Source organism: Acinetobacter sp. FY731 (assembly GCF_059515905.1).
In genome coordinates, this window is sequence record NZ_JCAKNB010000001.1 from 229,739 (window position 1) to 409,409 (window position 179,671).

At 36.8% G+C, this 179,671-nt stretch carries 168 protein-coding genes, 8 tRNA genes, 3 rRNA genes, 1 other RNA gene, 2 pseudogenes and 1 riboswitch (1 of these 183 only partly in view); of the genes and pseudogenes, 76 read left to right on the forward strand and 106 right to left on the reverse strand.

Annotated features, from left to right (window positions below):
• The 3 genes from AC5YC8_RS01150 to AC5YC8_RS01160 all read left to right on the forward strand — a co-directional run.
• Window positions 1-177 carry the final stretch of an aminopeptidase P family protein gene (locus tag AC5YC8_RS01150; protein ID WP_496163272.1) on the forward strand. It extends 1,617 nt beyond the left edge of the window, so only the last 177 of its 1,794 coding nucleotides appear in the window; its start codon lies beyond the left edge, outside the window; the stop codon is at window positions 175-177.
• Window positions 178-379: 202 nt separating this feature from the next.
• Complete coding sequence (locus AC5YC8_RS01155) at window positions 380-847, forward strand: hypothetical protein (RefSeq protein WP_496163273.1); 468 nt, start codon at window positions 380-382, stop codon at window positions 845-847.
• 273 nt (window positions 848-1,120) lie between these two features.
• On the forward strand, window positions 1,121-2,746 hold the full coding sequence (locus AC5YC8_RS01160; protein ID WP_496117519.1) for an NAD+ synthase: 1,626 nt from the start codon (window positions 1,121-1,123) through the stop codon (window positions 2,744-2,746).
• 115 nt (window positions 2,747-2,861) lie between these two features.
• Here the strand turns inward: AC5YC8_RS01160 and AC5YC8_RS01165 are convergent.
• A tRNA-Met gene (locus AC5YC8_RS01165) sits at window positions 2,862-2,938 on the reverse strand.
• Window positions 2,939-3,117: 179 nt separating this feature from the next.
• Here AC5YC8_RS01165 and AC5YC8_RS01170 point away from each other — a divergent pair.
• Entirely contained in the window at window positions 3,118-3,534 is a 417-nt protein-coding gene (locus AC5YC8_RS01170; RefSeq protein WP_496117517.1) for a hypothetical protein, read from the forward strand.
• 39 nt (window positions 3,535-3,573) lie between these two features.
• Here AC5YC8_RS01170 and AC5YC8_RS01175 read toward each other — a convergent pair.
• From AC5YC8_RS01175 to coaD, 4 genes are all read right to left on the reverse strand, one after another.
• Window positions 3,574-3,650, reverse strand: a tRNA-Met gene (locus tag AC5YC8_RS01175).
• Window positions 3,651-3,722: 72 nt separating this feature from the next.
• An RNA gene (gene rnpB, locus AC5YC8_RS01180) (RNase P RNA component class A) lies at window positions 3,723-4,100 on the reverse strand.
• A gap of 26 nt (window positions 4,101-4,126) precedes the next feature.
• The gene (locus tag AC5YC8_RS01185) at window positions 4,127-4,390 is read right to left on the reverse strand and encodes a YfhL family 4Fe-4S dicluster ferredoxin (protein ID WP_496117515.1); all 264 of its coding nucleotides are present in this window, start codon (window positions 4,388-4,390) and stop codon (window positions 4,127-4,129) included.
• A 1-nt stretch (window position 4,391) separates the two neighbouring features.
• A complete protein-coding gene (gene coaD, locus AC5YC8_RS01190) occupies window positions 4,392-4,883 on the reverse strand; it encodes a pantetheine-phosphate adenylyltransferase (protein ID WP_496117513.1) in 492 nt (163 codons plus the stop codon).
• A gap of 188 nt (window positions 4,884-5,071) precedes the next feature.
• On the opposite strand from coaD, the gene smpB reads away from it, so the two are divergent.
• Window positions 5,072-5,545, forward strand: coding sequence for an SsrA-binding protein SmpB (smpB, locus tag AC5YC8_RS01195; RefSeq protein WP_496117511.1), 474 nt, complete (start codon window positions 5,072-5,074; stop codon window positions 5,543-5,545).
• A gap of 103 nt (window positions 5,546-5,648) precedes the next feature.
• On the opposite strand, the gene AC5YC8_RS01200 is transcribed toward smpB, so the two are convergent.
• The 4 genes from AC5YC8_RS01200 to rluD all read right to left on the reverse strand — a co-directional run bounded on the left by AC5YC8_RS01200 (window position 5,649) and on the right by rluD (window position 8,376).
• Window positions 5,649-5,870, reverse strand: coding sequence for a hypothetical protein (locus AC5YC8_RS01200; RefSeq protein ID WP_496163274.1), 222 nt, complete (start codon window positions 5,868-5,870; stop codon window positions 5,649-5,651).
• Window positions 5,871-5,956: 86 nt separating this feature from the next.
• Window positions 5,957-6,508, reverse strand: coding sequence for a flavodoxin family protein (locus AC5YC8_RS01205; protein ID WP_496163275.1), 552 nt, complete (start codon window positions 6,506-6,508; stop codon window positions 5,957-5,959).
• Between the two features lie 39 nt (window positions 6,509-6,547).
• Complete coding sequence (gene pgeF, locus AC5YC8_RS01210) at window positions 6,548-7,288, reverse strand: peptidoglycan editing factor PgeF (RefSeq protein WP_496163276.1); 741 nt, start codon at window positions 7,286-7,288, stop codon at window positions 6,548-6,550.
• A gap of 35 nt (window positions 7,289-7,323) precedes the next feature.
• Complete coding sequence (gene rluD / locus AC5YC8_RS01215; RefSeq protein ID WP_496163277.1) at window positions 7,324-8,376, reverse strand: 23S rRNA pseudouridine(1911/1915/1917) synthase RluD; 1,053 nt, start codon at window positions 8,374-8,376, stop codon at window positions 7,324-7,326.
• 71 nt (window positions 8,377-8,447) lie between these two features.
• Between rluD and AC5YC8_RS01220 the strand changes: the two genes are divergently transcribed.
• Together AC5YC8_RS01220 and AC5YC8_RS01225 are read left to right on the forward strand one after the other, a co-directional pair.
• A complete protein-coding gene (locus AC5YC8_RS01220; RefSeq protein WP_496117501.1) occupies window positions 8,448-9,464 on the forward strand; it encodes an outer membrane protein assembly factor BamD in 1,017 nt (338 codons plus the stop codon).
• 205 nt (window positions 9,465-9,669) lie between these two features.
• Window positions 9,670-11,559 (forward strand): DNA primase, encoded by a 1,890-nt coding sequence (locus AC5YC8_RS01225; protein WP_496163278.1) that lies wholly within the window; start codon window positions 9,670-9,672, stop codon window positions 11,557-11,559.
• A gap of 39 nt (window positions 11,560-11,598) precedes the next feature.
• On the opposite strand, the gene hemA is transcribed toward AC5YC8_RS01225, so the two are convergent.
• On the reverse strand, window positions 11,599-12,882 hold the full coding sequence (gene hemA / locus AC5YC8_RS01230; protein ID WP_496163279.1) for a glutamyl-tRNA reductase: 1,284 nt from the start codon (window positions 12,880-12,882) through the stop codon (window positions 11,599-11,601).
• A gap of 76 nt (window positions 12,883-12,958) precedes the next feature.
• On the opposite strand from hemA, the gene AC5YC8_RS01235 reads away from it, so the two are divergent.
• The 12 genes from AC5YC8_RS01235 to ribB all read left to right on the forward strand — a co-directional run bounded on the left by AC5YC8_RS01235 (window position 12,959) and on the right by ribB (window position 20,129).
• Window positions 12,959-14,671, forward strand: coding sequence for a tetratricopeptide repeat protein (locus AC5YC8_RS01235; RefSeq protein ID WP_496163382.1), 1,713 nt, complete (start codon window positions 12,959-12,961; stop codon window positions 14,669-14,671).
• Between the two features lie 7 nt (window positions 14,672-14,678).
• Window positions 14,679-15,257, forward strand: a complete 579-nt coding sequence (lolB, locus tag AC5YC8_RS01240) for a lipoprotein insertase outer membrane protein LolB (protein ID WP_496163280.1) — start codon at window positions 14,679-14,681, stop codon at window positions 15,255-15,257.
• Window positions 15,258-15,269: 12 nt separating this feature from the next.
• On the forward strand, window positions 15,270-16,100 hold the full coding sequence (gene ispE / locus AC5YC8_RS01245; RefSeq protein ID WP_496163383.1) for a 4-(cytidine 5'-diphospho)-2-C-methyl-D-erythritol kinase: 831 nt from the start codon (window positions 15,270-15,272) through the stop codon (window positions 16,098-16,100).
• Window positions 16,099-16,173, forward strand: a tRNA-Gln gene (locus AC5YC8_RS01250). Before ispE ends, AC5YC8_RS01250 begins: the two co-directional genes overlap by 2 nt.
• Window positions 16,174-16,201: 28 nt before the next feature.
• Window positions 16,202-16,276, forward strand: a tRNA-Gln gene (locus tag AC5YC8_RS01255).
• A 19-nt stretch (window positions 16,277-16,295) separates the two neighbouring features.
• Window positions 16,296-16,370: transfer RNA gene (locus tag AC5YC8_RS01260), tRNA-Gln, on the forward strand.
• 91 nt (window positions 16,371-16,461) lie between these two features.
• Window positions 16,462-16,536: transfer RNA gene (locus AC5YC8_RS01265), tRNA-Gln, on the forward strand.
• Between the two features lie 36 nt (window positions 16,537-16,572).
• Complete coding sequence (locus tag AC5YC8_RS01270; protein ID WP_496117493.1) at window positions 16,573-17,526, forward strand: ribose-phosphate pyrophosphokinase; 954 nt, start codon at window positions 16,573-16,575, stop codon at window positions 17,524-17,526.
• Window positions 17,527-17,625: 99 nt separating this feature from the next.
• Complete coding sequence (gene rplY, locus AC5YC8_RS01275) at window positions 17,626-17,922, forward strand: 50S ribosomal protein L25 (RefSeq protein ID WP_496163281.1); 297 nt, start codon at window positions 17,626-17,628, stop codon at window positions 17,920-17,922.
• 19 nt (window positions 17,923-17,941) lie between these two features.
• Window positions 17,942-18,523, forward strand: a complete 582-nt coding sequence (gene pth, locus AC5YC8_RS01280; RefSeq protein WP_496163282.1) for an aminoacyl-tRNA hydrolase — start codon at window positions 17,942-17,944, stop codon at window positions 18,521-18,523.
• 146 nt (window positions 18,524-18,669) lie between these two features.
• Window positions 18,670-19,050, forward strand: a complete 381-nt coding sequence (gene panD / locus AC5YC8_RS01285) for an aspartate 1-decarboxylase (RefSeq protein ID WP_153372096.1) — start codon at window positions 18,670-18,672, stop codon at window positions 19,048-19,050.
• 147 nt (window positions 19,051-19,197) lie between these two features.
• Window positions 19,198-19,355: riboswitch (FMN riboswitch) on the forward strand.
• Window positions 19,356-19,469: 114 nt separating this feature from the next.
• Entirely contained in the window at window positions 19,470-20,129 is a 660-nt protein-coding gene (gene ribB, locus AC5YC8_RS01290) for a 3,4-dihydroxy-2-butanone-4-phosphate synthase (protein ID WP_496163283.1), read from the forward strand.
• Window positions 20,130-20,180: 51 nt separating this feature from the next.
• Here the strand turns inward: ribB and AC5YC8_RS01295 are convergent.
• Both AC5YC8_RS01295 and AC5YC8_RS01300 read right to left on the reverse strand, forming a co-directional pair.
• Window positions 20,181-20,791: pseudogene (locus AC5YC8_RS01295) on the reverse strand (LysE family translocator).
• Window positions 20,792-20,838: 47 nt separating this feature from the next.
• On the reverse strand, window positions 20,839-21,327 hold the full coding sequence (locus AC5YC8_RS01300; RefSeq protein WP_496117482.1) for a DUF1289 domain-containing protein: 489 nt from the start codon (window positions 21,325-21,327) through the stop codon (window positions 20,839-20,841).
• A gap of 169 nt (window positions 21,328-21,496) precedes the next feature.
• Here AC5YC8_RS01300 and trhO point away from each other — a divergent pair, with 169 nt between their 5' ends.
• From trhO to AC5YC8_RS01320, 4 genes are all read left to right on the forward strand, one after another.
• Complete coding sequence (trhO, locus tag AC5YC8_RS01305) at window positions 21,497-22,429, forward strand: oxygen-dependent tRNA uridine(34) hydroxylase TrhO (RefSeq protein WP_496163284.1); 933 nt, start codon at window positions 21,497-21,499, stop codon at window positions 22,427-22,429.
• A gap of 258 nt (window positions 22,430-22,687) precedes the next feature.
• On the forward strand, window positions 22,688-22,960 hold the full coding sequence (locus AC5YC8_RS01310; protein ID WP_496163285.1) for an FUSC family protein: 273 nt from the start codon (window positions 22,688-22,690) through the stop codon (window positions 22,958-22,960).
• A 42-nt stretch (window positions 22,961-23,002) separates the two neighbouring features.
• Window positions 23,003-23,620, forward strand: a complete 618-nt coding sequence (locus AC5YC8_RS01315; protein ID WP_496163384.1) for a DedA family protein — start codon at window positions 23,003-23,005, stop codon at window positions 23,618-23,620.
• A 35-nt stretch (window positions 23,621-23,655) separates the two neighbouring features.
• Window positions 23,656-24,069, forward strand: a complete 414-nt coding sequence (locus AC5YC8_RS01320) for an ABZJ_00895 family protein (protein WP_496163286.1) — start codon at window positions 23,656-23,658, stop codon at window positions 24,067-24,069.
• A 98-nt stretch (window positions 24,070-24,167) separates the two neighbouring features.
• On the opposite strand, the gene AC5YC8_RS01325 is transcribed toward AC5YC8_RS01320, so the two are convergent.
• Entirely contained in the window at window positions 24,168-24,692 is a 525-nt protein-coding gene (locus AC5YC8_RS01325; protein WP_496117474.1) for a YecA/YgfB family protein, read from the reverse strand.
• Window positions 24,693-24,758: 66 nt separating this feature from the next.
• Window positions 24,759-24,962 carry a PA3496 family putative envelope integrity protein gene (locus tag AC5YC8_RS01330; protein WP_496117472.1) on the reverse strand — a complete coding sequence of 68 codons (204 nt, stop codon included), beginning with the start codon at window positions 24,960-24,962 and terminating at the stop codon, window positions 24,759-24,761.
• 372 nt (window positions 24,963-25,334) lie between these two features.
• Here AC5YC8_RS01330 and rpoD point away from each other — a divergent pair, with 372 nt between their 5' ends.
• The 6 genes from rpoD to AC5YC8_RS01360 all read left to right on the forward strand — a co-directional run bounded on the left by rpoD (window position 25,335) and on the right by AC5YC8_RS01360 (window position 31,850).
• Window positions 25,335-27,221, forward strand: a complete 1,887-nt coding sequence (gene rpoD, locus AC5YC8_RS01335; RefSeq protein ID WP_496117470.1) for an RNA polymerase sigma factor RpoD — start codon at window positions 25,335-25,337, stop codon at window positions 27,219-27,221.
• 112 nt (window positions 27,222-27,333) lie between these two features.
• A complete protein-coding gene (locus tag AC5YC8_RS01340) occupies window positions 27,334-27,621 on the forward strand; it encodes a YbeD family protein (protein WP_496117468.1) in 288 nt (95 codons plus the stop codon).
• A 118-nt stretch (window positions 27,622-27,739) separates the two neighbouring features.
• The gene (gene lipB, locus AC5YC8_RS01345; RefSeq protein ID WP_496163287.1) at window positions 27,740-28,396 is read left to right on the forward strand and encodes a lipoyl(octanoyl) transferase LipB; all 657 of its coding nucleotides are present in this window, start codon (window positions 27,740-27,742) and stop codon (window positions 28,394-28,396) included.
• Window positions 28,397-28,477: 81 nt separating this feature from the next.
• A complete protein-coding gene (locus AC5YC8_RS01350) occupies window positions 28,478-29,011 on the forward strand; it encodes a hypothetical protein (protein WP_496163288.1) in 534 nt (177 codons plus the stop codon).
• A gap of 2 nt (window positions 29,012-29,013) precedes the next feature.
• On the forward strand, window positions 29,014-30,198 hold the full coding sequence (locus tag AC5YC8_RS01355) for an iron-containing alcohol dehydrogenase (RefSeq protein ID WP_496163289.1): 1,185 nt from the start codon (window positions 29,014-29,016) through the stop codon (window positions 30,196-30,198).
• A 263-nt stretch (window positions 30,199-30,461) separates the two neighbouring features.
• Window positions 30,462-31,850 carry an APC family permease gene (locus AC5YC8_RS01360; RefSeq protein WP_496117462.1) on the forward strand — a complete coding sequence of 463 codons (1,389 nt, stop codon included), beginning with the start codon at window positions 30,462-30,464 and terminating at the stop codon, window positions 31,848-31,850.
• Window positions 31,851-31,914: 64 nt separating this feature from the next.
• On the opposite strand, the gene AC5YC8_RS01365 is transcribed toward AC5YC8_RS01360, so the two are convergent.
• The 8 genes from AC5YC8_RS01365 to rplU all read right to left on the reverse strand — a co-directional run bounded on the left by AC5YC8_RS01365 (window position 31,915) and on the right by rplU (window position 38,289).
• Window positions 31,915-32,313, reverse strand: coding sequence for a hypothetical protein (locus AC5YC8_RS01365; protein ID WP_496163385.1), 399 nt, complete (start codon window positions 32,311-32,313; stop codon window positions 31,915-31,917).
• A 175-nt stretch (window positions 32,314-32,488) separates the two neighbouring features.
• On the reverse strand, window positions 32,489-32,968 hold the full coding sequence (locus AC5YC8_RS01370; protein ID WP_496117458.1) for a tRNA (cytidine(34)-2'-O)-methyltransferase: 480 nt from the start codon (window positions 32,966-32,968) through the stop codon (window positions 32,489-32,491).
• Window positions 32,969-33,003: 35 nt separating this feature from the next.
• Window positions 33,004-34,380 (reverse strand): siroheme synthase CysG, encoded by a 1,377-nt coding sequence (gene cysG, locus AC5YC8_RS01375; protein WP_496163290.1) that lies wholly within the window; start codon window positions 34,378-34,380, stop codon window positions 33,004-33,006.
• A gap of 74 nt (window positions 34,381-34,454) precedes the next feature.
• On the reverse strand, window positions 34,455-35,726 hold the full coding sequence (gene serS, locus AC5YC8_RS01380; protein WP_496163291.1) for a serine--tRNA ligase: 1,272 nt from the start codon (window positions 35,724-35,726) through the stop codon (window positions 34,455-34,457).
• A 124-nt stretch (window positions 35,727-35,850) separates the two neighbouring features.
• A complete protein-coding gene (locus AC5YC8_RS01385; protein WP_496163292.1) occupies window positions 35,851-36,633 on the reverse strand; it encodes an RsiV family protein in 783 nt (260 codons plus the stop codon).
• Between the two features lie 159 nt (window positions 36,634-36,792).
• Complete coding sequence (gene lolA, locus AC5YC8_RS01390) at window positions 36,793-37,491, reverse strand: outer membrane lipoprotein periplasmic chaperone LolA (protein ID WP_496163293.1); 699 nt, start codon at window positions 37,489-37,491, stop codon at window positions 36,793-36,795.
• A 212-nt stretch (window positions 37,492-37,703) separates the two neighbouring features.
• Window positions 37,704-37,958: a 50S ribosomal protein L27 gene (rpmA, locus tag AC5YC8_RS01395; RefSeq protein WP_005097774.1), complete on the reverse strand. Its 255-nt coding sequence runs from the start codon at window positions 37,956-37,958 to the stop codon at window positions 37,704-37,706.
• Window positions 37,959-37,977: 19 nt separating this feature from the next.
• Window positions 37,978-38,289 (reverse strand): 50S ribosomal protein L21, encoded by a 312-nt coding sequence (gene rplU, locus AC5YC8_RS01400; RefSeq protein ID WP_004651211.1) that lies wholly within the window; start codon window positions 38,287-38,289, stop codon window positions 37,978-37,980.
• Between the two features lie 421 nt (window positions 38,290-38,710).
• Here rplU and sdsA point away from each other — a divergent pair, with 421 nt between their 5' ends.
• The 5 genes from sdsA to adeK all read left to right on the forward strand — a co-directional run bounded on the left by sdsA (window position 38,711) and on the right by adeK (window position 48,426).
• Window positions 38,711-39,688 carry an All-trans-nonaprenyl-diphosphate synthase gene (gene sdsA, locus AC5YC8_RS01405; RefSeq protein ID WP_496163294.1) on the forward strand — a complete coding sequence of 326 codons (978 nt, stop codon included), beginning with the start codon at window positions 38,711-38,713 and terminating at the stop codon, window positions 39,686-39,688.
• 46 nt (window positions 39,689-39,734) lie between these two features.
• Window positions 39,735-41,780, forward strand: a complete 2,046-nt coding sequence (locus tag AC5YC8_RS01410) for a site-specific recombinase (protein ID WP_496163295.1) — start codon at window positions 39,735-39,737, stop codon at window positions 41,778-41,780.
• Between the two features lie 761 nt (window positions 41,781-42,541).
• Window positions 42,542-43,771 (forward strand): efflux RND transporter periplasmic adaptor subunit, encoded by a 1,230-nt coding sequence (locus tag AC5YC8_RS01415; RefSeq protein ID WP_496117443.1) that lies wholly within the window; start codon window positions 42,542-42,544, stop codon window positions 43,769-43,771.
• A gap of 12 nt (window positions 43,772-43,783) precedes the next feature.
• A complete protein-coding gene (locus AC5YC8_RS01420) occupies window positions 43,784-46,963 on the forward strand; it encodes an efflux RND transporter permease subunit (protein WP_496163296.1) in 3,180 nt (1,059 codons plus the stop codon).
• Entirely contained in the window at window positions 46,963-48,426 is a 1,464-nt protein-coding gene (adeK, locus tag AC5YC8_RS01425; protein WP_496163386.1) for a multidrug efflux RND transporter AdeIJK outer membrane channel subunit AdeK, read from the forward strand. The genes AC5YC8_RS01420 and adeK overlap by 1 nt, the downstream gene beginning before the upstream one ends.
• 42 nt (window positions 48,427-48,468) lie before the next feature.
• Here the strand turns inward: adeK and AC5YC8_RS01430 are convergent, their stop codons facing one another.
• Both AC5YC8_RS01430 and AC5YC8_RS01435 read right to left on the reverse strand, forming a co-directional pair.
• Entirely contained in the window at window positions 48,469-48,792 is a 324-nt protein-coding gene (locus AC5YC8_RS01430) for a hypothetical protein (RefSeq protein WP_496163297.1), read from the reverse strand.
• A gap of 6 nt (window positions 48,793-48,798) precedes the next feature.
• Window positions 48,799-49,752: a tetratricopeptide repeat protein gene (locus AC5YC8_RS01435; RefSeq protein ID WP_496163298.1), complete on the reverse strand. Its 954-nt coding sequence runs from the start codon at window positions 49,750-49,752 to the stop codon at window positions 48,799-48,801.
• 107 nt (window positions 49,753-49,859) lie between these two features.
• Between AC5YC8_RS01435 and AC5YC8_RS01440 the strand changes: the two genes are divergently transcribed.
• Together AC5YC8_RS01440 and AC5YC8_RS01445 are read left to right on the forward strand one after the other, a co-directional pair.
• Window positions 49,860-50,216 carry a YbjQ family protein gene (locus AC5YC8_RS01440; protein ID WP_496117437.1) on the forward strand — a complete coding sequence of 119 codons (357 nt, stop codon included), beginning with the start codon at window positions 49,860-49,862 and terminating at the stop codon, window positions 50,214-50,216.
• A 6-nt stretch (window positions 50,217-50,222) separates the two neighbouring features.
• On the forward strand, window positions 50,223-50,663 hold the full coding sequence (locus AC5YC8_RS01445; RefSeq protein WP_496163299.1) for a YbjQ family protein: 441 nt from the start codon (window positions 50,223-50,225) through the stop codon (window positions 50,661-50,663).
• A 42-nt stretch (window positions 50,664-50,705) separates the two neighbouring features.
• Here the strand turns inward: AC5YC8_RS01445 and AC5YC8_RS01450 are convergent, their stop codons facing one another.
• Both AC5YC8_RS01450 and AC5YC8_RS01455 read right to left on the reverse strand, forming a co-directional pair.
• Complete coding sequence (locus AC5YC8_RS01450) at window positions 50,706-51,512, reverse strand: SDR family NAD(P)-dependent oxidoreductase (RefSeq protein WP_496163387.1); 807 nt, start codon at window positions 51,510-51,512, stop codon at window positions 50,706-50,708.
• A gap of 17 nt (window positions 51,513-51,529) precedes the next feature.
• Window positions 51,530-52,198, reverse strand: coding sequence for a hypothetical protein (locus tag AC5YC8_RS01455; protein WP_496117433.1), 669 nt, complete (start codon window positions 52,196-52,198; stop codon window positions 51,530-51,532).
• A gap of 183 nt (window positions 52,199-52,381) precedes the next feature.
• On the opposite strand from AC5YC8_RS01455, the gene AC5YC8_RS01460 reads away from it, so the two are divergent.
• The gene (locus AC5YC8_RS01460; protein ID WP_496163300.1) at window positions 52,382-55,276 is read left to right on the forward strand and encodes a valine--tRNA ligase; all 2,895 of its coding nucleotides are present in this window, start codon (window positions 52,382-52,384) and stop codon (window positions 55,274-55,276) included.
• Between the two features lie 67 nt (window positions 55,277-55,343).
• Here AC5YC8_RS01460 and AC5YC8_RS01465 read toward each other — a convergent pair whose 3' ends face one another.
• The 3 genes from AC5YC8_RS01465 to AC5YC8_RS01475 all read right to left on the reverse strand — a co-directional run bounded on the left by AC5YC8_RS01465 (window position 55,344) and on the right by AC5YC8_RS01475 (window position 57,855).
• The gene (locus AC5YC8_RS01465) at window positions 55,344-56,201 is read right to left on the reverse strand and encodes a hypothetical protein (protein ID WP_496163301.1); all 858 of its coding nucleotides are present in this window, start codon (window positions 56,199-56,201) and stop codon (window positions 55,344-55,346) included.
• A gap of 57 nt (window positions 56,202-56,258) precedes the next feature.
• The gene (locus tag AC5YC8_RS01470; RefSeq protein WP_496163302.1) at window positions 56,259-56,627 is read right to left on the reverse strand and encodes an endonuclease domain-containing protein; all 369 of its coding nucleotides are present in this window, start codon (window positions 56,625-56,627) and stop codon (window positions 56,259-56,261) included.
• Window positions 56,628-56,823: 196 nt separating this feature from the next.
• A complete protein-coding gene (locus AC5YC8_RS01475; protein WP_496163303.1) occupies window positions 56,824-57,855 on the reverse strand; it encodes a molecular chaperone DnaJ in 1,032 nt (343 codons plus the stop codon).
• 161 nt (window positions 57,856-58,016) lie between these two features.
• Here AC5YC8_RS01475 and AC5YC8_RS01480 point away from each other — a divergent pair, with 161 nt between their 5' ends.
• The 8 genes from AC5YC8_RS01480 to AC5YC8_RS01515 all read left to right on the forward strand — a co-directional run bounded on the left by AC5YC8_RS01480 (window position 58,017) and on the right by AC5YC8_RS01515 (window position 64,977).
• The gene (locus AC5YC8_RS01480; RefSeq protein ID WP_496117423.1) at window positions 58,017-58,547 is read left to right on the forward strand and encodes a hypothetical protein; all 531 of its coding nucleotides are present in this window, start codon (window positions 58,017-58,019) and stop codon (window positions 58,545-58,547) included.
• Between the two features lie 348 nt (window positions 58,548-58,895).
• Window positions 58,896-59,552 carry a YadA family autotransporter adhesin gene (locus AC5YC8_RS01485; protein WP_496163304.1) on the forward strand — a complete coding sequence of 219 codons (657 nt, stop codon included), beginning with the start codon at window positions 58,896-58,898 and terminating at the stop codon, window positions 59,550-59,552.
• Between the two features lie 500 nt (window positions 59,553-60,052).
• A complete protein-coding gene (locus tag AC5YC8_RS01490) occupies window positions 60,053-60,997 on the forward strand; it encodes a transporter substrate-binding domain-containing protein (protein WP_496117420.1) in 945 nt (314 codons plus the stop codon).
• A 71-nt stretch (window positions 60,998-61,068) separates the two neighbouring features.
• On the forward strand, window positions 61,069-61,812 hold the full coding sequence (locus AC5YC8_RS01495; RefSeq protein WP_496117418.1) for an amino acid ABC transporter permease: 744 nt from the start codon (window positions 61,069-61,071) through the stop codon (window positions 61,810-61,812).
• Window positions 61,812-62,495 (forward strand): ABC transporter permease subunit, encoded by a 684-nt coding sequence (locus AC5YC8_RS01500; RefSeq protein ID WP_496117416.1) that lies wholly within the window; start codon window positions 61,812-61,814, stop codon window positions 62,493-62,495. Before AC5YC8_RS01495 ends, AC5YC8_RS01500 begins: the two co-directional genes overlap by 1 nt.
• A 14-nt stretch (window positions 62,496-62,509) precedes the next feature.
• Window positions 62,510-63,238: an amino acid ABC transporter ATP-binding protein gene (locus AC5YC8_RS01505; RefSeq protein ID WP_496117603.1), complete on the forward strand. Its 729-nt coding sequence runs from the start codon at window positions 62,510-62,512 to the stop codon at window positions 63,236-63,238.
• Between the two features lie 148 nt (window positions 63,239-63,386).
• Window positions 63,387-64,082 (forward strand): phosphatase PAP2 family protein, encoded by a 696-nt coding sequence (locus AC5YC8_RS01510; RefSeq protein ID WP_496163305.1) that lies wholly within the window; start codon window positions 63,387-63,389, stop codon window positions 64,080-64,082.
• A 103-nt stretch (window positions 64,083-64,185) separates the two neighbouring features.
• Complete coding sequence (locus AC5YC8_RS01515) at window positions 64,186-64,977, forward strand: serine/threonine protein kinase (RefSeq protein ID WP_496117413.1); 792 nt, start codon at window positions 64,186-64,188, stop codon at window positions 64,975-64,977.
• A 57-nt stretch (window positions 64,978-65,034) separates the two neighbouring features.
• On the opposite strand, the gene AC5YC8_RS01520 is transcribed toward AC5YC8_RS01515, so the two are convergent.
• The 4 genes from AC5YC8_RS01520 to AC5YC8_RS01535 all read right to left on the reverse strand — a co-directional run bounded on the left by AC5YC8_RS01520 (window position 65,035) and on the right by AC5YC8_RS01535 (window position 70,144).
• Entirely contained in the window at window positions 65,035-66,351 is a 1,317-nt protein-coding gene (locus AC5YC8_RS01520; protein ID WP_496163306.1) for an ATP-binding protein, read from the reverse strand.
• Between the two features lie 9 nt (window positions 66,352-66,360).
• Window positions 66,361-67,038, reverse strand: a complete 678-nt coding sequence (locus AC5YC8_RS01525) for a response regulator transcription factor (RefSeq protein ID WP_496163307.1) — start codon at window positions 67,036-67,038, stop codon at window positions 66,361-66,363.
• A 3-nt stretch (window positions 67,039-67,041) separates the two neighbouring features.
• Entirely contained in the window at window positions 67,042-68,721 is a 1,680-nt protein-coding gene (locus tag AC5YC8_RS01530; RefSeq protein WP_496163308.1) for a phosphoethanolamine transferase, read from the reverse strand.
• A gap of 169 nt (window positions 68,722-68,890) precedes the next feature.
• Window positions 68,891-70,144, reverse strand: coding sequence for an MFS transporter (locus AC5YC8_RS01535; protein WP_496163309.1), 1,254 nt, complete (start codon window positions 70,142-70,144; stop codon window positions 68,891-68,893).
• A 130-nt stretch (window positions 70,145-70,274) separates the two neighbouring features.
• On the opposite strand from AC5YC8_RS01535, the gene AC5YC8_RS01540 reads away from it, so the two are divergent.
• The 5 genes from AC5YC8_RS01540 to putP all read left to right on the forward strand — a co-directional run bounded on the left by AC5YC8_RS01540 (window position 70,275) and on the right by putP (window position 75,045).
• Complete coding sequence (locus tag AC5YC8_RS01540) at window positions 70,275-70,901, forward strand: 1-acyl-sn-glycerol-3-phosphate acyltransferase (RefSeq protein ID WP_496163310.1); 627 nt, start codon at window positions 70,275-70,277, stop codon at window positions 70,899-70,901.
• Window positions 70,902-70,965: 64 nt separating this feature from the next.
• On the forward strand, window positions 70,966-71,883 hold the full coding sequence (locus tag AC5YC8_RS01545; protein ID WP_496163311.1) for a patatin-like phospholipase family protein: 918 nt from the start codon (window positions 70,966-70,968) through the stop codon (window positions 71,881-71,883).
• Window positions 71,884-71,995: 112 nt separating this feature from the next.
• A complete protein-coding gene (locus AC5YC8_RS01550; RefSeq protein ID WP_496163312.1) occupies window positions 71,996-72,481 on the forward strand; it encodes an NfeD family protein in 486 nt (161 codons plus the stop codon).
• A gap of 1 nt (window position 72,482) precedes the next feature.
• Window positions 72,483-73,337 (forward strand): SPFH domain-containing protein, encoded by an 855-nt coding sequence (locus tag AC5YC8_RS01555; RefSeq protein WP_496117399.1) that lies wholly within the window; start codon window positions 72,483-72,485, stop codon window positions 73,335-73,337.
• Between the two features lie 217 nt (window positions 73,338-73,554).
• The gene (gene putP, locus AC5YC8_RS01560; RefSeq protein ID WP_496117397.1) at window positions 73,555-75,045 is read left to right on the forward strand and encodes a sodium/proline symporter PutP; all 1,491 of its coding nucleotides are present in this window, start codon (window positions 73,555-73,557) and stop codon (window positions 75,043-75,045) included.
• 111 nt (window positions 75,046-75,156) lie between these two features.
• Here the strand turns inward: putP and bfmS are convergent, their stop codons facing one another.
• Together bfmS and bfmR are read right to left on the reverse strand one after the other, a co-directional pair.
• A complete protein-coding gene (bfmS, locus tag AC5YC8_RS01565; RefSeq protein ID WP_496163313.1) occupies window positions 75,157-76,818 on the reverse strand; it encodes a sensor histidine kinase BfmS in 1,662 nt (553 codons plus the stop codon).
• 38 nt (window positions 76,819-76,856) lie between these two features.
• Window positions 76,857-77,573 carry a response regulator transcription factor BfmR gene (gene bfmR / locus AC5YC8_RS01570; RefSeq protein ID WP_154772953.1) on the reverse strand — a complete coding sequence of 239 codons (717 nt, stop codon included), beginning with the start codon at window positions 77,571-77,573 and terminating at the stop codon, window positions 76,857-76,859.
• Between the two features lie 592 nt (window positions 77,574-78,165).
• Here bfmR and AC5YC8_RS01575 point away from each other — a divergent pair.
• From AC5YC8_RS01575 to AC5YC8_RS01585, 3 genes are all read left to right on the forward strand, one after another.
• Complete coding sequence (locus tag AC5YC8_RS01575) at window positions 78,166-80,997, forward strand: ribonucleoside-diphosphate reductase subunit alpha (RefSeq protein ID WP_496163314.1); 2,832 nt, start codon at window positions 78,166-78,168, stop codon at window positions 80,995-80,997.
• Between the two features lie 104 nt (window positions 80,998-81,101).
• Window positions 81,102-81,233: a hypothetical protein gene (locus AC5YC8_RS01580; protein ID WP_496117391.1), complete on the forward strand. Its 132-nt coding sequence runs from the start codon at window positions 81,102-81,104 to the stop codon at window positions 81,231-81,233.
• 151 nt (window positions 81,234-81,384) lie between these two features.
• Window positions 81,385-82,668 carry a ribonucleotide-diphosphate reductase subunit beta gene (locus AC5YC8_RS01585; RefSeq protein ID WP_496117389.1) on the forward strand — a complete coding sequence of 428 codons (1,284 nt, stop codon included), beginning with the start codon at window positions 81,385-81,387 and terminating at the stop codon, window positions 82,666-82,668.
• A gap of 117 nt (window positions 82,669-82,785) precedes the next feature.
• On the opposite strand, the gene AC5YC8_RS01590 is transcribed toward AC5YC8_RS01585, so the two are convergent.
• Together AC5YC8_RS01590 and AC5YC8_RS01595 are read right to left on the reverse strand one after the other, a co-directional pair.
• Entirely contained in the window at window positions 82,786-86,595 is a 3,810-nt protein-coding gene (locus tag AC5YC8_RS01590; RefSeq protein WP_496163315.1) for a DUF4365 domain-containing protein, read from the reverse strand.
• Between the two features lie 160 nt (window positions 86,596-86,755).
• Window positions 86,756-86,977 (reverse strand): helix-turn-helix domain-containing protein, encoded by a 222-nt coding sequence (locus AC5YC8_RS01595; RefSeq protein ID WP_496163316.1) that lies wholly within the window; start codon window positions 86,975-86,977, stop codon window positions 86,756-86,758.
• A gap of 118 nt (window positions 86,978-87,095) precedes the next feature.
• On the opposite strand from AC5YC8_RS01595, the gene AC5YC8_RS01600 reads away from it, so the two are divergent.
• Complete coding sequence (locus AC5YC8_RS01600; protein WP_496163317.1) at window positions 87,096-87,338, forward strand: transposase; 243 nt, start codon at window positions 87,096-87,098, stop codon at window positions 87,336-87,338.
• 55 nt (window positions 87,339-87,393) lie between these two features.
• Here AC5YC8_RS01600 and AC5YC8_RS01605 read toward each other — a convergent pair whose 3' ends face one another.
• Window positions 87,394-88,263: a hypothetical protein gene (locus AC5YC8_RS01605; protein ID WP_496163318.1), complete on the reverse strand. Its 870-nt coding sequence runs from the start codon at window positions 88,261-88,263 to the stop codon at window positions 87,394-87,396.
• Between the two features lie 135 nt (window positions 88,264-88,398).
• Here AC5YC8_RS01605 and AC5YC8_RS01610 point away from each other — a divergent pair, with 135 nt between their 5' ends.
• The 5 genes and pseudogenes from AC5YC8_RS01610 (at window position 88,399) to AC5YC8_RS01630 (ending at window position 94,389) form a co-directional block, all read left to right on the forward strand.
• Window positions 88,399-88,665 carry a hypothetical protein gene (locus AC5YC8_RS01610; protein WP_004891668.1) on the forward strand — a complete coding sequence of 89 codons (267 nt, stop codon included), beginning with the start codon at window positions 88,399-88,401 and terminating at the stop codon, window positions 88,663-88,665.
• 240 nt (window positions 88,666-88,905) lie between these two features.
• Entirely contained in the window at window positions 88,906-89,610 is a 705-nt protein-coding gene (locus AC5YC8_RS01615; protein WP_486923863.1) for a TnsA endonuclease N-terminal domain-containing protein, read from the forward strand.
• A gap of 1 nt (window position 89,611) precedes the next feature.
• A pseudogene (locus AC5YC8_RS01620) lies at window positions 89,612-91,491 on the forward strand (TnsB C-terminal domain-containing protein).
• Window positions 91,478-92,422, forward strand: a complete 945-nt coding sequence (locus tag AC5YC8_RS01625; RefSeq protein WP_486923865.1) for a TniB family NTP-binding protein — start codon at window positions 91,478-91,480, stop codon at window positions 92,420-92,422. The pseudogene AC5YC8_RS01620 and the gene AC5YC8_RS01625 overlap by 14 nt, the downstream one beginning before the upstream one ends.
• Before the next feature lie 8 nt (window positions 92,423-92,430).
• Complete coding sequence (locus tag AC5YC8_RS01630) at window positions 92,431-94,389, forward strand: TniQ family protein (protein ID WP_496163319.1); 1,959 nt, start codon at window positions 92,431-92,433, stop codon at window positions 94,387-94,389.
• A 25-nt stretch (window positions 94,390-94,414) separates the two neighbouring features.
• On the opposite strand, the gene AC5YC8_RS01635 is transcribed toward AC5YC8_RS01630, so the two are convergent.
• A complete protein-coding gene (locus AC5YC8_RS01635; protein ID WP_496163320.1) occupies window positions 94,415-95,350 on the reverse strand; it encodes a hypothetical protein in 936 nt (311 codons plus the stop codon).
• 109 nt (window positions 95,351-95,459) lie between these two features.
• Between AC5YC8_RS01635 and eruA the strand changes: the two genes are divergently transcribed.
• The 3 genes from eruA (at window position 95,460) to AC5YC8_RS01650 (ending at window position 101,206) form a co-directional block, all read left to right on the forward strand.
• Window positions 95,460-99,401: an NACHT domain-containing antiphage protein EruA gene (gene eruA, locus AC5YC8_RS01640; protein ID WP_496163321.1), complete on the forward strand. Its 3,942-nt coding sequence runs from the start codon at window positions 95,460-95,462 to the stop codon at window positions 99,399-99,401.
• A gap of 340 nt (window positions 99,402-99,741) precedes the next feature.
• Window positions 99,742-100,374 (forward strand): FRG domain-containing protein, encoded by a 633-nt coding sequence (locus AC5YC8_RS01645; protein WP_496163322.1) that lies wholly within the window; start codon window positions 99,742-99,744, stop codon window positions 100,372-100,374.
• On the forward strand, window positions 100,361-101,206 hold the full coding sequence (locus AC5YC8_RS01650) for a DUF262 domain-containing protein (protein ID WP_496163323.1): 846 nt from the start codon (window positions 100,361-100,363) through the stop codon (window positions 101,204-101,206). Before AC5YC8_RS01645 ends, AC5YC8_RS01650 begins: the two co-directional genes overlap by 14 nt.
• Before the next feature lie 273 nt (window positions 101,207-101,479).
• On the opposite strand, the gene AC5YC8_RS01655 is transcribed toward AC5YC8_RS01650, so the two are convergent.
• The 15 genes from AC5YC8_RS01655 to AC5YC8_RS01725 all read right to left on the reverse strand — a co-directional run bounded on the left by AC5YC8_RS01655 (window position 101,480) and on the right by AC5YC8_RS01725 (window position 115,825).
• A complete protein-coding gene (locus AC5YC8_RS01655) occupies window positions 101,480-101,893 on the reverse strand; it encodes a TM2 domain-containing protein (protein ID WP_496120205.1) in 414 nt (137 codons plus the stop codon).
• A gap of 110 nt (window positions 101,894-102,003) precedes the next feature.
• Window positions 102,004-103,206, reverse strand: coding sequence for a hypothetical protein (locus AC5YC8_RS01660; protein ID WP_496120207.1), 1,203 nt, complete (start codon window positions 103,204-103,206; stop codon window positions 102,004-102,006).
• Window positions 103,207-103,644: 438 nt separating this feature from the next.
• On the reverse strand, window positions 103,645-105,285 hold the full coding sequence (locus AC5YC8_RS01665; RefSeq protein ID WP_496163324.1) for a thiamine pyrophosphate-binding protein: 1,641 nt from the start codon (window positions 105,283-105,285) through the stop codon (window positions 103,645-103,647).
• A 53-nt stretch (window positions 105,286-105,338) separates the two neighbouring features.
• On the reverse strand, window positions 105,339-106,805 hold the full coding sequence (locus AC5YC8_RS01670; protein ID WP_496163325.1) for an aldehyde dehydrogenase: 1,467 nt from the start codon (window positions 106,803-106,805) through the stop codon (window positions 105,339-105,341).
• Window positions 106,806-106,823: 18 nt separating this feature from the next.
• Window positions 106,824-107,615 (reverse strand): aspartate dehydrogenase, encoded by a 792-nt coding sequence (locus AC5YC8_RS01675; RefSeq protein WP_496163326.1) that lies wholly within the window; start codon window positions 107,613-107,615, stop codon window positions 106,824-106,826.
• Window positions 107,616-107,624: 9 nt separating this feature from the next.
• Window positions 107,625-108,419, reverse strand: coding sequence for an SDR family oxidoreductase (locus AC5YC8_RS01680; protein WP_496120214.1), 795 nt, complete (start codon window positions 108,417-108,419; stop codon window positions 107,625-107,627).
• Window positions 108,420-108,444: 25 nt separating this feature from the next.
• Entirely contained in the window at window positions 108,445-109,257 is an 813-nt protein-coding gene (locus AC5YC8_RS01685) for an alpha/beta fold hydrolase (protein WP_496163327.1), read from the reverse strand.
• Window positions 109,258-109,273: 16 nt separating this feature from the next.
• Window positions 109,274-109,795 carry a cupin domain-containing protein gene (locus AC5YC8_RS01690; protein ID WP_496120218.1) on the reverse strand — a complete coding sequence of 174 codons (522 nt, stop codon included), beginning with the start codon at window positions 109,793-109,795 and terminating at the stop codon, window positions 109,274-109,276.
• A gap of 113 nt (window positions 109,796-109,908) precedes the next feature.
• Window positions 109,909-111,132, reverse strand: a complete 1,224-nt coding sequence (locus AC5YC8_RS01695; protein ID WP_496163328.1) for an MFS transporter — start codon at window positions 111,130-111,132, stop codon at window positions 109,909-109,911.
• Between the two features lie 45 nt (window positions 111,133-111,177).
• Window positions 111,178-112,386: an NAD(P)/FAD-dependent oxidoreductase gene (locus tag AC5YC8_RS01700; protein WP_496163329.1), complete on the reverse strand. Its 1,209-nt coding sequence runs from the start codon at window positions 112,384-112,386 to the stop codon at window positions 111,178-111,180.
• 25 nt (window positions 112,387-112,411) lie between these two features.
• Window positions 112,412-113,341, reverse strand: a complete 930-nt coding sequence (locus tag AC5YC8_RS01705) for a VOC family protein (protein ID WP_496163330.1) — start codon at window positions 113,339-113,341, stop codon at window positions 112,412-112,414.
• A gap of 10 nt (window positions 113,342-113,351) precedes the next feature.
• Window positions 113,352-114,116, reverse strand: a complete 765-nt coding sequence (locus tag AC5YC8_RS01710; RefSeq protein WP_496120226.1) for an SDR family oxidoreductase — start codon at window positions 114,114-114,116, stop codon at window positions 113,352-113,354.
• Complete coding sequence (locus AC5YC8_RS01715) at window positions 114,109-115,179, reverse strand: Rieske 2Fe-2S domain-containing protein (RefSeq protein ID WP_496120228.1); 1,071 nt, start codon at window positions 115,177-115,179, stop codon at window positions 114,109-114,111. Before AC5YC8_RS01715 ends, AC5YC8_RS01710 begins: the two co-directional genes overlap by 8 nt.
• Window positions 115,180-115,193: 14 nt before the next feature.
• Window positions 115,194-115,493: a recombinase-like helix-turn-helix domain-containing protein gene (locus tag AC5YC8_RS01720; RefSeq protein WP_496163331.1), complete on the reverse strand. Its 300-nt coding sequence runs from the start codon at window positions 115,491-115,493 to the stop codon at window positions 115,194-115,196.
• 26 nt (window positions 115,494-115,519) lie between these two features.
• The gene (locus tag AC5YC8_RS01725; protein WP_496120230.1) at window positions 115,520-115,825 is read right to left on the reverse strand and encodes a non-heme iron oxygenase ferredoxin subunit; all 306 of its coding nucleotides are present in this window, start codon (window positions 115,823-115,825) and stop codon (window positions 115,520-115,522) included.
• Between the two features lie 259 nt (window positions 115,826-116,084).
• Here AC5YC8_RS01725 and AC5YC8_RS01730 point away from each other — a divergent pair, with 259 nt between their 5' ends.
• Entirely contained in the window at window positions 116,085-116,900 is an 816-nt protein-coding gene (locus AC5YC8_RS01730) for an IclR family transcriptional regulator (protein ID WP_496163332.1), read from the forward strand.
• A gap of 229 nt (window positions 116,901-117,129) precedes the next feature.
• Here AC5YC8_RS01730 and AC5YC8_RS01735 read toward each other — a convergent pair whose 3' ends face one another.
• The 15 genes from AC5YC8_RS01735 to acnD form a co-directional block, all read right to left on the reverse strand.
• Complete coding sequence (locus AC5YC8_RS01735) at window positions 117,130-117,534, reverse strand: NUDIX hydrolase (RefSeq protein WP_496163333.1); 405 nt, start codon at window positions 117,532-117,534, stop codon at window positions 117,130-117,132.
• A gap of 83 nt (window positions 117,535-117,617) precedes the next feature.
• Window positions 117,618-118,031, reverse strand: a complete 414-nt coding sequence (locus AC5YC8_RS01740) for a nuclear transport factor 2 family protein (protein ID WP_496163334.1) — start codon at window positions 118,029-118,031, stop codon at window positions 117,618-117,620.
• A 219-nt stretch (window positions 118,032-118,250) separates the two neighbouring features.
• Window positions 118,251-118,586 carry a YegP family protein gene (locus AC5YC8_RS01745; protein WP_496120536.1) on the reverse strand — a complete coding sequence of 112 codons (336 nt, stop codon included), beginning with the start codon at window positions 118,584-118,586 and terminating at the stop codon, window positions 118,251-118,253.
• Window positions 118,587-118,787: 201 nt separating this feature from the next.
• Window positions 118,788-119,156 (reverse strand): 5-carboxymethyl-2-hydroxymuconate Delta-isomerase, encoded by a 369-nt coding sequence (locus tag AC5YC8_RS01750; protein WP_496163335.1) that lies wholly within the window; start codon window positions 119,154-119,156, stop codon window positions 118,788-118,790.
• Window positions 119,157-119,303: 147 nt separating this feature from the next.
• Window positions 119,304-119,648, reverse strand: a complete 345-nt coding sequence (locus tag AC5YC8_RS01755; protein ID WP_496120532.1) for a zinc ribbon domain-containing protein YjdM — start codon at window positions 119,646-119,648, stop codon at window positions 119,304-119,306.
• A gap of 105 nt (window positions 119,649-119,753) precedes the next feature.
• Window positions 119,754-120,134 (reverse strand): ribonuclease E inhibitor RraB, encoded by a 381-nt coding sequence (locus AC5YC8_RS01760; RefSeq protein WP_496120530.1) that lies wholly within the window; start codon window positions 120,132-120,134, stop codon window positions 119,754-119,756.
• Window positions 120,135-120,231: 97 nt separating this feature from the next.
• A complete protein-coding gene (locus tag AC5YC8_RS01765) occupies window positions 120,232-120,897 on the reverse strand; it encodes a pseudouridine synthase (RefSeq protein WP_496120528.1) in 666 nt (221 codons plus the stop codon).
• Window positions 120,898-120,976: 79 nt separating this feature from the next.
• On the reverse strand, window positions 120,977-121,819 hold the full coding sequence (locus AC5YC8_RS01770) for a GGDEF domain-containing protein (protein ID WP_496120526.1): 843 nt from the start codon (window positions 121,817-121,819) through the stop codon (window positions 120,977-120,979).
• Window positions 121,820-122,400: 581 nt separating this feature from the next.
• Window positions 122,401-122,658 carry a hypothetical protein gene (locus AC5YC8_RS01775; RefSeq protein ID WP_496163336.1) on the reverse strand — a complete coding sequence of 86 codons (258 nt, stop codon included), beginning with the start codon at window positions 122,656-122,658 and terminating at the stop codon, window positions 122,401-122,403.
• 92 nt (window positions 122,659-122,750) lie between these two features.
• The gene (locus AC5YC8_RS01780) at window positions 122,751-123,467 is read right to left on the reverse strand and encodes a hypothetical protein (RefSeq protein WP_496163337.1); all 717 of its coding nucleotides are present in this window, start codon (window positions 123,465-123,467) and stop codon (window positions 122,751-122,753) included.
• A gap of 84 nt (window positions 123,468-123,551) precedes the next feature.
• Complete coding sequence (locus tag AC5YC8_RS01785) at window positions 123,552-123,758, reverse strand: hypothetical protein (protein WP_496163388.1); 207 nt, start codon at window positions 123,756-123,758, stop codon at window positions 123,552-123,554.
• Window positions 123,759-123,954: 196 nt separating this feature from the next.
• Window positions 123,955-124,533, reverse strand: coding sequence for a DUF4126 domain-containing protein (locus AC5YC8_RS01790; protein WP_496163338.1), 579 nt, complete (start codon window positions 124,531-124,533; stop codon window positions 123,955-123,957).
• 108 nt (window positions 124,534-124,641) lie between these two features.
• Window positions 124,642-124,821 (reverse strand): zinc ribbon-containing protein, encoded by a 180-nt coding sequence (locus AC5YC8_RS01795; protein WP_496163339.1) that lies wholly within the window; start codon window positions 124,819-124,821, stop codon window positions 124,642-124,644.
• A gap of 92 nt (window positions 124,822-124,913) precedes the next feature.
• Complete coding sequence (locus tag AC5YC8_RS01800; protein ID WP_496163340.1) at window positions 124,914-126,371, reverse strand: caspase family protein; 1,458 nt, start codon at window positions 126,369-126,371, stop codon at window positions 124,914-124,916.
• A gap of 112 nt (window positions 126,372-126,483) precedes the next feature.
• Window positions 126,484-129,099, reverse strand: coding sequence for a Fe/S-dependent 2-methylisocitrate dehydratase AcnD (acnD, locus tag AC5YC8_RS01805; protein ID WP_496163341.1), 2,616 nt, complete (start codon window positions 129,097-129,099; stop codon window positions 126,484-126,486).
• A gap of 259 nt (window positions 129,100-129,358) precedes the next feature.
• On the opposite strand from acnD, the gene ygfZ reads away from it, so the two are divergent.
• Together ygfZ and AC5YC8_RS01815 are read left to right on the forward strand one after the other, a co-directional pair.
• Window positions 129,359-130,084 (forward strand): CAF17-like 4Fe-4S cluster assembly/insertion protein YgfZ, encoded by a 726-nt coding sequence (ygfZ, locus tag AC5YC8_RS01810; protein ID WP_496163342.1) that lies wholly within the window; start codon window positions 129,359-129,361, stop codon window positions 130,082-130,084.
• A gap of 313 nt (window positions 130,085-130,397) precedes the next feature.
• Window positions 130,398-131,201 carry a tetratricopeptide repeat protein gene (locus AC5YC8_RS01815; protein ID WP_496163343.1) on the forward strand — a complete coding sequence of 268 codons (804 nt, stop codon included), beginning with the start codon at window positions 130,398-130,400 and terminating at the stop codon, window positions 131,199-131,201.
• A gap of 89 nt (window positions 131,202-131,290) precedes the next feature.
• Here the strand turns inward: AC5YC8_RS01815 and AC5YC8_RS01820 are convergent, their stop codons facing one another.
• The 4 genes from AC5YC8_RS01820 to AC5YC8_RS01835 form a co-directional block, all read right to left on the reverse strand.
• The gene (locus tag AC5YC8_RS01820) at window positions 131,291-131,536 is read right to left on the reverse strand and encodes a hypothetical protein (RefSeq protein ID WP_496163344.1); all 246 of its coding nucleotides are present in this window, start codon (window positions 131,534-131,536) and stop codon (window positions 131,291-131,293) included.
• Between the two features lie 91 nt (window positions 131,537-131,627).
• Window positions 131,628-132,560 carry an AEC family transporter gene (locus tag AC5YC8_RS01825; RefSeq protein ID WP_496163345.1) on the reverse strand — a complete coding sequence of 311 codons (933 nt, stop codon included), beginning with the start codon at window positions 132,558-132,560 and terminating at the stop codon, window positions 131,628-131,630.
• A 74-nt stretch (window positions 132,561-132,634) separates the two neighbouring features.
• Window positions 132,635-133,744: an NADH:flavin oxidoreductase/NADH oxidase gene (locus AC5YC8_RS01830; protein WP_496163346.1), complete on the reverse strand. Its 1,110-nt coding sequence runs from the start codon at window positions 133,742-133,744 to the stop codon at window positions 132,635-132,637.
• 106 nt (window positions 133,745-133,850) lie between these two features.
• Window positions 133,851-135,122, reverse strand: a complete 1,272-nt coding sequence (locus AC5YC8_RS01835) for a carbohydrate porin (protein WP_496163347.1) — start codon at window positions 135,120-135,122, stop codon at window positions 133,851-133,853.
• 379 nt (window positions 135,123-135,501) lie between these two features.
• Here AC5YC8_RS01835 and mutM point away from each other — a divergent pair, with 379 nt between their 5' ends.
• Window positions 135,502-136,341, forward strand: coding sequence for a bifunctional DNA-formamidopyrimidine glycosylase/DNA-(apurinic or apyrimidinic site) lyase (mutM, locus tag AC5YC8_RS01840; protein WP_496163348.1), 840 nt, complete (start codon window positions 135,502-135,504; stop codon window positions 136,339-136,341).
• Complete coding sequence (locus tag AC5YC8_RS01845) at window positions 136,338-136,622, forward strand: peptidylprolyl isomerase (protein WP_496163349.1); 285 nt, start codon at window positions 136,338-136,340, stop codon at window positions 136,620-136,622. Before mutM ends, AC5YC8_RS01845 begins: the two co-directional genes overlap by 4 nt.
• A gap of 175 nt (window positions 136,623-136,797) precedes the next feature.
• Here the strand turns inward: AC5YC8_RS01845 and mscL are convergent, their stop codons facing one another.
• On the reverse strand, window positions 136,798-137,232 hold the full coding sequence (gene mscL, locus AC5YC8_RS01850) for a large conductance mechanosensitive channel protein MscL (protein ID WP_496163350.1): 435 nt from the start codon (window positions 137,230-137,232) through the stop codon (window positions 136,798-136,800).
• Between the two features lie 156 nt (window positions 137,233-137,388).
• A complete protein-coding gene (gene typA / locus AC5YC8_RS01855) occupies window positions 137,389-139,224 on the reverse strand; it encodes a translational GTPase TypA (protein WP_496119388.1) in 1,836 nt (611 codons plus the stop codon).
• Window positions 139,225-139,398: 174 nt separating this feature from the next.
• Here typA and AC5YC8_RS01860 point away from each other — a divergent pair, with 174 nt between their 5' ends.
• The 3 genes from AC5YC8_RS01860 to AC5YC8_RS01870 all read left to right on the forward strand — a co-directional run bounded on the left by AC5YC8_RS01860 (window position 139,399) and on the right by AC5YC8_RS01870 (window position 143,331).
• Entirely contained in the window at window positions 139,399-140,769 is a 1,371-nt protein-coding gene (locus tag AC5YC8_RS01860) for a uracil-xanthine permease family protein (RefSeq protein WP_496119390.1), read from the forward strand.
• Window positions 140,770-140,832: 63 nt separating this feature from the next.
• Entirely contained in the window at window positions 140,833-141,858 is a 1,026-nt protein-coding gene (locus AC5YC8_RS01865; RefSeq protein WP_496163351.1) for a methyltransferase, read from the forward strand.
• Between the two features lie 9 nt (window positions 141,859-141,867).
• Complete coding sequence (locus AC5YC8_RS01870; RefSeq protein WP_496119394.1) at window positions 141,868-143,331, forward strand: amino acid permease; 1,464 nt, start codon at window positions 141,868-141,870, stop codon at window positions 143,329-143,331.
• A gap of 84 nt (window positions 143,332-143,415) precedes the next feature.
• Here the strand turns inward: AC5YC8_RS01870 and AC5YC8_RS01875 are convergent, their stop codons facing one another.
• Both AC5YC8_RS01875 and omp38 read right to left on the reverse strand, forming a co-directional pair.
• Entirely contained in the window at window positions 143,416-143,766 is a 351-nt protein-coding gene (locus tag AC5YC8_RS01875; RefSeq protein WP_496163352.1) for an OmpA family protein, read from the reverse strand.
• A gap of 223 nt (window positions 143,767-143,989) precedes the next feature.
• Window positions 143,990-145,006 carry an outer membrane protein Omp38 gene (omp38, locus tag AC5YC8_RS01880; RefSeq protein WP_496163353.1) on the reverse strand — a complete coding sequence of 339 codons (1,017 nt, stop codon included), beginning with the start codon at window positions 145,004-145,006 and terminating at the stop codon, window positions 143,990-143,992.
• Window positions 145,007-145,378: 372 nt separating this feature from the next.
• Between omp38 and AC5YC8_RS01885 the strand changes: the two genes are divergently transcribed.
• Both AC5YC8_RS01885 and AC5YC8_RS01890 read left to right on the forward strand, forming a co-directional pair.
• The gene (locus tag AC5YC8_RS01885) at window positions 145,379-145,903 is read left to right on the forward strand and encodes a GspH/FimT family pseudopilin (RefSeq protein ID WP_496119400.1); all 525 of its coding nucleotides are present in this window, start codon (window positions 145,379-145,381) and stop codon (window positions 145,901-145,903) included.
• 108 nt (window positions 145,904-146,011) lie between these two features.
• Window positions 146,012-147,187 carry a thiolase family protein gene (locus AC5YC8_RS01890; RefSeq protein ID WP_496163354.1) on the forward strand — a complete coding sequence of 392 codons (1,176 nt, stop codon included), beginning with the start codon at window positions 146,012-146,014 and terminating at the stop codon, window positions 147,185-147,187.
• 148 nt (window positions 147,188-147,335) lie between these two features.
• Here the strand turns inward: AC5YC8_RS01890 and AC5YC8_RS01895 are convergent, their stop codons facing one another.
• The 8 genes from AC5YC8_RS01895 to rpe all read right to left on the reverse strand — a co-directional run bounded on the left by AC5YC8_RS01895 (window position 147,336) and on the right by rpe (window position 155,070).
• Window positions 147,336-147,821, reverse strand: coding sequence for a DUF934 domain-containing protein (locus tag AC5YC8_RS01895; protein WP_496163355.1), 486 nt, complete (start codon window positions 147,819-147,821; stop codon window positions 147,336-147,338).
• A complete protein-coding gene (locus AC5YC8_RS01900; RefSeq protein WP_496163356.1) occupies window positions 147,814-149,457 on the reverse strand; it encodes a nitrite/sulfite reductase in 1,644 nt (547 codons plus the stop codon). The genes AC5YC8_RS01895 and AC5YC8_RS01900 overlap by 8 nt, the downstream gene beginning before the upstream one ends.
• 260 nt (window positions 149,458-149,717) lie before the next feature.
• Complete coding sequence (locus AC5YC8_RS01905) at window positions 149,718-150,194, reverse strand: methylated-DNA--[protein]-cysteine S-methyltransferase (protein WP_496163357.1); 477 nt, start codon at window positions 150,192-150,194, stop codon at window positions 149,718-149,720.
• Between the two features lie 128 nt (window positions 150,195-150,322).
• The gene (locus tag AC5YC8_RS01910; RefSeq protein WP_496119409.1) at window positions 150,323-150,640 is read right to left on the reverse strand and encodes a DMT family transporter; all 318 of its coding nucleotides are present in this window, start codon (window positions 150,638-150,640) and stop codon (window positions 150,323-150,325) included.
• Between the two features lie 227 nt (window positions 150,641-150,867).
• On the reverse strand, window positions 150,868-151,707 hold the full coding sequence (locus AC5YC8_RS01915) for a copper resistance protein B (RefSeq protein WP_496163358.1): 840 nt from the start codon (window positions 151,705-151,707) through the stop codon (window positions 150,868-150,870).
• Window positions 151,694-153,511, reverse strand: coding sequence for a copper resistance system multicopper oxidase (locus tag AC5YC8_RS01920; protein ID WP_496163359.1), 1,818 nt, complete (start codon window positions 153,509-153,511; stop codon window positions 151,694-151,696). Before AC5YC8_RS01920 ends, AC5YC8_RS01915 begins: the two co-directional genes overlap by 14 nt.
• Before the next feature lie 41 nt (window positions 153,512-153,552).
• Window positions 153,553-153,987 (reverse strand): hypothetical protein, encoded by a 435-nt coding sequence (locus AC5YC8_RS01925; protein WP_496163360.1) that lies wholly within the window; start codon window positions 153,985-153,987, stop codon window positions 153,553-153,555.
• A 396-nt stretch (window positions 153,988-154,383) separates the two neighbouring features.
• Entirely contained in the window at window positions 154,384-155,070 is a 687-nt protein-coding gene (rpe, locus tag AC5YC8_RS01930) for a ribulose-phosphate 3-epimerase (protein ID WP_496163361.1), read from the reverse strand.
• Window positions 155,071-155,255: 185 nt separating this feature from the next.
• Here rpe and AC5YC8_RS01935 point away from each other — a divergent pair, with 185 nt between their 5' ends.
• Complete coding sequence (locus AC5YC8_RS01935) at window positions 155,256-155,537, forward strand: DUF2218 domain-containing protein (RefSeq protein WP_496119419.1); 282 nt, start codon at window positions 155,256-155,258, stop codon at window positions 155,535-155,537.
• Window positions 155,538-155,611: 74 nt separating this feature from the next.
• On the opposite strand, the gene AC5YC8_RS01940 is transcribed toward AC5YC8_RS01935, so the two are convergent.
• From AC5YC8_RS01940 to AC5YC8_RS01980, 9 genes are all read right to left on the reverse strand, one after another.
• Entirely contained in the window at window positions 155,612-156,661 is a 1,050-nt protein-coding gene (locus tag AC5YC8_RS01940; RefSeq protein WP_496163362.1) for a M48 family metallopeptidase, read from the reverse strand.
• 12 nt (window positions 156,662-156,673) lie between these two features.
• Entirely contained in the window at window positions 156,674-157,780 is a 1,107-nt protein-coding gene (locus tag AC5YC8_RS01945) for a YjgN family protein (RefSeq protein WP_496163363.1), read from the reverse strand.
• 147 nt (window positions 157,781-157,927) lie between these two features.
• Window positions 157,928-158,764: an S-formylglutathione hydrolase gene (gene fghA / locus AC5YC8_RS01950; protein ID WP_496163364.1), complete on the reverse strand. Its 837-nt coding sequence runs from the start codon at window positions 158,762-158,764 to the stop codon at window positions 157,928-157,930.
• Window positions 158,765-158,781: 17 nt separating this feature from the next.
• The gene (locus tag AC5YC8_RS01955; RefSeq protein ID WP_496163365.1) at window positions 158,782-160,191 is read right to left on the reverse strand and encodes a C13 family peptidase; all 1,410 of its coding nucleotides are present in this window, start codon (window positions 160,189-160,191) and stop codon (window positions 158,782-158,784) included.
• Between the two features lie 125 nt (window positions 160,192-160,316).
• On the reverse strand, window positions 160,317-161,132 hold the full coding sequence (locus AC5YC8_RS01960; RefSeq protein ID WP_496163366.1) for a class I SAM-dependent methyltransferase: 816 nt from the start codon (window positions 161,130-161,132) through the stop codon (window positions 160,317-160,319).
• Entirely contained in the window at window positions 161,126-161,950 is an 825-nt protein-coding gene (locus AC5YC8_RS01965) for an undecaprenyl-diphosphate phosphatase (protein WP_496119431.1), read from the reverse strand. Before AC5YC8_RS01965 ends, AC5YC8_RS01960 begins: the two co-directional genes overlap by 7 nt.
• A 12-nt stretch (window positions 161,951-161,962) precedes the next feature.
• A complete protein-coding gene (tsaB, locus tag AC5YC8_RS01970; protein WP_496163367.1) occupies window positions 161,963-162,625 on the reverse strand; it encodes a tRNA (adenosine(37)-N6)-threonylcarbamoyltransferase complex dimerization subunit type 1 TsaB in 663 nt (220 codons plus the stop codon).
• 137 nt (window positions 162,626-162,762) lie between these two features.
• A complete protein-coding gene (locus AC5YC8_RS01975; protein ID WP_496163368.1) occupies window positions 162,763-163,293 on the reverse strand; it encodes a gamma carbonic anhydrase family protein in 531 nt (176 codons plus the stop codon).
• A gap of 25 nt (window positions 163,294-163,318) precedes the next feature.
• Window positions 163,319-163,918 carry a CoA pyrophosphatase gene (locus AC5YC8_RS01980; protein WP_496163369.1) on the reverse strand — a complete coding sequence of 200 codons (600 nt, stop codon included), beginning with the start codon at window positions 163,916-163,918 and terminating at the stop codon, window positions 163,319-163,321.
• A gap of 122 nt (window positions 163,919-164,040) precedes the next feature.
• On the opposite strand from AC5YC8_RS01980, the gene AC5YC8_RS01985 reads away from it, so the two are divergent.
• Window positions 164,041-164,589 carry an NUDIX hydrolase gene (locus AC5YC8_RS01985; RefSeq protein WP_496119455.1) on the forward strand — a complete coding sequence of 183 codons (549 nt, stop codon included), beginning with the start codon at window positions 164,041-164,043 and terminating at the stop codon, window positions 164,587-164,589.
• Window positions 164,590-164,746: 157 nt separating this feature from the next.
• Window positions 164,747-166,045, forward strand: coding sequence for an anthranilate synthase component I family protein (locus AC5YC8_RS01990; RefSeq protein ID WP_496163389.1), 1,299 nt, complete (start codon window positions 164,747-164,749; stop codon window positions 166,043-166,045).
• Between the two features lie 126 nt (window positions 166,046-166,171).
• On the opposite strand, the gene hisC is transcribed toward AC5YC8_RS01990, so the two are convergent.
• Entirely contained in the window at window positions 166,172-167,266 is a 1,095-nt protein-coding gene (gene hisC / locus AC5YC8_RS01995; protein WP_496163370.1) for a histidinol-phosphate transaminase, read from the reverse strand.
• 67 nt (window positions 167,267-167,333) lie between these two features.
• Complete coding sequence (gene hisD / locus AC5YC8_RS02000; RefSeq protein ID WP_496119443.1) at window positions 167,334-168,635, reverse strand: histidinol dehydrogenase; 1,302 nt, start codon at window positions 168,633-168,635, stop codon at window positions 167,334-167,336.
• 235 nt (window positions 168,636-168,870) lie between these two features.
• On the opposite strand from hisD, the gene AC5YC8_RS02005 reads away from it, so the two are divergent.
• Window positions 168,871-169,641: a hypothetical protein gene (locus AC5YC8_RS02005; protein WP_496163371.1), complete on the forward strand. Its 771-nt coding sequence runs from the start codon at window positions 168,871-168,873 to the stop codon at window positions 169,639-169,641.
• A 51-nt stretch (window positions 169,642-169,692) separates the two neighbouring features.
• On the opposite strand, the gene hisG is transcribed toward AC5YC8_RS02005, so the two are convergent.
• The 10 genes from hisG to AC5YC8_RS02055 all read right to left on the reverse strand — a co-directional run bounded on the left by hisG (window position 169,693) and on the right by AC5YC8_RS02055 (window position 179,549).
• Window positions 169,693-170,388 (reverse strand): ATP phosphoribosyltransferase, encoded by a 696-nt coding sequence (gene hisG, locus AC5YC8_RS02010; RefSeq protein WP_154772658.1) that lies wholly within the window; start codon window positions 170,386-170,388, stop codon window positions 169,693-169,695.
• Window positions 170,388-171,644 carry a UDP-N-acetylglucosamine 1-carboxyvinyltransferase gene (gene murA, locus AC5YC8_RS02015; protein ID WP_496163372.1) on the reverse strand — a complete coding sequence of 419 codons (1,257 nt, stop codon included), beginning with the start codon at window positions 171,642-171,644 and terminating at the stop codon, window positions 170,388-170,390. Before murA ends, hisG begins: the two co-directional genes overlap by 1 nt.
• A gap of 4 nt (window positions 171,645-171,648) precedes the next feature.
• Window positions 171,649-171,900: a BolA family iron metabolism protein IbaG gene (ibaG, locus tag AC5YC8_RS02020; RefSeq protein WP_496119447.1), complete on the reverse strand. Its 252-nt coding sequence runs from the start codon at window positions 171,898-171,900 to the stop codon at window positions 171,649-171,651.
• Between the two features lie 137 nt (window positions 171,901-172,037).
• Complete coding sequence (gene hpf / locus AC5YC8_RS02025; RefSeq protein WP_496119449.1) at window positions 172,038-172,370, reverse strand: ribosome hibernation-promoting factor, HPF/YfiA family; 333 nt, start codon at window positions 172,368-172,370, stop codon at window positions 172,038-172,040.
• Between the two features lie 174 nt (window positions 172,371-172,544).
• A complete protein-coding gene (locus tag AC5YC8_RS02030) occupies window positions 172,545-173,999 on the reverse strand; it encodes an RNA polymerase factor sigma-54 (RefSeq protein WP_496163373.1) in 1,455 nt (484 codons plus the stop codon).
• Window positions 174,000-174,200: 201 nt separating this feature from the next.
• Window positions 174,201-174,315: ribosomal RNA gene (gene rrf, locus AC5YC8_RS02035) — 5S ribosomal RNA — on the reverse strand.
• Window positions 174,316-174,510: 195 nt separating this feature from the next.
• Window positions 174,511-177,401 (reverse strand): 23S ribosomal RNA (locus AC5YC8_RS02040).
• A 336-nt stretch (window positions 177,402-177,737) separates the two neighbouring features.
• Window positions 177,738-177,813: transfer RNA gene (locus AC5YC8_RS02045), tRNA-Ala, on the reverse strand.
• Window positions 177,814-177,873: 60 nt separating this feature from the next.
• A tRNA-Ile gene (locus tag AC5YC8_RS02050) sits at window positions 177,874-177,950 on the reverse strand.
• A 61-nt stretch (window positions 177,951-178,011) separates the two neighbouring features.
• Window positions 178,012-179,549: ribosomal RNA gene (locus AC5YC8_RS02055) — 16S ribosomal RNA — on the reverse strand.
• Together the 16S, 23S and 5S rRNA genes with 2 tRNA genes alongside form the textbook arrangement of a ribosomal RNA operon.
• Between the last annotated feature and the right edge of the window lie 122 nt (window positions 179,550-179,671).

Genomic DNA, 179,671 nt, shown 5'->3' on the forward strand with positions numbered 1-179,671 from the left:
GAGTTTGAAACATTAACCCTCTGTCCAATGCATTTGGATGTTATTGATCAAAGCCTTTTAACTATTGAAGAAAAAGCTTGGTTAAATCAATACCACACCACTGTTCGAGAAACACTTTCACCCTATCTATCAGGTGAGGTTTTAGATTGGCTAATTTACAACACACGTAATATTTAAAGAAATGTGACGACATGCTAAAGACAATTGAAACATCTTAAATTAATCTTAATCACTTAATAAAAGACCAAGCCTAATGGTTTGGTCTTTTTATATTTGCTTTTAATTCACTAGACTTGATGTTTTTTTCAAAGCTTTTATAGTAAAAGAATCAATAAACACACTTAAACCCATGAATCTTTCCCCAAAGCTTCTCTCCTTAATGATTCAAGTACTAAAACTAAACCTATTTAAAGTTCGATCTTTAACCCTAGGTGAAATCATTTTATGTCGTTCCATTTTTGGAGATTTAATTGATTACAAACAAGTCAAAATTATGAATCAACCCTATTTACCGTGGCAACATACCTATGTATTTATGGCACCCAAAGGCAATATTCACAGTAAAGATTCAATTTATAGAGACGATTACTCAAAAGAAAATATCAATTTTCAAGCAGTTTTCATTCATGAAATGACACACGTTCTGCAATACCAACGTAAAATTAATGTGCTATTACAAGGTGCTATATTACAAAGTGCTTATTACCTCAGTTTTAAAAACTACAATCCATATAAATACCAACTTATTAAAGACAAATCTTTTTGGTCGTATAACATAGAACAACAAGGTGATATCGCTCGAGATATTTTTTTAAAGAAAATTCCCAATATTATTTTAAAAAACTAAAAACCATAAAAGAGGTCTAATTTATTATTTTATCAGTCAATTTTATTTAATCACCAATAAACATCATTACCCCCTAGCTTCTCTGCCAATTTACTATAAAATGATAAAGCGCTGTTTTGCACTGCTAAATTCAATACTTTACAGTGAAATAATTATGGTTTTGCCTTTTGGCAGTATTTTTTTAGCATCAAACACATCACACCAGATTAAAAATATAATAAATATTAAATGGTTAAATGTGTTTAAACCTATAAGGAATAGGATTAAATTTAAATGAAATCTTTTAAAATTGCCCTAGCTCAGTTCTCTCCAGAAATTGGCAACATTGACGCTAATGTTCAAAAAATGATTGAACAAGTAAATGAAGCAAAAAAACAAAACGCTGATTTAATCGTTTTTCCAGAACTTTCTACAATCGGTTACCCAGCAGAAGATCTTTTACTTCGTCCAAGTTTAACAAAACGCACCGAAAACGCGTTTAAAGCACTAAGTGCCGTTCAAAATATTGTGATGGTTTTTGGTTTTGTAAACCAAACTGAAGATGGTCAACGTTATAACTCAGCTGCAGTTATGAAAGATGGTCAAATCTTAGGTATTTACAACAAACAGAATCTACCAAACTATAGTATTTTTGATGAAAAACGCTATTTCAGCGAAGGTCATCAACATCTTGTATTTGAATACTTAGGTCATAAGTTTGGTGTATTAATTTGTGAAGATGTTTGGTCTCTACCAACCGTACAACAACTTGCCAAACTTAATGTTGAAACCGCACTTGTACTCAATGCATCTCCATACGAAGTGGGTAAACCACAACACCGTGTAGCAACAATGTCTGAGCTTGCTAAACAGCTCAACATTAACTTGGTTTATACCAACCAAGTCGGTGGTCAAGACGATTTAGTCTTTGATGGCACAAGCTTTGTTATTAACAACAGTGGTTCAGTTGCACTTCAAGCAGAAACATTCAAAGAAGCGCTTCTTATTGCTGAATACGAAATTGAAAATAAAGCCTTCAAACAAGCTTCTATTGCACCTGCTTTAGACACTATGGCTGAAATTTATCAAAGCCTTGTTCTAGCAACACGTGACTATGTGACTCGCTCAGGCTTCCCTGGTGTTATTCTAGGTCTATCTGGTGGTATCGACTCAGCACTAACACTTGCTATTGCTGTAGATGCAATTGGTGCAGATAAAGTACAAGCTGTAATGATGCCTTATACATACACAGCACAAATTAGTGTTGAAGATGCAGCGGAACAAGCGAAAAATATGGGTGTTACTTTCGGTATTGCCGAAATCAACCCTATCGTAAATAGCTTTATGCAAACGCTTTACCCATTCTTTGGTAACAGTCCTGCAGATGCTACGGAAGAAAACTTACAAGCACGTGCACGTGGTACATTGCTTATGGGGCTTTCAAACAAGTTTGGTAATCTTGTCCTTTCTACAGGCAACAAATCTGAACTTGCTGTTGGCTACTGCACGCTTTACGGCGATATGGTTGGCGGTTTTGCTGTCCTTAAAGACGTGTACAAAACAATTGTATTTGAACTTGCGAAATACCGTAACAGCCTTTCAGAAACACCTGTTATTCCTGAACGTGTAATTACTCGCCCACCATCAGCAGAATTGCGTCCAGATCAAAAAGATCAAGACTCTTTACCTGCTTACGATGTTCTAGATGCTATTCTTTATGCCTACATTGAAGAAGATGTAAGTCAAGACGATATTATCGCTAAAGGCTTCGATAAAGACGTTGTAGAGAAAGTCATTAAACTTGTAGATCGTAACGAATACAAACGCCGCCAAGGTGCAATTGGCCCACGTATTACCTCACGTGCATTTTCACGTGAACGCAGATACCCAATTGTGAATGGTTGGAAACCTGGAATTTAATTTTCCAATAAAAAAAGGCCCAAACAAAAGTTTGGGCTTTTTTTATATCAACACTTTTAAATAACTTAAATTACAAATAAAAAAAGACCACGTTTTGGAACGTGGTCTATAAAAATGGTGGCTATGACGAGACTTGAACTTGTGACCCCCGCATTATGAGTGCGGTGCTCTAACCAACTGAGCTACATAGCCGTAAACTGTGGACGCATTATCTAGATTTCAAAGTCTACCGTCAAGCACTTATCTTCTCAAATGTTCAGACTTTATACGAAATAATACTTTTTTATTAATTTTTAATTTAATTTTCCTTTTTTAACCAAAAAAATAAGATTAAGGTATTCAATATATGCATTAAGATTTTTTCTAAAAATATGAAAACTTGGAAAATACTCACAACATACACAGCAATATCATTATTAAGTGCATGTTCTGTCATTTCCCCTTTGGTAGTCGATTACAATGGAGTTAGACGTGATGTGGCAACAGCCATCAATCAAAACTCACTTCTGAGTATTTCAAGCAGACAAGTACTCGTTGCTTACGCCAAAGAACAACAGAAAATTTTAAGTTCTCAATATCAAAGTGAAGAACAACAAAAACTGCTTGCAAAAGAAAGAGCCGTTGGCACATATTGCGCACAACAAAAAGTATCTGCTAAAAAATTAAACTGGGTAGATTCAAAAATATTTATTTTGCCTGAACAGCAGGAAAAACTAAGACACAACCAAGCTTTGCAAAACACTATTCGATTAAACACATCTGCAATTGACTGTACAAATAAATTTTAGATAAAAAAAGACCACGTTTTGGAACGTGGTCTATAAAAATGGTGGCTATGACGAGACTTGAACTTGTGACCCCCGCATTATGAGTGCGGTGCTCTAACCAACTGAGCTACATAGCCGTAAACTGTGCGCGCATTATCTTCTGATATGATATGCACGTCAAGCACTAACCGTGCTAATTGTACAAAAAATAGTGAAGTGAGCCGATAAGCCGGGTTCTGTCGTGAACGATCATTCCTCTAGGCGCACAATCACTCATGCGCTCAAGCGACCTACCCGAATCCAGCATGGGCCATGCCTAATGGATTCCTATTTGGTCTTGCTTCCGGTGGGGTTTACCTCGCCATGAACTGTTACCAGCCATGCGGTGCGCTCTTACCGCACCCTTTCACCCTTACCTTCGATTCTAATTGCTTAGAAACATAATGAAGGCGGTCTTCTCTCTGCTGCACTTGCCGTCGGTTTACACCGCCCAGGCGTTACCTGGCACCTTGCCCTATGAAGCCCGGACTTTCCTCCCCTGCTTCAATCACGGAGATTTCCACAGCAGCGATCGTCTGGCTCACTTCGAGGCGCATATTAACAAATATACAGACTAATTGCTTGATGTTTTTTGATCAGTTAGTTTTTCATACTTCGCTTGAAGCTGTTCTTGTGTTTCCACATGATTCGGATCTAGCGGAATACAATCGACTGGGCAGAACAACTGACACTGCGGTTCATCATGATGTCCCACGCACTCTGTACATAAATCTGGGTGAATTTCATAAATGATCTCCCCCATAAAAATAGCCTCGTTTGGGCATACAGGCTCGCACACATCACAGTTAATGCACTCATCAGTTATATATAAAGACACTTTACCAACCTTGTTTATGCTTTCGCTCAAATGCTTCTACCACAGCATGTGGTACAAACTGGGTTACATCACCTTGTAAACGTGCAATTTCACGTACAAGTGTCGATGAAATAAATGAATACTGTTCCGATGGTGTTAAAAATACAGCTTCAAAACTAGAATCTAAACGACGATTCATATTTGCCAATTGAAATTCGTACTCAAAGTCAGAAACAGCACGCAAACCGCGCAACACAGCAGTGGCTTTTTGCTCGCGAAAAAAATTCACAAGTAAACCATCAAAACCAATAAATTCAACATTCGGCAAATGTTTTAAAGACTCTCTTGCCAATGCCACACGCTCTTCCAGAGTGAATACGGGGTTTTTATGGTGACCAATTGCAATTGCAACAACCACTTCATCGAACATTTTAGCTGCTCGTGAAACTAAGTCGATATGACCATTGGTAATTGGATCAAAAGTCCCTGGATAAATTACGCGAGTTTTAGACATCCATTTTGCTCTGTTTCAATGACAGATGGCTATTTTATCAAAAAGTAATTTTTTAGGTGAATAAACCTGTCATTTTTATTAAATATCTCATACAAACTTCTAAAATTCATTGAATAGCTTTACATTTATCAATTGTCTTTAAGCCTATGTTTGGGGCACAATAGACATAAGTTTGGAAGTAACTGATTATGGCGAAGGTAGAAGTTAAAAAAAATTCGAGTGGAACAATTGCACTAAACAAGCGTGCCCGCCACGATTATTTTATTGAAGAAAAATTTGAAGCTGGTCTTTCACTACAAGGCTGGGAAGTTAAATCTATGCGTGCTGGTCGTATGACCATTGTAGAAAGCTATATTACATTTAAAAATGGTGAAGCTTTCCTATTTGGTGCGCAGGTTCAGCCTTTACTTAGTGCATCAACACATGTTGTTCCTGAAGCAACACGTACACGTAAGCTTTTGCTCAATCGTCGTGAAATTGAAAAATTACAAGGTGCAATTAACCAAAAAGGTTACTCTTGCGTACCTTTAGCGTGCTACTGGAAAGGTAGAAATGCCAAACTGGAAATTGCCTTAGTAAAAGGTAAACAGCTGCATGACAAACGCGCCACTGAAAAAGACCGCGATTGGCAACGTGATAAAGCTCGAATTTTCCATAAATAAAACATTAAAAAAACCTCCACTTGGAGGTTTTTTTACATCTATAAAAAATATGTTTATTTCAAAGAAATATAAAGACCTACAAAATTATTCTTAAAATCAAAAGTTAATTTACGAAAATTTTCCAAACCCACTTAAAAATATGAGCAACCATATCAGGAAATAAATAGCCGATAACAGCACATGCGATAATCGTAAAAATAACAATTTTAATAGAACTTGTTTCAAGTCCAAGATATAGCGATGAAAAAAGTGCTAATCCTAAGCCAAGAAAAACCCCACCTATAGAGTAATATAGTGCCGCGATTAACCGATCATTATTATTCATTCTTATATTCTAGTAAGCCTATGTATTAACTCAATATAACTTAGAAAACATCGAATACACCAACAAAATGTTTGGCTACGGTATTTTTAATTTAAGCGTAAAGTTTGTGTAGCAATATGCTTTCCAAACCAAATTGCTGTATCTAAATCGCCTTTGGGTGGTGTTACATCGACTGGTGCATTATCCGATTGCGTCATTAAACCCAAAAAGCTCGACATACGATTTACATCTTCAACAGTGCGTCCTGTTGCCATTAAAGGCAAACCAGACCAAAGCATGCCGTGTTGCATAGCAAATAAATTAATTTGCTGTAACACCGCTAATTTATCGCCACTTAAACCACCGCCATTGGTAAACGCCGCCGCCAATTTTCCCTGCCAAGTACGTGCCAACCATCGCTTAGATGATTGCTCCATAAACAATTTCATGGCTGCACTTATACTTCCCATATAAGTTGGGCAACCGAAAATAATTGCATCTGCTGTATCCAATACATCCCAATCAATTTGTTCTACATTCATTACAGAAACACAAATACCAGCCTCTAAAGCGCCTTGTTCAATATAACGAGCAACTTTAGCTGTATGCCCATAAGGACTGTGATAAACAATAGCGAGAGATTTAGAAGATACAGACATATCAATCAAAACAAGAAATTTGGAGAAAGTTTAGCATTTTCATTGGATAAAGACGAATGTTGTCATACGCCCTGTTTTCGATTCGCGGCGATATGAAAAATATTCATCATCTTGCGTATATGAACATTGATCGCCACCAAGCACAGCTTCAACGCCATGTAAATTTAAAATATAACGCGCAATTGCATATAAATCTGCATAGAATTTTCCATCAACTTTTCCTGCAATGAATGCACTATCCAATGCTGGATATTTTGAACAAAAAGCATCTTTAACTTCTGTACCAATTTCAAAACAAGGTTGGCTAATAGCAGCACCTAACCATGCCCATGTTGGTTTGGTTTCCATAGCCACTATTGTATTTTCAATAATGCCGTTTGCTAAACCACGCCAACCTGCATGTAAATTTGCAACTTCTGTACCTTCAGCATTGCCTAAAACAACAGGTAAACAATCTGCAGTCATCATCATCAATGCATGAGACTTAGATTGAGTCACCAATCCATCTCCAACCAAGGCATCAAAGGTTATTTGATCATTTACAGTGTGGCAAATAGTGCTATGAGTTTGCGTCATCCATGTAATTTTATTCACACCCAATTGGGCAAAGTCTTCCAATAACATCATGCGATGCTGCTGAACGCGATCAGCTTGATCATTGACATGCAATGCAACATTAAAACCCGCCAATTCAGGCTGATCAGCACTTAATGTTTTGTCATGATGCACTCTTGTTTGCCCCACAAAAACACCTTGTGGTAAGCCTTGAACAAATTGCATGTCAATATCCTTATAGAATCGTTAATACTTAAAAATTAGTACGCTTTATTTTCCGTACGAAGTACTTCAACCAATTGTGCAAAATCTTCAGGCCATGGCGCTTCAAACATCATGTCTTCACCTGTTTTAGGATGTACCAAACCTAATTTTGCTGCATGTAGCGCTTGGCGTTTAAAGCCACGTAAAGTCTCTGCAAGAAGCTCTGATGAACCCGCAGGTAAACGCACACGAGGCATATAAACAGGGTCGCCAATTAAGCCATAACCAATATAGCTAAAATGTACACGAATTTGATGCGTACGACCTGTTTCTAAACGTGCTTGAACACGCGTAAAGTGCTGGAAACGCTCCTTTACGTTGTAATGCGTAACAGCATCTTTACCACCAGGTAGAACAGTCATTTTTACACGGTCTACAGGATGACGTTTAATAGGTTCATCAATCGTGCCACCCGCAATAATGTTGCCATATACAATAACATCATAAATACGATAAACAGATTTTTTAGCCAATTGCTTACTTAAAGAAAATTGAGCTTCAAGATTTTTAGCAACAACCAATAAACCACTTGTATCTTTATCGATACGATGCACTAAACCTGCACGTGCAAGTTCAGAAGATCTTGGATAATGATGAAGCAATGCATTTACCAAAGTTCCTGTTGAATTACCCGCACCAGGATGAACAACCATGCCAACAGGTTTATTAATCACCAATATATCGTCATCTTCATACACAATATTCAAAGGAATATCTTCTGGTAAGCTGCGAGTTTGGGCTTCAAGCTCAACATTTAATGTTAAAACTTCATCACCTTCACACTTGTACTTTGGCTTAACACTGTTACCATTAACCAATAAATGACCATCTTTCAGCCACTGTTTTAATCTTTCTCTGGAATAATCATTCCAAATCAAGGCTGCAACTTGGTCGATACGTTGCCCTAAATAGCTTTCATCCAGTTGAAATTGCAACGATAAACGTGTTGCAGTTACTTCGGAAGTATGGTTATCTGCTTCCTCAGAATCATCAAATATATGGAAGTCAGTTTCAGGGGCATTTGAATTGGAAGATTGTGCTTGGCTCATTGGATCATTCAGAAAAAAGTGGTTTAATTGTGCAATTGTAGCTCATTGCCCGGAATAACAGAGGAATTTTTATGTCGCTACCACGTTATAAAATTACAATGCTTGCTTTAACGATTGGTTTAACTGCGTCAATCGTAGGCTGTAGCAGTAATCCAAAAAAAGAAGTGGTCGATACAGGTCCGCAGTCTAGCGAACAAGTTTATATTCAAAAAGCAGAAAAAGCACTTGAACGTGGTCAATATTCTGATGCATTAAAAAGCTTAGAAGCGATTGAAACATATTATCCAACAGGTGAATATGCAGAACAAGCGCAACTAGAATCAATTTATGCAAAATTTCAGCAAAAAGATTACGAAGGTACAATTGCTCTCGCTGAACGTTTTATTAAAATGAATCCACAACACCCAAATGTTGATTATGCCTACTATGTTCGTGGTGTAGCGAACATGGAGCAAAACTACGATGGTCTTATTCGTTTTACTTCGCTCAAGCAATCGCATCGTGATGTAAGCTATTTAAAAGTTTCTTATCAAAACTTTGTTGACTTTATTCGTCGTTACCCTTCTAGCACTTATGCAGTAGATGCTGCACAACGTATGAAGTTTATTGGTAATGAACTTGCTGAATCAGAAATGAATGCCGCTCGTTTTAACGAAAAACGTAAAGCTTGGGTTGCTTCTATTGAACGTGCACAATGGGTGGTAGAACACTATCCAAACACACCTCAAGTTCCTGAAGCGCTTGCAATGATCTCAAATGGTTATGCACAACTTGGTGACAAACAACTTGCTCAGCAATATGCAGATGTTCTAAAACTTAACTCACCAAAGCTTGTTAAAGCTGATGGTACGGTAAATATGCGTGCTGCGCGCAATCAAGGTAGCTTACTAAACCGTGCAACTCTAGGGTTATTTGGTCGTGAAGCAACAACATCTGCTGAAACTGAAATTCAAGCACCTCAAGACGAAAACAAACCTAGCTTATTAAACCGTGCAAGTTTTGGTTTATTAGATCGTCCTGATACTCGTAAAACACCCGAAGGTTACACACCAGTAGGTGAAAGCTTATACGATAGTCATCGCAAATAAGCCTGATTAAGCATCGCATTTTCAGCAAGGGCAAGTTATCATACTTGCCCTTTTGCTTTTGCATGTATCAACATTTTAGACATGATTAAAAGCTAGACAAATTTAAGTTCAGTCGCTAAATTGTGATTATAGATGAATCACATACTGAAAATATTCGTATCGACACAAAACCTATTTAGACCGACACAGAAACGATAGAAGACTTATGGCAATTCCTCAGCACACGATAGATCAAATTTTAGATCGCACAGATATTGTCGATTTAATTGGTCAACGTGTGAAATTAAAAAAGTCTGGTCGTACATATTCAGGCTGTTGCCCTTTCCATCAAGAAAAATCACCATCTTTCCACGTATATGCAGACAAACAGTATTACCACTGCTTTGGTTGCCAAGCCAATGGCAATGCTATTCGCTTCTTAATGGATATTGATGGACGTAACTTTGTTGAGGTCATGAAAGATCTATCTAGCCAAACAGGCATTGATCTTCCAAAAGATAATCAAGAATCTAAAAAAATTCTCTATAAACGAGAAACGAAAAAGCCAACACCACCCAAAACAGCGGAACAACAAACAACACCTAATACTGCAGAAAACAGCACTCCTGTTGCCTTCGACCCTTTCGAGGACTTTCAAACACCAAGCGACCCTTTTGCAGACTTTGAACAGTTTCACATTGAAGATGAAGCACCCGCGCAAGAAGGTAATCTTTTCGATTTATTGGAAAATATCGCGCAGTTTTACGAACGCCAACTCCCCAACAGCCAATCGGCACAACAATATTTCAAAAAACGTGGTTTAACTGAAAAAACGCTTCAATTTTGGCGTTTAGGTTATGCACCTGAAGATTGGCAACATTTAGAAAAAGCATTTCCTCAAGATATTGAAGGATTAAAACTTTTAGGTCTTATTCGTACTAGCGATAGCGGACGCGATTTTGATCTCTTACGTGATCGCGTTATTTTCCCTATTCGCGATACAAAAGGTCGTGTTGTCGGTTTTGGTGGTCGTGCACTCAATGATGAAATAAAGCCCAAATATATCAACTCGCCCGATTCTGAGGTCTTTCATAAAAACCAACTCTTGTATGGTTTATATGAAGGACGGAAAGAAAAAGCCCATGACTATTTAATGGTTGAAGGTTATATGGATGTTATTGCTTTACAGCAATGCGGCATTCATGGCGCAGTTGCGACATTAGGTACAGCAAGTAATACAGAACACTTAAATATTTTATTTAAGCAAAATAACCGCATTACCATTGCTTTTGATGGTGATGCCGCAGGTCAAAAAGCAGCACGTAGAACCTTAGAAATAGCACTTCCTCTCTTAAATGATGGTCGTGAACTTAAGTTCTTCGTATTACCGAACGATCACGACCCAGATTCATTAATTCGACGTGAAGGTGTTGAAAACTTCAAGCGCTTGCTTGAACACTCACCACTCATGTCTGAGTTTATTTTTAGTCATTTATCTCAAAACCATAATGTCACAACACCTGAGGGTAAAAGTCAGGTGATGGCAGAACTCAAACAACTCACAGAACTACTGCCTAAAGTTGGTTCATATCGTTATTTATTGCAACAATATTTTCGTGAAAAGCTAGGCTTCAATCGTAAATGGCAGCCACAAGTTAATAACGATGCCGCTCTAAGCTTTAGCACCAAAATTGATGCTGAAGAATATGTTGCTGCCATTTTAATGAATCATCCATATTTATATATTCATTTTGAACCTTTACGTGCACTGATTCCGCAAGATCAATTGCTTTATAAGATATTGAATATATTTAATATTATTTTTGATGAGTTACCTGATGATACCGAACAAGCAAAATATTATGTATTAGGCTCATGTGCAAATCATCACTTTGATTTACAACGAATTTTACAACAAGCAAATGTCAGTGATTACACCACATCTCCAGAACAAGCAGATAAACTTGCTGCCGATTTTTCAACAAAATTACAGCATCAATATTTGCAACAAAAAATTCGCTCGAAAAAATTTACAAGCATTGCCGAAATGAAAAACTTAAAACATCAAATTTATATGATTGATAAAAAAAGATCGCTTACTCTTATTGATGAATAAACGATCCTTAATTTTCTAACTTAATTTATCAGCTTAATTTTAGTGTTTTGGCTTACGTCGCTTTTCAATCACATCATTTAAACTATTTTGCAACACTTCCAATCCTTCAGGATCTTCTGCCTTAGCCGCTTCACGCAATAAAATTGATGTGGGATGTAATAGCTTTTGTGTTAAACGCACAGAAAAATCTTCTAAAACTTTTTCAGCACTCTCACCTTTTTGCAACAAGAACAACGCATGTGCTAATTCTTCTTGACGCAAAACATCACCATGCTCACGATACTTCTGAATGGTACTACCAGCACCTTTAATTTTTTGCTGTGTAATTAATTCTGTCGCAAGCTGATTCACCATAACTTCAGCTTCAACCGCAGCTTGTCTACGCTGTGATAAATTTTCCTCAATCACACTTTGTAGGTCATCTACACCATACAAATAAACACCATCAAGTGTTTCAACTTTCGCATCGATATCGCGAGGCACTGCTAAATCGACCAATAACATTTGTTGATAGCGACGCTTTTTCAATGCCCTTTTTACATCATTAAAATGAATAACTTGATGCAAACTACCAGTACAACTTGAAATTACATCAGCTCGATGTAAATTCTCTGCAAGCTGATCAAACTCTATAATTTCCACTTGTACACGATGTGCAATTTCCTGTGCCAAACTCTCTGCTCTAGCACGCGTTCTATTGCATATAATGACTTTCCCCACCCCCATTTCAGCCAAATGTTTAGCAACTAAACTATTCATTTCACCTGCTGCAACCACCATGACAGTTAATTCTTCAGGTTTGCTAAAAACTTGTAATGCCAATTGTGCTACAGCATAGCCCATAGAAACAGCATGGCTACCCACAGCTGTTTCTGAACGCACGCGTTTAGCCGCATAAAAAGCATATTCAAAAATTTGATTGAGTTCAGGAGAGACGGTTTCGGAATCTTTTGCTAAAGCTAGTGCAGTTTTAACTTGCCCTAAAATTTGAGGCTCACCAAGCATTAAAGAATCAAGCCCACTTGCTACACGCATTAAGTGTGTAACAGCCTGAGTATCTTCATAACGATAGACATGATTTGCAAGTTGCTTTACATCAATACCATTTACTTGAGCGAGCCAATTCAACACCATGTCAACATTATCCGACATAGCGTAAACTTCAGTACGATTACATGTCGAAACCACCACCATTTCATTAAGATCTTGATGTTGGCTTTGACTTTCAAGTAAAGCACTTAACTTTTCAGGATTAAATGCAACTTTCTCTCGCAACTCTACAGAGGCGGTTTGATGGTTGACACCCAATGCAAAGAAAGACATATCAGGTCATCATTTCCTTAAATTTATGCTATTGTGCAATATTGGTGTCATAAAAACATTACTTGGGTTAAGAAAAATTCGTCAAATAAATAGCCGAATAAACGGCATAAGAATCAAACAATATTCTACCACAATCTTACTCGTTGGTAGCATGTTCTCTGTTGCACAACTTCATGCAGCTGGAGAAATATACCATGCAAATTCAAAATACAACGCAATACAACAAAGTATGATTGCGGAATTTGCTATGGCATACCACGATATTCCAACAGCTTTACATAATTATACAGTGCTTGCAATTAAAGGTAACTCTACTGCCGTTAAGCAACGCGCTTTAAATATTGCGATTGAACAAGAAGATTTAAGTGCAGCTCTAGAAATTGCAACACATTGGGTTGTACAAGAACCTAAAGATGTCCCTGCTTTATTCTATTTATCTCATATTGCACTCAAATCACATGAATATGAGCTTGCTGCAGAAACACTCGATAAAATTTTAAAAATTGATCCCAATGCTGAACTTGAAGAAATTCTAGCAAGTATTTCTCCAGAACTAGTTTCCGATCGGGAAAATCTTATTCAAGCCTTGCAATCTAGCAATGAAAAAGCCAATCCATCCATTTTGGTCCTTATTGCTGGTCTTCAAGCACAAAATAATCAACTAGAAGCTGCCTTAAATACAATCAACCAAGCTTTAAAAAAACGTTCAAAGGCAACAAGTTATATCTTAATGAAAGCCAATCTATTAAATGCACTTGGCGACCAAAAAGCAACTTTAGACTGGTATGAAAAATCAAGCAAAAAACACAAAAATAACTATGATATTCATATTGCCGAAGCAAAATTTTTAGTCAAACAAAATAGAAATGTAGACGCATTAAATAAACTTGAGCACATCATTAAAAAATGGCCCACACAAGAAGAAGCTCTATTTATCGCAGGTCTAACCAGTATTGATTTGCATGAATATGAAAAAGCTGAAAAATATTTAGTTGAATTACGGTCTTCCAATCAATATCAGAACGAAGCTTATTATTATTTGGCGGTTAATGCCGAACGCAAAGAACATTATGAAACCGCAAAGGCATATTACCGTTTAGTAGATGGCAGTTTGTACTCTATTTCTCGTCGTAGCATGATCTCTATTTTTGCAAAACAAAATCAGCTTAATGATGCTCTCAGATTCTTAACTCAAGAACGTGTGAACTATCCACATCAATCAAGCTTTTTGTACCAAGCTCAAGCTGAAATTCTAATTATGATGAATAACAAAAAGGCGGCTTTACGCCTACTTGATGAAGCCATTAAAAACATTCCAGATGATCCAGAGCTTATTTATGCAGAAGTTCTTTTACTTAATGCACATATTGATAAAGAAAAATTAGATAAGTTACTCAAAGACTTATTAGAGTTAGAACCAAACAATCCTGCATATTTAAACGCATACGCATATACGCTTGCATTGCAAAATCGAAATCTTAAAGAAGCGCGTGAAATTGCTGAACACGCAGCAGATCTGGCACCAGAACAAGCATCAATTTTAGACACATTGGGCTATATCACGTACTTGCAAAATGACTTTGCTGCATCTGCAAAAGCACTCAAAAAAGCGTATGAGCTTAGTGCAAGCGTAAAAATTGGGGTGCGCTACGCAATGGCGCTTTATATGCAAGGAAAAATGCCGCAATTTGAACACGTGTTACAAGAATTACAAGCAAATCACCAAAATGATCCTCAATTGGAACCACTGAATTCCTTACTATTACCGCAGTCTACAAAAAAGAGCTAAACACACCATGGGAACTTTTAAAAAGTTAAGTTTAAGTCTTATCACAAGCACAATTTGCTTAACAGGTTGTCAGCAATTCACTCAACCCCTTGGTAGTGCTCCAACACAATTGGTAGAAGCCAATAATCAATTTAATTTACAAGGAAAAATTGGTGTACGAACACCACAACAATCTGGAAGTGCATTCTTTCGATGGGTTCAAGAACAGCAAGAGTTTGATATTGAACTCAGTGGTATGTTGGGTATAGGAAAAACACAAATTTCAGGCAAACCAGGACATGTGACACTAAACAGCTCAAATACTGGTTTAGTAACAGCCAGTAGCCCAGAAGAGCTTCTAGAACAAGCAACAGGATGGAAAGCACCCATCACAAATTTAGTCAGTTGGATTCAAGCACGACCAGCTTCATCAACTGCAAAAATTCACAAAGATGAGAATAATCGTCCAATTCAATTTATTGAAGACGATTGGACTGTCGATTTAACTTACAACGACCAAGCAACACTTCCAAATAAACTAATTTTGAAGCAAGCACTTGAGTCTGGGCAAGAAAATCGTATTACAATGATTATTCAAAACCGTTAATTTTGTATGTCTATGATTCGTGTTCCCTCACCTGCCAAACTTAACCTGTTTTTGCACATTACTGGACGCCGTGAAAATGGCTACCATGAATTGCAAAGTATCTTCCAACTCATTGATTTATATGATTGGTTGGAATTTAACCCCAATGAATCTCATAAAATTCAAATTGATGGTTTAAATAACGTAGATTTGCAGCAAAATTTAATTTTCAAAGCCACAGAAATTCTAAAACCTTATGCGAAAAAGCTAACAGGTTTAAATATTTCTATTGAAAAAAATATTCCAATGGGTGCTGGTTTAGGCGGAGGATCATCCAACGCAGCAACAACACTCATTGTGGTTAATCAACTATGGAAATGTGGTTTATCTATTGAGCAACTTGCAGATTTAGGTGTAAAGCTAGGAGCAGATGTTCCTATTTTTGTACATGGTTTAAATGCTTGGGCAGAAGGCATTGGCGAACACTTAACATTCATAGACTTAGATCAAAAAAAATTCATTGTCTTAAAACCTGATTGTTTTATCAGCACTCAACTGCTTTTTTCGCAAAAATCATTGACAAGAGACACAAAGCCCACTAAATTTTGCGCCTATCAGTTAACGCCATCTAATTTTGGAAATAATTTTGAGCCTTTGGCAAGAAGTTTATATCCAGAAGTAAATGAAGCAATGCAATACTTAGATCAGTTCGGTAAAGCAAAACTTACAGGTACAGGTGCTTGTGTGTTTATTGAGGTAACTAAAGAAATGAATGTTAATGACATTCTTGAAAATTCACCATGTAAATCTTACTTGGTTTGTAGTTTAAAAGAATCTCCATTACGCCATTTTGAAGTTTGTTAGGGGTATCGCCAAGTGGTAAGGCACCGGGTTTTGATCTCGGCATCCGTTGGTTCGAATCCAGCTACCCCTGCCATTTAACTCACCTGTAGATGTACTGTATTAGGGGTATCGCCAAGTGGTAAGGCACCGGGTTTTGATCTCGGCATCCGTTGGTTCGAATCCAGCTACCCCTGCCATCTTACAGTCATCGAATTTAGGGGTATCGCCAAGTGGTAAGGCACCGGGTTTTGATCTCGGCATCCGTTGGTTCGAATCCAGCTACCCCTGCCATTTTCTCAAAAAAGACAGAGCAATAGTTTACTGTTCAAATGTTAATTAACCTTGACATGACGCTGTAAAAATATTAAAGTTCTGCCGCATTAGGGGTATCGCCAAGTGGTAAGGCACCGGGTTTTGATCTCGGCATCCGTTGGTTCGAATCCAGCTACCCCTGCCATCTATTTCCATATATTCCAACCGCCAAGGGTGCTTCATGCCCAATCTTGTCGTTTTTAGTGGAACCGCGCATCCACAATTCGCTCAAAAAGTCGTAAGTCACTTACATATTCCTCTAGGCGCTGCCTCTGTAGGTCAGTTCTCTGATGGCGAAATTGCTGTCGAAATTACTGAAAATGTTCGTGGTAAAGACGTATTCATCGTACAACCAACTTGTGCACCAACTAATGATAACCTTATGGAAATCTTAGTTATGGCTGACGCGTTACGCCGTGCAAGTGCTGGTCGTATTACTGCAGTTATTCCTTACTTCGGTTATGCTCGTCAAGATCGTCGTCCTCGTTCAGCTCGTGTTCCAATTACTGCAAAAGTTGTAGCAGATATGCTTACAACTGTAGGTGTTGACCGTGTTGTTATGATCGACCTTCACGCCGACCAAATCCAAGGTTTCTTCGACATTCCTGTTGACAACATTTACGGTACGCCAGCGCTTTTAGCTGACTTACGCCAACAGTCGCATCACAATCTGATGGTTGTTTCGCCTGACGTTGGTGGTGTAGTACGTGCTCGTGCTGTTGCTAAACAAATGGGTGATATCGATCTTGCGATCATTGATAAACGTCGTCAAAAAGCAAATGAATCACAAGTGATGCATTTGATTGGTGATGTTAAAGATCGTGACTGTGTCATTGTTGATGACATGGTGGATACTGCAGGTACTCTTTGTAAAGCCGCTGATGCATTAAAAACTTTTGGTGCTCGCAAAGTTGTCGCTTATGCAACTCACCCAGTTTTATCTGGTAAAGCGATTGAAAACTTAAAGAACTCTGTTATTGATGAATTAGTTGTTACAGACACTATTCCTCTTTCAGAAGAAGCTTTAGCACTTGGTAAGATTCGCCAAGTTTCAGTAGCAAGTATGGTTGCTGAAACAATTCGTCGTATTAATAACGAAGAATCTATTAGCGCAATGTTCGATTCTTATCTATAATAGAGCGCTAAAATTTCAAAGCCCTGCTTTTTGCAGGGCTTTTCTAGTACTAAATCGGTCGCAGATTTAGTCCAATTAAACTTAAATAGGATGTCTATCATGGCAAACTTCGTATTAAACGCAGCAGCACGTGAAGAAGCAGTACAAGGGAAAGGTGCGAGCCGCCGCCTTCGTCTTCAAGCTAAAGTTCCAGCTATCATCTACGGTGGCGAAGCAGCTCCTGTAACAGTTACTTTAGAGCTTCGTGAACTTGTTAAAGCGCTTGAAAACAACGCTTTCTTTGAAGAAGTTGTTGAAATCAACATCGACGGTAAAGTTGAAAGCGTTAAAATCCAAGCTTTACAACGTCACCCAGCTAAAAACACTCCAATGCACGCTGACTTCAAACGCGCATAAGTGTTAATGGTGTAAATTAGTGTCTAATATTTCACTGATTGTAGGTTTGGGCAACCCTGGTAAAGAGTATGCCCAAACCCGCCATAATGCAGGTTTTTGGTTCGTTGAACGCCTTGCAGATCAATATGGCATTTCCCTCAAAACTGATCCTAAATTCCACGGAATTAGTGGTCGTGGTAATATCGAAGGTCAAGACGTTCGTCTACTTTTACCCACAACATTCATGAACCTTTCAGGTAAAAGTGTTGTTCCTTTCGCAAAATTCTACAATATTGCTCCTGAATCAATGCTCATTGCACACGATGAACTCGATATGAACCCAGGTGTCATTCGCTTAAAAACAGGCGGTGGTCATGGTGGTCATAATGGTTTACGTGACATTGTTCCGCATACAGGTCCCAACTTCCATCGTTTAAGAATTGGTGTTGGTCATCCGGGTTCTAAAGAGCGTGTATCTGGTCATGTTCTTGGTAAAGCACCAAGTAGTGAGCAAAATTTAATGGATGATGCAATTTCACATGCATTATCACGTATTAAACTTTTGGTAGATGGCGATGTACAACAAGCTATGAACCAAATTAATGCGTATAAACCGAACTGATAAATCCACAAATTGTTAATCAATGCTGCTTGCCTTGTTGCCTTTTTAAGAGCAAAATGCGCCTCAACTGATGATTAATTCAGTAAGCCATACATATTTGATTAACCATCCGATAAAATCTTAGGTCGACTAAGGGGACGCTAGCTATGCTATCTCGTTTATTAAAAGCCAAAATCCACCGTTGCGTAGTGACTCAAGCAGAATTACATTATGAAGGTTCATGCGCAATTGACGGTATATTATTAGATTTAGCTGGTATCCGTGAATATGAAGAAATTCATATGTGGAACGTAACAAATGGTAAACGTTTTACAACCTATGCAATTCGTGGTGAAGAAGGTTCAGGAATTATCTCTGTAAACGGTGGTGCTGCCCTTCAAGCAGATGTTGGCGATTTAATGATTATTGCAACATTTGGTGATTTTACCGAAGCTGAAGCAGATGCACATAAACCACGCTTAGTTTATGCCAACCCAAATAATACTGTGAACCACACAGCGAACTGTATTCCAGTTCAAGTTGCTTAATACGCAACTCACAAATATAAAAAGCTCGCAAAATGCGGGCTTTTTTATTGCCATAAATTTTTCTTCTCATTTTTTATTCTATGGATAGCACTGATCGTTCTATAAAAAGAACTCCTTCATTACCTGAAAGAGGTCTATAATAGATTTTATCGCTTCAGGGCGGGGTGTAATTCCCCACCGGTGGTAATTTTAGGGTATACCGCATATATAACTAAAACAGCCCACGAGCTTATTGTGAAATCACAATTCGCAGATTTGGTGAAACTCCAAAGCCGACGGTATAGTCCGGATGAAAGAAGACGACAGCATTCACATATTCACTTTCTCTCTTTTATAAATTGAGAGGTGAATTCGCTACGAGCCTATTTTCACATGTCCTGGAATGTTCAACCGTACTTAAAATTTACGAGAGCGTTTCAATGTCTAGTTTAATTCAACCCGAAATTTTCTTTTCCGCTTTAACTCCAGCAGAAGAGCGCATTCAACAAGCACTTGAAGACATCCGCCAAGGCAAACCTGTTTTGGTAATGGATGATTTTGATCGTGAAAATGAAGCTGATTTAATTGTTGCTGCCGAAACACTCACCACTGAAACAATGGCACGTATGATTCGTGATGGTTCAGGAATTGTATGTTTATGCTTAACAGATGAATTAGCAGATCATTTAGAACTACCACCAATGGTTGCAGATAACTCAAGTCAATTTAAAACCGCTTTTACAATCACTATAGAAGCAGCTGAAGGCGTGACTACAGGTGTGTCGGCTAAAGACCGCACAACAACAGTAAAAGCTGCCATTAAAGATGGTGCTATCGCTTCTGACTTAAACCGTCCAGGACATGTATTCCCCTTACGTGCACGTAAAGGTGGTGTACTTGAGCGCCGTGGACATACAGAAGGTACTATCGATTTAGCACGTTTAGCAGGCTTAAAACCGTCTGGTGTGTTATGTGAACTTACTAACCCAGATGGAACAATGGCATCAGGTATTCAAGTTTTAGCTTATGCTCAAACACACCACTTAACAGTGATCACCATTGATGAAATTGTGCAATATCGCTTAACGCATAATATTTAAAGTAAAAGCTCCCAACAAAGGGAGCTTTTTTGACACTCTATTTTTAATAATTTAAATAAAAATACTGAGTATTCCGTAGAGTGCAACAAAGACTAAAACAAGACCACATAGCATCAATATATGATGATAAATCTTAGACTTAGAGAGTTTATTGAATCCTAAATACACCAAACTTAATGTTGCAAAATCTAAAACAATCCAACTTAGCGTTAGTACGATTAAACTCAAGTCTAAGTTCGATGTAATACCGACAAATTGAGGGAAAAAGGATGCAAAGAAAATAATATCTTTCGGATTTGAAATACCCACCAAAAAACCTTGCTTAAAACCACCTGCCGATGATTCTAGTTTCACCTCAGCATTTAAGCCTTTTCAGCAAAAGCTTCTCGAATAATACTAATACCTAAGTAGGCAATATACAAACATCCTAAAATTTTGACTGTATTAAACCAAAATTCACTGACATCTAATAAACCTTTGAAAATAAGTACGGATAATGCAATTAAAATTAAAGATGCTAAATTTGTTCCAAAAATCGTTTGTAAGGCTTTTCTATATCCACCTTTTAACCCTGCACTTGCGACGAGCAACATAACTGGGCCAGGTGTTGCAATCATCACAACAACAGCAAAACAATATAGAAAATATTCAGTCCAATTCACACTTCCCTCCTCTTTTAGCTTTTAATCATAAAAATAAAAAAGAGAGCTTAATCGCTCTCTTCCATATCTTTTAATAAACTTAAACTTATAACATCTGCTCGTAAAAATGCCATCTCAAAACTTGCTGTAGCCAAAGCTAAAACACGTCGTTCAAACTCCTGCCAGACAGATTTAACTTGCTTCTCTTGAATACCCAAACCACTTTCATCGGCAAAATTTTTATTTTTTTCACAAATCTTTAAAGCATGATAAAGCTTACGACCTTTAGATGCATCTTCACGTAAACGCACGCGCTTAGACAATACAAATTTTTCAGCTTGCTCTACATTTGCCAAAGGCAACATGGGTACTAAAATCTGATCAAGTTGAGCATCTAAGCGATGCCAAACTGAACTTTGTTGCTCTAATGAGTACGTATTCCATTTAATTACTTCATGGTTAAAGCGACGACAACCACGACATACCGAATCCCCAAATACCGTAGAGCAACGCCCCGCACAAGGTGTTAATGATGCGATTCGACGATCAGTACTCAAAATTTACTCCAATACAAATACACTAATGTTTGAATGATTTTAATTATGCATCATACCTGTTGAATGCAGATTTAAAAACCATAAATACGAATGGGTTTTCTCGCCAATTCCAACTTTTCAGGTTAGAATATGCGCCTTATTTTTTATCCTACATATTTTGGAGTATTCCATGAACGCTACTGTAGAACAGCTTGCACCTGTAGAACAGCAAGCGACCACTGATTGGGTTGTTGCAGCACTTTACCAATTTAAAGAAGTTCAAGATCCTGCCGATCTTCAACAACGTTTATTAGATTTGGTAAAAACAATCAATCTTTGCGGTACTCTAATTGTTGCAGGTGAAGGCATTAACGGTACTGTTGCTGGTGACCGTCAAGCAGTTGATACAATTCATCAATTCCTTCTAAATGAAGGATTTGTGACAATGGAATATAAAGAGTCTATCAGCTCTGAAAAACCATTCCGCAAAATGAAAATCAAACTAAAAAAAGAAATTGTAACTTTAGGCGTTGAAGTTAAACCACGTGATTTAGTAGGCCATTACTTAGATCCTAAAGAATGGAATGAACTCATTGCCCGCGATGATGTAATTCTTATTGATACACGTAATGACTACGAATATAAAGCAGGTACATTTAAGGGTGCAATTGACCCAAAAACTGAAACTTTCCGTGAGTTTCCTGAATATGTTAAGCAAAACCTAGAACAGCATAAAGACAAAAAAATTGCGATGTTCTGTACTGGTGGTATTCGTTGTGAAAAATCAACTTCACTACTTTTACAAGAAGGCTTTAATGAGGTTTATCACCTTAAAGGTGGCGTTCTCAAATACCTAGAAGAAACACCTGCTGAGGAAAGCATGTGGGAAGGTGAATGCTTCGTATTTGATGGTCGTACTGCCGTAACTCACGGTATGGAAGAAGGTGCAAATATTAAGTGCCACGCTTGCGGATGGCCTTTACTTCCTGAAGAAGTTGAACTTCCTAGCTATGAACATGGTGTTTCTTGTGTTTATTGTATTGATAAAACTACTGAAAAACAAAAAGATGGTTTCCGTATGCGCCAATCTCAAATTTTGGCAGCAAAACGTAAGCGTCTTTAATTAAATATAAAAAGGGTCAAAATTTTGACCCTTTTTTTCATTAACACAATTTTAAAATCGTATAAAAATACCAAACCAAACATAAACCACATCAATACTCAATCAATAACTTAACTAAAAATAACAAATTGTGCTTCTTAACAACAAAGATGTGATTGAAATCACACAAAAATATACCATTTCGCCTGTTCTAGTTTGCTAATTTAATTTTGAACCACATTCAATCGCTTAAATATCTAATAAAAATAGGTGCTCGAAATGTCAAATTCAATTAAAAATTCATCTCATCCTATCGCACACTCAAATTATGAACTTTCAAATTTAGACGTTGAATTAAAAAATATTCTTGAACAAAAATCACATCTATTTATTGTTTTTCTAGGTGCGTTAATTGGTGGAATATTATCTTTATTTATCTCCTATCAGCTTAATACAACCACTCTATTTTTTGTATTTTTGAGTATTTCCCCCATTTGTTTTGCTTACATTTTACGAAAAGTTTATATCAACACAATTCTCAAAATTGATTAAAATATTAGGAATTAAATCAATTCTCAATATTTATAAAACATGATGACTTTAAATGAATGGGTACTTTCTATTATGGAACAACTTGGCTATTTAGGAATAGCCATTCTTATGTTCCTCGATAATGTCTTCCCCCCGATTCCCTCTGAAATCATTATGCCTTCAGCCGGTTATGCAGCCTCACAACATCAGCTTATGCTCTTAGGTGTAATTATTTCCGGCTGTATAGGTTCTTTACTTGCAGCTGCACTGCTTTATTGGATTGGCTATAAATTCAAACACGAAACAATATTCAATTTTGTAGATCGCTACGGAAAGTTTTTATTTATTAAATCTCAAGATGTAAAAAAATCACTGATTTGGTTTGAAAAATACGGACATAGAATTGTATTTTTTGGTCGAATGATTCCCGCTGTTCGATCACTCATTAGTATACCAGCAGGAATGAGTAGAATGCCCTTCTGGAAGTTTATGTTTTATAGCAGTCTAGGAACTATTATTTGGACAACATTTCTCGCTTATGTCGGCTTCTATTTTGGCGCAAATAAAGCACTTATGCATCAAATATTTAGCCAAGTTGGATATCTTATTATTGGCATCGTCCTCATTATTTTTCTGTGGATATGGTATCGTCGTAATAAGCGTAAATCGCATGTTGTATAAAATTTAGAACTTTTAAAACACTGCTTGGGGAACTTATGGCACATTATTTAAAGTACTTTGCTGCTGTTTATAGCATTGCTCTAGTACTTGTCACCACTATCCTTATTTTTATGCTTAATCTTGGTGGAATTACTCTCCTTCCTGCATTAGTTGCATCCGCATTCATTAGTGCAAGGTATTTTGTAAAAAAAGAAATGCGACTTCCTTTACCTGAAGAAAAAGTTCAACTCGTTTGGGGTTCAAGTGCAGTTGGCTTAATTATTGGTAGTTTCTTTGTTTTCTTTTTAATCTTAATGAACCCAAATGCAGAAGAAATTTTAAAATCGGCAGATCATTCAGGTTTAGCGCTAGCAGCTGTTGTTATGTTGTGTCTAGTTGCTCTACATGGTGCAATTTTTCATATTGCATATGGTTGGTATGCACAACACACTTATCGAAATTTAAAATAATACATATCATAAAAAAGCACCTTTACAGGTGCTTTTTTAAATCTAACAATACACTCAAAAATACATGTATCACTATTATTACAACGAAAAATGCAACATTAAGCTGGTGTGTGATACATCAAATACAATTCATTTAAATTGTCAGGAATTTCTTCTGCAATTTCATCCATTAACTGACCATTGCGACGGAAAGATTCCATTTGTGGATCTTCTTCATCTACACCACTAAAGACCATCATCGGCAATGTTAAATCGATTAACTGCTCTTCAAATTCAGGAGTAAACCATGCATCCTCATTCAAGAACATTGCATCAACAAAACCTACGCTCCAATCACCAAGGCTCGATTCAACGTCTGCTTCTTCAATTTCAAAAGGAAATTCAATCCCCTCTTCATTTGCCAAATTTTGACGAAGTGATTCCAACCAAGCTTTTACTTGCGCAATAATTTCTGCAGGTACTTTCTTTTGATTGTTATCAAAAAGCTCATCTAGCCATTTGCTAAATTGAGGACCAACGGCAACAGCACACAAAAAACCATGAGTTGCTGCGAAATCTAGACCATGTTCGTTTTGGTCACCATCTAGATATTCACTCAACAGGTCTAAATCTAAAGCACTCATTTCAAATCCAAACTTAGATATTCAAGATGTATAGCATAGCATTTAACTTTTGCTTTACTGTAGATTTTAGTCATCTAAATCGTCATCGTCGTCGAAGTCGTAATCAAAATCTTTTAATTCTCGCTCTAAGCGACGTTGTGCAAGTAGTTCATCAATTAAACGACGTTTCTCTAATGACTCTTTTGCACTAATTTTACTTGATGATTCATCAAAATTAACATCATCATCATTACTGTAGCTATCATCTAGTTCAAAATCTGTAGAAGACACTAAAACTACCTCTGAATGAAAAAAGTGAATGGGTCTAGGCGCTATTTATCGTCCTTTCGAAATCTTGTCAAGTTTTATTTATATTTTCCTCTCTTATTCACGAGTTTATACTTGTAATAATTTCGTAAATTCGTGTATTTATTAGCGAGTTAGTTTGCTATTATTGATATGGTAAAATTACAAAAATATTTTTAGCTTAAAAGGAGCAAAGACTTGAAAAATTTCAGTCTAGCCCCATATTTATATACAACTGGTAATTCAAACACTTTCACAAAATTTAGTTTGACCGATCAATTCGAAAGCTATTTAAAGCAAATTGTGCTATTATGCACGGTTTTTCCACGCCACAGATTCAACGAAGAGTAAGCAAAGATGAGCGATATGACTTCCCCTACTTCGCAAGTAGCGGCTCTGATTAGCCGAGGCAAAGAGCAAGGTTACTTAACTTATGCTGAGGTTAACGATCATCTACCCGACTCAATTACAGAGAGCGAGCAGATTGAAGACATTATTCAAATGCTTCAAGACGTTGGTATTCCTGTACATGAGCGCGCGCCTGAATCTGATGATACGATGTTTGAAGGCAACAGCGAAGCTACCGATGAAGTTGCTGAAGAAGAAGCTGCTGCAGTACTTGCCTCTGTAGAAAATGAGCCAGGTCGTACAACTGACCCTGTTCGCATGTATATGCGCGAAATGGGTACTGTTGAACTTTTAACACGTGAAGGCGAAATTAGTATTGCTAAACGTATTGAAGAAGGTATTCGAGATGTCCTTCATTCAATCGCTTACTGGCCAAACGCTGTTGAAGTTGTACTTCAAGAATACAAAGATTACGAAACAGGCGAACGTCGTCTTGCCGATATTCTTTCAGGTTATTTAGACCCTGAAAGTGACGAAGAAATTCCTGAAGTTCTAGAAGAAGAAGCTGACCTTGAAAAAGAAGAGGAAACAACTTCTAAATCTTCTAAAGCTGCAAAACTTGATGATGAAGACGAAGACGAAGAATCTGAAAGTGATGATGAGTCTGAAGGTGAATCTGGTCCAGATCCTGAAATTGCAAAAGCACGTTTTACTGAATTAGAAACCGTTTGGAAAAACACACGTACTGTTTTTGAAAAACATGGTCGCAACAGTAAAGAAGGTGCTGAAGCACTTGAATCACTTGCAAGTGTATTCATGATGTTTAAATTCACACCTCGTTTATTTGACATTATTTCAGAAATGATTCGTGGTACTCACGAAAGCATTCGTACTTCAGAACGTGAAACAATGCGTTATGCAGTTCGTCGTGGTCGTATGGATCGTACTCAATTCCGTACATCATTCCCAGGTCAAGAGTCGAACCCTGCTTGGTTAGATGAGCAAATCGCAAAAACACCTGCTGAATTGCGCCCTTACTTAGAAAAAGTTCGTCCTGATGTATTAGCTTTCCAACAAAAGATTGCTGATATTGAAAAAGACTTAAATTTAAGCGTTAAAGAAATTAAAGAAATTTCTAAACGCATGGCTGTAGGTGAAGCGAAAGCTCGTCGCGCTAAGAAAGAAATGGTTGAAGCTAACTTACGTTTGGTAATTTCGATTGCGAAAAAATATACCAACCGTGGTTTACAGTTCCTCGACTTAATTCAAGAAGGTAACATCGGCTTGATGAAAGCTGTAGACAAGTTTGAATACCGTCGTGGTTATAAGTTCTCAACTTATGCAACTTGGTGGATTCGTCAAGCAATTACACGTTCTATTGCCGACCAAGCGCGTACTATTCGTATTCCAGTACACATGATCGAAACAATCAACAAGATCAACCGTGTATCTCGTCAACTCCTTCAAGAAATGGGGCGTGAACCTACTCCTGAAGAATTAGGCGAACGTCTGGAAATGGATGAAGTTAAGGTTCGTAAAGTACTGAAAATTGCGAAAGAACCTATTTCAATGGAAACACCAATTGGTGATGATGAAGATTCGCATCTTGGTGACTTCATTGAAGATGGTAACATCACATCTCCAATTGATGCCGCAACTTCTGAAGGCTTAAAAGAAGCAACTCGCGAAGTTCTTGAAAACTTAACTGAGCGTGAAGCGAAAGTCTTAAAAATGCGATTTGGTATTGATATGCCAACCGACCATACTTTGGAAGAAGTAGGTAAACAGTTTGATGTAACACGTGAACGTATTCGTCAGATTGAAGCAAAAGCTTTACGTAAATTACGTCACCCTTCTCGTTCTGAGCACCTTCGCTCATTCTTAGAAAATGACTAATTTATAATTACATCATGGAGACTTGAAAAGTTATATTTTCATCTCCATTATGTAGTGAAGAGAAACACAACGCCTGCACTCTTGCAGGCGTTTGATATTAAGGGGGACTACAATGTTAGACCGCACACCATCTCGCGAATTACAAGAGCATCTTTGGGTTTTTCCAATGGACTACCCTATCAAACTCATTGGTTTGGCAGGTGATGATTTACGTACTGCTGTTCTCGAAATTTTGGTTAAGCACTTCCCTGATTTCGATGCAAATAGTCTTAATACACAACCATCACGCACAGGTAAATACCACTCAATCACAGCACAATTACGCTTTGAAGAGTTAGAACAAGTACATCAGCTTTATGCAGATTTAGCTGCTTGTCCACTTATTAGAACTGCACTTTAATAAAAAAACACGCCAAAGAGCGTGTTTTTTTATCTCTAAAAAACAAAGAATATGCCCTCTTGGGACAATGAATTTATTATAATAGAAACGTATTTTGCATACTAAGGACACATTAACATTGAATGCTGTTTCAAAACCCAATCTTGTTATACGTCAGTACAATGACTTAACAGATTATGAAGCTCGCTTTCATGAAATGAAAAGCTTGACTGAAAATCGTGATGAATCAACTCCTGATGAATTATGGATTTTGCAACACCATGATGTTCTTACTCAAGGTCAAGCAGGAAAACCAGAACATATTCTAGTTCCATCCAATATTCCTGTTGTGCAAACAGACCGAGGTGGTCAAGTCACATGGCATGGCCCAGGACAAATGGTTATTTACTTTATGTTCGATTTAAATCGTTTAGGTTGGAATGTAAGAACACTCGTATCTTATGCAGAAAACCTGATGATTGATCTCGCAAAAAAATACAACATTACTGCATACGCTAAACCAGATGCTCCCGGCGTTTATGTTAATGATCAAAAAATTGGTTCTTTAGGATTTAAAATTCGTAAAGGTCGTAGTTATCATGGTTTAGCACTCAATATTGATTGTGATTTAATGGGCTTTCATACCATTAACCCTTGCGGTTATGCGGGCTTAGAAATGGTTCGCATGATGGACTTAATGCAAGATTACCCAAGCTTTACACAATTAAGTACAGATGTAATTGAAACTTTCCAGAACAGTGGTTACTTTAGTGACGTAGAAATCATTCAATATTGATTGAATGGCTTTGCATTTCGCCTAAAAATAAATTAGAGTATTTACTCTAAATAAATAATTATTGTTAAATGGGATGCAGTTGTGATTTCTACAAAATCCGTAAAGCCCGCTTTTCAACAAGCCTATGTCAAACTCATGATGGATGTGATTGGACGTGGCTTAGTTATGGCCAGTCAAGTTGATCAAGAAATAAAACAAGAAGTCGCAAAATTTCCTGCGAACTTTGTGCTTTCAATGAATGTTTTTCCGCATGGCCCTGCTTTTATCGCAAAAGTCACAGATAACCAACAACTTATCTTACTTTCTTCTAGTGAAACTAAGCCAGACCTTACGATCACATTTAAGCACTTAAGCCATGCCTATCTTGTTTTTTCATTTCAAGAAAGTACAGCACAAGCTTTTGCCAATGACCGAATGATTGCCGATGGCGATTTATCTTATGCCATTCGTTTAGTTCGTTGTCTAAATAAAATGGAATCTCTTATTTTACCAAAACTTCTTGCTGAACTTGCAGTAAAAGAATATCCAACAAACTTAACTTTAAAAGATAAATTAACAGGCGCAGCCAATATTTACCTCAAAGTTGCTCAATCATATTTTAAACGGAGTGCTTAATCGTGACCAAATCTTATTATGAGTTTTTCTGTCCTGTAAAAGTCATTGCTGGTCATGCAGCACTAGAGCACATCCCTTTTGAGCTTTCTACATTGGGTGCAAAACGCCCAATGATTATTACCGACAAAGGCGTCCGTAGTAATCATTTACTTACACCTATCGAAACTGCTTTTGAGTCTACAGATACACGTATTGGCTATATTTTTGATGATGTACCACCAGACTCAAGCCTTGAAACAGTACGTCAAGCCGCACAATTTTATCGTGACAACAATTGTGATGCGATTATTGCCGTTGGCGGAGGATCTGTAATTGACACATCTAAAGCAACGAATATTTTAGTTTCCGAAGGTGGTGATGATTTACTTAAATATTCTGGTGCTCATAATTTACCAAAACCATTAAAACCATTTTTTGTTATACCTACAACTTCAGGCACTGGTTCTGAAGTTACTATGGTTGCAGTTGTATCTGATCCTGAAAAAAATGTAAAACTTGCATTTGCTTCATATTACCTCATGCCACACGCTGCCATTTTAGACCCACGCATGACACAAACATTACCTGCACATTTAACAGCAATGACGGCTATGGATGCAATGACTCATGCTATTGAGGCCTATACATGTATGGCAGCCAATCCAATTTCAGATGCTTATGCAACAGCAGCCATTCAAAAAATTAGTAAAAACTTATTTAATGTTTTAGATAATCCATCAGATGCTGAAGGACGTCTTGAGCTTGCACAAGCATCGACTATGGCTGGCATTGCATTTTCAAATTCAATGGTTGGGCTTATACATTCACTTGGTCATGCTTTAGGTGCTGTTGCGCACTTACCACATGGCTTATGCATGAACTTATTCTTACCTTACGTGCTTGAATATAATAAAGACATTAATGGCGATAAAATTGCAGATTTATTATTACCACTTGCTGGTGCTGATATTTATGCACAAACGCCTGCTCACTTACGTGCCGAAAAAACTATTTCGAGTATTCTTGCTATTCGAGACAGACTTTATGCACTTACAAAACTTCCACGCACCTTAAGTGAAACCGCTAAAGTGTCTGAAGCACAATTAGATGAAGTCGCTGAAAAAGCACTCAATGATGGATCAATTATTTACAACCCTAAAGAAGCAAACTTAGAAGAGCTCAAAACTATTCTAAAAAACGCTTGGTAATTTCAAAAAAATAAGACAATATAACGAAAAATTAGCCTGATGATTTTTTAAACATCAGGCTTTTCATTATGTTATCAAATATTTAATATTTTTAAGAATAATTGGCAAAAAAATTGCTAAAAAACTTAAAAAGTTACTAGGAAACTGCATCAATTTAGAGTAAATTGGCGCACTTTTGTTTTAAATGTAGGGGGGATCGTTCGTCTCAAACGATCCTTATAAACATGACTGATCCTTGATCAACGATTAAGAGGATAACGCCGTTGACAAATATCTCTGGGACTCAATCGACAGTTAAGTTGCAAAAGACTTTGGGTCTTTGGCACATCATCATTATTGGTTTGGCATATATCCAACCAATGACGTTGTTTGATACGTTTGGTTTAGTATCTGAAGAAAGTCACTTCCATGTGCCAACTTCATACATTGTTGCACTTATTGCAATTCTATTTACCTCGATTAGTTACGGTCATATGATTCGCCGTTACCCATCGTCAGGTTCGGCATATACCTATGCACAAAAATCAATTCACCCTAATGTTGGTTTTATGGTGGGTTGGTCGTCTTGGTTAGATTATCTACTCTCTCCAATGGTCAATATTATCCTTGCGGTAATTTACCTTGAAGCTTTATTCCCAGACGTTAACCACTGGGTATGGGTAATTGTACTTACAGCATTTATGACAGGGATTAACCTTCGTGGTGCTCGTTTTGTTGCAAACTTTAACAGCTTAATTGTACTAATTCAGCTCATTGTAATCGCTGCATTTGTATATCTTGTATACACTAAATTGCAGGCCGGCTTTAACGCTGATGGTCCTATTACATCAGAAACACGTTATCAGCTATGGAGTCTAGATCCTTTCTGGAATGAGCTTACTGCTGTTGCCCCACTTATTACAGGTGCAACACTACTGTGTTTCTCATTTACAGGCTTTGACTCTTTAAGTTCGCTTGCTGAAGAAACAAAAGACACCGAAAAAACTTTACCAAAAGCAATTTTCTTAACAGCTTTAATTGCAGGTATTATTTTCATTGTCAGCACTTACTTTATGCAGGTGTTCTTCCCGAATGCACCAGGAACATACTTTACAAATATTGCTGAAACCCAACCAGAAATCTTATTATTGGTAGGTGGATCATTATTCCAATCTTATGTTCTTGCATTTGCTATTGTTACTGTAATGGCATCTGGTATTTCAGCGCATGCAGGCGTATCACGCTTAATGTATGTAATGGGTCGTGATGGCGTTATTAACAAAAAAATCTTTGGTCATATTAGCCCTAAAAACTTCACACCGTCATATAACATTATGATTGTTGGTGCAGTTGCTTTAACAGCAGGCTTCATGGATCTAGATATTGTAATTTCAATGATTAGTTTTGGTGCGTTAACAGCATTCACATTCGTGAACTTGTCTGTAATTTCACGTTATGCTTTACGTGATGGTCGTACTAAAAATGCGAAGGATATTATTAGCTTCGTCATTATTCCTCTTCTAGGCTTCATCAGTATTTTCGCGATGTGGCTTGAGATTGAAGAAACTGCATTGAAATACGGTTTATGGTGGGCAATGTTCGGTATTTTATACCTTGGTTATAAAACTAAAGGTTTCAAACACCCTGCTCCACAACATAACGAATTTGAGTAATTTCTTCCGAAATGACTCATTAAAAAAGGCGCTTCATGCGCCTTTTTTTACATTTACAATAACTTTAACGCAAACGACAATTAAAACCCATCTGCGTATCTACAATATTATTTGGATAACCTAAATGTTCAATAAAGGTATTACGATCACCCACAATAGGCTGATCACTTACTTTTAAACGAGCTCTATTCTCTACTGCAAGTTTATATGTATCATCAACTACACTTTGAAATATTGCACAAACCTCTTGGCGTTTTTGCTTATTTAACTGACGCCCCGAAAAAAAACTTTTTTCAAAATCATTGGGTCCCAATGTGGCTCCCCATGCTTCAATACGGGTATGCAAACTCTGTTTCATATTTGCAATACCTTGCTGTACTTCTTCTTTCGTCAATGGTGTAACCTCAGATTCATTTGCATTTGCTGACATCGCAAATAAACCTAAAACCACACACAAAGCCATATTTAGTTTTTTTAATTTTTTTATCACGTTAACACCCTCCATTCATGCACGAACTTGCGTCCTTATACACTAAATCTACTTGTTTTTATGAAATTTTTAAAAAGCGTTACATAAATCTTAATTTTTAAATATAAAAAAAGCTATCTTACGATAGCTTCATTTTACTCAATATTATTTAAATTAATGCTTTAAACTCTTGCTGACGCCATGCTTCATATAAAATCACAGCGGTTGCATTAGACAAGTTTAAACTACGTGAATTCGCCGCCATTGGTAAACGAATCCAATGTTTTTCTGGAAACATCATTCGAACATTTTCAGGTAAACCGCGAGTTTCAGGCCCCATCAACAATGCTACAGGACGGTTTAAATTTGACGTATGTGGTGTTTCAAAACCCTTCGTTGTTAAAGGATAAATAGCATCCGCATCAATGCCTTGTGACTTTAAGTTTGCAAGACATTCATCAAAATTTTCCCAAATTTGCATACGAGCATATTCGTGATAATCCAAACCTGCACGTTTTAATTTTTTGTCATCTAGCTCAAAACCCAAAGGCTTAACCAAATGCAATTGCGCACCTGTATTCGCACATAAACGAATGATATTCCCTGTATTACTCGGAATTTCAGGCTCGTATAACACTACATGAATCACAGGCTTTCTCTACTCTTTTCAATGTGGTTTAGCTTTTAGCCTTGCCACTGTAATTGTTCACGCAAGCTCACTACTTCACCAATAATAGTGAGTGTAGGTGCTTGAATTTGATGTTCAGCAACTTTAGACGCAATATCTGCCAAAGTGCCAACCACTACTTTTTGTTCAGGTGTCGTACCTTTAGAAATTAATGCAACTGGCATGTTCGAGCGTTGACCATGTGATATTAGCTTTTCACATATTTTTTCCAATCCAACCAATCCCATATACAGCACAAGTGTTTGATTTTCATAAACCAGCTCTTTCCAAGGTAGTTCCGGAGAACCTTCTTTTAAATGACCTGTTAAGAAACGAACACTTTGTGCATAATCACGATGTGTCAGTGGAATACCTGCATACGCAGAACAACCCGATGCTGCAGTAATTCCCGGAACTACTTGGAATGCAACACCAGCATCAAATAATTCTTGAATCTCTTCACCACCGCGACCAAAAATAAATGGATCACCACCCTTTAAGCGACAAACACGTTTACCTTCACTCGCATATTTAACCAATAGTGCATTAATACCTTCTTGAGGTACGGCATGATTTGATCGCGCTTTACCCACATAGATTTTATCCGCATCACGGCGACATAAATCCATAATCGGTTGCGACACTAAACGGTCGTAAATCACAACATCCGCTTGTTGCATTAAGCGTAAAGCTTTTAAGGTTAACAATTCAGGATCACCCGGCCCTGCACCGACTAAATACACTTCACCCTTAGGCTTTTTCCATTCAATTAAAGCTTGCTCAATTAAATGATCTGCTTCTGCAATATTGTCATTAAACACATTCTCTTTGAGTGGACTAGCATATAAGTCTTCCCAAAAAATACGGCGTTCATCAGGATTTATAATTTTTGCTTTTACAGCATTACGCCATTTACCTGAAAACTCAGCGAGCTTGCCCATTCCATGTGGAATTGTACTTTCTAATTGAGTTCGAATTTGACGAGACAATACAGGTGATGTTCCATTCGTTGCAATAGAAACGATCAAAGGTGAACGATCTACAATTGCAGGAACCATAAAACGACAATGCGGCGGATCATCCACACTATTTACCAGAATGTTTTCAGCCTCACATGCTTCAAAAACTGCAATATTTACAGCTTTATCATTTGTAGCAGCAATAACAAGTCGGTAATTTCTTAATGGAATATCTAAATTGAATGGCGCTTGAACATAATGACCTTGTGTTTGCTGCAGCAAATCCAATAAAGCATCATCAATTTCAGGTGCAACAACATCAATTACTGCCCCAGCTTTCGCAAGTAAAACAGCTTTGCGGTAAGCAATATGCCCACCACCAACAATCAGACAAGACTGCTCTTGCAACTTTAAAGAGATTGGAAAAATATCCACGAATGACCTCAAATCTTTATCTGACTGTAAAAACAAAAGTGCACATAATTGTGCACTTTTTCGAACGACTTAACTTAGTCGATAAATGTTAAACCGCCCATGTAAGGACGCAACACTTCAGGAATTTCAATTGAACCATCTGCACGTTGGTAGTTTTCCATTACCGCAAGCAATGTACGACCAACAGCCAAACCTGAACCATTCAATGTATGAATAAACTCAGTTTTCTTTTGGTCTACACGGTAACGAGCTTTCATTCGACGTGCTTGGAAATCACCCATGCATGAACAAGATGAAATTTCACGGTAAGTATTTTGACTTGGTACCCAAACTTCTAAATCATAAGTTTTGATTGCACCAAAGCCCATATCACCACCACAAAGTACAACTTTACGATATGGTAAACCTAACGCTTGCAAAATACCTTCAGCATGACCTGTCAATTGCTCTAAAGCTTCCATTGAAGTTTCAGGTTTCACAATTTGAACCATTTCAACTTTATCGAATTGGTGCTGACGGATCAAACCACGCGTATCACGACCATAAGAACCTGCTTCACTACGGAAACATGGAGTATGTGCTGCATATTTTAACGGTAAACGATCTGCATCAATAATTTCATCACGCACAAAGTTTGTTACAGGCACTTCAGCAGTTGGAATTAAATAGAATTCTTTTTCGCCTTGTAATTTGAATAAATCTTCTTCAAATTTAGGTAATTGACCTGTGCCACGCAAAGAATCTGCATTTACAAGGTATGGTACATAAGCTTCTGTATAACCATTTTTCAGCGTATGTGTATCTAACATAAATTGAGTCAATGCACGTTGCAAACGAGCCAATGGACCTTTTAAAACACTGAAACGTGAACCTGTAAGTTTAGTTGCTGTTTCAAATTCCAAGCCACCCATCATTTCGCCAAGATCAGTATGATCTTTTACATCAAAATCGAATTGACGTGGTGTGCCCCATTTCAAGACTTCAACGTTATCGTTTTCATCTTTACCTTCAGGAACAGACTCATGCGGTAAGTTAGGAATAGAAAGTGATTTAGCTTCAATTTCTGCTTGTAATTCATTCAATGCAACTTCTGCTGCTTTGATTTCATCACCAATTGCAGACATGCGCACCATAATTTCAGAGGCATCACCACCGGATTTTTTAATTTGACCGACTTGTTTTGCACCCGCATTACGTTCTGCTTGTAATGATTCTGTCTTCGATTGAATTTCTTTACGACGAGCTTCTAAAGATGCCCACTCTTCTACATTGAGTTGGACACCACGTTTAGCTAAGGCTAAATTTACAGCCTCAATATTATTTCTGAGTAATTTCGGGTCGATCATAGCCAATCTTTTTGAAAGAAAAAAACTGCCTATAGTGTAAGCTTTTCATGCTTAAAAATATAGTGAAAGAGCTTACACATGCACCTTATTAGAACAATAAACTACAGATCCACTTCAAATCATATCAATTTGCGTACTTTGGCAAACTTGGCATAAATTCAGGTTTAAATAAAGCCTTGGCAGATCGATAAGGTAGTGTGAGCTCACTCATTCCCTCAGCATAACTTGCTAATTCATATAACGGATAAACAAACACAATACCGTGAACGCCATAATAAAAATTATCACTCAATTGAAGCTTTGAGCGTTCAATCATATGATTTTCCAACCAAATTGAATTTGCATCATATAAAGCATTCAAAATTTTAGGCTGTGCATCTTTCATCACAATATCTTCAAGAGCTAAGCGTTTTTTTGTTTTTAAATCAAAATTCACATATTCTGTATGTGACATGCCATGTGCCGCACCTGCATTATAAATATAACTATCTATAGTGAATGTTGCGATATGACCAAATTGACTAATAAAACGAACCGTTGTAGTACTTTGACTTAAGCCTACATTTTCAGGATCATTAAATACAACTTTCTCCGCAGGTTTCTCCTCAAAAGCAACAGGGTCTGCTTTACGAATTCGGTCTGCAAAATAATCATTAATCCATGCAACATTGGTTTCAACAGTCTGAATATTATATTGCGTACAGCCTTCCGGATGACATACTTCAGCACTAGGCAGCGGCATAACAACAACTTTAGAAAGAATTGTTGGGATGGCTGTATCAACACTTTCAGTCTTTTGTACAGACTCATCTACTACTGGTTCATTTACTGGCTTACAGCCATAAATACCACCAACAAGCATCATCGCCGTTATAAGTCCAATTACTTTAAATTGCGAATTCAGCATTTTTCCCCCAACTTTTATTTCATTCGTTATTTACTACACTATACAAACTCAATGCCTCACATGGAATAACGAAATAGGATTGTTTGCATTAATAAACAGCGCTTTAACAAACCACATAAAAAAAGCAACGTTTCCGTTGCCTTTTTTACTCAAAAATACTTATTGATCAATAATATCTGTGCCTTTTGGCGGAGTGAAATTAAATATAGATGATGGAACCCCAGCATTCACTTTCACATCACTAAAACGAACATAAGTCGTTTGTCCCAACGAATCTTGCAAAATCATTAGTGTTGGAGCGCTTTTAGCACCAAAACTAATGGTTAAGCTTTGAAATGCACCATCTTTTTGTTTTGGATATAACGTGTAATACGTTTTTGCCTTATTGGGTTGAGTAACACGGTAAGTTTTCATAATTTGACTGGTATTTCCAGATAACAACAACGCAGGCGTATTCGAAACTTGTTCATCTAAGCTTTGACGCACAGCCTGTTGCAGGTCAGGATCATAAATCCAAATCGTTTTACCCGAAGTCACAATCGTTTGTTTTACAGGTGATGTAATTTCCCAATAGAATTTACCTGGGGTTGCAACTTTCATAACCCCCTTAAAGGTTTGATTCATGTGTTGAGATGAAAGACCTCTATTTTTTACAGCCTTTGCATTATCGACAGTTGTTTTTTGTTCAAAATTAGCTGAAATATTTTTTAAGCTTTCTAACTGTTTAACCAAACTTGCTGCTGCTTGTTGCTCCGATGCTGCCACAGGTGTTGCAGCAAAAACTGCTGTACTCATAACAGGTGCTAAAGTCGCAACCCCAATAGTTGCAGCACAGATTGTTTTACGAAGCATGTTCATACATTCACCTTTATATTTGCGAAACGCAATTCATTTATTACTTTTATCTTAAACCAAAACATATCGCTAAATTTAGAGATAATAAGAAGTTTTGTATTGTTATTAATATTAAAACCTGCATTTTATCCATCATGATGAAGATAAAAGGTTACTTTTTACAAATTTAAAGCATAAAAAAACCCGCAATAAAGCGGGTCTTTTTCTATTAAAACTTACGCTTCAACAGATACGTAGCGACGACCGAATTGGCCTTTCACTTCGAATTTGATCACGCCGTCAGCAGTCGCGAACAAAGTATGGTCACGGCCCATACCTACGTTTTGACCAGCGTGGAATTCTGTACCACGTTGACGAACGATAATGTTACCAGCAGTCACAGATTGACCACCGTACATTTTAACACCTAACATTTTAGGATTCGAGTCACGACCGTTTTTAGTCGAACCACCGGCTTTTTTAGTTGCCATGTCTATTTACTCCTCGTAATTAGCCTGAAATAGCTGTAATTTTCAACTCAGTGAACCATTGACGGTGACCTTGTTGTTTACGATAGTGTTTACGACGACGCATTTTAACAATACGGATTTTGTCGTGACGACCATGACTAACTACTTCAGCAGTTACAGTAGCACCAGCAACAACTGGAGCACCGATTTGAATGCTTTCGCCGTTCACTAACATTAATACGTCATCAAACGTAATTGTAGCGCCAGTTTCAGCTTTCAATAATTCTACTTTAAGGGTTTCACCCTCAACTACACGGTGCTGTTTACCACCGCTTTGGATTACTGCGTACATAATGTACTCCAACATGCCCGTGTCGTCGTGCCGATAAAGGAATATACCGATCTTAATACGACCGCCACTGGGGGTTATACAAGGGCAAGCATTTTAATAGATATTGAGCTAAACAACAAGCAATTTGCTGTAAATAATACCCAAGTTTACTGTTTATTTTATAAACACCTATTTTTATTTGGTTTTGTCTGTATTTTACTCAAATTAAACACACTACAATTACGTTAATTTTGTTATAAAAAACAGAAGAAATACAGTGTTTCATGTTGAGAGACTTAATTCCCCTGACAACACCTGTTACTATTCTCAAGTTATCATTAAAAATTGTATGATTTAGCTTAGTTAAGCTGCAATGATAACTTTAAACAACAAGATATTTGTTAAACTAAGATCCAATTTCAAAAATGAGGTTTCTCTTCACATGACCATCGATTTTAAGCAAGACATTCTCGCTCCTGTTGCTTCTGATTTTGCCGCGATGGACAAGTTTATTAACGAAGGGATTACTTCAAAAGTTGCATTAGTGATGGCTGTTAGTAAACATGTTGTGGAAGCTGGCGGCAAACGCATGCGTCCAATTATGTGTTTACTTGCAGCAAAAGCATGTGGTGAAGAAAATTTAGAACAACATAGAAAACTTGCCGCTATTATTGAAATGCTTCATACCGCAACTTTAGTACATGATGATGTCGTTGATGAATCAGGCTTACGTCGCGGACGCCCTACTGCAAATGCAACATGGAACAACCAAACAGCTGTACTTGTTGGTGATTTTCTTATTTCACGTTCATTTGATCTTTTAGTCGATTTAAACAACATGACCTTATTAAAGGATTTCTCTACAGGAACATGTGAAATTGCTGAAGGTGAAGTTCTACAGTTACAATCACAACACCAACCAGATACAACAGAAGAAACATATTTAAGTATTATCCACGGCAAAACTTCACGCTTATTTGAACTTGCAACCGAAGGCTCTGCCATTTTGAGTGGGCAAAACCAATTCCGTGAACCACTACGTCAATACGCAGGTCACTTTGGTAATGCCTTCCAAATTATTGATGATATTTTGGATTACACTTCAGATGCCGAAACATTAGGTAAAAATATTGGTGATGATTTAATGGAAGGTAAACCGACTTTACCTTTAATCTCAGCATTAGCGAACACTTCTGGTGAAGAACGTGAAATTGTGAGAAAAAGCATTGCAACAGGTGGAACAGACAACTTAGAACGTGTCATTTCTATTGTTCAGTCTTCTGGTGCATTAGATTATTGCCGTCAACGTGCAACCGAAGAAACTGAAGCAGCAATTAAAGCTTTAGCGATATTACCAGATACACAATATCGTCAAGCACTTGAAAACTTGGCTAAACTCGCTTTAAACCGCATTCAATAAAGCATTGCCAAATCTTACACATTAAAGAAAGATTTATTACTTGCTTATGTACATAAAACTCAATGACTTATTCCTAAAAATGCAAGAACAGCTTGATCTTGATCAAGCTGTTTTAAATGATAGTTTGCTCATTGAATTAGTAAACCGCATTCGCCCCAACGACACTCGCAATCAAGATGAAGTTCACGCAAAATTTAACGCTTTTATTCAAGCAATTTTAATTACGCCTGATGCAGCATCAATCTTACAAAGCTTTGTTTTAAAATTAATTAGTCAATACAAACAAACTAGTCTTTATGCCGATACGGGCATTCTGTCTTTAGAAGGTTTTTGGAACCAAATTTTTCAACGTCTAGGTTCACACTTTCTTCCATTAATTAATGATGAGAGTCAGCTTCAAGAACTTGTTCGTAAGGTCTTTCATCAGTATTCAGACCAATATTGGTTAGACAGCATTCAAGATAAACAATGGCAACAGCTTTTCAGATTGCTCAACCAAGGACACAGCAACCAAGAAGAAAAACGTCTTATTCGTAGCGAAATCATTAAAGCTATTACCGTTTTATCTTACCGCGTGAGTGGTATTGGTTTATATCCTGAATTTATTAATGCTCACCCAGAGTTAACGGAATATGAATCACCTTTTCTCGTTCAAAACCGTGAAGTAAATGATTTTATACAGCAATACAAGCACTTACATTTAGATGATAATAATCTAGTTGCCATCACCCCACCCGATGCAGCTCAAGCATTGGTCATGCTTGAGCAATGTAAAAATGTAGCTACAAAAATCCGTAGATCAACCAAACGCATTGGCGTGAGTATTAGTTTAACTTATCTACTTTCTTTACTAGAGCAATGCTTAGAACGTATAGAAATTTTAATTAACCTCATTGTTGAAAAAAATGAAGTTCGCTATAACTCTTTAGGCTGGCTTCTGAATGATGTCACTACAGCTATTTATAGTGAACGCAGTGTTCGTTCATTGCTCGTCACCAATAGTGAACTTATTGCCTTACAAGTAACGGAAAATGCTAGTAAAACTGGTGAGCACTATGTAAGTACAGATAAAGCAGGCTTTTTCGGAATGTATAAGTCTGCTGCTGGTGCAGGTGTGATCATTGCGATCATGGCAACATTAAAAGTACTAATGGCACGTGCCTCTTTAGCTCCGTTAATGCAGGCATTTTCATATAGCATGAACTACTCTCTTGGCTTTATGCTCATTCATGTTTTGCATTTTACGGTCGCAACAAAACAACCTGCTATGACAGCTGCTGCACTTGCATCTACAGTTCAACAGCAAAAAGGTTCTAGAACAGCTCAAATTGCTGAACTAGCTGCACTTATTATCAATATTATTCGAACTCAATTTGTAGCCATTTTAGGTAACATTTCTATTGCAATTCCTGTTGCAGCACTAATTGTCATGCTTTGGGATGTCACCCTACATGAGCCATTAATGAATCACTACAAAGCTGCAAAAACATTGCATGATTTAAATCCATTCACTTCTTTAGCTATTCTTCATGCAGCAATTGCGGGAGTTTGTCTTTTCTTATCTGGTTTACTGGCTGGTTATTTCGACAATATGGCGGTCTATCGTAAAATTGGACCTCGCATTCAAGCACACCCTCAACTTCGTAAATACATAAAACAAGAGCGCTTAGATAAGTTTGCTCAATACATAGAACGTAACTTAGGTGCTTTAGCTGGTAATTTCCTATTTGGTATTATGCTAGGAAGTATGGGAACCCTAGGCTATATTTTAGGGCTACCTTTAGATATTCGTCATATTGCCTTTGCCTCTGCAAACTTTATTCAAGGCTTAATGCTAATTAATGGCACACCCGATATAGGCTTAATTATTGTGTCTTTTCTTGGCGTGTTATTAATTGGCTTAACCAACTTATTTGTAAGCTTTACACTAACTATTATTGTAGCTTTACGTGCTCGTCGTGTTCATTTTGAGCAATGGAAACCTTTAGCAAAACTTGTACTCACTCACTTTCTAACACGTCCTATAGATTTCTTCTGGCCATCTAAAAATAATTTAGAAATTGAAGACAAACACGAGGGGCACAAAAAGTAATCTCTCTTTATTTATGGCTTTGGTTTTTAATATGTCTAAAAATTCAATGAAATATGCACAAAGTCTATGCACTTGAAAAAAAGTGTACTGACGAGTACACTTTGTTTTTCTTATTAATTGCGCATTAATTTTTTTAATGTATGAAGGATTTATACTCATAAAAAACTAAACAAATAGATCTGTTTATTATTACTTATCAGTACCTTACTTTTAAATAATAAAATCGCAAGCTCTTTAATCCCCAACTACAACAAATGTTTAGTTAATTCAAGAGTAGCGTTCCTAAACATGATTTCTGTTGGTTTTTTCGTTATAAGCAATACAATTTCTGTGTTATTTATAACCATATTATATGTTATATACATTGTTTGTTCTCAAACAAACAATGTCATTGCTACTCAATATTATGGGTAGCAATGTCTTTATGTGACTCTGAAATACATCATTTCTATTTCACACTTTTTGTACATTTAAATATGGTTAAAAGCTTTGATGTTCTTACCTAAGCACATAGGCAATTGACTACTTATGACATACATCTATTTGCAACATCCAAAATATAAAGTATTTATTTTATTTACTTTATTATAGATACCGATAATTGGTGTATATAGGCTGCATTTAGGTGTGCTCTTCCCTTCGAAAATCTAATTCGATTGGAACAAAATTGATTTGGAAGTTACTGCTTTATCTGATTTTCATCAAATATAGTGGTGCAAAAAATTTATAATTTAGATAGAAAATCTAATTGAGGTGGAATAATGATGTCGGCAAAGCTTTGGGCACCCGCCCTGTCTGCTTGCGCATTAGCAACAAGTATTGCACTTGTTGGTTGTAGCAAAGATCCCAAGGATGCTCAGCAAGCTGCTGCAGCTCAACAAATGCCACCTACTGAAGTTGGTGTTATCGTTGCACAACCTCAAAGCGTAGAACAGTCCGTAGAACTCTCAGGTCGTACAAATGCGTTTGAAATTTCAGAAGTTCGCCCACAAACAAGTGGCGTTATTCTGAAACGTCTATTTACTGAAGGTAGCTATGTCCGTGAAGGTCAAGCACTCTATGAAATTGACCCACGTACTAACCGTGCAAATGCGGATAGCGCTCGTGCTGCATTAACTCGTCAACAAGCCAACTTAGGTGTTTTGCGTGTTAAAGAAGGTCGTTACCGTCAACTTGTAGGCAGTAATGCTGTTTCTAAACAAGAATATGATGACATTGTTGCTCAAGTAAAATTGGCTGAAGCAGATGTTGCTGCATCTCGTGCAGAAGTTCAAAATGCTGAAATCAATTTAGGCTATTCAACTGTTCGCTCACCTATTTCAGGTCAGACAAACCGTTCAACTGTTACTGTTGGTGCTTTAGTAACAGCAAGCCAAGCTGAACCTTTGGTTACAGTACAACGTCTAGATCCAATTTATGTAGACATCAACCAATCTAGTGCAGAGCTGTTACGCTTACGCCAACAGTTAAGCAAAGGTAGCCTCGATAGTAGTAACAACACAAAAGTGAAGTTAAAACTTGAAGATGGCAGTGAGTACGGCGTTGAAGGACGTTTAGCATTTTCTAATGCAAGCGTAAATCCAGATACAGGTACCGTTACTTTACGTGCTGTATTCCCAAACCCAAATCATTTGTTACTTCCAGGTATGTTTGTTAACGCACAAATTGTACAAGGTATCGTTCCAAATGCTTACCTGATTCCACAAGTTGCTATTACTCGCACCCCAACAGGTCAAGCTATTGCAATGTTAGTAAATGCAAAAGGACAAGTTGAATCACGTCCAGTAACTACTGCAGGAACGCAAGGTAAAGATTGGATTGTTACTGAAGGCCTGAAAACGGGTGAAAAAGTTATTGTTGATGGTATTGCGAAAGTAAAACCGGAACAACAAGTTGTTGCTAAACCATATCAGCCTCAAGCGACTGCTCCGCAAGGTGCGCAACCTCAAGCAAAAGCTCAAACTGAACAAAAAGCTACTTCAAACAAATAAGGGGTAGACTGAATGGCTCAATTCTTTATCCATCGCCCAATTTTTGCTTGGGTGATTTCATTAGTCATTATGTTGGCGGGTATTATCACGCTAACAAAAATGCCTATTGCACAGTATCCAACCATTGCACCCCCAACTGTCACTATTTCTGCGACATACCCTGGTGCGTCTGCTGAAACTGTAGAAAACACCGTAACTCAGATCATTGAACAACAAATGAATGGTCTAGATGGTTTACGTTATATTTCTTCTAACAGTGCTGGTAATGGTCAAGCATCTATCGCATTGAACTTTGAACAAGGTGTCGATCCTGATATTGCACAAGTTCAAGTTCAAAACAAACTTCAATCTGCTACTGCTCTTCTACCTGAAGACGTTCAACGTCAAGGTATAAAAGTAACAAAGTCTGGTGCTAGCTTCCTACAAGTACTGGCATTCTTCTCAGAAGATCCATCACTATCTGCAGATGACATTAAAGACTATGTAAATTCGAACATTTCAGAGCCACTTAGCCGTGTATCTGGTGTTGGTGAAGTACAGGTATTTGGTGGTTCTTATGCAATGCGTATTTGGATGGATCCATCTAAAATGACAAGTTTGCAAGTCACACCTAGTGATGTTGCAACAGCTTTACGCACACAAAATGCGCAAGTTGCTGTAGGTCAATTAGGTGGTGCTCCTTCAGTTGAAGGTCAAGTACTAAACGCAACAGTCAATGCTCAAAGCCTTTTACAAACACCTGAACAATTCAAAGACATCTTCCTTAAAAACACCACGAACGGCGCTCAAGTTCGTTTAGGTGATGTTGCTCGTATTGAATTAGGTGCAGACAACTATCAGTTCGACTCTAAATTTAATGGTAAAGCCGCTGGTGGTGTTGCAATTAAACTTGCAACAGGTGCAAATGCTTTAGATACAGCAAAAGCAGTTGAAGCGCGTCTTGCAGAGTTACGTCCAAACTACCCTACTGGTATGAAAGACCAACTTGCATTCGATACCACGCCATTTATTAAACTCTCTATTGAATCTGTAGTTCACACGCTTATTGAAGCGATCATCCTTGTATTCTTTGTGATGTTCTTATTCCTTCAAAACTGGCGTGCAACTATTATTCCTACAATGGCAGTTCCTGTTGTTGTATTAGGTACATTTGCGGTTATTAACTTATTTGGCTTCTCAATCAACACGCTTACAATGTTCGCAATGGTACTTGCCATTGGTCTATTGGTAGATGATGCGATTGTTGTAGTCGAAAACGTTGAACGTGTCATGGTAGAAGAACACCTTGATCCTGTTACTGCTACAGAAGTTTCAATGAAACAGATTTCTGGTGCCTTAATTGGTATTACTTCTGTACTTACAGCCGTATTCGTACCAATGGCATTTATGAGTGGTACAACAGGTGTAATTTATCGTCAGTTCTCAATTACACTTGTAACAGCAATGATTCTTTCATTGATTGTAGCACTAACCTTTACGCCTGCCCTTTGTGCAACGCTTCTTAAGCAACATGAGAAAAATGCTGCGCCAAGCAATAGCTTACCAGCTCGTTTCTTCCGTTGGTTTAATACAAGCTTCGACAAACTCGCAGAAAAATACCAAGGTGGCGTCAACATCATGACGCACAAGAAAGCTTTTTCTGGCGTGCTTTATGTTGTTGTTTTAGGTGTGCTTGGTCTGTTATTTACAAAACTTCCATCTTCTTTCTTACCAGAGGAAGATCAGGGTGTTGTAATGACTTTGGTTCAATTACCACCAAATGCTACCTTGCAGCGTACAGACAAAACCATTGGTGCAATGACCGATTACTTCCTAAATAAAGAAAAAGACTACGTGGAATCTGTATTCAGCGTATCTGGTTTCTCTTTTACAGGTGTTGGTCAAAATGCTGGTTTAGCATTTATTAAACTAAAAGATTGGAGCGATCGTAAATCTCCAGAAGCTCAGGTGGGTGCAATTATCCAACGTGGTATGGCACTTAATATGATTGTAAAAGATGCATCTTACATCATGCCATTACAGCTTCCTGCAATGCCTGAACTTGGTGTATCTGCTGGCTTTAACTTACAGCTTAAAGATGCAAGTGGTAAAGGTCATCAACAATTATTAAATGCGCGTAATGCAATTTTAGGTATGGCTGCCCAAGATAAACGCCTCGTTGGTGTGCGTCCTAACGGTCAAGAAGATACACCTCAATACCAAATCATTGTTGACCAAGCTGCTGCTGGTGCAATGGGCGTAAGTATTGCCGAAATCAACACGACTATGGGTATGGCATGGGGTGGTTCATATATTAATGACTTCGTTGATCGTGGTCGTGTGAAAAAAGTATATGTTCAAGGCGAAGCAGATTCACGCATGATGCCTGAAGACTTAGATAAATGGTATGTACGTAATAACCAAGGTACGATGGTTCCATTCTCTGCATTCTCTTCTGGGAAATGGACGTATGGTTCTCCACGTCTTGAGCGTTATAACGGTATTGCATCCATGAACATTCAAGGTACTCCTGCTCCTGGTGTCAGCTCTGGTGATGCTATGGCTGCAATGGAAGAAATTGTTGCAAAACTTCCATCTATGGGACTATCGGGCTTTGATTATGAGTGGACTGGTTTATCTTTAGAAGAACGTGAGTCTGGTGCTCAAGCTCCATTCTTATATGCTCTTTCATTGTTAATTGTATTCTTGTGTCTTGCTGCACTTTATGAAAGTTGGTCAATTCCATTCTCTGTACTTTTAGTTGTTCCTTTAGGTATTTTGGGTGCTGTGGCTTTAACTTTCCTTGGTATGGTTGTTTTCAAAAATCCAAACCTATCCAATAACATCTACTTCCAAGTTGCTATGGTTGCCGTAATTGGTCTATCTGCGAAAAATGCCATCTTGATTGTAGAGTTTGCAAAAGAACTCCAAGAAAAAGGTGAAGAGCTTTTTGCTGCAACACTTCATGCTGCAAAAATGCGTTTACGCCCAATCATTATGACAACCTTAGCTTTCGGTTTTGGTGTACTTCCACTCGCTCTTTCTAGTGGCGCTGGTGCTGGTAGCCAACACTCTGTAGGTTACGGTGTACTTGGTGGGGTAATTAGCTCAACACTTCTAGGTATTTTCTTCATTCCTGTATTCTACGTATGGGTACGAAGTATCTTTAAGTACAAACCAAAACCACAAAATAATCAGGAGCAATCATCGTGATGCAAAATGTATGGTCTATTACAGGTCGTAGCATTGCGGTATCTGCACTTGCGCTTGCTTTGACTGCTTGTCAAAGCATGCGTGGCCCAGAACCCGTAGTCAAAGCAGATATTCCAAGTAGCTACACAAATGCTTCTGGTACTTCGGTTGCTGAACAAGGTTATAAAAACTTCTTCTCAGATCAACGCTTATTACAAGTATTGGACTTAGCTTTAGCAAATAACCGTGATTTACGTACTGCTGCATTGAACATTCAACGTGCGCAACAACAGTATCAAATTACTGAAAACAACCAGCTTCCAACCATTGGTGCAAGTGGTAGTGTTTTACGTCAAGTAACACCTACACGTGACCCAAACAATCCATACTCATCATATAACGTGGGTTTAGGTGTTACTGCCTATGAGTTAGATTTTTGGGGTCGTGTTCGTAGCTTAAAAGACAATGCTTTAGATACTTACCTTGCTACAGCAAGTGCACGTGATGCAACTCAAATTGCGCTCATCAGTCAAGTGTCTCAAGCGTGGTTAAGCTATTCATTTGCCAATGCAAATTTACAACTTGCTAACCAAACGCTAAAAACTCAATTAGAGTCTTATAATCTCAACAAAAAACGTTTCGATGTTGGTATCGACAGTGAAATTCCTGTTCGTCAGGCTCAGATTTCTGTTGAAATTGCACGTAACGATGTTGCAAATTATAAAACTCAAATTACTCAAGCGCAGAACTTACTAAACCTACTTGTAGGTGAAACGGTTCCAGCAAACTTGTTGCCAACTCAGCGTATAACTCGCGTTACGAATTCAAGCTCAATTGGCTCAGGTTTACCAAGTGATTTATTGAATAACCGTCCTGATGTTCGTGCTGCGGAATATAAACTTTCTGCTGCGGGTGCAAATATTGGTGCTGCTAAAGCTCGTTTATTCCCAACAATTACCCTTACAGGTACAGCAGGTTATGCATCTACAGATTTAAGTGATTTATTTAAATCTGGTAATTTTGCATGGTCTATTGGTCCAAGTCTTGATATTCCAATCTTTGACTGGGGTACACGTAAAGCAAATATTAAAATTTCACAAACAGATCAAGAAATTGCTTTATCTGATTATGAAAAATCAATTCAATCTGCTTTCCGTGAAGTGAATGATGCTTTGGCTGTACGTCAGAACATTAACGATCGTTTAAATGCTCAACGTCGCTTAGTTGATGCAACAAACATCACATATAAACTTTCTGATGCTCGCTTCCGTGCTGGTATCGATAGCTATTTAAGTGTGTTAGATGCTCAGCGCTCGTCTTATTCCGCAGAACAAGGTTTATTGTTATTAGAACAAGCTAACCTAAACAACCAAGTTGAATTGTATAAAACACTGGGTGGCGGTGTAAAAGCGAATACATCTGATCAAGTGGTTAAACAACCCTCTTCTTCAGATCTTAAATACAACAAAGCAGATCAAAAATAATTTTTTGATCTTATAAAAAAGCCCACTTCGGTGGGCTTTTTATTAACTATACTTTTTTGCTAATGTGATTAAGGACCATTTACCTTGTAAAACATTTTCAACATAAGTATCTGGTAATAACACATTAAATTCAGATGAACCTGCTATCACCTGATCATAATTACAGATTTCATTTCCCTTTTCATCTGTCAGCACCCAAGTCACAACATCAATTTGAGCATCTTTATCTTGTATACGTACAAGCAATTGACGTTTAATTTCAACACGTCCAACATAAAAATCTTTATCTAAATCACGATCTAATATACTTGCTTGTGTATTAAACTTTTTACCTATTGCATCATAACCTTGGCTATCGTGTATCAAGACACTTTATTTTACTGTTGACCAGATACAAAAACGTAAAAAATGCTGATCGATAACATTAAGTGACATATACCGTTTAGATCTTATAAATTCCAAAATACGCTGTTCAATATTTTGAATAACACCCGTACAGCCACCCCACATACCTGCAAGTATTAATTCCACATGATCTTTCGAGTCGTGCATAGTATGAAACCACTTTCCAGAATCAATCCACTCTTCAACTGCCATCTTTTCTCGATACGATAGAATAGAGTCAGCATCTCGTATCAAGAAATACGTTACATTCGGATCATCCATCACATAAAAACGCCAAAACCGACCTGGCAATTGCTTCATGCTTTCTGTTACAAAAATAACTTGTGCATTTAGGTCTATTAAACGATTAATCACATGTCTAGGAACGGTCTCATCCACATAAAAACGGCAACGCCACTCTGGGAAAATTTTTAAAGCACGTTGAGCATTTAAAACTGCATATTCACAGTAACGAACTTGACTACCAAATAAGGAATAACTAATTATATTTTCTTTAGGGTTATTTGAATTAAAAGCAGGTGCTTTCTTTTTAGGTAAAGCTAAAAAAGGCTCATTAAGCACTTCTTTCTTACGTCCTTCTACCGCTAAACGACCATATTTTTTTTGATCACGAACTTTCTTCAAATAGAAACAGACTTCAGTCAAACCATCATATAAATTAATGCTTACATTGTTGCCGCTCGCCTCTAATGCTTGCATGAAATATTGATAAGCACTTTCATAATCGCCCAACCGTAACACTGCAATCGCAAGATCACTTAAGGCTATAGGATGATTAGGTACTATATTTAACACCTCTCTAACCAAATGAGTTGCTTGTACATAATCATGTCGATCAAATGCTGATCTTGCTTGATGAGAGTAATCTAGTAGAACTTTGTTAAGCGTCTCTAATTGTTCTATTGGAACACCATTATTCATATTAAACTCGTTTCATTTATCTATATATTTTTAGAAATTTTGTTTTCACTAATTTTTAGTATATAAAGTTACGCATACTTATTTTTCATTATTCTAACAGAATTATTATGTTGTTAAGCAATTTAGAATCCGTTCCAGGTCATCAGATTATTCGCCAAATAGATGTTGTATATGGCAGTACCGTTCGTAGTAAACATGTTGGTCGTGATTTAATGGCTGGCTTAAAAAATATTGTGGGTGGCGAACTTAAAGGTTACACAGAACTTTTGGAAGAATCACGCCAAGAAGCAATGCAACGCATGATAGACAAAGCACAATCTTTAGGTGCAAATGCGGTTGTTGGTATTCGTTTTTCCACGTCTAATATTGCACAAGGTGCATCTGAACTTTTTGTATATGGTACAGCTGTTGTGGTTCAAACAGATACCCCTGCTATACCTAACCCATTTCCAACACAAGGTTAAATTGACATGGATGCTATTTTCTTAAAAATTGCGATCTTTGTTGTTTTATTTTCAATTGGTTGGGGCGTTGGTCGTCATATAGAACGCAAACATTTTAGAGAACTTGAGCAGCAAGAAGCACGTTTATCATACATTCTTATGGAAAATAGTCGCTTTAAAACTTGCGATGCTATGGGGCAACTCATCAGTAGCAATGCTGTGATCTCACATGATTATTTTAAATATGTGATTGCAAATATCCAAAATTTCTTTGGTGGCAGACTTACAAGTTATGAAAGCATTGTTGAACGAGCACGGCGTGAAGCCATTGTCCGTCTTAAACTTGAAGCAGAAAAAATGGGTGCAACGACAATTTTAGGACTTCGTTTAAGTACGACTGAACTTGGCATGCAAGGCGGTATGGTCGAAGTCTTTGCTTATGGGACAGCGGTAAAAAGTAAAGCTTAAGCTCACCAAATCCTCTCCTACAAGGAGAGGATTTTTATTGTTTTATTTCACTTTGGTTTTACGAATCATTTTATAAAGTGTGCTTGGTGATAAACGTGATACCCATGTTCCTAGCACTTCTTTTTGCCCACCAATCACAATATATTCTTGTCCTTTTAACAAAGCATTCACAGCAATTTTAGCAAAATGATCTGGCTCTAACCCATTTTCGATGACTTCATCTTGATGTTGTTGCGGCTGCCCTGCTCCATTTAAGGCATTAAATGACACATTCGTTTTGACAAAACCTGGGAAAATAACAGAAACATCAACCCCTTCATCTGCAACTTCCGCACGTAAGCTATTTGCCCACATATGAATTGCAGCTTTTGCAGCTGAATAAGTTGCACGATATTGCGTACCCAATAAACCTGCAACACTCGAAACAAATACAATTCGACCTACTTTTTGCGTTAAAAATGTAGGAAGAACAGTCTTGGTTAAATTGACTTGCGAAAAATAATCAATTTCCATGATTTTTCGCTCAGTTTCCATAGTTGTATCCGCAATTAACGCACGCTGACTCAAGCCCGCATTATTAATAAGCCAATCAATTTTCCCTTTTTCTTTTAATACCATGTCATACGCAGTTTTCACTTGAGCATCATCGGTCACATCCATCACAACAGATAAATGTCGATTTGGCTCTGTAAGTGTTAAACGTACTTTTTCTAATTCTGCTAAGCGACGTGCAGATAAAATAACCTGCGCACCACGATTCGCGCACTCAATAGCAAGAGCTTGCCCTAAACCTGAAGATGCACCTGTAATCCAAACAACTTTTTGCTCTAATTCTTGTGAAATTGTCATCATCAATTCTCCTTATCTTATATAGATGGCTGATCGGGATGTTCTAAAAAACTAAAAAAATGTCTTAACGATTTTTGTGCATTGTCAAAATCGAACTGTGTCGAAATTTTTTCGATTCGCTTATACCCTAACTGACTAGTTAACCGAATAACACCCGTTAAAGTTTTATCGACCACAAAATTAAATTTAAGTAGTTTTTTCGGTGTAAAAATAAGTTGATCAATTCCCAAATCAACAATCTGGATAAAAATTTCAAATGCAACAGCAACACTAAAAGTATCACCAGATTCAATGCGACTCATTATATGCTTTGCCTGTGACACCAGTTCAGGACTTACGCTATACGTTAAGAAATGCCTGCTATTAATGCGACACATATTATTTTGTAAATATTTCACTAAAGCCACTAAGCGCTCGTTACTAAAAAAGGCGATTGCCCAAGGCATATATTTTTTTAAATTTTCTTTTATTTGTTGCAACGTATTTTCCGACTCAAGATCTGAATGTGCACGTATTTTTGCTATTTCCCCAAAAACCTGATCAACCACATAACAAGACATATCTGCAAGAACTTGACCTAATTCTTGAGCAACACTTGCTGAATCGCCTTGTTTCAAGCGGTGAGCAATATTTTCAAACTGAGCAAACGTACTGTTTTCCACACCTAGAAAAACCACATTCTGCATAAAACTTTCCCTTCATTTCTTAATAATTATGATGTCCCTTCACTTATAGAATGTACAACATCTTGTACTGATTACAACACTATTCCAATTGCATACAGTTTGCATTTGGTTAAGCCCCCTCAGTTGCATTTTTTTTTGCTACAATAGACGCAATTTTTTATCCACTTTTGAACTGTTCGAACTATGACTGATTCAGCGCAAAATATCGCGACAACCTACGATCCGACTGAGATCGAGAAAAAATGGTACCAAACTTGGGAAGAGCGTGGTTACTTCAAACCGTCTGAAAAAGGCGAGTCTTTCTGTATCATGATTCCGCCACCAAACGTCACTGGTAGCTTGCACATGGGTCATGGTTTTAACAATGCCATTATGGATGCGTTGACTCGCCATAAACGTATGTCTGGTTTTAACACGCTTTGGCAACCGGGTACTGACCACGCAGGTATTGCAACGCAAATGGTTGTAGAGCGTCAGTTGGGTGCACAAGGTATTAGCCGTCATGATTTAGGTCGTGAAAAGTTCATCGACAAAATTTGGGAATGGAAAGAACAATCAGGCGGTACAATCACCCGTCAAATCCGTCGTTTAGGTTCATCTGTAGATTGGTCACGTGAACGCTTCACCATGGATGAAGGTTTATCAAATGCTGTAAAAGAAGTGTTTGTAAAACTACACGAAGATGGTTTGATCTACCGTGGTAAACGCCTTGTAAACTGGGATCCAAAATTACAAACGGCACTTTCTGATTTAGAAGTTGAGTCTGATAAAGAAGAAGCAGGTTCATTGTGGCACTTCAAATATTTCTTTGAAGATAAGTCACTTCGCACGCACGATGGTAAAGATCACATCGTAGTTGCGACAACTCGTCCTGAAACATTACTTGGTGATACAGCAGTTGCTGTTGCCCTTGATGATGAGCGTTATGCTGATTTAGTTGGTAAGAACATTATCCTGCCAATTACAGGTCGTGCTGTTCCTATCGTTAAAGATGAATATGTAGACAAAGAATTTGGTACAGGCTGTGTAAAAATTACCCCTGCGCATGACTTCAATGACTATGAAGTGGGTAAACGTTGCGAATTGCCAATCATCAACATCTTCAACAAAAATGCTGAAGTTCTTGCTGAATTTGAATACATCGCAAAAGCGGGCGAGCAAATTTCTAAAACGATTCCTGCACCTGCGGACTATGTTGGTTTAGAGCGTTTTGAAGCACGTAAAAAATTAGTAGAACAAGCTGAAGCTGAAGGTTGGTTAGACCAAATTCAACCGTATACGCTTAAGCCACCTCGCGGTGACCGTTCAGGTGTGATCGTTGAGCCACTTCTTACAGACCAATGGTATGTAAAAATTGCACCGCTTGCTGAACCTGCAATCAAAGCGGTGAAAGATGGCGACATCAAATTTGTACCTGAGCAATACAGCAACATGTACATGGCTTGGATGAACAACATTCAAGACTGGTGTATCTCTCGTCAATTGTGGTGGGGGCACCGTATTCCTGCTTGGTACGATGCGGAAGGCAATGTTTACGTTGGACGTAATGAAGACGAAGTTCGTGCGAAAAACAACATCCCTGCCGATGTTCAATTAGATCAAGATGAAGATGTACTCGATACATGGTTCTCATCAGGTCTTTGGACATTCTCGACTTTAGGTTGGACTGGCGACGCTGCGAAAGATAAAGAAAACTATTTCTTAAATACTTTCCACCCGACTGATGTGCTTGTGACTGGTTTCGACATCATCTTCTTCTGGGTTGCCCGCATGATCATGATGACCATGCACTTCATGAAAAATGAAGATGGCACACCGCAAGTGCCGTTTAAAACTGTGTATGTACACGGTTTGGTACGTGATGGCGAAGGTCAGAAGATGTCTAAATCTAAGGGTAACGTGCTTGACCCATTAGACTTGATTGACGGTGTTGACCTTGAAACTCTAGTACAAAAACGTACAACAGGTTTGATGAACCCGAAACAAGCGGCGAAGATTGAAAAATCAACCCGTAAAGAATTCCCTGAAGGTATTCAATCTTACGGTACAGATGCGGTTCGTTTCACATTCTGTGCGCTTGCAAACACAGGTCGTGACATTAAGTTCGATATGAAACGTGTTGAAGGTTACCGTAACTTTGCTAACAAAATCTGGAACGCAACGCGTTTCGTGATGATGAACTGCGAAGAACAAGTGATTGGTCAAGAAGTTCGCCAAGACCTTTGGGAGTTGCCTGAACAGTGGATCGTGAGCCGTCTACAAAAAGCGGAACAAGCAGTGCAAACCGCATTTGCAACCTATCGTTTAGACTTGGCTGCACAAGCGATTTACGAGTTTATTTGGAATGAATACTGTGACTGGTATGTTGAGCTAACCAAGCCTGTTCTAAATGACGAAAATGTATCGGTTGAGCGTAAAGCTGAAGTGCGTCGTGTACTTCTTTCTGTGATGGAAGCGTCTTTACGTTTGGCTCATCCATTGATGCCATACCTAACAGAAGAAATCTGGCAAACACTTGCGCCGAAACTGAACATTGTTGGCGAAACGATTATGCTTGCGCCATACCCTGTTGCTGACCAAGCGCTCATCAATGACCAAGCTGAAGCAGATATGCAATGGCTTCAAGGTTTGATTGGCGCGGTACGTAACATCCGTGGTGAGATGGGTCTAGGTAATGCTCGTTTGTTGCCTGTTCTACTTCAAAACACGACTGATGCGGAAAAAGCACAGATCGCACGTATTGAACCATTGTTTAAAGCCTTGGCTAAAGTTGAAAGTATTACTTTCCTTGCAGATGCTGAACAACCGCCATTGTCTTCTTCAAGTGTTGTAGGTCATGTCTCGGTATTCGTTCCAATGAAGGGTTTAATTGACCCTAAAGCGGAATTGGGTCGTCTACAAAAAGACTTAGACAAGGTTCAAAAACAGCATGACCAAATTGCAACTAAACTTGGTAATGAAGGTTTTGTAGCAAAAGCACCTGCTGCTGTGGTTGAAGGCGAGAAAGTGAAACTTGCTGAGTTTGCTGACCAGTTAGCGAAAATTAAAGCGAATATGGAGCAAATTGCGGCGCTGTAATGTGTTGTTAATTCAACCAAATTTGTAGTATAAAGGGCTGATTATTCAGCCCTTTATTTTAAATTCACTATACCAACATATATCCCCAAGAATATTTTATTATTTTATCTAGAAAACGACTATCATCATCGGATAAACAATATTTTGCACCAAATTTATCCTTAAATTCTTTTAGAAATTCTTGCGTGATAGTCATAAAATATTTTGGCAATTCAAAATGGCTTAAATTTTTTAAAAAATCATCTTCACCGTATAATTGATGAAGTAATTTTCTTGCTTCTTCAAGAGTCTTTTGTTGCTTAAAGAATGCCTCATTATTCTCATCAATTGTTTCAGGATCGGTTTCAACTAACGTTGTTCCATGTGCTAAAATATTTCTTAAACTAAATAAAATTTTTATCTTTCTATAAAGATCTTTATTAATTTCTTTACTTATATCAAATTTTAAAAAACCTGTATAAAAAGAGAATAATTTTTCAATACCACCCTCACTTTCTAAACGAATAAGAAAACTATCTAAAATATTTTCATATGATGATTTTCCAGTAGCTCCTTTTTTTGAGTTTTCTTCAATATGCCTATTAATCTCATTTCTTAAATTTTGAGATAATACGTACCTTAAAGCTCCCTCAATTATTGCAGCATTCAACGAAAGTAAAGGGAAGTTATATACATAGTTATCTATTATTTTTTCTTCTTTCTCAAAAGTTGGCATAAAACTAGCGTTAATTACATCCTGAGAGCTATCAATTTTCTTTGGTGTATTTTTTCTCTTATGCAAAAGAGCAAGTTGCTCATAACTGCGTAACAAAACTTGGTGAGTAGCTAAATTCAAATAAGACATTTTTACCCCTTGTAAAAGTAAGTTTAATCTTCTTATTCTACCCTCACCCCAGCCCTCTCCCATAGGGAGAGGGAGTTTCATTTGATTTGATACCTGCATGAATTTCGCAATGAAGTTCCCTCTCCTCTTAGGAGAGGGTTAGGGAGAGGTATTTTTTAATTCAAAACACACTCGCCACAAATCCTCCAAAACCACATCCGTCCGCCCCAACACATCATGATTCCAATACCGAACCACCGTTACACCCAACGCCTCTAAATACCTCGTCCGTTCAGCATCATATTCAATTGCATCATCTGTTCTATGTTGACTGCCATCCAACTCAATCACTAACCCAATTTCATGACAGTAAAAATCCACAATATAAGGCTTGATCACATGCTGACGACGAAATTTAAGATTCATAAAACGCTTGGCGCGAAGTATTTGCCACATGAGTGCTTCTGCATCTGTGGCAGTGTGGCGCATGGATTTGGCGAATTCTAATAGTTGGGAATCTATTTTCATTTTTGTTATTTCCCTCTCCCTAGCCCTCTCCCATAGGGAGAGGGAACGTTCATTGCGAATCTAATTGTGATTATTAAATTTTATACCAGTTACCATTACCAAATTTACAAGTTAAATCTGTTATGTAATGGATTTTTCCCTCTCCTTTCAGGAGATGAGCAGCACTGCTGCGCAAGGGAGAGGTGCTTTTAGAAGATCACAAAACTTGATGCTCCAATAACATCTCCAGCCCACTCTCTTTCACCATATACATCAAACGTTGCTTTTCAGCTTTCAACTGTTGCTTCACCGCTGATACATCCGCATCAATCTGCTTATACAACTGCTCAATATTCAATTGCCCTTTCGACTTTTGTACCGCAATTTTGGCTTTATTTGACCAAACCAATGAATCAATCAATTCCTGAATTTGCTTCTTTAACGACTGGCTTTGCACTTCTAAAGCCTGTTGGTAAAACTTCACTTGCTCTGTGCTTAAACCTTTATTTGAACCATTTTTACTTTGTTCTACTTCAAGTTGTAGTTTCAATAAAAAGAATAAATCTTCCTGTTCATAGGCTTCATTGGCACGTTGTAATAGCTCGGTTTTTCCCGCCTTTTTAGATTCATCAGGCTCACGGTCTGGGTGAATGATAGAAGCAATTTTTAGATACACGGTTTTTAACGATTGATTCACTAACTTTTCGGCTTGTGCTTGTTTATCTTGCTGACGTTTTAACTTGGCTTCTTCGCGTACTTGTTGGTATGGATCGCTATTCCAGTCTTCAAATTCATCGTCAGCTTGAACAGTTTCATGTTCAGATTCATCAAAAGTGTCTACAATTTTCTTCTTAGTTTTTTTCTTTTTATGTTCTACTGCCTGCATATAGTACGCATGCATTTTCTCGACTTCATCTATCTGCTTTTGAGTGAGTAAATGCGAGCCTTGTAGTAAGCGAGCTAAGTTTTGAACCTTATCTTCAATCGTTGCTGCATCTGTTTTACTAAAATGATAGAGATTTAAGCTATTCCATAAGGTCTGCATCTGTTCATACAACGTGTTGTATAAATCACGGTATGCAGGCATGAGTGCCTTTTGACTATATGCACGAATTTCATCTTTTGCATTTTGCCAAGCATTTAACAATAACTTTTGTTGTTCAATTTCATCAATCAAACAGTTTAGCTTTTTATGCTGTGGCGACACTTCAAGCACAGTTTGAGTAGCTGGTTTTAAAGCAAAAGACATAAGAATGCACAACATAAAATGTATATAAAATAATTATAATAAAACCGTTTCAATTCATGCTAATACTTGTATTATTTTTATATTAAAATTTACGATTTACACTTCAATTTGACCATTATTCACACTAGACTAGTCTAATAATAATACTTGGAATTTCTAAAATGCTGACACAGTCTGACTTAATTTTTAATCAAGAACTGGCCGCATGGGTTCAAGCTGTTGGATCGGTATTTGCCATTTTTGTAGCGATTAGTATTCCCCTTTATCTAAAACACCTAGAACAAAAGCAAAGTAAAACTCAGCAAAATCAACAAAAACAAAAATACTTTGTCACTTTATTACCAAGCTTGTATCGCATGCAACGCTATAGCGAAGAATTCAGCAAGCAAATTCAGCAACATCCTGAAAATAGTAAAAATATACTCCACACATTAGAAACAGAATATCTAGAACTAATTCCTGTGTTCTCTCAAGAACTGCATTTATTTGTTCATAGCCAAATTTATGATGCAAATCTCAATCAATTGGCTTTTGAACTTTTTCATTCAGAAGAAATTTTGGAACAACATTTATTGCTACCACAAGATCTAAAATTAGTCACTCATCAAGATCAGTTACTCAAAAATAGTCAGAACATTCAGCTCATCAGTTCAAAATTAATTCAATTTGTCGAAAATATTTATACCGATTAATTTTTACAATATTTGATTTTTCATTTTACAAATCAGTTAAATATTTTTCATTTTAACTATTGCATGTGTTATATATTTCATAGTACTAATAAAACAATAAATACATCACATAAAATTAAAATACGGTGAATTATGATCAACTACATCTTAAAAATAATTATTCCATTAATTATATACACACACTTTTTTTCCATTGCTATCGCAGGATCTTTAATCGGTGGTTCTAGTCAAATGACAACTTCAGGCGATGGTACTATTTGCACACTTAACACGGGGAGATCGACTACATCGACTACATCAAAAAATTATAATTGCATAATCGCTACCAACAATAATGCTTTTATTATCATGAATACTGCAGAATCAAATGGTTATCCAGATTCAACCAAATTAGATACAGCTATCAATAATGCGGCTAGCGATTCAATTGTTCTTGGCAAAAACTCACAAACATTAAATTCAAATGATGTTGCATTAGGTAATAATTCGAAAACCACTGCCGTAGTAGCAACAGCATCTTCGACAGTTGCAGGAAATACTTATAATCATGCTGGCAACAATCCAACGAGTGCTGTTGCTGTCGGTGAGTCGGGTAAAGAACGTATTATTCAATCTGTTGCAGCAGGTCAAGTTTCAGCAACATCTACAGATGCTGTTAATGGCTCTCAACTTTATGCAGCCTACGATGCAATTAACTCTATGTACCAAAGACAAATGGCTGGGTACGATTCGGAAATAAAACAAATTAATCAAAACATGAATGATCTAAAAGAAGGCGCATATGCTGGTATTGCTGGTGCACTTGCTGTTGGGAATCTACCACAACCTTCGTCACCTGGAAAAAATATGATTAGTGGTGGTATGGGGACATATAAAGGACATTCAGCGGCAGCATTTGGGTTTAGTTCAGTAAGTGAAAATGACAAAATAATCTGGAAAATAGGTGCATCTTTCGATAGTAACCGAAACTCAGGTGGAGCTGTATCAATGGGCTATCAATGGTAATCCAGCTAAATAAAACAGACAAAATTGACAGAATTAGTAAAAATAGTGAAGATTTTCTATACTTCCAAATAATTTATTAATACAAAAAAACGATAAGAATATTTATCTAATTCAAACTATGTTGTTCATTTAAAGTCAAAATCTACAAATTCGCACCTATTTTGACTGAATTTTAGCCCAAATATAATGGTTACAAAATGTAACAACCCCTCTGTAATGGTGTATTTGTACACAATTTTATGTATATTCAAACAATGATCTTTGAAAAATAATTGTCATGGAAGGCATATAAGTTAAGGGTTATTGCAAAAAAAATGATAACTTGATCACTATTTAGCCCCCAAAAATCCTTGAAATTATTTTTCTTGAGCAAAGTAGTGAATCTCGCATAAGATAAATACGGGTTACTTTTTGACAATATTAAATACATATTTAATACAAACTGTGTATTTAATAAAGCAAAACCAAAATAGCAATAATTATAGAAACGGAGTTTATACATGAAGTTCAAACACACTACCCTATCGGTTCTTTGTACAGGCGCATTAATGCTTGGTTTAAGCGCATGTAGCAATGACAAAGCTCCTGCATCAACAGAATCTGCTTCTTCAGATGCTACTGCTACTTCAGGCACATTAGAAAAAATTAAAAAATCAGGAACAGTTGTTCTTGGCTACCGTGACTCATCTATCCCATTCTCTTATATCGCAGACAACCCAACACAACCTGTTGGTTATGCACATGACTTACAATTAAAAGTTGTAGAAGCGCTTAAAAAAGATCTAAACATGCCAGATCTTAAAGTTCGCTATAACTTGGTAACAAGTCAAAACCGTATTCCATTGGTTTCAAATGGTACTGTTGACTTAGAATGTGGTTCGACTACAAACAATAAAGAACGCCAACAACAAGTTGACTTCTCTGTAGGTTTCTTCCAAGTAGGTTCACGCTTACTTACAGCTAAAGATTCAGGCATTAAAGATTTCTCAGATCTTAAAGGTAAAAAGCTTGTAACAACTGCAGGTACTACATCTGAACGCTATATCCGTCAACATGAAAAAGAATTAGGCATTGGCGAAATTATTTCTGCTAAAGACCATGCAGAATCATTCTTAATGCTTCAAAACGGTCGTGCTGCTGCATTCATGATGGATGATATCTTGCTTGCTGGTGAAAAATCTAAAGCAATTAATCCTGAAAAATGGGAAATTGTAGGTACTGCTCCAATTCAAGAAATTTATGGTTGTATGCTGCGTAAAGGCGATACAGGCTTCAAGAAAATTGTAGATGGTGCAATCACTGAAACTTACAAATCTGGCGAAATCAACGATATGTACAAAAAATGGTTCCAGTCAGCTGTTCCACCAAAAAATATCAACTTGAATTTCCAAATGTCTGATCAATTAAAATCATTGATTAGCAATCCACATGACCGAGACGAATAAGTTTTAAAATAATAAATGAATAAATACATCAGGCAAAAAGTAATTTTTGCCTGACTATTTGCGGAGTCATTATGAATTATAGTTGGAACTGGGGAGTTTTATTTCAGTCCACTGGCATTGGTAGTACAACCTACTTAGATTGGGTTCTTACAGGACTTGGTTGGTTAGTTGTAATTGCCATTGTTGCATGGTCTATTGCTATGGTGCTTGGTAGCATCCTAGGGATTATGCGTACTTTACCCAATAAAACTGCACGAAACATTGGTGCGGCGTATGTTACGCTTTTTCGTAACGTACCATTGTTAATACAATTATTTATTTGGTTCTATGTTGTGCCAAATTTTTTACCAGGTCCAATCCACACTTGGTGGGTCAGTGACTTAGGTGCAAATACTACTGCCCTTATTTCTGCAAGTATTGGTCTTGGTTTGTTTACGGCTGCTCGTGTATGTGAGCAAGTTCGTACAGGTATTGAAGCATTACCTCAAGGTCAGATTAATGCGGGTTATGCGATGGGCTTTAGCACATTCCAGTTGTACCGTTACGTTATTCTCCCTCAATCGTTTCGTACTATTTTACCGCCTTTAAGTTCTGAACTAACTAACTGCGTAAAAAATACTTCGGTTGCTTCTTTGGTGGGTGTATCTGAAATTATTTCTCAAATGAAAACAATCAGTGAATATACTCAAAATACCATCGAAATTTACACCTTCATCACCCTCATTTTCATTGTCGTTAACGTTTGCCTATTAAAAGGAATGTTAATACTTGAAAAACGCTTGCGTGTTCCAGGTTTAATTGCAGGAGATAAATAATGGAATGGCTCACTGCATTTTTAACTGACCTTCAATTATCAGCACCAGCGTTGTGGCATGGTTTTTCAATTACTTTAAAAGTTGTTGTTATTGCAACTGTGGGGGGTATCGCTATTGGTACAATCCTTGCGTTAATGCGACTATCTTCAAATAAAGTATTAAATTTCATTGCCCAAAGTTATGTAAATTTATTCCGTTCCATTCCTCTACTTTTAGTATTGATGTGGTTCTATTTTGCAGTACCGTTTTTCTATACTGCAATTACAGGAAATTATTTAGCAATCGATACTGCTTTGGTATCAAGTATTGTCGCATTCATGCTCTTTGAAGCTGCATATTTTTCTGAAATTGTTCGTGCAGGTATCCAATCTATCCCACGTGGACAAACAGCCGCAGCTCAAGCATTAGGAATGACTTATGGTCAATCTATGCGATTAATTATCCTCCCTCAAGCATTCCGTAAAATGACTCCTTTGCTATTACAGCAAACCATCATTTTATTCCAAGATTCAACGATGGTTTATGCCATTGGCTTGCTTGATTTCTTCCGTACAAACTATGTCCGTGGTGACCTTATGGCACTTCTTACGCAATACATTTTATTTGCGGGCTTGGTTTATTTCACTGTAAGTATGATCGCAACTTATGCCGTTAAAAAATTACAAAGGAGGTTAAGTGTATGACAGATAGTAAAGTAATGATTGACCTCCAAAATGTGAGCAAATGGTACAACAAAGACTTTCAGGTATTGTCTGATTGCACGACTCAAATTCACCAAGGTGAGGTTGTCGTTGTTTGTGGTCCATCTGGCTCAGGTAAATCGACACTCATTAAAACAGTAAATGGCTTAGAACCATTTCAACAAGGTCAAATTTTGGTCGATGGTGTTGCCATCAATGACCCTAAAACAGACTTAACTAAATTGCGTAGTCGCGTAGGCATGGTGTTCCAACACTTCGAGTTGTTCCCTCACCTTAGCATTACGGAAAACTTAACCATTGCTCAAATTAAAGTACTTGGTCGCTCTGAAGATGAAGCAAAGAAAAAGGGCTTAGCTTACTTAGACCGCGTTGGTTTAAGTGCACATGCCCATAAATTTCCTTCTCAACTTTCAGGTGGTCAACAACAGCGTGTTGCTATTGCACGTGCTTTAAGTATGGACCCTATTGCCATGTTGTTCGATGAACCAACGTCTGCTCTAGATCCTGAAATGATCAATGAAGTACTTGATGTAATGGTCGAGCTTGCTAAAGAAGGCATGACTATGATGTGTGTAACTCATGAAATGGGCTTTGCTCGTCAAGTTGCAAATCGTGTCATTTTCATGGATCAAGGAAAAATTGTAGAAGACTGTACAAAAGATGAGTTTTTCACCACAAAACGTAGTGATCGTGCTCAACAGTTCCTAGATAAAATTCTTCACTAATTGAATCTAAGCAAAAAAAAGCAGATCAAATGATCTGCTTTTTTTCACTCTTAAATTTATCTATTGCTTTATGTTTTTTAATTCACCTTTTTAAGTATTCTTTAAGGCTGTTTTTATTTAATACATCTTATTTATTTTCATTGATGTTATGAAAAATCTGAGACAATTTTCTTTATTACAAAGTGCTATTTTAATTACAAGCTTTTTCATTCTATGCCTTTATATACCTGTAGGTGGCACTTTAGATTTAACACTTATTTCACCGTGGATTGACTCAACGGGACAATTCCCTTTTAAAGATTCTTGGTCTTTAGCAACCCTCAATCATCGCTATGTTAAAAATATTATTATCTTAATCTACTGCTTCTACTTTTTTACGTGGATTACATCTTTCAAATTTCAAAAATTAAAGCCTCTACGCTATGAATATGCCTACTTCTTCTTTGCATCTATGTTATGTACTATTTTAATTGGCTTAATAAAAGCACATTCAGCACATGCCTGCCCTTGGGATATGACAACGCCCACAACCTCAGGTTTTACATGGTATTTTACGGCAACAGATGGTCATTGTTTTCCTGGTGGTCACGCATCAACAGGTTTTGCTTTAATGACAGGCTATTTTGTCTATTTAAAATCAAATACTAAACGTGCATATTTTTTTCTAATTTCAGGACTTATTCTTGGTTTTGCTATGGGGTGGGCTCAAATGATGCGTGGTGCACATTTCCTTAGCCACAACTTATGGACCGCTTGGATTACTTGGTTTATTAATTGTATAGTCTACATGTTCATTCAGTGCTATTACACGCTTAAACAAAAAAGTATGGCTTCAAATATATAGAGGAATGCTATTCACTCAAATCATGAGCTTATGTATATTTCTGTGACCTATACGCATATTTTAGTTAGAATACAATTTAATTGAATATACATAGAGCGAAATAGTGTCTGATATTTATGCTGATTTTTTGCAGGAAAATGCTTTAAAACAAGTAGAACCTGTCCAATCTTATAATATTAATAATCAAAAAGTTTGGTTAAAAAAAGCAGCTCAACGCCATTCAACTTGGATTTATCTCCCTTTACAATGGTTCTCTAAATTACTTGGTCTCAGTATGCTCGCACCTGTACCCAACAAAGGTGGAGAGGATGCAATCGCATGTGAAATAAACCGCATTCAAACTTTAAAAAAGCTAGGGGTAGCCGTACCTGATCTTCTTGCATCTCAAAACAATGCATTTTTATTAAAAGATGCTTCACCAAATGGCAAAGCAGTCATTCAGCTTGAAAGTGCTCTTTCCATTCAACCAACCACAGAGCAACGCTTAGCCTTATTTCATAAAGCAATTGATGCACTTGAAGATATCCACCTACAAAAAAGTTATTTAAGTGAAGCATTCGCACGAAATATTTTAGTAGACAGTGAACAAAACTTTTCTTTTATCGATTTTGAAACAGATCCTGGACAATATTTGAGCTTAGAGGACTGCCATACACGCGATTGGCTGTGCTTTATTTTTTCTACCTCTCATCGCTTTGAAGAGCATGAATTAGATCAAGCAGCGGAATTACTGGTAGATGCTTTAAGATTACATCCGCAAGCTTTCCAAGATATTTGTCGTGTTGGACGTAAACTGATATGGCTATTGGCAATAAAACCAGAAAAATTGGGCAACGATGGTAAACGTCTAAAAAAATGTATTTATCTACTAAAAATACTCAATAAAAAGCACTAATTTAAATAATTTACAAATATATGTTTAAATTTTAAAACGGGCAAAATACCCGTTTTTTTATCGCTTGATTGGTAATACAACCACAACTTTAAGCCCACCCAAAGTTTCACTTCTACAAAAATCTAAATGACCGCGCAAATGCTGAATGGCTTTATCAACAATAGATAAACCTAAACCACTTCCAATTTCAGCATGATTATGAATTCTGTAAAACCTTTTCTTTATATCATTGAATTTTGATGGATCAATCCCTGCTCCACTATCTTCAACAATAATGACAGCGTTATCTCCAGCTATTGAAACCGAGACATTAATAATGCCTTTTGGAGGGGTATATTTAATCGCATTATCAATTAAATTATAAACAATTGAATGTACCGCATGCTCTTGTGCAAAAATTTCAATTTTCTGTTGTTCATCCATGCCTAAATCAATTTCTTTTTGCAACGCAAACTGAATGAGTTGCTCAACACAACTAACAACAAGCTCATTTAGATCAAATAATCGTGATTCATCTACATTATAAACAGACGCATCTTGCCTTGCTAAACTCAACAACTGACTGACTAAATGCTGTACTCGAATAAGACCCTTACTTAAGTTTTTAATGGATGGATCATGAGGAAATTGTTGCAATAAAATTTCTGTCTGCAAATTTAACGCAGTAATAGGTGTTCTTAACTCATGTGCGGCATCGGCCGTAAACTGCTTTTGCTCTTGTTGTGATAATAAAATTCGCTCAAAAAGATGATTCATTTCTTGAATAGTGGGCGTAATTTCTACAGGATATTGAGTTGCTTGAATAGGCGTTAATTCATAAGCTCCCCGCTTAATTAATTCATCCTTAAAGTCATCTAAAGGTTTAAGATTTCTACGAATGAGCCAAATTAATCCCCATAAAGCAAAGGGTAAAAATAATACGTAAGGAATAAACATACTCAGCGCAAGCTCAAAAGCCAAACTTTGACGTACAGAATTTTGCTGACTCACCTGAATTTGAAGCTTATCCAATGGCAAAATATAAGTATGCCATTCATCTTGTTCCGTATTATGTGAATAAAACCCTTTTTCTTTAACAGGTCCTACCAATAAATTAAGCTTATCATTCACGTTGTCTTGTTGGTCATAAGCCCACACATCAACAAATAAATCTTCCTCATGATAATGCTTATGTACATCAAAATCGCTTCGTATTGGTTGAGGCTCATGATCTGCCACACGCTCAGCCAAATTTTGCATTTGGGCATCTATAATTTCATCAATTTCTTCAAGTGCAATTCGATAAGCAGAGTAAATTAACAAGCATCCGAGAACTACACTAAATACAGATACATAAACGATTAGGCGCTTTTTTAAAGAGTAATGACCTTGCATTTATGATTCCTAAAGTTGTCCCAATCTATAACCTAAACCACGAATTGTACGAATAAAATCCTTACCCAACTTATTACGCAAATGATGAATATAAACTTCTATAGTATTACTACTAATTTCCGTATCAAAATCATATAACTTATCTTCTAAATTACTTTTAGAAAAAATTTTATTCGGATGAGTCACCAAAGGTAAAAGAATCGCCCACTCACGATTTGAGAGTTCAAGATACTCTCCTTTAAACTTCACCAAATGCTGTTCAACATCTAAAACTAAATCGCCATATTTTAGAATATGACTATTTTCTAAAGTAGAATTTAAACTACCAGCTCGACGTAATAATGCAGAAATTCGAGCAAGTAACTCATCAAACTCATACGGTTTAATCAAATAATCATCTGCTCCTTGATTTAAACCCTCTACCCGATTATGTAGTTGATCTCTTGCAGAGATAATGAGCACAGGCAATTGAGCAAAGTTTTGTCGTATTTGTTTTAAAACCTGCATTCCATCCATCATTGGTAAACCCAGATCAAGCAAAACAATATCAAATTTGCGCTGTTGCAGATATTTTAATCCATCAATACCATTATTTACCCACTCCACTTCATGTTGATGATATCTCAATAAAGTTTGAGTGGATTCTGCAATCATAAAATCATCTTCAATGATGAGAATCTTGCTCATAATTTATGCTCTAGGTTTTGCATTACATTCATTAAACATATTTAGATTAGAGTTTAATACTTTTGTATTAATTCCAAGTAAAGATAACATTGTTGGGAATAAATTATCTTGACTAAATGGTTGATCTTTTTGCTGATTTAAACAATTCAACTCACCAAAAATTGATTTTTTCCATTGCGGTGAAAACCACATTAACATCGGAATATGTGTCTGTTGACTTGGTGCAATCGCATATGGAGCACCATGCAAATACAACCCTTTTTCACCTGTAGATTCACCATGATCAGATAAATACCAAAAACCAGTTTCATATTTATCATTTTGTTTAAGTGTATCAATTAATTCACTTAACACATGATCTGTATATAAAATTGTATTGTCATAAGAGTTAACTAAAGCCTCAGGCTTACACCCTTGAATCGCATTCGTTTCACACGTTGGTGTAAATTTTTTAAACTCATCTGTCGTACGTTTAAAATATGCTGGACCATGGCTTCCCATTTGATGTAACACGATCAAGCGTGGTGTTTTATCATCCGCAGGAATTTGAGCTATAAACTGATTCAAGCTATCAACTAATATTCCATCTAAACATTCACCAGAATCATCACACCATTTTTGTTTCAATTCTTTTGGAATTTCATATTGTTCAACCCGATCACACGCACCTTTACACCCCGAATTATTATCAATCCATGTCACTTTATATCCTGCGCGTTTAGCAATATCCAATAATCCTTCACGATGACTTGCCAATTCCTCATCATACGATTCTCTTGGCATACCAGAGAACATACAAGGCACCGAAACTGCTGTTGCTGTACCACATGAACTCACTTGACTAAAATTAACAATATCTTGTTTAGATAAATTTGGATTGGTATTTTTTGAATAACCATTAAGTGAAAAGCTTTCTGCACGTGCTGTTTCACCTACAACAAGAACCATCAATTTTGGTTGTTTGGTACCACCTACTTTTTCTGTCAAATGTGCATCTTCACCATAAGTCACCAATGGTAAATTCTTTTTAGGTGCCTTTTTATGAAAATATGATGTCGTTGATGCGATAGCATTCTGAGGTGAAATCATTCCTTTTAAGTCACGATTTTCACGGAATATAGATGCAAAGTCGATATAAAAACTAAATACTAATCCACCAACAACAGCCAAAGATGCAATGCTGTATATGAGCTTTTTTAGAAGTACTTTAAAGTTGGTCGCTTCTTTCTTTAATCGAATAAAACAGATCACAAAAATAGGGAAAACAATTACACCAATAACCCATGTTAAAAGGTGAAGTGACAATAAATCCCTCACTTCTTTTACATCGGTCTGCATCATGTTTTGGACTTGATCTGAAGTAATAATAACGCCCAGACTATTCACAAAATATGAACTAAATCCACCAATCACAATCAAAATAATTGCAAATATCTTGGCTGTCCATTTCCAAGAAAAAATTTGCATGATTAAGCTATAAAATGCAATCACAATACAAACTGTTGCAGCCATAAACAAAACTGCTTTAAAACCGCTATACGGCGTAAGCTCGCTGATTTTTTCATAAAAGCCAGTATTGAGAACAATACCTAGCCATAATGCAACCAATAAATTGAAAGTACCTAAGCTTATAGGTTTAATTTTATTTCTTAGCTGACATAATTTTGACTTTAAATTTTGCATAAAAATTCAATCACGGGGAAACCCAATGCCTTTAAAGTAAAAGTTGAAACTTAAAAAACACTTAAATTTGAAATATATTTATTCTTATTTAAGTCATTAATCGTATTTTTAAGTTTAAATTATTGATAAATATTATTTTTATAAAATTTACAATCACAGAATTAAATTATTAATCATATAATTTTTCTAATTTTGACCATTTTATAATAGGAATTATTGCAAATACTGCAATACCACATATTATACATAGATATAACTTATAACCTAATTCATCCCCCAATAAACCACTCAAACTATATAGAGCGCCACTGACAGTTGCCATAATAGCAACTTGGAAGGTGAAGTCAGTCCCTGCAAACTCTTTACGACTATATTGCATAATCAGCGTCAGCATCACCACTAAAAGCATGGAAGACGCCATATCTTCTATCGCATTCACACTATAAATTACCCATGGAGGAATATTTATATTTGCTTCAAATAAGTGCGCTAACCATACGTATGCCAATAAACTAAATACCTTTAAAACCGAAAAGCCCAGTAATGCCTGCACCCTAGAAATATACTTTAAACATAGTCCTGCTAATCCTGCACCCATCAACGCAGCGCAAGCACCTAGCATCGTGACATAAATACCAATTTGTGAAAAACTTAAACCGATATCAACCATTAATGGTTTTAATAATGGTCCTGACAGTCCATCTGCAATTTTAAAAGTAATTAAAACAATCAGCCATGACATCAACACTGGCGTTTTTGTAAAATATGATAAATATACTTTTATATTGCCCCATTCAAATTTGGTTTTATTATTTTGAGTTAACTTATCTAAATGCTTTGATTCTTTGGTGAATAAAATAGGGAGCGTATTTAAAGCCACTAAACCCGCCAAAACCCAAAATGTCATTTGCCAATTCAGCCAATCCAAAGCCCACAAAATAGTCCCACCACCGACAATAAAGCCCAATCTAGAACCCACAACTTGAAATGTATTCCCCCAATGTTGCTGTTCATTTTTTAAAACATTGACTGCCAAGCCATCGGTTGCGATATCTTGTGTTGCTCCAATTAAATTCATACTGAGCAAAACAACAAAAAATGCCAATAAATATGTAGGCTGATTTAAAGACTCTATTGGAATAAATGAAAGTGCAATGAGTACAAAAACAGTAAGTAGCTGTGTTGGAATAATCCACGTTTTGTAATGCCCAAATTTTTGATATCCAAATTTATCGACCAAAGGTGCCCAAAATATTTTAATTGACCATGGCAACATCAATAATCCAAAACCACCAATATGAGCGAGTGACACACCTTGTGCTCTTAAAATAACAGGTAAAGCATGTGTCATAAAACCTACAGGTAAGCCTTGTGCCCAATATAATGAAAACAAAATAAGATAAACATTACGTAAATTAGACATAAACTTCCTAAGTAAATGATATTTTTGTACTTATATCCGTATGACATATATTATTTTGCCAATGATCATCCTGATATTAAAGCTTAATATTTTTTATTAACATTCATTTTCTATTCTAGACAAAAATAATATGAAAAAATTTCCAACTTTACCGCCTTTAGTGCCACACAGAAATTCAAGCACTTATACACAGAGTTTCTTTAAAAAAGTCTTTCTTGCTCAAGGCTGGGAAATGCATGGTGAGTTTCCAAACTTAGCCAAAGCTGTTGCAATCATCTCTCCTCATACATCGAATGTTGATGCATGGCATGGTTTTTTAGCTTTATTAGGATTAAATATAAAAATTACAATTTTCGGGAAAAATACACTTTTTAAAACACCCCTCAAGCCAATTTTAAAATGGATTGGGGTTATTCCCGTTGTACGAAACTCTCCTCAGGGACAAACGCAACAAATTGCCGATATTATTGCAGCTAAAGAGCAAATATGGATCGGCATGGCGCCTGAAGGGACTCGTAAAGAAGCTGAAAAAATTCGGAGTGGTTTTTATCATATTGCTCATGCAGCGCAAATTCCAATTGTTATGTTTGCATTTGATTATCAAAATAAAATAATTAAAATTTTAGGCACATTTGAAACAACAGGCGAATATGAAAAAGACTTAGAAAGCATATTAAACGCTTACGAAGGTAATTTTTCACCTAAACATGAAAAATGGTTAGCAAAGCCGTTACAAAAGCATTGGAAAAAAGACTAGCAAAATAGTCTACTTTTTGGTGATATGTGCTCATTATTTGTTTAATTTATTTTATATTCAATTTATGAAGTTATTACATCTCCCTCTCCTTGCTGTACTTGGCTTAAGCCTATTAGGTTGTGATAAAGCAACAAAAACACCAACTCAAACCACAGCAATCAAAGCTCGTGAACCCGTTATTGCACTTGCGCTTGGCGGTGGTGGTGCAAAAGGCTTTGCTCATATTGGTGTCATAAAAGTACTTGAATCTCATGGTATTAAAGCCAAAATTGTAACGGGTACCAGTGCAGGTAGCTTTGTTGGTAGCTTATATGCAAGTGGAAAATCTCCATATCAATTACAGCAAATCGCATTAAACTTCAAAGAATCTGATATTCGTGACTTAACACTGAATCGACAAGGCATTTTATTAGGTCAAAAGCTGCAAGACTATGTCAATAAAAATGTTGCCAACAAACCTATGCAACAATTTCCAATTCGCTTTGCTGCCGTGGCTACACGTTTAGATAATGGTAAAAAAGTTGAGTTTATTAAAGGTAATACAGGGCAAGCTGTTCGCGCATCTTGCAGTATTCCAAACGTATTTGTACCTGCCACTATTGCAGGCGTAAAGTATGTTGATGGTGGATTGGTTAGCCCGATCCCTGTAAAAACAGCTCGCGATATGGGTGCCGATATTATTATTGCAGTCGATATTTCTGCACGCCCTGAAGGGGGTAAAGCCACAAGTATGTTTGGTTTACTTGATCAAACCATCAATATTATGGGGCAACAAAGTATTAATGAAGAACTCAAACAAGCCAACATTGTTATTCAACCCAAAGTTGGACATATAGGTACACTCGACCTAAAAGCAAGTCATGAAACCATTTTGGCTGGAGAGAAAGCGACTCAATTTAAAATTCATGCAATTAATAAAGCCATTGCAGATTTTAAAAAGTCACCTGCTGCATTAAAACCTGCACCTAAAGCGAAATTTTAAAATCAAGAAATTTGTTATATCCACATAGATTTTCATCTGTTAAATTGATATAGATGATTTTTCATCTATATCAAACATTTCCTTATTCATTACTAATACAAAGAGAAAATGTATGGAATTTATCTTGGAACCGTGGCATTGGTTCGTATTAGGTGTAGCTTTAATTCTCTCTGAATTATTGCTTCCAGCATTTGCTGCACTTTGGTTTGGCATTGGTGCAGTTTTAGTTGGTATCTTGCTTTGGCTATTTCCATCTATGGGGCAAGTTGCTCAACTAATTACATGGATTATCCTTTCTGTTCTTGCAACCGTGTTTTGGTTTAAATACATCAAACCTCTTTCTACAGATAAAACTAAAGCTGGGTTATCTCGTGAAGCCACCATTGGTCAAGTTGGAATGGTTATTCAGACTAATTTAGAGCATGACCAAATTAAAGTCCGATTCCCTATGCCTATTTTAGGTGCAGATGAGTGGAATTGCCGCACTCAATCTTATGTACAAGTGGGTGACCGTGTTCGTGTGATCGATATTTTGGGTAACGATTTAGTTGTTCAAGCACACACTAGCAATTATGAAAATGAAAAAGTGAGTAAATAAAATGGCAGCTGGTTCTATTATTGTTTTAGCATTTTTAGCCTTTGTTGCAGTAACAATTTTTAAAGGTGTTCGCATTGTTCCGCAAGGTTATAAATGGATTGTACAGCGTTTAGGTAAATACCACACAACACTTGGTCCTGGTCTAAACTTTGTTATTCCTTATATTGATGAAGTTGCATATAAAGTAACAACAAAAGACATCGTACTTGATATTCCATCACAAGAAGTGATTACACGTGATAATGCTGTTTTATTAATGAATGCCGTAGCATATATCAACTTAACCACACCTGAAAAAGCGGTTTATGGTATTGAAAACTACACATGGGCAATTCAAAACATGGTTCAAACGTCACTACGTTCAATTGTAGGTGAAATGGACTTAGATGATGCCCTATCTTCACGTGATCATATTAAAGCGAAACTAAAAGCTGCTATTTCAGATGATATTGCAGACTGGGGTATTACGCTTAAAACTGTAGAAATTCAAGATATTAAACCATCTCATACTATGCAATCTGCCATGGAAGAACAAGCGGCTGCAGAACGTCAGCGTCGTGCAACAGTAACCAAAGCAGACGGTGAAAAACAAGCAGCAATTCTTGAAGCAGATGGTCGTTTAGAAGCATCTCGTCGTGATGCAGAAGCTCAAGTTGTATTAGCAGAATCATCACAACGTGCAATTGAAATGGTGTCTTCAGCTGTGGGTGATAAAGAAATTCCTGTTGCTTACCTTTTAGGTGAACAATATGTGAAAGCAATGCAAGACATGGCGAAGTCAAACAATGCTAAAACTGTTGTTCTTCCTGCCGATGTATTAAATACGATTCGTGGAATTATGGGTCGTAGTAACTAAATTCAAAGATTTTTCACACAATATGGGTAGCAAATTTGCTACCCATATTTTTTTTACTTACGATAAAGCAGCAATTATTAATAAATTACGTATAAAATAACACTTTATTTTTTGTTTTATATATGACTAAGAAGCAAGTTTTAAGTGAACTTAACTAAAAGCCTTACAAAATTCATCTTAAAGCAATGTTTCAATTCATCCTGACATGGACATAGTTATGAATTTAAATCCCACAGTTATTACCTTCTTATTTTACATTGTCGCCATGGTTTTCATTGGCTTAATGGCATACCGCGCAACAAGCAACTTCTCTGACTATATTCTTGGTGGTAGACGTTTAGGTAGTTTTGTTACCGCGCTTTCAGCAGGTGCATCTGACATGAGTGGCTGGCTACTTATGGGTTTACCAGGTGCTATTTACCTTTCAGGTCTTTCAGAAGCTTGGATTGCTATTGGTCTAATTATTGGTGCTTGGATCAACTGGTACTTAGTTGCAGGACGCTTACGCGTACATACCGAAGTACAATATAACGCTTTAACGTTGCCAGATTACTTTGCCAACCGTTTTAATGACAATAAGAAAATTTTACGTATTGCATCAGCAATCATCATTCTTATTTTCTTTGCTATTTATTGTGCTTCTGGCATGGTAGCAGGTGCTCGCTTATTCGAAAGCATGTTTGACATGTCTTATAGTACAGCTTTATGGATCAGTGCAATTGCAACCATTAGTTATGTATTTATTGGAGGCTTCTTAGCAGTAAGCTGGACTGATACGATTCAAGCAGGCTTAATGATTTTTGCACTATTACTTACTCCAATTGTTGCATTATTAACATTCTCCGACCTTTCTCAAGTGACTTTAGCGCTTGAAGCTGCGCGCCCACAAGCAATGAACATTATGGGTGATTTAAGCTTTGTCGCTATTATTTCATTACTTGCTTGGGGTTTAGGCTACTTCGGTCAACCACATATTCTTGTCCGCTTTATGGCAGCTGACTCTGTAAAATCTATTCCAAATGCACGTCGTATTGGTATGACATGGATGATTTTATGTTTAGGTGGTGCAGTTGCTGCAGGTTTCATTGGTATTGCTTACTTCCAACAAAACCCTGAATTGGCAGCAGTTGTAAATGCAAACCCTGAAACTGTATTCATGGAATTAACAAAAATTTTATTTAATCCATGGATTGCAGGTGTTGTGTTAGCTGCAATTTTAGCAGCTGTTATGAGTACTTTAAGTTGCCAATTACTTGTATGTTCAAGTACCTTAACCGAAGACTTCTACAAAACCTTTATTCGTAAAACGGCATCTCAAAAAGAATTAGTTTGGGTGGGCCGTTTAATGGTTCTACTTATTGCTATTCTTGCAATTTGGTTAGCAGGTAACCCTGAATCTAAAGTACTTGGTTTAGTTGCTTATGCTTGGGCTGGTTTTGGTGCTGCATTTGGTCCACTCATTATTTTATCGTTGTTCTGGAAACGCATGACTTTAAATGGTGCTTTAGTTGGTATGGTATCAGGTGCTGCTATTGTTATTATCTGGAAAAACTTCTTCGGAGACACGGGTCTTTACGAAATTATTCCAGGCTTTATCTTCTCATTCATTGCCATTATTGTCGTGAGTTTATTAGATAAAGAACCTAGCCAAGATATTACAGATCGCTTCAATGAAGCTGATCAGTTATATACTGATGCAATGAAATAATTCAGCATCCATTATTCAGACATAAAAAAGCCAGTTTTAAAACTGGCTTTTTTATACTCTATTCAAATGCACTCTATCACATGCCTCAATAGGTAAACGCTTAAATTTAAACTATTCAGATTTATGTTCTATCATACCTTTTAAATAATTTTTTCTGGCTTTCTTAAAGCGTCTTGCAGGCCATGTCATAATAAACCTTGCACCACCTAGTGATGGGCTTGAATCTACCTTAACCTCTCCACCAAACCAATATGCAATACGGCTGACAATTGAAAGTCCCAAACCATATCCACCCGATGCACGTGTACGGCTGTCATCTAAACGCGAAAATGCTTCGAAAACTCGTGCTCGATCTTGCTCAGCAATACCCGCACCATCATCTTCAACACAAATATACGCCTTACCATCACTATTAATACCACCGCTTAGCACAACCTTATCGTCACAATAACGAACAGCATTGCCCACTAAATTTTGTACTACACGATGTAAATAGCGATGCTCTGCATCTACCACTAAAGACTCAGCTGGTGCTTGTAACACAATTTCTTTTTTCGTTTTTAATGCTTCTGTTTCTGTCACCACTTGCTCTAAAACTTCAAGCAGAACAATCTTTTCAAAATCAAATGATGGTGTACCCTGCTCCAATTTGGCATAGGTCATAATTTCATCAATAAGATTATTGAGTGCTTCAATGTCTTTATCAATCATGTCTACTTGTTGCAGACGACTATTATAATCATCATCTTCTGCAAGCATTTCTAGACCAAAACGAATTCGAGCAACGGGCGTTCTTAACTCATGTGATACAGCACGCATCAATTCACGTTGTGATTCAATTAAGCGCTGAATATGATCTGACATATTGTTATAGCTAGAAGCCAAACTTGCCATTTCATCTGAACCTTCCACAGGAAGTCGAATACTCATATCCCCTGCTTTCATTCCATTTAAAGCCTGATTTACCTGTCTCACTTTACGCTGCATAGGTATAAGTAAGCCATAAACACCCAGACTTAAAACAAACAAACTTAGCAAGGTAATACCAGCCGCCAATTGGAATGGCATCCAGTTAAACAGCGGAATAGGTCCTAAAACTAAAACTTGTGAATGCGAGTTAGTCATAGGCGATACAATTGAAACATTGGTACCACGCGTACTCGCATTATCACGATACAGCACAATACTATGATCTAAACGTAAACGCCCAATCTGTTCAGAATCTAGAGGCAAGTTTTGAATATTTTCAATACTTACAGGATATGAAAATCTAGTTTGAAGCTTTTGTAGATATTCTTTTTCTTGTCCAGGGTAATACACAAGATAATCCATAATGAAAACAGGTAAAGCTTTCATTTGGCGCTCATTAAAACTATCTATACGGATATAAATATAATGATTTGGATTATCTTTAACACCTAATATGACATAAGTAACAGCATTACTCGCATCATAACGGACAACTGCTTTTTGCTCATCTATTCGCTTTTTCTCTGTTCGAGTTAAGCTAATTTTATCTGCATCTACAAAATATATCGGTAGTTGCAATAAATCAGATGCATCAGAAATCCAGTCTAACTTTTGTTGCTGATTAGCCTGTCGATCAATACCTTCGGTAATAATGTAAGAAAGACCATCAGTTAAAGACTCTCTATATTCTTGCGCACGTTGATAGTTAATGATCTGCACCAATAGGTAACCAAAGAGTGCGACCAAAACTACCAATATGACTAAACCGCCATATATGCGCAAAAATATACGGTGTTTAAACACGAGAGCGTCCTATGCTAGACCAGATAAAGCTCATTTACTTACATACCATTTGTTTCTTTTACGAATAAATATCCTTTACTACGTACTGTTTTAATACGTTTAGGATTTTCAGGATCATCACCAATTTTTGGACGAATACGTGAAATACGAACATCAATTGAACGGTCTTGACCATCGTACTCAATACCACGTAAACGTTCGAAAATATCTTCACGAGATAAGATACGACCTGCATTTGAAGCCAATAACCATAGCAAATCATATTCAGCACTTGTGAAGTCAACAAGTTCACCATGTAATGTCACTGAACGACCACCATTATCTATGACTAAGTCGTCAAATTCGATGCGTTGAGCAACTTCATCTTCTGGTGCTTTGTCTGTACGACGAAGTAATGCACGAATGCGCGCTAAAAGCACACGTGGTTGAACAGGCTTAGCAACGTAATCGTCTGCGCCCATTTCTAGACCAAGAACTTGATCCATATCTTCTGTACGTGCTGTAAGCATTAAAATAGGTTGATGATAATGCGGACGTACTTCACGACAAATGGTTAAACCATCGGCACCAGGTAACATCACATCAAGCACAACCATATCTGGTTGCTCTGCAATAATTCGACGAATGGCACGGTTGCCATCTGGTTCTACCCCAACTTCTAGTCCATTACGGATTAAGTATTCTTGAGTCAGACGCGCAAGACGCTCATCGTCTTCAACAATCAAAATTTTAGGTAACTTTTCTTCTTGGCTCATTAGATGCCCCTTTATTAGTCATAACGTATTCTTTATAAATCCAAGAGATACGCTTAAATATATCACTGCAATATACACACGTTTACATTGTAAACAAGATTCTGTTCACGAAACAGATACATCAAAGTAGCAATTTGTTATATTTTTTTACGTATTGGATTATTTGAAATTTTCATTTTATGACAATTTTTCGCCTCAAAAAATAACACAAAAAGTTACAATTAGTATTAAATTTGATCTATTTCATTGTTTGATCAGAAACTGTCTGCTTGTTCTAAACCTTTTTTAGTTATCCACAAGTTTATCTATAAGCACTTAATCTCAGCTTTGCTATGCTATGCCCTTGTGCCATAAGGCATCATTAAGCAATACAAAAATTATGGATTTTTTTGTAAATAAAGATTAGAAAAGCAAGAAAGAAAAAAGAGAAATGTCAATATTGATCTAAGCTATTTTTTCCCGTATCTTGTGTGTAAATCAAATCTAAACCACTAAGTCTTGTGTTTATCCCTCATACACTGTGGCCTATTTTCTGCCCAGTTCAAATGGTCCATAAACATAAAAATAGATGACATATGGAGCTATGCTGACAATGAGCGTAATCACATCAACACCCGGTCAAATTCAGGTGATTAAACGCACTGGCGATGTTGCTGCTTTTGATGCAGAAAAAATTGCCGTTGCGATTGGTAAAGCTTTTTTAGCAGTTGAAGGTCAACAGAGCACAGACTCTAGCCGCATTCATGATCGTATTTCTCAGCTTACAGAAATGGTATTAAATACCTTCAAGCGTCGTTTGCCTTCTGGCGGTACTATTCATATTGAAGAGATTCAAGACCAAGTAGAACTTGCGCTTATGCGTACTGGGGAACAAAAAGTTGCACGTTCTTATGTTATTTATCGCGAACAACGCGCTGAAGCACGTAAGCAAACAAATGCACACCACCATCCTACATTACAAATTACGGGAACAGATGGTCAGCTTGCACCTTTAGATTTAAGCCGTCTTCAAGCGACTATCGAAAAAGCAAGTGAAGGTTTAGAAGGTATTGACGTTCAAGCGATTATCGATGAAACAGTTAAAAACCTTTATAACGGTGTAAAAGCGACTGACATCTCTACAACAATGATGATGGCAACGCGTACTCGTATTGAACAAGAGCCAAACTACACCTATGTAACAGCTCGTTTGTTACGTGACAACTTAGTTGCAACAGGTCTTGAGTTCTTAGGTCTTTCGACAGAAACTTTAGAAAATGATGCTTTAGAAACATTCTTGAAAAAAGGTGTTGAACTTGAGCTTCTTTCTCCAGAATTATTAAAATTTGATCTTGCTAAATTGGCAGCAGCGATTCAACCAGAACGCTCAAACCAATTTACATACTTAGGTCTTCAAACTTTATTTGACCGTTACTTCATTCACTCTGATGGCGTTCGTTTTGAATTACCGCAATTATTCTTCATGCGCGTTTCAATGGGCTTGTCATTAAATGAAGAAAACCGTGAAGAACGTGCAATTGAGTTCTATAACTTATTATCTAGCTTTGATTACATGGCTTCTACGCCTACGTTGTTCAACTCAGGTACTTTACGTCCTCAGCTTTCTAGCTGCTACTTAACAACCATCGCAGATGACCTTTACAACATTTATGGTTCTATGCGTGACAATGCCCTTCTTTCTAAATGGGCAGGTGGTTTAGGTAATGACTGGACGCCTGTTCGTGCATTGAACTCGTACATCAAAGGTACAAACGGTAAATCACAAGGTGTTGTTCCATTCCTTAAAGTGGCAAACGATACTGCTGTTGCGGTTAACCAAGGTGGTAAGCGTAAAGGTGCAGTTTGTGCATACTTAGAAACTTGGCACTTAGACATCGAAGAATTCCTAGAGCTTCGTAAGAACACTGGTGATGATCGTCGTCGTACACATGACATGAACACAGCGAACTGGGTTCCTGACTTATTCATGCAACGTGTATTTGAAGATGCTGAATGGACTTTATTCACACCATCTGAAACGCCTGATCTTCATGATTTAACAGGTGCTGAGTTTGCTGAGCGTTATGCACACTACGAAGCAATTGCTAAAGAAACTGACATGCTTCATAAGAAAGTACGTGCTAAAGATTTATGGCGCAAAATGCTTTCTATGTTGTTTGAAACAGGTCACCCATGGATCACATTCAAAGACGTTTGTAACTTACGTTCACCGCAACAACATGTTGGCGTAGTTCACTCATCTAACTTATGTACAGAAATTACGTTAAATACAAATCAAGATGAAATCGCAGTTTGTAACTTAGGTTCAATTAACCTTGTCCAACACGTTCAAGGCGGTGTTTTAGACCGTGAAAAACTTGCTCGCACAGTAAAAACTGCTGTTCGCATGCTAGATAACGTAATTGACATCAACTACTACGCTGTTGAACAAGCTCGCAACTCGAACTTGAAACATCGTCCAGTTGGTATGGGTATCATGGGCTTCCAAGATGCTTTATACGAAATGCAAATTGCTTACGGTTCAGATGAAGCGGTAGATTTTGCCGATGAGTCTATGGAAGTGATTTCTTACTACGCAATTTCAACATCTAGCGATTTAGCTGTTGAGCGTGGTGCTTATGAAACATTTAAAGGTTCATTGTGGGATCAAGGGATCTTACCAATTGATTCTTTAGACCTTGTTGCTAAATCACGTCCTGAACGTATGTTCGAAGTTGACCGTACAACTCGTTTGGACTGGGATACTTTACGTACTAAAGTTCAAAAAGATGGTATGCGCAACTCAAACGTAATGGCGATTGCTCCTACTGCGACAATCTCTAACATTTGTGGTGTTTCTCAGTCTATCGAACCGACTTTCCAAAACCTTTATGTAAAATCTAACCTTTCAGGTGAATTTACAGTGATCAACCCGTACTTAGTACGTGCGTTAAAAGATCGTGGTCTTTGGGATTCTGTAATGGTGAACGATCTTAAACACTTCGAAGGTTCTGTTCAGAAGATTTCTCGTATTCCTGACGAATTAAAAGCAATCTTCGCAACTGCATTTGAAGTTGAGCCACGTTGGATTGTTGATGCTGCATCACGTCGTCAAAAATGGATCGATCAAGCACAATCTCTTAACCTTTACATCTCTGGTGCAAATGGTAAGAAATTGGATATGACGTACAAAATGGCGTGGTTACGTGGTCTTAAGACAACGTATTACCTTCGTGCATTGGGTGCAACTTCTGCAGAGAAATCTACAATTAACACTGGCGCATTGAATGCTGTTAAAGCAACAGCAACTGCTGCTCCTGTTGTTGCAGCGCCTGTAGTAGAAGCAACGAAACCTGAAGCTGTTGAAGAAGAAGGTTTTGGTCAAGCAGCTCCAGTACCGATGGCTTGTTCAATTGACAATCCTGATTGTGAGGCTTGTCAATAATTAGATAATCCTCCCCGACCCTCCTTTTTAAAGGAGGGAGAAAAGTCCCTCTTTCTTAAAGAGGGATTTAGGGAGATTAAAAAATACAAACAAAGGAAACACTCATGGAACATATGACGCATAACTACATGTTAGGGCTCGTTGCCTTGGTTGTTTCCTTTATTGTCTTGTTTTACATCCCACTGGGTTACATTTGGGTAAAAGTAAGAAAACAACAGCGTAATCAAAATAAGTAGCGTGGAACTTTGCTTGTTTTCGAACAAGATTAAAACAAAGTTTGGTAAAACTTAATTTTGCTTACACAAATTAAGCGTATAGTAGGGACATCTCAACTTCGTAAGTTAGATGTCTAAATAAAAGATATAAAGCAACGAAGAGAGAATTAATATGTCTATCCTTAGTTGGGACGATTTCGAAGATGATGAACCGAAACAAACTGCATCAACACAGCAGTCTGCGCCCGTCGAACCGCAAAAAGCGACTGATTCGCAAGTGGTATCTCATGCAAGCAACAAATCGTCGAGTGTGGCAGCTCCACAACTCACTCGAACCGTTGCAAGCCGATCAACAGATCCAGCCGATCCGTTGGCAAGAGCATCTAACGCTCTAGAAACTTTAGATGTTGCACCTGGCTTAGAAGAGCTTGAAATGGGTGCTCAGCGTGTACAAGTTGATGATAAAGCAATGATTAACTGTCGTGCTGACTTGAACCAGCTTGTACCATTCAAATACGAATGGGCTTGGCAAAAGTATCTAGACGGTTGTGCAAACCATTGGATGCCTCAAGAAGTTAACATGAACCACGATATCGCACTTTGGAAGTCTGAAAATGGCTTAACTGAAGATGAGCGTACTATCGTAATGCGTTCTTTAGGTTTCTTCTCTACTGCCGATTCTTTGGTTGCAAACAACTTGGTTCTTGCAATTTATCGTCATATTACAAACCCTGAATGCCGTCAGTATATTCTTCGTCAAGCATTTGAAGAAGCAATTCATACTCACGCTTACCAATACTGTATCGAATCTTTAGGTATGGATGAAGGCGAAGTCTTCAACATGTACCGTGAAGTACCGTCAGTAGCTCGTAAAGCGGCTTGGGGCTTGAAATATACTCAGTCTTTAAGTGATCCTACTTTCCAAACGGGTACACCTGAAAACGATCAAATCTTACTTCGTAACTTGATTGCATTCTATTGCGTACTTGAAGGTATTTTCTTCTACTGTGGTTTCAGCCAGATCTTGTCTATGGGTCGTCGTAATAAGATGAACGGTGTTGCTGAGCAATTCCAATACATTTTACGTGATGAGTCTATGCACTTGAACTTTGGTATCGATATGATTAACCAAATCAAGATTGAGAACCCTCACCTTTGGACTGCTGAGTTCCAAGAAGAAATCATTCAAATGATTCTTGAAGGTACTATGCTTGAAATCGAATATGCACGTGACACTATGCCACGTGGTGTATTGGGCATGAATGCTGCGATGATGGAAGAATACTTGAAGTTTATTTGTAACCGTCGTTTAAGCCAATTGGGCTTACCTGAGCAGTTTGCTGGTGTGAATAACCCATTCCAGTGGATGTCTGAGATGATGGATTTACGTAAAGAGAAGAATTTCTTCGAAACTCGTGTGACGGACTACCAAACTGGTGGCGCGTTAAGCTGGTAATATTTAGTATCGTCACGCGACACAAGGTTTGTCAAAAACGACACATTGTTTGTCAAAGAACGACGCATTGTTTGTCAAAAAAAATAGAGCCTTAATGGCTCTATTTTTTGTCCAACTCTAAATTAGAGTTTCCAAATATTTATATTCACTTGAGTCCAGAGAAAAACAAGAAGTTAAATTATCAAATGCTAGTATGCTAATATTTCCATCTAAACTTTTAATTATTCTAATTATATTATCTAATAATACTTCAGAAGAACAAGTTGATGAGTTCAACTTTTCCATTAGGTCTTTGTACTTAAACCACAAAGCTTCGTGTACGATACTTATCGAAGTATCTATATCTTTTATTACTTCCCTTCTCAACCCACAATAAATAAACCAAGTTTCAACAATTTTTTGTGGATCAACTAAAGGATTAAATTCCAATAGTTTACTAATGAGGCTCAATAAAGCATCAGATGATAAATTATGTATATCAACACAATTAAACATATCTAAAAATAACTTTTGTTTAGACCTAAAATCAGTATTTCGACTAATCAAATTATCAAAAATTAATTTAAAATGAGTATTCTCATAACTTAAAACATCTGGTAAACCTAAATAATAGTTAATAGTTTTTCCAAGCAAATCCGCCCCTAAATTTATATCAACAATTCCAAGAGAAAAGCTATCTACTATTTTTTTATAGAACTCATTGTCATTTAAAACATCTTTATCATAAAGAAATTCCAATATATTAAAAACATTCCCGAATAAAATATTTGGATTCTTTTCCTGTATAAACCAAGTCAAATATAAGTCATCGGTCAACAGCAAACCTTCTTTATCCTTTAAAGCATAGTCATATTTAAAAAAAGTTGCCTCATCATCATTAATTAATTTTAATTTTTCTATATTATTTTGGATTGCTTTTAAAATTGAACCAGATATCTGACCATTAATAGATATTGGTTCATGAGTACTCAAATTTATCTTTTTAAACACTGAATCAACAATAGAAAACTTTGGCAATACTTTTAAAAATTCATCTAGCATATTTAAATCATTTAGAATTAATAATGATGTTTCCTCAAATAAAATAGTATCCGAAGTATCAATCAATTCTTTGAACTTACTTTTTTCCATCTGAGGAGCATGTATGACTCTAAACTCCAACTCTTCCTCTTTAGAACATTTTGATAATACCCATGTGGTATAAACATCTCGTGTATTCTGCAAATAATGTCCACGCATGAAAAATGGTATAGGAAGCTCCCTATTTCTTAACTTTTGTTTATTACTCTCCCAAAGTTCTTCTTGCTCTGCAGTAACTCCTGTTAATTGCCTTAAAGCCGTTAATAAAGATTCAGCCCCTTCCTCAGCATCTACATTTGCTCGTCTGAGAACTGTTGAATTAGGAAAGGTAGCAAAATATTTATTACATCTTTCTTGATAATTCTTAATTTGTTCATCATTTTCAAAAGGAGCATATAACATACATAGTTGTAAATAATCACCTTCTTGTTCGCAGTTAGTTGGGTCTATTAAGGTACCGTATTTTAAAATTGCAGTCTTAAGCTTTGAGTCATATTCAGATCTATTAATATAGACAGCGATAAGACGTCTAACAGTTAAAATTATATTTTGAGTATGAGTTGAATTGGATAGATTTTCTTCAAGAAAATCAACCACATTATCAATTAGACCAAGTGAAAGAGATAAAGAAATAAAAAATTCTTGTTCTTCTCTGCCTATATCTTCTGACTTTATAACATCTTTAATAGTCTTATAAGCAATCCCAACTTTACCTTGATTTTGTAGGGCAGCAGCTTGTACTAACTTCCATCTAGAAACAGCTATACCTTTAGCTATATTTTTTTCAGCTAAGGTCTCAGCTTCTTGCCATCGTTCTGTAGTAAAAAAAGCCTGGGCTAAATCCAAATATCTATTCTTACTAAGTTCTCTTACACTTAAAACATGCTCAGAAAGTTCAATTATTTGGTTTGCAGTTTGTTCATGTTTAGGATCTAAATAGGACAATAATTGTTCTGCAATTACGAATGGCTTACCAAGCTTCAAGTAAGTTTGATATAAATCTTGAGCAAACTCCTTGCCCCGAGTCTTATCCAAGTTTGATTCCGAAACAAACTTCTGAATAGCTATAAAAGCCTCTCCGTTAGGCAATGATTTAATGATATTTTCATATCTTTCAACTAATGCTTTTTGAAAAGTTGCTTCAGCTATTTCAATCCCTATACAAAAAATTGCTGGAGTATTTTCTCCAGGGGAGCTTAATAGGATACTTTCATACTTCTGTATTAAACCTAAACATTGGTTCGACTTCCCAGAATGATAGTAGGAAAGAACCTGTATTCCACATTCATCAACATCTAAAGTGTCTAATTTTTCTAGTAACTCTAGTGTTCTCTTATATTCTCTGATATTAAATAATATGCGAATATATGATCTTATTATTTCTGAATGGTTAGGTCTTTCAACCAAAATTTCCTCAATATAGAAACCAAAGTCTGATAAATTATTAAAGTATCCATAAACTAAGCAACTAATATCCATTAGAATAGTCACATCATGTGGATAACCTAATTTTCTAGCAGCACTCCATGCTTTTTTGATAAAGCTATAAGATAATTTCATTCCATCAATATCGTAGTCCGGATGGCCTTGAAAAGGGAGAATATCCCCACCCACCCCTATCTGATTTGACGATTTATGAAAGTATCTTCGAGCTGCTAATGAATTAAAAATATATTTTTTTCGCTCATCTTCAAATTCATCAGCAATATTTTTTTCAATTAAACTATCTAGATCTTCATACAGTTCACCAAGAGTACAAACAACCATTTGCATCATGATTTCATTAGGATGCTTACTTCTAAGCATTTGAAGTGCTTCTGGAGATCTCCCTAAAATTGCAAGCGATTTAGCTTTGAGTGAACATTCTTGAAAATCATGTTCGTCTAAAACTTCAATAAGTTTTTCAAGCTCAACATGTGAAGGCATGGAATCCAGTTTAAATTTAGACTCTAAGTAGGCAAGACGATAACGATTCTTCAAATTTTGCTTATATGCTAATTCAAAGTGTGCTTCGGCATCATCAAAAAAACCTTCACAAGACAATATGTTACCTTTTTGGTAATAGAATTCTGCTAACTCATGTGCACTAAATAGATCCTTTTTAAGATCTAACTTATTCAAGATTTCTTTCGCATCATTTATACGATTATTTGATAAGCAATCTGAGCAATTCTTCAAATCTGTTGATACTTCCCCTTTAGGATTATCAATCCATGGAGCTTCACTTTGCTTTTCAATACTTTTTAATATTAATGGTTTTTCAACTATAGCATTTGTGAATAGCTCAATGCTTTCCACCGAAGTCTTATTTGGAATCTGAATCTTCTTTTTTAATTCTGTAACTACAAATTTTTCTAAAATTCTGTTTGAATAATATTCATAAACATCTAAAGAAGTATGTAAAATATTATTTACAGGAATTCTAATCGTAATAGTACTTTGAGTCTTTAACTTATGTTCATTTGTTGAAAACCATTCCTCTTCTAACCAAAAATAATAAATTGGGCAATTTGGCAGATCTTCCTCATTTTCACTCAAATCAACCACAGCAACCATTACTAAAGGTTCTTGTTGACGATAACTATTTAAAGTCGAAACATTAAAATCATATGAAATAAAAGTCTTATCAGTGCTATACGATGGAACCGTAGTACCTTTTAATTGCAAATAAAAACTATATTTCACGTAGTTTTCATTAGATTTTAGTTGAATCGTATAATCAATACCGAAATCTGTGTCGCCAGCTAATGGGGTTTCAATCCAGGATTTAGGTAATTTAATCCCTAATGCTCTTGCGGCCAAACGACCTATTTCTTGACTACGCCCCTCTTTTGGTAAATTTTCCATATTTTGGAGCCCTATTCCAATTATTTAAATATTTAATTAATAGAATAATATCAAAAAATAAAGACTTAATTTATCGTCAAGTCGTACTAGCAGTAAAAGTTCTTCTTATTTATAAAGTTCATAAAACCTCAATAGAATTCATGACACAAAGAAATTTATTTTAGTAATTGAGGAAGTTATTTAATTCTACTTGTAAAATTTTTAACCAATCTATTAATTCAATCACATCAAGTCTTCTTTCTAAGATTTCAACTTTGGAAACGTACGATTGAGGCTTATTCAAACGACGTGCAAGTTCAACCTGAGTCACATTTTTAGACTCACGCAGTTCTATAAGTTTATTAATTAGGTCTTGATACCTAGGATCGTGTATTGAGCGCATAGCTCAATATCAGTTACAATTAAAAATATCCCAAAATAGGATATTTTTAATTTAACCCTATCTGTTTACTGAATTTTTTCTTTTGGATAATCAGTGAACGATAGTCTAGGAATTCACTGTGAAGCAAAAATTTTCTATAGCTAAAATCAACAGCATTGTTAAAAAGAATTTAGCAGGTGTAAGTGTTGAACAGATTTGCGAAGAGTACAAAATCAGTGTTGCTACTTTCTATCGCTGGAAAGCAAATTATATAGATATCAATGAGAAAATTCTGATTCGCTTAGATAAATTGGAACAAGAAAATTTGGCTCTCAAACAAATGTATGCTGAAGAAAGGTTGTCTAAGCGCCTGAAAATGTAAGGCGTTCTCACCCAAATATCGAATTTCTACATAGATATTTTACTTTAGAAGTATATTAGATAGCACCCAGCGTCATGATAGTCGATTCTTTAAATAGATTATGAAACCTAACCTTTTCCAAAAAATCGGATGAGATCCTAACGTCTTTTTTCCAAGTATTAGTAACCAATTTTTCACTGTACATCTTTGAAAATTGAGTCCTTAATATTTGTAGATGCATTAGAAAATCTTCTTTGAAGCTATCGCTTAATATTGATTCCTCAGGGTCTACTAAAGAAAACACTTGGGAATGCATCAATAAAATTAAGCTTTCACTAAAATGTGAATAAGGTTTTTTCATGCAAATAATAAGTAAGGTTCGATAAATAGCTCTGCTGATATCGACAATGCTACTAGTGTCCTCGACTCCCATTCGATAAAAAATTACCAGTGCAGCTAAAGCATCTAAGCTAGCTAATCGCTCTAGCTGTATCAGTTTTTTAGACGATAACCTATCAACTAACTTCCTATCACAATTATATTTATTGGGTTTATAAAGTATCCTTTGAACTTCCCACGACAGTTTTCCAATACTGTCTTTTAAAAGTAAATCTAAATTTATTGAATTTTTCATGGCTTGCCAAAGCACATGATTAATGATCAATGAGCTGCCTTGTACTACTGCTTCAGCTTTGTCTATAAGTTTTGGATGAGGAACATTTAAACCATTCTTATAGTTCCTCCATTTCCTATCATTATCAGTTACACACCCATTCACTACTCTAATTTTATCAGGCTCAATCATTTTTGCTATTTGAGACGGTAGTTGTGCATTTAAACCATGCTGTAAGTATGAATACCATAGTGCAACCCGTATTTGGTCGGTTACATCCCTTTTGTTAGCTCTAACTTTTCCAATATTTTCGTTTTTCAAAACATAACCCATAAAATTTAAACCAAATATTTAAATATCAATTACTTAAAAAAATATTTCCGGAAAAAGTTTAGTGATTTATTCAACTTGTACAGATATAGTCTCAAGTATAAGCTTTTGTTGAGACAGGTTACTACCAGGAACTCAATGGAAATCCATCCCATAGTCGATGCAACTACAATAGAAAAAGAGTTATTCGATCGTTACGGCCCGCTAATGACAGATGATGCACTACGAATCGCTTTAGGCTACAAATCCACGGAAGCCTTTCGACAAGCGTTAACGCGTAAAACAGTCCCAGTTCCTGTTTTTAGTATCCCCAATCGGCGTGGCAAATATGCCTTAGTAAAGGATGTTGCTACATGGCTGGCAAATCAAAGGAATGCTATTTTAGATTCTCAAGATAACCATTAAATTCTCAATAATCGAAAATGACCTTGGAGTGATTATGAAAAGTTAGAAAAAAAATCAATAAAAAACGGACCCTTAAAAGGATCCGTTTGTGACTTTATATAGAAGAATATAAAGACCTGAGAATCATAGTATCTTCTCTATATCGTCACCAGTCAAGTGAGTGCTATTCAATAGTAATAGTACAGATTAGCTCATTCTCAAAAATCTATTGAGAATAGGATTACTTCTGGATGAACAGATATGCCTTATCGAACCGTATTTTTAAAAACTGATATTCAAACAAGTATCCTAGAACAAATCAGGATAGCTTTTGAATCAACTGCAAATGTAGCAGCCACACTTCATGGACAACGCAAAATCTACCAAGGTGCTTTTGGTCGTCGAACTTCACTTTTCCCGAGTGAAAAGTGTTGCGGAGCAATACCCTTAGAAAGCCGACTTGAACTCGCTCATGCAATCTCATTAGAACAAGATCCCAACATCTTAAATTATCGCTCACAAGCATTAAAAATCTTGCTAGCCAATGAACAGTATTGTTTTCCAGATTTCTTGGTTCAAACAAAAGAAGGTGCTTATGAGGTTCATGAAGTCAAACCATCCATAGCATCATTATCAATAGATGACTTAAATCGCTTTGCGATACTTTCTGATCTACTCCACTCAATGGATATTACTTTTAAGCTAATAGATCACTCAAACTTACCAAGTGAAACAGAAATATCTCAACTGCTTTACTGGTATCAGAGAGGACATCGATTCAGCTGGAGTACTTTCGAAATCAATTATGCTTTAGACCTGTTAAAACTCAATGAATTTGAAAACTCAAATCAAGCCTATAAAACACTTGAATCAATAGGCCTCAAGCAAGAACTAGCTGATTATTTATTTTTTCATCAAAGAATAACAATTAGCCCAATCAAACAAGAAATCAGTGAGGGCTATTGACATGAACAATGTTCTTTTAACCCCACAACCAGGTTTTCGTTTTTATTTTAAAGAACATCCTGACTATATTTTTGAAATCGGTTCTGTAACCTATAATGATATACGATATGCATCCATTGCTGGTGGAAAGTCATTTTCAATTAATCCGAATGAGTTTGAAAGCCGCTACAAAGTAGGTGAAATTCTATGTGTATTTTCACCTGATAAGCTGATGATCAACCCTAAACACAGTTCAGAAATACACCGTAAAGAACGTTATGTTATAAGTGCTCTTCAAACTCTAAAATCCCCTACGAGCCCTCAAAATTTATCAAAATTAATAGAGCATATCTCCACTGAAATTAAAGATTCTAACCCTCCTTCCTGCCGTACTGTCGCAAGATGGATCACTAAATATAAAAATTTTTCGCAGAACAAGCTCTGTTTACAAGATAAATATATAGGTAATCATCACTTAAGATTCCCACCTGAAGTCTACCAAATTCTGAATCAAGCAATTAATGAAGTCTATTTGAAACCTGAATTTAGAACTGGTAAAGACGTACAAGCCTATATGCTTGGTCGATTCATAGAGCAAGGGATCTCATTGGAAAGTTACCAACACTGAGGAGTATCCAACGACACATCAAAAAACTAGACCCTTATATTAAATTAAAAATAAAGAAAGGATCTCGTATAGCGAAGAAAACTTTTCAAGCTGCCGGCAAAAGCATTATTAGCCCTTTTGCTCTTTATATGGTCGAAATTGATACACATTATCTCGATATTATTATAGTCGACCCAAAGAATAAGGTTGCTTTAGGACGACCATTTCTTGCTTGTGCAATTGATGTTTATTCAAGAGCAATTGTAGGTACGTATATCAATATGTATCCACCTAGCGCTGCAACTACTTTAGAAACAATTAAGGACATGGTTACTCGGCCGAATCATAAATTACCAGGAGGTATTCCGAGTATTATCATTCCTGATAATGGAATTGAGTTTAAAAATAATTCACTTGCGCGAGTGTGCGAACAGCTGAAAATTACTTTGACTCCTTCTCAAGTGGGTACTCCAAATAACAAGCCTCATATTGAACGCTTTTTTAGCACACTTACTCATGGGATCCTTCAAAAGTTACCTGGCACAACTTTTTCAAATCCGATAGATAAAGGGAGCTATAACTCCAATAAAATTGCTCAATTAACTTTAGAACAATTGAAAAAATATATAGATACATGGATCCACGATGTCTATCACAAATCTATTCACCATACGACTGGTCGCTCTCCTATTATTATGTGGCAAGATGCAATTGAAGATATTCGCCCCAGTTTTCTCACTGATATAGATGCAAAAATTTTATGTCGCAGGCCTATTGAAAGAAGTATTAATCACGGTCAAGTCCGTGTAGACGGCATTAGTTATTTTTCTCATTCACTTACAACACTACAAGCACAAGGCATAAAAACCGTTACTGTGCTAATTGACGATTTAAATTTAAATGAAGTTTATGTTGTAGACCCTAATAATAAAGATGTAGTTATTCAAGCAGACTCAACCAATCAAAATTATACATTTGGCTTGTCACGCGTAACACATCTTGAAGTGCAAAAGTTAAAGAAAGCCCAAACTCGATCTGACAAACAAAGGATTGGTCCAATGTCGGACTTATATCACCTGTATAAACTTATGCACGAGATACAAAGCAATCTTATTAAACATAAACCGAGATTAAAGCCCCTTACTTTAGAACTTCCCAAACAATTAAAAAAAGTTGAAGAACAGCTTTTTTCGGAAGAGAAGCATATATCTGAACAACCTGTTTCTACTATAAATACACCAACACCAATTGAGCAGTTTGGTTCTTTGGAGGTATTGAAACATGGAAAAATTTGATAATCGATTCGATAAAATTAGATCTATTAACAATATTGTCATTACTTCAAATGAGTTTATGACAGCTTTTACAGGTATACAAGATTGTGTCAAAAGAAGTATTTCCTATAGTGAACCAGTTGGAAGTATGTTGCTCGCAGAGGGTGGATTAGGAAAAACAACGTTGTGCAAAACAATTTTAAGTTTGATGCCACGTTCAGAAAAAACAGTAAAGGATTATAAAAAATCTATTATTCCAGTATGTTATGTCGAAGTCCCCTCACCAGCTACTGTAAAGTCATTGGCCATAATGATGCTTAAAGAACTGGGAGATGTTACTTGTGAAAATGGATATGGAACAACTGAATATCTAACAAGTAGGCTTATTCATTTACTTGCTCAATGCGAAACTAAGCTCATATTTTTAGATGAGTTCCATCATTTATTTGAACGTAAACCTACATCGACGAGAATGAATCGGACTACGGGGAATTGGATTAAAACTTTAGTGAATAGAACTGGGATCAGTTTTTGCTTGGTTGGTTTACCAGAGTTCGTCCCACTACTTCAAATTGATAGCCAAATTGCACGTAGATTCCCATTCATTTACCAGTTAAACCCATTAACTGTTGATCCCATACAAGGTGGGAGTATGCTTGCCTTTCTCGCTGAAGTTTCAAGAACACTTAATAAACAGAATATCACCTTCTCGCCAGCACTAGATAGCCAACTTGTAAGCATGCAAATTCAATTGGCAACGAGAGGTTATCACTCATACATCATGAGTCTGATTAGAGAAAGTATTACGCATGCTTTAAACGATGGAAGGCAAGTCGTTAATTCTAATGATTTTAGTTATGCCTGGAAACTAGGTATCACACTATACATTAGCAAACAAAGTAAAAATCCATTCGAAATGAATATTTCTCAAATCATATCACTCATGAAATAAATATCATTATGCAAAATTCTCTTTTAATACAAGCAATCCCTTATGAAGATGAATCGCCAATCAGCTTCCTACTCAGAACCGCAAAACTTAATGCACATAGCTCAATCTTTAATTTAGTTGGCAAAGAAAACTATAAATCCATCATTAAGAAATCTCTTAATTACCATCTAGCGGATGATGTTCGCTTTGGTTTAGTTTTGAATGCTTTAAATATAGATAGTGAATATGCTTGTCTAGCTTTTGAAAGATCAGGTCCTACAAATAGATCTCCAAGAACAATAGGTGCTATTGAAGTTCCTCATGAGTTATTTGAATTAGACAACATACGCTACTGTCCTATTTGTCTTGGAGAAAGTGCATATTTAAAAAAATTATGGATGCTCAAACCAATTTACGCATGTCCGATTCATTTATGCTTTTTAATTGATTCTTGTCCAAACTGTGAGAATCCAATTACATCAAAAGCAGGTGTTCAAAACTGTTCTTGCTGTGGTTATGAACTTGATAAAGCCCCAATCAGAGAAGCAAACTCTATTGAAACCATTTATTGGTTTATCGACGTTCTAAACTTCAACTCCAACAAATTATTCAAAGAGTTTGCAGCTTGCTGGAATGCTTTTAATAACTTCTTTAAGTTCGATAGATCTAACACCGATTTGAAAGTTTTCCTTTCCGTATATGAATACTTTCATCATCCTGAACTTTCAGCACTCAAGCTCAGTGCTCTTATTAATTCTAGAATCAATTACTCACATCCTAGGGTACAGTTAATACCATTTTTAAAATATGAGAATTTTTTCAAGAAGCACATTAAAGTCGTTGAACAAAATGCTGATGAATACAAAATAAGTGAAAAAAGTATTTCTATAAAACTTAGAAACCATCAGATAAAACGTATTTTAAAAGTTTCACGTTTTGAGCTTGAGAAATTGATTGAAAGCGACTATCTAAAGCTAGGGAAAAAAGAGCTTTATCGTGGAAATATATCGAGTATAGATATAGAGCGCTTTCTTTTAGGTTTAATAGACAAGGATGAATGTATAGCTGACACACTGCGTGACACGACTATCGTTAATGGCCACATTTGTCTAAAAGAAATTTCTAAAGTTTTAGAAATCAATTATGAAACTGCTCGTAAACTAGCAAATATTGGATGGTTCAATTTAGAACAAAATGAACTAGATGTAGCTACTCCTAAGCAATATTCAAAGAACAAACTTCATGAATTCAATAGAAAATATATGCTGATTGCTCCTTTAGCAAAACAGTTGAAAGCATCCCCTACAAATCTCGTGGAGAAATTAGTATCAATAGGTATTAAGCCCGTTCATGGACCACATATTGACTCTACGCCCATTAACATTTTTTTAAAGACAGATGTTCAAGATATAAGTACAGCTGATTTAGAGGTCATTAAACACTATCCAACACGTACAGGTAGACAAAAAGACAAGTCAGAATCAATAACTACCAGTACAGATTATTACTCTTTAAAAGAAGCAGCTGCACTTTTAGGAATTAGCCCGAATAAAGTTGCGGTACTTGTTCAAAAAGGGATTCTTAAAAAAAAAGAGAACAGTCCTATATCTGTTCAAATTGAAGCTTGCTCCCTATTAAATCTTAAGAATAAATTATTAAGTGATGAGTTTATTTCTTACTTAGACGCTGCAAAGCGATTGAACTGCCCTATAAATTGGATGAAAAAATATTGGGGCGATACAGGCTTCTTATACATTGAAGATTTAGTCTATTGGAAGCTTATTTATAAAAATGAGCTTACTGAAGTTCTAGATTTAAAAGAAAAATTCATTACTGGTGCTGAGGCAAGCTCTCTTTTAGGTATGCGCCACTCTCATGTCACTAACTTACAAAAGCAGGGTCTCATAAAGCCTCACTATTTTGGAAAAACAGATAAAAAAGTAAGACTTTTCAATAAAAATGAAGTTTTAAAATTTGTAATACAGTAATTTGATGATGTTCTTCAGATCCCACCTAATCTTTATGTTGGGATCTTCTTACAATTAATAAAGCCTCATTAGGAACTTCAACTTTAACTTTTATTTTAACTTCATTTCCATTTCGATCTTTGGTTTTAGTTATATATTGAATTAAAGCATTCTTACCAACTCCTTTTAAGAGGATTTCCCCTCCTTTTATTTCGATATATTCACCTTTTTGTTGTCCAATTTTTGATTTTGGAAAAAAATCCTTAAATCCTGCTTTAATATAGATTAAGCTATTTTTTTCATCTTCCCTCACAGAGCCTAGTGCCATATTAATAAAAATATTCTTCGATTTTTCAGCATAAAAAGCATATACAGTACTTGGAACAAGTAAAATATAAAGTAGCATCATTGAAAGCTTTATATTTTTTTCATCACTTTCATTTTCAACTAATTTCTCGTTATTATTTTTTAAATTCTCTATAAATTTATCAATAAAAATTTTTAAAAGAATACTTAAAAAGAGCATTACCAATATATTTATTGATTTCCCACTATAAAATGTTAATGCAAAAGCAAAACCAAAAATGTAAAACAAAAATTTAATAAAATTATTACTTACTCTCTTAAAGAAAACTTTTAAATCTAACTTTAAAAAATTTAGATCTATTAACCCTTTAGACAATATTATTACTAATGAAAATAAAACTTTAAAAAAATCCCTTACCGCTCTTAGACAAAATAATAAAACACTTCCAAGTGCATAGTGTGAACCCAAAAAAAATGCATATACGAATAAAAACTTTATTGTAATTAAGAAAAATAAAAGGCCATCGCCTAATGATAAGTCCGTAGGAAAATAATCAATATGCCAAAAATATAAAAGGATAAGACATATACCAGCACCTATAGTAAATTTAGCAATAGACCCACTATTATCAACAATTAGCTTAATTTTCTGCAACAAAAAAAGAGTAAAGTTCACTTATTCCCCATTTGTATTTTCCTTTTAAATCAATTTTTTAATCAACAAACTATTCATGCTAAGATTATGAGAAGTCTATTAACTATACAATATTTATTAAATTTAGATCATGATCCCGAGAACTCTGTGGTATCAATTTGATGATACTCAAAAAAAAATTAGTCAACATGAAATACTTGAAATAACAAATTCATTGGTTATTTTAGGTGAAGCGGGAATGGGAAAATCTAGCCTTTTAGAATGGCTAGGAAACTTAGAAAATTACGCATATTGTACTGCACGTCAATTACTAAATCGTGCTGATCCCCGCCCTCTTCTTGGTAAAAATAGCATATTAGTTATTGATTCACTCGATGAGGTAAGTTCGAAAAATGATGGTGATGCCGTAGATGGGGTATTGCAAAAGCTTGAATTTTTAGGATATCCAAAATTTATTTTAGCATGCCGTGCAGCGGATTGGAAAAGTGCTACAGGCATACAAGCTATAAGAGAACAATATTCAGAATCACCTTTAGAACTTCATTTAAATCCTTTTGCTCAAAATGATATGGCTATATTTCTTGAACAAAACTTTAGCATCCAAAGAGCTCAAGAAATTATCACTCACTTTACAGCTAAGAATCTGGATGATTTGCTAGGAAATCCTCAAACTCTTAGTTTAATTGCTAAAGTCGCAATTCAGGGAGAACTACCTGGATCTTTAACCCAATTATTTGAACAAGCTATAGAAATTTTAAGAGCAGAACATTCGGAATCTAAATCTGAAGCACAACTGCCAAGCGAAGTTTCACTTGATGCAGCAGGAGCTGCTTTTGCCAGTTTAATCATGACAGGTAATGAAGCTCTTTCTAGAAAATCAATTATAAATATAACTGACGGTGAACTACCGATAAGTGAAGTAAAACTACTCCCTGGCACTGAAAAAATTGATCTAGTATTAGGCTCACGCCTTTTTCGGTCTAATGGCGTAGAACGTTTTACTTACATTCATCGTCGAATTGGTGAATTCTTGGCAGCAAAATGGCTAGTAAAACTAGCTGATACTAACCGAAAACGTAAGCGTCTTCTATCCTTGTTCCATAGCCATGAATTTGTTCCGAGTAACTTACGTGGTTTACATTCATGGCTACTGAGTGACCCTGCTTTAGTCTCAAGTATTATTAAAGCAGACCCTATAGGTATTCTTGAATATGGTGATGTAGGAACCATAACAGTAGAGCAAGCTCAAACTCTACTAAATAGTATTCAAGATTTAGCTGAAAATAATCCTAGTTTTTATAACTTTTATAATAGAAATGGATACAGCATTCGAGCCTTCACAATGCCAATAATCTTATCTCAAATCCAGAAAATTATAATTCAACCTGATACTCCCTTTGGCTTTAGACTTTTTTTAATAGACGTCATTAAAGGATATCAACTTCCAAATGATTTTATCCAAATATTAACTAACCTTATTAATGATTCCAAAATAGAATTTGCAATACGTAAATCAGCTGGTGAAGCTTTAGCTGTTCAAGAACAATTTATAAATTGGTCTAGTATATATACGTCCCTATTTCAATTATGTGATGAGTCATCTATTAGATTAGCAATAGAGTTATTAGATGATACTGGCTACAACCAAACCAATGATGCTTTAATTGCTAATCTTGCTATTTCATATTTAAAAATGAATAGTAATACTGTCGGACCATTGTGGTATTTACAAGAAAATCTACCTTTAGAACAAATTGAAAATATTCTAAATTCTTTTATTATCGGAGTTAACACTTTAGATAAAAATGATTATTCAGAAATTAAAAGTGAAGCCAAAAATTTTGCATATCGATTAATTCTAAGATTTATAGAAAATTATGATATCACTCCTAAAAAGCTATGGGATTGGCTAAAACCTTTTGGGAAGGTATTTGGATATCAAGATGAAAATGTTCAAAAGTTAGCAAAATTTTTAAAAAATGATTACAAATCAAAGCAAAAATTACAGTATATGGTTTTGCTAGATTTACCATCTGAAGAAAATATTTGGCAAAGAAGCATGTATCTTTCAAGCCGATCTTCTGGTTTAACTCTTACTCCTGAAGATCTAGTTTTTATTCTTAAACAATTATATTTAATAAATTCTACAGATGCTCGCTGGAAAGAAATTGTTCAATTAATACGACATGATGGTGAAATTGGCAAGGAGGTAAGAGATGCTGCGTTACCCTTTACTCTTAATAACAAGAATGATCAAAATTGGTTAAATCAAATTTCCGTCGTTGAATTAGAAAGTTGGCAAATTAAAGATCTTGAACGTAAAAAACAAACCGAAGTCAAAAAAACTGCTGATAGAGCCAAGCAAAGATTATTTTATATTCCAAATATCGACCGATTACGCCAAGGTGAATATGAAATAATACTTAAACCAGCCAAAGTTTATTTATCTCTGTTTACTGATATTAGTAAAGAAATACCGCCACATGAACGCATATCTGATTGGGTGGGAGCTGATATTTCTGAAGCATGTATGGATGGCTTTGAAGCAAACTTAGTTAAAAATCCACCTGATGTTAGTGCACAAGATATTGCAATTATTTTGCCTCAAGGGAAATTCTACCAAGTAGGTTATATTCTACTAGTTGCATTAGCTGAACGTGTTAGAAATAATAAATATTTTCTTGATCTACCAAATGAAAGACTAATAGTTGCTTACCTTCTTCTATCACATCGTCGGTATGATGAGATTGCTGGAATCAATAATCTTTATACATATATTATTGAAGAACTTCAAAAAAGAGGAATTTTCAAAGAAGCAATACAAACTTTTTATGAACCATACTTTATAGCTCAATGCACTCATATTGGTGGGCTATCACAATTTATGAGAAAAGCAGAATATGCTGAATTAGGTACTGAATTAGCAACAAATTGGTTGAGTAAATTTGAAAATCTTAATATCGAGGATGAAAAGGAACTTGCTGATTGTTTACTACACAATGGAAAATTTGAAGAATTGAAACAGCTTGTTCCTTCCTTAGATTTATTAGCTGATGAAGAACGATTAAAATACTGGATATCTGTCAGCATACTTATAAATTTCAAAGAAACAATCAATAGTCTAGGAAATCAACCAATTGATAAAAGTTTAATTTGGACTTTACGAGATAGAATAACTGGTCGCTACAGAGAGAATCATTATAAAAATCTATTAGATACCAATCAAATTGAGTGGATTATTACAACTTTCCGAAAACTATGGCCAAATGTAGGCCACCCTATCGGAGGAACATTTGGTGATACAAACCCTTGGGATGCGTCAGAGTTTATCATTCAGCTTATTAAGCTATTAGGTAAAAACTACTGTGACGAAGCTTGTGAAGTCATGAAACGGCTAAAAATATCATCTTTCGACGGATATACAGACTTAATTAAAACAGTACAGTATGAGCAGAAACTAATTCGTAGCGAACATCTTTATGTGGCACCTACTATAAATGAAATCAAAGCAGTCATAAATAATGATGAACCCCAATCGATCTCTGATCTACAAACTGTCATATTAGATGAGCTAAGTATTGTCCAAGCAAAGATTATAAGTGATGACGCTGAATCTTGGCGTGGATTTTTCAATGACCAAGGTAAGCCTTTTGATGAAGAACGATGTCGAGATCATCTAATTGGTTTACTTCGCCAAGGTGAGAAAAAAATCACATATGAACCTGAAGCACATGTATCAGGTGACAAAGAAGTTGATATCACTTGTGCTGTAGGCAAAATTCGTCTACCAATTGAAATAAAAGGTCAGTGGCACCCTAACCTTTGGACTGGAGCAGACAATCAACTTAATAAATTATATGCCACTGATTGGAGAGCCAAAGGTAGAGGTATTTATCTAGTACTCTGGTTTGGAGAGAGATCTGATAATAAAAAATTAAAAACACCAGGGAGAGGTAAACTCAAACCTACTACCCCTCATCAACTACAAGAAATGTTGGTACTAAATAGTCGACCAGCTCAGGAAGGTAAAATTAATATAGTAGTTCTTGATTGCAATAGAACAAGACTTTGAAAACACATTTTCAAAAATTGTCATAGGTTGTGTCGTTTTATCCAAAAAATGACATAGGTTGTGTCGCTGATCAATGTCATTATGCGTCGCAACTACACTCAAGTCATTGAAGTTAATAAACTCGAAATGACAAACAATGTGTCGCATGACGATATATGGAGAGCTTATGCTCTCCTTTTTATTTGATATTTAATAATAACTCAGATATTAATGAGTGAAATCTGAAATGCTTGAACAATACTCAATAAGCTCAATTGAACAATTAATAAATGTTTTAGAAAAATTTAGGAATCAAGATATTAAGTGGTATAGGGGACAGGGTAATAAAGATTAGCATTTAATGCCTAACCTCTTAAGAAAAAGAGCAACAACATCTGAAAAAACTATTGTTAATAGGTTTATGCAAAATGCCTCTATGTTGCTCGCCAACAAGCCTAACACATACTTTGACTGGATGTTTTTAATGCAACATTATGGCGTACCAACTAGATTATTAGATTGGAGTGAAAGTCCCTTAGTTGCTTTATTTTTTGCTGTATCAAGTGAACTTAATACAGATGGGGCTCTTTGGATTTTAGACCCAATCAAATTAAATGCATTATCTAAAGTTAAAAGAGATGGAGAATTAGACTTTATTCCATCATTTGAAGATAAATATTTAACTAGTTTCACATTTCAATCTATGGAGGATGCCCCACATATAGAAATGAAGCCTTTAGCTACTATTGCCACTCGCAATAATGTACGAATACAAGCTCAACAAGGTGTTTTTACTATCCATCAATTAGATAAAACACCTATCGATCAAGTCCTTGATGGAAATCATGTACAAAAAATAATAATAAAAAAAGAAGCTAAACCCCAAATAATCGAAGATCTAAAAATATTGGGATTTAGTAAATTTCAATTATTTCCTGAATTAGCTAGCATCGGTGAACTAGTGAGTGGAGCAATTAAATATGAATTACATTGAAACTCATGATCTTAAACATTCAACTATTATGCGAGTCTTCGCTAATCGGAAAAAAATAAGATTAGATCCTCCATATCAAAGAGCTGGAGGCGTCTGGACAAAAGAAAAAAAACAATTACTAATAGACTCTCTATTAAATGACTTTGATATACCTAAGATTTATTTTCACAGTTATACTCGTAACCAAGATACGATGGAATATACTCACTCCGTAATTGATGGTAGGCAAAGACTTGAAGCCATTTGGGATTTTATTGAAGGTGAATTTACTTTAGCAGAAGATTTTGTTTACTTAAGAAATCCTGAGATCAAACTTGCCAATCTGAGTTATAAAAATTTGGCAAATGAATATCTAGACATCCGCATAGATTTTGACTCTGTCATACTCCCTATTATCGAAGTTATTACTGATGATATGGAACTTATCGAAGAAATGTTTTCTCGCCTTAATGATGGAGAACCATTAAATGCCGCCGAAAAGAGAAATGCATTTACTGGTGCTGTTTCATTAGGTATTAGAAATCTTATTCAACATGATTTCTTTATAGATAAGGTTAAGTTTTTAAATACACGCTATAAACATCAAGATATAGCAGCAAAAATATTATTTACAGAATTTAATCTTTCAAATAATCGTCAAATTATAAACACAAACAAAGCTTATCTTGATAAGTTTGTAAAAGATCAAAGTGATAATGACGATAAAATTAAGATAGCAACTAATAATACAATTCAATATTTAAATTGTATGTCAAGCATATTTACAAGCAAAGATGATTTACTTAAAGCTCAGGGTAATATAGTGGTTTATTATTTAGACATGCGCAATTAAATAATCAATTGTATAAAATAACTAGAGCAGAATTTATTAAGTGGAGAACTTTATTAAGTGAAAATAAGACCTTTATGGGTGAAAATATTGATTTAAACAATAAAAATCAACAGTTTTTTTTAGACTTATTGGAGTTTAATAGATTATCCCAACAAGGAACAAACAACTCTGCTAACATTAGGGATCGATTAAATATCTTAATCGACTTCTTTAATATTCGTAGTGAATAACAAAAACCCCGCTAATTAAGCGGGATTTTTTATACTTATCAAATCAACCATATTTACGTGCAAAATCTTCATCGCTCGTACATAAGTAAATAATAAACTCAATAAATGCAACAATTGCAGGAATAAACGTCCAACAAAAAAGAAGGTAAACAATCCCCCAACCGATTTGTCCTAAATAGAACTTATGAATACCAAAACCACCTAAGAAAAATGCCAATACAGCAGCAATAATTTTACTCTTTTCCCCAACTTGAGTGAATGTATTACGCTGCCCACCAATCAGGAAAATTTCTATAGCTTCGTTTTGTCCTGAAACTTGAAAATCAACTTGCTGTCCTTTAATAGGTGCTATTTGCTCATTCCAAGAACTTCCAGAAAAGGAATAGCGACTTTGGTCATCGCCACTAATAATTCCCTTATTCCCCTGAACTGAATAATCTAAAATAATGCCTTTCATTGTTGTTCTCTTTGGATTTAATTATTTGAATCTTTATTACTTATATAAAAAAATGATCAATTTTTCAACAAAAAAAAGCCCTCAAATGAGAGCTAATTTCTAGTTTGCTTTTAGAATGTGAATCCTATATTCAAGTTCACACGATATAACCATTGATCTGAATATTTAGAGCCTGCACCCGTTGTTAAACCTGTACCATTTTGTGCACCACCTAAAATATTGGCATTTTTACCCCATGTATAATCTGCCCATACCATAAACGGTTTTGCAATAAACATTGCACCTGTTGTATTCATTTGTGAAGCATTCCAATCACTTTCAGATTTGTGGAAATAGCTATAATCGTTATAGAAACGAATCGCTTTTAACATTCCCATATCTTTAATAGGTAAAGTATAGGCAAGGTTTACACTACCTACTGTACCCTCAGAAGCAATGAAATAAGAAGGCGTTAAGCCATTTGCACCCATAAGCGTCATACGGTTATCAACACCCGTAGGATTTTTTGCATCATATTCATAATGAATGACAGAAGACTGCAAATTCCAACGTTGATATTCACTATTGGTATGTAAACCTAAAGCATGGTAATTACCATTGTCTTTCGTGGTTGTATTGTATAACTCAGATACAGCACCAGACACACCAATTTCATGTTTACCAAAGTTTTTAGTTGTAAACTTATGTGCTACGCGAGCATTAAATTGGTTATGTTTTTCATTTTGGTATTTAGATTGAAATGGTAAATGGTTTTCATCAAAATCATCATAAGTACCAGATTCTGGTGAATAACGTAAGTTCGCAGCTAACATTCGTGGATAGTAGCCTAGCTTAATATCCCAATCAGCATTATTAAAATTCCAGTTCAGACCCGGCGCAATATTATTACCGTAACCCAAGAAAAATGGTAAATGATATGTCCAGCCATTTTGCGGGTATGGATAAAGTGCAAATGGTTTATAAACTAAACCTGCTTCTATGCTTTGGTTTTTATCAATGTTGTAACCCACATATGCTTTTTCAACAGATGTCATTTCTTGGTCTTGAATGATAGGGCTAGCATTTAAATAAAAATCACCATACTTTCCTTTCAAGTCTAAACGGAAAATATCAAAATCTAGCTTTCCAGCACCACGGTTTTTACTTTCTTCCCACTGTTCATAACGATGGTTAAAACGTATAAGACCACCCACTTTAAATGAGTTTGCTCCATCTTCACTTTTCCATTCTAATAAATCATCTTTAGCGTGTAATAACGAGCTACTCGATGCCATCATGAGTAAAATTGAAGTACCTAATAATGCTTTTTTCATGTTAACCCCTTCATGCAAAACACAAGAGTTTTATATATAAAACAATGTTTACATTAGATTTTATTTAAAAAAAATTAGCTAAATCCTTAGCTAGTGGCGTTTATTCTTCAATCTGCTTCCTCTGGATAAAGCATATTGAAGATTTTTTCAGTCAGCCGTCCATGTTCTGACAAAACTTTCTGAAGAATTCCTTTTACATCTTAAGTTTGAAGCAAATGTTTGCTTTTAGACCTCAGCATTTTCCACAAAGATGTTTTAAATTTTTCGCATGAAGTTCGTTTTTCTTGGTCAATCTTTGCTATTTTTTAATATCTTTAAATACAGTTTAAAGTACCAAATATTTCTGTTTCACTTCTTGTGAAGCAAACAATCTCAACATTTGGAAACTGAATACCCATCGAGATGAATATTCAGATTTTTAGGGAATTTAAAAATAAATTAGTACAATTTCTTTTGTGGTGGACCCGCAAATTTAAGTGGACCAATCGAGTTCATATCTAGCTCAATCACTGCTGGACCATTCAAATCAATGGCTTCTTGAATTGCTGTTTTGAATTCTTCAGCACTGCCGACTTTCCAACTTTTCACACCCATCGACTCACCTAACAATTTATAATCGGGTGTATGAAGTTCATTGAAATATTGACGGCCACCGAAGTAGTTGTTTTGAATGCCACGCATTACCCCATAACCACCATCATTCATAACCATCAGTACCATGTCAGTATTTTCTTGCGCCATTGTTGCAATTTCGCCAATACCAAGCATTAAACCGCCATCACCCACTAAACCCACGACTTTTTTCGTTGGATTCGCAATAGACGCACCAATTGCATGTGCAAGACCTAAACCAATCGCGCCTGCAAGTGAGTGAATATTTTTATTTGGTGTTTGCACAGGGAATAAACGGCTACCCCATGTGCTACCTGACATCGTGATGTCACGGACAAAAATGCCGTCTTCTGGCAGTGCTGTACGCAAGTGATCACAAATGAGAGCATATTGATCCATTTGCGTACGTAAAGCATCAATTGCACTTTCACGTGCCGCTTTAATTTCAGCATCGTAAGATGAATCTACTTTTGAAACACCTGATAGTGCATCTACAACACGTGCAAGTGTGTTTTTTGCATCAGCACAAATAAATTGACCAATTTTGTAGTTACGTTGTTGTGCAACAGGGTTTGCATCTACCTGAATAATGTTTTCTGGGAATACAACTGAATACGTCTTTGTTTCGTTACTACGTAAGCGTGAACCCACTACAACAAGTAAGTCTGCATCTTTAATCAGTTGTTCTACTGCTGCTGAGTTATGGAATGCACCCAATGTACGTGGATGGCTATCTGCCAAAACACCACGTGCATGTGTAGATGACACCACTGGAATACCTAAATCTGCAATTGCTTTTACTTCTTCAACTGCATTTAAAGTACCACCACCAATCCAAAATACTGGGCGTTTTGCAGCCTTAATAGCATCGGCTATTACACTTACTTCAACATCTTCAGCGAAAGGAATTTGTAATGCTTTAACAGGACCTAAATTTGCAGGTAAATCAATTTCGGCAGCTTGTACATCAATTGGAATTTCAACACTTACAGGTCCCATTGGAACTGTTGTTGCAACTCGAATTGCTTCACGAATTACACCTACGGCGTTGTCTGGACTTGTAATGCGAAATGCAGCTTTGCTTGATGCTTTTAAGAATGTGAGCTGATCTTTCGTTTCATGAATGAAGCTTGCATCACGATCTAAATATTCACGCTCAACCTGACCTGTTAAATGCAATACAGGGCTGCCAGCATTCATAGCTTCAATAAGTGAACCCACTGCATTACCTGCACCTGCACCTGTACTTGTAAGAGCAACACCCAAACCTGTGAAACGTGAATGTGAATCTGCCATAGTGACACAACCTGCTTCACCACGTGCTGCAACAAAACGCATCTTTTCACGACGACCTACTGCATCTGCAATAGGTAAGTTATGAATAGAAATTACCCCATACATGCTATCTACTTGATGCGCTTCTAAAACACGTGCGATTGCTTCGCCTACATTTACTCTTTCAGTCATTTTGATATTTCCTTAATTCTAATTTCTTAAATCTGTTGCTTTGTGGGCACGTATTAATCTGCCCAAGGATTTGCTTGTTCGTTTAAACCTAAATAAATACTTTTTTGTTGCATATAAGACAGGATACCTAAACGACCTTTTTCACGACCAATACCACTGTCTTTAAAGCCACCAAATGGCGCGCTAATCGAGAATTTTTTATAGGTGTTAATCCATACAGTACCAACTTCTAAAGTACGGGCTATTTTCCATGCTTTACGATAGTTCTCTGTCCAAATGCCTGCTGCTAAACCAAAACAGCTATCATTTGCTTGTTCAATTAAATCTTGCTCATTGTCATAAGACATCACTACAAGAACAGGTCCAAAAATTTCTTCTTGGCATGTTTGAGCACTATTGTTTAAGCCTGTAATAATGGTTGGTTTGTAGAAGCTACCTTTTGCAAATTCACCGTCTGTAATTGCTTCACCACCTGTTACAACTGTTCCACCCTCAGATTTCGCAAGCTCTACATAACGATGAACAGATTCCAAGTGCTTTTCGTTAATAAGTGAGCCCATGTGAACATTTGGCGTTTCAGGATGACCTACTCGTAAGCCTTCTGTAATTTCTACAAGGCGTTTTAAAAATTCGTCATAAATAGACTTATGAATAAATAAACGTGAACCTGCGATACAAGCCTGACCTGCTGAACTGAAAATTCCGTAAGCAATGCCTTTTGCTGCAATTTCAATATCTGCATCTGGGAATACAATTGTTGGAGATTTACCACCTAACTCTAACGATGTTGTAATCAGCTTTTCTGCTGCAATATGTGCTAAATGACGACCTGTGGTTGTACCACCTGTAAATGAAATTTTGCGTACAAGTGGGTGTTGTGCAATTGCATCACCAATGACTGATCCACGACCAACAAGTACACTTAAAATGCCTTTTGGTAAGCCCGCTTCTTCAAAAATTTTTGCAAGTTCTAAGGCAATAAGTGATGTTGCTTCAGCAGGTTTTAAAATAACTGCATTACCTGCTGCAATTGCAGGTGCAAGCTTCTGAACCTCACTCGCAATAGGCGAATTCCAAGGTGTAATAGCTGCAATTACACCTACTGGCTCATGCACACTCATGGTCACGAAATCAGGTGCACGTTGTGTCGTTAATTCTTCATTGAATGTTTCACAAGCTGCTGCATTAAAACGTGCAGTAGCTGCTGCACTCATTACTAGTGCGCGTGTTTCAGATAAAGGTTTGCCATTATCACGTGTTTGTAATTTTGAAAGTTCATCTACACGAGATTCAATAATATCTGCCACACGATACAAAATTTTTGCGCGCTCATGTGGGAGCGAGTTACGCCACTCAGGTTTACGCCATGCCTGATCTGCTTTGACAATTGCTTCTTCAACATCTTCTAATGTTGCAGTAGAAATTTCGGCATTCACTGAGTTATCTGCTGGAAATAGGCTTTGAATGACATTTCCACGACCTAGACGCCATTCACCTGCAATATATATTTCTTTTACCATGGCACTTACCTATCCCTTTTAAATCTGAATTGCGTCTACGCTATTACGACATGCACGAATCACACTTAGTGCTGCCAAGGTTGAAGTTTTTGGATTACTCTCTAAAGGTACTCCAATCATTTCAATACTCATTTGCCCAAAGCGACCTTCTGCCACTATGGTGTGTTTGTTTTGACTAATATTTGGATCTACAGTTAATTCAACTTGAGTATCATCCATGCCTACACCAGCTAAAGCGATGGTTGCAGCAACATTGGCATTTGCTGGAAAGTTAAGAGCAGCTTCACGTGCAGTTCCTTTGTAGAACACAGTCGCTTCTTTCACACTGTCTAAATCAATGAGTTTTTCCGCATAGCTTCCACGCCAGCTGTTTGGGCTTTTACAGCCTTTATACGTGACTTTTTCTAAGCCACCTTCTTTAGCTGCTGCAATACCATCAATACCAGCAATTGCACCTGCCAATAAGTGAAGATGTGCACCTGAGTTTTCTGCTATTTTCTGTAATTTTTCGAAAAATGCTGTGTCAGCTAACGTGCCCACTGAAATTAAGCCAATGCTCCAACCACGTGCTAAAACATGTTCAGCATGTTCTTTCACAGCAGCTTGACCCGCCACCTCAATGACATAATCAGGCTCACCTAAACAGTCATCGACTTTCGAAATGACGTGTACATTTGCTGCAACTTTTTGCTTTACAGCTTCAACACTGCGCTCAGGTACAACAACCCATTTCAATTCAAGATCTTTGGGTAAGTGGCGACATACTTCATTTGCCATTGCACCAAATCCAATCATCATTAACTGTTTCATGAATTCACCTTATAAATGCTTATTAAAGCCGCCAGACACATCAATAGTTGAACCTGTTGTGTATGAAGCCAATGGTGAAGCAAGGAATACTAATGCACGTGCTGGCTCTTCTGGCTTACCTAAGCGTGCCATTGGAATACCCCGATTTTTTGCAATATTGCCAATCCACTCTTCCCAAGACTGACCTTGATCAGAACGCTCTGCAAAGCGGCGTTTCCACTGAGCTGATTCAACCATGCCTAATAAAATTGAGTTCACACGAATGTTGTATTGAGAAAATTCATGTGCCATTGAATGTGTCAAATTCAATAAAGCTGCGCGTGCAGAAGATGTTGCAATCATGTGAGGTTCAGGTTGCAAAGCAAGTAGTGAATTCACATTAGTAATAGAACCGCTATTTGAATTCTTTAGTGCAGGCAAAAATGCCTTAATTGGATGTAAAACACTAAAATATTTCAATTCAATTTCATTTAACCAATCTTCATCTTGCGTATTATCGAAGTTTGAAACACGACCTTGACCAGCATTGTTAATAAGTAGATCAACACCACCAAATTTACTTTGAACTTGCTGTGCAAACTTTTCTACATCTGCTTTATCTAGAACATTACACGTTGCTGTAAACACGTTTGCATTAGGATAACGCGATAAAATAATTTCTTTTGATTCTGCTAGGCGTTGTTCATTACGACCACACCACGCGACATTGGCTCCTTCGGCAACAAGCAATTCAACAGTTGCCAGCCCAATGCCCGACGAGCCACCGGTAACTACTGCATTTTTTCCATTCAATTGGAAGCTCATATCCATATCTCACATAAGTGCTTTATTAAAGCGACAATAAAATTTGATTAAATTCTTCTGCTTGGTCGAGATAACTCAAATGACCTGCATCTGCAATTTGGTAGCACTGGTTTAATTTGTATGCTTTTGCCAGTGCTTGAATATCTTTTGCGGGTGTAATGCCATCTGACATTCCCATCACAACGTGTGTATTTGCTTGCTGTTCTTGCAAATACGTTTGAATCGAGTCATAAGCCAACAAATAAGATGCGTTCGTGAATCCATCTAAACTAATTTTTTGCATGACGTCTTCTATAAGTGCCAATACAGCTACTGTTATATGTGCAACTAAATATGGACCACGAGATTGTGCCATTCCTACAGCACCAAGCTCTTTCAGCATTTTTGGTCTTTTTTCAAATACATCTTTTTGCTTTTGTGCATCAAAACCTTTATAGCCTTGCGCTATATTTGCCAATACCAAAGCATTTACAGTTTCAGGATATAAAGCATTGAATGCAGCCGCCTGTAATGCACCAAGAGAATGTCCTACCAAAATTACGTCTTTCAAATCCAATGCATCTAACATACCTTTTAGACGCTTTGCATAATCGGTCGCATTGGGTTCTGATGTTGCTAAAACATCAGACTTTCCATAACCTGGTGCATCCCAAGCAATCAAATGAAAGTGCTGAGCAAGGTCTTGCAATTGCTTAACCCAAGATGCAGAACCAGAACTAATACCATGTAAAAGTACGAGCGTTTGCCCCCGTCCTGCTTCTCGATAAGACTGAGTTACACCGTCAAATTGGACTGTTTTCAATTCAAACTGTGTACTTTGCCCAACTAGATTCATCACTTTCATCCTTACTGAATTAACGCTTAATTTGTGATAATGGGTGCTCAGGTGGATAGTTCGGGATTGTTGGTTTACCCGTACCTAACATCACACACATCAAAGCATCTTCAGTACCTGGGTTAAATAAACCACGGTAAATACCTGGTGGAATTGAAATCAAATCACGCTCTTTTAAACGTGTAGAGAATTTCTCACCTTCATGCTCAATAAAAAGGTCAATCTCACCACGAAGCATGAAAAATACTTCTTCCACGTCATGGTGAATATGTAATGGACCTTCACATTTCGCTGGTAAAACCATTGTTGAGAATGTGAAGTTTTCAGCAGGTACAGTGTTGTTGTCGCTAGATACACCTGTTGCACCTGTGCCCATATAACGCATTTGTGCACGGCGATATTTCGGATCGTAATCCGCTTGGAATTTCAAAGCATCAAAGTCATATTTACGTGTTTCAAAACGAGCAATACGACCACCAATCCATTCTTCTAAAGATTTATCTTCAGGCTGTTTCCATGATTCAAATTGTTGAGTTGACATGAAACTCACTCCTTTAAGTTTTGGACTGAATCTTGATGACTCAATAAATGATTCAGTCCGTTTATTAAATTTCTTGTTTTCCTATCACCGAGGTGACAAGGCAACTTTTTGTTTTAGTAACGTTTCAACAATGGTGCTAGGAAGAACGACCCCACAACTGCCACAACAGCAAGGAACGTAATACCTAAGTTAAAGCTACCTGTTTGCATCACAATCGCACCAATAATGACTGGTGCTACTGCACTCGCAAAGTTACCTAAACCGTTAAAAATACCGCCTGCTGTTGCGCCAACATCTGCCGTTGTTACTCGAGCTAAAAGTGCAAATACTGCTGCTACCCCAAAACCCCAAGCCATTGCGCTTAAAGACATTGCTAAAATAACGACGATTGGGTTGGTCGCGATTACCATGAGGTACATGAAAATACCTGCAACAAATAAACCGCCACTCACTTGAATTGCACGTTTACCTATTTTGTCCGAGAACACCGCACCTACAATTTCACCAATCAGCATGGCAATAAATGGGAAGCTTGAATAAATACCGAACTCTTTAAGATTGAAGCCCTTGTCTTGGATTAAATACGAAGGTACCCAACTGTTAAGACCCCATAGGTATGTCATCAGTGCAATATTAAAAATACAGATCAACCAAAATGCGCTATTGGTGAATAATTTTTTCGTATTTTGTAAATGCTCTTGAAAATTCACACGTTTCTTCACGCTCTCTAAATCAACAGTACGTTTGATTTGTAAGTTACGAAGACCGAAGTAAACTAGTACCATCACGACTAGCGTAAGTGCAGCCATAACAAAGAATGTTGTATGCCATTCATAATGTGCCAGTACGTAAGCAGTAATTGGGAAACCTAAGAAGGCACCAATTGGTGTACCAAGAAGGAACATTGTTGAAGCACGTGCTTGCTGACGATCTGTATACGTCTGCTTCACGATGGTATATGCCAAAGCAAATAAAGGACCTTCAGCTAAACCAAGTAATACACGTAGTACAACAAGTGTTGTGAAATCTGTTGTGAAGCCCATAATCAACATGAGTACACCCCATGATGCTACGCTCCACATCAACATTTTTTTAGGACAGAAAATATCACCTAAAAAACTTAAAAACATAGATGAGAAACCATAAGCTAATAAGAAGCTCGTCATGAGCCATCCAAGTTTAGCTTTATCGTGACCAATCCCCATCACATCAAGAAAAGTTTGATCTGAGAACAAAACCGCAATACTGATTTTGTCAAAAAAAGCGAGAACAACGCAGATCATTAAAATGATTGCTGGTGTCCAATGTTTTATGCCTGTTTTTTCTTCACTTTCCATTATACATTCCTTCGAGTACGTGCTCAGTGAGTTCTCATACGCCGCTTATTTCAATTTCATCAAATTAAAATCTAGATCTTGTAGTTGTTGTGGATCGAGCACAGTAGCGTTTGCTAGCCATCTTTTTGCGAGCTTTACTAGTTTTGCTTCATTCACGGCAATCATATTGATGAGTCGATTTTGATCATCGAGATAGAAAAAGCTTTGTTGAGTAGAATTTGTTTTACGTATGACCACCTGTGAAGTTTTTTCAGGTTGATACGTCCCCAAAATTTGAATATTGCATTGATATTGATCTGACCATAACCACGGAACATCTTGGTAAGAAGTCAGTTCACCTAACATAGATTTTGCCGCGGAGATTGCTTGGTTTTGTGCGTTAGCCCAAGACTGAATGCAATAACCTAAAGCAGGATGAATCGCCACATCTCCAGCAGCATAAATATCTGCATTGGAAGACTGACCAAACTCATTTACAACGATGCCGTCTTTCACATCAAGTTCAGCTTCTACGGCTAACTCTTTAGAAATTTCAGCACCTGCGCCAACCACTACACAATCAAAAGTTGCATGACCCAAAGGTCCTGCATGAATTTCTACTTGGTTTTGGTCAACTTCATTCAGACTCAACTCTGTTGCATTTAAATGGATTTTTGTCCCTGCTTCTTCATGTAAAGCTTTTAAAAAATCTGAAATTTCTGGGCTTACACTTCTGGCACAAAGACGAGAACCATATTCAAAAATCTCAACATTTTTACCTTGCTTACGTGCGGTTGCAGCAATTTCCAATCCGATCCAACCACCACCAATCACAGCAACATTTTCAGCAGTTTTGAATTGTTCTGCCAAGGTATGGCAGTCCTGAATATCTCGTAAGGTGTATACATTTTTCAAGCTCGCCCAATCTGCAACTGGAATACGCGCACGACTTCCTGTTGCAATGAGTAACTTGTCATAAGCAAGTGCTTTACCACTTTGCAAATGTACACATTTATCTTGTTTATCAATTTTTACAGCCAAATCTGGTTTATGCCAAATCACTGAAAACTCATCAACTTGGTCTGGTGAAAATAGATTTAAGCTTTCCACAGTTGCTTCTTTCGAAAGCACCTGCTTAGACAAAGGAGGACGCTCGTAAAAAACACTGTCCTCATTAGACACAACATGAATTTCACCGTTATATCCCTGATTGCGAAGTGTATGAACGGCCCATCCTGCGGCTTGCCCTGCACCTACAATTACAATTTTATTCATGTTGATCTCCCTATCTATTTTCCGATTACGCTGGCTTTACTTGGCGACGTGTTTCATGATCTAAACCACCCTCAATCGCCCATTCGGTAAAGAGTTCTAGACGATGTTCTTCTTCACGTGGCTGCCATTCTTCGGTCAAATAATCATCATTTGTGTAGTATTCAAAAGCGCCGCCTAATGGTGAATTTACATACCAGAAATACGCAGATGAAATAGGATGACGACCCGGACCAATAAATGTTGACCATTGCTGACGGTTCATACTTAAACCACCACCAATCACTTCATGAATATCACGAACAACAAAGGCAACATGATTCAAACCAGCAGGTTTATTTGGAATCGAAAGTAGGAACAAATCATGGTGAAAGCCTTCACCACGACAGCGTAGGAAAGCACCTCTATTTGTATAGGCATCAGATAAATGAAAACCTAATTTTTCGATATAAAAAGCTTGGGTTGTTTTTAAATCTGGTGTGAAAAATACAACGTGACCAATATCTACAGGCTCAGCTTTTTCATAAACAGGGCTTGCCGCATTTACGCGTTGAACATTACCAAACTGGTTAATACCTTCTGTACGTGCTTGTGCAACGTCTTTAGTAATTGTTTTTTCAAAAACAATGGTCATGCCATTTGGATCAAGACATTCAACCTTACTTTCAGTTGCATTGAATTTCGGTTCAGCAGAAAGTTTTACTTTTAAAGCCTCAAGGTCTTGATCGCTTTCAACACCCCAAGTCACTTCACGCAATGTAGAACCCGCTTCAATTGCTTCAGGTAAACGCTCATCAGCTATATCAAATAAGTAAATTTTGCAGCCATTTTGCGTTTGATATAAATCTGCACCCTCAACATCTGAAGTAGATGCTTTTAGACCAAAATCAGCTAAAAATGTGTTTGCTTCTACTCGGTCTTCAACACCAAATTTTAGAACTTCAATACCTGTAATCATGTGTTGCTCCTTAATTAAATACAAAGCCGCCATTCACAGGAATATTTTGTCCCGTCACAAAAGAAGACATATCTGAAAGTAGATAAATCGCTGTGCCGTTTAAATCCTGAGGATGTTGTTGACGTTGTATTGCTCTTCCATTGACATACAAATCATGACGAGCTTGAGGTACATATTCAGTTGCTTCTACAAGCGTTAAACCAGGGCTAATCGTGTTGACACAAATATTGTCTTCACCCAATTCACGTGCCATAGAACGTGTCATTGAAATAATTGCACCCTTGCTTGCGATATACGCCATTAAACGTGGTGCACCCCACAAAGCTGTATCTGATGCAATATTGACAATTTTTCCTGCACCCGAAGCTTTTAAATGAGGAACACATGCTTGCGTTACTAACCAAGTGCCCTTCACATTTACAGTCATCACTCGATCCCAAAGATCTTCGTCATATTCCATAAGGGTTACGCCACCTACACCTGTTGCAAGTGCGGCACAGTTAATCAAACCATCTAAACCATTTAATTTTTCAACTGCTTGAGCAACCGCTTGTTGAATTGAGGCCTTTTGACTTAAGTCAATTTCAACCGCTGAAACATCGAAACCCTGGGCAGATAATGCAGATGCTTCTTGTTGAACTAAATCAGCCAAAATATCTGCCATCACAACCGATGCACCTGCTTCAGCAGCAGCTTGGGCGAAATCACGCCCTAAGCCACGTGCAGCACCTGTTACAAGAATGCGTTTGCCCGCTAAAATTGGCAGATTAGCCATTAGACGCTTCCTTCATTTCAATACGGTTTTCAACTTGAGATGACTGAAGTGCAGCGAACTTTTTAAGTTGTTTTTCTGCTTCTTTTTTCATTAAGCGACGTAAGCGAGATAAACCAACATCGTGCTGATATAAGAACTCGTGTTTACGTGCATTTGGTGCGAGGTTTTCTAAAATAATACGATCTTGCTCCAATACATCCCAATGCAATTGTTCTAAATGATTGCGGTATAAGAAGCGCCATACATTACGTTGCCAGCCTGAAACTTTTCGACAACGCCAGAAGAATACGCGTGTATTGTTTTCATCAATTGGCGTTGCAAAACCAACAATCCAGAATTCACCACCTGGACCAAATGACTTGCGATAAGGAATAGATAAACGTAACCAAGCAGCCCCAGTTTGACCGTATTCAACCCAGTCAAAGTTCACACCTGTTTGACCTTCTTTTTCAAAAACAAAACCATCTTTCGTTGGACGATGTTTCATTTCTGCTGTTTTTTCACCATCTGCCATTGAGTGCGATGTGCAATGCAAGTAAGTACCATGCATTGGATCCATTACGTTATCGACTGCATATTGATGGTTTACCTTCCAATCTGCCATGCAAAGGAATGAACTCCATTCTTCGCTTGCAAGCTGATCTGGTAAAACAAGTTCAGCTGGTGCTTCATTCGCATCAATACCAAACCAAATAAAGATTGCGCCATGTAACTCTTGGACTTGATAAGTTTTTACACAGTCACTGCCTTTTAATGGGCAATCATGAACAGCTGGTACATCTTCAACAACCCCATCATGGCGAACTTCAACACCGTGGTACCAACAAGCAATACGATTACCAAGGTTCCAACCTAAAGAAAGACGTGCACCACGGTGTGGACAGCGATCTTCCAATGCATGAACTTGACCTTTATCATCGCGCCATACAACAATATTTTCGCCTAAACGTGTAATACCAACTGGATTTGAACCTACTTCCCAACTTGCCAATACTGGATACCATTGGTCACGTAAACCAAGATCTAAATATTGTTCAACATTCATCTCTGCAATAGTCATCATGATGTCCTTATCTGTTAATAACCTAAACGTTGCATCTCAGTTGAAAAGCTTTCAACCGACCATAGATCGCCAGATTCATCTCTAAATCCTCGATCATTTAATGCATTCACTAAGTCACCTAATTCAGTTACACCATTGGTGAATGCAGAAATTAAATGCTGAACAAAATCTTGCTCATACGGGCTTGGCACTTTGTAACGGTTTTGCCAAACTAAATGTTCAACCTGACCTGGAATTTGAATGTTATTGATACCTGCATCGCTTGAAGGTGTTGCGTTAATCCATCTAGCTAGCTTTTCGTTGTATTGTTTCATTTGATTTCTTCCCTAATAATTAATTCTTAAAGCTGAACTTGAATTTCTTCGTTTTCAACTCTTACGGGATATGTACACAGATCACGACAGCCAGGACCACTTTCCAAACGTCCAGTCGGAATGTCAAAAATGGCTTCGTGCAATGGGCATTCAACGGTGGAATCTTCAATGAATCCTTCTGTTAGTAATGCGAATGCATGAGGGCAAACGTTTTCAATTGCGAAATACTTTTCTTCAATGAAAAAAATACCAATCTTTTTTTCATTGATCTCAATTGCTTTTGGTTCTTCCTCTGCAACCTCGTCCACTTTACAAACAGATATCCAATTCATGAGACCACCTCCATGTTTTACCAACAAAACTTTATTTAATATTTAAAACATACAATCAGAATAGTCTTTAATCAAAATAAATGTCAATTAATATATAAATTGCATTTTCAAACACTTATATTTATTTTATATATTGTTACGTTTTATATACGTTAAATTGTTTTATATACAAACATTGTGCACTTTCGTTTTCAACGATAAAATATGGTGCATAAATTCCATTTTCGGTGTGAATAGACAGGTAAAGGCAAACTATTTAATGAATACTACTGAAACAGAAACTGTAGCGGATCAAGACACAAACAAAAATGAAGACCGATATATCGTTCCTGGTTTAATGCGTGGATTAGCAATTCTTGCGCTATTTAATGAGCACAATCAGGAAATGACAATTTCTGAAATTGCTGAAAAATTAGATGTAAACCGCTCAAGTGCTTTTCGTTTAATTTACACCTTAGAATCTTGCGGATATTTAAGAAAACTTTCACAAAAAACCTATGCCTTAGACAGTAATATCATGTCTTTGGGGTTTAATAGTTTGTCAAAATTATCGATTAATGAACTTGCCTCACCTCTTATGCGTGAACTTCGTGATCGCGTTAAAATTGCAGTGCATTTATCTATTCTAGAAGATACAAATGTAGTTTTTATCAATAATATACAATCAAATAGTGCATTCACCAGCACACTACAAATTGGTACACGCTGGCCCGCACATGCAACCGTTATTGGTCAGCTTATGCTATCTCGACTACCAATTTCTGAAGTGAAAAAACGTTATGGTCAATTTGAAAATTGGGTCGTATTTTCTGAACGTACACCTAAAAGTTTAACTGAACTATTAGCACGTTTAGATCAAGTTCGTGCGGAACCATTTATGGTGAGTTGGGGACATTTCAATACAGATATGGCAGCATGTGCAGCGCCTATTTTTAATCAGTCCAATAAAGATATGGTTGCAGTGTTGTCTGTCAGCTGCCCTATGAGCACATATACAGAAGATGAATTTAGATCCAAAGTTGCTCAAGATGTTGTCTTACATGCACAAAAAATTTCTAAATTTATTTATATTTAATATTCAAAATAATCCATTGATTTAGGAAAGAAAGACATTTTAAATCAATGGATTTTCGCACCATAATAGTGCGCTTTTTTACATCATATTTCTAATTTCAATGACTATAATATCTACCATAATATATATAGTGTTTTATTCCCTCTTTTTCTTTATAGAAAAAAAATCTAAATATTTTTTAGAAAAAAAAAGTTTAAAACCAATACATCACCTATAAATAATGTATTTTTTAAAATGATCGACTTACCACCGAACCCTTATAGTTCAAACAATCTTCAACTCTAATCTGTTGAACCGCATTTAACTCATTTAGAGTAAACCACCTAAATTCTGAATGTTCACTACTTAATGTTATGCTTTGATTTTCTAATAAGTGACAACGAAAAATAAAAGCATGAGAAGTCACTGTAGAATGAAAATAAATACCCGATAAATAATCAATCTGAACATCACATTCCAGCTCTTCTCGACACTCTCGAATTAAAGCCTCATGAACAGTTTCCCCCATATCCAATCCACCACCAGGCAGTCCCCATGCACAATCGGCATAGGTGGCTTTCAACAATAAAACTTCATTTTTTTCATTAAAAATAACGGCATGTGAACTTAAACGATAAAAATCTTGAAATGCCATGAATTATGCCTATTGAAAATTTTATTTAAACTTTTTAAAAATAAACCAAAGCACTATATCAATATTATTACTTTATTTATTTGTTAATCAATCAAATTTGGTATAGAAATATGTTGATGTGCCACCTTCCACTTTCCATGCATTTTTTCAAAACATAATGTGGTACGACACCAAGGTAAGTTTAAAGCACGAGACTCATCTGCATGATCAATCTTAGAGTAGCAATGCATAAATGCTAAATTAGCTTGAGCATGAATTTCAACTTTCTTTCGATATACCCTTACATCATCAACAAAAAAAGAACTATACTTTTCCCACAATTGTTTAAATTCACTAATATTATTTAGTTGTGAGCTAACATCAAAAAATCTTAAATGATCTGAACACATCTCACTAATTGCCTGTAAATCCAAACGCTCTACTGCACTATCCCATTGTTTTATTTTAAATAAGACTTCTTGAGCAATATACTCATCACCAATTAGCTGTACAATCAAAAGACCTACCCCATTTAAATCTTTTTATTACCAACAAAAATAAGTCAAAATATATCTATTAATATTATATTATTTTTCATATTTATTAAACAATTGACCTTTTGTTAAACAATGCTATTTACGCTTTTACAACACTTCAGTTTATTAAGTCATCACTTTATTTGAGGTATAAAAAAGCATGCTCAGCATGCTTTTTTATACAAAATCAACTTTAAATAACTATCCTGTTAAATCCTTAATCGTAGTCGATACACCGTTATTTTTTACAGAATCAATTCCTTTTTCTCGTGATTGTTCACTCGCATAAAGCTGACTAGTACCAATAACCTGATGATTTGCTGCTTTCAAATTGAAATAAGGCTTTCCATTTTTTGCAGTCAAACGCTCATAACGAATATCTTCCGTACAATTTTTTTGAACAGACTCAATACCAACTTGCGCTGAAGGTTTGGCTTTATAAAGCTCGCTCGTTAAAATGACTTCACCGTTGCCAGCTTTTAAGCTAAAGCGATACTGACCATCTTTTGCTTGGCTAATTTCAAACCATCCTGACATATCACACCTCTTTTAATTGCTTTTATTTATGTGTACTTAAATAAATTGAAGAAAATTTATTCTATTTATATGAAATATAAATGACTTTTTACAAATATAAAAGTGGTATATATAAAAATAAGTACTTATTTTAAATAAGTTTAATCAAAAATATTTATTTTTTATAAAAAGCAAAACAGAATATGTTTTGCTTTTCGGCTTTTAAACTAATGCAACAATTTTTTTGGCGTAAATATCACGTTGCATTTCCAAAATTTCTACACAAAATTGAATCGTAACCTGCATTTGTTTAGGAGAATGATCGGCAAGAACCTCAAGTAAACATGTTGCAATTTCTTGTCTTAACTCAACAGACCTTCCAGTTAATAAAGACAATTTCACATGTATATATGCCTGATTTTGTTCATTTTCACCAATAACATAATCTGTTTGGCAAATTGCTCGACTTTTAATGTCTAAGCCTGCCTGAGCATAACCACCACGAATCAATGCCTGATTGAGTGAAAGTAGTAACGGTTTTACTTCAAGATTTTCAATATTATCTGAATATTCAAGATGGAGATGTGGCATAAAATTGGCTTCAAAATATTTTTATTATTTATAACATGTTCCTTTTTTTGATACAGAGCTAAATGTAACTTTCACTTAATTTTAAGTTTTCTTGGGCATAAAAAAAGCACAACAAATTGAATTGCTGTGCTTTTTTTTAAATTATTCTTATGCTTTTTTCACATATTCAGACTTCAGTTTCATTGCACCAACACCATCAATTTTACAATCAATATCATGTCCATCTGCCGCATCTGGCAATAAACGAATATTTTTAACTTTAGTGCCAACTTTCACTACAGATGAAGAACCTTTAATTTTCAAGTCTTTAATGACTGTAACGGTATCACCATCTGCCAATACGTTGCCATTTGCATCTTTAATTATTGCATGAGTTTCAGCATCTGAAACTTCGCCTTCCTTCCATTCGTGAGAACACTCAGGGCAAATCAGTAAATCGCCATCTTCGTATGTATATTCTGATTGGCATTTTGGGCAATTAGGTAAAGACATAAAAAAAAATCTCAAAAAATAAAAAAAAGATAAAAATTAATTATACCATTTTTTCTCTTATTCTCTAATAAAAAGCCTTACATAATGTAAGGCTTTATTAAAAAATTAAGCTTGAGTCACATCTTCAAGCTCATCTTCTTCATCATCATAGACGTATGCCATACAACCCCAACCGTCATATTCTCCGTTGTAGTCTGTGGCAATTTTAGTAAACCACTCTTCTAAATCGACAATATCTGAGTAGTCTGGTTCCATGTAAACATAAATGGTAATAAACCATTCGTTGTTTTCTTCATCTTGGAACAATGAGATTTTTTGTTCTTCAGCAAGTAGGAAAAGCGCGCATTTTTCTGCAATTTCTTGGCTTTTAAATGCAATTGAATATTCAATTTCATGTGCAACTGTAAGGTCATCACCATCTTCAGCCATTTGCCAAAGTACGTTGCCGTTGTCATCATCTGGGAATTGTTGGTAATCGCGTGACATTGTTTTTCCTTATTTTAAACATATATTTCTATGGTCTAGATTAGCCTATATATGTTTCAATTTGGAGATTAATTACCAGATGGAACAATAAACAAATCTAAAAAGGCACACTTCCTTTAATCTCAACTTTTTCACCGCTTAAAGGCTGAGTGAAAGCCAAATAGCTTGCATGCAATGCCATTCTATTTAATGCGCTACGCTCGGGTTCAGGATGATAAATTTTATCGCCTGTAATAGGATGCCCAATATGCATCATGTGAACGCGAAGCTGATGCGAACGCCCCGTAATTGGCGTAAGTAAAACACGTGTAATATCTTCTTCTGCATTATATTCCAATGCTTGATACAGCGTTTTTGCAGATTTCCCCAATTCAAAGTGCACCATTTGCCGAGGTCTATTTTCCCAATCTGTAATTAAAGGAACTTCAACACTTCCCTCACCCTCAAGTTTCCCTTGTACCAATGCAATATAGTTTTTAGTAACAGTACGAGCTTGAAACATCTTGCTAATAGCAACTTCGGCATCTCTATGTTTCGCAAACATTAAAATACCCGACGTTGCCATATCTAAACGATGCGTAATTTTAGCATTTGGATATTTTTCTAAAACACGTAAATATGCACTGTCATGATGTTCAGGTAAACGACCAGGTACAGACAACAATTCCGCAGGCTTTTCAATAACCACCAAATCATCATCTTCATAGACAATAGAAAGTGGTTCTTGCGGAGGCATATATACAAATTTATCGTCAAGAGGCATGAAGTTACAGCATTGGGAGGAAAAAACGCAAAGTAACAAGATGGCTTTCGCCTGTCAATCTTTCAACCTAAGCTTCATTTCAAGCCATTTGAATTGTAGTTTGTGCTTTACCTAGTTCTTTCGCTTTATACATCAGTAAATCGGCAGCATGTGTTGCATCATCTAAATCTTCAGGAAGATGATCAAAAAGACTAATCCCCATACTAAAATCGACCCCACACTGCTCTTTTAAACCACTTTCATCAAAAGCTTGTCTTAAACGGGCAGCATATTCTTCTGTACCTTTTGCATCGGTCTTTTTTAAGATAACAATAAATTCATCGCCGCCCATTCGGGCAACAACATCTGAGCTTCTTGTCGCATTTTTCAGAATATTCGCAAATGCAACTAAAACATCATCCCCTCGGCTATGTCCAAGCGTATCATTCACCTTTTTAAAGCCGTCTAAATCAATCACACCTACAGCAAAAGAATGAGAAGACTTACTGGATTTTCTTTTAATATCATTATATTGCATTTGAAATGAACGTGAATTACTTAACGTCGTTAAGCTATCTTTCATTGCCATTTTAGTCATTTCAATTAAAGTCCCACGAACTTTAAATAACAATATTGCGACAACACTAAAAAAACTTAATCGAACTAAAAAATTCCAGTAAGGTGCAAAGGCCTGAGAGTACGCATGGCCAGAACCAAAGTCTGCATATAACCACGTACAACCTGCACCTATAATCGTAAATACTGTCGTTTTGGTATTGTCATACCAAGCAGCAATAGAAACAGGAATTAAATAAAAGACAGCAAAGGAATATTCATAACCCGTAGTAAGGTCAATCCACCCCATTATAAGAATGAACAAGACAATAATAATTCGTCGGGTAAATGTGCGTCCTGAAAGTGTTTTTCCAACTTGAGTCAGCATTTAGCAGCTCCAGACAACATTCATCTGTATAGTTTTATTATTCTATTATTATCATAAATATTCAAATAGAATCAATTTTAAATAGAATGACTTAAATCTAGAAGCGTTGTATTTAGAGAATGGTTTAAAAAAAAATTTAGATTTATTTGTTATTCTGAAATTTTTTAGGGTGTTGGGAAAAACAGTGTTTTGTTTACTTCAACTATCATGACTTTGTAAATTATGATCTTATAGCCTATAAACTTGTGATCTATAGCGTCCTAAGTCGAATCGAGACCTTTTGGGTAAGTACTGCACTCGCGTTTTGCGCCGCTCACAGCATGCTACTCTTTTCGATTCCCGTCACACCCTTGAGATATATAGTAGTGAAAGGACGCTGAAATTAATTTCCTAAGATAAGCTATTTTTTTAAATCTATAAAAATAATTTTCACAAATATATTTATTACAGAAATTTTTTCCCACTTCTATCTTATTTATCCATTTTTTATCTATTTAATTAGACTTATTTAGGAATTTTTACATTACATCCATTCACAAATTAAAGTATCAATTTCAATCAAAAAACCAAGGAACAAATCATTACGAAATGACACCTTGCAACCATGTTGCGGTAAACCACCATAAACTTATAGCAGACATACCACAGAGTAAATTTGCCAATATTTTCTGTATTTTGCTTAAATTGGATTTGTAAATTTGAATATTCAGTACATAAGCAATCACACCATAAGTCATCCCTATTGCACCACCAACTAAAATAAGTAAAAGTGGCCACCCTGCTAGTAAATGTGCCAATTTAGGTAATACTTTTTTTTCCGAAATTACTAAACTTTCCATAATCCACCTATACTTTTTAAAAGCCAAATATAGGTTTTATATAAGCAATTTTTAAGCCATTTATATTAAAAAAACCACTTAACTTTTAAAAATTACTGCATTAATAGCTCATCAAAGTCTTTAATTTGCGACAAATAAATTGGAGGATATGTAAGCTTTGACCATGTTTCCTTAAAACGAGGTCGATCATCATCATAATTTTCATTCATATTTTTACGATAAAGCTTTTTTCCTGTTAATAAATTAATGCTCGTTTCACTTGAAATATAAGGTCCATGATTACTTGAGTTTTCATAGCCAATTAAGCGCATATCATTATTTTCTAATCTAAAACTATACCCCCACCAGCCGTAACGCCCATGTCCATAATCAACTAACAATTTATTGTTCTTAATACCTATAGAAAGCTCAGGTGGAAAATAAACACCACCATCTTCATTTTCAGATGAAAATGCATTTAAATTTTGCAATAACTTTTTATAGTTTCCATTTTCATTTAAAAACACCAATATGCCACGGCGGTTACGGTCTAAACGACCGCGGTATTCGTCATCAATCCACTGTTTGGGATCAGTCGCTTTTACAATTAAAACTAAATCATTTTTACCATCTTTATTTAAGTCCCCTTCTATCGCGTCAAAAAGCACATAGCCTTTAGGAATATAGGCTTTGTACTTAATACTGTCTTGTTTTAGTTTAATTTCCTCAAGGCTTTGCGTAGTAATATTTTCTGAAGATGCTTGAGTAAGTAGACTTAGTCCTGAAATACAAGCAGTGACCAACAAAATACGGGAGATGATTTTTTTCATTATGGTCATACTATTTAATACATATTTAATAAAGACCAATATAAAGAAAACCCACCATTTGGTGGGTTTAAATATGTTGCCCAATTATGCTTCACAGCATTTTTCGCATGCTTCTACTTTTTCTCTTGGCCAATTCATTCTTGCTCTTTTATATGCCAATTCATAATTTGCAAAATAACCTATTAATATTTGACCATTTGGTTTGGGTAAATCTTCACAGCCTTTAGTGGCATTATGGATTTTATTAATACCATTTGCAGCTGGCTTTTCATCGACTATAAATTTAATCATCTGCATTTTTGCCCCCTAAAAAAACTCTTTAAGTTTAAATTTGAACAAACCCATATAATAATTATGGCTTTAAATCACATAATAAAAATATGCCTTTTATGCGTAAAAATCAATCAATTTTTTTAGCAAAAATTTAAACTGTGCCGTATCTCTTTTTTAAGGATTAGATTGATACATCTATATTCAATTTTCATGTTTAATCTAAAGAAACAGTTACATCATTTTTCTTTTTTATACGTACCCATCTTGCAACCCAAATGGCAAAAACAACAAGTAAAATCACCACCAACACAGGCACAATAAAAGACAATATTGAAATTACGAATGCACCTATCCATTCTCCTGTAGATACAAGTGGATTTGCCACACCACCTGTTGTTGCGGTCGATACGCCACGTACAGCAACCGTACTCATTTGTACGGCACCTGCTGTTCCACCACCAATAATAATGGCCGATGCCCAACTTGCAAATTGGGACATTTCTCCTGAACTTACTGCCATAGTGGTAAGTGTGCCTGCAATCATGGCTGCGGGAGTTGCTATGGTGTCTAGCATGTTGTCTACCCATGGAATGTAATAAGCGGCAACTTCACATACGGTTGCAACGGCAAGTGCAATACAGACCGATGGCATTGCGAGCCATTCGAAGCCTTTCATGGGTTCAAATAGTCCAAATATGGCAGCAATACTCATAACTAAAAGTGGTACGAACACACGGAATCCGCATGCTGCGCTAAGTCCAATGCCTATACATAACCCGAGTATGGTTTCCATGTGTATTCCTTTGTTTTTCTTTTAGGTTGTTTTATACGTTATCAAAAAAGCCCCATCGGGTGATAGGGCTTTTATTTAAAACAGTAAGTGCTGTTTTAGTCGTGTTGCTTAGGTGTTCTTATTGTTAAATTGAACGCCTTGGCATTTGGTACACGGGGGTAATCGGTCTGTACCAATTTCTAAGTAGGTGCGGTGTCCGCATTGCACACAAAAATAGAAGCCTGTGCCAGGTTTTTGACCAGCTTGAACCATTTTTGCTCTCCTTGTTTTTAGAAATGGTGTAAGCACTATAACTGAATCATTATGGTTTTTAATTAGCCATTTAGTCTAATGATGATGTCAGATGGGCGAAGTAAATTACAGATTATAGATCTAGTTAATCACTCAAACTTTTGTTGAATATCAGAAATAATTTGATCTTCAATATCCTTCATTAACTTTTCCACGGTTTCTTTAATCTTATCTATTTGCTTAAGTGGACAATGTGCTGTTTTCCATTCATTTTTTTCTTCAATAAAACGCTCACTCCAATTTCTTTCTTTCTCGCGCTCAAACTTATAAAAAATAGTTAATTTTGATTTTGAAAAAATTACAGTAATAAATGCTTTATACCAACTCAATATTTGTTCTTTAGGTTCTAGTTGAATAACCAAAGTTTGAAATGGTGCTGGAGCTGTCACCCTATAGTCAGATAATACATCTTTATATTTTGTAACTGTACGATAACCACCCACTACCATTCGATACCTATTAGTTTCAGGTACTTCAACCTCATAAGACTCTTGTGCATAATTTAGTGCAGTAAAATATTCTTCTTTAGTACTGGACAGCCACTTTGCAATTTCTTTTCTCGATACCAAATAGGGTATGCTTGTATTAAATTCTTGTGTTATATCAAATAAATGATTAGAGATATCATCAGTCCATTCATAATTTGAAAGAAAAGTTTTAAGATGTGTAATTGATTCTATAGCTTCTTCCTCACTACAAAAATCTTCACCTTTATTTCTTACTTTTTTTACTAACGCAGATAAGAATAAATTTTCACCTACAGAAGAAACCACGTCCCCATCATCTATGTATTTAGGATCTTCTTGTTCATTCTCTATTTCAAATTCACCAGTTAAAAATTCAGTAATTTTTTCTGAAACACTTATAAACACCTCTGTATTATCAGCTTGCTGAATAAATAATGGCGTCTGATGTTTCTTCACAGTATTATCATCAGAAACATAAGCCATAATATCTCTATATCTGACATTTTGATTTTCAAATTCAAGTAAAGATTTTGCAAAACTTTTTGTAAAAACACTAAAATCTTGCAAAGCAATAGAGCTTTCAGAACTTGATGAAGAAAATAGAAAATATGCTTTATTAAAACTTTCTTTAGAAGACTTATCAAAAATCATCTGTAATTCTTGATTAGATTTTATATACTCAGTGCCAGCTTGGCATGCATCTATAACTTTCACCGTTAGTTTTGGCTTCAAAGACTTTAGCATTGCATCAAATTCACTATTCCTTAGTGAAGTTTGCTCTAATTTTTGTTCATCAAAATCTGCAAACAAATATAAAAAGTCATCTTTAACTCTTGTTCCATGCCCCGTGTAATAGATAAAAATTTCGTTAATATCAACTTCTTGATTTTTACGTATAAACTCTGCAATTTGATCCTTAGCTGTTGCACCAAAAGGACTATTATTTAGTAAAAGTACTTCTTGATATTTTTCTGAAATATCCAAAATTTTAGAAATTAATCCAATATCTCGATCACATGGCGAAAGCTTATTTATATGCTTGTAATCAGCTATACCTATTAAAATTGCTAAGTTTTTCATAATTTTCCTAAAAAATCCTCACTTCAAAATAGGGCTTCTTGTAATCAATTTAAATAATTTTATAAAAAAAGGGCGATCCCCCTCTTTAAGAAAGAGGGGTTAGGGAAGATTCTTAAACATTCCCTTCTAAAAAGTCCTGCGCAAAGCGTTGTAAAACACCACCCGCTTCATACACATGTACTTCTTCTTCCGTATCTAAACGGCATGTTACAGGCACTTCCACAATTTGAGCTTTGCCATCTTCCGTTGCACGCTCAATCACCAAAGTTAAAGTCGAACGTGGCGCAATGTTCCCAATTACGCTATACAACTCTGTACCATCTAAACCTAAAGTTTTACGGTCAGTACCTACCTTAAACTCAAGTGGTAATACGCCCATTCCTACCAAGTTAGTACGGTGAATACGCTCAAAACCTTCCGCCACAATCACTTCTACCCCTGCAAGGCGAACACCTTTAGCTGCCCAGTCACGGCTAGAACCTTGTCCATAGTCCTTCCCTGCAACAATAATTAAAGGCTGTTTACGGTTCATGTAAGTTTCAATGGCTTCCCACATACGCATAACTTCACCTTCAGGCTCTACACGCGCTTTTGAACCTTGCTTAATTGTGCCATCTGAACGTACCACCATTTCGTTATAAAGTTTTGGATTCGCCAAAGTCGCACGTTGTGCCGTTAAATGGTCGCCTCGGTGCGTTGCATAAGAGTTGAAATCTTCCTCAGGCACACCCATTTTCGCCAAATACTCACCCGAAGCACTATCTAACACAATCGCATTCGATGGAGATAAGTGATCTGTGGTGATGTTATCGCCCAAAATTGCAAGTGGACGCATATTTGCTAAAGTACGTGGCGCAGCCAAAGCCCCCTCCCAGTATGGCGGACGGCGGATATAAGTACTTTTCGCACGCCAATCATATAAAGGACTTGGTGCTTTTTCATTTACACCCAAATCAAACATTGGAATATAAACTTTCTTAAATTGCTCAGGTTTTACCGCAACTTTTACCAATGCATCAATTTCTTCATCAGATGGCCAAATGTCTTTCAGGTAAATTGGATTACCATTTTTATCATTACCCAACGAATCTGTTTCGATATCAAAACGAATCGTACCTGCAATAGCATAAGCAACAACAAGTGGCGGAGATGCTAAGAATGCTTGTTTCGCATAAGGATGGATACGACCGTCGAAGTTACGGTTACCCGAAAGCACCGCCGTAGCATACAAATCACGGTCAATAATTTCTTGTTGGATTTTTGGATCTAACGCACCCGACATACCATTACACGTGGTACATGCGTATGCCACAATGCCAAAACCAAGCTGTTCTAAATCTTTTAAAACACCTGCTTCTTCTAAGTAAAGTGCTGCTGCTTTAGAACCTGGTGCAAAAGAGGATTTCACCCAAGGTTTACGCACAAGTCCAAGTTCAATCGCTTTACGTGCAAGTAAACCTGCCGCAACCGTATTTCGTGGGTTTGATGTATTGGTACATGACGTAATAGCCGCAATAATCACAGCACCATCAGGAATTAAACCCTCTGCTTCTTGTGCACGCGCTGCATCTAAATTACCTGCAATGCCTTTTGCTTTTAAATCTGCTGTAGATACACGTGCATGCGGATTCGATGGCCCTGCAATGTTACGAGTAACAGCAGATAAATCAAAACGTAAAACACGTGGATATTCCGCTTTGGTCATATCGCTTGCCCAAAGACCAATTTCTTTGGCATAAGTTTCAACAAGCTTAACTTGATCTACTTCACGACCTGTTAAAGTCAAATAATCAATAGTGTTTTGATCAATATAGAACATTGCCGCTGTTGCGCCATATTCAGGCGTCATGTTGGAAATAGTTGCTCTATCTCCCACAGACATACTATCTGCACCTTCACCAAAGAATTCTAAATATGCACCCACCACACGCTCTTTACGTAAGAACTCAGTTAGTGCTAAAACGATATCTGTTGCGGTAATGCCTGCTTGGCGTTGCCCTACAAACTCTACACCAATAATGTCAGGTAAACGCATCCAAGATGCTCGACCTAACATCACATTTTCAGCTTCTAAGCCCCCAACACCAATAGAAATAACACCCAAAGCATCTGTATGTGGCGTGTGTGAGTCTGTACCTACACACGTATCTGGATATGCAATACCCTCTCTGTTTTGAATTACAGGAGACATTTTTTCCAAATTAATTTGATGCATAATGCCGTTGCCCGCAGGAATCACATCTACATTTTCAAATGCCGTTTTAGTCCACTCAATAAAATGGAAACGGTCTTCATTACGACGGTCTTCAACGGCACGGTTTTTTTCAAAAGCATCAGGATCAAAACCGCCATATTCCACAGCCAAAGAGTGGTCAACAATCAATTGCGTTGGCACAACAGGATTAACTTTAGATGGATCGCCACCTTGATCGGCAATGGCGTCACGTAAGCCTGCTAAATCGACAAGTGCCGTTTGTCCTAAAATGTCATGACACACCACACGTGCAGGGTACCAAGGAAAGTCATGATCTTGTTTACGGAAAATAAGTTCTTTTAAAGACTGTTCTAAAATTGCAGGATCACAACGTCGAACTAGCTGCTCGGCAAGTACTTTTGATGTATACGGTAGCTTTTCATATGCGCCTTGCTGAATATTGTCTACGGCTTCACGCACATCGAAATATTCTAGCTGGGTGCCTTGCAGTGGTTTACGGAAGTTGTTGTTCATAGCTTACCTGCCTATTCTTTCAATCTTTTGTCAAATTATGTTGTTGCTTGTTTTTCATTCCATCGAAGGCATAGTACACTGTCAAAACACCATTTCCCAAATTTAATATTTTTCAAAGACTTAGGTTTAAAACTTGCTATTTTTTCAATATTTTTGAATATCAATCTCAAAATTTAGGTGTTAAATGTGATTTTTTTCAAAAAATAGCGGAAAATAGACCTCATTCTTTAGTATTAGATACCGTTTTAGAGATTAAAAAATGAGCTTACCTACATTCTCTTCTTTCACTTTAATTGGTGTAGATGCGCAAAAATTCCTACAAGGTCAAGTTACTTTGAATGCTGAAAAACTAGCTGAAGGAACAACGCGTTACACAGCTATTTGTAATTTAAAAGGTCGTATTCAATTTGGCTTTTGGTTAAAGAAAAATAGTGCTGAAAGCTTTGAAATTATTAGCCCGACCAACCTTGCTGAAGCTTTAAGCAAACACATTAAAAAGTTTGGTGCTTTCTCTAAAATGAAGCTTGAAGAAGCTGGTGTTGTTTATCCAACGATTGAAGCCAATCACACTATTTTTGGAAGCAGTGAAACCAATGTTGAAGCTTGGCAATTACAAGCAATTGAATCTGGTCAAGCTTGGATTGAAGCAACTACATCTGAACTATTTCAACCTCAAGAGTTACGTTTACATCAACGTGAAGGCGTTCATTACGATAAAGGCTGTTATTTAGGTCAAGAAATTGTGGCGCGCCTTTGGTTTAAGGCAAAACCAAAAAGCTGGTTACATTTAGTTCAAGGCACAGGAGATGTTCCTGCGGCAGCCACTCAGCTTAGCCCAAATACAACTGTTATCAATAGCATTGGGATAGATGGTGGCTATAAAGCCTTAGTGATTGCTAAGCCTGATGTTTTAGTTGATCTTGGTTTAACTATTTTAGACTTACCAGAAGCATTAAATGGCGATGTTGCACGTCCGCAATCATAAGCTAAATGTTTCAAAATATTTAAAAAACTGAACCTCCTGTAAAAAGGAGGTTTTTTTTGCCTTATTTTTCAAGGCTTATTATTAATTCTTATACATTGGAAACAATGTAAACACATTTAAGCCAAACATACGCTAAGAAACATAACATTAATATTCTTTTAAGTTTTTCACATTAATTTAACTTGGTAGATATTCCTAAAGTTGTTCAAAGACTGAATACTTTTTTACTTTTAATATATTTTAACGCAACATCCTCTTTTTATATCAAATACTTAGCTTGGATGTTTATTGTTAATTTAAGGTTTTTAATTTTATGAAAAAAATACTTCTCGCAAGTTTAATCGCAGTTTCTTCTCAGTTTGCACTTGCAGATAATGCACCACAAATTGATCCTGCTTTTGCAAAAATTGAAACTTTAGTAAAAGCAAAGAACTTTAATGAAGCATATAAAGAATTAGACAAACTTGCTCAAACAGGTAATGCACAAGCAATTTATGATTTGGCTTTTTTAACTCAAGCAGGTCAAGGCACAACAAAAAATGATGCCAAAGCCCTTGAACTATTTAAGCAATCTGCAGATAAAGGCTACCCAACTGCCAACTACCTTTTGGGTAAAACTTATCTTTCTGGTGGCTTAGGTGTTAAACCTGATCAAAGTACAGCAAAAAGTTACTTAGAAAAAGCAGCAAAACTTGGTATAGATGAAGCAAATGTAGATTTAGCAGCACTTTATTTGAGCGAAAATAAAGAGTCTTCAACCAAAAAAGGACTTAAACTTTTAGATCCACTTGTGAAAAAAGAAAATCCTCAGGCAGTTCATCTTCGTGCTTTATATGACATAAATTCTGGTGTTAAAGCAAAAAATGAAGCAACTGTTAAAGCAGGTCTAAATGGCATTCAAACACTTGCTCAAAAGGGTTATGTGCCTGCTCTCATGGAAATGGGTAATCTTTTAGCAACAGGTAAGTTGGTTCAACAAAACTTACCCGAAGCGAAAAAAATCTTTGGTATGTTGGCAGAAAAAAATATACCTCATGCAAAAGAAGCTTTAGATGCCGTTTCAAACTTAATGGCTCAACAAGCAAAAGCACCTACTACTACACCCAAAAAGGGCTAAGTTAAATTTGCTGAATTTGACTTCCGCTTAAAACAAAAAATCCCTTAAGTGAGTTATCGCTTAAGGGATTTTTCATGGAAAGAAATCAATTAAAAGCCATGAAATAATTTATTCATATCTTTTACCACATAATCTTTAAAATAATATGCACGTGCATGTTTTGCATCAAATTTTGCAGTTATATCATCTTTTTGAAAAACATAAACACGATCTTCTGAACTTACCAAATAGTCTTTGCCCAATGCTTTCAATAAGGCATCAATTTTATCTTCATCTGCAATACTGTCATCGGCATTAATTTTATCGTAGTTGCGTTTAATACCTTTGATAAACATCTTAGAAACTCACTTCATTACATCTTATAAACAATGCTCAGTTTAACTGAAAGCACCCTATTTGCACGATTATCTCAGTGCAAAAATATATTTATGCCCACCACAATACAATAAGCCCACTCATTACAATAAAGCCAACTATCGTACTCATTAGTAAGGGGGTTAAGGTTTTTTCGCTTAAACCGTATGCCTGACCCAACATTGCAAATATAGTTGGCATAGGTAACGATGCAATTATAGTTCCTGCATACACCATTTCTTGACTAACATTTGTAAGATACGTTAAGCCTAAAAACACCATGAGTGGAAAAATAATATTACTCGAAATGACTAAATAAACACTTTGCAGGTTTACATATTTTAAGCTTAAACCCACTATTCCCCCACCAATTGCAAATAATGCTAATGGTGAAGCCGTTTGCCCAAGCATTAATAAAACTTGATCGAGTTGATGTGGAAGCTTAATTTTTAATGCTGAACATAACATTCCCAGCACTACCGCCATAAATAATGGATTTTTAACTAAAGTTAAAATTGTACTTTTTATAATATGTAAAACATTTACATACTGAGACTTTTGAGAATTTAACTCGGCTAACACCAAAACAGCAGGAATTAAAAAAACACTTTCAATAATAACCACAAGCGAAATATAGGTCATCGCACTATTGCCCATTAATAAGGTCAATACTGCTGCCCCAATTAAGCCTGTATTCGACATAGATGCACCTAAAGAAAGTACAGATGTATCGGCTTTACTATTTTTAAAATAATGAGAAAGAATAAAAAATGCGCTGACATAAAGTATAAATGTTGTACCACCATACACAGCAAAATATTCAGCAAACCAAATTTCATGCAAATCTTTTGTAGAAAGTGATTGTAACAATAAAGCAGGCAACGCAACTTTTATAACAAAGGCACCTACCGCAGCAATTTGTAATTTAGATAATAAATTCAACTTTACCGACAAATAGCCAAGTGCTAAAAGCAAGAAAATTGGTCCTATTATCGTAAATATCATAAAGAAACGGTCCTATTAAATTTGCTAAAAATATAGAGCAGCATTACATCTGCTCTATATTTTTTAATATCACTTTAAAAAGATGTAAATAATTTTTTTAAGCCGTGTGGCTGACAACGTAAATATTGAGGAGAAACTGCAACTTTTGCACCTAATTCTGCGGCTGCTTGCCAAGGCCAATTCGGCTGATACAAAATACTGCGTGCAATGCCAATTGCATCTGCTTGCTCATATTGTAACACCCCTTCTGCCTGCATTGGCTCTTCAATCAGACCAACAGCAATTACAGGAATATTCACAGATTGTTTAATGGCATGTGCAAACGGCACTTGGTAACAACTGTGAATATCAATATTTTGATTCACATCTAATCCGCCACTAGAAACATGAATATATACAGCACCTAATGCTTCTAAAGCCTTTGATAATTCAACTGAAGATTCCACATCCCAGCTTTCTACACCATCCATCCAATCGGTTGCTGAAATACGAATCCCTATAGGAAAATCTTGTGGAACAGCCTTTTTTATTGCTTGAAAAACCTCTAGCGTTAAACGAATTCTATTTTCAAAGCTTCCACCATATTCATCTGTTCGTTTATTAGAAATAGGCGACATAAATTGATGCAACAAATAGCCATGAGCAGCATGTAATTCAATAAGGTCAAATCCAACATCTACAGCACGCTTTGCTGCATCTGCAAAATCTTGAATAATTTTTTGAATTTCATTGCCTGTTAAAACATGAGGGGCATGGTCATTTTCATTAAACTTTAAATCGCTAGCTGAAACTGTTTGCCATCCCAATATATCCTTAGGACTAATTTGCCCCTTTCCTGACCATGGATAATCAGTAGATGCTTTACGTCCTGCATGTGCCAATTGAACAGCAAAAGGCATAGGTGAAATAGCTTTTATTTTATTCAGTGCCAATTTCATTTTTTCAGCTTGTGCATTATTCCATAAACCTAAATCGGCATAGCTAATGCGCCCTTCAGGCTGTACGGCTGTAGCTTCTACAATGGTTAAACCTGCACCCGATAAAGCGTATTTTGCCCACTGTTGTTCATGCCAAAATGTCACTTCCCCATCCACAGTGGCAGAATATTGACACATTGGTGCAATGATAATTTTATTGCTTAGGCTAAGTGTTCCAAATTGAATTTGCTGAAATAACAAAGACACTAAAATCCCCTCATTTTAATCATTCATTTTTCTCATTTTTATTCTAGCTTAGAAAAACAAAAAACAGGCTCCAAAGAACCTGTTTATTTTAAAATTATTTTCTATGTTAGAAGATCATTTTAGTGCTTAAACCCAACACAAATGCATCATCCACGTTATTTGTAGAACCTGGATTAATCACATATTGTAAGTTTGGTCTTAACATCAACCACTTCGTTGGATTGTAGCTATAATTCAACTCAATATTATATTCTGCACTCGCATTAAATTGTGGTTTTACGCTAGATAAACGGTTATTTACATGTACGCGATTTACACCTAAACCCACATAATCATTAGGTAGTGCCGCAGATAATCCGACATATTTCAAGCCAAGTTGTTGCGAGTTATCAACTTTATTTGTTATACGATCATGCCAAGTAAAGTTTGCAAAACTATGTAAACCTTGCTTGCCTGAACCTGTGGAAGTTAATTGTTGTTCTATCGCCAACCAACCCGCAAATGTACGATCTTCGGGTGCGCCTGTTTTAATATCTTTTTGATTTGCAGGATTATCTGCCGTGTTGTACATCCCACCTACACGATAACTGCCTGCTAATCCATTAATGAATGATTTTGGCTGCCACACAACTTCTACAGGAATTGTCACACCATCGGCATTTTGTGTATCTAAACTCCAGCCTTGTCCTTCTGCATTGCCGTTACCATTATTAGGGTTAAATTCATACACACCTATTTGTGTAAAAACTTCTGGGTTAATTTGATATTTAACTCGACCGCCCCACTGTGCAACTGGCGTATTCATCCAAATTCCACCTTGCCATTTCCCCATTTGTGCTGCACAAAATGCATTACTTTGGAAATCACAAGCCATCACGTTAAAGTCCATTCCCAAGCCTAAACGCCCAACTTTAATGCTTATACCTTGTTCTTTAAAACTCTTTTCAATAGATAATTCTGTCAACCGTGATTGTTGGTTTCCTCGTCCATAATTGGCTTGCACGTTGGCTAACTGAGGTGCAGCATTATCTTGCAAATCTCTGATTGTTGTACTCTGCCCTTGACGTGCAGTCATCACAGCACGAATAGTTACGCCATTCCAACCTGCTAATTTTTCCATATCTAAAGCGGTACCCAGCCAAAGTTGTGCAGCTATTGTTGGATCTGCATGCTCATTGCGACCACCATGTGCTAAATAAGCTGTATCACTTGCAAGATTTGCCTCAAATTTAACCCCTTTTTGTGCAAGTTCAGTCCGTTTACCCGACCAATCGCCAAACATATATTGACCTTTCATATCAAATACATCTTTTGCGTGAGATTGAGTAATAACAGACATTAAAACAGCTGGAAAAATGGCTAAACCAATTTTTTTCATGATGAAAACCTAGTTGGGTAAATACTTGTTTACAAACAATTAATATTTGTAAATTTCATGTGAAAACTACCCAATTTTTATATTTTTTTCTCAGCATAATTTTTATTTGATTACATACTTTTATTTATATAAGCTCTTAAAAGACTAACAAAACACAACCACAAAATATTTTATTTAATATTTTTAAACACTTAGATGCATCAATAATCCATTTAAACGATTAATTAATTTCATAAATAACATTTTTTATGCTCAATATAATTCTTTCTCCATACAATTTAATGACTTATAACAATTATTTTTCATCATTCTAAATTTAAACTTGTAATCTAAAAGCGATAACCCGATATTAGTCACATCTTTATATATTTAATGTCAGATGCCTGAATTACCTGAAGTTGAAACCACGAAAACTAGCCTACTTCCATTGATCAATGAAAAAGTCATCGGTGTGACTGTTCATCAATCAAGTTTAAGATGGCCAATTCCTGACAATATCAAAAAGCTTATTGGACAAAAGCTCCTTAAACTTTCAAGGCGCTCCAAATACATTTTGGCTGAATTTGAACATGATTCAATGCTTTGGCATTTAGGAATGTCAGGAAGTTTCCGTATTTGTGAAACCACCGAAGAACTTCGTAAGCACGATCATCTGATTATTCAGTTTGAAGACATGGAGTTGCGTTATCACGATCCACGTCGTTTTGGTTGTATTCTCTGGTTAGACGAGCACTCACAAACTAAACTCATTGATACTTTAGGGCCTGAACCTTTGAGTGACGTATTTAATACGGATTATTTAGCAGATAAATTAAAGTCCAAAAGTACAGCCATTAAAGTTGCCATCATGGACAATCATGTAGTTGTTGGGGTTGGCAACATTTATGCCACGGAAAGCTTATTTAATTTAGGTATTCATCCCGCACAACCGGCATCATCACTTAACCAAGAACAAATTGAAAAACTTGTTCTCGAAATTAAACGTATTTTAAAACAAGCAATTGATTTAGGCGGTTCAACTTTACGAGATTTCAGCAATGCCATGGGGGAAAATGGATATTTCCAACAAACCCTACTAGCTTACGGACGTACTGGTGAAATGTGTGTGAACTGTGAAACCACTTTAGAAAATATTAAACTAGGTCAACGAGCAAGTGCATTTTGTCCACAATGTCAGCCATTAAAGAAAGTAAAACAGATTTCCCGAGGTAAGAAATGAAAAGTGCCATTGCCCGCCACATTTTAGTAAAAGACAAAGAACTTGCTGAACAGCTCAAAAAGAAAATTAAAGCAGGTGCCGACTTTGCCAAAATTGCAAAGCAGCATTCGACTTGTCCATCTGCTAAAAAAGGCGGTGAACTAGGCGATATCAAAAAAGGACAATTGGTTGCTCCTATTGATAAAGCCGTATTTACTCTTGCTGAGCGCGAACTACATGGTCCAATTAAAAGTCAATTTGGTTGGCATTTATTAGAAATAAAATTCCGAATGGATTTTTAATCATTACTTCTTCTAGAAGGTAAGGAATATATTCCGCAAGGGGATGGAGGTTTTTCTATTTTTTATAAAAGCTACCCTTCCCCTTGCGAAACAGTGCTTCTCATCTCCTATAAAAAGAAGAAAACTGTAAAATAAAAAACAGCGCATTAAGCGCTGTTTTTTTTATTTTAAAGGATTAACCTTTACGTTTTAATTCATCACGGATTTCACGTAATAATTCAATATCTTCTGGAGTAGCTGCTGGAGCTGGCTCTTCTACCGCTTTTTCACGGCGTAATTTATTCATTAATTTTACCAACCAAAATACAACCCAAGCCAATAAAATAAAGTTAATTAGAATTGTTAAAAAGTTACCATAAGCAAAAACATTCAAACCTGCTTCTTTTGCTGCAGCTAAATTTGTAATGCTATTTGGATTATCACCCAATACTAAGAACCAATTTGAGTAATCAACATTACCACCTAAAATCCATGTAATGAATGGCATAATTAGGTCGGCAACAGCTGAGTCAATAATTTTACCGAAAGCACCACCAATAATGACACCAACTGCTAAATCCATTACATTGCCTTTTACAGCAAACTCTTTGAACTCTTGAATAACACTCATATTCACTCCAATTTTTCTTATCAAATTTAATATAACTTAGCATATATTATTGATTAAATCATTTCCGTGCAATTTACTCGGAATTTATTATTTTTTGCAATAAAAAAACCGCCAACTTAAGTTAACGGTTTTTTATCTTTCCTAATTTAGGAAAAATTAGCCATTACGGTTACGCTTACGTTCGTTTTCAGTTAGGTAACGTTTACGAATACGAATAGACTTAGGTGTTACTTCAACTAATTCATCATCTTCAATGAATTCAAGCGCTTGTTCAAGCGTATATTCAATTGCAGGAACAAGTGTTAACGCATCATCAGTACCAGAAGCACGTACGTTTGTTAACTGTTTCGCTTTAGTTGGGTTAACAGTCATGTCGTCTGAACGTGAGTTAATACCTACGATCATACCTTCATAAACTTCTAACTGTGGTTTAGCGAATAAACGACCACGGTCTTGAAGTGTAAACAATGCATAGCCAAGGCAAGTACCTTGAACCATAGAAATCAATACACCGTTTTGACGTTTCGCAACAGTACCTTGTTTCATAGGACCGTAGTGCGAGAAGCTTGATGTCATGATACCTGTACCTGAAGTCATTGTTAAGAATTCAGAACGGAAACCAATCAAACCACGTGAAGGGACAGTTGCTTCAATACGGATACGGCCTTTACCGTCAACTTCCATATTCGTCATTTCACCTTTACGGTGACCCATTTGTTCCATTACAGAACCTTGGTGTTGTTCTTCAACGTCAAAAGTTACGTTTTCGTATGGCTCTTGTTTTTCACCATCAATTTCTTTGATAATTACTTGTGGACGAGATACGCCCATTTCGAAGCCTTCACGACGCATGTTTTCAATAAGAACTGAAAGGTGAAGTTCACCACGGCCAGAAACCTTGAAACGGTCAGGACTGTCAGTGTCTTCAACGCGAAGTGCTACGTTGTGAATTAATTCACGGTCAAGACGTTCACGGATGTTACGTGAAGTTACGAATTTACCTTCTTTACCAGCAAACGGTGAATTGTTTACTTGGAAAGTCATAGATACTGTAGGTTCATCTACAGAAAGTGCAGGTAATGCTTCAACATTTTTAGGATCACAAATTGTGTCTGAAATATGAAGTTCATCAATACCCGTTACACAAACGATATCACCTGCTTGAGCAGATTCAACATCAATACGCTCAAGACCATGGTAACCCATGATTTTAAGGATACGACCGTTACGTGTTTTACCTTCTTTGTCGATTACAGTTACAGGTGTGTTCAATTTAACTGAACCACGTTGAATACGACCAACACCGATAACACCAACGAAGCTGTTATAGTCAAGTGAAGATACTTGCATTTGGAATGGACCATCAACGTCAACAGCTGGTGGTTCAACGATGTCTACAATTGTTTGGAACAATGGAGTCATGTCTTCAGCAAGTTCTTCAGGAGACGGACCAGCTACACCACGTAAACCAGAAGCATATACAACTGGGAAGTCTAACTGTTCATCAGTACCGCCTAAGTTATCGAACAAATCGAATACTTGGTCAATTACCCAGTCAGGACGTGCGCTTGGCTTGTCTACTTTGTTGATAATTACGATTGGTTTCAAACCACGAGCGAACGCTTTTTGCGTTACGAAACGAGTTTGTGGCATAGGACCTTCTTGTGAGTCTACAAGAAGAAGTACGCAGTCAACCATCGACATTACACGTTCAACTTCACCACCGAAGTCGGCATGTCCCGGGGTATCTACGATGTTGATACGGTATTCTGTATCTGTACGTTTGTCTAACCATTTAATTGCAGTGTTTTTTGCAAGAATAGTAATACCACGTTCGCTTTCAATAGCGCCCGAATCCATGACACGCTCGATCTCACCCGCGCGATCACCAAGAGCACCTGATTGTTGTAAAAGTTTGTCTACAAGAGTGGTTTTACCATGATCGACGTGCGCAATAATGGCGATGTTACGGAGAGTTTTAATATCTGACATGTAAATTCAATGCATATGTAATTTGAGGGCAAATTATACAGAAAAATATTAAGTTTTTATAGTGACTGTTTATTGACATTATCGATTTTTTTTAACATTCCATCGTTATTTGGTTTTGATATGCCGTCTAACTCGATTAGAATAGCGCCATCTTGCCACTATTTGCTTTGATTCATGTCCGATTTAAATCAATCTACTGATCAAAAAGATCAACTCGATTTAGTCTACGGTCTTAATGATCGACCTAAACCACTCATCGCTTTTCTTGCTGCTTTCCAACATCTTCTTGCAATTATTGTCCCAATTGTTACTCCAGGCTTATTAATTTGCTTGGCGTTGGGCGTATCTAAAGAAGATACCAACATGATTTTATCTATGTCTTTGGTTATCTCAGGGATTGCAACCTTTCTTCAATGTAAAAAAGTTGGCCCGTTTGGTGCAGGTTTGCTCATTGTTCAAGGCACAAGCTTTAACTTTATTGGCCCTATTATTGGTATTGGCTCTGCAATGGTTGCAGCAGGTACACCTGTTGAATCTGTTATGGCTGCTATTTTTGGTGTAGTGATTGCTGGCTCATTTATTGAAATGGGCGTATCCCGCATTTTGCCATGGGTTAAAAAGCTTATTACACCGTTAGTTACTGGTATTGTTGTTCTTTTAATTGGCTTAACGCTTATTAAAGAAGGCTTAATTAGTATGGGCGGTGGTTATCAAGCAATGGGCGATAAAACTTTCGCTAATGCCGATAACCTTATTATGTCGTGTACTGTTCTTGCGCTCATTATTATTTTGAACCGTATTCGAGTAACTTGGGTAAAAAGCTCAGCCATTTTAATTGCTTTAGTGGCAGGTTATATTCTTGCTGGCTTTATGGGTCATTTAAACTTCGATGGTTTAAAAGATGCCCCTCTTGTTCAAATTCCAACACCAATGCACTTTGGTTTAAGCTTTTCTTGGAGCTTATTCATTCCAATGGCATTCATTTATATTGTAACGTCATTAGAAGCAATTGGTGATATTACTGCAACATCTAAACTTTCAAACCAAGCTGTAGATGGCCCAACTTGGATGGAACGTATTAAAGGTGGTGTACTTGTGAATGGTGCTAACTCTTTCTTAGCTGGTATTTTCAATACATTCCCAAGTTCTGTATTTGCTCAAAATAATGGTGTAATTCAGTTAACAGGCGTTGCTAGCCGCTATGTTGGTATTTGGATTGCAATATTATTAGTTTTATTAGGCTTGTTTCCTGCTGTTGCAGGCATTATTCAAGCTGTACCTCAAGCTGTACTTGGTGGTGCTGTAATGGTGATGTTTGGTGCAGTTGCTGCATCAGGTATTAACATTCTTGCAGGCGTTCAATTAGACCGTCGTGCTTTGCTCATTATTGCTATTTCTTTAGCGCTTGGTTTAGGTGTTGCTCAAGTTCCACAAATCCTTGAGCATCTTCCTGAATTATTCCGCAACATTTTTAGTTCAGGTGTTGCTACAGGTGGCATTGCAGCCTTGTTATTAAACATTATTCTTCCAGAAGTGAAGAAATAATTTCATTTCAGTATTAACTTTGCCCAGCACTGTCTGGGCATAGTTTTTCAATGGAGAGAGAAAATGGATCCTAGAAGTGAAGTTGTCATTCGACAGCATGAATATCTTTCTGGTCGTATATTATTAGTGAATGCTCCCACAGATGATTTGCTTTCGAATCTAGATAAAGACATCGAACCCACTCTTTGGACTTGGAACTTTAACGAATACCAATACTTTCAAAATCAAAAAGCGAACATCCACTTTGGTGTTAATCTCCCTGAAAGTACTTTCGATCAAGCAATTGTTTTTGTACCTAAGTCTAAAGAATTATTGAATTACGTTTTACACAATATTGTTAGTCGTTTAACCATTGGTTCATCTATTTTTTTAGTTGGTGAAAAAAAAGGTGGCGTTGAACGTGCAGCAAAACAACTACTCCCATTCGGCTCTGCACTTAAATTAGACAGTGCGCGTCATTGTCAAATGTGGCAAATGACAGTTGAAAAGTCAGTTGTCGCAAAACCATTGGCAGATTGGGCACAAGAATATAAAGTACCCACACCAAATGGTGATTTAACCATCTCTGCTCTCCCTGGCGTATTTAGTCAAAAAAGTTTAGATATTGGTACAGCTGTTTTACTACCATACTTATCTCAAGTAACTTCAGGTAAAATTGCTGACTTTGGATGTGGTGCAGGTGTTATTAGTGCTTATTTAGCAAAGCTGAATCCTAAGAATCGTATTTTTGCGATGGATGTGGATGCCTTTGCTCTCGAATCTACACGCATGACATTTGATAAAAATAATTTAGAAACGGAACAACTTGAAGTTAAAGCTGTAACAGGAATTGAGGATGCACCTCTATTCTTGCATGCAATTGTGAGTAATCCTCCATTCCATCAAGGAATTAAGACCGACTACAATGCCAGTGAAAACTTATGCAAAACTGCGCGTCGCCATCTTAAATCTGGTGGAGAACTATGGGTCGTTGCAAATCGTTTCTTAAATTACCCGATATTGATTGAACAAAACTTTGGTCAATGTACAACTAAAGCCGACCAACAAGGCTTTAAAGTGTTATTCGCTAACACTCAAAAGAAATCATAAGGAAATTCAATGAGCGAAACAGATCAAACACAGCAACTAAAGCGTAAGCTTGGTGCACGCCATCTGAATATGATCGCCATTGGTGGTTCTATTGGTACGGGCTTATTCTTAGCATCTGGTGCAACAATTGCAAATGCCGGTCCAGGTGGTGCATTGCTTGCTTATGCCCTTATTGGCGTCATGATTTACTTTTTAATGACAAGTTTAGGTGAGTTAGCAACGCACAACCCTACCTCTGGTGCATTCTTTACCTATGGAACAAAGTATGTATCTAATGGCTTTGGTTTTGCTCTAGGTTGGAACTATTGGTACAACTGGGCAATTACCGTTGCATTTGAACTCGTTGCTGTTCAATTTATCATGAAATTTTGGTTCCCAGATATCCCCGGCTTTTACTGGAGTGCAATATTCCTAGCCGTAGTATTTGGCATTAATGCAATGACCGTAAAAGGTTTTGGAGAAAGTGAATTCTTCTTCTCCCTCATTAAGGTTCTTGCCATTATTATCTTTATTATCATTGGTATCGCAATGATTATAAAAATCATGATGACACCAGGCATGGTTACATTTGCAAACTGGACCAAAGGTGAAGCGCCTTTTGTTGGTGGCTTATCAGCACTCATTGGTGTTGCAATGATTGCCGGATTCTCCTTCCAAGGGACAGAAATGGTCGGAGTTGCTGCGGGTGAATCTAAGGATCCAAAGAAAACAATACCTATTGCCATTAAACAAATTTTCTGGCGCATATTATTGTTCTATATTGTTTGTATTTTCATTATCGGCACCCTGATTGCTTACGATGATCCTCGCTTACTACAAGCAGCTTCGGATGAAAATATTGCATTATCTCCTTTCACCTTACTCTATGAGCAAGCTGGCTTTGCATTTGCCGCAAGTGTAATGAATGCCGTGATCCTAACTGCAATTTTATCTGCAGGTAATTCGGGTATGTATTCATCTACCCGCATGCTTTTTGATATGGCTAAAAATGGTAGCGCACCAAAAGCATTTTCAAAGTTAGATAAGCGTGGGGTGCCAATGAACGCACTTTACGCCACTACTGCAATTGCAGCACTTTGTTTCTTGACTACTTTTATTGGTGAAGAACAAGTATTTAACTGGCTACTGAATATGTCTGGTATGTGTGGATTTATTGTTTGGCTCGGTATTGCAATCTCACACTATCGTTTCCGCAAAGGTTATTTATCTCAAGGTTATAAGCTTGAAGATTTAGCTTATCGTGCTAAGTTCTTCCCATTTGCACCATGGTTTGCCTTTATTCTTTGCGCAATTGTTGTTTTAGGTCAAAACTATCAAGCAGTATTAGATGGTGAATGGTTATCTGTTCTTTCAACCTATATTGGCATTTTATTATTCTTCGCTATTTGGGTAGGTTACTCATTTAAGCGTGAATCAAAACTTGTAAAATATAATGAAATGGATGTCCAGCCAACCAATTTAGATCGAGAATAATATCTTGTAAAAAAACAGCCTGAGGGCTGTTTTTTTACACTTGAATCTAAATATTAAATTAACTATGAAAGTAGTAAATTACTTTTACCGACCTTTCAGCAGCAAGGTTACACGACGATTTTCCGCACGCCCTTTCTCTGTAGCATTTGATGCAATTGGTTTTGTAAATCCAAATCCAATTGTATTTAACTGCGCTACACTAACTCCATAATTGGAAATTAGTATCGCCCGAACGGCATTGGCACGCGCTAATGCAAGTCTATTATTAATTGCATTAGCCCCAGAACTATCTGTATGCCCTTGGATATCTAATATCAAGGCGGTATTTTTAGAAAGCAGTTTAGATACTCCAGCCAATACATCTTCGTATTTCACATCAATTTGGTTTGAGTTTGTAGGAAACTGTATATTCTCGCCCGAAGTTAATGCTTGCATAGCTGTTTGAGTAACAACTGTAGGCTGTTCTTATACAACCTGATGTTTTGCACATCCAGTAAGCCCCATTCCCGATAAAAATATTACACATATTATTCTTTTCATATTAATTCCTTTCTTAATTATGATTATTTAATGCTCAAAAAATATAGCATATTTCTTGCAACTTTCAATCAGACATAAAAAAACGACTCAAAAGAGTCGTTTTTTTTACTTTAACAGATTATTCAGCTGTTACAGTACGGCTACCAGAAATCGTAGCGAATACGCGACGGTTCATAGCACGACCTTCTTTAGTTGCGTTGCTAGCGATCGGTTGATCCCATGCAAAGCCTTTAGTAGTCAAGCGAGCTGGATCTACATTGTATTCATTAACAAGTGCTGTTTTAACAGAGTTAGCACGAGCTAAAGATAAACGTTGGTTCAACGCTAATGGACCAGTGTTATCTGTGTGACCATCAATGCTAGCTGTAGCATTAGGGTATTCAGTTAACGCTTCAGCAACTTTAGCGATTTCTGGTTGGTATTGTGGCTTAATGTTTGATTTGTTTGTATCAAAGAAAACACGAAGTTCCATGCTTAGGTCTTCTGTTAACTCTTGTGGAGCTACAGGAGCTACAGGAGCTACAGGAGCTACAACAACAGCAGCAGCTGGCTTCAAGTGACCGCCTAAAACTACGTTAAGACCAGCTAAAGCTGTGTAGTTCCAGTTTTTAACTGCATCGCTATAAGTAGCACGAGCTTCTGTACGAACAGATAAAACATCATTTAACTGCCAGAAAGCGCCAACACCTGCGTTACCAATTGTGCCTTCAGTTTTATCAAAGTCAGCATTATCACGTGGTTTAACTTTAGAGTGACCAGCACCTAAAAGTACGTATGGCTTGATTTTGCTGTCATAATCTTTAGTGATTAAGTCAGAAGTTACATAGAAGTTACCAGCAACGTTTTCTTGCTTGTATTCACCAGCAGCAGCACCAGTAGACTGTTCTTTAACATCACCTTTAACTTGGCTGTATTCAACTTCAAAGCCTAACCAAGGAGTTAATTCAACACCAAGAGCAGCACCAGTGAACATGTCACCTTTAAGCTTAATATCTTTATCTTCGTGATTATTGAAGTCTTTTACTGAATCCTGCCAAGTATAACCAAGCATTAACGGAGTAACAGTTACACCAGCATTTGCAGCAGCTAATGGTGCAGCAACGAGCATCGCTAAAGCAATACGACTCATTTTCATGGATTTATCCTCCAGAGATAAACAATTGTTGTTCAAGTTTAAGCCTAAATTATATCTATAGCTGAGATAGGCTTTTATACCCCAGTTGTTTTTTTAAGCTATTCACGTGCATCATACAAACACTTTTCACGTTTTCCAAGTGCCTGATTCTATAAATCAAACAAATTATGACAAAATTACTTACAATTTACGTTGTAATTCGGTAATTTTTTATCCAATTATACAAACAAATAGCTTATTTTCACTTGTCTTTAATTCTAACATTTTTATTAAAATTTAAGTAACTATTATTTTTAACAAAAAAGATATTTAAAAACAATACTTTAATTCCTAAAAAACACCCAATACTTAATTAAAAAGTTTCATAATGCTATGTTTTATAAAAAATATTTTGGTTTTTCCTTGATAGAAATCGTGATCTGTACTGCAATAATTTCGATTATATACTTCTATACAATTCCTTATTTCCATCAGCATATGGCACGTGAAGAACTTAATAAAGTTCAAAAAATATTACTTTATAGTAATTTAACGGCAAAAAGTCATGCTTCAACACATAGAATAAATGTGACCATCTGCTCAACTGAAGATGGTCAGCAATGTCAAAAAGCACTCTGGCACACTGGTATTCTTATTTTTTTAGATAACAATCAAAATAAAAAAATTGATGCCAATGAAAAAATTATTCTGTATGAAAGAACCAACCTGAAATATGGCTCTTTAGATTGGCGAGGCACACTTTCATCTCCAACTCTAACATTTATGGCAAAACATGATGGATTACCTATAGGTTCCAATGGAAGTTTTTTTTACTGCTCATTTCAAAATTCAGCGAACAAACGCATTGTTTTAAGCAAAATGGGACACATTCGGATAGAAGATAGTCAAAATTGTTAGAACTCATTAGTCTAAAGGATGTAGTGTTTTTCACTTTATTCATCACCTTTTTTGAATATACTGCTTAAAACCAAAAATTTTGATTAGAACTTAAACGGAGATACAACAATGACAGATATCGTAATTGTGAATGGTGCTCGTACCGCTATGGGTGGCTTCCAAGGTAGCTTATCAAGTGTAACTGCACCTGAACTAGGTGCTACGACCATTGAAGCTGCAATTTCTCGCTCAGGTTTACAACCTTCAGATATCGAAGAAGTCATTATGGGTTGTGTTCTACCTGCTGGGTTAAAACAAGGCCCTGCTCGCCAAGCGATGCGCAAAGCTGGCTTACCCGATACAACAGGTGCTACGACTATTAATAAGTTATGTGGTTCGGGCATGAAAGCAGTGATGCAAGCTGCTGATGCTATTAAAGCAGGTTCAGCAAACATTATTGTTGCTGGCGGTATGGAATCTATGAGTAATGCACCTTATATCATTCCCAAAGCGCGTGGTGGCTTACGTATGGGGCATGGTGAAATTAAAGATCACATGTTCTTCGATGGTTTAGAGGATGCTGAAACGGGTCGTTTAATGGGTTCATTTGCACAAGATATGGCAAATACTAAAGGTTATACACGTGAACAAATGGATGATTTTGCTATTCGCTCATTAAAACGTGCACAAACGGCAATTACTCAAGGCTATTTTGCAGATGAAATTACCCCTGTAACTGTTTCTTCTCGCAAAGGTGATGTTGTTGTCGATAAGGACGAACAACCGTTTAATGCCAATATTGAAAAAATTCCAACCCTACGCCCTGCTTTTGCTAAAGATGGAACAATTACAGCTGCAAATGCAAGCTCAATTTCGGATGGTGCTTCTGCTCTTGTGATTACATCAAGTGATGTTGCAGCAGAGAAAGGATTAAAACCTTTGGCTAAGGTTGTGGCTTATGCATCTAATTCTCAACATCCTTCTGAATTTACCATTGCACCTGTAGGTGCAATTCAAAAAGTTTTAGATAAAACAGGTTGGGATGCTCAAGATGTTGACCTTTGGGAAATTAATGAAGCATTTGCAATGGTCACCATGTGCCCAATTGATGAATTTAAACTTGATGCTGAAAAAGTAAATATTAACGGTGGTGCTTGCGCTTTAGGTCACCCTGTTGGTTCTACTGGCTCTCGTATTATTTTAACTTTGATTCATGCACTTAAACGTACAGGTGGTAAGCGTGGTATTGCGTCACTTTGTATTGGTGGTGGTGAAGCGACTGCGGTGGCGATTGAAATAATCTAAGCTTTTAAGCCCCTCTTTGAAAAGAGGGGTTTGGGGAGATTATTCTAAAAAAATCCCTCTAAATCTCCCTTTATAAAGGGAGACTTCCTCATAAAAATTTAGTAAATAAAAAAAGCCTCTACTTGGGAGGCTTTTTATTTCAAACAGATTATTTACCTGTTTGATAATTCGCTTTTTCAACCGCAGTTGATGCTTGATACGGGTTGGTAAAATCACCTAAACCTGCTGCCGCTTCTTGAATATCTTTACCTTCTTTAATCACGAAAGTATCAAAACCAGAACGCTTCATATAGTTCAACACATCTTTAAATACATCGCCCGTTGCACGAAGTTCGCCTTGGTAACCTTGACGGCGTAACAATGCAGCAAATGAATATCCACGACCATCGTTAAAGCCTGCAAATTCAATAAAAATTGCATCGAATTGATCAAGTGGAAATTCATTTGTTTCAGGAGAAGCATCAACCGTTAAGTACAATGCTTTTTTACCTGAAACATTGGCAATTTGATCTAACTGCTCAACAGTTAAAACAACATCACCTTGCGGTAATACACCATCTTCACCAATAAGTTGGTAAGTATTGTCTGCAATCGTGCCATCTTTAGAGAGCACTTGAAGTGCGGTATTAAGCATATGCACGCTCCTTAAATGGTTGAATGCCAACACGGCGATAAGTATCGATGAACTCTTCATCTTCAGTACGAAGATCAAGATACGTATTTAAAATTTCTTCCACCACATCTGGTACTCTATCTGCAGCAAATGATGGACCAAGAATGTCACCAATTGAAGCATCGTGGTCTGCGTTACCACCAAGGGTAATTTGGTAAAATTCTGCGCCTTTTTTGTCTACGCCCAAAATACCAATATTACCCACGTGGTGATGACCACACGCATTCATACAACCCGAAATGTTTAAATCTAATTTACCTAAGTTGTAAATCGTATCTAAATCATCAAAACGGCGTGAAATTGCTTCAGAAATTGGAATAGATTTCGCATTTGCCAATGAACAGAAGTCACCGCCTGGGCAGCAGATGATATCTGTTATAAAACCAATATGTGCACGAGCTAAGTTATTCTTTTCAAGAATCGTCCAAAGCTCAAATAAGTCTTTTTGTGGCACATCTACAAGGGCAATGTTTTGCTCATGTGTTGTACGTAACTCACCAAAAGTGTACTTATCTGCAAGTTCAGCAATTAAGTTTAATTCTTCTGTTGTTGCATCGCCTGGTGCTACACCTGCACGTTTCAATGAAATCGTTACGATACGATAACCTTTCACTTTGTGTGCATTCGTATTGATGTTGAACCATTGTTTGAATTTCGGATGTGCAGCGAAAAGCTCAGAGAAATCTTCATCTGCATAATCTTGATAGTCAAATGGTGTGAAGTTCTCATCCATTTTCGCTAAAGTTTCAGCATCGACTTTCAATGTTTTAATCGTATGTGCAAATTCAGCTTCAACTTTCTCAGCGAATACTTCAGGTGTAAGTGCTTTTACTAAGATTTTGATACGTGCTTTATATTTGTTATCACGACGACCATGTAGGTTATAAACACGAAGAACCGCTTCTAAATAAGCAATTAAGTCTTCACGTGGCAGGAAGTCTCGAATGAAACTACCAATAATAGGCGTACGACCTAAACCACCACCGACTTTAATTTTATAACCAAGCTCACCTGCTTCATTACGTACAATATAAACACCAATGTCGTGGAAAGCTGTTGCTGCACGGTCAATTTCGTCAAGAGCAGATACTGCAATTTTGAACTTACGTGGTAAGAATGCGAATTCTGGATGGAAAGTAGACCACTGACGAATTAATTCACACGTTGGACGTGGATCCGCAATTTCACCTGCAACCACACCTGCATATTGGTCAGTTGTCGTATTACGAATACAGTTACCTGATGTTTGAATTGCGTGCATTTGAACTGTTGCAAGTTCTGCAAGCATATCTGGAACATTTTCTAGTGCAGGCCAGTTAAACTGAAAGTTCTGACGTGTTGATACGTGTGCATAACCACGGTCATACTCTTTTGCCAATTCTGCAATTTTGCGAAGTTGTTTAGAGTTCATTAAGCCGTATGGTACAGCTACACGCAGCATTGGTGCATAGCGTTGTACGTACAAACCATTTTGTAGACGTAATGGACGATATTCATCTTCCGTCAATTTGCCTGCTAAATAACGTTCCGTTTGGTCACGGAACTGTGCAACACGTTCATTAATCAGTTGCTGATCAAAATCAGTATATAAATACATGGCGTACAGCTAGTAGTTTCATTATATTGTTGCACAGCATAACGATATTTAATCTATCAACAAAATGCGTTTTTTACATATTTAATAGCGATTTTTTTGATAAGCATGCTCTTAAATCATGAATAATCAGCATTTCATCTTTTTAAAACAGCTTTTTCACCCAATTGACTATTTTGTTCTTTATTTAGCATTTTTTGATATATGTAATTATAACCCATCAATCTTCTAATCCTTATGCTTTTTTAAATTACAAAATACGTTTACGATTCTAACTTTAATAAAATTTCCTTATTCTCTAACCCACCTGCAAAACCAACCAACTTTCCATTTGCACCAATCACCCGATGGCAAGGTGCAATAATTGAAATAGGATTTTTACCATTCGCAGCCCCAACAGCACGAACAGCTTTCACATTACCAATGGATTCGGCAATTTTTTTATACGTCCGAGTTTCACCAAATGGAATATTTAACAATGCAGACCAAACAGCTTTTTGAAAATCTGTACCCTTAAATTCAAGTGGCAAATTAAATTGTGTTCGCTGCCCTGCAAAATACTCAGTTAACTGGCTTTCGGCATCATTTAATATTGAATGATCATGGTTTTGTTTAAGTTCTAATAATTTCACCCTATTCGGATCATCATTTTCCCAAAGTACAGCAATAAGCGCATGATCATGTGCGACGAGCGTTAATTGCCCAACGGGAGTTTGTATTTTCTTAAAATAATATTGCATAACTCATCTCAATGAGGCTGTATAGATATAGTACGCAATACTAATGATAAGATAAATTTTTTATTTCGATTCATTACATATAAAAAAATCGCCAGTAAATACTGGCGATTTTTTTAAAGCTTTATATTTTAAGATGATGATAATTTCATAAGCACTAGCCCTGAAATAATTAGTACCGCTGCAAGCATACGCATTGCAGATGCAGGTTCTCCTAAAATAAAAATACCAACTAAAAATGAACCAACTGCACCAATACCTGTCCAAATTGTATAAGCAGTACCTAAAGGTAAAGTCCGCATTGCATATGCAAGCAAACCAAAACTTAAAATCATAAATACAAGTGTAACAATTGTTGGTGTCACTTTAGTAAAACCATCTGAAAGCTTCATTGAATAAGCCCAAACTATTTCAAATACACCTGCAAGTAATAATGTAATCCAAGCCATAACCTGTCTCAAAAAAAAGTAAGTGTCAGGTCGTCCTGACTTATCATACTTATTAGAAAATATAAGGATCATTTTCTAAATAAGGGGGGCGTCCCTCTAATCTTACAAGTATAAATTATTTCATGTTTTATGGATGTCGCTATTACATTTCTTGACTATTTAACTAAACTTAACCCTATAAATAAGACAAAACCATGCTATTGCACCCAATAGCATGGTTATTTTTATTAAAAATTAAACTGAACACCTACGCCATATAACCACGACTTTTTAGAGTCAGACTGATCTTGCCAATTCGTTTCTTTATCACCTTTTTCATAGCCATAAGATACATCAATATAAGGCTTAATGTTTTTGGTAATTTCATAGCGTGTTTCTAAACCAAAATGCAACTCACTTAAACCCGATTTTTTTGCATATTTTGAGTCATCATTCAATACAAATTGCGCATCAAAATAAGGCTTCAGAATCAGTTTTTGTGTTAGTAAAACATCTCGATCAGATTCAATACTTAATAAAAATTGCTTATCTTTTCCTATAAAGGCATAAATATCTGTATCAAAAAAGTATGGTGCCAATCCATTTAAACCTAAAGCAGCATAAGTTTGCGACTTTTCATCTTCATGAGATGGATCATAGGTATAACGAACACCTGCTTGAATATCCCAAAAATCTGCCATCGCACGGCTGTACATAAACTTAGCATCATAACTGCTTTTTTCAGACTCCTCTTTTTCTACATGTACCTTTGTGAAAAGTTTATTTTCATCTGTACCAATCCAGCTTTCTATCTCTCCTAGCCAAATACCTTTGCCTGATTCATCTACCAACCACTTATTACTAAGTTCAGTCGATTGATAAATTTGCCCACCATGCTCCTTTGTATGGTCTTGATCGGCATGACTAGTTGAAGATATATGTTCAGATGGAGGTTCATGTTGTTCCATATTTGGCATGTTCATTGGAGCGCTCTGCATGTGCATGCTATGGTTTTCCATTGCAAATGCTTGTCCGTTTAAACATAAAATTGAAATGCCAAGAACATGTTTCATCTTAATGATGCGCATGTTGACCTCCGTCTGTTGTTGTTTTTAAATCAACTTTCTGCAATGTAGTTTCTTTTTTATTGTTCTGATTTTCATCAGCTACATTTGCCACAATTAGTTTTGTCATCATACCAGCACTCATGTGGTATAGAAGATGACAGTGAATTGCCCATTCACCCATTTCATTTGCTGTTAATAAAGCGGTCATTGTTTTACCTGGTGGTACAACAATAGTGTGCTTATTCGGTAAATCGGAAGATGCCTGCCCATTTTCCAACTGCATAAACATGCCATGTAAATGCATTGGATGTGCCATCATACTGTCATTGACAAACTTCAATCGAATACGTTCACCAAATTTAACGTTTAAAGGCTCTGCTTCGTTAAATTTTTTCCCATTAATTGTCCAAATATAGCGCTCCATTGTGCCGCCTAAATGAACTTCCAACTCACGCGTTGCTTCACGAGTATCTGGCTGTGGAGTTAAAGATTTTAAATCACTATATTGCAATGCTTTATTCATTTTAGGGGTTGCAGCATTTGCCCATCCTTGCACAGTTTGGGCACCTTCGCTCTTCTGCTCAGACATTGTCATTTCATGATGGTCATGTTGCATTTGAGTATGATCAGGCATTGTTGCTATATCATGATTCATTGCTTGATGATTCATTTTAGAATGGTCTAAATCATCATTGTGTATTGCAGCATTCATATTATGAGACTCATGATTCATGCTCTGCATTGAACCATGTCCCATATCTTCCATCGTTAATAATGCACGTGGTCTTGCTTGTGGTATTTGAATTTTTTCAGGTGCTTTCACTTGCTCATTTTGCAAAGATGCCAAAGCAAAACCTGTACGATCAATAGATTCTGCTTGAATTTGATAATGATCTTGTTTCGGCTCCACAATTACATCATAAGTTTCAGCAGCACCAATACGAAACTCATCTACATTGATAGGTTTTACAGGTTGACCATCGGCACTAACCACCGTCATTTTTAAGTTTGGAATTCGGACATCAAAAAAAGACATTGCCGATGCATTAATCACACGCAAGCGTACTTTTTCATTAGGATTGAATACGCCTGTCCAATTTTGTTCAGGTGTTTTTCCATTCACCAAAAATGTGTAACCCGTTACATCAGACAAATCAGTTTTTAACATGTGCATTTGGTTCCACATAGAACGATCTTGCCATGTATTTTTTAAACCATCTTTTTTAATTTGAACAAAAACATCTTTTAATGTTTCACGGCGATTTTGATAAAATTCCGATGATTTCTTCAAATTTGCCATAATCTGTTCACTTGAAGACTCATGAAAATCGGACAGCATTACCACATAATCACGATCTGTTTTTTCAGCAGTAGTAACGGGCTGTTTATGTTTCGGGTAAATCACCAATGGTCCATATAAGCCATCTTGTTCTTGCCCTTTTGAATGTGCGTGATACCAATATGTTCCGTTTTGACGAACCTTAAATTTATAAGTGAAATCTTTCTTCGGTGCGATTCCTTTAAACTGATTAAATCCTGGTACACCATCCATTAATCCTGGCAATAACAATCCATGCCAATGTACTGAAGTATCCTGATTTTTAAGATTATTATGTACATGAATAACCGCATCATCCCCCTCTTCAAACTCAAGAAGTGGTGCAGGAAACTGACCATTGACCGTGATTTTTTTGACTGATTTCCCAGTAACATTCACCATTTTCTCATCAATTGTCAGGTGATATTCCTTTACTGCTGAAAATGTATAAGTGGATGTGAATATGCTCACTACTATAAGTAGTTGCTGATGTAATTTGATAGACATGACTAATCCTTGAATTTGAAAAATATAAAGTAAATTCAGGATTAAGCTTGTGGAGGGCGTAAAATATCTTGTCTAAAATCGGAAGAATGGAACCTTGAATATACAAAATTTCGAGCTGTTGGTAAGACAACTTTATCTAAATTAAACTGCTGTTCATCTACAACATCAATATTAAACACCGATATTTGACATTGCGGTGTTATACATCCTTGGCAATTGTCATGTGACATGTGTTGCTGATGCGTACTTACATTTTCTTGACAGTGATCATTGGCAGGCATTGGTTCAGCATGCTCCGCCATATCTTGACAATGATTTATAGATGAAACGTAATGTGAATTTGATTCAAATTTAGTATGTTCTAAATTTTTTTGTATTTGAGTTGCAGGCACGAAAGCAAAGGCAATACCTGTCCAACTCATCAACATAGTGACAAGCAAAACAAAAGTAATACTTTTACGTTTCATGAACTGCATGGGCATAGCCTTTTATGACAACAATAGGTCTATTCTTTGAATGTGTTCCTCATTCGCGCTTGAGAATAACCGAGTGTTGTTTTATACACAAATTTTAAATTTACAATTAACAATACAGCAACAAAGTAAAAAAATGATCATTAAAATAATAAAGCTATTTATTCATCAGTCACTTTTTAAACAAGAGGTTAATAAACACACGACTACCAGCTAAACTAAATACACAAAAAAAGGACTCATTTGAATACTTTTTAGACATTTTTTGTATAATTTGCAAACCGTTGACACTTAAATGTTTATAAATTAATCGAGTTATCCATATAGTTACAAACATAGATATCCATACAGTTATAAACAAAGTTATCCACAGACTGTAGATAACTTATTCAAAATACCCTAAGCTTGAACTGAACCTACTTTTGCAAGTTCTGAGCGCATTTCGTTAATTACAGCTTGATAATCTGGCTTACCAAAAATAGCTGAACCTGCAACAAACATATCTGCGCCAGCTTCTGCAATTTCACGAATATTTGCAGGCCCTACACCACCATCTACTTCTAAACGAATGTCACGACCTGAAGCATCAATAATTTTTCGTGCTTCACGCAATTTTTCCAATGTCATTGGAATAAATTTTTGACCACCAAAACCAGGGTTCACGCTCATCAATAAAATTTGATCCACTTTATCTAGCACGTAATCTAGGTAATGTAATGACGTTGCAGGATTAAATACTAAACCAGCTTTTGCACCACCCGCCTTAATTAATTGCAATGAACGATCAATATGATCTGATGCTTCAGGATGGAACGTAATAATATCTGCACCAGCATCTAAAAAGTCACCAATCATACGGTCAACTGGAGACACCATTAAATGCACATCAATAGGTGCTTTAATGCCATATTTTTTAAGTGCCTTACATACGCCTGCACCAAATGTTAAATTTGGAACATAGTGGTTATCCATAACATCAAAATGTACGACATCAGCACCTGCTGCAATAACATTTTCAACTTCTTCACCTAAACGAGCGAAATCTGCTGATAAAATTGATGGCGCAATTAAATATGGCTTGGACATGTAAGGGAACCTTGCTGGTATTTGGATTGATCCTGTAATTATAGCAAATTGTGATTCAGTGCGGGTTGTTGAATTATTCACTTCACGATGAACATTCTATTTTTCAAACGCAATGTTACAATATGAGAATTATTCTCGTTTATAATTCTTGTTAAAATTATGTGAAATATACAAGAGTGTAAAGTATGAAAAGCCAAGCTCACATTGAAACAGCACAAGCCTCAAAAATAGCAAAACGCCTACTCAATCACTGGAAACATAAATTTGATGTTGAGCAAACTGAATTAGAGATGAAAATTTTTATGCCAAGTGCAACAGTGACATTAAGTCCAAATACAGATTCACTCCAAGTAAATATTGATTTTAAATCTGATGAATTTTCACAAGAAAAACTAGAGCAAGTTGTTTTAGATCACTTGATTCGTATGGGACAAGAAGAACTTCATGCAAACTGGTCACGTAATTAATTGAATATTGTCACAGTATAAAAATAAATAAGGGAAGCATAGACCTCCCTTATTCTTATAACACTTACTTAAATCTATTTTTGTTGCTGTGCATCAAAATCTCTTACAGCCTGAATTCGAGCCTTAGTTGCAGGATGGCTTTGTAAAAAATCAAATACTGAACCCTCTTTAGCCTCTTCTTCATTCTTAGATGACTCTTCTTTATTATCATCTTCTAAACGCTGTAAAAAATTAGCAAAATGAACTGTTGGAATTTTATGTTGATGCATCGTATTTAATGCATAAAGATCCGCTTCAGATTCAAAATCACGTGAATATTTAGCACCAATTAATGCGACAGGAACGGTTATAACAAGATCTGATGCATCTCCTGTAATCGCAATTAAAATCACACTAAAACCTAAACTCGATAAAGTTTGTTGCAGACTATGCTTTTGAATTAAATGTCCTTGTTCATGTGCAAGAACACCAATAATTTCATCATCATTCTTTGCAAGCTCTACCAACTCATCCGTCACAATAATGGTATTGTTAGGAATTGCTAATGCATTTGCGCCTATTTGCTCTCCTGCTCTAAATACTATTTTCGCGGGCTTGCCATTTGCAACAATACTATTATATTTATCAATAATTTGCTTCTGCCTTATATCCGATAAAGTTGTTTCACCTGTAGTAGATACAACATATTGTTCAGCTTCATCACCTATTGTTTTAAGTGTCTCGGCAGGTAAATGTTTCGCCACATAATAAGCAGCTGTAGGCACACCCCATTTCACTGTCGCAAAAATAAGAACAGCTACAAATATTGCACTAAACAAAATAAGACTTGGAGATTTTTCAAGCTTCCAAATAGAGTGATATGTCTTTTTACTATTAAGCTGAAACCATTCAGGTAAAGCCTCCTGAAACTCCAATCGAGCCTCATCTTTTAATTCAATAATAGGATGAATTTTTCCTAGTGCCCCAATGAGTGTCATATCTTCATATAAATAAAGACGCTCCAATTCAAGCTGCTCACCATAACGCACTAAAATATTTTTCTCATCTATAGCGTAGACTTTTGCTTGATATGGCTTTGAGCTAAAACCATCATAAAATACAACGTCAACATTCGATGTTTGCATATTCAGTTTCCGTTACAGTGACACATCAAAGTCAAATACATCACTAATTTCTTCAGCAATGGCACTATGATCTTCTTGAATGCGATTTAGCATCTCATCTGGATTATTTTTTAAATTCAAACTCAATGATTCTACTTGATATTTATATAACCGAATTGCTGCCCAAGGAGACATAAAACCAATCGTGATAATTTTCATAAACCAATTACTCACAATAATCCACGCATAACGCCATTGATTACAATTGGTCTGAAATTCACTACGACTTAACGTGGTATTGTTCCAAGTTGCCATAAAAGTTCGTGCAGAAATTAAGGGCCAAATAAACAATAAACCCAATATATAAATTGCAAAAAAAAGATAACCAATGGTATCTACACCAACATTTGCTAAAGAACCGACCATAACCCAAAGCACAATTGCTGAAATACCAATGAGTGCAATAAATGCTAAAAATGGATAATAAAATGCCCCCATAAAGGCAGACCATTCTGCACGTAATTTAAACTTCAGCTGCCCAACATATAAATGATCTAAACTATATTTTTTAAACAACCAAACTGCGACAGGATAAAATAAACCTAATGTAAATATTGTTAGTAAAATGGATTTAAAGAACACCAAATAAATTTCTTTATTTGTTCCAGAAAAATAAAATCTGCTATTACCAAACTTACTATTTCTTGCTTTAAAGCGAAGAGTTGCACGAATTAACCACGGTACAACAAAATAAATTATAACCAAGCCAATTAATGTTGCCTTCAGTGAATAGCTCGAAATCACCGAAAATGCAATATAAAGCCCTAAAGCAATTAAACGACCAATTAAAATTTTACGAGGTATACCTGTAAAGTCGAAACGGCGCTTAAAAAATTCTGTATTTCCATAAAAATAACGTAAACGACGTACTTTTGCCCAAGGAGCATATAAGCCTATCGTCACAATCGTTAAAAGAATATTCACAATCCAAATACCAAAGTATTCAGATGCATTTCCATGAAAGTAGAAAGAGTGTTTCTTTTTCCAGTGCTCTACTTCGTTCTGTGCAGGAGGAAGTTCTGGTGGAAATGGTGGTTCTACAATAGATTGATTGTCTAAATTACCTTCTGGTGTTTGCATGAAAAATCCAGTTATTTTTAATTTTGTTATCAGTCAAAGACCTACTTTAAATAGATCAAAAAAAAATGCGTTAAATCTTATAAAAGATAAAACGCATTATCTCTGAATCATAAAAAACTTACAAATATGAGATGAGGTAGCCTATATCTAAGCTTGTAATTGTTCATGATGAAATTTCAAATGATCTTCAATAAAACTTTGAATAAAGTAATATCCATGATCATAGCCTTCATGTTCACGTAAAGTTATTTTTTGACCTACTGTAGCACATGCTTGTTCCAACAAAGTTGGATTCAACTGAGAATAGAACTGATCATTTAATCCTTGATCAATTAAAATATCTGCAAATAAAGCGCCTTTTTGTTTTACTAAGGCAGTTGCATCATGTGCTAACCATTCAGATTTATCTAAGCCTAAATAACTAGAAAATGCTTTTTCACCCCAAGGACATTGGCTTGGTGCACAGATTGGTGCAAATGCAGAAACAGACTTAAACTTTTCAGGATATTTAAGTGCAAGTGTTAATGCACCATGCCCTCCCATAGAATGTCCAAAGATTCCAATTTTATTCTGCTCGATTAAAAACTCTTGATTAACTAATGCATAAAGTTCATTTGCAATAAAAGTTTCCATCTGGAAATGTTCATTCCACGGAGCTTGTGTCGCATTAATATAAAACCCCGCCCCCTGACCAATATCCCAATGATCACCCTGTTCAACATTTTCACCACGTGGTGATGTATCAGGCGTAATTAAAATCAGGTTAAGTTGTGCTGCTAATTGCTGCGCATGCGCTTTTATAGCAAAAGTTTCTTCCGTACAGGTCAAACCTGCTAAATAAAATAATGCGGGACAGGCTTCACCATTTAAAGCCTTTTTAGGAAGATAAATACCAAATTTACTTTCACCTTTTAGGCTTGTGGAATTAATCTTATAAATGCGCTGCTCACCATTAAAACATCTATTATTTTGGATTAATTCCATAAAACTCCCCTTTTAAATCAATGAATAGTCAGTGGCATTTCCACATTCGATGTTGTTTTTACAGGATTCACCTGCGGAAATAAACGTTGCTCAAATTGAGGCAGCATTAACTCCATATTTTTACCAATAGCCCATTGCGGTTCCGATGGTTCAAAACCTTGTGCATTTTCCCATTTCGCAACAGTATCTTTCGCCTGATTAAAGGCATCAAACATCGAGTGCTGCTCACGCATTGCCTGATCAAAGAAAGCTCGACCAAAATACGTATAATCTGCTTCATTTGAACAACCAAATGATGCCCTATCTGCTGCTGATGCAGTAATAATTAAAGTGTTTTCATCTTGTAATTCAGAAACAAAACTTCCTGAATAGCATGCTGAAATTACAATCACACGCCAACGAATGCCAGACTTGTCTAAAGTATCTTTCAGCCATTTTGGATCGACTTGTTTTAAGTCTATTGGTGCATTTTCCATTTCAAACTGATTTGGTAATCCATGTGATGTCATATATAAAAATAACACATCACTTTCCCTATTCATCTGCTGTCCCATACGGCGCAGTGCCATTTCCATACTCGTTCTAGATGCAATCGGAATGACATTTCGTGTCATTGGATTATTTACAAGAATCATAGAGCGTGAAAAAGTTCCAAATCGGGTATCAAACTGTTCTTTTATACGTTCAATTTCAGACATGAAAACATCTTGATAACTTGCACCAGCCACACCTAAAAAATACCAATGTGATTGTGCAAACTCACCAAACTCAATACCTTCAAGTGCTTTATTTAAAATTCGATTTTGAGCATAAAAAGACTCTTCACTAAAAGATGGTGGAACATCTTCCACCTTCCAAATAGGCTGACTTTTTACAGACATTTGCCAAACAACTAACGTGAATAATGTTGCAGCAATAATAAGAGCACGCTCCCACCACGGCCAATTTAACTCACGTGCAAACACCCAAACTACAGCAAGGCTTTGCCAAACAAACAACACCATAAACAATATAGGTAAATAGTCGTAAAGCGCATAAGGCAGTACATCAACCATACCCAAATATTGAATAAAGCTTTGCAATAATGCGATATGAGTATCTAGCACTAACCAAAGTAATGCAGGAACCAGCATTAATCGCGGATTATTAACACGTTGAGATAAAAAAATCCCGACAATAAGCGCAATGAATGGCCAAAGTGCATAACTAACTAAACCTTGAGGATTAAATTCCCCTAGTTCACCCGCACTTAACCAGCTAAATAATGTGTTTGCAGCACCACCTAATACTCCCCAAAAAATAAGCTGAAAAATAGATGGGCGTACAATTTGTAAAGAACGTCGTGAACCTAAGAATAGCCATAATCCAGCAGTTTGATTGCTTTTAAGATCATGCCAGAAGTTTATGGAGGGTTTGAAATCAATCATAGGTTCAACGTGTTGTTATAGACCGCAATTTGAATAATTAGTTTATGCCTGATAATTTTTTTATCAATGACGTTTTTTCACTATATCTCAAATCTTTGCAGTTTATTTAAGTAGTTACCAAAATACTAAGCAAGATCATGTTGAAAATATGCATCAAAACGACAAGCATCTCCTTGCCATTGATGATCTGGTTCTTGATTTGCTAAAAATACGGCAAGTCTTGGGCGTTTGACTACAACTCGCTTTGCAATTTTTTGTGCTAATTCAAGTAAGTTATCACCTAAATCCATTTCACCATCTTCAGGTAAAATTAAATGCAATAATTGCATTTGCTTTTTAACTTGTGCTTGTTTCTTTTCTGCTTGTTGGTTTTGATCACGTTGTGGAAACATTGGATCAAGATAAGCAACATCAAAAATACTGCCCTGTTCAGCTTGTTGTTTCAAAAAGTCAGCTGAATCAGAAAATACTAAATGAATACGTTGAGCTGTTTTTTGTAAAAAGGGATCTGCCAATGCTGTTCTTTGTGCATCTTCCAATAATGTAAATAAAACTGGATGACGTTCTACTAAAGTCACTTCAGCACCTAAATGCGCCATCAGTAAACTGTCATGCCCTAGTCCCGCAGTTGCATCCACCAATTTAGGCTTTTCACCTAAATTACATGCTCGAGCAATCATTTCAGACTTTAATGATGCTCTCTTTAAGCGACCTACTTCTGCTTTCCAATCGGGTTGCATTTTCATGCCATTAGCACACAGCCATAATCCAAAACTATCTACACACAACGCCAAGTCAGGATTTAAACGTAAAAAGCGAGCATTCAATTTTTCAACTAGCTCAATATTTACTTGTACTCCACGAGAAGAAAGCACAACAGCGAACTGTTGTGCTTTCTCTTGGAATTCTTGTTCTGTATATAAGCGAATTCCGCTTACCATAATTTCCAGCCTGTAAATGCAAAAAGTAAAATCACGAGACCTGATAGAATTCGGTACCATGCAAAAATCATAAAGTTACGTTTAGCAACATACGCAACTAATGCACGAATCAATATAAGTGCAGAAATAAATGAAACCAACAAGCCTACTGTAAGCACTAACCAATCAAAGCTAGTTTGGAACACATCATAGCTTTGATATAAATCGAGTAAACCTGCACCCACAATTACAGGAATACCTAAAAAGAATGAAAATTCGGTTGCTGCTTTACGTGATACACCTAAGAACATTGCACCAATAATGGTTGCACCTGAACGTGATGTTCCCGGAATTAAAGATAAAACTTGTATCAGACCAATCCATATTGCATCTTTAAAAGTTAAATCATCTACTTCTTGAGCACGAACTTGTGGTGGATTTTTTTCAATCCACATGATAATGAAGCCACCAACAATTAAACCTATTGCGACCGCAACATCATTAAATAACAATGCTTTTACTGTTTGACCAAAAGTTAGTCCTACTAGCATGATAGGAATAGATGCAAAAATAAGTCCTAAACCTAAATGACGTCCTTTTGCCTCTCCTGTAATTAAGCCCGTTGCCGCACCCCAAAGACGTGCCCAATATTCATAAATTACAGCTGCAATTGCACCCATTTGTATGGCGATTACGAATACATCACTTTTTTCTTTTGTCCAAAAATTCATAAGTTCAGACGCTAAAATTAAGTGTCCTGTACTTGAAATTGGTAAAAACTCAGTGATCCCTTCTACAATACCCATAATCGCTGCTTTGAGCAGCAGTAAAAGATCCATAAAAAATCCTAATTATTTACCCTGTTCTGGGATTTTTTTCCAAGCGTCATCACGTAGATAGACTGGTAACGCAAGCTCTACATCCAACCAATTTTCGTGTTTCGCTAATTCTCGGGCAATAATAGCAATATCTTCCGCTGTTGCACTTAAGCTCTTGTATTGTATTTGTTCTTCATTGACCAAACCAGCACCTGAGCCTATAAGTTGATATTTCACAACATGTTTTGCTTTTTCATAGCTCAATAATTGCTCTTCATCTACTGCTTGCATGATATTGTTTTCATCAAGCTTAAAACTTGCAATATAAACTTCACTCATACGAGCATCAAGAACAGCCGTTACCTCTGTTAATTTCGCTTCACGATAGGCATTTTGTGCCAAAGCTTGCAATGTCGATACAGGAATAACTGGAATATCATTTGACCAAGCCAAAGCTTGTGTCACAGCCGCATTAATGCGTACACCACTAAATGAACCTGGTCCGCGACTAAATGCAATTGCTGTTAAATCAGATACTTGAATTCCAACTTGTGAAAAACCTTGCTCAATCATAGGTAAAATGGTTTGAGTCTGGGCTTTTGCTCTTGTATCTAGTTGAAAAAACAACGCTTGAGTTTCATTTACAATTGAAACGGAACACTGCTCATTGGCAGTTTCCAATGCCAGCAATTTCATGCACGACCTTAAAATAAATCAGATAAATATAGTGGTTATGATACTCCACTCGTTCATTGTTCGCGAGAGATTCTGATCGTTGAAACTTAAATCTAGCTTAAATTTTAAGTCGTACAAAAATACCTTATTTGGCAAACTTAAAGATGAACTTCTTCCAACTGCACAAACTTTTTAAAATGCTCTGCATAATGCAATGCACTGTTTTTTAACATTGCTTCACCAGATTCATCTAAAGTCTTAACGACTTTCCCAGGTGATCCCATTACCACAGAATTATCGGGAATGACCTTACCTTCTGGAATTAATGAATTTGCACCAATAATACAATTTTTCCCAATCACAGCATTGTTCAGTACAACTGCATTAATACCAATTAAACTGTTGTCACCAACCGTACAACCATGAAGCATCGCTTGATGCCCAATCGTGACATATTGTCCAATTTTCATTTCAATACCAGCATCTGTATGAAGAACGGCATTCTCTTGGACGTTGGTGTAATCTCCTAAAGAAATTTTGCTGTTATCACCACGAATAACCGCACCAAACCAAACACTTACGTCTTTACCTAGTTCAACTTGACCAATCACGGTGGCATTATTTGCAACCCATCCATCCCATGGCAAGTGCTTTGCTTTAGGTTGATGTCCTTGAAATTTATACAACATGTCTTTCTTCCTGAAAGTTAAAATTTTACTTAATATCTAAAGTTGGCGAATTTAGCAGTAATGGCCATTCTTTTTTATAATCTAAACCATTTTGAAAAAGTGATACCAACATCCGAGCAGTTAGCCCCCAAACCACTTCATTTTCGACCTGCATACTTGGAAAATATAGTTTTTGTTGTGCATATTGCACTTCATAAGGAATAGTTGGCGCATCCATTAAACTTTTTAAAGATGCAAAAAAAATACGGTCAATTTCAGTGGGTTGTGATTGAAGTTCAATGTGTGGAGGAATTAACCCAACAATTGGTTTTACGGTTAATCCATTTTTTGCTTTTTGCATAGGCAAATCACCAATTAACTGAACATCAAACGGATTTAATGCTGTTTCTTCTTGAGCTTCTCTCAAGGCAACAACAATATTGCTCGTATCTTGTGGATCACGCTTACCACCAGGAAATGAAACTTCACCCGCATGACTATTCATCATAATAGAACGGCGTGTTAATAAAACTTTAGGATCTTGCTCATCTGTAATCGCAATTAATACAGCCGCTTGAGCTTCCTTGGCTTTTGCCTCGAAGCGCAACCTTTGCTGCAACAATTGTGTCAATGAATTATGATCCATAAAATTTTTATCCTTTTTGCTCTAATTCCATCATAGCTGAATTTCTATCCAATGAAAGAGAGATGATGCCAAAGTCCTAAAATTCAGTTATTCTGACAATACCTTTATCAGTGACGATGAATATGAACTTCTGTGGCAATTGTGGACATAAAACAACTGAGAAAATCCCTTTAGGTGACCATCAGCTCCGTCGTGTTTGTACAGAATGTGGAAGTATTCATTATGTAAATCCTAAAGTCATCTGTGGTGCACTAGCACTGTGGGAAAATAAAGTTTTACTGTGTCGTCGCGCTATTGAACCGCGTTATGGTTTATGGACACTACCTGCGGGCTACATGGAACTATATGAAACAATGGAGCAAGGTTCAGCACGTGAAACACGTGAAGAGGCTGAAGCTGAAATTGAGATAGAAAAATTATATTGCATGTATAACATTCCACGTATTGGTCAAATTTACGTGCTTTTTAAAGCCAATATTATTGATGGTAAATTTGGCGCAGGCGAAGAAACCATTGAATCTCGTTTATTTAGTGAAGATGAAATTCCTTGGAATGAACTTGCGTTCCCTAGCGTTGAACGCACTTTGCGCCATTATTTCGAAGATCGTAAAACGAACGAATTTCCAACGCATCTAGAAACACTTGGTTCACGTTTAGATCATACAGGCTAAAGATTCACCTCATTAAATACCCTCAAGCTCATTCAACAATGGGCTTTTGTTTTATTTAAGTATTCAAACTCTTTATTCCTCTTGCTTTTATCGTGTCTAAACTTCGGTTTCATGTAAAATAAAGGTGAAATTTAATGATGTGTTTTTGCTGTATATGATGAACTCTCCGACATTCAAACAGGCTTTATCTCAACAAGCGTTTTCTACTCAGGAACTTCTTGAATGTTTACAGACATATCGTCATCTCATTTACCTAAATAACAATTTCAAACCTATTATTGGTTTTTCAGCAGAACATTCTGTACTTATACAAAACCATGATATTCAATTTTCATCGGCACAATTTCAGTGTTTAAATGATTTTTTTAATGCAAGCTTAAACATACAATCTCCTTGTTTGACTATGGGTTTTGTAAGTTATGACTATGCCGCAAATCAACAAGTTCAAGCGCAAGAAAAAGTACAACCGAGTTTGTTCTTAGGTCAATTCAAACATTATTTAAGTTTTGAAAATGATACGTGGTATTTCAATAGTTTTGACACTCAAGCTTCAAGTACTTTTCAAGAAGTTGAACAGCTTACTAAAACTAAAACATCAGCAAAAATACTTGAACTTCACGCACCGTGCCAAAGTCGTTGGAATAAAAAACAATACACCAATGCTTTTCAAAAAGTACAAGATTACATTGTGGCTGGTGACTGTTATCAAATTAATTTAACGCAAGAATTTAACGCTCAAGCAGATGGCTCACTGTTATCTACTGCCGATGCATTTTGGGCACTAACCAATGCACCATATTCAGGGTATTTGCGTATAAATGATTTTGAATTACTCAGTTGTTCACCTGAATTATTCATAGATTTTGAAACCAATAAAAAAATTGTGACCAAACCTATTAAAGGCACAATGCCACGTTATAACGATCCAATTTTAGATGAGCAATCTAAAAACACCTTAAAACATTCAGAAAAAGATCAGGCTGAAAATGTCATGATTGTTGATTTATTACGAAATGATTTAAGTGTGTATGCAGAAGTTGGCTCAGTAAAAACGCCTAAATTGTTCAATATTGAAAGCTTTAACCAAGTTCACCACATGGTCAGTGAAATTGAAGCAACCCTAAAGGAAAATGTACAACCTTTCGATGTTCTCATGTCTGCATTACCAGGTGGATCAATTACAGGTGCACCTAAAATTCGAGCAATGCAAATTATTGATGAACTTGAACAAGGTGCTCGCGGTGCTTACTGTGGCTCTATGGGTTATTTTAATTCCGATGGTACAGGTTCTTGGAACATCCTTATCCGTTCAATTCAAAAATACCAAAACGGGCTTTCAATTTGGGCTGGTGGTGGAATTACCATTGCCTCAAATTGTGATGCCGAGTATCAAGAATGCTTCGATAAAGTCGATGCCTTACTCAACTTACTCAATACTTGGCATAAAGCTAAATAAAAAAGCGACTCATTTGAGTCGCTTTTTTTTAATCCCTCCCAACCTCCCTTTTACAAAGGGAGAAGTTCCCCTTCTTTACCAAAAGAGAATTAGGATGGATTTATCTTCTGTTATATTCGGCAGCAATTACCCCAAAATTTCATTTTTCAACGTATCAACTAAACGCTGATTTTGCTCATCTGTACCAATCGTAATACGTAAGAATTGATTAATACGAGGCTTATTAAAGTAGCGCACAATAATGCCATATTCACGTAATTGACTCGCCAATTCACCTGCATCTTTCGATGGTAACGTGGTGAAAATAAAGTTTGCGCTTGATGGTAAAGTTTCAAAACCAAGATCTGCCAATTGAGCTACTAACTTTTCACGGCTTTCAATTACTTTACGATTTTGCTCTTCAAAATATACTTGATCTTCAAACGATGCCACAGCAGCAGCAATTGCAAAACGGTCGATAGGATAAGAGTTAAAGCTATTTTTTACCGCCTCAAGCGCAGCAATTAAATGTGGTTGAGCAATTGCAAAACCAACACGCAAACCTGCTAAAGAACGTGATTTAGAGGTAGTTTGACACACCACTAAATTTTCATACTTTTCAACTAGACTTACCGCAGATTCAGCACCAAAGTCGACATAAGCTTCATCAATCACAACCACAGAGTTAGGGTTTGCTTGAAGTACTTCTTCAATTGCAGAAAGCCCCAAAGCAATACTAGTTGGTGCATTTGGGTTGGTAATAATAATACCGCCATTCGGCTGTTTATAATCATCAACTACAATTTCAAAATCATCATTCAAAGGTAAAATTTTAGTTTTTGTAGAAAGACCAAAAAACTGACTATAAACAGGGTAAAAACTGTACGTAATATCTGGATAAAGAATCGGCTTATCTTGAATAAAGAAAGCTTTAAAAATATGCGCTAAAACTTCATCTGAACCATTTCCAACAAATACATTTTCAACAGCAACATTCTGCTGTTTAGCAATAGCTTGTTTTAATGCAGACGCATCAGGGTCTGGATATAAACGAAGTACATCAGCCGAGTTAGCTAAAACTGCTTGAACTGCTTCAACCACTTTAGGCGATGGTGGATATGGATTCTCGTTGGTATTTAACTTTAATAAGTTTTGAATTTTTGGTTGCTCACCTGGAACATACGGTTCTAACTCACGTACTTCAGGACTCCAAAAACGCATTTGTTCATTTGTAATATTCATTTTTTAAATCTCAAATTCTTTCTCAAAAAAGGGCTGATAAAACAGCCCTTGAATCTTTTACAAAAGCTTACTGATAACGGTAACGTGCAGAACGTGCATGCGCATCTAAATTTTCTTGTTGTGCAAGAATATCTGCTGTTTTTGCTAATGTTTTTACACCATTTTCAGAGCACATAATTAAGCTTGAACGCTTTTGGAAATCATATACACCAAGTGGTGAAGAAAAACGTGCTGTACCTGATGTTGGTAATACATGGTTAGGTCCTGCACAGTAATCACCAATGGCTTCAGGTGTATAACGCCCCATGAAAATTGCACCCGCATGGCGAATATCTTGAGACATTTTTTCCGCTTCATCTAAACACAGCATTAAGTGTTCAGGCGCAACTTGGTTAATTAATTCTGCACCTTCAGCACGGTCTTTGACTAAAACCAATGCACCACGATTCACAATTGAAGTACGTGCAATGTCAGCTTTAGGTAAAGCTTCTAAGTGCTTTTCAATCCACTGTTCAACTTCATTTAAAAGTTGTTCATTTGGTGTAATGAAAACGGCTTGTGCAACGGTGTCATGCTCTGCTTGCGACAATAAGTCCATTGCAAGCCATTCGGCATTATTTTCACCTTCTGCATAGACTAAAATTTCAGAAGGACCTGCAATCATGTCAATACCAACTTGACCAAATACCGCACGTTTTGCAGCAGCAACAAAACGGTTACCTGGCCCTGTAATTTTATCTACAGCAGGAATTGTTTCTGTACCATACGCCAAAGCTGCAACCGCTTGTGCACCACCAATAGTAAATACACGGTGTACGCCTGCTAAATGCGCTGCTGCCAATACTAGTGGATTTAAATCACCATTTGGTGCAGGTACAACCATAATAATTTCAGCCACACCTGCAACATGTGCAGGAATAGCATTCATTAACACTGAAGATGGGTATGAAGCCAAACCACCCGGTACATAAATACCAACACGGTCAAGTGGTGTTACTTTTTGACCTAATGTATTGCCCAAAGCATCTACATAAGTCCAACCATCTTGTTTTTGTGCTTGGTGAAATTCACGCACACGATTTGCAGCAAGCTCTAAAGCTTCACGAGTTTCTGTTGTTAAACCATCGAACGCAGCTTTTAACTCTTCTTGAGTGAGTTCTAATTCTGAAAATTGATGTGCTGGATGTCGATCGAATTGTTGTGTGAGTTTAAGTACATGTGCATCACCATGTTGGCGTACATCTGCAATAATTTGGTCTACAGTTTTTAAAAGTTCTGGATCACTCACAGTTTCAAAAGCTAACAAGTCTTTAAATACTTGTTTGAAGTTCTGCTCTTGAGTCGATAAACGTCGCATCAATTTACCCACACGGATAGTTAGGAAAGATTTAGTTTACCTTGTTTTGTATAATTTGTGGGACTTAGCATTATTATTCTCAACGAATTTTCTTGTTAATTACTATTAATATTTTTAATAAATAATATTTTATTAGTAACTTCACATTTATGTTAATTTACTATCTACTTTGAATATTATCTATAATAATTTCAAGCAACTAATCTTCAATATTTAAAATCAATTCAGCTATTAGCAAGGGGGAAATGTGAAAAATATTAATCAACTTTTCATTATTACAGCTACATCGACTATTTTATTAGGATGCGCGACTGATATTACAACAATGCGCCTTACAACAAATTATACTAATGAAAGAGTACCAGGCAAATTCCTTCCTCTAAATCAAAAAAATGTAGCTAATGTCGGAGAGGTAATGTTTACTGCTGGTGAATATTCAAAGGAAGCATCAGGACTTAAACAAGAAGTTTTAATTATTAATGAGTCTCAGACTATTAATGTAAAACATGGATTAAAGAACTTTACCTTTTATATTAAACCAGGTGAATATATTTTATTCAATAAAACAAAAGATGGCTCATATTTCAGATCAAACCATTTAATTCAGACTGCGAAAGGCACACACAATTCTGTTGGCGGTTTATTTATACCAACAAACTCTCTAGAAGCTACTAAGTTTTTTTGGAATTGGCAACAAGTTGATCGTCCGGCTGTATACACCACAAATCTTTCTACACCAATAAAAGGAAGAATAAATACAAAAATAAGTTATTTAAATGATCATATGCGCTCTAGCTCCCCTACAGCTACAATTACATATGCTGGGGTTTCTAATGGACAGGTACGGTTCGTCTATAACGAGTTTACCAAAGATGGATATATTAAACCGGCTTTCAGTCAAGAAGTTGGATTGGATTACAAACCAAATGGTACATATGCATATAAAAGTGCATTATTTAAAGTGTATAAAGCAGACTCAATAAGTATTAATTTTGAAATTATCAAGCCTTTAGATTAATATCATAAAAAAAACCGCCCTTTCAGGCGGTTCTTCAAATAAGTTTAAAGCTTATTTTTTCGCTTCACGCTCTTCCACAGCTTTTTCAAGTTGTGCAAGAATCGGGTTCAACAAAGCTTGCTTACGTTTAAAGCTTGCTTTATTCACGATTAAACGTGAAGACACTTTGCAAATTTCTTCAAGTGGTTCTAAACCATTGGCGCGAAGCGTATTACCAGTGTCCACAACATCGACAATGTAATCACCTAAACCAACAAGCGGAGCAAGCTCCATAGAACCATAAAGCTTAATCACATCAACTTGCTCACCAAGGCTTGCATAATATTGACGTGTTAAATTTACATATTTAGTGGCAATTTTTAAACGACCTTTCGGACGCTCCATTCCAACCTTACCTGCTGTCATTAATTTACAAACAGCAATTTTAAGATCTAATGGCTCATAAACATTTTGCGCACCATGTTCCATGAGTACATCTTTACCTGCAACACCAATATCGGCAGCACCATTTTCAACGTAAGTTGGTACGTCCGATGCACGTAAAATTAAAATACGTACATGCTTATGGGTTGTAGGGAAAATTAACTTACGCGATTTATCTGGATCTTCTAATAAGTTAATCCCTGCTGTTTCTAGCAACGGTAAAGTCTCTTTTAAAATACGTCCTTTACTTAATGCTAAAGTTAAACCATGATCAAAATTTCCCATTACATCAAAATTAGGATCATCGTTTCTCATATCGCTCATTAATCTACTCGCTTAATTTGGGCACCAATACCTTGTAATTTTGCTTCAATATTTTCATATCCACGGTCAATATGATAAATACGATCAATCATCGTTTCCCCTTCAGCGGCTAAAGCAGCTAACACCAAAGAGAATGAAGCACGTAAATCTGTTGCCATAACAGGTGCTGCAGAAAGTTTTTCTACACCAGTTACAACAGCATCATTACCTTCAACCTGAATGTTTGCACCCATACGTGCCAATTCAGGTACATGCATAAAACGGTTTTCAAAAATCGTTTCAGAAACCGTTGCAAAACCACGACCAATAGCATTAACCGCCATGATCTGTGCTTGCATATCTGTAGGAAACTCAGGATGTGGTAATGTACGGAAGCTGACTGCTTTCGGACGTTTACCCATCATATCTAGCTCGATCCAGTCATCACCACGGGTTACTTCTGCACCCATTTCTTCAAACTTCTCAAGCACAGATTCCATTAATGCAGGATCTGTATGCGTTGTTTTAACACGCCCACCCGTAATTGCAGCAGCAGCTAAATATGAACCTGTTTCAATACGGTCAGCAACAACAGCATATTCACAGCCATGCAAGCTTTCAACGCCTGTAACAACTAAAGTATCTGTATCTAGACCTTCAATTTTTGCACCCATTGCAATTAGCATGTTTGCAAGATCTGTAATTTCAGGTTCACGTGCTGCGTTACGAATAGTCGTAACACCATCAGCCAATACAGCAGCAGTTAAAATGTTTTCAGTACCACCAACGGTAACCATATCGAAAACAACTTCACCACCTTTTAAACGACCATCAACTTTCGCATGCACATAGCCATTTTCAACTTCAATTTCAGCACCTAAAGCTTCTAATGCTTTTAAGTGTTGATCGACTGGACGAGAGCCAATTGCACAACCGCCAGGTAATGAAACCTGAGCACTGCCGTAACGAGCTAACAATGGACCAAGCACTAAAATAGATGCTCGCATTGTTTTAACAAGTTCGTAAGGTGCAAACTGATTATCTAGTGTTGATGTATCTGCAACAACTGTATCACCTTCATACTTCATGGTGATACCAAGACCTGCAATCAACTTAACCAATGTATTCACATCTTTAAGATTAGGTACATTCGTTAATGTGGTTGGCGTTTCTGCAAGAATCATTGCTGCTAAAAGTGGTAATGCTGCATTTTTTGCACCAGAAATACGCACTTCACCTTCGAGCTTAACGCCGCCCTGAATTAAAAATTTATCCAATTTATTAAGCTCCGAATAAGCTTGCTTTACGCCATTCTTCTTTAGTCATTGCGCGAATAGTAACTGCGTGCACTTCACCACTGGCAATATATGAATTTAACGGTGCATAAACCGATTGTTGACGAGCAACGGGACGTTTGCCTTCAAATTGTTCATCAACAATACGAAGATCAAATTTTCCGCCCTGCCCACTTACAGCAACTTCAGCCTCTGGAAAAGCCGCTTTTAAAATTTCAGTGAGCTGTTCACTATTCATCACAAAGACCTCTTATAGGACCGACGGTGTAAAAACCTGCCATTTTACTATAAATATAAAAAATAATTCATCTGTCAGTTGCATTATACCAATAAAAAAAGAGGTTATTTAAAACCTCTTTTTGTACAGACAGTGAACTAAATCACTAAGGGTTGATAAATCAACTGCATTTTACGATGCTTATCCAATTGTCTTTTTAATTTTTCTGTCATCATTTTGACTGAAGTATACATATCATCGGCAGAAGCTTGAGCAAAAAGCTCAATTCCAGGTAACCGAATAATCGCTTCAGCAATATGATTTAAACTTCCCTTTTTTGAGCGCTTATCTGTTTGATGATCTTTTGACAACTTCACTTGCATACTATTCACTTGATCTAGATGCTTTGTCATATCCTTAAATTTACAACGAATATCATCTTCAATTGCAGGGGTGATAGTTAAATGATGACCACGAATTGTTATTTGCATAGTTCTATCCCTCACCTTTTTTATGGAGTCAAAAAGTCATAATTAAGACGATTCAATCGTGCGAAAGAATAAGCGTTCTCACAAATACAATTAAACCATTTTAACTATTCCTAAAATAAAAAGAGATTCATTATGATGTCATAATGAATCTCTAGAATAGTCAGATTTTAAAAGTTAGATCAAGACTTTTCTCTCAGATGACGAAGGAATATGTAACGATTCTCGATATTTCGCAACAGTTCTACGAGCAACATCAATACCATCTTCTTTTAGCATATTTGCAATAATATTATCTGACAAAGGCTTACGTACATTTTCTTCTGAAATAAGCTTTTTAATTTTTGCTCGAATTGCAATTGAAGATGCTTCACCACCCGAAGTTGTTCCAACATGACTTGAAAAGAAATATTTCAATTCAAAAAGACCACGTGGCGTTAACATATATTTATTTGTTGTTACCCTTGAAATTGTCGACTCATGTAACTCAACCTCTTCAGCAATTTCTCTTAGAACCAAAGGCTTCATTCCTTCAGCACCAATTTCAAAAAAACTTCTTTGATGTTCAACAATACACGTTGCTACTTTTAATAATGTTTTATGCCTTTCATCGACACTTTTAATGAAATTTTTCGCTTCAAGCATTTGATTTCTTAAATATTGATTATCATCACTCTGATCTGCTCTACGAATCATACCTGCATAAAATGGATTAACCCGAAGCTTAGGAAGAATATCTGGGTTTAAATGAACAAACCAACGATCCTCTTTTTTCATGACTACAACATCAGGAACCTGATAGTCTAAATCTTTATTTTCAAAATCCGCACCAGGATATGCCTTTAACCCCTTTAACAATAAAACTGCAGATTTTAATTGATCTGTATTCAAACCAGTTTGCTTCATTAATTTTGATAATTCATTTGAAATCAATAATTCATAATGATTCATCAAGACAACTGCTTCACTTTTAAAAGGTGTCTGTTCAGATAAAGCATCTAGCTGTAACAACAAGCATTCAGCTAAATTACGAGAGCCTATCCCAATAGGATCTAGACGCTGAATCGACTTTAAAACAACTAAAACCTCATCATCCTCCACTTCATCATCATAATCCATAGACTCTAATAAATGCTGAACTGATACTGTAATTTCAGAAAGCTCACAATCTAGGAAACCTTTATCATCCAAAGAGTCGATAATGCAGTGTGCAATTAATTTATCAATTAATGAAAAATTCAACAGATTCACTTGTTCTTGCATATGCTCTTGTAATGTTAAATAACCTTGCCGATTATCTTCTCGTTCTTCAAACTCCATAGAGCCTAAACTAGTTGATTGATGTGTATATACATCATCCCAATCTGTATCAACTGGAAGATCGTCAGGTAAAAAATCTGCATTTAATTCATTGGTTAAGTCTTTTTCTTCTCTTTCTTTTTCTTCTATACGCTCTAAACTTTCAATATTTTCCTGATCTTCAACTTTTTCTAATAGAGGATTGCTATCGAGTTGCAATTGAATTTCTTGTTCCAACTCCAAACTAGACAACTGAAGTAATCGTATTGCCTGCTGTAACTGAGGCGTGAGTGACAATGAATTTGCAACTTTAAGTCCAACCGATAACTTCATAAACCCCATTCTCTTTTTATTGCGCACACTTTAAGCAATTTTTATGCCGCTTTGATTTTTTATATCATGTTTTTAATATTTTTTATACAAATTAGGTGAAAAAGACATTATTTTTTCATCTAGATATTACCGTAAATTATTTTTCCCCCGATAAAAAACACCCCCTTAGGCATTAAGCTAAGGGGGTGTTTTGAATTAATGAGCTGGCGATGACTTACTCTCACATGGGTAACCCCACACTACCATCAGCGCTAAGAGGTTTCACTTCTGAGTTCGGGAAGGGATCAGGTGGTTCACTCTTGCTATTGTCGCCAGCACAACTGTTTATGGACTTATTCGGGTCTTATTTACATCAAATGATGTATGCCTTACTTCGTACCAAATAGAATTCATTAACAGATTATTTGAGTTAAAGTATAAGTTCTAGCGTATTCTGAATCAAGATCAGTCAGTGTTGACTGTTTGGTTTTGAATCGATTTCAGCTTTATACAACAACTGTTTGGGTGTTGTATAGTCAAGCCTCACGAGCAATTAGTATTGGTCAGCTTCACATATCACTATGCTTCCACATCCAACCTATCAACGTCGTAGTCTTCAACGGCTCTTTAGAGGAATAAATTCCTAGGGAAATCTTATCTTGAGGTAGGCTTCCCGCTTAGATGCTTTCAGCGGTTATCCCTTCCGAACATAGCTACCCGGCGATGCGACTGGCGTCACAACCGGTACACCAGAGGTTCGTCCACTCTGGTCCTCTCGTACTAGGAGCAGATCCTCTCAAATTTCCAACGCCCACGGTAGATAGGGACCGAACTGTCTCACGACGTTCTAAACCCAGCTCGCGTACCTCTTTAAATGGCGAACAGCCATACCCTTGGGACCTGCTTCAGCCCCAGGATGAGATGAGCCGACATCGAGGTGCCAAACACCGCCGTCGATATGAACTCTTGGGCGGTATCAGCCTGTTATCCCCAGAGTACCTTTTATCCGTTGAGCGATGGCCCTTCCATACAGAACCACCGGATCACTAAGACCTACTTTCGTACCTGCTCGACTTGTGGGTCTCGCAGTTAAGCGCGCTTTTGCCTTTATACTCTACGCGTGATTTCCGACCACGCTGAGCGCACCTTCGTACTCCTCCGTTACTCTTTAGGAGGAGACCGCCCCAGTCAAACTACCCACCAGACATGGTCCTCGCTCCAGATTATGGAGCAGAGTTAGAACCTCAATATTACCAGGGTGGTATTTCAAGATTGGCTCCACCGAAACTAGCGTCTCGGTTTCAAAGCCTCCCACCTATCCTACACAAGTAAGATCAAAGTTCAATGTCAAGCTGCAGTAAAGGTTCACGGGGTCTTTCCGTCTAGCCGCGGGTACACCGCATCTTCACGGCGAATTCGATTTCACTGAGTCTCTGCTGGAGACAGCGCCCCCATCATTATGCCATTCGTGCAGGTCGGAACTTACCCGACAAGGAATTTCGCTACCTTAGGACCGTTATAGTTACGGCCGCCGTTTACTGGGGCTTCGATCAAGAGCTTCGCTTACGCTAACCCCATCAATTAACCTTCCAGCACCGGGCAGGCATCACACCCTATACGTCCACTTTCGTGTTTGCAGAGTGCTATGTTTTTAATAAACAGTTGCAGGGGCCTGGTTTCTGTGGCTGTCAATAGCTCAGGAAGCAAGTTCCATCACCGTCAACAGCGTACCTTCTCCCGAAGTTACGGTACCATTTTGCCTAGTTCCTTCAGCAGAGTTCTCTCAAGCGCTTTGGTCTACTCGACCTGACCACCTGTGTCGGTTTCGGGTACGATTCCAGTGTAACTGAAGCTTAGAGACTTTTCCTGGAAGTATGGTATCAGCCACTTCGCTAGTAAACTAGCTTGCTATCAGATCTCAGCATAGAGCACCCCGGATTTGCCTAAGATGCATGCCTACTTCCTTCCACCTGGACAACCAACGCCAGGCTGACTTAACCTTCTCCGTCCTCTCATCGCATTACACTGAAGTATTGGAATATTAACCAATTTCCCATCGACTACGCCTCTCGGCCTCGCCTTAGGGGTCGACTCACCCAGCCCCGATTAACGTTGGACTGGAACCCTTGGTCTTTCAGCGTGCGAGTTTTTCACTCGCATTGTCGTTACTCACGTCAGCATTCGCACTTCTGATACCTCCAGCATGCTTCTCAACACACCTTCATCGGCTTACAGAACGCTCCCCTACCACTTGCAATAAATTGCAAATCCGCAGCTTCGGCATATAGTTTTAGCCCCGTTACATCTTCCGCGCAGGCCGACTCGACTAGTGAGCTATTACGCTTTCTTTAAAGGGTGGCTGCTTCTAAGCCAACCTCCTAGCTGTCTATGCCTTCCCACATCGTTTCCCACTTAACTATAATTTTGGGGCCTTAGCTGGCGGTCTGGATTGTTTTCCTCTTGACTACGGACGTTAGCACCCGCAGTCTGTCTCCCGGATAGTACTCATTGGTATTCGGAGTTTGCATCGGTTTGGTAAGTCGGGATGACCCCCTAGCCGAAACAGTGCTCTACCCCCAATGGTATTCGTCCGAGGCGCTACCTAAATAGCTTTCGGGGAGAACCAGCTATCACCGAGTTTGATTAGCCTTTCACCCCTATCCACAAGTCATCCCCTGGCTTTTCAACGACAGTGGGTTCGGTCCTCCAGTTAGTGTTACCCAACCTTCAACCTGCTCATGGATAGATCACCCGGTTTCGGGTCTATACCCAGCAACTAAACGCCCTATTAAGACTCGATTTCTCTACGGCTCCCCTATACGGTTAACCTCGCTACTGAATATAAGTCGCTGACCCATTATACAAAAGGTACGCAGTCACCGAACAAGTCGGCTCCCACTGCTTGTATGCATGCGGTTTCAGGATCTATTTCACTCCCCTCACAGGGGTTCTTTTCGCCTTTCCCTCACGGTACTGGTTCACTATCGGTCAGTCAGGAGTATTTAGCCTTGGAGGATGGTCCCCCCATATTCAGACAAGGTTTCACGTGCCTCGCCCTACTCGACATCATCATATAAGCCCTTTCGTGTACAGGACTATCACCCACTATGGTTGCACTTCCCAGAGCATTCCACTAGAACTTATATGACTTAATGGGCTGTTCCCCGTTCGCTCGCCGCTACTGAGGGAATCTCAATTGATTTCTTTTCCTAAGGGTACTGAGATGTTTCACTTCCCCTCGTTCGCCTCATAAACCTATGTATTCAGTTTATGATACCTACCTTATGGTAAGTGGGTTTCCCCATTCAGAAATCTCCGGATCACAGGATATTTGCCGCCTCCCCGGAGCTTATCGCAGGCTATTACGTCTTTCATCGCCTCTGACTGCCAAGGCATCCACCACATGCACTTAATTACTTGACTATACAACCCCAAACAGTCGTTAACCCTTACAAGTTAGGTTAGCAACAGAGCTTGTCTTACGACTTGCTCATACAGTTGGCGTCTTGTGCATTTAAGCACCGTACAGCTTCAATTAGATTCATATACCAAAACGCTTGATTCAGTTAATTTCGCTAGTACTCATTCTTTCTTTCGATTGAATGAGCATGAACAAATTATTTCAACTCAAATATATTCTGTTAATGATTAATCTAGCCTTCGTCAGGTCTAGACGCTGTGATAAATCACAGAACTTAATAAACAAGATCTTCGATCTCTTTTACTAAATTCTATAATCTAGCAACTTATCTTAATGTATGGTGGAGACTAGGAGAGTCGAACTCCTGACCTCCTGCGTGCAAAGCAGGCGCTCTACCAACTAAGCTAAGTCCCCAGCTTATCATATAGATTCGATGTCTCTGTGTTCTGTACTAATTGCTTAGGTAATCAGATTTGGTGGGTCTGACAAGACTTGAACTTGTGACCCCACGCTTATCAAGCGTGTGCTCTAACCAACTGAGCTACAGACCCTCAGATACATCTTCATGAAGAACAACTTGTTGTGGATTCTTACCAATCGTCAATCTTTCGTTAAGGAGGTGATCCAGCCGCAGGTTCCCCTACGGCTACCTTGTTACGACTTCACCCCAGTCGTCGGCCACACCGTGGTAAGCGTCCTCCTTGCGGTTAGACTACCTACTTCTGGTGCAACAAACTCCCATGGTGTGACGGGCGGTGTGTACAAGGCCCGGGAACGTATTCACCGCGGCATTCTGATCCGCGATTACTAGCGATTCCGACTTCACGCAGTCGAGTTGCAGACTGCGATCCGGACTACGATCGGCTTTTTGAGATTAGCATCCTCTCGCGAGGTAGCAACCCTTTGTACCGACCATTGTAGCACGTGTGTAGCCCTGGTCGTAAGGGCCATGATGACTTGACGTCGTCCCCGCCTTCCTCCAGTTTGTCACTGGCAGTATCCTTAAAGTTCCCACCCGAAGTGCTGGCAAATAAGGAAAAGGGTTGCGCTCGTTGCGGGACTTAACCCAACATCTCACGACACGAGCTGACGACAGCCATGCAGCACCTGTATGTAAGCTCCCGAAGGCACCAATCCATCTCTGGAAAGTTCTTACTATGTCAAGACCAGGTAAGGTTCTTCGCGTTGCATCGAATTAAACCACATGCTCCACCGCTTGTGCGGGCCCCCGTCAATTCATTTGAGTTTTAGTCTTGCGACCGTACTCCCCAGGCGGTCTACTTATCGCGTTAGCTGCGCCACTAAAGCCTCAAAGGCCCCAACGGCTAGTAGACATCGTTTACGGCATGGACTACCAGGGTATCTAATCCTGTTTGCTCCCCATGCTTTCGTACCTCAGCGTCAGTATTAGGCCAGATGGCTGCCTTCGCCATCGGTATTCCTCCAGATCTCTACGCATTTCACCGCTACACCTGGAATTCTACCATCCTCTCCCATACTCTAGCTTCCCAGTATCGAATGCAATTCCTAAGTTAAGCTCAGGGATTTCACATCCGACTTAAAAAGCCGCCTACGTACGCTTTACGCCCAGTAAATCCGATTAACGCTCGCACCCTCTGTATTACCGCGGCTGCTGGCACAGAGTTAGCCGGTGCTTATTCTGCGAGTAACGTCCAAGCATCTAGAGTATTAATCTAGAGCTCCTCCTCCTCGCTTAAAGTGCTTTACAACCAAAAGGCCTTCTTCACACACGCGGCATGGCTGGATCAGGGTTCCCCCCATTGTCCAATATTCCCCACTGCTGCCTCCCGTAGGAGTCTGGGCCGTGTCTCAGTCCCAGTGTGGCGGATCATCCTCTCAGACCCGCTACAGATCGTCGCCTTGGTAGGCCTTTACCCCACCAACTAGCTAATCTGACTTAGGCTCATCTATTAGCGCAAGGTCCGAAGATCCCCTGCTTTCCCCCGTAGGGCGTATGCGGTATTAGCAGCCGTTTCCAACTGTTGTCCCCCACTAATAGGCAGATTCCTAAGCATTACTCACCCGTCCGCCGCTAGAAATCAGTAGCAAGCTACCTATTCCCGCTCGACTTGCATGTGTTAAGCCTGCCGCCAGCGTTCAATCTGAGCCATGATCAAACTCTTCAGTTTAAAATCAGTAGTACCTTTAAAGGGTACCAATCTTGGCTCATCAATTTTCTGACAAATATTTCTCAAATAAACTTCGAGTAATTTCTACCATTAAATCAATGAAAATAATTTCGATTGATCAA

Coding starts and splice junctions, on each gene's coding strand:
- smpB (WP_496117511.1), top strand. CDS start 5,072: ATGGCGAAGGTAGAAGTTAAAAAAAATTCGAGTGGAACAATTGCACTA.
- AC5YC8_RS01630 (WP_496163319.1), top strand. CDS start 92,431: ATGCAAAATTCTCTTTTAATACAAGCAATCCCTTATGAAGATGAATCG.
- putP (WP_496117397.1), top strand. CDS start 73,555: ATGAATTTAAATCCCACAGTTATTACCTTCTTATTTTACATTGTCGCC.
- AC5YC8_RS01475 (WP_496163303.1), bottom strand. CDS start 57,855: ATGTCTTTTGCTTTAAAACCAGCTACTCAAACTGTGCTTGAAGTGTCG.
- AC5YC8_RS01870 (WP_496119394.1), top strand. CDS start 141,868: ATGAGCGAAACAGATCAAACACAGCAACTAAAGCGTAAGCTTGGTGCA.
- AC5YC8_RS01220 (WP_496117501.1), top strand. CDS start 8,448: ATGTCGCTACCACGTTATAAAATTACAATGCTTGCTTTAACGATTGGT.
- tsaB (WP_496163367.1), bottom strand. CDS start 162,625: ATGAAATTGCTGGCATTGGAAACTGCCAATGAGCAGTGTTCCGTTTCA.
- AC5YC8_RS01160 (WP_496117519.1), top strand. CDS start 1,121: ATGAAATCTTTTAAAATTGCCCTAGCTCAGTTCTCTCCAGAAATTGGC.
- AC5YC8_RS01320 (WP_496163286.1), top strand. CDS start 23,656: ATGGCACATTATTTAAAGTACTTTGCTGCTGTTTATAGCATTGCTCTA.
- AC5YC8_RS01730 (WP_496163332.1), top strand. CDS start 116,085: ATGAATACTACTGAAACAGAAACTGTAGCGGATCAAGACACAAACAAA.
- AC5YC8_RS01590 (WP_496163315.1), bottom strand. CDS start 86,595: ATGGAAAATTTACCAAAAGAGGGGCGTAGTCAAGAAATAGGTCGTTTG.
- AC5YC8_RS01625 (WP_486923865.1), top strand. CDS start 91,478: ATGGAAAAATTTGATAATCGATTCGATAAAATTAGATCTATTAACAAT.
- typA (WP_496119388.1), bottom strand. CDS start 139,224: ATGTCAGATATTAAAACTCTCCGTAACATCGCCATTATTGCGCACGTC.
- AC5YC8_RS01455 (WP_496117433.1), bottom strand. CDS start 52,198: ATGCAGAATGTGGTTTTTCTAGGTGTGGAAAACAGTACGTTTGCTCAG.
- adeK (WP_496163386.1), top strand. CDS start 46,963: ATGCAAAATGTATGGTCTATTACAGGTCGTAGCATTGCGGTATCTGCA.
- AC5YC8_RS01925 (WP_496163360.1), bottom strand. CDS start 153,987: ATGCAGTTCATGAAACGTAAAAGTATTACTTTTGTTTTGCTTGTCACT.
- AC5YC8_RS01865 (WP_496163351.1), top strand. CDS start 140,833: ATGGATCCTAGAAGTGAAGTTGTCATTCGACAGCATGAATATCTTTCT.
- AC5YC8_RS01690 (WP_496120218.1), bottom strand. CDS start 109,795: ATGTCAACTCAACAATTTGAATCATGGAAACAGCCTGAAGATAAATCT.
- rpmA (WP_005097774.1), bottom strand. CDS start 37,958: ATGGCAACTAAAAAAGCCGGTGGTTCGACTAAAAACGGTCGTGACTCG.
- AC5YC8_RS01315 (WP_496163384.1), top strand. CDS start 23,003: ATGACTTTAAATGAATGGGTACTTTCTATTATGGAACAACTTGGCTAT.
- AC5YC8_RS01670 (WP_496163325.1), bottom strand. CDS start 106,805: ATGGTAAAAGAAATATATATTGCAGGTGAATGGCGTCTAGGTCGTGGA.
- AC5YC8_RS01900 (WP_496163356.1), bottom strand. CDS start 149,457: ATGTATTTATATACTGATTTTGATCAGCAACTGATTAATGAACGTGTT.
- lolA (WP_496163293.1), bottom strand. CDS start 37,491: ATGAACATGCTTCGTAAAACAATCTGTGCTGCAACTATTGGGGTTGCG.
- pgeF (WP_496163276.1), bottom strand. CDS start 7,288: ATGCAATTTGTTCAAGGCTTACCACAAGGTGTTTTTGTGGGGCAAACA.
- AC5YC8_RS01910 (WP_496119409.1), bottom strand. CDS start 150,640: ATGGCTTGGATTACATTATTACTTGCAGGTGTATTTGAAATAGTTTGG.
- AC5YC8_RS01790 (WP_496163338.1), bottom strand. CDS start 124,533: ATGGAAACCATACTCGGGTTATGTATAGGCATTGGACTTAGCGCAGCA.
- AC5YC8_RS01575 (WP_496163314.1), top strand. CDS start 78,166: ATGAGCGTAATCACATCAACACCCGGTCAAATTCAGGTGATTAAACGC.
- coaD (WP_496117513.1), bottom strand. CDS start 4,883: ATGTCTAAAACTCGCGTAATTTATCCAGGGACTTTTGATCCAATTACC.
- AC5YC8_RS02030 (WP_496163373.1), bottom strand. CDS start 173,999: ATGAAGTTATCGGTTGGACTTAAAGTTGCAAATTCATTGTCACTCACG.
- AC5YC8_RS01500 (WP_496117416.1), top strand. CDS start 61,812: ATGGAATGGCTCACTGCATTTTTAACTGACCTTCAATTATCAGCACCA.
- sdsA (WP_496163294.1), top strand. CDS start 38,711: ATGACCATCGATTTTAAGCAAGACATTCTCGCTCCTGTTGCTTCTGAT.
- AC5YC8_RS01785 (WP_496163388.1), bottom strand. CDS start 123,758: ATGATTAAATTTATAGTCGATGAAAAGCCAGCTGCAAATGGTATTAAT.
- AC5YC8_RS01540 (WP_496163310.1), top strand. CDS start 70,275: ATGAAAAAATTTCCAACTTTACCGCCTTTAGTGCCACACAGAAATTCA.
- AC5YC8_RS01745 (WP_496120536.1), bottom strand. CDS start 118,586: ATGTCAGGATGGTTTGAAATTAGCCAAGCAAAAGATGGTCAGTATCGC.
- AC5YC8_RS01695 (WP_496163328.1), bottom strand. CDS start 111,132: ATGGAAAGTGAAGAAAAAACAGGCATAAAACATTGGACACCAGCAATC.
- AC5YC8_RS01895 (WP_496163355.1), bottom strand. CDS start 147,821: ATGCTTAATACCGCACTTCAAGTGCTCTCTAAAGATGGCACGATTGCA.
- rpoD (WP_496117470.1), top strand. CDS start 25,335: ATGAGCGATATGACTTCCCCTACTTCGCAAGTAGCGGCTCTGATTAGC.
- eruA (WP_496163321.1), top strand. CDS start 95,460: ATGATCCCGAGAACTCTGTGGTATCAATTTGATGATACTCAAAAAAAA.
- AC5YC8_RS01825 (WP_496163345.1), bottom strand. CDS start 132,560: ATGATATTTACGATAATAGGACCAATTTTCTTGCTTTTAGCACTTGGC.
- AC5YC8_RS01675 (WP_496163326.1), bottom strand. CDS start 107,615: ATGAAACAGTTAATGATGATTGGATTTGGTGCAATGGCAAATGAAGTA.
- AC5YC8_RS01530 (WP_496163308.1), bottom strand. CDS start 68,721: ATGCAAAATTTAAAGTCAAAATTATGTCAGCTAAGAAATAAAATTAAA.
- AC5YC8_RS01520 (WP_496163306.1), bottom strand. CDS start 66,351: ATGCAAGGTCATTACTCTTTAAAAAAGCGCCTAATCGTTTATGTATCT.
- AC5YC8_RS01905 (WP_496163357.1), bottom strand. CDS start 150,194: ATGCAATATTATTTTAAGAAAATACAAACTCCCGTTGGGCAATTAACG.
- AC5YC8_RS01945 (WP_496163363.1), bottom strand. CDS start 157,780: ATGCAAACACCAGAAGGTAATTTAGACAATCAATCTATTGTAGAACCA.
- AC5YC8_RS01660 (WP_496120207.1), bottom strand. CDS start 103,206: ATGAAAAAAGCATTATTAGGTACTTCAATTTTACTCATGATGGCATCG.
- AC5YC8_RS01765 (WP_496120528.1), bottom strand. CDS start 120,897: ATGCCTCTTGACGATAAATTTGTATATATGCCTCCGCAAGAACCACTT.
- AC5YC8_RS01545 (WP_496163311.1), top strand. CDS start 70,966: ATGAAGTTATTACATCTCCCTCTCCTTGCTGTACTTGGCTTAAGCCTA.
- AC5YC8_RS01775 (WP_496163336.1), bottom strand. CDS start 122,658: ATGGAAAGTTTAGTAATTTCGGAAAAAAAAGTATTACCTAAATTGGCA.
- AC5YC8_RS01965 (WP_496119431.1), bottom strand. CDS start 161,950: ATGGATCTTTTACTGCTGCTCAAAGCAGCGATTATGGGTATTGTAGAA.
- AC5YC8_RS01770 (WP_496120526.1), bottom strand. CDS start 121,819: ATGCTGACTCAAGTTGGAAAAACACTTTCAGGACGCACATTTACCCGA.
- AC5YC8_RS01760 (WP_496120530.1), bottom strand. CDS start 120,134: ATGTCACGCGATTACCAACAATTCCCAGATGATGACAACGGCAACGTA.
- AC5YC8_RS01490 (WP_496117420.1), top strand. CDS start 60,053: ATGAAGTTCAAACACACTACCCTATCGGTTCTTTGTACAGGCGCATTA.
- AC5YC8_RS01955 (WP_496163365.1), bottom strand. CDS start 160,191: ATGATTGATTTCAAACCCTCCATAAACTTCTGGCATGATCTTAAAAGC.
- AC5YC8_RS01365 (WP_496163385.1), bottom strand. CDS start 32,313: ATGGCTTTGTGTGTGGTTTTAGGTTTATTTGCGATGTCAGCAAATGCA.
- AC5YC8_RS01715 (WP_496120228.1), bottom strand. CDS start 115,179: ATGATGACTATTGCAGAGATGAATGTTGAACAATATTTAGATCTTGGT.
- AC5YC8_RS01155 (WP_496163273.1), top strand. CDS start 380: ATGATTCAAGTACTAAAACTAAACCTATTTAAAGTTCGATCTTTAACC.
- AC5YC8_RS01310 (WP_496163285.1), top strand. CDS start 22,688: ATGTCAAATTCAATTAAAAATTCATCTCATCCTATCGCACACTCAAAT.
- AC5YC8_RS01610 (WP_004891668.1), top strand. CDS start 88,399: ATGGAAATCCATCCCATAGTCGATGCAACTACAATAGAAAAAGAGTTA.
- AC5YC8_RS01915 (WP_496163358.1), bottom strand. CDS start 151,707: ATGCGCATCATTAAGATGAAACATGTTCTTGGCATTTCAATTTTATGT.
- AC5YC8_RS01440 (WP_496117437.1), top strand. CDS start 49,860: ATGTTGTTAAGCAATTTAGAATCCGTTCCAGGTCATCAGATTATTCGC.
- AC5YC8_RS01680 (WP_496120214.1), bottom strand. CDS start 108,419: ATGAGCTTCCAATTGAATGGAAAAAATGCAGTAGTTACCGGTGGCTCG.
- AC5YC8_RS01555 (WP_496117399.1), top strand. CDS start 72,483: ATGGCAGCTGGTTCTATTATTGTTTTAGCATTTTTAGCCTTTGTTGCA.
- ribB (WP_496163283.1), top strand. CDS start 19,470: ATGTCTAGTTTAATTCAACCCGAAATTTTCTTTTCCGCTTTAACTCCA.
- AC5YC8_RS01465 (WP_496163301.1), bottom strand. CDS start 56,201: ATGAAACTCCCTCTCCCTATGGGAGAGGGCTGGGGTGAGGGTAGAATA.
- AC5YC8_RS01800 (WP_496163340.1), bottom strand. CDS start 126,371: ATGAAAAACTTAGCAATTTTAATAGGTATAGCTGATTACAAGCATATA.
- AC5YC8_RS01420 (WP_496163296.1), top strand. CDS start 43,784: ATGGCTCAATTCTTTATCCATCGCCCAATTTTTGCTTGGGTGATTTCA.
- AC5YC8_RS01580 (WP_496117391.1), top strand. CDS start 81,102: ATGGAACATATGACGCATAACTACATGTTAGGGCTCGTTGCCTTGGTT.
- AC5YC8_RS01835 (WP_496163347.1), bottom strand. CDS start 135,122: ATGAAAAAAATTGGTTTAGCCATTTTTCCAGCTGTTTTAATGTCTGTT.
- mutM (WP_496163348.1), top strand. CDS start 135,502: ATGCCTGAATTACCTGAAGTTGAAACCACGAAAACTAGCCTACTTCCA.
- ygfZ (WP_496163342.1), top strand. CDS start 129,359: ATGAGCTTACCTACATTCTCTTCTTTCACTTTAATTGGTGTAGATGCG.
- acnD (WP_496163341.1), bottom strand. CDS start 129,099: ATGAACAACAACTTCCGTAAACCACTGCAAGGCACCCAGCTAGAATAT.
- AC5YC8_RS01735 (WP_496163333.1), bottom strand. CDS start 117,534: ATGGCATTTCAAGATTTTTATCGTTTAAGTTCACATGCCGTTATTTTT.
- AC5YC8_RS01935 (WP_496119419.1), top strand. CDS start 155,256: ATGAAAAGCCAAGCTCACATTGAAACAGCACAAGCCTCAAAAATAGCA.
- AC5YC8_RS01225 (WP_496163278.1), top strand. CDS start 9,670: ATGGCAATTCCTCAGCACACGATAGATCAAATTTTAGATCGCACAGAT.
- mscL (WP_496163350.1), bottom strand. CDS start 137,232: ATGAGTGTTATTCAAGAGTTCAAAGAGTTTGCTGTAAAAGGCAATGTA.
- trhO (WP_496163284.1), top strand. CDS start 21,497: ATGAACGCTACTGTAGAACAGCTTGCACCTGTAGAACAGCAAGCGACC.
- panD (WP_153372096.1), top strand. CDS start 18,670: ATGCTATCTCGTTTATTAAAAGCCAAAATCCACCGTTGCGTAGTGACT.
- AC5YC8_RS01510 (WP_496163305.1), top strand. CDS start 63,387: ATGAAAAATCTGAGACAATTTTCTTTATTACAAAGTGCTATTTTAATT.
- rluD (WP_496163277.1), bottom strand. CDS start 8,376: ATGAGCCAAGCACAATCTTCCAATTCAAATGCCCCTGAAACTGACTTC.
- AC5YC8_RS01480 (WP_496117423.1), top strand. CDS start 58,017: ATGCTGACACAGTCTGACTTAATTTTTAATCAAGAACTGGCCGCATGG.
- AC5YC8_RS01890 (WP_496163354.1), top strand. CDS start 146,012: ATGACAGATATCGTAATTGTGAATGGTGCTCGTACCGCTATGGGTGGC.
- AC5YC8_RS01340 (WP_496117468.1), top strand. CDS start 27,334: ATGTTAGACCGCACACCATCTCGCGAATTACAAGAGCATCTTTGGGTT.
- serS (WP_496163291.1), bottom strand. CDS start 35,726: ATGATCGACCCGAAATTACTCAGAAATAATATTGAGGCTGTAAATTTA.
- AC5YC8_RS01550 (WP_496163312.1), top strand. CDS start 71,996: ATGGAATTTATCTTGGAACCGTGGCATTGGTTCGTATTAGGTGTAGCT.
- fghA (WP_496163364.1), bottom strand. CDS start 158,764: ATGGAATTAATCCAAAATAATAGATGTTTTAATGGTGAGCAGCGCATT.
- AC5YC8_RS01615 (WP_486923863.1), top strand. CDS start 88,906: ATGCCTTATCGAACCGTATTTTTAAAAACTGATATTCAAACAAGTATC.
- AC5YC8_RS01710 (WP_496120226.1), bottom strand. CDS start 114,116: ATGGCTAATCTGCCAATTTTAGCGGGCAAACGCATTCTTGTAACAGGT.
- AC5YC8_RS01655 (WP_496120205.1), bottom strand. CDS start 101,893: ATGAAAGGCATTATTTTAGATTATTCAGTTCAGGGGAATAAGGGAATT.
- AC5YC8_RS01860 (WP_496119390.1), top strand. CDS start 139,399: ATGTCCGATTTAAATCAATCTACTGATCAAAAAGATCAACTCGATTTA.
- AC5YC8_RS01495 (WP_496117418.1), top strand. CDS start 61,069: ATGAATTATAGTTGGAACTGGGGAGTTTTATTTCAGTCCACTGGCATT.
- AC5YC8_RS01435 (WP_496163298.1), bottom strand. CDS start 49,752: ATGAATAATGGTGTTCCAATAGAACAATTAGAGACGCTTAACAAAGTT.
- AC5YC8_RS01940 (WP_496163362.1), bottom strand. CDS start 156,661: ATGCAAACATCGAATGTTGACGTTGTATTTTATGATGGTTTTAGCTCA.
- hisG (WP_154772658.1), bottom strand. CDS start 170,388: ATGAGCGATATGAGAAACGATGATCCTAATTTTGATGTAATGGGAAAT.
- AC5YC8_RS01460 (WP_496163300.1), top strand. CDS start 52,382: ATGACTGATTCAGCGCAAAATATCGCGACAACCTACGATCCGACTGAG.
- AC5YC8_RS01200 (WP_496163274.1), bottom strand. CDS start 5,870: ATGAATAATAATGATCGGTTAATCGCGGCACTATATTACTCTATAGGT.
- AC5YC8_RS01960 (WP_496163366.1), bottom strand. CDS start 161,132: ATGGTAAGCGGAATTCGCTTATATACAGAACAAGAATTCCAAGAGAAA.
- AC5YC8_RS01755 (WP_496120532.1), bottom strand. CDS start 119,648: ATGTCTTTACCTAATTGCCCAAAATGCCAATCAGAATATACATACGAA.
- AC5YC8_RS01415 (WP_496117443.1), top strand. CDS start 42,542: ATGATGTCGGCAAAGCTTTGGGCACCCGCCCTGTCTGCTTGCGCATTA.
- AC5YC8_RS01705 (WP_496163330.1), bottom strand. CDS start 113,341: ATGATTACAGGTATTGAAGTTCTAAAATTTGGTGTTGAAGACCGAGTA.
- rpe (WP_496163361.1), bottom strand. CDS start 155,070: ATGTCCAAGCCATATTTAATTGCGCCATCAATTTTATCAGCAGATTTC.
- ibaG (WP_496119447.1), bottom strand. CDS start 171,900: ATGAATAGTGAACAGCTCACTGAAATTTTAAAAGCGGCTTTTCCAGAG.
- AC5YC8_RS01385 (WP_496163292.1), bottom strand. CDS start 36,633: ATGCTGAATTCGCAATTTAAAGTAATTGGACTTATAACGGCGATGATG.
- AC5YC8_RS01170 (WP_496117517.1), top strand. CDS start 3,118: ATGAAAACTTGGAAAATACTCACAACATACACAGCAATATCATTATTA.
- AC5YC8_RS01535 (WP_496163309.1), bottom strand. CDS start 70,144: ATGTCTAATTTACGTAATGTTTATCTTATTTTGTTTTCATTATATTGG.
- AC5YC8_RS01750 (WP_496163335.1), bottom strand. CDS start 119,156: ATGCCACATCTCCATCTTGAATATTCAGATAATATTGAAAATCTTGAA.
- AC5YC8_RS01920 (WP_496163359.1), bottom strand. CDS start 153,511: ATGTCTATCAAATTACATCAGCAACTACTTATAGTAGTGAGCATATTC.
- AC5YC8_RS01595 (WP_496163316.1), bottom strand. CDS start 86,977: ATGCGCTCAATACACGATCCTAGGTATCAAGACCTAATTAATAAACTT.
- AC5YC8_RS01985 (WP_496119455.1), top strand. CDS start 164,041: ATGAACTTCTGTGGCAATTGTGGACATAAAACAACTGAGAAAATCCCT.
- AC5YC8_RS01980 (WP_496163369.1), bottom strand. CDS start 163,918: ATGGATCATAATTCATTGACACAATTGTTGCAGCAAAGGTTGCGCTTC.
- AC5YC8_RS01450 (WP_496163387.1), bottom strand. CDS start 51,512: ATGACAATTTCACAAGAATTAGAGCAAAAAGTTGTTTGGATTACAGGT.
- AC5YC8_RS01525 (WP_496163307.1), bottom strand. CDS start 67,038: ATGAGCAAGATTCTCATCATTGAAGATGATTTTATGATTGCAGAATCC.
- rplY (WP_496163281.1), top strand. CDS start 17,626: ATGGCAAACTTCGTATTAAACGCAGCAGCACGTGAAGAAGCAGTACAA.
- AC5YC8_RS01990 (WP_496163389.1), top strand. CDS start 164,747: ATGAACTCTCCGACATTCAAACAGGCTTTATCTCAACAAGCGTTTTCT.
- AC5YC8_RS01645 (WP_496163322.1), top strand. CDS start 99,742: ATGCCTAACCTCTTAAGAAAAAGAGCAACAACATCTGAAAAAACTATT.
- hemA (WP_496163279.1), bottom strand. CDS start 12,882: ATGTCTTTCTTTGCATTGGGTGTCAACCATCAAACCGCCTCTGTAGAG.
- AC5YC8_RS01780 (WP_496163337.1), bottom strand. CDS start 123,467: ATGAAAAAAATCATCTCCCGTATTTTGTTGGTCACTGCTTGTATTTCA.
- AC5YC8_RS01665 (WP_496163324.1), bottom strand. CDS start 105,285: ATGACTGAAAGAGTAAATGTAGGCGAAGCAATCGCACGTGTTTTAGAA.
- AC5YC8_RS01325 (WP_496117474.1), bottom strand. CDS start 24,692: ATGAGTGCTTTAGATTTAGACCTGTTGAGTGAATATCTAGATGGTGAC.
- AC5YC8_RS01605 (WP_496163318.1), bottom strand. CDS start 88,263: ATGGGTTATGTTTTGAAAAACGAAAATATTGGAAAAGTTAGAGCTAAC.
- AC5YC8_RS01410 (WP_496163295.1), top strand. CDS start 39,735: ATGTACATAAAACTCAATGACTTATTCCTAAAAATGCAAGAACAGCTT.
- AC5YC8_RS01505 (WP_496117603.1), top strand. CDS start 62,510: ATGATTGACCTCCAAAATGTGAGCAAATGGTACAACAAAGACTTTCAG.
- omp38 (WP_496163353.1), bottom strand. CDS start 145,006: ATGAAAATGAGTCGTATTGCTTTAGCGATGCTCGTTGCTGCACCATTA.
- hisC (WP_496163370.1), bottom strand. CDS start 167,266: ATGAATATTACAAATGAACAAATGCGTTTTTGGAGTCCTGAAGTACGT.
- AC5YC8_RS01270 (WP_496117493.1), top strand. CDS start 16,573: ATGCCCAATCTTGTCGTTTTTAGTGGAACCGCGCATCCACAATTCGCT.
- AC5YC8_RS01820 (WP_496163344.1), bottom strand. CDS start 131,536: ATGTTTATCAAAGGTATTAAACGCAACTACGATAAAATTAATGCCGAT.
- AC5YC8_RS01650 (WP_496163323.1), top strand. CDS start 100,361: ATGAATTACATTGAAACTCATGATCTTAAACATTCAACTATTATGCGA.
- AC5YC8_RS01205 (WP_496163275.1), bottom strand. CDS start 6,508: ATGTCTGTATCTTCTAAATCTCTCGCTATTGTTTATCACAGTCCTTAT.
- AC5YC8_RS01815 (WP_496163343.1), top strand. CDS start 130,398: ATGAAAAAAATACTTCTCGCAAGTTTAATCGCAGTTTCTTCTCAGTTT.
- AC5YC8_RS01720 (WP_496163331.1), bottom strand. CDS start 115,493: ATGAAACAATACAACGAAAAGCTAGCTAGATGGATTAACGCAACACCT.
- AC5YC8_RS01585 (WP_496117389.1), top strand. CDS start 81,385: ATGTCTATCCTTAGTTGGGACGATTTCGAAGATGATGAACCGAAACAA.
- bfmR (WP_154772953.1), bottom strand. CDS start 77,573: ATGAGCCAAGAAGAAAAGTTACCTAAAATTTTGATTGTTGAAGACGAT.
- lolB (WP_496163280.1), top strand. CDS start 14,679: ATGGGAACTTTTAAAAAGTTAAGTTTAAGTCTTATCACAAGCACAATT.
- ispE (WP_496163383.1), top strand. CDS start 15,270: ATGATTCGTGTTCCCTCACCTGCCAAACTTAACCTGTTTTTGCACATT.
- AC5YC8_RS01875 (WP_496163352.1), bottom strand. CDS start 143,766: ATGCAAGCATTAACTTCGGGCGAGAATATACAGTTTCCTACAAACTCA.
- AC5YC8_RS01725 (WP_496120230.1), bottom strand. CDS start 115,825: ATGAATTGGATATCTGTTTGTAAAGTGGACGAGGTTGCAGAGGAAGAA.
- AC5YC8_RS01845 (WP_496163349.1), top strand. CDS start 136,338: ATGAAAAGTGCCATTGCCCGCCACATTTTAGTAAAAGACAAAGAACTT.
- rplU (WP_004651211.1), bottom strand. CDS start 38,289: ATGTACGCAGTAATCCAAAGCGGTGGTAAACAGCACCGTGTAGTTGAG.
- AC5YC8_RS01470 (WP_496163302.1), bottom strand. CDS start 56,627: ATGAAAATAGATTCCCAACTATTAGAATTCGCCAAATCCATGCGCCAC.
- hpf (WP_496119449.1), bottom strand. CDS start 172,370: ATGCAAATAACAATTCGTGGTCATCATTTAACTATCACCCCTGCAATT.
- AC5YC8_RS01885 (WP_496119400.1), top strand. CDS start 145,379: ATGTTTTATAAAAAATATTTTGGTTTTTCCTTGATAGAAATCGTGATC.
- AC5YC8_RS01975 (WP_496163368.1), bottom strand. CDS start 163,293: ATGTTGTATAAATTTCAAGGACATCAACCTAAAGCAAAGCACTTGCCA.
- AC5YC8_RS01485 (WP_496163304.1), top strand. CDS start 58,896: ATGAATACTGCAGAATCAAATGGTTATCCAGATTCAACCAAATTAGAT.
- AC5YC8_RS01700 (WP_496163329.1), bottom strand. CDS start 112,386: ATGAATAAAATTGTAATTGTAGGTGCAGGGCAAGCCGCAGGATGGGCC.
- AC5YC8_RS01445 (WP_496163299.1), top strand. CDS start 50,223: ATGGATGCTATTTTCTTAAAAATTGCGATCTTTGTTGTTTTATTTTCA.